The following is a 169,913-nucleotide window of genomic DNA, read 5'->3' as shown; positions in this document are numbered from 1 at the left end:
ATTCATCGGGGTACTTCTTCGGTGCTGCCACGAATGACTCCTTCCGGCCCTATCGGACCACAGTCAGAGCTCTCCGAGAAAGCGGGGGAACCTCACGCACCGACAAGCACGCCGTTCATGATGAAATCCCCTCAGTTCGAGGAATCCATGATGAGGATAACCAGCCTTCTGGCGCAATACATTTGACAATCTTGCGCTCGTCCAGAGGTGATCGCTGATGCCAGCTATCCGAAGGTTACGAACCCTTCACGCCAGCGCTCGCGAAATAGCGTTTTTCCTGCGCTACCCCTTCGGCCTTGCAGCCGAAGGGGGTCTTTTCGCCACCCGCTCAGCGGATTTCAGCGCTTGGCGCAGGTGAACTGCACGACGTCGATCAGTCCGGAGCGGAATCGATCCGCGCATCCGGTGAGGTAGCGCATGTAGGTGTCATAGTTCGCCTGCCCGCACATTTCGACCGCCTCGTCGCGGTGATTCTGTAGCGCTTCCGCCCAATGATCCAGTGTGCGTGCGTAATGCGGTTGCAGCGCCTGCATGCGCTCGACGTCGAAGCCGCCTTCCTCCGCATACTCCTTGACGCCCTTGAACGCGGCGCTGGCGGGGAAGGGCAGACAGCCGTTCGGGAAGATTTCCTTGCGGATGAACTTGAGAAACTCGACATCGTCACGGGTATAGGAGATTCCACGATCGTGGAGGTAGCCCTGGGTATTCATGACGATGGTGTGCAACAACATTCGTCCGTCGGCGGGCATGGCCGCGTGGGCGAAATCGAAAAAGTCCGGATACCGTTCCTTCCGGGAATGTTCGAACGCGCCGATGCTGACAATTCGATCGACCTGTCCGTCGAATTCTTCCCAACCCTGTAATCGGACCTCGGCGTGCCTACCGTCGCCGGGGCGGCGGTCGAGCTGGGACCGGACGTAGTCGTGCTGGTTGCGGCTCAGTGTCAGGCCGATGACGTTGACGTCGTAGGCGTCCAGGGCGCGCAGCATGGTCGCGCCCCAGCCGCAGCCGACGTCGAGCAGGGTCATGCCAGGCCGCAGATCGCACTTGCCCAGTGCGAGATCGACTTTCGCGCGCTGGGCCTGTTCGAGGGTGTAATCGTCCTGCTCGAAGTAGGCGCAACTGTAGGTGCGGGTGGGGTCGAGAAACAGCGCGAAGAACTCGTCGGACAGGTCGTAATGGGCCTGAATATCGTCGAAAAACGGCGTGTGACGGCTCACGGGTGAATTGCCTCCGGATCGTAGGACAAATGGCGAGTCGTTCGATTACCTACGAGTCGGTTTGCAAGCTGAAAACGCTTGGTTGTTTAATGTGATCTGTATCATGTTTGATTATTCGGAAATGCGGTCCGCCCGGTCGAGTAGATAACGCTGTTCCGGCAGGCTCGTCGTGCGCCGGGCGGCGAGCAGATACGCCTCTCGCGCGGCGGAGTTGTCCTGAGCCAACTCCAGTAGGTGAGCGCGCACGGCGTGCAGACGATGATGACCGGCCATGCGTGGGTCGGCGTCCAACTCGGCCAGCAGTTCCAGCGCCGCGCGCGGTCCGTCGGTCATCGCCACTGCTACCGCGTGATTGAGGGTCACCATCGGATTCGGCGCGATCCTGCTCAGGATCCGGTAGAGCGTACGGATCTGCGGCCAGTCCGTGTCCTCGGCCCGGGACGCTTGCACGTGCAGTGCCGCGATTGCCGCCTGGAGTTGATACGGCCCCAGCGGCGAGCGCCCCATGGCATCGCTCACCAGGGCCGCGCCCTCCTCGATTCGCGCTGTGTCCCAACGGGTTCGGTCCTGTTCGGCCAGCGGAACCAAACCTCCGTCGGCATCCACCCGAGCCGAACGCCGGGCGTCGGTCAGCAACATCAGCGCGAGCAGGCCCGCTACCTCACCATCGTGGGGGAGCGCGCGATGCACCGAGCGGGTGAGCCTGATTGCCTCCGACGCGAGTTCATCGCGTCGCAGCTCCGATCCGGAACTGGCGGTGTAGCCCTCGTTGAAGATCAGGTACAGCACATGCAACACCGCACCCAGCCGCTCGGTGTACTCCTCGCCGGTGGGCATTTCGAACCGCGAGCCCGCCGCCCGAATCCGCTGTTTGGCCCGGCTGATTCGCGGTCCCATCGTGGCCTCGGGCACGAGAAACGCACGCGCCACCTCGGCCGTTCCGAGTCCGCCCACCGCGCGCAGGGTGAGCGCGATGCGGGATGACTCGGTCAGCGCCGGATGGCAGCACAAAAACAGCAGGGTGAGCGTGTCATCGTGGTTGCCCGATCCCGAATCATCAGGTGCCGCAACGAGATATGCCTCCGGACCGTCCCGAACGGCGGCGGCCTCCTCTCGACGGCGGCGTGCCTCCTCACTGCGAATATGGTCCACCACCCGGCGCGAGGCGACCGTGACCAGCCAAGCGCGTGGGTCATCAGGCATCCCGTCGACCGGCCACTGTCGCACCGCCGCGAGCAGAGCCTCCTGAACCGCGTCCTCGCAGGTATCGAACGCTTCATAGCGCCGCAGCAGCGCCCCGAGAACCTGAGGTGCCAACTCGCGCAACCGGTTTCCCAGGTCCTCGGGCTCCACGCTCACATCTCCCAACCGGCGGGTGTCATGAGCGGCCGGATCTCCACCGCGTCGAATTGCGTTGCGGGATAACGCGCGGCCAATTCCACCGCCCGGGCGAGGTCCTCACAGTCGAGCACGTAATAGCTGCTCGCCCGGGCCACTGTTTCGAGGTACGGCCCCTCGGTGAGCAACGGCTCCCCATTCCTGACCCGCACCACGGTGTACGTCGACGGGTCGGCGAACATATGCCCGTCGACCAATTCCCCGGACCGCCGCACCGATTCGGCGAAGTCGGCCGCCTGGGTCGAATGAGCCCGGGCCGCTTGCGAATCCACAGCGTCGACATACACGTTCAGCAGGAACTTCACGGCGTATCCAGATCACCACGATCGCTGGCGAACACCACCCGGCGCACCTCGATCCCGAGACCTTCGACCTTGGCATCGGGGATCATCCCAGCCAACTCCAGCGCGCGTTCACGGCTCTCACACTCGACCAGGTAGTAGCCGCCCAGATACTCCTTGGCTTCGAGGTACGGCCCATCCGTCACCGTCCGCGCACCGTTCCGGACACTGACCACCACGCTCTCGGAGACGTCGGCCAGCGCCGCGGTCCCGATCATCTCCCCGGATTCGCGGATCGTATCCATGAACGCCCCATGCCCGCTCATCACCTCGTTGCGCTCCTCATCGGTGAGCGCGTCCCATATCAAGGGGTTCGAATGCATGATCAGCATGAATTTCACGATGTTTCCTCCTGGCCGATGCGATGCCCCGATGGCGCCGCTCACCCATGAGTCGGAGCAGCCCACTCGATCTTGACATCCCACCCGGGCACAATCGCCGCAAATTTCGCGAGTCCGCTCCGACCACAGGGTGAGCGTGCCGAACCCGGCACCCACGGATGAACCGGAGACACCATGACCATCCCCCGCATCGGCATCGGCCTGCCCAGCTTCGGCCCGCACAGCGGACCCGAGGCGATCGCCCTGATAGCCCAGGCCGCCGAGCGGTTCGGCTATCACGCCATCTCGGTCAATGAGCGACTCCTGCTTCCGGTCGCACCGACCACGAACCTCAAGGACGGCCTGCCCGAGTCTTATGTCTGGGATCCCCTGGAAGTCCTGACCTGGGCCGCCGCCCACACCAACCGAATTCGCCTGACCTCGGGGGTGGTGAACTCACTATTCCAACCCCCGATCGTGCTCGCCCGCCGCCTCGCGACCCTCGACCGCCTTTCCCGAGGCCGCCTCGAAGCCGGTATCGGTCAGGGCGGCGGGGGAGCGGAAGACGCCTCCTGGATGATTCCGGAAGAATTCGTCGCGGCGGGGATCCCGCGCACCCACCGCGGTGCCGGATTCATCGAACACGTCGCAGCCATGCGCGCATGCTGGGGACCGGACCCAGTGGAGTTTCATGGCTCCCGCTACCGAATCCCGCGCTCCACCGTCGGCCCGAAACCCTGGGGCGACTCGATCCCCCTCTACTTCGGCGCGATGGTCCGCTCGACTATCGAACGAGCCGCCACCGTGGCCGACGGCTTCATCACGGTCGCCCTGGACTGGACCGAAACCCCCACCAGAATCGCCTGGTACCGAGACGCGGGTGGCCCCGGCCCTGTCATCCTCAACACCCTCCAGTCCTACCCCGGCGGCGAACCCGCCACCCCCACCGTCTTCACCGACACCATCTGCACCGATCTCGACCGCGCGCAGCAGGCGGGTGCCGACGAAATGCACCTGACCCTCAACCTGGCCTCGGTCCACCCCGAACGCCAGGTGGAACTGCTTGGCGCACTTGCCGACACACTCGGTCTGGTGGCGCACCGCGTCGCACCGCGCTAACCGGCACAGGCCGCGTTTTCCTCAGCGGTCGTGGCACGACGAACTCACAAGGTGGAACCACGCCACGACAGATTCAGCTGGTTCGTGCCTATCGCAGGGCGAAACGAGCACAGTGCTGGGCCGCAAGCGGTTTCGAAGGCGGCCGCCCGAGACGGTGGCTCCCAGGATTGGTCACCGTCGAATGACGAGTACCAGATTTCCGGTCCGCTGGCCGATTTCCAGGCCAGATGCAGGCGGCCGTCATGGGCGGCGAGTGCGGGTGCGAGATCGGAGAAGGCGTCCGGGGGATTGGCTCGTGATGTCCATGAGACGCCATTGGTGGTGCTCCACAGGCGAATCCACTTGTCATCGTCGAGCATTGCCTTGGTTCCGCGATGCGCGAGGTAGAGGGTATCGCCCAGGACAGCGAGCGCGGGGCTCTCCACCGATGCCATCCCCGCCAGCATCATCGGTGCGCTCCAACCGGTTTCGTTGTGAACGGCGGAGTAGAGATTCTGGTTCGAGGTGATCAGATGTTCACTGCCGCGCCAAAAAGCTTGCAGGACACCGCGAAATACGATCAGGTTCGGGCCGCGCGAGGTCTCCGCGCCACCGAGGATCTGCTGGTCCTCCCATTTGTGACCGTCGGCAGAGATGGACCAGTAGATGCTCTGATCGTGGTGCTGCCCCTTCCATGCCAGATAGAGCGTTTCGGCTCCCGCATCGGCCAGGGCGCACAGCGCGGGCCGATCGGAGGTGCCGACATAGGGCAGGTTCCACGGTTCTCCCCAGGCCAGGTCGTCGCCGGTTGCGGAGAACCAGATGCTGTCGGTGCTGTCCTGCGCACGCCATGCCATGTGCAGGCGATGTTGGAACACCGCCAGTGCCGGGCCTGTGGGCGAGGTCGCGCCGGGAACGGGCGCTTGATCAGCCCAGGCGCCCGGTTGGGCTGTGCCCGAGGTCCATAGTCGAGTGTCGGGTTGCGGACGGGATAGTGGTGACATCAGAACTCACCGCGGCTTTCTGCGCTGGAGCGGTTGGAGTCGAGCGATGCGACGACGGCATTGTGCGTCCGAGGACATCAGTCTAGTTGCGGCACGCACTGATCACCTGAAAACGGCTCGCGCAGAACATATTTCGATGGATTGTGACCGTCTGGTTGGTTCGTCGTCAACCTTGCCCGGGCCAGAACGTGCTGACGGCATCGAGGGGCAGCCATCCCGTGCCCTGCGCGACCCACCGGCGGCATCGCGAACGGAATGCCACGAAAGCAACGGCCATTCCCGTCCGCGATGTCCCGCACCGCGCCCTCGGCCGTTTCGACTACCAGTCGCTCTTCCATCGCACCGCCCCGGCAAGGAGTCAGCCTTCGATCTTGAACGACAGTACTGGGCAGTCACGACCTTCTGTCGGAATTACGGCAGAGCGTCGGCAGGGGTCGGGCGGCTGGACCGGCATCGTGGAACGATCAGTATGAGAGCGAGGTCCACACCGTCGCCGGGACTTCGCAACGGCGGCAATCACCGGAGGTGCCAGATGGTCGAAGGTTCACAGCCCGGATTCGGAATGGTGGCAGCCCATTTCATCGTCTCGGACGATGTCGAGCGCTCTCAGCGCTTTTACACCGAAGTGCTCGGCGGCACCGTGACCTTCTCGGGTGGGCCCGTCTATATCGCACTCGCCAATACGTTCATCATCATCAATGTCGGCGGCGGCTCGACCGATGACAAGCCCTCGGTTGTCCTGGAAACACCGCGTGACCCCGACCGTGTCAGCAGCTTCCTCAACCTCCGAGTCGAAGACATCCACGCCGCGTACACGCAATGGAGCGCCCGGGGCGCTCAATTCCTGACCCCGCCGAAGCAGCACCAATCCGAAATCCGTTGCTACATACGCGATCCCGATGGCTACCTGATAGAGGTCGGGCAAACCACGGATCCGGCGGGAGATTGGACGCCGTGGCTGTCGCGCACTCAGCTCGAGTGAGCCAGCCGGCGTGCGCGGTCGTTGAGGTATCGCTGTTCGGGGATGCTTGCGGTGAGTTGGGCGGCCCGTCGGTACCGCTCGACGAGCAGAATCTGTTCGGAGTCGAGAGGGAGAGATATGACGTCGCCTGAAGCAGTGCGGGTGTGGCGCGATGGCGGACGGCTGATGCCCACTTCGGTGGGCCGGGTGTTCGTACGGACGGGGTCTGGAACGGGACCGGCAGTGCTGCTGTTGCACGGATATCCGTCGAGTTCCTACGATTTCAGCCGGTTCGTCGATGATCTCGGGGGTAGGTCGTGGATAGCCCTGGACTTCCCGGGCTTCGGACTCTCCGATAAGCCGCGCCCGCATCGATACAGCCTGTTCGAGCACGCCGATATCGTCGAGGAAGTGCTCGCCACCCTCGATCCCGGACCGGTCGCGGTGCTGGCGCATGACATGGGAACCTCGGTGCTCACCGAGCTGCTCGCCCGCGATATCGAAGGCGCACTGTCGTTTTCGATGGAGCGCGCCGTGCTCGGCAATGGCAGCGTGATCTTGGAGAAAGCCTCACTGCGGCCGATCCAGCAGATCCTGCGCGGCCCCCTCGGTCCGATCGCGGCCCGGCTGGCCAACCGCCCGGTATTCACTCGCGAGTTCGCGCAACTGTTTTCGGCACAGCATCCGCTGACCGCACAGGAGGCCGCGGCACAGTGGGCGCTGTTGAGTACCGCGCGCGGCCATCGCATCGCACATCTGCTGACCGCGTACCTCGATGAGCGCGTGACCCATGCCGAACGCTGGCACGGAGCTGTCCGTGACTGGCAGGGGACGCTCGGATTCCTCTGGGCCACAGGTGATCCGGTGGCGACCACGGCGGTCCTGGACGGACTGCGTGCGCTACGGCCCGCCGGCGCGGTCATCGAGCTGCCCGGCCTCGGGCACTATCCGCAGATCGAGGATCCCGCCGAATACGCGGCCGGTGCCCGGCGACTGCTGGGAATCGACCCCGAATGAGCTGCGCTGAAACCGAACTCGCAGAGCCGGTCGCGATAGCGCTGCGAACTCCGGTGCCGCATCGTCGCTCTTGCCTAGCGCCTCGGCCGGAAACGACAGCAGCCCCGCACCGTTGGGTGCGGGGCTGCTGACAAGTCTGACGAATCAGATCGCGCGGACGTCCTGCGCCTGCGGGCCCTTCTGGCCCTGCTCTACCGCGAACTCGACGCGCTGACCCTCATCGAGGGATTTGTACCCGGAGCCGCTGACGGCCGAGTAATGCACGAAGACGTCAGGGCCGCCTCCGTCTTGGGCGATGAAACCGAAGCCTTTTTCGCCGTTGAACCACTTAACGCTGCCTTGAGCCATGCTGTTTACAACTTCTTTTCTGTAGTGAGCCGGGCAAATTTCTTGGTAAGACGCCCGTGCTCACCAATGACTATGTCACCGATCGCCCCGAAGAACCGAAGCTGTGACCTATCTGACAACGATTGGGTCCACCGGAAATCAGCTGCCGAACCCCAATTTCGTTTCAACGGAGCCGATTCTGCTTGCGCCCGCGATCTGCGCGACATTCCCGACCGTGGTCGCGACGGTGGTGCACCGCTGCAGCATCTCGGGGATGCTCACCTCGTCGATATGGCGTTGGTACCAATTCACCAGGGCCGAAAGCATTCCCAGCCATACGTCGGTGAGGATATCGCGATCCACCGGGTCGACCGGACCCGATGGGCCGAGCAGGGCATAGGTGCCATCCATGGCGAGCGAGCGGATCGCCGCACGGTAGGCCAGGGCCGCGCGCCCGCCCTCGGTGGTCTCCACAACCGTGGTGTCATGCAGCAGTTCCCAGTCGTAGCGCCGGTGCCGCAGCGATTCGAAGATGCAGCGCAGCGTATCCGAGGCCATGTATTCGGCCTGGCTGGTCTCGAGCACCTCGGTGATCGCGGCGACCAGGACCTCGCCAGCCTCGCGCACGCAGCGCAGATGTAGGGCGTCCTTGCTGCCGAACAAGCTCAGGATCAGCGCCTTGGAGATATCGGTCTCCGCGGCAACGGCTTCCAGCGAGGTCCTCCGATAGCCATCGGTGCCGAAACGCAGCGTGGCGGCGGCGAGTATTCGTCGCTCCCGTTCTTGGCGGGGCACCCCTTTGGTTCCGGGACCGGTTGCTTGGCGCACCCGGATCAGCTTACAGTCGACGGGCGGATATGACCGTACGGTCATATCGAGTGGGCGGAGGGGACGTACCGTGCACGCGCTGATCGACTGGATCGAGGACCTGGTCACCTCGGCACCCCAATTCGCCTTTCTCGCACCGATGTTCTCGTTCCTGCCCACCCCACACCTGATCGAAAGGCTTGTCCCGGTGACGAATCCGACTGCTCCACAATCCAGTTACTTCGAGCGGGTTGGTGCGCATCGCTTCGTGCCGACGGCGCACGCGCGGGGCGCCTGGGCTGTCGATGAGCAGCATTTCAGTCCGCTCGGTGGGCTGATCGTGCACGAGATCGAACGCATGCGAACGCGTGAGGGGCGCGCCGAGCTGGTGATCAGCCGTATCGGGTTCGATATTCTCGGCCGGAATACGTTCGAGGAGTTCGACATTCACGTCGAGGTCATCCGGCCCGGACGCACGATCGAACTGGTCGAGGCGACAGTGGTGATCGCAGGCCGAGTCACCGTCTCGGCCCGGGTCTGGCTCATGACCGGCGAGGAGACCGGCATCGTCGCGGGCGGCGAGCCCGACACACTGCCCGAGCCGGAATCACTGTCGCCGTGGCAGTTGTCGTCGGTGTGGCCGGGCGGATATGTCGCCTCGCTCGAGACCAGGCCGGTCGGGATTCCGCAGCCCGGGCGCACCACCGCATGGCTCACCACATCCCTGGATCTGGTTGCGGGAGAACGGGTCAGCGATCTGGCGTCGTTTGTGGCCCTGGTCGACACCGCCAACGGCATTGCCGTGCGCCAGGAGCCCACCAAATGGATGTTCCCCAATCTGGACTTGACGATTCATCTCTACCGTCAACCGGAAGCGGGGTGGACCGGCCTCGACACAACGGTCACCTTCGGGCATACGGGTCAGGGTTTGACGAGCACCGTGCTGCACGACGTCCGCGGTCCGGTCGGCCATGCCCAGCAGATACTCACCGTCAGACCGCAACCCGACCACGGGATGGCGACAGACCCTGTCGCAACTTCACCGACAATGCGGTCGGTAGGTCACCCACTGCCGGACTCGCGCCAGGACAGCGCTCGCACCAGCGCATCCAGCGCGGCGGGGTAGGCGCTGTCCGAGGTGGAACCGAATCCCACGACGATTCCCTGGGGCCGAGGGAATCTCGTCGCCGGCGTGAGCCACATATCGGAGAGGCCATCGATGGCCAGGCCGTATTCGCTTGCGCGGGACAGGACTTCGTCCTCGGTCAGTCCCGCGGGTTCGAGTCGGATCAATGCGTGCAGTCCGGCGGCGATACCGGTGAGCGAGAACCCCGCCAGCGGGCGGCCCGCGCGCGGGGTGAGGCGATCGGCGAGTAGGTCGCGGCGGCGGCGATAGCGCAGTCGTGCGGATCGGATGTGCCGGTCGTAGGCGTGCGATGTGATCAGCTCGGCCAGGGTCAGTTGTCCGAGCGTCTCGGAGTGGTTGTCGGCCAGACGTTTTGCTTCGGCGACCGGTTCCACCAGCTGGGGCGGGAGCACCATCCAGGCCAGGCGCAGACCCGGGCCGAGGGTTTTGGACGCGGTACCGAGGTAGACGACGTGATCGGGGGCGATGCCCTGGATCGCGCCGACCGGCTGGCGGTCGTAGCGGAATTCACCGTCGTAATCGTCCTCTATGGCAAGGTGCCCGGCGCGTGCCCAGTCGGCCAGTTGCTGTCGCCGTGCCGGACTCAGGGTGGAGCCGATGGGGAATTGGTGACTCGGTGTAATGACCGCTGCGCCAACGGATTCGAACTCACTGGTGGTGAGCAGGTCCACGCGGGCCCCTTCGTCGTCGACCGGTAGCGGTACCACGGCGGGCCCGGCCGAGCGCACGGTGTCGCGGAACGAGGGAATGTAGGGGTCCTCCATCGCGATCGCGGTTGTGCCGGATTCGACCAGCACCCGGGCGAGTAATGCCAGCCCCTGCTGCACACCGGTGGTGATGATGATCCGGTCCGGGGTGGCCAGCACCCCGCGCGTGCGTCCCAGATATTCGGCCAACGCCGCCCGCAGTTCGACCCGGCCGCACGCATCGCCGTAACCGAACGCCTCCGCGGGTGCGCGATCGAGTGCCTTGCGGGCCGCTCGCAGCCACGCGGTGGTCGGAAATCGGCTGATGTCCGGACTGCCCGCGCGCAGGTTATGCCGGGCTGTCACAACGTGTTTGGCATCGCGACCGGTTCGAGGGGTGCCCATTCCACGCGTGGTGACGGTATCGGCGACGCGCGTGCCGGAGCCCTGCTTCGCGATGAGATGACCCTCGGCGATGAGTTGGTCATAGGCCGAGCTGACCGTTCCGCGCGAGAGCCCGAGTTCGGTCGCGAGGGTCCGCGTGGACGGCAATCGAGCCCCGGCGGCCAACCGGCCATCGCGAATGGCCTCGCGCAATGCGTGCTCGAGCCCGACCCGGCGACCGGAGTCCAGTGCCAGCGGCAGGTGCAGATCGACATCCGAAGTGGACCAATATTCAGCCATTCAATTGGCTCCTAACATTGATCCATTATCGGCCTACCGTCGAAGTATGACAGCGACAACGAACGCATACGTCCAGCCGACCACCCGCCTCGCGATCGACGAACTCGCCCCGGGGATGGCCAAAGCCCTCAACGGCCTCGAACTCGCCGCCCAGCGGACCACCCTCGACAAGCCGCTGCGCGAGTTGGTGAAACTGCGTGTGGCCCAGATCAACGGCTGCGTCTACTGCGTCGATATGCACTCGCGCGACGCGATCGCCGGGGGCGACACCTGGCGCCGGGTGAACCTGGTCGCGGTCTGGCGCGAAGCGCCCTACTTCACTGCCCGCGAGCGCGCCGCCTTCGACCTGGCCGAAGCGATGACCCGCATCGCGGATAGTGAAGTGAGCCAACAGGTCTGGGATGAGTCCGCCGCGCATTTCGAGGAAAAGGAACTCGCCGAACTGGTCTGGCACATCGCCTTGATCAACACCTGGACCCGCCTCGGTGCGACCGCGCGCCCGTGGACGCTGTCGGGCACCGAAAACGACTGAGACACAAACAGATCCGAATAGACGCAAAAGGGAGCCACATAATGTCCGAAGTCGTCATCACCTACTGCGCACCCTGCGGATACCTCAAACGCGCCCAGGCCGCCGCCGAAGCGCTCGGCACCGAACTGGGCATCGCCCCGGAACTGGTCCCGGGCAAGGGCGGGGTCTACCGCGTCACCGTCGACGGCGAGGTCGTGGCCACCAAATCCCGGCAGGGCTTTCCCACCCCCGACGCGATCGTCGCGGCCGTCGTCGCGGCCACCGCCTGACGTGCCGAGGCTGAACACAACGATGCGCGGCCACCACGAATTCGTGGTGGCCGCGCAGCAGCGTTATGGATCGATATCGATCAGTGCACGGTTCGCCGGCCCATCACGAGGTTGACCAGGAACAACAGAATCGCCGCGCCGCCCAGGCAGGTGAAGAAGCTGAACCACAGGCCGCCGCCTTCGACGTCGACCCCCAGCAGCTTGAGCAGGAATCCACCCAGCAATCCGCCGATGATGCCGACCACGATGTTGAGCAGAATGCCCTGCTGCGCATCGGTTTTCATGAACTTGCTGGCGATCCATCCGGCGAGTCCGCCGATGATGATCCAACCGAGAATACCGAGACCGAGCATTGTGAACTCCTAGCTGTCGAGGCCGTTATGTCAACCGGCCATCGGGGTGCGTGGACCCGCCGGTGCCGAAAGGACGCACGCTGTGCCGTTGAACCTCGGCGGTTCGGACTTGTGTCCTCGAACTCCGGATGCCCGGCACCGGAGGTTCGAAACACCGGGGGCAGTGCCGGTTCACCGCACACCCCGGCGACCGGGGGAGAAGTCGATCGTTGTTGAGTACAGTCCGTGACGGGCAGTCGCTGATCAAACATTCGTTCGATCGCAGGAGGTCCGGACTCGATGGCCACACGACGCCCGAAAGCACAGCCGATCGCGCCCGGAGCCCCCTCCGGAACACCGCCCGCCTGACGGTCTCCGCGGCGCTATCGCAACACGGCGGCACCTGGCCGGTCGATGGTCGCATCGTCGGTGTCTTCGCCACCGCCGACAGCGATCTCGCCGATCTGTCCGCGACCGTGGCGGCGATCGCGGCGGCATCGATGACGCCGCTGGTCATCGCGGCGCACGGTGGCGAATTCGGTTCGGGCGCAAAGCAAGTGGCTATTTCCCGGACGCTCGACACCGCCCGGTCCATCGAGTTCGACGGCTTGGTCATCGCCGGCGCGGTCACAGATCCGCGCCTGTACCTGCTGATGCAGGAGGCGCACCGTCATCTCGAGGCGATTTCCTACCCCCCGATGGCGCCGATGCGGTTGCCGCGGCGGGCATTTCGGAAAAGTCCATCGGTGTCGAAGCCGCGCCCACCATCGTCGGGGCTTTCGACGCGATCGCGGCATTGCTGCCCGAGCATCGAGTCTGGGCCAGAGTCGAAGAATAGTCGCGCTGAAGATTGTCGGATCCGCAGTCGGCGTGAGTGATTATCTCCTGCTGCGGATTCATAAAAATATTCGGTGTTCATCTATTTTCTAGGCGGTTTATATTCCTGCTCACTAATTTGTTTAACTCCAGGTCAGAGTACATTTACTTCAATCTCTCTTGTGTGATTGGTGAGATGTTTCTTTCTGGACCCGGAGCACCGGGTAGGGTACTGGGTATTGCATCGAATTTTTGCAGCACAATTTCCCTTTTTTGCCCGACAAACCTCACAGAGGGGTCGAGATGTCAACTGAATACGTGGCACTACCGGTAAGCACTCATCGCGCACGGACGGGCGGTGAGGCCTACGACAACATCGAACCCTTGCTTCAGCAGCTCGCAGACATGGCTCCGACGGACTCCGGGCGTGAGCCCCTGCGGCAGACGATCATCGGCAAATGCCTGCCGCTGGGGCAGCACATCGCGCGCCGGTACACCGGACGCGGTGTGGAGTACGAGGACCTGGCCCAGATCGCCGCGGTCGGAGTAGTGCTCGCGGTGGATCGATTCGATCCCGGTAATGGCTCCTCCTTCCTCGGGTTCGCGGTACCCACGATCATGGGGGAGGTCAAGCGCTACTTCCGTGACAGCACCTGGGCCGTGCGGGTGCCGCGGCGCACCAAGGAACTTCAGCAGCAACTCGGCACCATGATTCCGCGGCTCGCCCAATCGCTGGGTCGCGAACCGACCGCACGCGAGTTGGCCGACCATATGGAAATCGACCTCACCGAGGTCACCCAGGCGCTGATCGCCCGCAACAGCTACACCGCCGCGTCCCTCGACGCGCCGCAGACGGCCGAGCGGGACGGCACCTCGCTGACCCCGATCGACAGCCTGTGCCAGATCGACCCCGGATACGTGCTGATGGAGGATTCGCTCACCATCGGCCCGCTGCTGGCGGAGCTGCCCGACCGTGACCGCGCGATCCTGATCATGCGGTACGGACAGGAGAAGACCCAGGCCCAGATCGCCAAGACCATGGGCATCTCCCAGATGCAGGTGTCACGCCTGCTGACCCGAATCCTGACCGACTTGCGCACCCAAGCCCTGCAGGCCGCCTGACTCGACGGCTGGCCGATCTCAGCTGGATCGGTCGGTCAGGGCAGCGGTGATGCCATCCACGAAATCGGGTAGATCGTCCGGTTTGCGTGAGGTGATCAGCGGCCAGCCTTTCTCATCACTTCGCACCACCGCCTCGTCCACCCACGTGCCACCGGCATTGGTGATATCGGTGCGCACCGACTCGTACGAGGTGAGCGTCTTACCCGGCAGCACGTCGGCCTCCACCAGCAGCCAAGGCCCGTGGCAGATCGCGGCGATCGGTTTCCCCTCGGCGGTGAAGGCGCGCACCAGTTCCCGAGCCCGGGCATCCATGCGCAGCTTGTCCGCGTTGACGGTTCCACCGGGAATGACCAGAAGATCGAAGTCGCCGGTACCGACACCGTCGAGGCCGATATCGGGCTCGATCGTCTCAGCGGGTTCGAGGTCATGCCGATAGGTATGCACGGGTTCGGCTTTCATGGCCGCGTGCACCACCCGCGCCCCGCGTTCGCGTAACCGGTCACGCGGGACCACAAGCTCATCGTGCTCCACCCCGGTGTTCGAGGTGATGATCGCAATTCGCCGTCCGGCGAGCTCTCCTGACATGCCTACCGGTTGCCCGGCAACTCATATCCGAAACAGGCAAGCGCCGCTCGCCCGGTGATGTGCGCCAATACGGCGGGGCCGTGAGCAGCGATGCTGCTCACGGCCCCGCCGGTCTCACGGTCGATCAGTAGTAGTGGCTACGCCCGCCGACCGCGCGGCCGGTCGCGCCGAGCAGCGCCAGAACGGCCCCGACGACGAGCAGGATTACCCCGAGCGTGGTCAGGATGTTGATGCCGAGCAGGAAGCCGGCGATCAGGAGAATGAGCCCGAGGGCGATCATGGTGGGTCCTTCGGTAGAGCGGACTTGTCGAGACCGCTATTCCCGGTTGATCGATGTCCAAACAACGCCGTGGCGAAAAGATCGAGCGGAGTACTGGTGTCCGCCTGAGGTATTCGCGTCGAGTGTGAGGGGGCTCACCATGTAGGTTGTCCCGCTTGCTGTTCCGGCCGATGGTGCTCGTCTCGAGGTGAAAAGCTCCTGACCTGAACGTAATTGGAGCAACGCGAGGCTGGATGAACAGGGTCAGGCTCGCCGTGGGCACCGAGGTGGCGGCACCAACGTCAGGCAATGACGGCTACCGAGGTCTCGATGTCGAAACCGCATAGGTCATGGCGATGTGAGTGGAAATGGGTTTCCGGCTTGCGTTTCCACAGGGGGGTCTTGGGTAAGCGGCTTATGCACGACGCCCTCGGGCGATCGAGGAACCTACCGGGTTCTCGCTACCGCCCGTGCCCACGAAAAGAACGGCAGCACAATCATTTACAGCCGACAACATATGGACCCGCGGGCACGGATCACCGAGCCCGGAACACTTCCCCGACCATGCGGACCGCTATCCGCGGGAGTGATCGACGCGCTCGGTGCCCGGCCGGGCTCACCGATGCCGGACACGTTCGGTCCGGTCGATCCGTATGGTCGTGACCTGCACCTGGCCCTGTATACCTGCTACGGCCTGCACCACGAGGGATTCGACGGTGTCGATGGCGGATGGGAATGGGATCCGGGTCTGCTGCGTATGCGCGCGGAGTTGGAACGGCGGTTCCTGGCCGTATTGCGCGCGGACACGGTCGCGGGCACCGATGTGCGAGCCGAACTCGACGGATTGGTGCTGGCCCCCGGGGACGATTCCGGTGTCGGAGCGTACCTGCGAGACCGGGGCACCCCGTGGCAGATGCGCGAGTACCTAGTGCACCGGTCGGTCCTGCACCATCAGGAAGCCGATCCCTACGCGTGGCTGATTCCACGTTTGCGCGGCCAGGCCAAGGCATCGCTGGTGGCGGTCGAATTCGATGAGTTCGGCGGCGGTCGCGGGGAGCGAATCCATCACCGCCTCTACGCGGATCTACTCGACGGTGCGGGCCTGGATCCGAGGTATCAGTTCTATGTGGATGTGGTGCCCGCCCCGATGCTCGCGCTGGTGAACATGATGTCGCTGTTCGGTTTGCATCGCGATCTGCGCGGTGCGGGGGCGGGTCATTTCGCGGCCGTGGAGATCACCTCATCCCCGGCCTCGCGGCGAATGGTGCAGGCGCTGCGGCGGCTCGACGCGGATACCGCGTGCGTGCGGTTCTACCGCGAGCACGTCGAAGCCGACGCGGTGCACGAACAGCTCATTCGGCACGGGGTGATCGAGAACCTGCTGGTCGATGAGCCGGAGCTGAGCGCATCGATCGTCTTCGGGATCTGCGCCACCGAACTGCTCGAAAGTCGTTTCGCCGATCATGTGCTGAGCTGCTGGCGCGCCGGGCGCACCTCTCTGCTCGATGGGGCGACAGCCGGTACGCGGGACGATATCTCGATGTCCGCTCGGGCCATGAAACGCGAGCCCGAGGCCAGCCACCGGCCGTGATGATGATCAGGACGCCCGGTGCGTATCGGCCACAGGCCGATACGCGACTGCTCACCGAGGCCATGTCCGGGGCGGGCATACCCTCGCACAGCCGGGTGCTCGACGTATGCACCGGAACGGGAGCGCTGGCCATCGCGGGGGCCCGTCACCGGCCCGCGTCGGTCACGGCGGTCGATATCTCGCGTCGCGCGCTGGCCGCGGCACGGCTCAACAGCCGCCTGCGCGGACTGGATATCGAGTTCATCCACGGCGACTTCCGAACGGCTTTGCGCGGCAGGCGATTCGACGCGGTGGTGGCGAATCCGCCCTATGTGCCGTGCGCGGACGGCGCACCACCGCGCGGGGCGGCGCGAAGCTGGGACGCCGGTGCCGACGGTCGCACGGCTGTCGACTCACTGTGCCGCCTCGCACCCGAATTGCTCTCCGACACGTGAATATTGCTGATGATGCCCTCCGCGCTGTGCGGCGAGGACCGTACCCTGGACCGGCTGCGCACGGCGGGTTTGACCGATCCGGAAACGAGCTCACCCGCGCGCTGGACAGAACCCGGCCGCTCTCTCGGCGAGACAGGAAATGAAAATGCTTGCCGGGCAATGATTTCACCTCGATCGAGGCTGATCGGCGGTATGATTGAGCCAACTGAACCCCTCGATTCGCCAGTTGCGGCCGGTGGGGTTCGATACGCTACCCCGCCCCAGACCCTGGCGGTTCGGTTGTTATCCGAACTCGACGGGAAGGGGTGATGGGCTTCGACAGTAAACGAACCGCATTTCGGTCTCGGCACCTACGTGGTTGGACATTCCGAGCCGAATGATGGTCGGGCTTGCCGCAGGAGAACCCCGATTTCCTGGCTGGGGCCCGGCCATTCGGCAGGTGCGGCGCACACCTACTCGCGGCCCTTTGTCGCCCCGCTGCCGGGGCACCGCCGGCTGACCCTCAGCAGCTTCGATCTGGTGCGCGTTCGCCACCGTGCTGTCGGCGGATATCCGAGGGCGCAATCGCGGGTAGTAGTGGCGTAATCGGGTTCGTACCCCATGGTCGCGTCGGGATCAGCCTCAAAGGCTCTTGCCGAAGACGAATCCGGCATCCCAGGCGCGATCGATCAGACCGAGGATGTCGATTCGGAAGGCTTCGATCAGGTCAGGGCTGCTGAGTAGGGAATTCGCATGGGTGGCGATCTGCCCGGCGAGTAGTGAGGTGACCATACCGAACCGAGTGATGATGCGGCCGAGCATATTTCGCCCCTCGGTGGACACCGTGACATCGCAGGTCCGGATGGGGTGCAGCTGTATCACCAGGGCGCAGGGCACATCGGGTATCAGCGTGACGTGCGTGCGCACATGCACTCGGGCCAGTAGGCGCGCATGCAGCTCGCCGAGGTGGATATCGAGCCACAACACCAGTGGGACGTGTACGTCGAATTGGCAGAGATCGGACTCGTCCGGTTCGACCGTGGCCGTCTCACCGCGCATTCTGGCATCGGCTCGCAACAGACCGCCCGGGCCGATGACGATGGGCCCGATATCGTTGTTTTCCTGCATGATTCGCGTTACGACCGCGCCGATGCGTTCGGGCCTGATGGCCGCTCGCAACAGCGCGTCGGCGAACTCGAGCTGAGACACACTGCTACTTACCGGGCCCGCTTCCAGCGACATCGGTTACTCCATCTCGAGTGGGGCGCACCGCCGGGCGGAATCGCGGCCGAATTCGATGCGTGGTGCTATCGCGCATATACCCCCGGTCGCGCGAAACAATCGGCGGGACGGTTCCGAATCGGATCGGTTGCCCACGTGGGCATTTCGGCTTCCGCCTGCTCTCGGCAGGTCACGTGGCCGGCCCGATACCGGTCGTGGCAACTCCTGCGGTGCGTCTATACACGAATTCGGATTTCGTTGCCCTCGCTTCGAGCATTACCCTGGACACGAGAGACGGGACGGGATGACCGAACGAGAACGCACCCTGATGGCCGCGTTCGTTCGATTGGCGGACACGCTGGTCGCGGACTACGACCCGGTCGAGGTGACGCAGGAGTTGCTGGACACCGCCGGGGCGATGCTCCCATTGACCGCCGCCGGGGTACTGCTGGTCGACGAGCACGATCGGCTACAGGTCCTGGCCTCTACCAACGAGGCGACCAGATTGCTGGAGCTCTTCCAGCTCCAAGCGGACGCCGGCCCCTGTCTGAGCGCATACGCCACCGGCCAGCCGGTGCTCGTGCGGGACCTCGACCTCGACCCCGAACGCTGGCCCGCGTTCGCCGGGGCGGCCCGCGGCCAAGGACTCCGCTCGGTCTACGCGATTCCGCTGCGCTTGCGCGAGGAACGCCTGGGCGCGATGAATCTGTTCTGTGACAGGACCAATGGGCTCGATGACGACGAGATCGCCGTCGCACGCGCGCTGGCCGACGTCACCGCCATCGGTATCGTGCATGCCCGGGTGCTGACGGACAGTCTCACCGTATCCGCGCAACTTCAAATCGCGTTGAATCACCGAGTACTGATCGAACAGGCCAAAGGTATGCTCGCCCAGCAGATCAGCCTCGACATGCACTCCGCGTTCACCCTGCTGCGCGGCTATGCCCGGCGCACCAACACCCGTGTGCCCGTCCTGGCACAGGCGATCATCGACCGAACCGTAACCGCCGCAGATCTGGTCGAGAGCGCTCAGAACGCGTCTCGTCGCTCGGCGGACAGCGCGACGCCCAGCGGCCACCGTCACCCGTGACTCACCACCGGTCAGCCGGTGACGAACGGTCGCACCGGTTCATATGAGCGCCGGTGCGATGCATCCGAGATCGGCGGTATCGAGTGCACCGCACCGCCATCGACTAGTTCAGCGCCGTGAGACCGACGATCCAGGCGAGGCTGGCGACCATCCCGGCGATGGCCATTCCGTGGCCCTTCTCACCGGTCTGCCTCATCTGAAGCAGGGCGACCGGGCCCATGAGCAGGGGCAGGCAACAGAAGCCGAAGAAGCCGGTCACCAGGGTGGCGGCGGCCAGCATGCTGAACTTGCGCGGGGCGGACGCCGAGCGCGGTGCGGGGTTCCGGGTGGTGGTGGTCATCGTGGGAGCCTTTCCTGAGCCGCATGAATCTGGCTGCGGGGATCCGATTTCGGATCACATCGGGAAGGGTTACCTGGGAATCCTCGACGAATCACGATGTGCCGCAATTTATTCGCGTCGTCGCCCGGCTGTGTACTGACTAGCTACTGATCTGGACCTTGTTCGCGTAGAAGGCGACGTAGCCCTTGATATTGGCTGCGGCGTCCTTGGTTTCGGGGTAGTACCAGGCGGCGTCGCTCAGCGGGTTTCCGTCGCCGACATCGACGGTGTAGTAGCTCGCGGTGCCCTTCCATGGACACACCGTGTGGGTATCGGTGGGCGTGAAGTACTCCTGCTTGATCGCCGCGGGCGGGAAGTAGATGTTCCCTTCGACCGTCTCGTAGTCGTCGGTCTCGGCGATGATGACGCCGTTCACGGTTGCCGTCGCATGTGCCATACAGTGATTCTGCCTGAGCGGCGGCCGGTCGGGCGTAGTCAGTCCAGTCGGCCGTAGATCAGGCGCAGGATGGCCTCGGTGAGATCGTCTATGCCGCTGGTGGTTTCGGCCTTGGGTGCGGCGGACAACTGGGACAGTCGACCGTCGCGCATCAGGGTGACGAGGGTTGCCAGGGTCGCGGAGTCGATGCCCTCGGGGGCGAGTCCGGCCGCGCGGTCGCGGTCGATCTTGGCGGCCAGGGCGCTGGTGAAGCGGGTTTGGATGCTCAGGATGAATTCCTTGAGCGGCGGGTAGCTGCTGTCGAAACCCTCCAGTGAGCAGACCAGGATGGTGCTGTTGTCGTGCCAGACCTCGGCGGCTCCGGTGAGTTGGGCGTGCAGTAGTTCCCGCTGCGGGCCGGTGGAGGGCAGCCAGACGTGGGTCTCGGCGTAGCGGTCGCTCACGTCCTCCATCAGCCGCGCGAGCACGGCCTGTTTGGACGGGAAATAGAAGTAGAAGCTGGTGCGGGAGATGCCGGTGGCGCCGGTTATGTCGTCGACGGTCAGTTTGGCCATCGGCTTCTTCGTCAGCAGCTTGCGGGTCGCGTCCAGGATCTGGGCCTCGCGCTGATCGCCCTTGGACAGCGTGCCGCGCCGCCGCACCGCTTCGGTCGTATCTCGGACCTGGTTCACCGTGGGTCCGCCCTTCTGCGCCATGGCCACACCATAGAGCGATTCTCTCATTCATACTGGACGTGGCGTCAATCATAATCGACACTGTGTCGATTCCCGCGTAGGGTACCGACAATGACCTCCCCGCTCGAGCTTCGGCGTACCGCGTCGCCGACCGCGATCGTGCTGACCATGGCCAGCACCGTGTTTCTCCTGGCATTGGTTCAGACCCTGCCCGTGCCCGCGCTGCCGCAGATCGGTCACCAGCTCGGCGTCTCGGCGACGACCGTCGGCTGGGTGACGACCGCGACCATGCTGGCCGCCTCCGCGCTGACACCACTGCTCGGTCGCCTCGGCGATGTCTACGGCCATAAGCCGGTGGTGCTGGCGACGCTGGTCGTGACGCTGGCGGGCAGCGTGCTCGCCGCTTCCGCGAGCAGCATCGAGCTACTGATTGCCGGAAGGGCTTTGCAGGGCGCGAGTTTCGGCCTGTTCCCGCTCGCGATCAGCGTGCTGCGCCATGAACTTCCGACCGAACGCCTGACCGGGGCGCTGGCCGTCACCGCGTCGACCCTCGGTGTGGGCAGCGGTGTCGCACTGGTGGCGACCGGCCTGCTGACCCAGGGCGGCGCGGACTACCGCCGCATCTTCTGGCTGACCGTCATCCTGACCGCCGTCGTGCTGGTGCTGGCGTTCCGCGTGCTGCCGCGCCGCGCGGGCCAGGGCGGTCGCGTGGACTACATCGGTGCCGCGGTACTGGGCCTGGGTCTGGTCTGCCTGCTGCTGCCGATCTCCCAGGGACACGAATGGGGTTGGGGCAGTGCGCAGGTGATCGGCCTGTTCGTGGCCGCGGTCGTCGTGCTCGCCGGATTCCTGCTGCTGCAATCCAAACTGCGTGAGCCGCTCGTGGCGACCTCACTGCTGGCGCACCGTCCCGTCGCGGTGACCAACCTGGCCAGCTTCTGCGTCGGTTTCGCCATGTTCAGCGTCTTCCTCGGCGCGACCTACTTCGTCGCCACCCCGCATGGCTTGGCGGGCTTCGGATTCGACGCTTCGGTCCTGCGTACGAGCGTGGCCTTCATGCTCCCTGGCGCGGTCGTGTCGGTGCTCATGGGCCCGATCGCCGGTCGCCTGGTCGGCCGTATCGGCCCCCGCTACGTGCTGCTGCTCGCCAGCGTCATCGGCCTGTTCGCGCTGACCGCCCTGGCGGTGCTGCACTCCACCAGCGCGGAAGTCGTTGTCGCACTGGTCGTCGCGAATGCCGCGATCGCCATCGCCTACTCCGCCATGCCCGCGCTGCTGGTCGCCAATGTGGCCCCGCACGAGACCGGCATCGCCAACTCGATCAACTCGATCATGCGCACCGTGGGTGGTGCGATCGGCAGCGCCCTGGTCGTCACCATCCTCACCAGCGACACCCTGCGCCACACCCTCCCCGGCGGCGGGTCCATCGTCCTGCCCGCCGAAAGCGCCTACCGCATCGCATTCCTCACCGGCGCGGCCTTCTTCGCGGTAGCGGCGCTACTGGCCGGATTCGGCCTGCGCAATACCGGCCGCCCCCTGACCCGGCACGAGGTCGAGGAGGACATCGCCCTGGCGAGCGCCGGCGAATTCGCCACGGTGTCCACCAGCCTCTGATCCACTACGGGATCGGAGCTACCACCGGTCCGCCGTCCGGCCGACCTGATCGACGAAAAGGCTTGCATTCCAAGCTCTGTCGATCAGGTCGCGGACGTCGATGTGCGTCAGGGCGGTCAGTTCCGGGTCCGGGAACAACGCGTTGGCGCGAGCGGCGTCCGACAATCGGCTGGCATACGCATCGATCCGGGTGAGCAGCGGGACCCGCAGTGTGAATGCGCGTTGATCGGCAATGGAATTGGCAGACAAGAACTTTCGTCCGCGTGGTTGAGTCGCGCTGTGCCGGGTATCGGCGAAGCGACCGGTCACAACTGCACTGCATCAACACAACTACTCGAGAAGACGGGTAGCGCAGGGAAATACAGCAAGCAGAAGGACGATGAAATGGCCAATTACATGAATCAGGCCACGACAGCACGGTCTTCGGGCTACCTCGATGACGATCGATTCGACAACGCACCCGCGCTGGCGGTCGACGGGCTGGTGGTGCTCGCGGGGCTGTTCGCCGCGATATCCCCATGGGTGGTACGCGATTTCGCCGATGCGCCACGGATGGTGATCCAGAATCTGGTGCTCGGAATCGCGGTCGCGGTCATCGGTTTGGTCCTGGCGTTCGTGCGGAATAGGCGCTATGGCCTGGGCTGGGTGCTGATCCCGATCGGCGTCTGGGTGCTGATCGCGCCGTGGGTCATCGATCAGCGGCCGGACCAGGTGCTGTGGACCAATGTCGTGATGGGCATCGTGATCGCCGTCCTCGGCGCGGCCGCAACCGGATTGCTGGTGTCGACCACCGCCAATCAGCACCGCTCACAGGCGATGTCGGCTCAGCACTGACCCCGCCCTGAACAAGGGGCGCATCACCCGGATGGGTCGGTGCGCCCCGCCGTTCGGTGGGTGGGCTGTCAATGCCAGTCCAGGCCGTCCGGGTCCATGCGATGCGCGACCAGATCCTCGGCGACATCGTCGACCAAGCGGCCCACCGCGAACGCGTAACCACGCAGGCGCGCGAGCGCGTGCTTTTCCGAGAGGTGGGATGCGGCGATGATCATCCCGGTCGCCTGGTGCACCCGTGCGTGATTGGTGGGCAGATCGGTCCACCACGGTGCGGTGCGATCATTCGGATAGTTTCTGAGCAGTGCCATGGCCACGACGTCCGCGACCTGCAGCGCTACGGCCACCTGACCGGTGGTGAGCCGCCCTCGGGTCCGGCGGTAAAGATCCAGTGCCCCAACACTTTCGGTGCCGCTCATCAAGGGAAATGCGAAGATCGCACCGACCGGGTGCGCATCGATCTCGGTGGCGAAGACCGGCCAGGTGCGGATGACGGTCCCGCGCAGGTCCGCCACCAGTACCGGGCGCTTGCTGTTCGCGGCTTCGAAACATGGTCCTTCGCCGAGACTGAATTGCAGCGCCTCGATATCGGCGACGACTTCGTCACTGGTGTACAGCGTTTCGCGTCGATCGGTACCGAGGATCAGCGAGATCGATGCCCCGTCGATCGGCAGGAGTTCCACGCATACGCGGCAGATCCGGGCCACCGCGTCCATCCGGCCGCTGCTGTCGCGCAGGACGGACAGCAGCGCCTCGCGAGCGGTCCTGACCGAGTCACCCGATCTGGCGGACGGATTCACGGGCGATCACCGCGCAAGGTGTGGATCCAATGGAGTACTGCGGTCGAATGCATTGAGGTACCACGGTTCTCGCCTGATGGGTGGGCGCGAGCGAGATGCGACCGTGCGAGCGGAACTGGCGGAGAACCGCCTCGTGCCTGCGGTCTACCCGATCGGGCGGATTCCAATCAGGAGCCGCGCGGAGGTTGCTCGAGCGTGGCCGGTTGTTTGAGAACGGTGGGCCCGGGTAGCCGCTGAACATGCCGGCGCCAAGGCCGGTCTTTCGCCCAGCAGTCAGGGCAGCGCGGCCCTCATGATCCGGTCTCGGACCGGGGAAATGGTAGTGACCGATGAGCACAGTTACCGCTTCAACCGATGTCAAAGCACCCATTCGCATCGTCTACAACCAGTGGACGCAGTTCGAATCGTTCCCGGAATTCATGTCCGGGGTCGAGCAGGTCCAGCAGATCGATGACACGCATACGCACTGGAAGATCAAAGTCGGTCCGGTGCAACGAGAGTTCGACGCCACGATCACCGAACAGCATCCCGACGAGCGCGTCGCGTGGCGCTCGGACAGCGGCCCCGAACACGCAGGCGTGGTGACCTTCCACCGCATCGACGACCTCACCACCCGCGTCACCACCCAAATGGACGTCGACCCCGAGGGATTCCTCGAAAACGTCGGCGACAAACTGGGCGTGCTGGACCACCGCGTCAAGGGCGACCTCGCCCGCTTCAAGACCTTCATCGAAGAGCGCACCCACGAAACCGGTGCCTGGCGTGGCGATATCCCGCGCCCCGGACAGTAACCGGACATCTCGTGGATACCGCCCCGATGACCGAGGTCAGCATGAGAATGCCCGCTACGGCGGCACAGGTTTTCGCCGTGCTCGCGGATGGCTGGTCGTACGGGCACTGGGTGGTGGGCTCGACCCACATCCGCGATGTGGCCCCGACCTGGCCGCAGGTCGGGGCCGCCATCGCGCACAGTATCGGGGCATGGCCGCTGATGGTGCAGGACTCCACCGCGGTGATCGCCGCGGATCCGCCCCACATGCTGGAGCTGCAGGCGCGAGCGTGGCCCTTCGGTCAGGCTCGAATCCGGTTGGAGATTAACGAGATCGATGCGACGACCGTGGAGGTCCGCATGCTCGAAACCGTCTCCCACGGCCCGGGACGCTTACTTCCCGGAGCGTTGCAGGCGGCGTTGTTGAAACCGCGCAACAGCGAATCGCTCGCGCGCTTGCACGACCTCGTTACCTCGGGCTATCGCACTATCGGTGACTGACGTAGCCGCAGAGTCGTGAGCTTGCCCGGTGCTGCTCACGACTCCACGCGCGGGCCGTATCAGTAGTAGTGGCGGCGTCCGCCGACGGACCGGCCGGTAGCGCCGAGCAGCATCAGAACTGCGCCGATGACGAGCAGAATGATGCCTAGGATCGTCAGGATGTGGATTCCGAGCAAGAATCCGGCGATCAGGAGTATGAGCCCGAGGACGATCATTGGAGTTCCTTCAGACGAGCGGGACTTGATATCGCTGCGATGCCCGGTTTTTGCCTGCTCAAACACGATTTGCCGGGGAGAAACGACGACATCCGTGTTCGGGACAGATCGCTCGCGGGAATCGACTTCGCAGCCATGTGGTGGTTGCGAAGTCCGCTTGAGCGGCGGCGTACGGGGTAGAGCAAGCCTATAGCCGACTAACCGCAGCGATAGTGGAGGCGAAACCTCATGCGGCGCACTGTGTTTCTCATTCTTTTCGGTATCACCGCGGTGGCTGCCCCGGCCTGCGACGGCACGGCCGGTCCCGGTGTTCCGGCGACGTCGCCCACCACCCCGGGCCCCGAAACCCATTCCAGCGCTTCGGTAATCGTGCCGCCGGGCAATTCCAGGTCGGTGTCGGTGCCCTCGCCGATCTCTCCGGCGAAGCTGCGGCACAAGACATGTGAGGATCTGCTGCCGACCCTGCGGGAGATCAGGGACAAGTCCGGGCAGGACGGAGTCGATCGGGCCGTGGCCGACACCATCGCCGGCTATCCCGGTACCGCGGATTGGTCGGTGTTCTCTCCCGAGCAGCAGGACGCGGCGATCAACGGCGCGCACGATGCGGCAACGGGGACCTGTTCGCCGTAACCGGGCCCCGCCGACGTTTAACCGGAGAGGATCGCGGCATACTGGACATGTCGAGTCGGGTTCAGCAGTGTGCCTGCGCGGCGAACTCGGACGCAGGAGACCATGATGGCCGCGTCGATAGCACCCGCTCCCTCTTCGCCTCTCGATGCCCGAACCGGGTCGCAGCGACGCGACGAGGGTTACGAAGACCTGGAACCGTTGTTCACGGTCCTGTCCGAACTGGCTCCCGACGATCCGCGCCGGTCCGCACTTCGCGAAGACATTCTGTGCCGCGCGCTCCCGCTGGCTGAGCACATAGCCCGCCGTTTCACCGGGCGTGGGCAGGAATACGACGATCTGCTGCAAACCGCTCGGGTCGGTCTGGTCAAAGCCGTCGACGGTTTCGATCCGCATCACGGCGCGACCTTTCTCGGCTACGCGATACCGACGGTCATGGGTGAGGTGCGCAGGTACTTCCGCGATCGCACCTGGGCCGTGCGCGTCAGTCGCACCGTCAAAGAACTCCACGTCCGCATCGGACCCGCGACCGAAGTGCTGGCGCAGCGGCTGGGGCGGATGCCCACCGCACGTGAACTCGCCACGGAGCTGGACGTCGAGCTGGGCGAAGTCACGCTCGCGCTGGTCGCCGCCAACTGCTACACCACCGAATCCCTGGACAACCCGCGCGGTGACAACCCGGAGCAGGATGCCTCCCCGGTGGCCGAACGTCTGGGCAAGCCCGAGCCCTGCTACGAGTTGCTCGAAGGCGCGATGGCGGTCCGCCCCCTACTCGCCGCCCTGCCCGAGCGCGAACGGCAAATACTGGAGTGGCGCTACTACGGTCAATTGACTCAGCGGGAAATCGCCGCGCGCCTGGGTATTTCGCAAATGCAGGTCTCACGCCTGCTGACCCGCACGCTGGACACCCTTCGCCGAGAGGCGCTCAGCGAGTCCCCATCGTAGTCGTAACTGCTCCGAACATCTTCGCCGAGAAGGTGATTCGGCCGATCGTCACTCGCCGCCCAATGCCTGCTCCAGCGTGTCGTACACCTCGAGCACCTTGTCGAGGCCGGTGACCTCGATGGGGCGTCGGACCTGCGCCGACGCGATCACCTTCAATCCCAGATCCGGGGCCGTCTCACGCGCCCCGACCAGGACGCTGAGCCCCGCCGAACCGAAGAACTTCACCTGCGAGAGATCGACCACAAGCAGTGTCGATGCCGACGAAGCCGCGTCGGCCACCGCCGCCGCCAATTTCGGCGCCGACACCACATCGACCTCACCGGCCACGGACAAAACCACTGCTGACCCCACGGTTCGGGTACCGATGATCAGCTCACCAACTTCATTGCTCACGGTGGAACTATCTCAGCCCACGCCGTGCTCCGCATCGATTAGGGTCGCACTTACCAGTTCCGGGTGAACTTCACTTCCGTCGGATAGCCGGATACGCGAGGATCGAAGGCCGTATGCGTCGTTTCCAGCGAATCCGTCACCGCCCGCAGCAGTCGCCAGCCCAGCTGCGCATCGCTGAAAGCTGTTGTGTCCTGGGAAGTCGAGAGGACTCGGACCGCGATCGCCTGTTTGTCGTAAGCGAACTCACATGTGATGTTCGTGCTGGGCGCGCGATGCGGCACCAGCGCCGATGCCGCCTCATCGACGGTGAGGCGAATATCGTTCGTCAGACCGATATCGAAACCAGCGGTCAGACAGAGTGTTTCGGACAGCGCCCGCAACATCGCGAGGCGAATGGGCTCCGCCGGGACCGCGACGATGATCGCGTCGTCGGACGCGGTCTGAATCCAAAGGGGTTCAGCCGCAGGGTTTTCGATCGAAGAGCTCGGGCGATACGGTTGCCCGTCATTCCCGCCGCGGTGGGTTGGTGGTGGACCGGTCATTATCGATCACCCCCGAAATCTGTAGAGATCTGCGAGATCTGTGAATCCAAGCGTCAAATGCCTCTGCAACCGGTCTACCCGCCCAGGAGCGGGGGAAACGGGTTCCGGCCCGTCGAGCTCAGATCAGTGCTTGCCGGATGTGCAGCACCGTGCCCTGCTGACCGGTATGGATACGCACCAGTTCCGCCAGTTGATTGACCAAGAGCAACCCGCGACCGCCCGGAACGCGCGGCGGTGCGGGCAGTCGGCCCGCGAGCGGGTTGGTGATATGCCCCGCATCGTCCACCTGGAAGCACAATTGGCCATCCCGGGTCCACAGGGACAGCGTGCCCCGCCCGCCGCCGTGTACGACCGAATTGGTGATGGTCTCGGCGATGATCAGCTCCGCGTCGACGAGTCGGTACTCGGACATTCCGATATCGCGCGCGTACGCCATGGCCGTATGCCGAACCCGCGTCAGGGTGTTCGCCTCGAACTCGAGCACCATGGCATCGGCCGGGGGAGCGGGCAGCGGGCGATTGTACGAAGCCACGATCGAGTCGGGATCGTATGCGCCGCTGTGGTTTCGGCCGCTGTGGTCGATGAGGATCGGATGGGTGGCGTGCGCGTCGGCCACCATATGCGCCGGCAATTCCGTCGTGTTGTACGGACACAGAATGCTGACTTCGCGTCCGGCGAACGCCGCGTTGATCAGTGCCTCGTGCTGGGCGCAGGCCGGATATTCGGTCTCGGAGCGATCGGCCCAGATCGGTTCGCCGACGATGCGGACCCGCTTGCCCGGATGGGTATCGGTGAACGCGCGTAGCACCCCGGGAATGATGCGCCCGGGATTGCGGCCTTCGACGGTCATATCCATCAGCCGCACCGCGTCCGCGCTCGCCCCGAGCGCCGCACGGATGAGTTCCAGATTGGCCGTGGGCACCGATACCGCGACCGGTTCGTCGCGGACCAGACCCTCGTAGATGAAAGCGAGTGTGCCGGCGAGATACTCGTCGGCATCGCGATAGAACAGCGCGGGGTGCTCGAATGGCTCGGTGCGGTCATCGGCCGTTACTGTGGCAAGCATCAGCGGGCAACCTCGATCGTCGGCACCGACGGCCAGAATTGTTGCAGCACACGCAACATCGCCGCGGGTGGGTGATGGAGAACGAATCGCCGGTCGGCCCCGGCGTCCTGTGCGGCGGCCACCAGCAACGACGTGCCGTGGGCGTCGATGAACCGCACCTGGGACAGATCCAGGTGCACATCGCTTGCGCGGGGCAGCTCTCCCAACACCGCGCTCCACTCGTCACGAGTGGTGAAGTCAACCTCTCCGACACACCACCAACCGGTGGGGTCCGCCGAATGCGCCGCCCACAACAACCTTCCGAGCGGCATCGCCGCCGATGCTCCGGTGTGTGGCCTGGGCCGCTGCGTCACTGCGAGGTCTCTTCCTGCCTGGAATGGGCTGGAGTTCCGGCGATCATCCCGGTGGTGCCGCGCTACGAGACGCCATCAACTCCCATCGTGCCTTGATTAACCAATTGATCGCAGGGTATGCGCCCAACTATGGAGATTCTTGTCATAGCCGTCCTGGTTGTGCTCGTCGGATTAGTGGTTGCGCGGCGCAAATTCTCTGGTCACGCGGCAGATACCGATCTATCCACCGGTAATCCTCCATCGAGCAAGAACAGCGAAACCTCTGACGAATGACCTCGTTCGTCGGCCATCGATGTGGCGAAATGCGGACCGGCCGTACCTGACCCGGTAGCCCCGTCCAATGGACGGGGCTACCGGTGAATGGTGGGGATACGGCCTATTTGTCCGGCCAGCTTCCGGTCAGGCGCTGATACCCGGAGGCGCCGGCGCGGTCGATTCCGGCTTTGACCACGCCGAAGATCGCGCCCTGGAGAGCCGCCGCGATCAGGATCTCTCGCCAGCTGTAATCCCGTGCGGTGGCGCTCGGGGCCTGGTCCTCCCCGCTCAGGCGCCGCCAGAGCTGAGCGAACACCACATTGGCCGCAATGCCGCCCAGCACACCCACGAGCATGCCAACGGGCTTGTACAACGTGGTCATGCCTGCCTCCGCCGCGCGGTCCACCAGATCAGCACCGCGCCGGAAACGACCGCGGCAGCAACGGGTACCGGATAGCGCCGCGCGATTCCCGCGATCTGCCTACCACGATCGGCGACGGGTGCCGGCGTCTTGCCAGCGACAGCCTCAGCCACATGTGTGGCTTGCGTCCGAGCCTGTCCCGCGATCTCATGGGCCTGCTCGCGATCGCGCCGCAATTGTTCTGCCGCGTCGGACTGGAGCGGCCCTGTTGCGTCATTCATCCCTGACTCCGACTCCTGATGGTTTCGATGTCCTCTCGGACGTTCTCAATCGTTTCGTTGAGTTGAGCGGTATCGAAATCTGAGGCGACGGTTGCGGACCGGGCTCCGCGGGAGGCTGCCGGGCGGCGGTGTCGTGAAGGGCTCCGCGGGTTCGGGAACGGGCGGCAGCGGTGACGGCGCGGGTTCGAGCGGCGGTATCGGGGGCGCGGGTTCCGGCGGTTCCACCGGTGGATTCGGTAGCACGTCCGCGTGAAAGTTCAGGTCGATGTCCTGGGGGTTCAGGTCGAAGTGCACCCGCAGGTCATTCATGACACCGCTGAGGCGCATGAGGCGCGGATGCGCCCCATTCCCCTTGCCGTCGAACAGTTCTCGTGAGTTGCTCGCCGCCTCGTGTTCGACGGCCCTGCGCAGTAGTTCGACGGCGATCAGGGCCGAGGCCGCCAGCCGCGATTCGGCAGATTGCATCAAATGCTCCTCGAATAACGGGGCGTCAGAAGTAATGCCGGCGGCCGCCGACCGCCCGGCCGGTCGATCCGAGCAGCATCAGAGCCACTCCGACAACGAGCACGATGATGCCGAGGGTGGTCAGGAGCGGGATGCCGATCAGGATTCCGGCGAGCAGGAGAATGATTCCCAGGACGATCATGTGAGTTCCTTTGGGCGAGTTGCGATGACAGGACCGCTGTTCCCTGAACGCAACGGCCCAAACGTTGCGCGGTGGACGAATTTTTCAGGAGATTCGAAGAGGTCGGAAAACTCGCTCACCCCAACCGAGTTCGCACGGTGCTCTCGGTTAGTCGCCTGCTGCTCCATCGGGACTGAATTGTTCGACACCGGTGACGCGGAGCAGTTCGAGTGCCGAGGCCGATCGTGAACCGGGCGCGGCGGAGTACACGACGACGGTTTGATCAGCCTCCGGCACCAGCAGGGCGTCGCAGTCGAGATCGAGCACGCCCAGCTCGGGATGGGCGATGGTGGTCGTGCGGCTGCTCAGCTGTCCCGAGCGTCCGGCCCGCCATAGCTCATCGAATTGTGCACTGCCCGTGCGGAGTTCAGTGATCAGCCGGGCCAGGTCGGGATCGCTCGGGTACTTCGCGTGCACCGTGCGGAGGCAGCCCACGCAGTCGACGGCGTTGGCGGCTTCCGCCTCCGGTGTCATGACAAGCCGGTCGAGCCCATCGCCGAGAAATCGCTGCCACATGATGTTCCGCCGCGCGGGCGGGCGTCGGGAGAAATCGCCGAGCAGTGCCGCCGCAGGCGGATTCCACGCCAGCACATCGGATTTGGCGGAGATCACCAGTGCGGGCAGGTCGGCCATCCGGTCCAGCAGGCGCATGACGCTCGGTTTGATCGTCGTGGCGATCCGCCCGGCCTGTGGGGGTTCGGCTCCCGCGAGCCGGAAGATCAGATCTCGATCGGAGTCGCTGACCCGCAGCGCCCGGGTCAGCGCGCCCAGCACCTGATCGGACGGCCGCGGCCCGCGACCCTGCTCGAGCCGGACCACGTAATCGACGCTGAGCCCGGCCAATTGGGCCACTTCCTCGCGCCGTAAGCCGGGAACCTGCCTGCGGAACCCGCCCGGCAATCCCACATCGGCGGGTGTGATTCGCGATCGCGCGGTGCGCAGCACCGTAGCCAGCTCAGCCCTGTCCACCCCTCCCATCGTGCCGTGGGATTGCCGACCGGGGGTGGTACCCGCGGTCCCAGGCCGCCCAGGTCCTGGAGTCACCGGGCGCGCACTCCGAGTCTGGTTCCCATGAGGACAACGACAATCGCACTGGTCACCGGCGCGAACAAGGGGCTCGGCCGCGAAACCGCGCGCCGACTGGCCGAATCGGGATGGGAGGTATTTCTCGCCGCACGCGACACGGCCCGCGGAACGAAGGCGGTGGCCGAACTCGCCGCGCAGGGGCTGAGGGTTCGCCTTCTCGCCCTGGATGTGACTTCGCAGGATTCGGTGGACGCGGCGGCGGCAACGGTGCGGGCCATCGCCGGCCGCCTCGACGTGCTGATCAACAACGCCGCGATCGCCGGACCCTCGATGGACCCCGGCCGGACGCGGGCCGAGGATCTACGCGAGATATTCGAGACCAATGTCTTCGGCCCGGTTCGCGTGCTGAACGCCTTTCTGCCACTGTTGCGCGCCTCCGGCCAACCTCGCGTCGTCATGGTCTCCAGCGGTATGGGTTCGATCGCGACCCTGACCGATCCGAGGTGGAAGGACCTGGTGCGACCCACGCTGGGCTACCCGACGACAAAAGCGGCCCTGAACATGCTCACCACCGTGTATGCCGCAGCGCTGCCCGATATTCGCGTCAATGCGGTCGACCCGGGGTATACGGCCACAGATCTCAACGGCCACAGCGGTTTTCAGAATGTCGGCGAGGGCGCGGCCGTGATCGTCGATCTCGCGGGCATCGGCCCGGACGGCCCCACGGGCGAATTCTTCGACCGGAACGGGGCCGTCCCGTGGTGAGGGTTATGGTGATCGTCCTGGCCCTGTCCGTGCTCTTTCTGGCACTGTTGAAATTCGTCCACCGACCGGAGAATCATCCAGTGGAACAACACGATTCGAGCAACTCGACCGTCCTGTCGATCGGCCTGCACCCCAGCGCCATCGACTACAGCCGCTATCCGGGCTTGGACGAGGCGACTCTCACCGCGCGCATCGAGGCAGGCGAAAGCGCGCTGCGCGCCGCCGGATTCGACCTCGTCTCCTGCCAGCTCCCCGCAGACCCCGATGCCGCTGAAACGAAACTCCGCGAATGCGCGTCGACCGGATCGTTCCGGGTCGCGATGATCGGCGCGGGTGTCCGCATGGCGGCCGAGCACACACTCCTATTCGAGCGATTGGTGAACGTGATCACCGAGATCTCCCCCGGAATCCGCCTGTGCTTCAACACCTCACCGGAAACCACCATCGACGCGTTGCGCCGCTGGGTAGACCCCGCCCAGCGCTGAGTCGGACGGCCGGTCCTATCGGTGATCGCGGTGGGCGGTCGCGGGCCCGACCTCACGCAGCAGCTCGAGAGCCTCGATGCCCGCCGACTCCGGTGGCGGGGTGAACAAGCGCAGGCGCTGGTCGGTGGCCCGGGTCTGCAGTATCTCGAAGTCGAATTCGATGGGCCCGACGGTGGGATGGATGACGCGCACACGATGGCCTTGGCGCAGGGCGACCTCATGGCGTTCCCACCGGGCGGCGAATTCGTCACTGGCTGCTTCGAGCCGTTCGATCAGTGCGGTCGCGGCACGGTCGTAGCCGCGGTGTGCGGCGGCCGCTCGCAGGTCGGCTACCAGCTCGCCGCCGAGCTGGTCGTGGTCTTCGGCGGGGTACATCGCGCGCATCCGCGGGTCGGTGAACCAGCGCCACACGATGTTTCGGTCTCGTTCCTCGATCTCACACACGCATCCGAAGAGTGCATCGGCGAGGGCGTTCTGGGCGAGCAGATCGCCGAGGTCCGTGATGAGCTGGGCAGGGGTGTCGCCGAGGCGGTCGAGTAGGTAGCGCAGTGCGGGCCGGACGTGCTCGCCGGCGCGCGCGCCCGGGGGCGGACGATGACCCGCGAGCAGATAGAGGTGATCACGTTCGTCCTCGGACAACCGCAATGCGCGAGCGAGGGCGGCGAGCAGCTGGGTCGAGGGCTGGGGACCGCGCGCCTGCTCGAGGCGCATCACGTAATCGGCTGATACCCCGGCCGATTGAGCCAGTTCCTCGCGCCGCAGGCCGGGTGTGCGGCGGCGCGGACCGACCGCCAGGCCGACCTCCTCGGGCCGCAGCCGCTCGCGCGAACGGCGCAGGAACTCCGCCAGTTTGGCCCTGTCCATTGTCATGTCACCCCTCTTCGGCGCTTCGAACCGTGAACACCCGCGTTGGCTAGGACTGCCGATCCTAGGGCAACCGCTCCACTGCTCATTGCCACCGGATGCTGGCACCGTCTGTGGGGCAAGCAGTTCGACATGAGGAGACGAAAATGCGAGAGATCACAGTGGGCGCGGCGCGGATTCCGTACCGGGTACTGGGCACGGGGCGCCCCGTGGTGCTGGTGCACGGCGGCAGCCCGGGCTCGCAGGTGTGGGATGGTGTTGCGGCGACCTTGGCCGCAACCAGAACGGTTGTGCTGCCTGATCTTTCGGGCAGTGACGCGGCGCACGACGATGGCGGCGCACTGACGGTCGAGCTGCTCGCAGAGCAGGTGGCAGCCGTCATCGACGATCTCGGGCAGGGCCCCGCGGACGTGGTCGGGCATTCGATGGGCGGTGCGGTGGTCGCCAGGCTCGCAGCGGTTCGTCCCGATTTGGTCACTCGCCTCGTACTGGTGTCGGGCTGGACCGGACAGGGCGGCGCATTCTTGCGCGAGAAAATGTCGCTCTGGCGGGATCTCGCCGATGACGCGAACACTTTCGCCCGATACACCATGCTGATCGCGTTCAGCCGCGCCTATCTGGAAGCCCTCACCCCGCCGGTCCTGGCAGGGCACGCGGCCGCTTACCAGCCCGCGCCCGGCAGGCTCCGCCAGATCGATCTGGCCAACAGTCTGGACGTCCGCGGTCTGCTCCCGCGGATCCAAGCGCCCACACTGGTGATCGGATGCACCAATGACGCGTTGATCTCCCCGCAGTACTCCCGCGAGATCACCGCGGATATCCCGGACGCCACCTACGCGGAAATCGATTCCGGCCACATCACCATGGCCGAACAGCCCGCCGAGCTGGCCAAACTCGTCGGTGACTTCCTCGACTGAGCCAACTGACCGGTCACCGGACCAAACCGCCGGACGCCGCATGGCGAACCTCCTGTGGTGCTGCTTCAGGATGCCGTGTTCGCGAGGCATCGCGCGCCTCCGTTCCACACGTGCCTGATGAAAGCTCATGAGAGGGACCGAGATTGAGAACACGGCGATTGAGACCCACGACAATACTGCGCTGGATGTGCGTGAGCGCGCTGGTGGCGGGCGGTATGGCCGGTGCGGCCACGACCGCCGCCGCCGACCCGGAAGGCGCGAGCGTGGTGTCGGTGGATCAGGTGAACGACCGCCAGCAGACGGTGATGGTGTTCTCACCCGCCATGAGCAGGGCGATCCCGGTGCAGGTCATCCGTGCGGCGGAACCGTCCCGCCCGACGATGTACCTGCTCAACGGTTCCGGCGGCGGCCCGAATCAGAGCGGATGGGATGCCCAGACCGATGTCGTGAGCTTCCTGCGCGCCAAGGACATCAACGTGGTGACCCCGTTCGGCGGCAGCAATTCCTATTACACCGACTGGATCCGCGATGACGCGGTGCTGGGCCACAACAGATGGCAGAGCTTCCTCAACGACGAACTACCCCCGGTCATCGAGAAGTTCTTGGGGGCCAATGGAACTCGCACACTGGTCGGCGTATCTATGAGTGGCACGTCGGTGTTGAACCTCGCGATCGCCAAACCCGGGTACTGGAACAGCGTCGCCTCCTATAGCGGCTGCGCGCAAACCTCGGACCCCATCGGCCACGAGTTCGTACGGATCACGGTGGAGAACTGGGGCGGCGGTAAAAGCGTCGAGAACATGTGGGGCCCGGCCGACAACCCGCTCTGGCGCGCCAACGACCCCTTCGTGAACGCGGATCGACTGCGCGGCACCGCCGTCTACCTGAGCTCGGGCACCGGAATCCCGGCGGCCCCGCATGACACCCCGACCGACCGCCGAGTCCTCGAGGGCCTGATCCCACTCCCGGTGCAGGTGGCCTTCGGCGGCCCCATCGAAGCCGCCATCCACTACTGCACCGAGAACCTCGCCAACCGCCTGCACGAGCTGAATATCCCTGTGACATTTGATGATCGGCCCGTGGGCACCCATTCCTGGGGCTACTGGGAGGACGATCTGAAGCAGTCCTGGCCGTTCCTGGCCCAATCCGTGGGCAGCCGAGTCAACTAGCGATCACCCCTCGCTCACCGCGCTTCCTCATTCGGGATCAGGGTGCGAATCATGGTGGCCAGCACCTGGATTCGGCGTTCGGTAAGTCCGCCGGGTCGAGTGCCTCGGGAGGGATCGATGATCTTCAGCGCGAGCCGCAGGATCGCCGACTCTGCCACAACGACATCGCCTCCCGGACTGGAACCGCGCGGCGGCACCATCCGATACAGCACGGGTTCGTGTTGATCGAAACGGAGTCTCGGCAATGCCTCTATTCACGAATTCTCGCGTCGCATGTTCGTGAAGTGCACCGCTGGTTCCCGCGTGATCAACCCGTACCCGCTGTCCGGAATCGTCGCGAACGGGGCGGGCAGGTACAGCACCGGCAGCACCTCACCGATCAACGGCCGCTGCTCGCGTGTGATCCGATACCTGGCCTCGACCGCTTCTGGCACGTCACCATCCACGACCGCACCGCCGTCGCGCCGGATGTGCCGATATGGCTCGAGCCGCACCATTCGAATCGCCGTCCGCGTCCATCGGAACAGCACGCACTTGCTCGTCTCCGGGCGCGCATACTCCACCAATCCCACACCGTCATCCCAGAAGACGAACTGCTCATCCTCTGTCGCGCTGTGGTATCCAGCGTCCGCACTCCACTGACCGATGATCTCGTCACCACGCATCGGGCGATTGAACCACCCCGCTACCGCTTACCTGTGGCAGGCGTGGTCACCCTTGTGCGGGAACGATGGGGTTTCCGCGAGCGGGGCCGGGTGTCGGGGGAATCAGTGCTGCGGCAGGGGGATTGGTGTTGGGTTTGTTCGGTGGTGGAGTGGATGGCATGGGCAGTGGCGCGGGGGCGTTCGCGGGGGGTGCTACGGGTCTGGGTGGTGCGGGGGTGTTTTCGCATGGTGCGCCGGAGTCGGCGGGCTGACATGCCGGCGGCGACACGATCGGTTCCGCGTGTGCTGTGACAGGCAGGCCGAGTGCGGCGCACGATGCGATCGTCGCGATGGCGCGAGCCATGGATGCCAGATGGGTTGGCCGCATGGCATTCACAGCTGGATCGGGTCGCCGTAGACCGCGACCGAGCTGTCCGCGGTGCGCGTGGATATGTTCGCGATGACATACGACCGCAGGGTGACCGGTCCGAGGCACCCGTCGATCTTGATTTGCACCGCACTGGTTTCGATCGAACCGTGCGCTCCGGCAAGGGCTTTGGTACCGAAAGGGATCGAGGTGATCGTGCCCGGCTTCAATGTGGTGGAGATGCTCGGCAGCACCATCGCGCTGCCTCCGACGTTCAGCCCTGGCACGGGTGCGACCGATACTCCGACATTGGGCCCCATCATCATGGATGACCCCAGCGACAGCCCATTGCCGACATCGATCTGGCAGCCGATCTGATAGCCGACGGTGAGACTTCCGGAGTCCACCGCCACCAGGCCCGCGCCCGCGATATCGGCGACTCCCTTGACGGTCACGAACCCTTCGCGCGTGAACGGCGAACCGGCGAGATTCGGTACGCGATCAAGGATTTCGGCCGCCTTGGTGACCCGCAGATCCCACCCGTCCTCGGTGGTCACCACCCGCGATCGATCCGGCACTTCATCCGCTGCGGCAGGAGAGGTCGAACCCACCCACAGAACTGCCATCGCAAGCGGAACGATCGAGTACGGCGCGGCACGGTCAATTCGAGGGTGGCGCAAGGCCAGCGGGTTCATCTTCGTCCGATCGGCAACCTACAAGATCAAGTTCGGCGAGGCTAGCAACGCACGGGGATGCGTCCGCGATGGCCTGTTCCCAGTACTGGGAACTCTTGACCCTCCCGCGACGTGAGGCGGCACAGTGGCAGACACGGAACCCGTAGAACACACCGTAGGCGTGGTCGCGCAGGCGACCGGCATATCGGTTCGAACCCTGCGCCACTATGACGAGATCGGCCTGCTCCGACCCGGTGGTCGTAGTGCGACCGGATACCGGCTCTACAGCGACGGCGATTTGAACAGGCTGCAGCAGATCCTGTTCTATCGCGAGCTGGGATTCGGTCTCGAGGACATCGCCGCCATGCAGACCGATCCCGATTTCTCCGATGAGGACCACCTGCGTCGCCAGCACGAGTTGCTGAGCGACCGGATTGTCCGCTACCAGGCGATGGTCGCGCTGATCGACAAAGAGTTGAGCGCGCGCAAAGCCGGCATCGCCCTCACCCCCGCCGAGCGAACAACGTGAAATTCACCAGTCACTCGCCGACGCGATGCGCGCGGGCCCCCCGGCCGATGAACCAACGGTCATGGATCCGGCAGAACGCCACCGCCGCCACTTCGAACGCTGGTTCCACGCGTGCGATTTCGACACCGACCGGACCTTCGCCGAGGAATACCGTGCCAATCGCCGACTCGGCCTCAACTACGACCATATGGCCCCCGGCTATCGCAGTACATCCACGACGCAATTCTGGCGAACTGCCAACGGAATAGCGCCATTTCGCCGTCCGGAGAGTAGGTCCACTCGGAACATCTGAGCAGTGGAATGGCTTTGGCGATCAGGCTCCATCGGCTTGCGCTCAGGCTCGTACACAGCGATCCGGTAGATGGATGACGGCTCGCGCGCTGAGTAGAAGATATCGCCGCCAGGTTGGAGCGGTCAGCTCGTTGTGACTGAGGGGTTGACGATGATCACCTTCCGCTCATTTTGTGGCGCAGTGACATTCAGCGAGTTTCGCTGAAGAACCTCGATGATTTCGTCGAGGTGCTCGGGGCTGTACCAGCCGATCATGAGTGGGCGCAGGAGGGTGTGCCAGCGGGTGCGGCGTTCGTCGCGCATGAGGGTCCAGGCTGTGGAGTGGTTGTTGCCGATCTTCTCCCAGGCTTCGAAGATCGCGCGGTAGTCGTCGTGTGCGTCTTCGGCATCGAGGTTTCCGCGTTCGATCGCGGCGAGCGTTTCGGCGTGGGTGGCCGGGTCGATTCCTGCCGCTGCCATCAATTGTGGCTTCATTGCTTCGATTTCGCGTCTGACCGAATCGGGGACGGGCTGTTCGGCCACGCCCCAGCCCTCCTCGGCGAAGAAGGCGTCGGCGTAGGCCTGGGCGTAGCTGTAGAGGAATCCCTTTGGGCCGCGCGGGGTTTCGTGGGCTGCGTCGCCTTTGGTGAAGCATCGCCAGGCGACGTCGAAGTCTGCGCCGAAACCGCGCTCGCTCAGTTCGGCGAACGCGGTTTCGAGTCTTTCGAGGTCTGTTCGTTGTTCCACGCCACTCGGTTTCACGTACATGACTGTGTCACACACGATTGCATTAGCCATCCCCCTAGATGCCCCACATTTGGTGGCAGCGTAAGCACCGATATGCCGACCGCGCGAGCCGATGTGGCGATGGTCACCTCGGGGGTTCGAGACCGGCCTCGGTGGTCAGGTCCCGCGCCGCAAGCACATTCGCCGGAGTTGGGCCAGCTCGTGTAAGGCGCGGGCCCGGGTCGGGCAAAGGCTAGGGCGCGACACAGCGGAAGCTGGTCGGGGAGGCCGGGTGTCCGTCGCCGGTGTAGCGGGAGACGAATGGCAGGCGGCAGATATCGCGCGAGACCGTCTGGCCGGTTGCGGTGGTCAGTGTGGCCCGAAGGACATCCGGTGCCTTGCCGTGCTCGACCCAATCCGTCAGTGCGGTCATATCGTTGCTGCCGGTGAGGGCGCAGTGTGCGACTCCCGGCGCCAGGAAGACGCGGTAGAAGTCGTCGACCCGGGTGGTACCGCCCAGCAGCGCGTCCACGCGCTTCCGGTAGTCGACGGTGCCCGCGGTCGGGATCAGCTGGTCGGCGTCGCCCTGCCAGGTGAGCAGCTTGCCGCCCGCGTCGCGGAAGGCCGACAGGTTCGGGTCCGCGGTGCCGATGATCGAGTCGTATTCGGAGCGGGCCTGCTGAAAGATCCGATCGAACTGCGCGTAGGTGAGATTCGCGGTATCGAACGACCGTTGCTTCTGGACGAACGTCGAAACCCATTGTGCGGGAACGGTGAACGGTGACCCCGTGGTGATGCCGTTCGCGTCGGTGACGCCGGCGGTCAGTGCGCTGAAGTCGGCGCCGGTCGGCAGGCCGAACCACAGCTGCTTGCCGTTCGCATCCCGCGGGCCGTCCCAGATCTTGCGGACCACATCAGCGACGGTCTCGCTGATCGTGTATTCCTTTCCGTCGCATTGCACCTTGGTGCCGATCAGACGGCGCGGGTCGAAATCGCATCGGCCCGGGTCGCTGATCAGGCCATCCGCGAGGCCGTCCTGCGGATCGCATTGCTTGACCGCGGCCTGGTTGAATGCGTTGAACTCGCACGAAGTCGGGTAGGTGTGCGCCTCACTCATCACCACTTGCGGCCAGAGCGTGGCGACCTCGAATTGGTTCCAGTTGATGGCCGGTGCGTCGGCATTGATGCCGTTGAAGTCGGACGGATATTTCTGGGCTTCCATATAGCCCTGGCGACCGCCCGTTGAGCAGCCGTTCCAGTAGGCGTAGGACGCGGCTTGATCGTAGACGTTGTTCACGACCTGCTTGCCCACGATCGCCAGCTCGTGCACCGAGCGGGAAGCGAAGTTCTCCAGTAGCGCGGTGTTGACCTGACCGGCCGAGTTCAACCCCCAAGTGGTGTCCAGGCCGGTGGTGTCCACACCGGCGTCGGTGGTGGCGGCCGCATAGCCCTGCTTGACCGCCGTGGCCACGCCGCCGATGTTCCCGGCGGCGTAGGCGGCGCCACCGACCGCCTGGAATCGCCCGTTCCATCCGGATTCCGGGAGCCAAACCTGCACCGTGGCATGGTCGTTCGCGCTGGGGTGGGTGAGTGTGACGGTTACTTCGCAGTGTGCGGGGACGTCTGGTACGGGGTAGCCGCCCAGCGGCGGGCTCCCGGGGACCTGAAACGTTCCCGTGGGGACATTTCTGGCGGTCAGGGACTCCACGGTGGCGCCGTCCGGCGCCGGGATCTGAAATGTGGAGCAGTTGAAGGCGTTTGCGCTCGCGGGGGTGGCCGCGGAATCGTTCGACCTGTCCACCACTGCGTAGAGGGCGGCGGCGCCTGCGACGGTGATGCCGACGGTCGCGAGTGCCAGAATTTGTCGTTTCAAGATCTCTCCTCGGTTGGAACTGCTTACTTACTGTCGCCAGCGCACCGGCACCGCCACATCAGTCACCTGACGCCCCCGCCGACGTAATCCGATGCGTCACGCGGTCCGCTGGAGCTGCTCGGCGAAGAAGCCGGTGAGCTGATCCAGCGCCGGACCGACGTACTGCTCCCGGTCGTAGAGGTCGACATGACTCGCACCCTCGATCCAGTGAATCCGCTTGGGCCCCAAAGCCTTCTGGAAGGCTTCGAGGCCCATCCAGGCGGTGATGGCGCGGGTGCCCATGATCATGAGCAGCGGGCGTTGGCCGATCAACGGCACCGCCGCGAAGGCATCGAACATCGCGAGCTTGTCGATGCTGGTCCAGTCGAATGCCTTCGCGGAGCGTGGGTGCTGACCGCGCGGGGTGCAGTAGTACTCGAAGCCTTCAGCGCCGTATTCGCCGCCGAGTTCACGAGCCTGCTCGATGGTCTCGGGGAAGAGTGGCAGGGTGTCCGGCTTCTCGCCCCGAGCCGCGACCGTGCGCGCGAGTGCCGAAGCGTCGAGCATGCCTTGGAAGATCGCGGGATCCTGTGTGCCATCGGGGCCCAGACGGAACAGCCGCGCCACATCCACACCACTGACGGTCGCGACCGCCTTCACCCGATGGTCACTCCCGGTGGCGGCGAGCGCGTAGCCGCCGGCCGCGCAGATACCCAGCGCGCCGATATGTTCGGCATCGACCTCGCGCCGCGTGGTCAGATAGCTCACGGCGGCCTTGATGTCTTCGACCCGGTGAGCCGGATCTTCGAGACCACGGGGCTCGCCACCGCTCTCGCCCTGATATGCGGCATCGAAAGTCAGTGTCACGAAACCTTTTTCGGCGAGTCTCGAGGCGTAGAGCCCGGCGGTTCGCTCTTTCACGCCGCTGGCGGGGTGGCCGACGACGATCGCGGGAAGCGGGCGGTCCACGGATTGCCCGGGGGTGTAGAGATGACCGGCGAGCGGAATGCCGGCGCTGTCGAAGGTGACGTCGATCTTGGCCATGAGATGCTCCGTTTCATTTCCGAAGGGGTGTGGTTCGAGCTAGGACGGTCGCAGCAGCTCCGCGGCGCGTTCGGCGATCGCGTATACCGTCGCGTTCGTATTGGCCGAGGGAATGACTGGTATGACCGATCCGTCCGCAATCCGCAGCCCCTCCACACCCTGCACTCGCAGTTCGGAATTCACGACGGAGAACTCGTCTTCGCCCATGGCGCAGGTGCCCACCGGGTGGCAGTAGGAGCCGAAGTTCCTTCGTGCGTAGTCGCCGAGCATCGCCCTGTCGGTCAAGTCGACGCCGGGCGCGACTTCGACTGCGCCCCAGTGGGCGAGCGCCGCCGAAGCCGCGATCTCGCGGGCAGCCTCGATACCGGCCACCACGACCTCGACATCAGCGGCGGCGGTGAAATATCCGGGGTCGAGTACCGGTGGCGCGCAGGGGTCGGCCGAGGTGATGCGCATGGAACCCCGGCTCACCGGAAGCATGGGGGAGACGCCGATGGTGAAGCCGTTCGACACCGCGGCAACAGGATTGGGCAGTGGGATATCGATGAAGATGATCTGTACATCCGGTCCCGTCAGGTGCGGGTTGCTGCGCAGCAGGCCGATGATCTCGCCGTGATTGGCCTGCGGTGTGGGTACCGGGCGCTGGGAACTGTGCACCAGGTTGATTCGGGGGTGGTCGTGGAGATTGCGGCCCACCCCGGGCAGCGGATGCACCACCTCGACATGCGCCTCCCGCAGCACGGTCTCCGGTCCGATGCCCGAGCGCATCAGCAGTTGCGCGCTTCCGATGGTTCCGGCGGTCAGTACAACCTCGGAAGTGGCAGTGGCGCGGTGGATTTCGCCGTCTCCGCGGTACTCGACTCCGGTGCAGCGCTGACTCTCGAAGAGCAGCCTGTGCGCGAGCGCGCCGGTCACCACGGTGAGATTGGGCCGTGCGAGTGCGGGTGTGAGGTAGGCATCCGCGGCGCTCTGGCGTTGTCCGGCAACGATGTTGAGGTCGACCGGACCGAAGCCGTCCTCGAGCCCGCCGCTGATGTCGATGGCCCGCGGGAATCCGACTTCGATCGCGCCGTCCAGGCAGGCGAGCAGGATCTCGTTGGGTCGCGTGGTTGGGCCGACGGTCAGCGGCCCGGCGGTGCCGCGACCGAGCGCGCCGCTCACGGCGGACTCGCTGCGCTGGAAGTAGGGCAGCAGATCATCGTAGGTCCAGCCCTTGGCGCCGCGATTGCTCCAGCCGTCATAGGAGGTGTGATGCCCACGCGCGAACACCATGGCATTGATGGCAGACGAGCCACCCAGCCCCCTGCCACGCGGAAGCGGGACCGGTGCGTTCGAAAACCGCTGTGGCACGGTGAGATCGCCCCATCCGGCAGGCGAGTTGGCGAGCGTCGGCCAGGCCGGAGGATATGCGACCGCGTCGGGCAGATCCGCGGCACCAGCCTCCAGCAGCAGCACCCGGAGGTTCTCGTCCTCGGTGAGCCGGGCCGCGAGCACGCAGCCCGCGGTACCGCCGCCGACGATGACGAAATCGTAGGAATCATGTGCGGGCATCTCGATAGTCCTTTGTGTAGAGCGCGGCGAATTCTGGTTACGGGGGTCAGTGGGTTCTTTGTTTCCAGGCCAGCAGCGCGGCCTGCGCGATGAAGAAGACACCGCCGCCGGTCGCGTAGATGGCCAGGACATCCAGGGCGGGGGAATCGTCGATGGCCTGGGCGATGTAGGTCGCGCCGACCAGGAATGACAGACCGCCGGAGATCAGGGTCGGCCACTGTTTGCCCAGGACGGGACCGCGCCGGTATACGCCGACGGTTAGTTGGGCCGCGCCGGAAAGGATTGCCCAGGCACCGAATACGCCCAGTACCGCGGCCACGCTGCCGGTGGTCCCGGCGATACCGAGCGCGGCGGCGATGACCGTACTGAGTACGCCGTTGAATGCCGTCACGCGACGTTCGGCGCCCTCCGGGACCGCGAGAAGGTCGATCAGGCAGGAGACGGCGTCGATGAGCGGATAGAGGACCAGCAGTGCCACCGCGATGGCATCGAGGGTGTTATGGACCGCGGCGAAGGCTATCGCCCAGGCGATGGCGAGTACGCCACGGCTCAGGTACAGGCGGATCAGGGACGAGCGCTCGGAGTTGGTCACGGGCAGTGCGGTTGTGGTGTTCATGGACACCACCCTCGCGCCGGGCCGGATGCCGCCGCATCCGTCGACTGACGGTCCGCGCTACGTAGGTCATCGGGTCGTGAGATGACGTACGTAGCGCTCACCGTCACCTGACGGATGTGCCGCTCGGGCCTCGGCGACGACAGTGGAATCGTACAACTCGCACCCACCTGCTAGAAGGACGAAATCCCATGGTCGACAACGGATATGGCCGCAACCGGCGACGCGCTACCCGGATCGCCGCGGCGCTCGCGGCCGGTATCACCGGCGTCGGTGTCGCGGTTGCCTGCTCCGCGAACACCGTTACCCACGCCGGTCCTGACGAGGACGCGCCGCGGCCGACCATCGTGCTCGAGCACGGAGCCTTCGCCGACGGATCCAGCTGGAACGATGTGATCGAGAAGCTGCGCCGGGACCGGTATCCCGTGGTGGCCGCGGCCAATCCGCTGCGCGGTCCCGCCGCCGATGCCGCGGCGCTGCGCAGCGTGATCGGCCACATCGACGGACCCGTCATTCTGGTCGGGCATTCCTACGGCGGTTCGGTCATCAGCGCGGCCGCGGCCGGAAACGACAAGGTCAAGGGGCTCGTCTACGTTGCGGCGTTTCTGCCCGCGCCGGGTGAGACCGCACTGGAGCTGACCAATAAATACCCCGGCTCCACCCTGCCGGGCACCTTGAATCCGGTGGCGTTCACCAATACCGACGGCAGCACCGGTACCGACCTCTACATCCAGCAGGACAAATTCCGCGACCAGTTCGCGGCCGATGTGCCCGAGGATCGCGCCGCTCTGGCGGCCGCGTCGCAGCGGCCGATCGCGCAATCCGCGCTCGAGGAGAAGGCCACGGTCGCGGCCTGGAGCGAGAAGCCCAGCTGGGACATCGTCACGACCAAGGATCTGAATATTCCGGTCGCGGCACAGCGCTTCATGGCCGAGCGCGCCCACGCGCACGTCACCGAGGTCGACGCCTCGCATTCGGTCGCTGTCTCACATCCCGATGTGGTCGCCAACGTGATCGAACAAGCCGCCAAAGCCACCCGCTGACACCGAAAACCCAAGCACCACAGGAGAACACGACCATGGATATGAAACTCGAAGTCACCGTGCTGCCCGTCGCCGATGTCGATCGCGCGAAGGCGTTCTACGCCGAGCGGCTCGGGTTCCGGCTCGATGCCGACTTCACCGTGGACCAGGACTATCGCGTCATCCAGGTGACCCCGCCCGGCTCGGCCTGCTCCATCATCTTCGGAACCGGCGTCACCACCGCCGAACCCGGTTCGGTCGATGGCCTGCACCTGATCGTCACCGATATCGAGCAAGCCGTCGCCGACCTCACCGAACGCGGCGTCACCGTGGACGGGCCGTTCCGGGACGCGACCGGCGTATTCCATCACGCCGGAACCACTGCTCGCCTCGCGGGTGTGCACCCCGAGCGCCGCAGCTACGGATCCTTCGCCGCCTTCGAGGATCCGGACGGCAATAGCTGGTTCCTGCAGGAAATCACGCAGCGCGCACCCGGCCGCTGACCACGGATCTGAAAGAGAATGCCATGTCTGACAACAACAGCCAGTCCTACGATGTCATCGTCATCGGAGCCGGACCGGTCGGGGAGAATGTCGCCGACCGCACCGCAGCCGCCGGTCTGAGCACCGTCATCATCGAATCCGAACTCGTCGGCGGCGAATGTTCCTACTGGGCCTGCGAACCCAGTAAGGCGCTGCTGCGTCCCGCGCTGCTGTACGCCGAGGCCGCACGATTTCCCGGCGTCGCGAACGTGGTGACCGGACCGCTCGACGCAGCCGCGGTGCTGAAACACCGGGACCGCATGGTCGCCGACTGGAACGATCGCGATCAAGTCGAATGGCTTGCCTCGGCAGGGATTTCGCTCATTCGCGGTCACGGCAGTCTCGATGGAGTGCAGCAGGTGACCGTCCGGACTCCGGACGGTGGCACCGTGCGATTGCGTGCCCGGCACGGAGTGGTGGTCTGCACGGGCACCCGTGCGGCGCTGCCACCCATACCGGGACTGGATACGGTGCGCCCGTGGACAAGTCGCGAGGCCACCAGCGCCCGCGAGGTGCCGCGTCGGCTGGCGATACTGGGTGCCGGGGTCGTGGCGGTCGAAATGGCAACGGCCTGGCGGGCTTTGGGCTCCGAGGTCACCCTCATCGCGCGTGAGTCGCGATTGCTCGGCCGCGTCGAACCTTTCGCGGCAGACCTGGTGAGCGATCGGCTTCGGGCGGCTGGCGTCGATCTGCGCTTCGAATCGGGCATCGCGACCGTTGAACGCTCAGGCGGCCCCGATGACAGTATTCACCTGACCCTGGTCGATGGCACCCGCATTGTCGCCGACGAGCTCCTGCTCGCCACCGGCCGCGCACCGCGCACCGATGACATCGGTTTGGAGACAGTCGGTTTGGTCCCGGGGGAGTGGCTCGCCACCGATGACAGTTTCGCGGTGACCGCGGTCGACGGCGACTGGCTCTATGCCGTAGGCGATGTCAATCACCGGGCTCTGCTCACCCACCAGGGCAAGTATCAGGCGCGCATCGCGGGCACAGTCATCGCCGATCGGGCAGCGGGACGACCGCTGGACACCACCGCGTGGGGAAAGCACACCGGCACAGCGGATCTCGCGGCCGTCCCGCAGGTGGTCTTCGCCGACCCGGAGATCGCCGCGGTCGGCCTCACCACCGAGGATGCCGCGCGAGCGGGCCGCGCGGTCGACATCGTCGACTACGACATCGGCCGGGTCGCCGGTGCACTCCAGCACGATCCGGACTATCGCGGCCGCGCGCGCATCCTCATCGACCCCGAGCGCCAGGTGATCGTCGGAGCCACTTTCGCCGGTCCGGGTGTTGCCGAACTCCTGCACTCGGCCACCCTCGCCATCACCGGTGAGATCCCCCTGGCCCGCCTCTGGCACGCCGTGCCCGCCTTCCCGACCATCAGCGAGGTGTGGCTGCGCCTGCTCGAGACCTATCGCGACCGGTCCGCGCCGCACACCTCCTTCACCCCACCTCTGAAAGCAGCGTGATCGCGATGTCGAACCAGAACCCCGGCGCTCTCGATCGCGGCGTGCATGCCTTCGACTCGGACGGTGTCCTACAGCGGTACCACGTGTACGGCAATGGACCGGTGTGCCTGGCGCATCCGGGCGGACCGGGCATCCACTGGGAATACCTGCGCATGCCCGAACTGGAACAGCACCTGACGATGGTGTACGTCGAGGCTCTCGGCACCGGTGCGTCCGGCCGACTGCCGACGCATCCGAACGGCTACACCCGTGAGCGCTACAGCATTGCGCTGCAACGGATCATCGACCATCTCGGCGTGCCCGAGGCGTTCCTGCTCGGCCACTCGCACGGCGCGTTCGTCGCGGCGTATCACGCCATTCATCGCCCCGAACGGCTCGCCGGAATCATCCTGTACGAGGGCGCGCCGGTCACCGGTCCCGAACACGGCGCGGAGGCCGCGCGGCGGCTCCAGGAGTTCGCCGCCGCACACGCCGATCGCCCCGGCCTGGCCGATGTGCTTGCGACATTCGCTGGTATGCAGGATATTTCGAGCGATGAGCAGACCCTGGCCGTCGCCCGTGGTGTCCTGCCCTCGTACATCGCCGACTACTGGGGTGATGAGCAGCGGTGGGCTCCGCTACGGGATGCGCTACAAGCCAGCTACATCTCGGGCCTGGACGCGCTCGGCGCGCCCGATCTCATCGACGACCGCACCGATCTTCCGAAGCTGACAGTCCCCGCTTTGGTCGTAGTCGGCCTCTTCGATGTCATCTGCGGACCCCGCTGGGGCCGGGAACTAGCCGCCCTCATCCCCGATTCGCGCCTGGTGATCCTGGAGCACAGTGGACACCTCGGGCATCTGGAGGAACCCGAGCGATTCGCCGACGCAGTTCGGGATTTCGCCCTCTCCTCGCGTCGGTCTCGGTCCGAGTCCGCTGTGCAGGATGGTCCGGAATCCGCTGCGCGGACGCACATGGGCTAGTGCCTCGGGGCTCGCGACGAGGAATCGAGCGGCACCGGCGTCGCCCGGATCGCTAAATAGGTTGACAGCGAGCGGGATTACGACAGGGTGTCGCGCACCTGCGACTTTTGGGCCGCGCAGATTTGTCGGTGGGTGGTCGTAAGGTCGTTTACATGAGCATTTCGAGGTGCCGGCGCGCAGGGCCGGATGAATTCGGTTGCGTTAACAGCGGTTCGGAATGCAGTGTGTTCGTCGTAAGTGTTGCAGGAGCAGGGTCATGGGGAGTGACCCTCCGGGGGAAGGAACAAAAGCTATGAATCACAACATGATTCGCGGGTCGCGTCGCGGTCCGAGATTCGCCAAGAGCACGTTCAGCTACAACGGCGACTGTGTCGAGGTGGCGTACCACGAGGGCCGAATCGCGGTGCGCGACTCCAAGGATCGGCACAGCCCGACGCTGTGGTTCACGAGCTCGGAATGGCGTGCGTTCACCTCGGGCGTGCGGGCCGGTGAATTCGATTTCGGTGAGTGACAGCCCCGGTGGTGTCGCAGCCATTTCGCTGCGACACCACCGCCCCACCCCGGAAATGCGACCGACCCCTCGACGGCCGCTGGAAAATGGTCATTGGATAGCGATGTGATGTATTTCGCCGCGCAAGTCGGCAAGAAATGCGCGGGCATCGCTGTCGGATAAAGCCATTCGAGTCAAAGCCGCCCAATGGCGGCGATGAACGTCGACGAGTTCGGGACCGCGGGTCACCATGCTGCCCGGAATGGGCTCGCTGGAGGCGATTGCGTGGTCCTCGTTCTCATAGATCACGAAACCGTGCGGAATCGTCGCGGTGGCTTCCACGTCCTGTGGAATCACCGCGATGCTGACCGTATCGAGGGTCTCCACGGAGATGATGCGGTCCAGTTGGGCGAGTAGGACACGATGCGGCCCGGGCCGAAACCGCAGGGCCGCTTCGGTTACCAGGAATTCGAAACGCTTTGCGGGGTCGTACAGCACGCGCTGGCGCTCCAGGCGCGCTGAGAGCGCGGCCGTCAGAGCATCGGGCGGGTACGGCGGATCGAAGGTGCCGAACACTCGGCGGGCGTAATCGGCGGTCTGGAGTAGGCCGGGCACCAGTGCGGGCTGGAAATTGCGCACCAGATACGCGTCGTCCTCGAATGCCCGCACATCGTCCTGTAGATGCGGGCGTTCGGCGAGCGATGCCGCCCAATCGCCGACCTCGGGCGCGTGCGCGGCCTCGGTGAGCCCGCGCAACGACTGCTGACAATCCGCGTCCGCCCCAACCGCTTTGGCCCAATCGAGCACCTGCGGCAGCGGCGGCACCACCTGCCCCGATTCGATCCGGGACAATGTCGACTGACTGATTCCCACCTGCTTCGCCAACTCGCGTCCGGAGATTCCGGACAGATCCCGCAATCGCCGCAGCTCGGTCGCCAGTTGCTGGCGCGGCTGCGGCTGGGGCACAACGGAATTCGCGGCGATGCTCGCCGCGCCCGTCGCACCCTCTGCGGGTTGATTCACTGGAACCATGATGATTCAGATCGAATCATCTTGATTCAGCCGCGTCAAGCCGAGGCGGGTCACAAACTGAATCAAGAGCGGAATCGCCTGTCCAGCAACGTTGATGCCATGAGTTTGCGCTGGAGGTTCAACAGTGCCCCGGTCTCCGCTGATCGGTGTTGCGGGCGGGGGATACCCCGCGAATTCCCAAATGTGGTGGCAGCGAGAAAGATTGCGATGCTTACACTCGCTCGGTGCCGCCCAACCCGCCGCCGCCGAGGCCAGCGGTGGCGGCGTCGACGTGTTGATCAGATCGGACGCGATCGCACAGGCGGTTGTCCGATGCACCGAGCAGCTGAGCAACCGGATTCTGAAGGTGACCGGTGCCCAGGTCGAGCACGGGCTCAGGCCAATCTCGGTGGAGGCCAAGGGCTCAGTCGGCAGAGTTGTCAGCACCGACAGGCCCATCAACCATGATCCCGGCGTCGGGGATCCGTCAATTCCGCATCCACCGCTGACCGGCGGGCCGGGACCGCCGGATCGCTTCTACAACGGCGCGCGACTATGGCAGGTCGATCAGGTGTTTCCCAAGGCTTTTCGCACGGGCGAGGACGCCGCCGCGGAAGGCTACATCCGCTCGGCATCCCACAGCAGCGCCGGCGAGGTCGTCTATCTGACCGATGGTGACGACATCGCCGGCGTCTACGGGACGATCACCAAATGGACCGATGTCCGCGACGGTGCGATGCGGTTCCACCCCGGAGGCATGGTGCTGGGCATCGACGCCAACCGGATCGTGGTGAATCCCATGCTGGAAGAAGGACATTCGGCCGCCAATTTCGTCGAGGGCGTCAGCGACCGCGTCTTCACCACCCCGGGCCGAGTCGACACCTCGAAGATCGTCAGCGTGAAGTTCGAGTCCTACGACAACATCATGAGCAACCCCGAGGCCACCTTGGTAGCGGACGGTTTCCCCGGATTCGAGGGCATGAGCGCGGAAGCGCTCCGCAACCCGGCGGCGGTCAACGCGCGCCTGACCGATATGGCCGAGGCCGTGCGCAGAAATTATCCGGATATCGACGTCTCGGTTGGCTCCAGCCCACTTACGGCTGACGAAGCCATCAGGACCTTTCTGGCCACCTGACCGCACGGCCGCGGTCGGCGTAGGTCACACAACCCGGCAGCTTGCATGATGCAATCTCCTGCCTTACGCTCAATTGCATCATGCAAGTACGGAGGCTGGCGACCTCTTGCTGTGCTAGCGAGCACTGGTGTCGTCACCGGGAGAGAGGTATGGCCATGACTGCTGACGGACCCTGGAACTTCAACCCGGCCGGTGGTGCCGAGCCGGTGGTGGCGGCGCATAAGGGGTGGACGCTCGTGCTCGCGTCGGCGGGGGTGTTCATGACCGCGCTCGACACCTTGGTCGTCGCGAACTCATTGCCCGCGTTGCGAACCGGATTGCACGCCGACTTGAAGGATCTGGAATGGACGGTGAACGCCTATAACCTGGCCTTCGCCTGTTTGCTGCTGACAGGCGCGGCGCTCGGCGACCGATTCGGCCGCAAACGGATGTACTGGATCGGACTGCTCGGATTCACCGTCGCGTCCGCCGTGGCCGCGATGTCTCCGTCGGTGGGCGCGCTGATCGGGGCGCGAGCGGTGCAGGGAGCATTCGCCGCCATTGTGATGCCGATGACGCTGACCTTGATCAGCGAGGCGTTCCCGGCCGAGAAACGCGGCGCCGCCATCGGATTATGGGGTGGCATCACCGGACTCGCGGTCGCACTGGGGCCGGTTGTGGGTGGCGCCGTGGTGCAGGGGCTGAGCTGGCATTGGATCTTCTGGCTCAATGTTCCGATCGGGCTGGCGCTGGTGCCCCTGGCCATGTGGCGGCTCACCGAAAGTCGAGGTCCGCGCCCCCAATTGGATATCCCGGGACTCGTGCTGGCCGCCGCGGGCTGTTTCGCGATTACCTGGGGACTGGTCCGAGCCGCCGACATCGGCTGGGGTGCGGGTGAAACCACGACCGCACTGGTCATCGGGGCGGTCCTGCTGGCCGTGTTCATCGGCTGGGAACGGCGGGCGCGCACACCGATGCTGTCGGGTGCGCTGTTCCGTTCGCGAAGCTTCAGCGCCGCCAATGTCGTCAGCTTCTTCATGTACGCATCGCTGTTCGGCGTGCTGTTTCTGATGATGCAATTCCTGCAGACCGTGCTGGGGTATTCACCCCTCGCGGCCGGCTTGCGGACGCTGCCGTGGACCGGCGCACCCATGATCGTCGCGCCGATCGCCGGAATCCTGGCGGACCGATACGGCAACCGGCCGTTCATGGTCGTGGGACTGGCCCTGCAGGCGATAGGACTGGGCTGGATCGCCGCCATCGCCGAACCTGGGATGAGCTATCTGCCTTTGGGTTTGGCGCTCGGGGTCGCCGGAGTCGGTATCTCGCTGTGCTTTCCGACCGTCGCGAACGCCGTGGTGGGTTCGGTACCGCCCGGTGAGGTCGGAATCGCGTCGGGAACCAACAGTGCGCTGCGAGAGATCGGCGGCGTATTCGGTATCGCGATCCTGGCATCCGTGTTCGCCTCACCGGAGATCTACTCCGCACCAAGGATATTCGTTGATCACTTCAGTCACGCCGTCTGGCTCGGTGCGGCCTTCTCGGCCGTTGGCATCCTGGCCGCGTTGGCGCTTCCCGTCCGTTCGGGCCCGCCGGTCGGGCCCGCCGGGGTCGAAGTTGGACCTCGACCGGTTCTCGCGACACCCTGACTGACTTGTATGATGCAAGCAAAGAGTGGAGGTGCGTGAACGGTGCTCGGAAAGACATACGACACACAGATCTGTTCGATCGCGCGGACCCTCGAGGTCATCGGCGAACGATGGACTCTGCTGATCGTGCGCGACGCGCTGTTCGCGGGAGCGACCCGGTACGGCGATTTCCAGCGCAACCTGGGAATCGCCACCAACATCCTCAAGACCAGGCTCGACACCCTGGTGGAGACCGGAATCATGCTGCGCCGCACAGCATCCGAACATCCCACCCAGTACGAATATCTGCTGACCGACAAGGGCCGCGCGCTCGCACCCGCACTGATCGCCCTGACCGCGTGGGGCGATGAGTGGGCGACCGAGGGCGAACCGCCGATCCTCTACACCCACTCGACCTGCGGCTCGGCCATCGCTCACCGGACTGTTTGCGCCCACTGCGGCGATGTCAACGACCCCGCCCAGGTCCACGCCACATTCGGTCCGGGTATGCCGGCAGAGCGGATCGCGGAATCGATGGCGCGCTCCTCGGGAGCAGGACCTGCTCTCAGGTCCTGACGGCACGCTAGTTGAGGATTGCCGCGATTGCGGGCGCCAGCGGACGGCGGCGAAATCCGGGTGCGGTGCGTTGTCGCGCGCCGTTCCGAGCATGTCGAGGTAGTACTCCCAACCGGGGCCGACACGGCCGATCTGGCAGGTCTTCGCGGACTGCTACGCGGACGATGCGAAGTTCTCGGTGCCGAACGTCGTCGAATGCACGAGGACCTCGAAAAGGCAGTGCACACACACGGTTTCGTGCGTCCCGGCCAGGAGTTCGATGTCCGGGAATTCGCCGATATCGTCGCCCCATTCCTGGATGTGCTGTTGCGGAACGACTTCGACCTCTCACCGGAGTGGATGCGCGAACAGGTCGCCGATATCGCGAAAGTCCTGCTCTCCAATGTCTTTCGGCAGATGACCTTGCCGCCCGAGTTCACCGTGGTGGCCCGCGCCGCCGCAACCTGTATGGGCGTGCTGTGTCAATTGCGCACCGAGGGACCGATCCGCGAGGAATTCCTGACCTGGTGGCCCGGGTTCGCGGTGGTAGTCGGCAGCTACGAGGCACGCAACGCAGGTCTAAGTCAGATTCGGCCGATGCGTGCAGGAAGTGCCCAGCCTGGGCGATGAGGGGCCATCTCGTCGGGAACATCGAGAATCACCCCCGGCGCGCGAATTGGACAGAGCGACGGAGACCGATTGGTCCTCGGGGACGGAACTGGGCAACGTACTGCGCCTGAGTCCCGAGCTACAGGCCCTTGATAATGCGCCGGGGGCTCGGCCGGAAATTCTCCTCATCGAACAGGACCCACTCGGTCACCGCGATCTCGTACAACCGGGACGCGGCGTTCGGCATCGCCCGCAGAACTCCCGTCGCGTTCGGCCATCGCGCAGCGAAATCCTTTGCCAGCTCTTCTATTCCGACGCCGGGGAGTTCGCGAGCTACTCCGGTGAAGGACACTCCCCGTGCGACCTGGCCGAGTTCGACGATCGGGATATCGATGATCGCACCGGCGACCGCGGGGTTGCGGCTTATGTTCCGGGAGTGCTCTCGGTCCGTGCGTGAGATGAAATGCAATGTGTCGGGGCCGAATCGGGGCAGGTACCAGACACTGCACACCCGAGGTGAGCCGTCCTCGGCAATCGTCGACAGCTGCATCAACTTGCCGCCGGAGACGTAGTCCTCCAAGAGCCCGCGTTCATCCATGGCTTTCCCTTCGCGACGACCGAGTGACACTGTTCTAGACAGTGTCTCCAGTTTCGCGGTGCTCGCGGGGTCGATCGATTCACGGGATGGTTTCGTCGGCGAGGCGTTGCAGGTAGCTGGCGAATTGGCGCCGGTCATGTTCGTTCCATGCCGCGGTGAGCTGGTCGAAGCAACTGCGTTGCCAGTCGTGCGATGCGGTCAGCAGATCGCGTCCGCTGCGGGTGAGTTGCACGACGACGCGGCGACGGTCGCGAGTGGAGTCGCCACGGGCCAGGTATCCGGCCGCGACGGCGTCACGCACCATGCGGCTGGCGCCGGAGTGGTCGAGACCGAGCTGCTCGGCAACATCGGTGACTGCTGCCTGCTCACCTGTCCTTAGCGCGGCGGCGACGGCCTCTACGACCTGTATGTGCTGCACCCGCCGCTGCTCGGTGTCCGGTTCCCGAGTGACTCGGGTGAGTGCCTGGTTGCTCCAGCGGCGAGACCAGAAACGGACCAGCCGAAACAGGGCTGGTCCACCCTCGACAGCGTCCGCATCGGCCATGGCCGAAGTGTTTCGAGCCTCATGTGTACCCACCCTCGACATTGTATGCGATACGCACCTATATTTGTATGCGGATCGCATACAACTACGCTTTCGGGGTCCGTGAAACAGGAGGAAGCAATGTCTATCGTTCTCAATCACACGATCGTCCCGGCGACCGACAAGCATTCCGCGGCAACGTTTTTCGCCGAACTGATGGGGCTGGCAGTGTTCGCTGCCGCCGGACCGTTCGTGCCCGTGCAAGTCAACGGCGATCTGACGCTCGACTTCGACGACCGCGGACGGGTCGAGCCCGGTCACTACGCCTTCCTCGTCGATAACGACACCTTCGATGCCGTGCTGGGGAGGCTGGCGGCATGGCCTGCAGTGGAGTACGGCTCCGGCCCCGAACACGGATGGGACCGCCAGATCAACCACCTGGCCGGCGGGCGCGGGGTCTACGTGCACGCCCCCGACGGCCACAGCTACGAGCTGTTCACCGCCGTTCCCTGAGTCACAGGTCTCGACGGCTGGATTTCTGAGGGCTGGCATCGGGGAGATGAAGGAAATCAAGCAGTGGCGCGCCATTGCCACCAGAGGCAGTGACGCGCCATCGCCACCAGATACGAACTCGCTCTGGCCTATCGCGCCGGGCTGTTCCCGGCGCTGATCATCGAATGGCTTCGACTATTGAGAGGTACTGCCTAGCCCAGGTCCGGGTTGCCGACCCATTCGATGATCGTCCAGCCCTTCTGCGGGCTGCCCTTGAGGACCACGCGGCCGCCGTTGCGCATCGGATCGGTGCCGAGCTTGCTCTTATCGGCGTTGTCGGCATTCATCATGGACCAGAACATGATGGTGCCGCCGTGCGAGAAGATCACCGGGTTGGCGCAGTTGCGGCGCTGTACATCGAGCAGGGCCTGATCGAAGCGGTCGTCGAACTCCTTGCCGTCGATGGAGCCCGGGATCCGTGCGCTGGTGTCGCCGGAGAGCCACTTGATCGGGGCCTGGAGGTATCCGGCCATGGCCTGAGCCTCCGGGGTGCCCTCGTACTGGCCCGCCTCGATCTCCCGGAAGCCGGGCTGCACGTTGAGGCCGAGGTGCTTCTTGGCGACGGTCGGTGCCGCGGTCTGCTCGGTGCGCACCATGTTGGACGCGAAGGCGCAGTCGAACTTCTTGTCGTTCAGCAGGGTGGCCAGGTTGTCCGCCTGGGTCCGGCCGCGCGGGGACAGGTCGGGTCCGGGCACCTTGGTGTCGATCAGGCCCGAGGTGTTGCCGAGGGATTCGGCGTGGCGCACCAGGGTGATGGTCATTTCGTTGGCGCCGCCGCTGCCGGAGCTACTGCCGGAGCTGCCGAAGTCGGGGCCGGCGGTTGCGATGCCGGTGGTGGCGGCAGCGGCCGCGACCGCGGTCGCCATCACCGCGAGGGACAATCGAAGAGATCGGATGCGCATGGGTGGGAAGGCCTTTCATCGTGGCGAAAGCCACTTCAGTTCTGCCGAAAACCGGACATTTGGGGTGTCGCGTCTCACAGAAGCAGCTCTTGCCCGAATCAAATACCGGAGATCCCATTCATCGGGATCCTTTGCAATCCGGCCCATGCGCGGTCGCTACCGTCGGTAGCAGAGGCATCTGCTCACCAGCGGGCGTTTCACCGACACCTCTCCGCCGTCGGTCAGATCGATCCAGCGGTTTTCGCTTCCCGCCGTGAAGGATTGGTTCTGATAGATGCCCGACTCGGCGAAGACGTAGCCGTATCGAGGGGCGTTGTCGAACGCGCCATTGCATACTGAATGCCGCTCTGGGGGACGGTGATCGATCCGTCATGACTGCCCGGACCCTGACTCGTGCGGCGTTCACCAGGGAGGTCGCGACCCTGTTCGCCTCGACCTTGGCGGCCGTGACCTCGCCATCGGACCCGACGGGATCGGTGGCGATCAGGGTGTAGGTCAACAGAGTCATGAGATCTCATCCTTGCGCCGGAGGGTCGGCGCGGGCCGATAACCCGCGCGCGATCGAGAGCCCACGCGCGACGATGCGGCGGGGCCGGACGGGGACAAGCGGCGACACCGTTGTCATACGAAATCGCTTGGGCCCCAGCAGGGCACCCTTCGATTCTGACCCATCCGACCCTGCGCGCACTGCGATCGGCAAGACGATCACCAGCCACATCGCGGTGAAATGTGCTGGGGTACGCGAGCTTTCCCGCAACTCACCTGACCGGGCGACTCCGGCTGCGGAGTCGGCGCCGTCCGATCAGGGGAGATTTTTGGTCAGCGCGGCGCTGACCTTCTGGACCGCGTGGCAGGGGTCGCGCGGATCGCCGGGAGCGCCGAGGTACCGCAGGGTGAGCACGGCGGTGCCGAACGCCGCCACGGAGGCGGTAATGCAGCCGATCTTGTTGCTGTCCTGTACCGAGCGGAACAACGCGAAGTCGTGACCGTAGTACGACGAGCGCCGCAGATCGGTATAGGTGCCCGGTGCCAGTACGGTGTCCAGCGAATCGGCCGAGGCCACCGCGACGAGATCGAAGCTACCGTCGGCGGCGATCCACTTGCAGGCCGGGTATTTCGAGGTGGTGACCCGCTGCTTACCGGTGGAGCTCAAACCGGCTGCGCTGAGCTCGGATTCGGAGAACACACACGGATCCCAGACCGAACCCGCGGGCGTGGCCGGTGCGGTGGCGACCGGGCTGGTGGTGATCGTGGGATCGTCCCGGGTGGGCGGCGTCGCGGTAGGCTCGCCGCCGGTCCCGGCCGTCGTCGGGGCGACGGTCGTGACTGTCGCCGCCGTAGTGCCGGAGGTCGGCTGGGTGTGCACGGTCGTGGTCCCGCACCCCGCGAGCAGTGCCGCGGCGGCCAACACCGCCGTCGCCGACCCGGCGCTCCTGCTGATCATTCTCGAAATCCCTTATCGTCGAGCGTATTCCGTTGACTTCTGCGCTCAGAACGAGCAGTCGGTAGCACGACCCGCCCAGCCGCCCTTCAGGAATCGGATGATGGCGCAGAACGCGTCTTCGGACGAACCGGCCACCTGCGTGGCGACCGGCGCCGACACCACGCTTGCGGTCGTTGAAACAGGTTGTGCCGCTGCGGAACCCGCCGAGCCGATGAGACCTGCGGTGAGCGCGGAGATGACGATGAGCTGCTTCATCGGTGATCCTCTTCTGACGACAATGTGACATCTCATCGTGATTTCGCTGGTCAGAACGATCAAGCGGACATTTCGAATCGAACGATAAGGTCGGCTTAACAGTAGAAAGGGATGGGGTGTGGAGCTCCGGGACATCGAGATCTTCCTGACGCTCGCCGAGGAGCTGCATTTCGGGCGTACCGCCGAACGATTGCACCTGACCTCACCGCGGGTCAGTCAGTCGATCAAAGCCCAGGAACGCGCGATCGGCACCGCGCTGTTCACGCGAACGAGCCGGGTGGTGCGCTTGACCCGCGCGGGCGAACAGCTGCGCGACGGCCTGCAGCCGATCTACCGGAACCTCAACGAGGTACTGGCGGAGGCGAAGCGGGCCGCCCGCGAGGAACACGCGGTGCTGCGCGTGGGCGTGATCGCCTCCAACGCCCACGATCTGCGGCCGTACTTCGATACGTTCACCGCCCGGCATCAGTCCTGGCGGCTGCACGTGCGGCACAACCCGTTCGTCGATGCCTTCGGTCCACTGCGCCGGGGCGAGATCGATGTGCTGATCTCCTGGCTCCCGGTGCAGGAGCCCGATCTCACCGTGGGACCGGTTGTCTTCACCGAGGACCGCGTACTCGCCGTCGCGGCCGATCACGCACTGGCCCTGCGGGATTCGGTATCTCTGGAAGTGCTGGGTGATTTCAGCGTGGCCACCGGTCCCGATCAACCCGGCTACTGGCAGGACGCCTTCCATCCCTTCGCCACACCGCGCGGACGCCGGGTCGAACGCGACGGCCAGGTCACCAATATGGATGAGCTGTCGACCCTGATCGGTCTCGGCCGCTCGGTGAATCTGCTCGGCGAGCACGCGTCCCGCTTCCACGCCCGCCCCGACTTGGCGTACGTCCCGGTATCGGATGCCCCGCGCTTGCAGTGGGCGATGATCTGGGCCGCGGGCGGTGACACCGAACCGGTCCGCGCCCTGGCGCGGGTCGTCACCGACCTGGGCACCCGCGCGATCTGAGCCCGAGAGGGACAGCAATGGCGAGCGATTAGATCTGCTGCGCCATCAACAGGTCGTCCACGAACTTCTCCTCGAGGTAGTACTCGTTCCGGAGTGTGCCTTCGAGTGTGAAACCTGTTCTGGCGTACAGACGTTGGGCGGCGAGGTTGGTGGATAGCACACGCAGGGTCAGGCGGGAAGCGTGCTGACGGCGGGACTCGGTGATCGCCGCGGTAATCAGCGCGGTGGCAATCCCTCGGTGCCGGGCGGTGTCGTCGACCGCGAGGCCCTGGATCTGGCGGACGTGGGCGCAGCTGTCAACCGGGATCGGTTGTACCAGGCGCAGGTAGGCGACAACACGGTCATCGAGCTCGGCGATGAGGTAGTCCTCGGGGCGGCTGGCCTCGTGGAAGAACGGTTCGCCGGCGGGTGGCTGGGGCGTGATCTCGGTAGCCGGGGACCAGGTTCGCCGCACGAGCTCCGATAGTGCGGGCTCGTCGTCGGTGATGGCCGCGCGGATCCTCACGTCGCTCATGGCCTCCAGTCTTACCGCACCTGAGCGTAATTACCGGTCCGACGATTTCCGGTGTGTTACGGCAGCCAGTTTTAGTCGATGGCGGTAGTTAACACAGTCGAGAAAAACGCGAGGACAGCGATTACCCCGCACCAGGTCGATGCGATGTTCCTGCGCATTCGCAGATCGCAATCTGACACTAAAAAGACTGCTACACCACGTGTTTGGTGATTCGTGCCAACTGCGTCTCAGTGAGTTTCTGGACATCGGCAAATGTTCCGGATGTAACCATTCCGAAATCGACCGGACGTCAACTGGTTTCACCGATGAAAGTGCCCACACCGAACCGCGCCGGTTCGCCTCGCTCATCGGTCCACGCGAATTCCAGGGAGAACCTCATGTCCGAACTGACCCAGTCCACGGTCGATATCGACAAGGCGATCGAGGAGAACATCGCCGCGTCGCTGGCGGAGATTCCGCATCCGGCCTTGCCGAAGGGCACCAATATCTACGGTGCCACCAAGATCTTCCCCGACTATCGGGCCCAGGCCGGGGAAACCTACTTCACGCTGGTGCACGGCATCGCCCACGAGTCCTCGGTCAGCTTCGTGGCGATCCTGCAAGCCACCCGCGCGCTGCGCAAGGGCTTCGAGTCCGCCATCTACTTCTACGGACCCGGCGCGATCAATGCCATTGCCACCCGCGGATTTCCGACCACCGGCGACAGTGGATTCCCGGGCGAGCAGAACATCAACGATGCGCTCTCGACCTTCATCAAGGAGGGCGGCAAGGTGTTCGCGTGCCGGTTCGGACTCGCGCTGCACGGCGCGCGCGAAGAGGACCTGATCGAGGGCGTCATTCCCGCGCATCCGCTCGATGTGCAGGACGCGCTGATCCACTACGCCCGCAAGGGCGCCATCATCAACTCGACCTACCAGCTGTAGGCCTGCCATGACCGAGGTATCCACTCGAGTAGACCTGGCGCTGCTCGGAATTCGCGTCGATGTGCCGGTGCAGCGCCGATCCGGTGCCGGTCCCAGCGATGACGGTCATGTCCTGATCGGGGGTGCCGGCGCTGCCATCCCCATCCGGCGCGCGAGTCCGTACAGCGTGCGCGGGAACCGGCTCCTATTCGAAGGCGCCGATCTGGGGGTGACGGTCGAGCCGGTGCAGCGGCCCCGCTTCTACGATCTGGTGACCGCAGAAGGGATTTCGTACGAGAAGATCGCCAAACTGCACGGCGCGGATGTGCTGGCCACGACTGTGGTGCAGACATGCATTCGCTACGACCAGGACCAGCGCTGCCGCTTCTGCGCCATCGAAGCCTCGCTAGAGGCGGGGTCCACAATCGCGGTGAAACGGCCCGAACAGCTCGCCGAGGTCGCCGCAGCCGCGGTGCGGCTGGACGGGGTACGGCAGATGGTGATGACCACCGGCACTTCTGCCGGAAAAGACCGGGGCGCACGGCATTTGACCCGCTGCGTCCGGGCGGTCAAACAAGCCGTACCGGACCTGCCGATCCAGGTGCAGTGTGAGCCCCCGGGCGATCTGTCGACGCTGAGCGAGCTGCACGCGGCCGGAGCCGATTCGATCGGCATTCATGTGGAGTCACTCGATGATCGGGTGCGGGCACGGTGGATGCCGGGCAAATCGACTGTGCCGCTGAATGAATACCGCGCGGCATGGACTGAGGCCGTGCGCGTGTTCGGCCGCAACCAGGTCTCGACGTACCTGCTCGCGGGACTCGGTGAGGACCCAGACGAATTGGTCTCCGGGGCACGCGAGCTCATCGCGATGGGCGTATATCCGTTCATCGTCCCGTTCCGGCCACTGGCGGGCACGCTCGCGGTCGATGTCGATCACGCGAGCGCACCCGAACCCGAGTACCTGGAATCGGTCACCCGCCGCGTCGCACATGAATTGCAGCAGGCCGGAATGCTCGGTGCCGCACAGAAAGCCGGATGCGCGGCATGCGGAGCGTGCTCGGTCCTACAGAGCGCCGGGGGATGAGATGGCTACTCCGCGGCGAGAGATGAACACCCGATCGTGGCTGGATGCGCTGTCCGCCGAGGCAGTGAATCCGGACATCGGGGCATGTGTGCTATCCGGGAACCCGGCCGGGCATGGCGACGACTTCATGATTCGCGAGGCCGCGCCGATCGAACTGCGGGCCTATCGGCGACTGCGCCGCGAGAACTTCGTCCTCGATCAGGGCTTGTTCGTAGGCAGCGATATCGATGACCTCGACGATGATCCGCGTACCCGGGTGCTCGTCGCGACCGCTTCCGACGGCACGGTGCTCGGGGGTGTGCGCCTGGCCCCGGCCACGCCGACCGATATCGGCTGGTGGACCGGCAGTCGCCTGGTGGTCGACCACGCGCTGCGCACACATCGGATCGGCAAAGCTCTGGTCCGGGCGGCGTGCGCGTACGCCGAGAACAACAATGTGCTGCGCTTCGAAGCCACCGTGCAGGCACGGCATGCCGCGATGTTCACCGATCTGGGCTGGGCGCTGATGGGTCCGAGCAGCCTGGGTGGTGTGCCACATGTGGGCATGCGGTGGCCGATCGATCGCATCCAGCGATTGGCCGACGCCACCAAATCCATGCTGGGTCCGGCGCTCGCGGCATTGGATGTACTGCCGACGTCCTTGGGCAGCAGCGGTTTTCGCGGCGACGATGCCGCACCGGTCCCCGGCGGAGATCTCCTCGCCGCGTGCGATGCCATCGTGCCGTCGATCGTCGAACGCGATCCGGAATGGGCGGGCTGGTGCGCGGTCCTGGTCAACCTCAATGATCTGGCCGCGATGGGTGCCGAACCTGTCGCGATGCTCGACGCGGTGGCCGCCCCCACGCGCTCACTACTGACTCGAATCCTGCGGGGCCTGGGTAAGGCGAGCGCGGTATGGCAGGTGCCCGTTCTGGGCGGTCACACCCAGCTCGGGGTTCCGGCGGCGCTGTCGGTGACCGCGTTGGGCCGCACCGATCGCCCGGTCACCAGCGGTGGCGGCCGCGTAGGCGACCAGCTCGCGCTCACCGCCGATCTCGACGGCGGCTGGCGCACCGGATATCACGGGCGGCAATGGGATTCGTCGTCGCAGCGATCAGGTGAGGAACTGCGCGCATTGGGGCGCGTCGTCGCCGAGTCACGCCCGCGCGCCGCCAAGGACGTGAGCATGGCCGGTATCGCGGGTACCGCGGGCATGCTCGCCGAATCCAGCGGCGTCGGTGTCGAAATCGACCTGGCACGCCTACCTAAACCAGAGACCGCCGCAATGGCCGACTGGCTCAGCTGTTTTCCCGGTTTCGCCATGCTGACCGCCGATCGCCCCGGCACTCCCGCCTGCTCTGCGTCGAGCCCGGCGACGTCGGCGATCTGCGGCGAATTGACCACCACCCCCGGCGTCCGGCTGCGCTGGCCGGACGGCATCACGACCACCGCGGTGACGGGATCCGTTACCGGATTGGGGATCTCATGAACGACCTGACCATCTCCGTGGCAGCCGCCGAATTCGGCCGCGATATGGAGACCTGCTACCGCACCATCGGCACACTCATCGACACCGCCCGCGCACGGGGAAGCCGATTGCTGGTACTTCCCGAGGCCTGCCTGGGCGGCTACCTGCCAAGCCTGGGTGGCGGTGAAGAGAGCGAGGAAGCCCGAGCCCGCCGATTGCGCAGTCTGCCACCGGCTCTCACCCTCGACGGACCCGAGCTGCGCACCGTCGCGGCCATGGCCGGGGACCTGGTGGTAACCCTCGGATTCTGCGAAGCCGACGGCGAGGACCGCTACAACGCCGCGGTCACCCTCAGTGGTGACGGAATCCTGGGCTCATACCGCAAGGTTCATCAGCCGCTCGGTGAAAACCTTTGCTACCAAGCGGGATTCGAGTATCGAGCGTTCGACACTCCGGTCGGCCGGATGGGCATGCAGATCTGCTACGACAAAGCCTTCCCCGAGGCCGCCCGGGCCCTGGCCCTGGATGGTGCGCAGATCATCACCTCGCTCTCGGCATGGCCGACCGCTCGCACCGGCGCGGCCGAGCGGCTCGAAGACGACCGCTGGACTCAGCGCTTCGACATCTTCGACCGCGCTCGCGCGGTGGAGAACCAGGTGGTGTGGGTCGCCTCCAACCAGGCCGGAACCTTCGGATCGCTGCGCTTCGTATGCAGCGCCAAGATCGTCGGTCCGGGTGGAGACGTGCTCGCCACCACCGGCACCAACGCCGGACTGGCCACCGCCACAGTGGATCTCGATCATGTCCTGGCGCTCGCCCGTGACGGCGGCATGTACAACCTGCGTGATCGCCGCCCCGAGCTGTATCACAGCGTGACCCAGCGTTATGGCGTTGTCGGACAACCGGATCGGCCCACGGGTTTGGTGGTCGAACATGCCTGAGATGCATTTCCAGGTGCGCTGGCCCGACGGGGCGGTGCAGCACTGCTACTCGCCATCGCTGGTCATCCACGACCATCTCGCGGTCGGCATCGACTACCCGATCGAAGAATTCCTCACCCACGTCCGGACCGCACTCACCCTCGCCTCCGAGCGGGTGCGCGCCAAGTACGGATTCGCGTGCACCTCGGCGGCCCACACCCTCGAATCCATCGAAACCACTGCCGCACAGGCACTCTCGTCCGCCGAAGCCGGCACCGTGCGAGTGCTGTCGATGACTCCGCCATCGGTGGCCGCCGCGACATCGAAAGGCCGGTCATGACAACCTATTCCACCGAGCATCACGATGTGATCGTGATCGGCGGGGGCCAAGCGGGCCTGTCGATCAGCTGGCACCTCACGCGCAGCGGTATCGACCATGTCGTGCTCGAACGCGACACCATCGCCCACGAATGGTCCGACACCCGCTGGGACAACTTCACTCTCGTCACCCCGAACTGGCAGTGCGTCCTGCCCGGCTACCGGTACGACGGCCCCGACCCGCACGGGTTCATGGCACGCGACGAAGTCTACGCCTGGCTGCGCGGCTACGCGCAAACCTTCGACCCACCCGTGCGTGAGGGCGTACAGGTCAACGATCTCACAGTCGCGCCCACAGGCGGATTCGCACTCGGCACGAGCGCCGGGTCGATGCATGCCGATCAGGTTGTGGTCGCGGTTGGTGGCTATCACATCCCCACCATTCCGCGCTTCGCGGAGAAGCTCCCGGCGTCGATCACCCAGCTGCATTCGGCGCAGTACCGCAATGCCGACGACCTACCCGAGGGCGCGGTACTGGTCGTGGGCACCGGGCAATCGGGTGCCCAGATCGCCGAGGACCTGCATCTGGCAGGACGGCAGGTGCATCTGGCGGTCGGCAATGCCCCACGGGTGGCGCGCTTCTATCGCGGCCGAGATTGCGTGGCGTGGCTGCACGATATGGGCCACTACGACATCCCGATTCAGGACCAGCCCGGCGGATTGGGCAAACGGGAGAACACCAACCACTACGTCACCGGCCGGGACGGCGGTCGCGATATTGATCTGCGCGCATTCGCCCGTCAAGGGATGGGGCTCTACGGACGTCTGATCGATATCACCAGCGGCACAGCATATTTCGACTCATCGCTGGCGAAATCCCTCGATCATGCCGACGCCGTCGCCGAGAGCATCAAGGATTCCATCGACGCCTACATCGCCCGCGAACACCTCACCGCACCGATCGAGGAGCGCTACACCCCGGTGTGGCAGCCCGAATCCGAGCCGACCGAACTCGATCTCGCCGCGCACGGCATCACCTCGGTGCTGTGGTCGGTCGGATTCCGCACCGACTACCGATGGCTGCGCGCGGGAGTCTTCGACGGCGAAGGACACCCCTGCCACAACCGCGGCGTGACAACCACATCCGGGCTGTACTTCCTGGGCCTGCCCTGGCTGCACACGTGGGGTTCGGGCCGCTTCGCCGCGATCGCCCGCGACGCGGAGTACCTGGCCGACCGCATCACCGTCGCGGCCCACACCTCAGCGGTGGCCTAGGCGATGCCCGTCACGCGAATCGCCGCGGTCGCAGCCCACTTCGGCGCCGATATCGGCCGGGCGCTGGAGAAGATCGCCGGCATCATCGAGCGCCTGGCCGCCGACGGCGTCCAACTGCTGGTGCTGCCCGATGCGAGCTTGGGCGGCTATATCGGCGATCTGCGCAACCCCGACCCGGCCACCGGTCCCGAAGCGATCGACGGCGACGGCCCGGAAATCCGGTTACTGAGCCGGTTGGCCGGAGGCATGGTCGTCTGCGTCGGCTACGCCGAACACGCGGACGGCCTGCGCTACAACTCGGCGGTCTGCCTGAGCGGTGACGGCGTACTGGGCCGCCACCGCAAGGTGCACCAACCGGCGGGCGAGCACCTCGCTTACGCTGCGGGACAAGGCTTCTCGGCGTTCGACACACCACTCGGCCGCATGGGCATGCTCATCGACTACGACAAAACCTTCCCCGAATCCGCCCGCGAACTCGCCCTCGACGGCGCCCACACCATCGCGGCCCTCTCGGCCTGGCCCGCCAGCACCACCGACCGCGCCTCCCGCATGCCCAACGACCGCCAATCACGCCTGTTCGACCTCTACGACCAGGCCCGCGCCGCCGAGAACCAAATCGTGCTCGCCTCCTCCAACCAAACCGGCACCACCGGCAGCCTCCGCTTCCTCGGCCAAGCCAAAATCGTCGGTCCCGGCGGGGACATCCTCGCCAAAACCTGGACCAAAGGCGGCCTCGCGGTAGCCGACGTCGATATCGCCGCCGAAGTCCAACGCGCCCGCCGCGTCCTGCACCACCTCACCGAACGCCGCACCGACACCTACGTCAATCTCCTGCAGGACAAAGGAGTTCAATGATGCGGATCGCCCTGCTGACCTACTCGACCAAACCACGCGGCGGCGTCGTGCACACCCTCAACCTCGCCGAAGCGCTGGTTTGCCAGGGAGCCGACGTCACGGTGTGGACCCTGGGCCGAGGCGGCGACCACGCCTTCTTCCGCCCCGTCGACCCGGCGGTCCGGGTGCGCGTTGTCCCTTTCACCGCTCTCGACGGTGAGAGCGTCGGCGCCAGAATCATGCGCTCGATCGAGGTCCTGCGAACCGCCTTCACCCCAACCGATTTCGACATCGTGCACGCCCAAGACTGCATCAGTGCCAACGCCGTCGGCCCCTGCATCCGCACCATCCACCACCTCGACCACTTCACCACCCCCGAACTCGCCCGCTGCCACGAAGCCGCCATCACCAACCCCTACGCCCACATCTGCGTCTCGGCCGCCGTCGCCGAAGAAGTCCACACCGGCTGGGGCCTGACCCCCACGGTCATCCCGAACGGCGTCGAATACGACCGCTTCGCCACCGCCGCAAGCAACGACCCCGCCGCCACCGCCCGCCGATCCGCCTGGCGCACTCGCCTGGGCCGCTACGTGCTCGCGGTAGGCGGCATCGAACCCCGCAAAGGCAGCCTCGACCTGCTCGAGGCATTCGCTCTTGTGCACCGCGATCACCCCGACCTACGACTGGTCATCGCAGGCGGAGAAACCCTCTTCGACTACCGCGACTACAGAAGCCAATTCGACACCCGTGCAACCGAACTCGGCATCGACGTCACCGTACTCGGTGCGGTCGAGCACGCCGACCTACCCGCGCTGGTCGCCACCGCACAGGTCCTGCCGTTCTTGTCCACCAAGGAAGGCTTCGGCCTCGCCGCCATGGAGGCCCTGTCAGCAGGCACCCCCGTCGTAGCCCGCGACCTACCTGTCCTACGCGAAGTCTTCCAGAACGCCGTGCACTATGCCCGATCCCCAGCCGAGATGGCCGCAGGCATACGAGAAGCGTTGCGCCACAACCCACAACGCGCCGATGCGGGCCGCGCCCTCGCCGCCCAATTTCGATGGGACCGCGCAGCCCGCTCACACCTCGACTTCTACGCCAGTGCTGCTGCCGCAGATCGCCGACCGACATCCGTGTCCGGCCATGGCGTCGCGTGATCGATTCGTTCGCTCACAGCACCGCTCCAGACTGGATGAGACAACGATCCCTCAATCGAACAGCCGGCCGAGTAGCGCGCCTTGCCCTGATTGCAGGACGTGCGCGGCTTCCAACGGAATCCAAAAGCATTCGAATCGCGTCGGTTCGCCTACGCCATCATGGCCTTCCCGGCTGTTCCACCGCTCCGGAGTGTCTTGACCGAGCTCGAGTTCGAAGACGTGCCGATGCTGGATCTCGAACCGGTAAGGGCTGATGTCATAGGTGTATTCCCCAAGCTTGCGCACGATCGTGAACTCGGTGAACCCAGTCTCTTCCCGCGCTTCCCGTAGGACGGCATCCTCGGGCGTCTCCCCATCCTGCACGCTCCCGGCAGGCACTTGGATGCCGACTTCCTCCCGCGAGTAATCAATGTGCCGGAAGACGAGCAATCGTCCGTCGCGCACGATATAGGCCAAAACCTGTTCCTTGGTGACCTTTTCGGGCATACGACGAGTAGTCCTTCCTGAGAGGATTGGAGCAGGTTAACCGATTGATGTGCGGGTCGTCACTGTGGTGCCTGCGTGACGAGATAGTCCCGGTAGCGCGGATTGTTCACTGTCACCCGACCACGTTCAGTAGCTCGCCACGTGGCCGGGTTGTGCACAGTGCTCAGTGCGAGGCCGGTAGAAGTGAGCCGGTGCAGAGCCCGGCGGGCCGCTCCGGGCGTAAGTCCTTTCGGTCCTGGAGGAAGCGGAGCGTGGCTTCGGGGCTGCCTGCGATTCGTTCAACGGTGGGACTGTCTCCGGTCTTGTGATTGCTCGTCCTCGGTGCTTTCGGTGCTGGTGCGTTCGTTGTCGCCGTGCGGATCGGCGTGTGTCGCCCGGAATCGGGCTATCACACCGTCGATTTCGGTTTGGGTGCGCACATTCCCACCGTGTGTTCGTAGCTCGTTGACGATGTCGTCCAAAGTGTCAGGGTCGGCGCGACTGGCGTCGCGCAGGATCGCCTCCACCTCGACATGTTCGTCCTCCGAGCGTGCTCGGCGGGGAAATAGGCGTCGTCCTATTTCATTCACATTCCACCTCCGAATGGGATGTCATGGCGTGCATACGTTTTCGTGTGAGTGGATTCGGTGTTCCCTACAGTCGCATTCGTGTCGGTTCGTGACACCTGCGCGACGGTTCGGGGGTCACCTGATTCTTGGGCAACACTGGCTTGCTGGGTTCCTGTAAACGCTGGTCTTGCCCATCGCAATGGGTAACCTGAGGCTGTGCAGGTTCCAGCTGTAGAGAACTGGGTGCGATGGAAATTCGATCGGGGCAGTCGAATCCGAGCGCGCCGGTGATCCAGCCGACGACTCCGCAGGCACGTGGTCGGGAGATGGCCGCCGTGGGAAAGAAGCTCTGGACGACCCTGGGGTCGGTGACGCGAGCGGCGACGGAGTTGATGGCGCGGTATCCGGATGTGCCGAGTTTGCAGGCATACCGACTGATCGCCGAAGCCTACGAACGTCTTCCGATCGAGGACCAGCTTTCTCTCAAACAATTCAGCCTCAACTTCCAGCCGGAGTCTCCGGACCGGCTGTCAAGAACACCCGAATCGCCCAGCGAACCGCTCACGGCCATGCCGAGTTCGCTGCCCGATCAGGTCGGCGAGGAGTTCGTGATGTCGGTGCCCACAGTCGAACATGGCAACCCGGATATCTGCGTTTTCACCTTGCCCAATCCACGTCCCGGTCACCTGTTGGACCTGACCTGGGAATCGTTCGGGTATGGGCTGGAACAGCTTTCAGTCCAGATCAAGAATGTCGGGCGACGACTTGACGTGGATGTGTGCTTCGGCGTCAATGAGGCTGGCCTCGTTATGGCGACCTTCATGGCATCCGCGCGGCTCTCGCGCTGCAAGATCGGTTACCTGCGCTGCAACAAGATTCGTGACGGCATCACCTTGGACGATGCCTCCTTCTTTCCCGATGCTCCAGACACCCCGACTATCGTCATCTGCGATTTCGAGGTCAAACATGCTGACGTTGTCGGCTACCTCGCCCGACAGCTCCGTGTCAGATACCCCAAAGCCGAGCTGTACTTCGCGGTATTCGGCGCAATGACCAAGAGTCGCGGTCTGACGGTGGAAAACTTCGACGATCTGACGGGCGCGAAGATCATGCGCGCCGCCGGTTTCGAGGCGATCTTCGTTGCCGCCACTATGAATCCGCCGGGAATCGAACCTCCTATGGAGCTGCGATGACACAGTCGAAAGGGGGCCCGGAATGATAAGTCCGGCAACGAACACCGAACTCGCACACTATATTGCCGACTTGGTGCGCCAGATGATCACTGAAATTCGTCCACGGCTGATCGACGCTGCCTTGACCGGTCGTCGGGCAGAGAACGAGAACTTGCGCCATAGCGACAACTTCCTGTCCGACTACGACCTGTGGATGCATCAACGGTACAAAGAGTTACTGGCACAGAAGATTCCGTCATTCGTTTACGCCTCCGAGGAAGCCGACCCCGAGATCATCGGCAGGGATCCGGACCCCGACCTGTGTGTGCTGGTCGACCCGCTGGACACCAGCGAGTTGGCCGTACGCGGCCTGTACGGCTACACCCACGTTCTGATCTACTCGCGCGCTCTGGCTCGGCCCGTTGCCGCAGTGGTCGGGGACATTTTTCACCACATCCAGATCTACCTCGCCGCGATGGATGACGCCGGAAACGACCGCGCGCTCATGGTGACCGCCGACGGTGCTCGACACGCTCTCGACCGGCCATCACAGGCCGCGCTGCCGGACGCGTTGGTCACCAACTACCTGATGCGACCTGCTCAACGGTTCGAACCATTGGCTCAACAGGGCGAGTTTCTGAATGCCTTGAGTTTGCCGAACGAGAACGGAAAATCGAACGGGCGCATCGGTGTCGACTTCGGATCGATCGGCCTGTGCCACGTCGCGGCTGGATTCTCCGATGCCATGATCGAGTTCGCCAAGGGATTCGCGATCTGGGACCTGTCGCCAGGGCATTACATCCTGCATGCCGCAGGAGGTGTTGTGACTGACCTCAACGGCAGAGACCTCCCACTGGACTACGGCTTGCGCTCGATGTCCGACATCAGCAAGGCCATGAATACGCGTCAGAGATTCATCGCCGCCGGGAACTACACTTTGGCTAACGAAATCCAGGCCACGTTGCACAGGTGATGCATGGTTTGGCGTGGCCGGACCGCGGCTGCGCGGAAAGCGGATCATCGACACAAGGGAGAGGCGCGATGCCGGAACTTCGAGTGGCGCTGGTGGGCTTCGGGCTTGCCGGATCGGTCTTTCACGCACCACTGATCGCCGCAGAACCCCGGATGCGCTTGGACGTGGTAGTCACCTCGTCGGCCGAACGCGCCGAGCAGGCGAAGCGGCAACATCCTGGGGTACGGGTCATCGCAACGGTCGAGGAGCTGTTCGCTGATCCCTTCGGGATCGATCTGGTCGTGATCGCCACACCCAATCGCAGCCATGCCTCGCTCGCGCTGCAGGCGATCGAAGCCGGGATTTCGGTCGTGGTGGATAAGCCGTTCGCCGTCACCTCGGCCGAGGCTGAGCAGGTCATCGCCGCCGCCGACCGGCGTCGAGTGGTTTTGTCGGTGTTCCAGAACCGCCGGTGGGACGGTGACTTCCTCACCGTCCGAAACTTGATCGCGAAGGGCCGGCTGGGAGAGGTGCAGCGGTTCGAGTCGCGGATGGAGCGGTGGCGGCCGGTGGGCAAGGGTGGCTGGCGCGAGCTCGGCGGGGCAGCCGATGGTGCGGGATATCTGTATGACCTCGGCAGCCATCTTGTCGATCAGGCGCTGGTGCTGTTCGGTCCGGTCACCGATGTCTATTGCGAACGAGACCGCCGCCGTGCCGGAGTCAACGCCGATGATGACGCGTTCCTTGCCCTCACCCATGACTCGGGCGTCCGGTCTCATTTATGGATGAGTGCGGTAGCGGCACAAATAGGCCCGCGGTTCCGTGTGCTGGGATCCGAAAGTGCCTTCGTCATATACGGTCTCGATCCTCAGGAAGCGGACCTGCGCGCCGGCCGTCGCCCTGGCGAGGGAAACCCTTGGGGCACAGTCGAACCCGACTCTTGGGGTGAATTGGGCGCTGAGGGTGATACCGGTCCAATCCCCACCGAGCCCGGCGACTACCCCGCGTTCTATCGAGCGATGGCCGATGCCTTGATCGACGGCACGCCAGTCCCGGTTGATCCGCACGACGCAGTCGAGACGCTCAGGGTTCTGGAGCGTGGAGTCAGCAGCGCGCAGCGGTAGAACTTCCCCTTTGTGAGGGATGCGGAGTGATGTCGTTGACCCACAGGTCATTTGGTTTGCGGCGAATGCGATTTCATTTGCAAGTTCGGTGTTAACCAGGCTGAATGCCTATGTTGTGCTCTGGTTTCCGGTGTGTCAAGATCGTCGGCACCGGCTTCGGGGGGAAGTTCATCGGAGGTAGTCGGCAATCCGCGTTGCGCACCCGTTTTGACTCGCCGCCAACAAATTTCAAGGAGCCGCCATGGGAGCGCTACTTCTCAGCAGGGACGTTCCGGGGACGCTCGAGTCCCTTTTCAACACCATTGTCGCGCCGACCACCTGGGACCACTGGTTCGGTATGCATCATGACTTCATCGGCACGCCACCCGAGCGGCTGGTCGAAGGGTCCGTTGTGGTCGCCGAGGTGCTGCTGCACGGCATGCTCGAGGAAGTCGAGTGGACCGTCACTCGACTCGATAAGCCCAATCGAATTGCCTTGCGTGGCAAGGGAAGAACGGGCATTCAGTACGATCTGACCTACTGGTTGCAGAGCACCGAATCGGGCGCCAACATCACCGCGGGCTTCACCTTCTCCGGACCGTTGATCACCAATCAGGTGACCAAGGCCCTGGAACAGCACGGCTACGAGCAGCTCGACAACACCCTCGGTCAATTGGCCGAACTCGCCTGCGCGCGACACGAATAGACCGGAAACACCACGCTCACATCGATCCCAATGCCGTGATCGGTGAGCGCTTTCGCGGTTGCAGGGCAACGGGTTTCGGACTCATGCCTGTTCTCCGGCCGATACCGTTCGACCGTGGACCGTGCCTTCCACGACGTCCCGATACACCTGGGCGACCTCGACCGCCGGGGTGCCGTCAGCCGGATCCATGTCGAGGCTGAGCAATGTTTCTCGTACCCAACCCGGGCTGACCGTATTCAGGCGAACGCCACGCGGCATCTCGATCGCCGCGGCGTGTACGAACGCCTCCAGGCCAGCATTGACCAGGTACGAGAGCGAACTTCCCGCGATGGGCTCGGTGAATCGGCCGCTGGTGAGTGTCACCGATCCGCCGTCCCGCACATGCGCGAGCGCTCGTCGGACCAGGTTCACCTGGCCCACGAGTTTTCCGTCGAGACCGGTCCAGAAGTCCTTGTCCGACAAGGTATCCAGGGGTGTCAAGCCGCCGCTCGCGGCGCAGCACACCACCGCGTCCACTTCACCCACCTCCACGAAGAGGGCGTCGATCGTCGCGGTGTCCGCCATGTCCACCCGCACAGGTCCCTTGCGTGAGACCGGCACCACCTCGTGGCGCACGGCCAAGGCATCGGTGACCGCGCGGCCGATGATCCCCGTCGCACCGATCACAAGAATCTTCATCACGTCTCCGTTCGTCTGTGGCTGCTCTGTCGGAAACCAGCCTGCGGCGATCGGCATCGCGGACCCAGCCTCTTGCCGGATGTACACCTGTGGTGGGTACACCTGGCAGGTACAGGTTCGGCATCCGCGAATCAGCGACACTGGTTCGCATGAGCACAAATACGGAGCTGGGTGAATTCCTGCGATCGCGGCGCGCTCAGCTCCAGCCCACTGAGGCCGGGCTTCCCGATTACGGCGGGCGGCGACGTGTGCCAGGTCTGCGCCGGGAGGAAATCGCACAGCTCGCCGGGGTGAGCGCCGGCTACTACACCCGGCTCGAACAGGGGCAGAGCCCCAATGCCTCGGACGCCGTACTCGATGCTGTCGCCCGCGTCCTGCGGTTGGACGACGCCGAGCGCGCGCACCTGTACTCCCTGGCCCGGCCGAAGCCGAGAACTCGCCGCCCGGCCGTGAAGCCCGAGCAGGTGCGGCCGGGAGTACGGCTCATGATCGAGTCCTTCGGGGACGTGCCCGCCCTGGTCATGGGGCGTTTCCTCGACGTTCTCGCATGGAATCCGATGGCGCACGCTGTACTGGCAGGCCATCTCGACTTCGATGCGCCGAACCGCGCCTACGACCGCCCCAATATCGGTCGCATGATGTTCCTCGACCCCCACACGCGCGATCTCTATGACGACTGGCCCCGCAAGGCCCGGTCCACCGTCGCCGACCTGCGGCTCGTTGCCGGGCAGCACCCCGGAGCTCCCGCCCTGAGCACCCTGATCGGCGAATTGATTCTCGGGAGCGCCGATTTCGCGAAACTGTGGTCCGCGCACACGGTGGGCGACTGCGGCGGTACGACCAGCAGTTATCACCATCCCACCGTTGGCACCATGGCGCTGATGACCGAGTTGATGGCCCTGCCGAACGACGACGGACAACGCCTGGCCGTGTTCAACGCTGAACCGGGCTCGCCTTCCGAATCCGCCTTGCGACTCCTCGCCGGTCTGACCGCCATTACCACCCCTGGCGCAGGGACCTCGAATATCTCGGCTAGCCGCCTTCGGCTGGCCGAAGGCCATTAGGCCAACTAGACGATCAGCTTCACGATACCGGGGCACCGACCCGATCAGGATCGGTGCCCCGAATCTCACAGCGAGCGCAGCACTCTCCGGCCCATCACCGGATCAGCCAAGGGACGCAACGCAATTCGCATCAGCGCCAGCGCATTGTCATCACCGGCGATGCGGTTCATCTTCAATACCCCGCACCCCATGCACTGGTGCACCAGCGACCATTCACCGTTGTCCCGCACCGTCATACTGACCGCCCGCATGCGGGCACGACAGGTCGCGGCACGATCGCCCGGTAACCGGTCCACATGACGACTGGCCAAGCAGTGCGGGCAATGATTGCGATGCCCGGTCCCCGGCGCGCTGATCGGCACGTCGAGCCGACACCCCACACACCGGAACGACTCACCGGATTCCCCGCCGGGCCCGTGCAATACGGACTTCCCGCGCTGGCGGCGGCCGGTCACCGCATTGTTCTTTCGTGGCATGTCCGGCTCCTACAGATCGCCGAACACTTCGAGCGGGAACGGTGGTTCGGCCAGCGGACGCACCGCCAACCGCATGAGGATCAGCTGATTGTCATCCCCGCACACCGCGTGCAGCGCCAGCTCATGGCACCGCGTACACCGATGCACAATGCCCCATTCGCCACTGCGCGACACCGCGATCGACAGCGGAGCCATCCGCGCCTGACACTCGGACACACCACCCTCGACCTGGTCGACGGTATGCCGCGAATGCAAACAACTGGGGCAATGATTACGCCGCTGGCCATCGGGCCCGAGCAGAGCCACGGTAAGACTGCAACGCATGCAGGAAAACGTCCCGGTCCGCAATGCCGGACTGGGCTCATGGTTGGTAAAGGTGTTGTCGGACAACTCGGTTCACTCCAATGCCGAGAGCGTGAATGCAGGCAGCGGGAGCAGGCCGAGAGCGCCTCGATGACGCTAGCGACTACCGGCCAGATGTGGTGCGGGCAGCGATGTTTCGTGCCGGAGCCACACCCTGAGGCGCTCTCGGCGCATTCCGGGTCATCAAAACACCCTCTTCCACAGTCGGTTCATTCACGCCCGGGTGGCGCGGCGGCAACACTAACAGCGGCCACTCGCGCACCGCCATCTGTTTTCCGCGCGCCGCGATCACGCCGTCTCGTGAAGGAAACGTGACACCGAGGCTGTTGAACGTCGAGGTGGTCTGGAAATCAGCCGTTCTTGTTCTGTGCGGATTCGATACCGGCCCGGTATTCGTCCAACCTGCGCTCCTGCGCCATTCGCGCCCGCTCGCTTCCCATCGGCGGGGTCAGCATCGCTCGCACCTGCTCGGGTGTGATGCTCGCCCGCTGGTCAGGATGGTCGACCAGGAACCGAATGGTTGCCGATAACGCGCCGGGCTCCACGGTCCACGCCCCAGTCGGTACCGTCCACTGTCCCTCCGGATCCTGTTGCCGCGCAAGCGAAGTCGGACTCGATCTGTCGATCACCGCCCCTCGTGGACAGTTGAGGACGATCTCCGGATACGAGCCGCCGCGCTTCACCAGCTTCGTTCTCGTCGCCACATTGGTGATTGCCTCCCAGGGAAGCTCCCAGTCGAATCCGGCGTGTGACACATGCAATGTGTGTTCCCCGAAGGTTATGTGCCGCTCGATCCCCGTGAGAAGAAGCAACGTGAAGAATCCGCTCCCAAGCACGAGAACGAGGCCGCCCGGCACGAACCATTGGGGTGCGTCCCCAGTACGACCGTACTGGAACACCACGGCTCCGGTAATTGTGAGAAGGAAGAACAATCGGAACTCCGGCCTGCGCCAGGGACGATAACGCAGGACTGCTCGTCCGGCCCGGACTGTCACGGCGGGATACTCCGGGGTGGGGAACGTCGAAACCATTGCCAGACCCAGAGATCCGAAAAGCAGTCGGTCGTCCCCCTGTCCGTCGAATACCGCGAGTATCAGGAATCCGATCCCGCCGAGCAGGGAGATCGGAAACATCCACCGGCGGCCCAAGACCGGCACAAAACCCACTGGTCTGTCCGAAACGCGCCGCGCCATGAGAAGACTCCGTCCCTTCGTCGGCAACGAGCACGATCAACACCCGAACGGCGTCTCGCGGCCGACGATCAGGATCTCAGTACTTCTCGTTGCAGGGCAAGGGGTTCCGGCCGTGGGACCCGGCTCAGAAGTCCGTCAGAGTGTGGCGCTGTTCCCACAGCTTTGCCTTGGCGAACGCCTCGTGGACGTCATAGGTCGAAATGCGTACGGTCATAGATTGATTCACGTGCTCGCCGCCCCCATTCGGTGTCGCCCGGACCTTGGTCAGCGCTGCCGCGACCATGCGTTCCATCTGCTGCGAGTACTTCGTCATATATGCCGGATCGGCGTTGATCGCCCGCAGTAGCGGACGGTTCTGGGACGCGGAGGCCGCATTGACGACGAACTCACCGTCGGACAACAACGCGGGAATCTTGTCGCCAATCGACGATCCGGGGCCGGTGACCGCGCCACCCGTGGCGTGCTGTTGCGGTGGCTGAAGGACCGAGGCCGGCAAGACCACATTGCTGTGATCCGGCATGTCGTAGTGATTGTTGATGTATCTCGACACGAGATAGCCCGCCACGGCACCGGCGACGAGACCGACCGCGGTGCCGACGCCGGGCAGCACCGAGCCCAATGCCGCACCGGTTTCGGAACCCGCAAGCGCGGCGGTCAGTGCGGACGTGCCGGCGAGGACAACCCCCTGGGTCGTGTTGAACGCCACCAGCGCTCCCGTTTCCCTGGCCATGGCCTTGTCGAACGAGTTACCGTCACCCGCCATATCGGAGAGTACGCCAAGACCCATGCCCAGACCCCCGCTCGCGGCCGTACCCACCGGCGTTCCACCGACGGTCTTGCCGCCGATCGTTATCTCCTTCATCCATCCTGGAACGGGTATGTTGTTGGCTTCCAGCCGATTCCGTTCCTGGGCAATCTGGGCATCGAGCACGGTGCCCATGGCGCCGGGGAACGCGGCGCCACCGACGTCGGTCGCGCCCGGCCCGCTCGCCAGTGTGGTCGGTGGCTGGATGACGGTGGAGTTTGCCGGGATCTGACCGTCCTGGGGCAACGCGACGCTCACTGAATTGCCGTTGTCGTCGAGTTGGATCAAGATTGTTCCGGGTTTGCCTGCCTCGGTGAATCGCCCCAGGGTGTTCTTGGCCGCGTCGTACTGTCTCAACCATCGTGTGCGTGATCCGTCGGTATCCATGTACGAGTAGCGGCCACCGCCCGCGTCGTCGTCTGCCTGCGCCCAGTCAGGATGCTGGGCACGCATCTGCTGAACCTGCGCCGAATAGTTCGAAATCTCCGCTTGGTCGTGCAACCGGTTGAAATAGTCCCGCGTCGCCAGCGGCAGCTGGGTGCGGTTACCCAGGTCGGCATCGTGTTGAAACGTCTGTATCTTCTGCTCGGGGGTCAACTGATCCCAGAGGCGGTTGAATGCGGAGTCTTCGGTGGGCAGCTTCTGACTGCCGCTGAGATAGGGCGTCAGATCCTGTGTGTTGGTGGTGTATGTGGGCGACTGGCCGGGAATCACAATCGTCGTATGTGTCGTCAGCACATTCTTGTCGTTCGTGACGTCGTTATGCAGGAGCGTTCCCGAAGGCAGCAGCGTTGTTCCGCTGGGCTTCGAATTGACAACGCCGACGACGTCTCCGATGCCCCCGACCGGTGGTGTCGACGACTGTTGTGATTTCTGGTCGACCTGGCTCGGAACGATGGCCGCGATCAACGGGTCGACCGGTTGGCCGTTGACCGTCGGAGATCCGGCAGCGGGCGGAATCGGACCGTCATCGTGCAGGGCCTTCAGGGCCGACACGGGAATCGAACCGGAAGTGTCAGGAGGGTTGGGGGCCATGAGAATTCCTTCAACGAAGGTCAGCGAAGTGAAGATTTTGCGCACTTGGCCTTCGCCGTAGCGCCGAGGGGCGGCGGCTGCCTGCACTGTTGGCGGTCTGAATCCGTTCCGTCCATGCGGCACAATATCTTTGGTGTATGCCAGCATATCCTCGGGCTTCAGCGATACTGCGCCGCCGACCAACATTTCGAGACGCTGTATGTATTCCTCGCCGTCGTCCTGCATGGTGCGGACAGGGTCCACTGATCGTGCGTGACTCGAGGCTGGCGCGGATCACTTCGTGGACAAGGCCCGGTACGACCATTCGCCGCCGAGAGTGAGTTCGAGGGTGGCGGTGTGGTGTTGGTCGACGGTGCGGCGGTGGGCGGTGCTGATGAGGATGAGGTCGGGGAGTTCGGTGCGGATCAGGGCGTAGAGGGCGAATTCCAGGCCCTCGTCGACCGCGGAGGTTGCTTCGTCGAGGAATGCCGCTGAGGGGCGGATCAGGATGATGCGGGCGAAGGCGAGGCGTTGTTGTTCGCCGGTGGAGAGGATGTTTGCCCAGTCGGCACTCTCGTCGAGACGATCAGTTAGATGGCCGAGTTGCACTTTGGTCAGCGCGGAGCGCAAATCGTCGGCCGTGGCATCACCCGGTGGGGCGGGGTAGGTGATGGCGGCGCGCAGATCACCCAGTGGCAGATACGGCAGCTGGGAGATGAACATTGTGCCCGGGATGTCCGGGCGGCCGACGATACCCGTTGTGTAGGGCCACATTTCGGCCAGGGCACGCAAGAGCGTTGTTTTGCCGGTGCCGGAGAGTCCGCGCACGACCACCGCATCGCCCGCGTTCAGCAGCAGGCTCAAATCCTGGACCAGAATCTCGCCGTCGGGTCGGTAGACGTGTACCGCGCTCAGTTCCACCGAGTGTTCGAGTGCTCGCGCTTCGATCCGGGGCAACTCACGCGATCGCTCGTCCGCTTCGAGCAGCCCTTCGAGGCGCAGCAGTGTCGCGCGGAACGACGCGAAGCTGCTGTAACTGTTGCGGAAGAACGATAGTGAGCTCTGGATCTGCCCGAATGCCGTACCTGTCTGCTGGACGTCGCCGAGAGTCAGCTTGCCGGAGAAGAATTGGGAGGCTTGTAGGAGCCACGGCAGTACCGAGGCCGTTTCGGTGGCGGCCTGATTCCAGCCGATGAACCGGGTGGTGAAATACACCAGACGGCGATAGACGCGCAGCACCTCGGCGAAAAGTGCACGCAGGGAATGCCTTTCGGACTCCTCGCCACGATAGAACGCGACGCGTTCGGCGTTGTCGCGCAATCGGACCAGCGCGTAGCGGAAGTTCGCTGTCGCGGCCTGGTAGTCGAAGCCGAGTTGGATCAGCGGGCGCCCGATGCGGAAGGCGATCGTTGTCGCGACGATCACGTATGCGAAGACGAGAAACACCATGGCCCTGGGGATTTCGACTCCAGCGATACTCAACGGTTGGGACAGGTCCCACAGGATTCGGGTGAACGACACTACTGACACCACTGCGGTGACCGCCCCCAGCGAAAGCGAGCGCGCCCCGGAGATCATCTCCCCGACATCCTGCTGAATACGCTGGTCAGGGTTATCGATGGGCGCGTCGATGAATCGTCCCCGGTAGTACGCCTGATGATCGATCCACGCCCCGCTCATGCGCTCGGTCAACCAGTCACGCCAACCGATCTCGAAGATCTGGCCGAGATAGAAATCCAGCTGGGTGCGAATCACCTCGATCACCGCGAGGACGGCGAACACCATGAGCGAATGCCAGAACGCGTGTTCGGCGGCGTCGAGCGCACCGCTGTCTCCGCCGCCGATCGCTGCGGCCGCGTCTTGCAGAGACGAGAACATATCGTTGCCCTGATAGGACAACAGCACCTTCACCCGCACCGATAACACCGCACTCAACAGCAGCACCCCGATGAACGGGAGAGTGCGCACAGCTTCGGGACCGGTGAAGTACGCACCAGTGACAGCGCGAAAATGCCTGCCCCACTGTGTCATCCGCAGCAGCAACGCCGCGACCACCAGGAACACGACCGCCGTGATCGCGACCGTGATCAGCAGCCACTGCGCCGACGTGACCATCTCGTCGCTCCAGTCGCGCGACGCGTTCACAGCGGCCTCCGATCACATCCGGGCATATCCCATGGCAGTCGAAAATCCGCTCGCTGAGGTGAGCGACAGCCAACAATAGCCGCTACCTGCGCAAATCCAGACGAACCCGGAACGGGGTGCCGTTTGATCACACCGCCTGAATACTGGGCGCCATGGCGACAGTCGTGGCTCTGCATGCTCATCCCGATGACGAGATCACTCTGACGGGAGGGACTCTGGCGAAATTGGCCCAGGCGGGGCACCGCACGGTCATCGTGGTCGCGACCGATGGGCACCGGGAGTTCGACGGCCCCATCGCACCGCGACTGCTGGAATTGCAGGCCAGTGCAAGGGTTCTCGGCGTTTCCAGGGTTGAGCACCTGGGATACGCGGACAGTGGGCACGGCCCGGTGCTGTTTCCCAACCCACCGGGTCGGACGATGTTCGTCCGAGCGGATGTCGGTGCAGCGGCGCAACGCCTCGCGTCCATCCTCATCGAGGAGCGTCCGGACATGCTGCTGAGTTATGACCGCAACGGCGGGTACGGGCACCGCGATCATGTTCGTGTCCATGAGGTCGGGGCGCTGGCCGCGAAATCGGCGGGCATCGCACGCGTGCTGAAAGCGACCATGCCACGAGAGCTATTGCGGGGGCTGACCGCTCCGGCCGGTTGGCTCGGGTATGACACCACTGCTATCCGCGACGGTTACACCGCCCGCGCGGAGATCACCCACCGCATCGATGTCGGAGCGTTCACAGCGCAGCGAATGACGGCGTTGGCCGAGCACCGATCGATCCTCGAAGGTCAGAGCCGTTTCGCCACCATCGCCGGTTTCGTACGCCGCGTTCCCGCGCCCCTGCGGGCAAAGCTGTTCCGCTGGGAATGGTTTGCCGAGGAGGGTCTGCGCCCCGGCCCGGCCGGTCCTCTCGATGACATCTTCGCCCGCCCCGGCCCGCATTGACGCCGGGATTTACCTCTTGTCGGGATGGCGCGCGCCGACGATGCGCAGGGCCAGGTCGACGTAGTAGTCGCCGAGGTCTTCGGGGGTCCAGGGGCCGTTGTCGTGGTACCAGCGGGCGATGTCGATGCCCAGGGACAGGATCGCTACGGCGGCCATGTGGGGGTTGGGGTTGTCGAAGGATCCGTCGGTGACGCCGCGTTCGATGAGGGTGCGGACTTCGGTGTCGATGGTGTGGCGGATGTCTTTGATCTCGCGCTGATGCTCGGGGGACAGGGCGGCGAGTTCGTAGTTGATGACGCGGGCGACGGTGTGGGCGCGGGCGTGGTGGATGGCGAAGTCGCGCATCAGGGTGATGAGTTGTGCGGTGGGGTCGGGGGAGGAGGCGATGGCGGATTGGACGCGTTCGAGGGTGTCCTGGTGGCCGACGCGCGAAATCTGGTAAAGGAGTTCCTCTTTGGAGCGGTGATGCACGTAGATGGCGGCGGTGCTCAGGCCCGCGATGGAGGTGACGTCGCGGGTGGTGGAGCCGTGGAAGCCGCGTTCGGCGAAGGCGATGACGGCGGCATCGATCAGCCGGGCGCGAGTGTCGTCCGCGCGTGAGCGGTCGGCTGGTTCGGTCACCTGGCCAGTCTCCCATCGGTCGGACCATGACATGTCAGCAGGCATGTGCTGGGGAGCGTCCCCCGGCATGGTAGGCGGGGGACGCTCCGCGTTCAGAGCGCCAAGACGAGCTTGCCGGTGTTCGCGCCGGTGAACAGCATGTTCAGGGTGTCACCGAACTGGGCGATACCGCCCTCGACGACGTGTTCGCGGCTCTTGATGCGACCCTCGGCGATCCACTGTGCCAGTTGCGCACCGGCTTCGGCGTACCGGTCGGCGTAGTCGAAGACCACGAAACCGATCATCGACGCGCGGAAGACCAGCAGAGACATGTAGCGCGAGGGTCCCGGCGGCGGCTTCTCCTCGTTGTAGGCCGAGATCGCCCCGCACAACACCACGCGTGCGCCGCGGCGCAGGTTGGCCAGCGCGGCGTCGAGAATCTCACCGCCGACATTGTCGAAGTAGATGTCGATGCCCTTGGGAGCCACTTCGCGTATCTGCCGCAGCACATTTCCCGCGCGATAGTCGATGGCGGCGTCGAAACCCAGTTCCTCGGTGAGCATCCGGCATTTCTCCGCACCGCCCGCGATGCCGATCACGGTGGCGCCCTTGGCTTTCGCGATCTGCCCGGCGATGCTGCCGACCGCACCCGCGGCCGCCGACACCAGCACGACGTCGCCCTCTTTCAGCTTCCCGACCTCGAGCAGGCCGAAATACGCTGTCATACCGGGCATTCCGAGCGTGCCCAGCCAGGTGGGGCCCGACGCTACGCTCAGGTCGACCTTCTGCACGCCCCGACCGTCGCTGACCGCGTACTCGGTGACACCGAAGGTGCCGCTGACCGTATCGCCGACCGCGTAGTCCGGATGCGTGGACTCGATGACGGTGGCGATATCGAGCGAGCGCATCACCTCACCGATCCCGACGGGCGGCAGGTACGAGCGGACATCGTTGAGCCAGCCGCGCATGGCCGGATCCAGGGAGATGAAGTTGATCTTCACCAGAATCTGGCCCGCTTCGAGGGCGGGGAGTTCGGTCGTCACCACGTTCCAGGTGTCCGCGGTGGTCAGCCCGGTCGGCCGTTCGGCCAGCAGCACCTGCTGGGTCTTCGTCATGCGGTCCTCCTTCTCGAATAGGTCGAATTCACTTGGGCGCGTCAGCCTTTCCGTCCCCAGGACGGATCGCGGCGGCGCAGTTCGCGCTGGGCGATGGTGCGCTTGTGTACCTCGTCCGGCCCGTCGGCCAGCCGCAGCGTGCGCACGTGCGCGTACATGGCGGCCAACGGGAAGTCCCCGGAGACGCCACCGCCGCCGTGCACCTGAATGGCCCGGTCGATCACCTTGAGCGCCATCTCCGGTGCGGCGACCTTGATGGCGGCGATCTCGGTGCGCGCGTTCTTGTTTCCGACGGTGTCCATCAGATACGCGGCCTTGAGCGTGAGCAGCCGGACCATTTCGATCTCGATGCGGGATTCGGCGATCCAGTCCTGGATATTGGCCCGATCCGCTACCGGCGCACCGAAAGTCGTGCGGGACTGGGCCCGATCGATCATCAGATCCAGCGCCCGCTCGGCCATGCCGATGGCCCGCATGCAGTGATGGATGCGGCCCGGGCCCAGGCGGGCCTGGCTGATCATGAATCCGTCGCCCTCCCCGGCCAGCAGTGCCGTGGTGGGCACCCGGACATTGTCGAAGATGACTTCGGCATGCCCTTCGCGATCCTGGTAGCCGAACACGGTCAGCCCGCGCACCACGGTCACCCCGGGGGTATCGATCGGGACCACCATCATGGACTGCTGGCGATGGGTCGCCGCCTCGACATCGGTCTTGCCCATCACGATGAGCACCTTGCAATTGCGGTGTAATGCGTTGGAGGTCCACCACTTACGGCCGTTGAGCACGTACTCGTCGCCATCGCGATCCATCCGCAACTGGATGTTGGTGGCATCGGAGCTCGCGACCGCGGGTTCGGTCATGGCGAAGGCCGAGCGGATATCCCCGGCGAGCAGGGGAGCGAGCCACTCGCGCTTATGCTCCTCGGTGCCGAACAGCGTCAGCACCTCCATATTGCCGGTATCGGGCGCACTGCAATTGGTCGCCTCGGGGGCGAGATGCGCACTGCGGCCCATGATTTCGGCCAGTGGCGCGTATTCGGAATTGGTCAACCCCGCACCGAGTTCGGGATGCGGATGAAACAGATTCCACAGCCCACGCTTGCGCGCCTCGGTCTTGAGCTCCTCCAGAATCGGCGGTTGATAGTGCGGGTCACCGGATTCGATCATCTGTGCTTCGAAGATCGGCTCGGCCGGATAGACATGCTCATCCATGAAGGCGAGCAGATCGTCCCGATACCGCAGGGCCTTGCCCGAGAGTTCGAACATCGCTACTCCTGATCGTCGTTTACGTTGCGGCACATGCGGTATCAGTCCCGTCCGAGTGGCAGGTCGATCAGCTCGGCCAGCACCGACCGGTGGTAGGCGGGGCTGCCTAGCCCGATCTGATCGGCCTTTGCGCGCTTGAGATACAGATGAGCCGGATATTCCCAGGTCATGCCGATGCCGCCGTGTAGCTGCACCGCTTCCTCGGCGGCATGTACCGCGATCTCACCGCAGTATGCCGCGGCCACCGCACCGGCGATCGCGGCATCGGGATCATTCTCGGCGAGCGCACCGGCGGCGTATCGTGCTGCCGCACTCGCGGATTCGAGTTCGACGTACAGATCGGCGAGTCGGTGCTTGAGCGCCTGGAAGCCGCCGACCACGCGCCCGAACTGCCGCCGCACCTTCAGGTACTGCACCGTGGTGTCCAGGCACCAGGCCGCGAGACCGACCTGCTCGGACGCCAGCAGCGCCGCACCGGTCGCCAAACCCACACGCAGCGCGGGCAATCCGGCACCCGCCGCCACGACGACCTGCCCGGGCACCGAATCGACGGTGATATCGGCCAGGGGCCGAGTCATATCGAGCGCCACCACCGGCGCGACCGACACCAGCGAGGTTTCGATGGCATGCACCTCGGTGCCCTGGGACGTCTGCACCGCCGCCAGCAGCACATCGGAATCGAGCGCTCCGGCCACACTCGTCACCCGCCCCGACAGCCTGCCCTCGGCATCCTTGACGAGGGCAGGAATCTGCTCGACGGTCGCCGCCGAGAACGGCGCCAGCAGCGCGGCGGTGCGCTCACCCGAGGCAAGCTGACCCACGAGTTCGGAATCGCCTGCGAGCAGCACGGTCGCCGCGATCACGCTGCTGGTCAGGAATGGCACCGGAGCCACATAACGCCCCAGCTCCTCCAGCACCACCGCGGCATCGCGCGCCGAACCGCCTGCGCCGCCACGGTTCTCGGGAATCAGCAGCCCGGCCAACCCCAACTCCGCGGTGATCGTCTTCCACAGCGAACGCGACAGCGATCGATCTCCGGCATAGGCCGCCAGCACCGCCGTCGAATCACACCGGTCATTCAAAAGACTCCGCACCGCGCCGCGCAGCGCCGTCTCGACATCGGTGTCGAGCAGCAGGATGTCCTCGCTCATCGGATCAGGTCCTTCCAGGCGATGTCCTTGTCCGCGCGCGCCTCGCCGGGCAGCCCGAGCACCCGTTCGGAGACGATATTGCGCATGATCTCGGACGTTCCGCCCTCGATCGAATTGCCTTTGGCCCGCAGATAGCGGTAGCCCGCGTCCCGGCCCGCGAAGTCGACGCGGTCGGGGCGCACCATGGTCCAGTCCTCGTAGCGCAGGCCCTCCTCACCGAGCAGTTCGAGCTCTAATCCACTGAGCTGCTGGTTGATTCGCGCGAAGGAGAGTTTGAGCGCCGAGGTCTCCGGACCCGGCTGCCCGCCCGCGACGCGCTGGCGCAGCCGGGTGGCGGCCAGGCGCGCGGCCTCGGACTCCACCCACAGGCGCAGCAGTCGATCATGCAGGTCGGGAGTGTGCTTTTCCGCGTGAGCGCGCCAGGTGCGGGTCACCGCGCCGAGGATGCCGCTCTCGCGCGGCACCGGGCGGCCGCCGATGGACACGCGCTCATTGTTGAGAGTGGTGTTGGCTACCCGCCAGCCCTCACCCTCCTGGCCGAGCCGGTTCGCATCCGGAATGCGCACATCGGTGAGGAAGACTTCATTGAATTCGGCCTCACCGGTGAGCTGGCGCAGCGGCCGCACGTCCACGCCCGGATCGGTCATATCGCAGATAAAATATGACAGCCCAGCGTGTTTCGAGCGATTCGGATCGGTGCGCGCCACCAGGATCGCGCGCTGCGCCTTATGCGCCACCGAGGTCCAGACCTTCTGCCCGTTGACAATCCAGTCATCGCCGTCGCGCACCGCGCGGGTGCTCACCGCCGCCAGATCCGATCCGGCACCGGGTTCGCTGAACAGCTGGCACCAGATCTCCTCCCCGGCCCACAGCGGGCGCAGATAGCGCTGCCGCTGTTCGGGAGTGCCGTAGGCCAGGATGGTCGGCGCGGCCATACCGAGCCCGATGCCATTGAGCTCGGGATTGTTGCTCGGTGAACCGTCCTGCTCGAACAGGGCATCGACGAAAGGCTGCAATTCGCGGTCCAGGCCGAGCCCGCCCACGCCTTCGGGGTAGTACACCCACGCCAGTCCCGCGTCGAAGCGGGCGCGGTGGAAGGTCACCGGATCGGTGGTGGCCGGATCATTGTCGGCGAGCAAGGCGGCTACGCGCCGGCGCAGATCCTCGCGTACCGCTTCGGGATTGGTCATCTGTTCTCTCCGAGCGCGGTGATCCCGGCACGCAGCAGCGGGTCCACCATGTCTCCCATAGTGTCGAAACCCGCGCCCACGGTCTGACCGTGGATATAGCGGTAGTGAATGCCCTCGGCGATCACCGCGAGCTTGAACGAGGCCAGCGCGACATAGAACCCGATGTGCGACAGGTCCAGACCCGCGCGCTGGGCGTAGCGATCCAGCATGTCCGATTCGCTCAGGAACCCCGGTGCCGCAGCGACATCGGTGACGCCGGGAATACGATGTGTGCCCATCCGCTGATAGACCAGCAGCAGCCCGATATCGGTGAGCGGGTCACCGACGGTCGCCATCTCCCAATCGAGCACTGCCGCAACATGATCGGTGGCATCGACCAGCACATTGTCCAGGCGATAGTCCCCGTGCACGATCCGTGCGGGCGATTGCGGCGGTTGCGATGCGGCGAGCAATCCGTGGAGCTCGACGGCCGAGGGCAGCTCGCGCGAATACGAAGCGTCGAGCTGCTTCTTCCATCGCCGCACCTGGCGTTCCAGAAAGCCCTCGGGCCGACCGAAATCGGTCAGGCCGACCGTGGCCGGGTCGACCGAATGCAGCGCGGCGAGCGTATCGATCAAACCGGCCGAGATCGCGGCTGTGCGCTCGGGGCCCAGCGCTTCCAGCTCGCGCGCCCTGCGATACGGCGTCCCGGCCACCAATTCCATCAAATAGAAAGGCGCACCGATGATGTCGGTGTCCTCGCACAGTGCGTAGGTATCGGGCACCGGCACATCGGTCTCGGCCAGCGCGCTGATCACCCGGTGTTCGCGGGTCATATCGTGCGCGGTCGCCAGCACATGGCCCAGCGGCGGGCGGCGCAGCACGAATGATGTTGTGCCATCGGTGATCGCATAGGTGAGATTGGATTTCCCACCCGCGATCAGATGTCCCTGCAACGGCCCCTTGGCCAGATCCGGCCGATGCGTGGCCAGCCAGTCGGCGAGCCGGTCGAGATCCAAACCGGGAAGCGCGGTTTCGGCTGAACTCATCACGGCACCAGGACCGCGACGCTCTCGACCACGCAGGCCGGTTTGCTCACGCCCTCGATCTCCACGGTCACCTTGCTGACCGCCTGGAACCCCAGGCTCGCCGGCGTGAGCGAGATCAGCTCGACGCCCGCGCGCAACCGCGAACCCACCGGGACCGGCGCCGGGAAGCGAACCTTGTTGGCGCCGTAGTTGACTCCCATCGACAGACCCTCGACGGTGTAGACCTCCCCGGCCAGCATCGGCAGCAGCGACAGCGTCAGGAATCCGTGCGCCACCGTGGTGCCGAACGGGCCTGCGGCCGCCCGCTCGGGGTCGACGTGGATCCACTGGTGATCCCCGGTCGCGTCGGCGAAGAGGTTGATCCGCTCCTGGGTGATGGTGTGCCAGTCGCTGTACCCGAGATGGGTGCCGACCGCCTTCTCCAATTCGCCCAGGCCATCGAAAGTCTTCATCGCTTGCGGTCCTTCCCGATTCAGTTCTTGGGTCCGCCGGCCACGTAGATCACCTGGCCGGAGACGAAGCCCGCTCCCTCGCTCACGAAGAAGGAAGCGGTATGCGCGATATCCTCGGGCTGTCCGGCGCGTGCGACCGGAATCGTCGCCACCACAGCCTTTTTGAAATCCTCGAACGGCACACCCACGCGCGCGGCGGTGGCCGCGGTCATATCGGTTTCGATGAAACCGGGGGCGATGGCATTGGCGGTGACACCGAACTTGCCCAGCTCGAACGCGAGGGTCTTGGTGAAGCCCTGCAAACCCGCTTTGGCCGCAGCGTAATTCGCCTGACCACGGTTACCGAGCGCCGAGGTGCTGGACAGGTTGACGATGCGTCCCCACTTCTGGTCGATCATGTGGGACTGCACCGCGCGCGACATCAGGAACGACCCCCGCAGGTGCACGTTCATGACGGTGTCCCAGTCGTCGACGGACATCTTGAACAGCAGATTGTCGCGCAGCACGCCCGCGTTGTTGACCAGAACGGTCGGCGCGCCCAGCTCGGTCGCCACGCGTTCCACGGCCTGGGCGACCGCGGTCTCGTCGGAGACGTCCGCGCCGACGGCGAGCGCACGGCCACCGGCGGCGACGATCTCGTCCACGATTGTCTTGCAAGCGTTTTCGTCCAGATCCAGGACGGCCACGGCCAGGCCGTCATCGGCCAGGCGACGGGCCACGGCCGCGCCGATACCGCGCGCGGCTCCGGTGACGATCGCGATCCGCTGGGTCGGTGTGCTCATACTGTTCTCTCCTCGAGTGAGTGTGCCGGGGGAAAGTGGGTGTCAGGGGGAGTTAGACGCCGCCGGTCAGCGTGACGCCGCCGTCGACGACCACCAGCTGTCCGGTGAGCCAGCTCGCGTCCTGCGAGAGCAGGAACGCCACCACGCCACCGATGTCCTCGGGGACGCCGAGTCGTTTGAGCGGATAGTTCGCCGCCACTTCGGCTTCGTGGCCTTCGTAGAGCGCGCTGGCGAATTTGGTTTTGACCACGGCCGGGGCGACGGCGTTGACCCGGATATCGGGACCGAGTTCGACCGCGAGTTCCTGGGTGATGTGGGTGAGCATCGCCTTGCTGGCACCGTAGAAGCCGATGCCGGGGGCGGGTTTGGTGCCCGCGACCGAGGAGATGTTCACGACCGCACCGCCGTGCTCATGCATCCAGCCCTTGTAGATCTGCTGCACCCACGACAGCGCGGCCAGGCAGTTCACCTCGACGATCTTGCGGGCCGCGGCCAGATCGAGTTCGACCATCGGGCCGAAGACCGGATTGATGCCGGTGTTGTTGACCAGCAGATCGGCGCTGCCGAAGGTCTCGATGGCGCGCGCGACGGTATCGGCTTGATGCGCGATGTCATCGGACTTGCCCGCGACGGCCAGCGCATGGGCCGGGCCGCCGAGGCTCGCGACCGCCTCGTCGAGCGCCTCCTGCTTGCGCGCGGTGATCACGACCTTCGCACCCTCGTCCACCAGACGCTGGGCGATGCCCAGGCCGATGCCCCGGCTCGCGCCGGTCACGATCGCCGTTTTGCCGTCGAATCTGTTCACAGAGTGGTCCTCTCGGAGGTCGGGCGATCCGGATCGGGCGGTCGTGCACCCGCCGCGCGTCGTCAGCGCCACCGACTCGGAGTCGATTACTAAGCGCTTGGTAAGTCATGAAAACCATGCGTGACGCAGGCCTCACGGGTCAAGGGTGTGCGGTGCGGTCCGTGCTGTGACTCGCGACACATGAATGCCAGCGTAGCGCGCCCACCAGCGGTGATATCCGGTATGTCGAATCCGGATTCAGGTTTTCAGGATGTGGCGCTGTCCAGCAGGCGCTGCTGGTACTGGCGCATACCGGACAGCCAGCGGTCGTAGTCACCGCCCTTGCGGCGGTACATGTCCAGTACCTCGGGGTGCGGCAGGATCAGGAATCGCTCGTCATCGATCGCGGCGAGGACGATCTCGGCGACCTCGTCCGGGGTGAGCACCGCACCGGCCGAAGTCACCGCGCGGGTCGCGGCCGCGCCGAGCGCGTCGCCGGAGTTCTCGCCCGCGCGCAGCAGCGCGGTCTCCACACCCATCGGGCACAGGCAGCTGACCCGGATGCCGCGATCGCCGTAGGTCACCGACAGCCATTCGGCGAAGCCGACGGCCGCGTGTTTGGTGACCGAGTATGCGGCGGAACCGATCTGGGTGAGCAGACCGGCCGCCGACGCGGTGCTGACGAAGTAGCCTTCGCCGCGTTCGAGCCAGCCGGGGAGCAGCAGGCGCGCGGCGCGCACATGGGCTTGGAGGTTGACGTCGATCGTGGTCGCCCAGGCCGCGTCGTCGTCACCGATGCCGACGGGTCCGGCGACACCGGCATTGGCGAAGTAGAAGTCGACCGGGCCGAATTCGGTTTCGGCGCGGGCGATCAGGGCTTCGATCTGGGCGATATCGGAGACATCGGAGCCCATCGCGATGGCCGATTTCGGATGGGTCTCGTTGATGGCGGCGGCCACGCTCGCCGCGGCGTCGGCATCGAGATCGGCGATCACGACCCGTGCCCCCTCGCGCGCCAGCCGTGCGGCCAGCGCACCGCCGATGCCGCCGCCGCCACCGGTAACCACCGCGATCTTTCCCGCGACCTGCACGAGTACTCCTCTGTCGAGTCGGATGCTCGAACCCGAAGCCGGATTCGAGTCGATGATCTCGTCTGTCTACTCGCCCGCGCGTCCGCGTTCAAGAGTCCCGGGATGGGGGAGTGGCATGGTTCGGGATTGAAAACTGTGTGACACAAAGGAATTCATCCCGTAGTTGAACTCGGCGTCAATTTTGCATAGCGTGTGTGCCACTCCGGACCCCTGGCTCAGACGCGAGATGAAGGACAACCGTGACCGCACGAGATCTACTCCAGGACTGGCAAGGGCTCGGCAGCGCCCAGGTGGCGGCCAATGGCATCGAACTGCGGGTCGTCGAGCACGGCGACGGGGTGCCGGTGGTGTTCTGTCACGGGTTCCCCGAACTCGGATTCTCTTGGCGGCACCAGGTTTTCGCGCTCGCCGACGCGGGGTTTCGGACGCTGACCCCGGATATGCGCGGCTACGGCGGGAGTTCGCGGCCCGAGCGGATCGAGGAGTACGACCTCCTGACCGTGTGCGCGGATCTGGTCGGGCTGCTCGATGCCCGCGGTATCGAGGACGCGATCTTCGTCGGCCACGATTGGGGCGCGTCGGTGGTGTGGCAGCTGGCGCGGGCCTATCCCGATCGCGTGCGCGCGGTCGCCGGTCTGAGTGTTCCGGCCACACCCCGCTCCTCCGGACCGCCGGTGTCGATTCTGCGCTCGCGACTCGGCGACGACTTCTACATGTGCTGGTTCCAAGAGCCCGGTGTCGCGGATAAGGTCCTCGCGTCGGACGTGCGGCGAACCCTGCTGCAAGACGAGGTGCTCAGCGCGCGCACGTTCCTCGACACCGACTCCGCCGAACCGCCGCTGCCACCGTGGCTCACTCCTGCCGAATTCGACTACTACGTCGAGACTTTCACCGCGACCGGCTTCACCGGCGGGCTCAACTACTATCGCAATCTCGATCGCAGCTGGGAACGCACCGCCCATCTCGCCGACACCAAAGTCACCCAGCCGTCGCTGTTCATCGCAGGCTCTGCTGATCCGGTCATTCAATTCACCCCGTTGGCGAAAATGTCCGCGGTACTGACAGATCTGCGTGGCTCGATCATTCTCGAGGGCGCGGGCCACTGGATTCAGCAACAGCGCCCAACCGAAGTCAACGCGGCGCTGATCGATTTCGCCCGCGAAGTAGCTAACTGATCTCGCCGTCGGTGGCGGTAGTCAGGAAGTCGAGGACGAGACGACTCGCTGTGGTGCGGAACTCCTCGAAATAGGCGTGTCGCGCTCCGGGGATGATGTGCAGTTCGGCTCCGGGAATGCGTTGTGCGAGAACGGATGCGTTGGCAGCGGGGTTGAGGAGGTCGTCGCTGCCGTGCACGACGAACGTGGGGGCGCTGATGTCAGGCAACAGGTCCCACGCGTCGTGCGTTCCGCTCGCCGTGAGATGGTGGCGTCGGGCGTGAGCGGGTATCGCTGGATCGCCGAGGGTCTGGTAGGGGCCGGGATGGGCGGCGAGCCATTCCGGGGTGTACATCAATTCCAGCAGAGCGTGCCGTGCGGCACCTTGATCGGCTTGCGCCAGCGACCTGCGCACTTCGTTCCCACGCTCGAATCCGTGTGGGCCTCCCGGTGAGGTGCAGCCGAGTACGAGCGAGCGCACTCGCTGTGGGTACCGCGCAGCGAGTTGCTGGGCTACCCGTCCTCCCATGGACGTGCCGTAGACGTCGGCACGATCGACGCCCAGGTTATCGAGAACGGCGATCACATCGCAGGCGAAAAGCTCTGTGCTGTACGCCATATCGGGCTTGTCGCTCTCGCCTGTGCCGCGGTAATCCATCGTGAGGGTGGCCCGGCCGGTGTGGAAGTCGTCGCGAATTCCGTCCCACCAGTGATGGTTGTTCGCCTGCCCGGCCAACAGGATGAGCAGTTGCCCTTCGCCTTTGACGTTATAGGCGATAGTGGTGCCATCGGGGGTCGTCGTGTACATCACCAGACAGATCTTCACATCATTCCGGGTCGACCAGCCTTCCCGGACTGGGAGGCGCTACCTAGCCGTCCGCAGGCGTGAGCGGTGTCAGCTGTAGTCCGTTGATCCACAGCTGGGTCAGAGTCGTCACCAGCTTCTCGAACGAAATGCGTTGATTCTGAACGAAAACCGTATACGCCATCCGGCTCACCATCGCCGAGAGCGCGTGCGCGGTAATCGTGGGATCGAGCTCGGCGCTGGCCTGCCCCGACTCCTGTAGCGCCCGAATCATCCGCGCGTTGCGCTGCACGAACGCTTTACCCCGCTCCACTCGCATTCGCCGGAAATTCTCATCGACATGCGCGACCTGTTCGAACAACGCCATCAACCGGGCATTGCGCTTGTACGACAACAGATAATCGCGATTGGCCATCTCGATCAGCGTCCGAGCATCGGTGACCCCGCTGCGCTCACGCAGATGCGGATGCAGCATCTCATCCTGCACCTGCTCCACCAAGGCCGCGAAAATCTCTTCCTTGCTGTCGAAATAGGTGTAGAACGACCCTGACGCCATTCCCGCCGCCTTGGAAATATCCGAGATCCGAGCGTCGAGATACCCGTCCCGCTCGAAGACCTCCCGAGCCGCCGCGATCAACGCCCCCCGAGTCCGCACTCCCCGCCGAGTCCGCGGGCCCACCCGCCCGGATTCGCCTTCGACAGCAACGGATTCGGCCACCAGTCAGCTCACAACCTGTCAATCAACGGACATTCATCGAGGTGGCAACCGTATCACCGGGTCGGATCGCGCTCACCAGTCTCGGGTGGCGATCAATTCCTCCGCGTCCGCGTCGGTGAACCCGTAGGCCGCGGCGATGAAGGCGAAGTCCTCGGCGATCTCCTCGCGTGCCACGGTCTCGATCTCGCTCCCGGCGGCCTCGAACTCCTCTTCCAGAAGGTTGAATTCCTCGGTCGCGGCCCAAGTGAGCACGTACAGGGCGGCGAGGTCGGAGGGCTTGTCGGCCTCGATTCGCTCGCACAGGCGAAGCAGGATCGCGGTGCACTTGTCGAGCACGTGATCGGGGAAGTACGGGTCCGCATACAAGGGTTGCAGAAACGTGCGCCCCACCACCTGCTGGTTCGTGATCGCCATGGTGCTCCATCCACGAGGACTGATTACGCGTCGATCATGGCGCAGCCCACCGACAAACGGGCGGGCAGATCGTTCAGGGCAGTCTGCTCATGAGGTGGTCCGCGAGTCCTGCCACCAGCGTGTGCTGTGGAACGTCGGCCTGAGGCACGAGAATCGGAACCCACTTGCCGTGCGGGAAGATGGCGATGTCGTTGCGGTCCAGCTTGATGGTGCGGATTTGGCTCCAGGCGAGATCGCCTTCGGGGGTGCGGAGTCCATTGCGGTCGAGGGTCAGTGTGCCGAAGGTCAGTACCTCACCTCGCTCGAGTGCGTCGAGGGCTTGGTGGGCGTCGGGTCCCAGGGCGGTAGCGGCCAGGCTGGTACGCATGTGCTCGATCAGGTCCACCGCCAACCGGCCCTGCGGCACTTTCTTGGGCGTGAGAACGATCGGAACGAGTTTGCCGCGTTTGTTGATGATGATTTGCGGACCGTCCAGCTTCGCGTTCTCGATTTCGGTCCACGCCAACTCACCCTTGCGGGTGCGAAGTCCGTTGGGGCCCAAGGACAATTCACCGAAGGTAACAACCTCACCGCGGGCCAGCGCGCCGAGCGCTTCGTCACGACCGGTATGACTTGTGGTCGGAGCGGGAGCGGTCGATGTGCGCGAGGAGTCTTGTGCCCCAACGGGAGTGGGTGGGCGCAGTCCGAGGTAGATGATTCCGCCGCCGAGAAGGACGAACACCATGCCGATGCCGGCGTTCCCCCACGCGGAGCTGTGCTTTTCGGACTTCTCCTCGTCAACGCTATTGGTGCGCAAGGTCGCACGGCCGACATGCTCACACCTGTCCCCAGCCCGCATCGTCTCCCCGGCGCATGAGCCGGTCTCGTGCGCGATGTCATACGCGGTATACAGCAGAAATGCGCCGAACAGCATCATGACGAGGCCTCCGAAGATGAAGCCGCCCTTTCCCGTACGTGCTTCGGCCATCGTCGTCCCCCTGTACATCGAATCGCCGGTTCCGGTGTCGCGTCGGCATAGCCCCGAAACCCCCATGAGCACGATTTCATATCACCCACCCGCAGAGGAAATCCCTATGCCGCCCACTGCTTTTTCGTCTTGTCATTGCACGAATCGACTCGAGTGGGGTTGGTACCGCAGAAGCGGTACCGGCCCCAATGTCGTTTCCGGGTTACGACCAATGTCCGGGCTGAACCACGTCCATCCAGTGAGTCGGCCAGGTGGCCGCCTGCGCCCCAACGATGATCACGCATCAGTGCTTGCATCGGGTGAGTTCGTCGGGGCCGTGGCTGAGCAGGAAGTGCCGACGGCGTCGAAGTTCAGTCGGGAGAACTGACGTCTGTTTCGATCGCGGACGGAAATCGGGCAGCGCCGCACGGTTCGTATGCTGGTCCGTCCCGAACGGGCTGGACAAGCATCATCGGCAGCGCCCTGTCCGCAGTGGTAGCGAGAAACGGCCGCCGCGATCTAGGGTGCGGTGCTGCGTGCCGCGTGGTCGAGAGCAGCGGTGAGTTCGTCGAGGACCCGCCGGGCCGGTAGCAGCACACACGCACCGGGTCCGATGATCTCCTCGGCTATCGGTAGCAGGGTCCGGTAGGCGTCGGCGACGATGTCGTATTCGCCGACGATTGCGGCGGCGAGGCCGATGAGGGCGATGTCGAGTTCGTAGCTGGCATCCTGCGGGGGCGGCGGGGCGGTATGGAGCAGGTGCTTGGCGCGTTCGTGCTCCCCGGCCAGGGCGAGGGTGAGCGCGAACCGGGGTGCCGAGGCCGGCCAGTTGGGGTAGTCGCGAAGCAGCTCCGGCAGGAATTCCGCGGCGCGGCCCGCTCGATAGGCTCGGCACCAGTCGACGGTCACCAGCAGCTTGTCCGCGCGCTGGACCCCGGCGTTTTCCAGTGCCTGTGCACCGGCCCGATAGGCCGCGGCCACTTCGGCATCGGGTGCGTCGGCCAGTTCGAGCAGCATCGCTCGATGCCAGAGCACCCGGGCCGCGCTGGGCGGATGGTCGTAGCGGCGTGAGTGCCGGTCCAATTCGGTTATCGCCGTTGCTGTCTCGGCCAGATCCCCGCGCCGCTCGGCGGTGTAGATCTGCCAGAGCAGGCCGAGCCGTTCGGACGCGACGAGATGGTGCGTGCCGGCCAGTTCGACCAGCTCCGCGGCTACCCGAGCGCGCTCGTCGAGCTTGCCCGGCACCCAGAACGTCTGGGTGTGGGCGGCGATCAGAACCTCGGCGCGGGTATCGGGGGACAGTTCGATGCGCTCGGCGATCGCCATCGCTTCCATGGCGGCCTGCCTGCCACGATCGGACGGGTCCCCGTAGAACTTGCTGGCGAGTTTGGTCAGCAACAGCACGCGTAGCTCGCTGTCCCCCTCGGGCAGCGAGCGCAGGTTCTGCTCCAGTAATCCGACCACTCGTTGCAGGTGCACGTGGTGTTGCGGATTGACGCGCCGCTCGGCCAGCAGCGGGTTGGCGGGGTCAGCCGACACCATGATCCGGGCGGTCATCGCGGGATCGGCCGCGGCCGTCAGCGGCTCCACCGCCGCCGCTTGCAATTCGCGCATCGCCTCCCGATCACCGAGGTAGGCGTGCGCCTCGATCAGCTCCCCGACCAGGGTCAGCCGTTCGCGAGTGGTGTCGCCGAAGCGGTCCATCAGGGTCAGCGCGGCACGGCGGAGCCTTTCGGCCTCGGTGAAGGCGAAGCGGGCGGCGGCCTGGTCGGCGGCCGCCCGCGCATACCGGACGGCTGCCGCGGCCGATTGCGCGGTCGGCGCGTGCAGGTGATGGCGAGCCAAGGCCGCGACGTTGTGCGGCTGGAGTCGTTCGAGCACGGCGGCGGCCTGCCGGTGCCATAACGTCCGGCGGGGTGTGGAGATACTGGCGTAGACGGCCTCGTACATGAGCGCGTGGGTGAAGCGGACCGTGCCATCGGTGGTGCCGTCGTCGAGAATGCCTGCGGCCAATCCCACCTCGATGCCCTCGACCACTGCCTCGTAGTCAGGCTCGGCGGCAGGTCCTCGGCCGTCGACGAGCGCGGCGAGCACATCGAGATCGAATTCGTCGCCGAGCACGGCGGCACTGCGCACCAGGGTGCGCACCGGTTCCGGCAGCCCGGCCAGCCGCAGACCGAGGACGTCTCGCACCCCGCTGGGAACCTGGGACAGGGCCGCTCGCGGCCCTGCCGTCGCGAGTTGCCGGGCCACTTCGCGCACCAGGAACGGGTTGCCTCCGGTGCGTTCGGCGATACGCGCGGCGAGTTCGGCGTCCGTGTCGAGTGCGGCGGCCATCCGCACCAGCGCGGCGACGGCCGCGACGTCCAAGCCGCCGAGCTCGATTCGCTCCGGCTGCTGAACGGCCAACTGGCCCAGTGCGTTGGCCAGCGGCTCCGAATGCGGTCCCGGACGGAGCGTGCCGATCACCAGCAGCCGGTCCGTGTCGAGTCGGCGCGCCACTTCGACCAGCGGAGTCAACGTGTCCGCGTCGGCGAAATGCAGATCCTCGACCACGAGCAGGACCGGTCCGTCATTCGCCACCCCCTTCAGGTGTGCGATCAGCGCGCCGCAGAACCGGAAGAGGTTGGCAGTCGCGTTATCGGCGCTCACCGGCTTATCGGCGATGGCCCTGCCCAGTAATCCGGCGAGCTCCGGCGCCGGTGGATGGTGAGCGACGGCGAGCTGGTCGAGGATCTCCCACCACGGCCAGCCTCCGGGTGCGCCGGCCAGCTCCGGGCATCGGGCGGTGGTGACCGTCCATCCTTCGGTTTTCAATCGGGTGAGCAGGTGCGACACCAAGGTCGTTTTGCCGATTCCCGCGGGGCCTTCCACGAGAACCAGCTGCCGATGCCCGGTATCCGCCGCGGCTGCCAGCCGAGAAAGCCGGTCCACCTCGGCGGTGCGGCCCGCCAAGGGCTCGTCGGTCAAGTATCGGTCGGCCTCGGACGTCTCGGTCGCCGTCACGACGCTCGGCTGCTGAGCCGAGGGACGTGGGGTGAGGCCGGGAGCCTGACCCAGGATGTCGGCTTCGAGCTGCCGTAGTTTGGGGCCGGGATCGATCCCGATCTCTTCGCGCAATACGGTCCGCACTCGCTGCAATGTCGCCAGCGCGTCGTCTTGGCGGCCCGATTGGTAGAGCGTCAACGCCAGCAACCGCCAACCCTCCTCGTGCAGAGGGTGTTCGGCCACCTGCGCGGTGAGATCGGGTATGGCCTCGGCGGAGCGGCCGAGTTCCAGCAACGCCGTGGTCTTGCCTTCCAACGCAACGTGCCGAAGTTCGATCAGCCTCGAAATTTCGGACCGCGCCCACTGGTAGTCGGCGAACTCGGCGTATGGCCTGCCTCGCCACAACTGCAACGCCTGCCGGAACCGGGTCAGCGCGTCCGCCGCCTGGTTTCGTGCCAGCAGTTCGGTGCCTTCGTCGATGAACGCTTCGAACCGCCCGATGTCGGTGGCCCCCGATTCGGCCCGCAGCACGTATCCCGAAGCAGCGGTGGTCAGCACCTTAGCGGGCGTTCTCGGCAAGCGGCGCGGTTCGAGGGCCTGGCGCAGGTGGAACACGAGGGTGCGCACGGTCGCGATGGCGTGCCGCGGTGGTTCTTCGCCCCACAGGTCGTCCACCAGCCGCTCCACCGACACGGCTTGTCCGCGCGACAGCAGTAGTCGAGCGAGTATCTCGCGATGCCGGGAACCGCCGAGCTCAATCGCGGATTCGCCCTCCCGCACCTGGAGTGAGCCGAGTACCTGGAACGTGATCATGCCGGTCGAAGCATACGGCGGTAATCCTCGGCGGGATAAACGCCAGATAAATAGCCGGACAACCGATCCCGTCCACTACGCCCAAACCCGCGTTTATCGCCGTCGATCAAGGTTGGTCTCGACCTCGACCAGCCCGGTCAGGGCGTCGGGAAACCTCAGGGAGTTGGTGGGTATGCGAGCGACCGCGTTGTTACGCAGTCCGAAGATATGGGTGTTCACCGTGTTCGCCGCGGTGCTCGCCGGGGTATTGACGCTGGGCTACCTCGGCGGTGTCCTCGACACCGACACCCCGAATCAGCAGATGCCGATCGCCTGGGTCGACGCCGACACCGGGGCCGATACCCAGCGCGTGGGTACCCAGCTGGACGAGCAGGTGTTCACCGGATCAGCGCACAACGCCGCACGTTGGGTCCGGGTCGGCACCGAGGCCTCGGCGCGCGAGATGCTGGCTCGCAACGAGGTGTACGCGGCGGTGGTGATCCCGCCCGAGTTCACCGCCCGGATCACCGCGTTGACCACACCGGGCAGCGCACCGGTGCCGGTGACCGTGCTGAGCAACCCGCTGGCCGGTCCGGCCGCCACGGGTACCGCGGTGGGTGTGGCCGAGTCCGTGTTGAACCAGCTGTCCCACCGCATCGGCGCCGACCTCGCGGCGGCTGCGGCCGATGCGCCCACCTCGCGGGCGTTGCTCGAGGATCCGCTGAAAGTCATTGTCACACCGTTGAATTCGGTGCCCATGCACAGCGCGGGTGGGATGGCGGCGTTCTACTACGCGCTGGTACTGATCCTGACCGGATTTTTGCTGGCCCAGCTACTGCACTCCGGAGTGGACGGCGCGTTGGGATTCGCCCCGCGGGAGTTCCTGCACCAGCGCTCGACTCGATCACCATTGCCGATCAACCGCGTGCACACCCTGCTGGTCAAGGTGGGGGTGCTGGCCGGGTGCGCGGTGGTCGCGGCCACGGTGATCGAGACCCTCGCGGTGGTCGCACTCGGGATGCCCGCCGCGCATCCGATCGCGCTGTGGGGCTTCTCGGTCCTGGCCGTCGCCACCGCGGGAGTGGTTCCCCTGGCACTGCTGGCCGTGATCGGGGCACCCGGAGCCCTGGTGGCCACCGTCGTGTTGGTGGTGTTCGGGGTGCCCTCCTCGGGCGGAGCGTATCCGCCGGAACTGCAACCTGCGGTGTTCCGCTGGCTGGGGGATGTGCTGCCGATGCGCCACATCACCACTGCGGCTCGCGAACTGATCTTCCCGACGACCCAATACCACCTGGCCACCGCTGTGCTCGCGGTCATCTCGTGGCTGGTGCTCAGTCTTGTCTTCGGGCTCGGCACCGCCGCCTTCTACGACCGCACCGGACGAGTGCGGACCAGTACGCACGAACGCACACCGCAACCCGCATGACCAACACAACTCATCAGGAGCCCACGATGAACCCCACGGCACCATTGACCATTACCAGCGCCCTCGGCTCGGTCTCGAAGACCGGCCGTTGGCAGGTCCCCGCCCAGATCAACGCCACCTCGACGATGGGCTCGGTCCTGCTGGACTTCACCGAGGCCGACTGCGCGCTGTCCGAAATCGAGGTCCACGTCAATTGCCAGGCCGGACGGATCACTCTCATCGTCCCCGACGGCTGGGGCGTGGACACCGGCACGCTGACCGCCAACGGCGCGGGCGTCGAGGTCACCGTGGGCGGCGCCCCCGAACCGGACCTGCCGCTGCTGAAAATCACCGGCCAGGTTACCTGGGGGCGGCTGGTCATCACCGATTCCCAGCGATACCGGGCACGCCAGAACGAGCGAGCCGATCGCCACCGCCGCCGCGACGAACAGCATGAGCAGCGTCACGCCGAGCGGGACTCGCGCCACGAGCGTCGTCGCCGGTGAGTCACGTCAGCCGTCCCGAGCCAGCCGAATCCGTCAGTACCCCAACCCATTTCATCTCGAGGAGAAGTATCGTGACCAACTCCACCATCGTCCTTGTGCACGGCGCGTTCGCCGATGCCACCGGCACCTGGAACACCGTGGCCGACGTACTCATCCGCCGCGGCCATCCCGTCATCGCCGTTGCCAACCCGCTGCGCGGACTGCACCACGACGCCGAGTACCTGCGCACCGTCCTGGCCACGACTCCGGGGCCGATCACCCTGGTCGGCCACTCCTACGGCGGCGCCGTCATCTCCCACGCGGCCACCGGTCTCGACCAGGTCAGCGCGCTGGTCTACATCGCGGCCTTCGCCCCCGACGAGGGCGAATCCGCCGGACAGCTCGATGAGAAGTTCGGCGGCCGCGCCCAGCAGGTCACTCAGGCCCGCCCCCTGCCCGGTCCCGCCCCGCTGCATGGCCCCCCGCACATTGAACTCAGCATCGTCCCCGCCTGCTACCGCGAGGCGTTCGCCCCCGACACCGCCCCCGACACCGCAGCCGTACTGGCTGCTACCCAACGTCCCCTCGCCTTGGCCGCCATGCTCGAGCCCGCCGGGCCCCCGGCCTGGAAGACGCTGCCCAGCTACTACGCCATCTCGACCCGCGACCAGATGATTCCCACGGCTGGACAGCGTGAGATGGCCGAGCGCATGAAGGCCACCACCATCGACCTCGACGCGGGTCACGCCGCCACGCTCAGCCACCCCGGCCCCATCGCCGACCTCATCTCCACCGCCTCCACCGTCTAACTCCTCGGCGATCTCTCCGGGACGGCTGCTCAGCCGCCCCGGACTCGTCGTCTTCGCCGACGATCCAGGTGAGTATCGGTTACGAGAGATGTGATGCAGTCACCCGAGCGGGACGCCGTGATCGAGCCTTCAGGCGCGAGGTGATGCCTTCGACTGTGGTGACGACCGGGCGCGCGAACGTGCCGGCGAGTCGGGTGTAGGGCCAGATCGCGACGAAAAGTAACAGGATCAGTCCGCGCGCCTGGTACAGCAGCGGGGCGTGCGACATCGTGTCGGCGTGCGGGTGAATGGTGAGCAATGACCGGAACCAGGCGAATAGTGTTTGCGAGCTTCGGCTCTCGGAATGGATCGAGTCGAGACGAACAATGACCCCGGACAGCAGCACGGCGGCCAGGGTGGGCAATGTCGCGCGGTCCAGCGGAGTGATCGGTCGTCCACCGGTGGCGGCGATCAAATTCGGAATCACCAGCAGTGCGGCGCCGATGACCGCGGGCGGTATCGCGATTATCTCGATGATCGTGATGCTCGAGTAGATGCCACCCTGTGGTGGGGACGGCGTTGCCGAGGTCAGTGAATCGGCGATCCTTGCGACGACGATCAGACTCGCGGCAATTCCGAATGCTGTCGACCCGATGCGCTCGGCCTGGTCCAGATCAGCTCCGCTGGTGTAACGGCGGAATCCGTCGTGCCGCGCCCGCCATAGGTGACCGCCGACGAAGGACAGAAAAGCACCGTAGGGCAACACGATCCACACCAGAGACGGCATGCGTTCTCCTTCCGATTCTGGATGCCAGGCGTGAATCACCCTCGCAAATTCGCGGACCGCGATCTAGGGCACAAGGACTCTACGGTCCCAAACGGGCGATCACCTCCAGATCGTCGGTAGAACTGGCTGTCCCGCAACGTGTTTCGTCGTACGGACACGGAATCCTGCACGGTGGCCCGGCCCGAGGGCACGGGCCCGATGGATATCGGCGGTTCGACGCTTGCCCGCGACGGCCATGCGGACCGGGCCGATCGACGAGTACGTGATCCTCACCCATCCGGTTCTGGTGGGTGGCGGCATGCCGTTCTTCACCTGCTGGACAGCTGGTGAGTCTGAATCTGTTGCAGAGCAATACTATTCCCGGTGGCGTGACGATGACCCGAAGCGAGACGAGGAGATGAGAACGGGCCGCACGATCGACTCGTGCGGCCCGATTGCAGGCATCTCCGGTGTGCTCGGTTCAGTGAGGTGGAAGCGCGGCCTCGGCGACGACCGCGGTGAACGCGGCGAAGGTGAGCGCCGCGGTGGTGAGGTGGGTGCGCCGGTAGTGCGTGGTCAGCACCGCGACGTACTCGCGAAGGAACGCGGCGGGGACGAAATACGCGGCGGTGCGGGCGCCGACCACTCCGGCGTCGATGCCGGCGCGCCGGGTCAGCGCCGCGGTGCGGAGCACGTGAAAATCGCTGGTAACAAACGTCATTCGAATCTTGTCGGCCGGAATTCCGCGAATGTCGAGCTGGCGCAGACAGTTTCGGATGTTCTCCTCGGTATTGCGCGAGTAGCGTTCGCGGACGATCGCATGCGCGGGAATGCCCCGTGCCATCAAATGCCTTGCCATGGCATCGGCTTCACAGGTGCCCTCATCGCCGCCCTGGCCACCGCAGGTGACGATCACCGGCTGCGGACAGTCCACCGCCGCGGCGTGGTAGGCGTCGATTCCTCGGTCGAGGCGCGCGGCAAGCAGGGGAGTGACCTCTCGGCCGTTGAGTCCGCACCCCAGGATCACGATCGCATCTGCCTGTTCGCGACTGGGGAGAGCGTCGTAGAGCAGCGCGTATCCGCCGAACGCGATCAGATGCAGCACCAGGTATCCGCCGATGGCGCACAGGATCACGGCCAACGCGGTCACCGGTGCGGGGGCCGGGACGGCGATCGCGATCGCGGCGATCACGACCCCCATCATCGCCAGTCCCGCCCCGACAACCATCGGCGAGAGCGTGGTCAGTGACCGTCCTTCGCGCCGTACCACCACAAACCCGTTCGCCACCAAGGCGATACCGATGCTGCCCAGCACGCCCGCCGCCGCGCCCGCGATCTGCGGCACTGTCACCGAGATATCGGCGAGATCGCCGATGAGCACAGCCGCACCAGCCGCGAGTAGCAGCGCCGCCGCCAGCAGCACCCACCCCGTCGACAGTCGGCGCGGTTCCCGCGTGATCCGAAATGCCCCCAGAGCCACCAAGATCGAGCCGATGGACAGCAACGCCGCGGCCATCATCAATCCTCCCAGTTCGTCGCCTTCGCCGAACCACACCATCGGTGCCTGTCACCGACAACAAGGTCGATTCCCGCTCCGCCCCGGCGTAAACCCTCCGATCTCCGAAGGGCAAAAATCGGGCAACGCGGCCCGGCGGCAATGCCATCGTGCCGATGCGTCGATACTTCCGCCGGACGCGAACGGTCAAGGGCCTCCGATAGCCTCGATGATTGTGCCGACGTCATTTCCCCTGATCGATCCCTACGCCCACGGCCTGCTCGAGGTTGGTGACGGCAATCGGATGTACTGGTGCACCAGTGGCCATTCCGCCGGTCGGCCGGTGCTGGTGGTGCATGGCGGGCCGGGTAGCGGCAGTAGTGCGCGGGCGCGGAAGTCGTTCGATCCGAACGTCTTTCGGATCGTGCAGTTCGATCAGCGCGGATGTGGGCGCAGTACTCCGAACGCCGCCGATCCGGACACCGATATGGCGGTGAACACCACCGAGCACTTGATCGCCGATATGGAGCGGCTGCGCATCCATCTCGGCATCGACCGCTGGTTGTTGTACGGCGGCTCGTGGGGGTCGACGCTCGTTCTCGCGTACGCCGAGCGTTATCCGGAGCGGGTCACCGGGATCGTGCTGATCGGCGTCACCACCACACGGCGTCGCGAGATCGATTGGCTGTATCGGGGTCTCGGGCGACTGCTGCCCGAGCAGTGGGCGCGGTTCCTGACCTTGGTCCCCGGCGATGGCGACCCGGTCGAGGGCTATCGGCGATTGCTCGAACACCCCGACCCGGAGATGCGCCGCAACGCCGCGATCGAGTGGTGTCGCTGGGAGGATGCGGCCATCGCACACGAATCCCACGGCAGTCCAGGCCAATACAGCGCCCAACCGGATGCGGAGTTGCTCACCTTTGTCCGGATCTGCACGCACTATTTCGCGCACGCGGCCTGGCTCGAGGAAGGGGTGCTCTTGCGCGAGGCTCATCGGCTGGCCGGGATTCCGGGCGAACTCATCCACGGACGCCTGGATTTGAGCGCTCCGCTCGAAACCGCATGGGAACTCGCGCGAGCCTGGCCGGACGCTCGGCTGCACGTCATCGACGATTCCGGTCATACTGGCAGCCCGGCGATGGGCGAGGCGCTCGCCCGCGCTGTTGCCCGTTTTGCCCGGACTGATATCGACGAGACCACGTAAAGAGTCTGTATCGAGCGGCGGCCCATGATCGGTCCAGGCGAATTCGAGCCGAAGCGGGGCCGCGTTGCGCGCAAAACGTTGTGTCGCAGAGAGATTCGGGTGTGGCTGCTCGGCGATCATGGGGTTGGGGGAGAACGGCCGTCGACATAAGACCGACCGGTCGCTCTGCTGTGGGCGCCCGAAAGGCAACGGGCCGAGATCATCTCGGCTCGCCGGAGATATTGACGTTCGCGTAAGAAAACCTCTCTCGGGCAATTGCCCAGGATCTGGCCTCTACCAGCCCAGATGCGCTATCGGCGATTTCACCGCGCATCCAAAGCTCTTGGTGATCAACGCATTCGCGCGAAATTCGCCACGTGGCTGTTACATACTGGTGGCGATCTGGACACACCACACTCAGGAGTCTGCGATGCCCGAGTCCGACTACCCGAGCTCGGTGCCGGTAGGGGTGGACACCACCCGTGCCAGCATCGCCCGGGTTTACGATGCCTTCCTCCACGGGAAGGACAACTTCGAGGTGGATCGGGAGGTGCTGGCGCGGGTACAGTCCGTCGCACCCCAGGCCACCGACCTGGCCTGGGCCAATCGTGATTTCTTGATTCGGGTGTGCCGCTTCCTGGTTCGCAATGCGGGGATCGACCAGTTCCTCGATCTCGGGTCGGGGTTGCCGACGGCCGAGAACACCCATCAGGTGGTGCAGCGCGTCAATCCCGATGCGCGCGTGGTGTACGTGGACAACGATCCGATGGTGCTCGCGCACGGGCGGGCGTTGCTGGCGGAGAACAATAGGGCCACCATCTCCACCGCCGATATCTTCCAGCCGCTGGAAGTGCTCAAGAACGAATCGGTTGTCGAGAATTTGGATTTCACTCGTCCGCTGGCGCTACTGCAGGTCGGAACGTTGCACCATTATCTCGGCACGGACGCGCCCGAGATCATGCAGACCTATATCGACGCACTGCCGTCCGGATCGTTCGTGGCGATCTCGCACTTCTTCGATCCGAAGGATCCCGAGGAGCCCGAGCTCAGCGAGCTGGCGGTGAATATGGAGGACAAGTTCATTCACAGTCCGATGGGCAGCGGGCGTTTCCGCACCCGCGAGGAAATCCAGGCCATGTTCGGTGATCTGGAGATGATCGAACCCGGACTGGTGCTGTGCGATGACTGGTGGCAGGACGGTCCGCGACTGACCCATCTCAGCGCCGTGCGGCACTGCATCGTCGGCGGTGTCGGCCGCAAGCGGTAGCCCGAAGATATCGAGCCGTGGATCGGTCAGCCTGCGGGCGTACCGATCCCGGCCTGCTCGAGGATGCCGCGCAGCTGCGAAAAAGCTTGCGCGACAGTCGATAGCGATGAGCTCGGCAGATTGCTGCCGAGCAACTCGGTCAGGCACTCGGCGAAGGTGTCGTCCGTCGCCCGCACCAGGCGCATGCCGTCTTCGGTCAATGCCAGCAGCGACGATCTGCGATCCGCGGGATTCGGTTGACGCGCAACCCATCCCTGCTGCTCCAAGCGGTCGATGCCTTTGCTGATCGCTCCGACGCCCGCGGCGAATTCGCTCGCGAGGTCGGCTACCCGCGCGCCCGGATGTTCGCGCAGGAACCGCAGGAATTCCACCTGCGAGGTGACGATCCCGTGGCGTTCGCGCAGGCGATCGTTGAGCGCGTTATAGAGCCGCGTCTCGCACCGCACGAGGTCGGAGAACAGTTTCGGCAGGTCAACAGGCGCGCTCGCTGATATGTATTCCATGGCATATAGTGTACTGGAAGATACTTCTTAGGAAGGTGCATATGAGCAGGGAGCAACGCGCGCGGATCGACACACTGCTACGCCAGCCGCGACCGGCCGGAAATCGATCGATCGAGGAGATCCGCACGGGATTCCGGGCGCTGATGACCCAGATGAACGTGCCGAGCGAGATACACACTCGGCCCACCACCCTCGGCACCCGGCCCGCCGTGCTCGTCGAACCGGCGAAAACCGTGCGCCCCGGAACGATCCTGTATTTCCACGGCGGTGGTTTCATCAGCGGTTCACCCGAGACCGCGATGTCACTGACCGCGAACCTGGTGACCCGCACCGGATGTCGAGCCGTATCGGTGGATTACCGGCTCGCGCCCGAACATCCGTTCCCGGCCGCGATCGAGGACACCGTGAACGCCTACCGGGCCTTGCTCGACAGCGGCGAAGACCCCTCGGCCATCGCATTCGCCGGTGACTCCGCGGGCGGGGGACTGACCATCACCACCTGCCTGGCCGCCCGCGACGCCGGATTGCCCCTGCCCGCCGCGATCGTGGCGTTCTCACCCGGCCTCGACGCGACCCGCACCGGAGACAGCATGCGCACCAAAGCGGGCATCGATCCACTGTTCACCCGGGAAAGTCTCGACCACAACGGTGCCATGTATGCCGCGGGTCAGGACCCACATCAGCCGCTGCTCAGCCCGGCTGTGCTTGCCGATTTGGGTGGCTTCCCGCCGCTGCTGCTCCAGGCGGGCAGCAATGAAATGCTGCTGGACGATTCCACCCGCTTGGCCGAGCGTGCGCGAGCCGCAGGGGTGGATGTCATCCTCGACATCACCGCCGACGTACCGCACGTCTTCCAATCCTTCACCGGCACACTGGATGAAGCCGACCATGCGCTGGACCGCGCGGCGCTCTTCCTCGTCCAACACCTCGGCGTTTAGTCGAACGCGTCGGGGACGGTGGACAACAGCAGTTCGAGGAACTGCTCGGGACCATCGGCGAGCACATTGTGCCGAGCCGCCATCTCATGCACGTTCCAGTCCGAATCCCCTTGCAGCCGTTGATAAGTCGAGGTGAAGGGACTGTTGTCGAACTGCGCCGCGTACACGTAATCCTTGCGCCGGAAGGTGCGCTCGGGTCCGATCAGCCGCAGGCGCTGAACCACCGACGCCAGCGGATGCGGTGTGGCGCGCGGGTCGAAGAACGGCAGCGGTGCTATCCCGATTCCGTCATCGGATGCCCCGTCGATATACCAGGCGCGCTGTTCGTCATTGGTGAGATTCCACGCGGCGTCCCCATTGCCGGGAACGAAAGCATCGACGTACATCAACGCGTCGACCCGCTCACCCATCCGATCGGCCACGCCAGTCACGACCATGCCCGCATAGCTGTGCCCGACCAGGATGACCTCATCCAAACGCTCATTCTCCAGCAGTGCCAGCACATCACGGATGTGCGTATCCAAATTCACCGACGCATTGAGCAAATGCGCCCGATCCCCGAGCCCGGTCAGCGTCACCGCATAGGCGATGTGCCCCAACTCGCGTAGCCGCTGCGCGACCGGCTCGAACCACCACCCGCCGTGACATGCGCCAGGAATCAGAACGAAAGTGCTCACCACGCCCACTCCTCTCTCGCCACCAGTCCGATGGAACCATTGTCCCGCAGGGGTAATTCCGCTCCCGAGCGGGCGCGATCACTTCGGCTGGTGCGCAAAAGGTTCGTGCGTAGATCCCTGCCAACGCTGAATCAACTCGCGAATCCGAGAATGCGCGATCAGTGACCTGCCGCTTATTCGGTCGCGAAGGCGGGAATCGAACCCGCGCCTTCCCGTCTGAGCGAATGGTGCTCTACCAACTGAGCTACTTCGCGACCGATGGCAATCGTAGAATCCGAGAACGATTGCGGCAAAGGACTTTCCGTACAGACGGTGAAAACCGTTGTGCGAGTTGATGTGCCCTTGCCCCTGAACCCTGGTCTGGCGGTGTTCGACGCAAAGTCCGCTGATGTCAGCGGATCTCTGCGTCGAAGGGGCAGAGGTCGATGACGACCTTGCCTCGGACGTGCCGGTCCGCTTGGAGTTCGACAGCGGTGCGGATGTCGTCGACGGGGAATGTCGCGGCGATGGGTACGCGCAGACTGCCGGAGGCGATCAATCGCGCGATCTTCTCGAGCGCGTCGGGCGCGGCGTTGGCTCCGGTGGCCGCGGGGATCCCTTCGAGCACGGTCGCGATGGTCCAGATGCGGTTGTCCGGGACGCCGAGTTCGCGGACGGCGCGCACCGTGTCGGTGCCGTGCAGATCCAGTGCCGCTGTGACGGTGCCCATTAGCGTGCGGCGGTCTCGGCGTCGGCGGTCATCACCCAATCCATCGGGTTCAATCACGCGGCCGTGACCCGAACCCGCAGCTGCCCATTGCCCGCCTGGGGTTCGGGTACGTCCTGAACGGTCAATACCTCAGGGCCACCGAATGATTCGAGCCGAACCGCCCTGCTAACGTCGGCTCGACGTCCACCATTGTGCTGCTGCATCGTTGCCGTCTCCTGGTGTTCGTGGAGCCATCGGAGCGAGCCATTCTCATCGGCATCGATCATTGCAGGAGCGGCCAGCCACCCGCGAACGACACGACAAATCGGTCACGAGGCCGCTCCCGCGTGGCAATCAGGTTCACCGCTGCGCGGCCAGCACTGCCGAGAGACCTTCCCTCAGGTCCTGGACGAAGTACTCGGGAACCTCCAATGACGGGAAATGTCCCCCGGATTCGGGCGATCGCCATCGGACGATGTGCCGATACCGCTGCTGCGCCCACGGACGCGGGTATTTCTCGATATCGCGGGGATAGATGGTGATCGCCGACGGAACATCGACCCGCAGCTCGGGGTCGAGCGAATTGTGGCTCTCGTAGTAGATGCGCGCCGCTGACGCACCGGTCCGGGTCAGCCAGTACAGGGTGACATCGTCGAGAATTCGGTCCCGGGACATCGTCTCGAACGGGCTGTCCGAGGTGTCGGACCACTCGGCGAACTTGTCCAGGATCCAGGCGAGAAGTCCGACCGGAGAGTCGACGAGCGAATAGCCGATGGTCTGCGGCCGGGTCGCCTGCTGTTTCGCGTACGCCGCGCGATGGTGCCAGAAGTCGTGGGTTTCCTCGGTCCATGCGCGCTCGGTCGCGGTCAGCCCGTCGGTCGTCAGCCCGGGCGGCGCTTCGGCGAAGGTGGTGTGGATGCCGAGCACGTGCTCGGGGAATCGACCGGCGAGCACCGTGGTGATATTGCCGCCCCAATCGCCGCCGTGCGCGGTGAACCTGTCGTAGCCGAGCCTTGTCATGAGTTGCACCCATGCGGCAGAGATTTTTTCGGTTCCCCACCCGGTGGTGTCCGGCTTATCGCTGAAACCGAAGCCCGGCAGCGACGGGACCACGACGTGGAACGCGGGCGCGTCCGGGGCTGCCGGATCCGCCAAATCGTCTATCACATCGACGAATTCGGCGATGCTGCCCGGCCACCCGTGCGTCAGGAGCAGTGGAGTGGCGTCCGTTCGCGGGGATCGCCGGTGCAAAAAGTGGATACCCAGATCGTCAATGGTGGTGCGGTACTGGCCGATTCGGTTGAGGCGCTGCTCGAACGGCCGCCAGTCGTAGTCGTCCCGCCAGTAGGTCACGAGATCGATGAGGTCGGCGAGCGGAACGCCTTGGCTCCATCGGCCGGGGCCCGGCTCGGCCCGGTGGACCGTCTCGGGTTCCGGTAGCCGAGCCGCCGCCAATCGCCTGCGCAGATCCTCGAGGTCGGCGTCGGGGACGTGGGTGTCGAATGCGTGCACGTCGCTGGTCGGACGGGGCATGAGTCCTCCTGGTCGTCGTGTCAGCCGGTCCAGGTTCGTAGTGAACCGTCTAAGACGGTTCTAACATGTCCTCCGACCGGCCCGCAACCAGCTAAGGTGGTTCCATGCCTGCTGGGTTTCCCGATTTTCGCCTCGGTAGCGTGCTGGCCACGAGCTTCACCGGGACGCTGTCCGAGCGTCACGGCACCGCCGTGGAGCGCATTCCCACACCGCGGCGACTCATCGACTGGTTGGCGGTGTACGGCCTCGACGTGGATTCCTGCACTCCCGCCCAGCTCGCCCTCGCTCGCGAGTTACGGGAAGCGATTCACGTCGCCGCGACCGCGGCCGCATGCCACGAGTCGCTCCCGGAGTCCGCGGTCCAGATCATCAATGACCGCAGCATCGCGGGTAGCCCCGCGGCGATCCTGACCGCCGACGGACGTCGGCGTTGGCGACTGGGCTCGGACTCGCGAATCGACGATGCCCTCAGCGTGATCGCCGCCGACGCGGTCAGCATCATTTCCGGTGAGCGGGGCGGGAAACTCGCCCTGTGCGCGTCGCCGACCTGTCGCGCCGCCTTCTTCGACACCAGCCAAAGTCGTTCTCGCAGATGGTGTGACATGAACACGTGCGGAAACCGGCAGAAGAAGGCACGTTTCAATGCCGCCCAGCGCAAAAGCGCACAGGCTGCGACGTAGTCGCCGCCGAAAATCGTTTGCGGCGTTGCACGCCGGTTTCTAGGGTGGCTGCCATGTGTAGCTTCCAATTCTTCGTGCGGGTGCGTTCCAGCCGGGCTCTGGCCCGCTAGCCGTCGCAGGTAGACACGTACCCGCGTCGGCAGGCGCGCCCAGGGCCCTTCGAGAGCCATCTATTTCTCGAGGACCCGAAAGGGCATGTGCTGTGGCGCAACGCTTTTCTTCCCGTAATTCCGGATATCAGGACTACTCGCACACTCAGGGCAAGGTCGGCACCGGCGGTGGGCGTACACCGCGAGACCGGGCTCGCCGTGAGCTCTCGCAGAACTTCCTGGTGAACCGGCAGGCCGTCGAATCGATTGTGGAGGTGGCGAATCCGCGCGGACTCGTCCTAGAACCCGGTGCGGGCGAGGGTGCGCTGACCCTCGCGCTGGCAGACCGCGCCGCGCAGGTGATCGCGTACGAGCTCGATCCGCTTCCTGCGGCGAAACTCTCCGCGCGCACTCGCGCACGACCCGAAATCCGGGTAGTGCGAGGCGATTTCCTCCGTGCCCGAGCACCGCGTACCCCGTTCGCGGTGGTCGGCAATATCCCGTTCTCGGCGACCGCCGAGATCGTGGATTGGTGCCTGAACTCACCGGCACTCACCTCGGCGACCCTGCTCACGCAACTGGAATACGCCCGCAAACGGACTGGCGACTACGGCCGCTGGAGCCTGCGCACGGTGTTGAGCTGGCCGTGGTTCACCTGGCAGCTGCATGATCGGGTGCCGCGCAACGCGTTTCGCCCGGTTCCGGCGGTCGAAGCGGCGATTGTGCGTATCGACCGTCGCCAGCAACCGCTGGTGGCCGATCGCGCATCGTATGAGCAACTCGTCGAACTCGGCTTCTCCGGGATCGGCGGCTCGGTCGACGCGTCACTGAAAACCCGCTACCCACACGTGAATTCGGCACTCGCCGCAGCGGGCATCGCACCCGGCACGGTGGTGGCCTACGTCCATCCGGACCAGTGGGTCGCGCTGCACGAGGCGCTCGCCGGACAGCCGCCTCGAACGAGGCGCATCGCCACCGTGTAGGGGCCGCACGCGGCGGCCGTCCAGCTGACCGGGCAGAGACTTGGTCTCGGATGCCACTCGGATCCGACTGGTCGGCCGCCGCGCATCGCATCGGGTCCGGTTCGCCATCGAACAGGCCACCGCGGCACCGGTCGAGACATTGCCGATGGTCTGATTGCGACTCCGCTGACCGCTGAGATGCTCGCGGCAAGTCTTCAATCAGTATCGCCGCCGCGTGGAGAGGCTAGTGAAATGCATTGGGAACAAGCATGATTCAGAGTGGAGATCACGCCATTGCGCTTACTGCGGCGAGGATTGGGGGCATGACCGCAGCGCCGCGACCCTGTTAGTCTCACGGCTCATCGCATCAAGCTGGAGGAACTTATGTACCGTCCCATGCTGAATGTCATCGCCGGTGGCGCGATCGTGGCCACGCTCGCCCTGCAACCCGCGCTCGCCGCGGCCGCGCCGAGCGGGCCTCCGGCGGCACCATCGACCACCGCCGTCACCGCGCCGTTCGATCCCATCTGCCCGCTCTGCTTCGTTCGGGAATTCCTCGAAAGCGGTTCTGCGCGCTGATAATCGGTCCCCGGTGAGCGGCAACTGCTCGCCGGGTTCGATGGACAACGGCTCGTGCTCGCTGTCGCCCATGACCGTCCGGGTGTCGGTGACGGTCATGGGCGCCACCCGCTGTTCGGAATATTCTCGTGGTGACCATGGCTACTGGTTGGCGGATCCGTGCATCCGATGCACTGACGCTTTGACCAGTGAGGAGCCTTGCCATGTCGGCCGAGCCATTCGAGGTCAGCATCAGCGACGCCGAGATCGCGGACCTGCGTGAACGATTGCGGCGGACACGATGGCCCGAGCGCGAGCCGGTGCAGGACTGGTCGCAAGGTGTGCCGCTGGCATACGTACAGGAGCTGTGCCGCAGCTGGGCCGAGGACTACGACTTCGGGTTCGCCGATCGGCTGAACGAGTTCCCGCAGTACCGCGACACCATCGACGGGCTGGGCATCCATTTCCTGCACGTCCGTTCGCCCGAGCCGGACGCGTTCCCGCTCGTGCTCACGCACGGCTGGCCGGGTTCGGTGCTCGAGTTCCTGGAGGTTATCGGCCCGCTGACCGACCCGCGCGCGCACGGTGGGGACCCCGCGGACGCGTTCCATGTGGTCGCGCCGTCGTTGCCCGGATACGGCTGGAGCGACAAACCATCGACGACCGGCTGGGGCGTCACTCGCACCGCGCGCGCCTGGGACGCGTTGATGGTCTCGCTGGGGTACGAGCGGTACGGCGCACAGGGCGGTGACTGGGGTTCGGCGGTATCCGGCGCGCTGGGCGAGGTGGCGCCCGAACGCGTCGCGGCCGTACACCTGAACCTGGGATCGGTGGCGGCGGGCACCTTCGACGACCCGACGCCCGCGGAGCTGGCGAATCTGCAGTCCGAGAAGGAGTTCCAGCGCACCGGCCGTGGCTACTCGGCGATCCAGGCGACCCGGCCGCAGACCCTCGGCTACGGTCTCACCGACTCCCCGGCGGGGCAGGCCGCCTGGATCGCCGAGAAGTTCTGGGCGTGGACCGACAACAACGGCCATCCCGAAGACGCGGTATCGCGGCAGACAATTCTCGACGAGATCTCGGTCTACTGGTTCACCGCCTCGGCCACATCCTCCGCGCGCCTGTACTGGGAGAGCTTCGCCAACTTCCGCGACAAGGTGACCGCGCCATCCGGACTGTCGATCTACCCGCGCGACATCACCCGCCCATCGCGGCGCGAGGCCGAGCGGCGGTTCACCGACCTGCGCTGGTTCGAGCAGCTACCGCACGGCGGCCACTTCGCCGCACTCGAACAACCGACGTCACTGGTCGACCAGGTGCGCGGATTCTTCCGCCTATTCCGCTGATCGTGCGTGCCGTCCCCAGGTCGATTCCCAGCGCTTCAGTGGTCGCGGCGGAAATGGCTCGGTGGCAGTCCTTTCCAGCGGTGAAATGAGCGGCGCAGCGTTCTGGCGTCGCTGTATCCGAGTCGCGCTGCCACCGAACTGAGCGGAAGGTCGGTATTGCGCAACAGATTCACCGCATGTTCGTACCGCACCGTCTCGAGCTCGTCTTGCCAGGTGGTGCCCTGCTCCTGCAACCGGCGCTGAATCGTGCGCGGACTGACCGCGAGACGGTCCGCGACCCAGCGCAGATCTGTCACGCCCTGCAGCATCGCCTCGTGAATCGCGACGCGCAGCGTGCTGCTCCAATCCGCCGCGACCCGGAATGACGACATGAGCATTTCGGCGTAGTGCCGGTGTACGCGAGCCTGGTGCGGGTCGCTGTCGGTCGGAAGATCCGCGGCATCGAGGAAGGTCATTTCCGCATAGGGAGCGCCGAACTCGATTCTGCGAGTGCCGAATACCTCGACCAGGTGCTCGTGCCCGGATGGCGCGTCCTGGGTGAGCAGGACGCGAACGGGCACCAGAGGTACGCCCGTGGCATGCCGCATCCGATGCAGCATCAGCGAGAGCGTGAACTCCTCGCGCGCCGGAATGATGGTCTCGGGCAGCGGGTTCGCGATCTCGCGAACGGTGAGCAGTCCGCCGTCCACGATGATCGCCCCGCCCACAGCCGGACTGGCGACCAATGGGCGGAACTCGTGCACGGTGCGCAGGCTTGCGGCGAGGGTCGGCGCAGTGGTGAACAAGTAGTCCCACACTCCGAAGCAGCCGTGGTCGGCGGCGGCGGATATCGCCGGACCGACTCCCGCCCCGCCCATCTCATCGATTAATCGCCATGCCTGCCCCACCGCTCCGGAGGGGATCCGGATGAGTTCCTCACCGAACAGGCTCACATTCAATCCGGGAATGCCGTGCAGGAGATCGCGCGGAATCCCGATCCGCACCGCGGTGGAATAGATGGGTGCCGCGGTGCGAGCCGGAACAGTGCCTTCGAGCATTCGGCGAAGTATATGCAGCTGGTTGCCTTGCCGGATTCATAGACCTACTGGTTGGTATTTGACCGGACGGCCTCGAGCTTCGGGCCCTGGCGCGTGCGGTCCTCCGCACGGCGCGTTCGGTCCCCGGGTCGCCGCATGGCGGCTCATAGATTCGAGGTCGAAGCGCTCATTCATGTGACCCAGGAGTTCTTAGTGCGTATCGACATTCACGCTCATCTGTGGAACGAGGACTACCTCGATCTGCTCGACTCATATGGCCGCACCGACACCGCCACCCAGCGCAATATGGGCGCCGGTGGCAGCGCCGCAGAGCTGGAAGCCCGCTTCGCGCTGAATGATTCGGCCGGCATCGAGCACCAGGTGCTGTCGGTCACCCCGCAGAGTCCGCACTTCACGCACCACGACCACGCCGTGGATGCCGCCCGCCTGGTCAACGATCAGTACGCCGATATCGTCGCCCGCCATCCCGACCGGTTCTCGGCGTTCGTCGCGCTCCCGCTGCCGCATATCGACGCCGCGCTGAAGGAAATGACCCGCGGCCTGGACGATCTCGGCATGGCCGGAGTCGCGGTCACCACGGACATCCTCGGACGCTCGCTGGCCGACCCCCACTTCGCGCCGCTGTTCGAAGAGCTCGATCGCCGCGGCAGCGTCCTGTACGTGCACCCCTCCGGCCACGACGCGGGCACCCCGCTCATCGCCGAACACCACATGCGCTGGATGGTCGGCGCGCCCATGGAGGACACCATCGCGGCCATGCAGCTCATCCTGGCCGGAATCCCGTTGCGCTACCCCAACGTTCGCATCGTCCTGTCTCACCTGGGTGGCGCACTGCCGATGCTGCTGCAACGCGCGGACAACCAGTACGCCTGGGAATCACCCGATACCCCGGAGAAGCCCAGCCTCTCGGTACGCCGCATGTGGTTCGACACCGTCAGCCACGGCCACGTGCCCGCGCTGCGCGCGGCCGCCGAATCCTTCGGCGCCGACCGGCTGGTGCTGGGCACCGACTTCCCCTATCAGAGCGGTGAGTTGCTCCGCCGCGCTGTGACGTCCATCCGGGACGCCCTACCCGACGACGACGCCACCCGCGTGCTCGACCACAACGCCGCTTTCGTGTTCGGCCGCTGAGCACCGGCATACGTTCGCGCTCAGGCGTGGAAGGAGATAGCTGTGGCGACATTTGTTCTGGTTCCCGGTGCGTTTCACGGGAGTTGGTGGTTCGAGCCACTGGCCCGGCAGCTGCGGGAGCGTGGCCACGAGGCATATCCGGTGAGCTTGACCGGGCTCGGGGACCGAGCGCACCTGGCCGGCGCCGGGGTGAATCTCGATACCCATATCGCCGATGTGATCAACGCGCTCAACGCGCTCAACGGCAACGACCTGACCGATGTTGTCCTGCGCGCCGGTGAGGTGCCCGCTCTGGCTTCGCCGTTGGGCTGAGGCTCACCGCTCAGGGGGTGCAGTCGTAGCCGTTGACGTAGTCCGGGGCCTCGGCGATATTGCCGGAGATGCCGAGGAACTGAACGGGTTTACCGTCGGGGCCGATGATCGCTGGAAACCGCTTTCCGCAGTCGTAGGTAATCGGCGTCGGGGTGCGCTGGGCGATCCGCCAGGGGCCTCTCATCGTGTTGCCTTGTCCGACAACGCCTTCGGTGGATCGGCAGTTGCCTCGGCCGGTGATGACGACGGTGTCTCCCTGCTTGTACCCCAGCGGTTGGATCACCACGGCCTCATCTCACACGTAGGTGGGGATGTGGGCGGGGCTGGCGTCGGTGGGTGCGGTGGTGGTCGATGTGCCGAGCACCTGCGCGGCCGTGGTGGATATCGGGGCGTCTTTCGTGCCGGTGCCGGAATCTGTCGAGCAACCAGTGACCGCGAGTAGACCCAGGACTAAGTAGACAGCTTTGCTCACGAGGCAGTCACCATGCCCTACGGTAGTTCAAGCCCAGCACGAAGACGAAGCCTAGGCAGCACCGAGCGCCATGGACGTCACCGTGCGTGTGGAGCAACCTGTCGGTGCGGCCTGCCCTGTCAGCTGCTCGTCGATCCAGCGCAGGACCGCGGGAGTCGCGCTGATCGCGAGACTGACGTGATCGCTCAATTGGTCTCGCGTATAGGTGATGTGGGCTCCTGAGGCGCACCACTGCGCCACCGCCCGGTCGGTCGGCGCAATGGTGACGATCTCGTCGTGCACGGCGTTATAGAGGAACACCGGCGCAGTTGGCGGCATGGGGCCGAAGTCCAGATCGGCGAACGCTGCCTGTACCTGCTCGAACAGCTGCGAGAACGGGATCGTCAGGTAGTCGTCCATGCGCAGGAACGCATGCTGAGCCACGTTCGGCACCGCGCATTTGCTGTCACCCTCGGCGATCAGCGCCCGCCCGGCAGGTGTCAGATATTTGTCGAACGCCGCCCCCAGCTGTGGATCCGCACGCATCATGCCCGGCAGCAGCGAAGGCAGGAAACCGGCGAACGGACCGGAATCGAGCGACTGCAGATACGGGCCGATGGGTGCGGTCCAACCACCCACTGCGACACCGACCAGCCGGATTTCCGGAGCGTAGGTCGGTTGCATCTGCGCGATCCAGCGGCTCGCGATCGACCCGCCGGAGTAGCCCGCGGCGGCGACCGGAGTATCGGTGCCGGACAATCCGAGTGGCGCGAAACCCTCGGCCGCGCGCACTCCGTCGAGCGCGGCGTACCCCGGCTGTTTCGGGCTGAACACCGACCCTTTCGGCCCTTCCCAATCGGGTACGGAAATCGCATGGCCCGACGACAACATCTGATCGATCTGGATGAGATCGAGCGAGGAGTCGTACTTGTCCGGTGCTCCCGGCCGAAGCACGTACGAGGGAGCGCAGTGCGGCGCCGAGGCATCCGTGGCGGGCTGATAGGAGATCAACCCCTTGATCTGCCCGGTGCGCGGGCGCAGCACCGTCGTCACGGTCGCCATGGGCTGACCGGCGGTATCGGTCGTTCGATACAGCAACTGCCAGGCATCGGCGTCCTGCGCCTGCGGCCCCAGCGAAACCACCTCGACGGAGCGCGAATTCAAGATGGTGCCCGGCGCCTGCGAGTCCCACCTCGACGGCGGGGTATAGAACGGATCATGCTGCGGCGGTAGCGGATCCGCGCCAGCGACAGTCATAGGAGCACCGGCCCAGCACAATACGGCCGACGCCGCGATCAGCGCCGAGCGCAACGGACTACGCTTGGCCACTGAATACGTTGTGCCACAGGTTGATAGGACACTACTCATTCGCCGGGCTTCCCTCCCTGGTGGGGGCCGACTCCCGCGAATCCCCCTGAAGGCGCTCAGGGTACAGCTTTCGATCATGATGGACAGCTGAACCGGCGACTCTGTTTCAGTGGCGCGACCGAACTATTCGGGCGGCAGGGTGGGTGACCAGACTCCGGTCGCTGTGCCGTTTTCGACGTGCTCTCGGTAGGTGGCGACTTTGCCTCGAATGATGTCGAGGCTTTCGGTCAGGTGGCTGATCTTGTCCTGCACTGCTTTTTCGTGGGATTCCAGCAGTGCCAGGCGTTCTCGCTCGTTGCCGGGGCCGGATCGGACGAGCTGAGCGAACTCCCGCAACGTGGCGATGGGCATGCCGGAACCGCGTAAACGATTGCACAGCAACAGCCATTCGACATCGACCGCGTCGAAGGTGCGTTGTCCGCCGGTGGTGCGGGGGATCGGGCGCAGGAACAGTTCCTCGCGTTCGAAGAAACGCAGGGCGTGCACACCCAGACCCGTGGCTTTCGACACATCGCCGATGGACAGACCGTCCGGGTAACCCATCATCGCTCCCATAGCTTGACCTAGATTGCACTCTAGATTTTAGGTTGGGCCGCATGACCTTCACACGGCAAGCCATGATCGACTCGGGCCTGGGCGCGCACAGCACCGCTGAGGACGCGCTCACCGGTATCGACCTGAGCGGCAGAACCATCCTGATCACCGGCGGTTATTCCGGTCTGGGTAAACAAGCCACGATGGCGCTGGCGCGCGCCGGTGCGCGCGTGATCGTGCCCGCGCGCCGCCCCGCGGCCGCACGTGCGGCGCTCGACGGTATCGCCCGAACGGAAATCCATGAACTCGACCTTGCCGACCTCGACAGCATCGCGATCTTCAGTGATCGATTTCTCGCGTCCGGGGTGACTCTCGACATCATCATCAACAACGCGGGCGTCATGGCCTACCCGCACCGGCATCTTCGGTCCGGTTGGGAGGCGCACCTGGCTATCAACCATCTCGGGCACTTCGCTCTGATCAATCGGCTGCGGCCCGCGCTGGCGCACACCGGCGCGCGGGTGGTGTCGGTGGCCTCCTCGGGGCACTTCCTCAGCGATATCCGCTGGGAGGACCCGCATTTCACGCAGGGTTACGATCACTGGCTGGCCTACGGCCAGTCCAAGACCGCGAACTCGCTGTTCGCTACGCACCTCGATACCCTCGGCGCGGGAATCGGGTTGCACGCCTTCGCGGTTCACCCGGGCAGCATCCTTACACCTTTGCAGCGCAACATCTCCCATGCCGAACACCTCGCGCAGGGCTGGATCACCCCCGAGGGTCACCACGCGGAGGGCTTCAAAACACCGGCCCAGGGTGCGGCGACGGCGGTGTGGGCGGCCACCTCCCCGCAGTTGGACGGCCACGGCGGCGTCTACTGCCAGGACTGCGATATCGCGAATCCGGCGACCACCGACGATATGCTCATCGGCGGTGTCAAACCCTGGGCGGTCGATCCCGAATCCGCGGCTCGCCTGTGGAAGCTGTCGAGCGAACTCACCGGTCTCGACAGCTTTTCCTGACCGCCGATGAGTTTCGGGTGGTTACATCGTCCAAGCCTCTGAATTGATCGAGAGAAGGAGTTCGATGTGACCAGACCATTTCGATTCGGAGTTGTCGCCCCGATCATGACCGATCTGCCGACGTGGCGGGACAGCGTGCGCCGCATCGCTGGCCACGGCTATTCGACGCTGCTGGTGCCCGACTTCCCGCTGACGCAACCCGCGCCCGCCGTCACGCTCGCCAGCGTCGCGACTATGACCGATATCCGAGTGGGCACCTGGGTGTACGCCTCCCCGTTCCGCGCACCCTGGCTGACCGCGTGGGAATCGCACTCGTTGTCGCTGTTGACCGAAGGCCGCTTCGAAATGGGCATCGGCACCGGGCGGCCGGGTATCGAGGATGAGTTGCGGGACAAGGGAATATCCGACGTGCCCTCGCCGTCGGCGCGATTGGCGCAGATTCGTGAAACCGTCGCCAGACTGCGCGATCTCGACGGCCCCGATCTGCATACACCGGTCGCGATGGCTGTATTCGGTCCCAAGGCCCGGGCGCTGGCGGCCGAGGTCGCCGATACGGTCACCTTCGTGCTGGGCGGTCAGCCGCGCGATGAAGTCGCCAGGCTCGCAGCCGATTTCCGCGCTACTTCCGATGCCGAGCTCGCCCTCGCGGTGCCGGCGGTCGGTGATACGGTCGCGCCGCATATGGCGCCGCCCGGCACCGACCCCGCCGTGTGGCGCGCGGCGGACGCGATGACCGTCCTCCCGGAGGACCCGGCGGCAGCCATCGAGGAGATTCAGCGCCGCCGGGAGGAGAACGGGTTCTCCTACTTCGTCATCGGCGCGCACGTCGCCGACCAATTCGCTCCGGTCGTCGCCAAACTCACCGGACAGTGATCAGGCCACACGGTAACCTGACTACCGCATGATCGCTATCGAGTTCTCATGCGGCGGCGGGGTTTTCGAGGACGATGGCGACGCCCTGGCCCGAGCCGATGCAGACCCCGATCGCCCCGTACCGTGCGTTGCGCTCGCGCAGTTCGGTGGCCAGGGTCAGGACGTAGCGGGCGCCGGTGGCGCCGAACGGGTGACCGATCGCCACCGCGCCGCCGTTCGGTGTCAGCTTCTCATCGGGAATGACGAAGCCGCCCAGCTGATTCGGCAGCTCGCGCAGCACGCCCAAGGCTTGTGCGCTGAATGCCTCATGCACTTCCCAGATATCGATTTGTTGGGGTGTGAGTCCGGCCCGCTTCAGCGCTAGGGGCAGCGCCCACGCCGGAGCCAGACTCATGTAGAGCGGGTCGATCCCGTACACCGCCGAGGACACCACGCGCGCCAGTGGCTCGACGCCGAGCTCGGTGGCCCGTTCGCCCGAGGCCAGCACCAGCGCGCTGGCCCCATCGGTCAGCGGCGTCGAGTTCCCGGCGGTCATCTGCGTCGTCCCTGGCTGCGGGGGCAGTGCGGCGAGGCGTTCGGCGGTGGTGTCGTCCCGGATGAATTCATCGTGTTCGAACAGCCGCGCGGGGCTCTTGCGAGTCCCCGGAATCTCGACCGGCATGATCTCCTTGGCCAGGCGTCCGGAATCCCTGGCCGCCTTGGCATTTCGCTGCGTGCGGAGCGCGAAGGCGTCGATCTCCTCGCGGGTCAGCCCGTAGCGGTTGGCCACGTTCTGGGCTGTTTCGATCATTCCGATGTAGGCGTTGCGCGCCAGCAGCGCCGGATTGGCCGGACCGCCCGCGCCCGCCCACATGGTGTCGAGCAGGATGACCGGCCCGCGCGGCCCGAAGGGGGAGTCGCCCTTCATGTACGCCCAGCCCGACCGCGACATCGACTCCACACCGCAAGCGATCCCTACGCCCAGGTCTCCGGCTTTGATCGCGTGCGCGACATTGACCGTCGCGCTCAGCGATGACCCGCAGAACCGGTTGATGGTCGCACCCGCGACCGTGTCCGGGAATCCCGCCGCCAGCGCCGCCCACCGTGCGACATCGCCCATGCCCTCGTGGGCCGGGTTCACGCATCCCGCGACAATGTCCTCGATCTGATCGAGCCCCACGCCGACGCGTTCGCACGCGCCCTTCATGGTCATCCCGAGCAGGTCATCGGCCCGAATATGCGACAGCGAACCACCGTATTTGGCGAACGGGGTCCTGACTCCACCGAGCACGAACGCATCCGTCATCACGATCTCCTTCGACAGGGTCCTGCGTGTCCGCCAGGATCGATCTTGGCGCTATCGATCTTGCCAGTTGCGCGGACGTGCGGGGCGGTCAGCCGTCGATGCCGAGGATCGTGGCCACATCCGCATCGGCGCCATCGGTGACCTCGAGCCTCAGGTGAGCGAAGGCCGGGGCCAATGCCGCGAGCTCGGTGGGCCGGTCGCCCTCGATGTCGTGCTCGTGGATGTACACGCTGCGCAGGGTCAACGATTCGAGCTGAGGCAGCAGCGGAGACTCGGCCAGAGTCACGAGGGTGTCGTAGTCGTCGGTGTCGAACTCCGCGGCACCCAGGTCGCGGTGGCGTAATGCGGGGAACCCGGCCGGATCCAGGGCGGTCAGCTGTTCGTGGCGGATCCAGGCCCGCGCCCGAGCGGCCCGGCGCGCGGAGTGGTGAAAGTCGGTCAGGTGCAACTCGAGTCGGCGCAGCTCGGCCGAGGCGGGGTCGGTGAGCAGCGCGTCGATCAGCGCGGCCTCCCACTGCTCCGGGTCGCTCGCGTCCCCGCCGAGCTGTTCGAGCAGCGCGCCGCGCACAGCGATGGTGTGCGGGGAGAGCCGGAATACGGCCTCCTGCAACCGGTTACCGGACCGGGTGAGCTGCCAGGAGCCGTCTGTAGCCAATGCCTCGAAGTCGATCACGGCATAGTAGTTGGCGCATAAGACATTTCACGCACATGGCCTTTGGTGCACGGCATTCGATGTGCGCGCTAGAGCTCTTGTGCCAGCTCCTGCTCTCGGATCGTGGCCAAAGCTATGGCTTTGTCGAATGTTCCGGTGAGTACCGCGCGCCGCTGGGTCTTGAATTCCTCGCTGGGGCCGAGCTCGTCGATATACCCGTCCCACACCCGCAGATACCGTTCGCGCCATTCGCTGAGCACCGCCACCGAGGGAATGTTCGCACCGACCCGCGCGGGTTCGACCAGCTGAATGAGGATTTCGAGCCATGCGGGCACCATGTCCCCGCCCCATTCATCGGGTTCGAGTGCGGTGTCATCGGACGGGTCCTGGAATTGTTCGGCGATATTGCCGATGATGTGATCGGTCAGCTCCCCGAGCCCGTCCGCAGCGGTATCGCTGTCAAAGTTTCCCGGACCCCACACACCCATGACAACCTCTCCGACCGAACTCTTTTGGCGATCGCAGCCTATCGCGCACGCCCGCACTGCTTGTCCAGCAGTCGGCGGATCTCCTCATCCGGATACGGGGTCGTCCTACTCGTTTGCTGGAACGCCTGCGTGAACACCGACATCGCCGCGGCGACCGGCGCGTGGCGGCGCAGGAGTTCGGCGGCTCCCTCGGGGATGCCTTCCGGCGGGGCGCCCTCGGCGATGGCGTGCGCCATCGCGGCGCGTGCCTCCCGGTCCTGCGGCCCGTACAGGGCGTACAGCAGCCAATTCACCAGATAGGTGGCCGTGAAGCTGCGGTCATAACTTTGGTTCTGATCGAAGAACGCGGCCTCCTGCGGCGAGAGGTCGAACCCTTCGGAGAGCGCGAGGCCGTAGTCGGCCAAGTAGAGTCGTCGGCCGTCGGTGAGGATGTTCCAGAAATGCGCGTCCAGGTGCAGTAGCCCGCGGCTGTTCATGAACGAGACTCCTTCGGCCAGTTCCCGTTCCACCATGGCGCAGGCTCGATCGGTGGCCGCATCGCCGGACTCGAGCTGTTCGTTCAGCCACTCATGCAAGGTCTGCGGGATGTACTCCAAGAACAGCGCGATACTGGCTGACGAGTCCCGAAGTGCCTCGATCCGACGGCGAACCTGGGCTCGGTCATCCCAGTACGCGACGGCGCGATCGATATCGGCGAGCTCGGCCGGCAACAGCGTCGTGTCCGGCAGCACCCGCCAGTGATACGTCAGCGGGAAGCCCTGATGTTCGTGGGCGAGTACCCAATTGGTTGTCATCGTATGCACGGCGAGCTCGCGCCAGGCCCCGAATCCCGCCCCACCGATGACGCCGACGCCGTAGTGGTGAAACATCGGCAGATCGAACAGGTTCGCGGTGGACCGCACGTGCTCGGGTCGGCGCTCGAGATCGGTGAGCGGCACTCGCTTCGGCCGCCGCCCGATCGGCGGATTCGTTGTCGATGTATTCCATGTAGCCGCGCGCCTGGAAGTCCTTGCCCTGGAATCCGCGGGCATGTTTCGATGATCAGGCTGTCCCGCGTGACCCGGAATCGGTTGCCGCGCTGTGGGATTGCTTCTTCGCCGCCGCTCAAGCCGGGAACAATCCGTATCTCATGCCCGTTGTCACGGCCTGAGTTTGTCCGCCCCGATCGGTAATGTCTGCCCGGTGACCGACGCTACCGACCTGATGCGGATGTATCTGGCCGATCCGGACCAGCCGTTCCCGCCCGTCGAGCTCGCGGACCCGTCCGGACTGATCGCGTTCGGCGGCGACCTGTCGCCGAAACGACTACTCGACGCCTATTCCGCGGGCATCTTTCCTTGGTACAACCCCGGCGAAATGATCCACTGGTACTGCCCGGACCCGCGCAGCATTCTGCTTCCCTCAGATCTGCGAGTGAGCAAGTCCTATCGCCGGTCCGTCACCGTCGCCGATTATGCGGTGACCATGGATCGCGCCTTCGCCGAGGTGATGTCGCAGTGCGCCGGGCCTCGGGCCAACGATGCGGGAACCTGGATCGGCTCCGATATGCAGGCGGCGTACCAGGAGTTGCATCGGCTCGGTCATGCCCACTCGGTCGAGGTATGGCGCGACGGCGAGCTGGTTGGCGGCCTCTACGGTGTCGCGCGTGGACGCTCGTTCGCCGGTGAGTCCATGTTCTCCCGCGCCCGTGACACCTCCAAGGTCGCGCTGTATTGGCTCTGCGCTCAATTGGCCGCCTGGGATTTCGCCCTGATCGACTGCCAGATCACGACCGGTCACCTCGCCTCGCTCGGGGCTGTCGACCTGCCCCGTGCGGACTATCTGCGTCTGCACACCGAGGCTGCCGCTCGCCCGGAGCTGCCCGGCCCCTGGCAGTTCGAGATCTCGGTCCCCAACTCCGCCAACCATTTACCCGCATGAATGCTCGCCGACTCGACAGGTCGGCAATGGATGGCGAGGTGTTTTAAGAATCTTGTAAGCACCGATCATGGTCCGGCTTCGTAGGGTCGCCACCGTAGCGCCCTTGTGAGGAAACGGACTGTGGATGAGCGTTCGAACCATCGAGCCGGGCCTCGGTGCCGAGGCGCCGACGCGGCCGGAAGCCGTGCGCTGGCAACCGATTACCAGAATCCTGGTGCGGTTCGGGCTGCTGTATTTCGGCCTGTTCGCACTGCTGACCCAGGTGATTCTGGAGTTTCCGGGCCTGGCGGTCGTGGTGCGGCCGATCGTCGTGGACTGGCCGCAACCGGTGGTGCGGTGGGTGGGGCGCACGGGGTTCGGAATCGCGGCCACACACCGGGATTCGGGAAGCGGCGATACCGCCTACGACTGGGTGCTGCTGTTCTGCATTCTCGTGACGGCGGTTGCCGGGACGGCGGTGTGGAGCGTCCTGGATCGCAAGCGCACCGAATACCGCAGGGCCGCAAGCTGGTTGCTGGTGTTCGTGCGGGTGTGCCTGGCGGTGACAATGCTGAGCTACGGCTTCGTCAAAGCCTTCCCGCTGCAAATGCCATCACCGTCGCTGACCCGGTTGCTCGAGCCGTACGGCGATCTCACCCCGATGAGCGTGCTGTGGAGCCAGGTCGGGGTATCCCCGGTGTACGAGATCCTGCTCGGAGTCGCCGAAATACTCTGCGGTGTACTGCTTCTGGTGCCCCGAACAGCCGTGGCCGGGGCACTGCTGACCGTGGTCTGCGCGGCACAGGTCTGGATTCTGAACATGACCTACGACGTGCCGGTGAAGATCCTGTCGTTCCACATACTGCTCATGGCGCTGGTACTGGTGGCTCCCGAGGCGCGCCGCATAACGGCGGTACTGCTGGGCAATGCCGTCGGACCCTCAACCGCGCCGCAGGCCCTCCGCACCTCGCGTCAACGACGGATCGGCACGGGTATCCAAGTGGGACTGCTGATTTGGCTGACCGTGGTGGGCACGATCAGCGGTGTGATTTCCCTGCAGCAGCGCGAGTCGACCTCGGAGCTGTACGGGATCTGGGAGGTCGGTTCGTTCATCCGCGACGGACAATCGGTCCCGGCCTTGCTCGACGATGAAATACGCTGGCGTCGAGTGGTGTTCGATCGACGCGACACCGCGGATATCCAAATGATGAACGATCGATTCCATCCCGTGCGGGCCGACATCGGCGCCGACCTACGTCAACTCCTGCTGCGTCCCCTGAGTGATCCCGACTCCGCCGCCCCGTGGGCACACCTCGCCGTCGAGCAACTCGCACCGAACCAGCTGCGACTTACCGGTGAGGTGGACGGCCACCCGGTCACGATGGAGCTGACCCGCTTCGATTCACGCCGTTTCACCTTGCGGCAGAGCGGATTTCACTGGGTCCACGAGTACCCCGACAACAATTGCGTTTCCGGCAGACCGGCTTGTCCGGCACCGGCAGGATCGGCGGCAAGATGATCAAGGACGTCTTCATGCGTGTCGCCATGGCCCTGACCGCAACCGCCATCGCGTTGACGACCGGTTGTTCCAACCCTCCCGAACCACCACCCGACACCCCCGAACAGGCCGTGCGCGACCACATCGAGGCCGCCGAATCCAACGATATCGATACCCTGCGCCAACTCGCCTGCGGTGGCCTCGCCGATCAATTGGCCACCCGCGATGATGAACAGATCCAAACAGCCTTCCAGCACTACTACGACCCGAAACCGGACGAGTTCAGCGCCCTCGATCTCGCCAAGGATCCGGTCCAAGTTCTCGGCTTCTACACCGGCATAAGCGATCTGTTCATCTCGTTCGACACCGAATATCACGGCCGCTGGCAGGTGTGCGCGATCTACCTGAGCAACGGACCTTTCGGCGCATTACCCGACCCCTTCGGCGACTACCGAGGATCCAAACGGGTCCGGTAATCGGCAGGCGCGGGTACCCGAGGCGAGTCCGTGCTCCTGTCATATTGACGCAAGTGGGTTGCGCGGCAGTTTGTTTCGGACTGTCCCTCCCGGTCACCGGCCAATGGTCACACCGGGGGTGGGGTGAATCCGCGCGCCTGGACGAGGTCGTGGGTAAGTCGGGTGAAGGCGTGGGTGGCGGCGCTGAGGTAGGCACCGTCGCGGTGCAGCAGCGCGACGGTACGGGCAGGCAGGGGTGGATCCAGGGCGATGGGGGTCAGGTGGGGGTGGTCGTGGGTGATCGCATCAGGTAGGACCGTAGCCAGCGGTGTGCGTTGCACGATTTCGGTCAGCGCCTGAATAGTGTTGGCCTCGACCATTATTCGCGCCGCGACGTCATGCACGGCGAAGTAGGCGTCGATATGCCCACGGGTAGCGAAGTCGCCGCTGAGCAATGCCAGGTGCTCGGCGCCGAGGGCCTGTACCGGAAGAACTCCCGTCGCGGGGTGATCGGGGCGGGAACCGACGACGAGACTGAGGGTTTCGGTGAACAGCGCGGTGGCGGAAATGCCGGGCAGATGGGGTCCGGTGAAGGCGATCCCCAGGTCGAGATCATCGGCGAGCAGGGCCGCCTCGATGCGGTCCTGTGAATCCTCGATCACGCGCAAGCTGATATTCGGGTGGCGGGTGTGTAGTTCGGCGGCGAGAGAGCCGATGAGGTACGCGGTGAACGTGGGTGTGACCCCCAGGCGCACGTGTCCCTGGGACAGGTCGCCGACATCGTGTACCGCACGCTGAGCGGCACTCAGCTCACCGAGCGCGCGCCGTGCGTGCGCGGCGTACGCGGTACCGGTGTCGGTGAGCCGCACCGTGCGCCCGGTGCGGTCCAACAGCTGTGCGCCCACCGCGCGTTCGAGCTGTTTGATCTGCTGCGACAGGGTCGGCTGGGAGATGTGCAATTCGTCCGCGGCGCGCGTGAAATTGCGATGTTCGGCGACCGCGAGCAGATAACGCAGGTGTCGCAATTCCACAGTCGCCATGCCGCCACTATAGACACCAGCAATCGAGTGGATCGATATCAAGTCTTGGACTCTATAGCCGCAGGTCGTGAAGAGTAGGTGATGCCGGCCCGGTCGGGTCGGCGAGCACCGAAGGGAGTGACCCATGCAGGATCTCGCCGAGGGCGTCGCCCGTTTCCAGCGCGATGTCTTCCCCGCCAAGGCGGACCTGTTCGCCCGCCTGGCCACCCACCACGCCCCGCACACCCTGTTCATCACCTGCTCCGATGCCCGCGTCGTCCCGGAATTGATCACCAGCGCGCAGCCGGGTGAGCTGTTCGTGATTCGTAGCGCCGGCAATCTGGTGCCCGCCTACGATCCCGGCGCCGACGCGGTGACCGCGAGCATCGAATACGCGGTCGCCGCGCTCGGAGTGTCGGAGATCATCGTGTGTGGCCACTCCGCGTGCGGGGCGATGACCGCGCTGGCGCACGGCGACGATCTGAGCGACGCACCCGCGGTCGCGGCCTGGCTACGGCACGCCGACGCCTCCGTCGCCCGCACCGCGGCCGTCGGCGATGTGCCGACTCTTGTGCGCGAGAACGTGCGCGCGCAACTGGCGAATCTGGCCACCCACCCTGCGGTCGCACGCGCGCTGGCCGAGCGCCCGCTCGCCCTGCGTGGCTGGGTCTACGACATCGGCACCGGCGCCATCGAGATTGTGTCCACCACCGACTCGGGATCCACGACCGCGGCCTGAATCACCACCGGCGGTGCACCTTTCGGGCCTGACGCCCCGAAGACACCGACGCCACCAACTGCCTTCCGTACCTGCGGAGGCAGCCACTCCACGAAAGGAAGTACCCACAATGTTGCATTCCCAGTTCGATCCCACCGCTCGCCAACTGCTGGCCAACGCCGCGGTCGAGGCCAAGATCGCCAAGGATCTGTCGTGGCAGCAGATCGCCGACGCGGCAGGGTTCTCAGCCGCGTTCGTGACCGCCGCGGTCCTGGGCCAGCATCCGCTGCCGGCGGACGCGGCTACGGCGGTCGCCGAATTGCTGGGCCTGGACGCAGACGCGGCGCGGCTGCTGCAGACGATCCCGACCCGCGGCTCGATCCCCGATCGCGTACCTACCGACCCGACCATCTATCGCTTCTACGAGATGCTCCAGGTCTATGGCACCACCCTGAAAGCCCTTGTCCACGAGCAGTTCGGCGACGGCATCATCTCCGCGATCAACTTCAAGCTCGACGTGCGCAAGGTCGCCGACCCCGACGGCGGCGAGCGCGCGGTGATCACCCTGGACGGCAAATACCTTCCCGCCAAACCGTTCTGACACCTTCGACACCCAAGGGAGAACATCCATGGACTTCGCTCAGCGCACCATCGATCTGGCCCGCCGCAATGTCGACGAGGGTGGGCGGCCGTTCGCGACCGTCATCGTCAAGGACGGCGAAATCCTCGCCGAAAGCCCGAACCTGGTCGCCCAGACCAGCGACCCGACCGCGCACGCGGAAATCCTCGCCATCCGCCAGGCCTGCCTGCGACTGGGTACCGAGCACCTGACCGGCACCACCATTTACGTTCTGGCACATCCCTGTCCGATGTGCCTGGGCGCGCTCTACTACTGCTCTCCGGACGAGGTGGTCTTCCTGACCACCCGAGATGCCTACGAGCCGCACTACGTCGACGACCGCAAGTACTTCGAACTCGACACCTTCTACACCGAATTCGCCAAAACCCCCGACCAGCGCCGCCTACCCATGCGCCACGAACCACGCGAGGACGCTCTCGAGGTGTATCGGTTGTGGCAAGACCGCAACGGCGGGCAGCGCCGGGTTCCCGGTGCCCTCACCGCCTGAGATCGGCAGGAGGTGGTGCCGGAGGGCGCCGGGCATCGCGACGTCGACCTCGACACGACATTCCAACTCTTTGATCATTGCCGCGGTTGCGGGCACCGAGCTTCTGGCCGGTCACGTGCCCACGTTGCGTGCGATACCGAGAACGGACCGGGTACCCATTGGCGGGCATCCGGTCCGTTCGAGTTATTCAGGCGCGCAGGCGATTACTGCCCTTCCTGATACAGGCGCTGGCGCTGCTCGTTGACCTCGGCCTCGACACGAGCTTTCTCGGCTTGGGCCTCCTTGGCGGCAGCCTCGCGCTGAGACTCGGCCTTATCCTGCTGAGCACTGCCTTCCTGGCGCAGATCGTCGTTCCCCACAACCGCGCCGACGACCTCCTTGGCCTTGCCTTTGACAGCTTCGACGACCCCTTCAACAGCTTCGAGGGGACCGCTCTTGTGCTCGGACATCGCATACCTCCGAAATATGTTGCCGCACATCGACAAACGAGACCTACCCGGCTAAACGGAAGTCAATCGGCGACTACGGAGGTGGTTCATGCGATCCCGATCACACTGACGAGCGATGCGCGCCGGTGCCGTCCACATCCCGGCTCGGTCGGTGCTCGACGCCGTTGAGAGGCCCGGTCGGTGACGTCGCGTGCACGATGACGGACCGCCAGTGCCAGGTCGGTGCGCAAATGGGTGCATCTGGTTCATTTCTGGCTACTCTACGAGTGGGGATCAGCAACCGCATGCCGGATTCCCATGACGGGCTATCCTTACCGTCGCTGGGGGACCGTTCCACCCAAGAGCGGTCCCCCTTCAGCAGGGATCTCCGACCGAGTTAAGCGATGGCAACCAGGACCTCGCTTCGTGAATGGCAGTGACCAACAGTCCGCAACGGCGGGTCAAACGCAGGTGTGCGATCACCGGTCAGTGCTGTGGCAGCACTCGGTAGACGATCTCGACCCCACCGCCGTCCAGCGGTCGCGAGCTTTCGAATTCCAGACCGGTCCGGGGGTCCAATGAATCGGTCAGGCGCATGCCGCCGCCGACGAAGAACGGCAGCACCACGAGTTCGAGTTTGTCGAGAGCGCCGAGGGAACGGTACGTCTCAATCGTGCCGGGACCGCCGATGAGATGGACATCGCCACCACGGTTTGCCGCCCGGATCTTGTCCAATAGTCGCTGCGGATCATCGTCGAAGACGACTTCGTCGGGTGTGCCCTCGGGCCGGTGCGAGCCGAGCACAAAAACCTCCAAATCCGGCCAAGGCCACCGATCGGCCGTCAGCGCGGGTTCGAAAGTGGTGCGCCCCATCAGCGCGGCCTCGCAGGTCTTCAGGAATTCCGCGATCCCATGACTGCCCGGACCGTGTGCCGGATCGATGACCTGAGGCGGCCAGCCGTCTGGCGTCGTTACGTAGCCGTCAGCAGTCACACACAAGCGAGCCAAGATTTGCACGAGTTCGTCCCTTCGTTCAGTCACAGAGGAGACGACCTTCGCCACCGGAATTCATCGGCGGACACAGAAGTGCCTAGACCGCGACCGTTCCCAGGCCATGACATATACCGCAGCCGCTATCCCATACTCGGCAAAAGCGTAAGCGGCCGCGCCGAGGTGTTGCGGTGTCCACTCCTGGCCGGTTCGAACAGCGCGGCACGCGGCAGGGTTACCTGTCGGCAGAGTCCTGCTCAATAACGTTCTCCCCCTGGCGAATTCGACCGTGTGCGCGCACCCCGCGCACGGCGCGATTTCGAGGCCGTGGCCGAAGCGGGCCGCTTGGACATTCGCGATCTCGATCTGTCGATCGGGCGGGGCCGAGCGCCTCGCCCGAGAATGATGGCCGCCGCCGGAGGGCAGAATGAGCGCGTGGACACTCGCGCAATCGCTTTCGACTCGACGTCCCCGCCCGAGGCGCAGCTCAGTGCTTTACTCGGACCCCTGCGGCGCGCTGTGCTGCGGCGAACACGCTCGGCGGAAGGACTGCCGGACCTACCGGAAGCCCAGATCGAGTTGCTCCGGCTGCTCGTCGCGACCGGCGGTCTCGCTCCGAGCCGAGCCGCCACCGAACTCAAAGTGGCACAGTCCACTATCAGCAACCTCGTTCGGACCATGTCCGCCGCCGACCTCGTAGAGCGCCGGCCACTGCCGTCCGACGGGCGCGGGGCGCTACTTGTGGCGTCGACTCGAGCGCGACAGCTGCTGGACCGGTATGACCGGGCAAGTGCCACCGTCTTGCGTGAGACCATGCGCGAGTTGCCTGCCGCGGACCGTCACGCACTGCAGGCAGCCCTCCCATCTCTGCGACTGTTGCTCGACGCTTTGAGCGGTTGATCTCGCACGGTCGGCATTCGGCGAAATCGATCAAAGCGGCACGCCGGGGTCACCGCCCACTTAACATCCTTTTGTCTCAAAAGTATTTGATAGTGGGAGTTGCACATGCGGTTCACCGGCACCGCCTTCGAGCGCCACCGATACCCGGCGCGGTTGTTCTCTCTAGCAGGCATTATCGGCCTTGTCGTCGCGTTCTCGCCGGCTGGCGCAGCGCCTGGCGATATCCCTTCCGATCCCGTCGTGACGGTCGCCGCGGGCACCATCCGTGGCATCCACGCCGACGGCATACAGAAATATCTCGGAGTGCCTTTCGCGGCCTCGACAGCGGACGCCGGCAGGTTCGCGCCGCCTCGACCCGCACCATCGTGGACCGGTATCCGTTCGGCGGTCACGCACGGCCCGCAATGTCCGCAATCGCCACCGTTACCCAATCTGCCTGCGCTGCAACCTTCCAGCGAAGACTGCCTGACCATCGATCTCTACGTCCCGGAACACACCGACGGCGAAATACTGCCGATCATGGTGTGGCTCTACGGCGGTGCGTTCGTCCTGGGATCCAACGCCCAATACGATTCTCCCGCTCGGCTTGTACGCGAGGGCCGGGTTATCGTCGCGATTCCGAACTACCGGGTAGGTCCCTTCGGATTTCTCGCGTTACCCGAGCTGGCTGCCGAGAACGGCGGAATCACCGGGACCTGGGGCACTCTCGATCAACAAGCGGCACTGCGCTGGATCCGAGACAATGCGTCCGCCTTCGGCGGAGATCCGGGGAACGTGACCCTGTTCGGCGAGTCCGCCGGCGGTATGAGCGTATGCACCCAATTGGCCTCTCCCACAGCACGCGGTCTGTACGCGAAAGCCATCGTCGAAAGCGGTTCCTGCGCGCGTAGCCCGCTGGCTCCCCCCACCGCGGATGTCGCCTACCAGCGAGCCGCCGACTATGCCGCGGACCTCGGCTGCGGTGATCCCGAGTCTCGGTTGCGATGCCTGCGAGAGCTACCCACCGATCAGCTGTTGAGCTCCCCCACAACGACATTGAGTACGATGAACGTCGGATGGACCCCGGTGCGAGACGGTGTGGTGATAACCACCAGCCCAGAAGACGCCCTGTCGAACGGTGCCGCGCAGAATGTTCCGCTGATCGTCGGCAGTAATGCCGAGGAGGGCGCGACCTTCATCGCGCTGCTCGACTACGCCCGAGCCGCCATCCCCACCGCCGACAACTACGCCGCCTGGGCGCAGAATCTCTTCCAGGACAACAGCACCCGGATCCTCGATCGATATCCCCTGTCCGACTTCGCATCTCCCGCCGCGGCCAAGGCCCGGGTGATTACCGACGGTTTCTTCGCCTGTCCCGCATTGTTCACCGCCGAGGCGGCGCGTCGCGGTGGAGCGCAGGTGTGGCAGTACCAGTTCAACGACGCACCGCTTGGCTCAAATCCTGTGCTGCCAGGAGCTTTTCACGGCGCGGAGGTCCCCTATGTCTTCTCCGCGTTAATGGGTGTTCCCATCCCGCTCCCACCGGCCGGTGACCAACTGTCCCTGCGCATCCAGCAGAGTTGGGCACAATTCGCACACACCGGCGACCCCCGAACCCCCGCCTTCACACCTTGGTCACCCACCGCATGGGATACCACCCTCGAACTCGGCAGTGACCGCATCGTCCTCGGCAACTCATTCTCCCCGCAACACCGCTGTGACCTCTGGTCGGATATCGACCACATCGGATAGCCAAAGCCACATCCCCGCAGAACCGCGTGCCACAGGGGCACCTCTCGGATTCAACGAAAGCAGATCACGACCCGCCGTCACCATTGCCTGCCATCGGCAGATCAGTGAGCTCCAGTCGCAGGGGGCCCGGCACGGGATTGAAGGCGATCTCGTATTCACTGCTATCGAACGCCTCGATCGTCGCCATGATCGTGCCGCTTACGTCGGTGGCAACAATCCGGCCGTCGATCATCTGGACCAAGCCGTCGGCGAACTGCTGGATTCCGTCCCAATCGAATACGGCGGTCCCGGCCTCGATATTGCCATCGAACTCCGCCCACGTGACGCCCCCAGGGAATCGTCCGACGCCCTCGAACTCTTCGACTCGCCACCGCCAATCGTTCGGCTGGAACCGCGCCAAGACATCACGCAGGTTCACCATGGTGCGCTGGTCGGTCCACATGGGAATCGTTTCGATGAGCATCGAGCATCCTCACTGACATCGCCATACGATGCGCATTCGGCGGGTGAGTACAGCAGAACATATCCGGAAATTGGCAGTTCAGTGTGTTCCGGCCAGGCCGAGATTGCCTCGGCGCGTTGATCTTCGGCCCTGCTACGTGGCCGCTTCGAACCGCGCGCCACGCGGCATTTCCGTGCGTTGCTGAGATGTAGGAAATCGCAGATCATCGACAACACGAAACCGACGAAGCCGCATCGTAACCCCGCCCATCCGGCCCCGTCGTCACGGTCGGTTGCGCGGCAATGGACTGGTACACCTCCGGCGGGCAGTAGGCCCCCGAACAGTCCGAGAAGTCGAACAAGGCGGGATTCTCGACCCACTTACCGAACACCCACAACCCGCAGGACAACACCAACAGCACCCCGAACACGATCACGTACTTCTTGAACCACACGCGCGCCATGCTAGCCCGATACCGCCCCCCGTATGGCCCCGTGCATTGATGCACTGAACTCGGCATTTTGGTGCCTCGCTCGCGACCGAACGAGGCTCTGCCCGTTGATCTTCGGCAGGCTGGCACGGCCGCTTCGGGACGCGCGGGTCGCGGCAAGAGAGTGCGTGGTAAGACGCGACCTGGCAGGCGTGCGCACTGAAGCCGGCGGGCCGAGGCAGCGGGCTTATTTGCATTGGCGGGGCTCGAAGACCAGTCCAGGCACGACGACGTGCCTGGAGGGCAAGACGGACAAGGTCCTAACGGAATCTCCTCGGACTCGATGGGTGCTCGCCGCACACTGCGGCGCGGTCAGGGGCGGGCGGTGAGGGCGGGCCAGAGGGTGGTGGTGAGCTGTTCGGGCAGGCTGGCGCGCGGCGGCGGCGCCGCCGCGCAGGAACGCGCCGAAGAAGGCGCCGAAGACCATGGTGGCGATGGTGCGGGTGTCGATATCGGCGCGGACCGCGCCGATATCGATGAGCTGGTGCAGGACGTGTTCGACCTGGGTGACGCGGGGTTCGACGGCGTGGGTCACGACGTGGGCGAGGAGTTCGGGCACGCGTTCGGCTTCGCTGATGAACCCGCCCTGCACGAAATCGGCAGCGCCGCAACAAAAACGGCAGGTAACCTGACTTGGCTCAAGATCGCTGATCTTGGGTAGGGTGCTGGCTGTTGAGCTGCGGTTTCGTCGTGTGAACGGCGAAAATCTGCGCACTGAGCCAGCCGGTTCTAGGGGGTCTGCCCATCGCTTCCCGGTTGCGGCTTCAGCGACAAGCCGGGCGTTGTTCGTCGACGAGGTCCGGTCATTCTTCCGGCTGGTCCGCTGATGGTCACCCGTACTCGGTAAGCGGCTGGCTAAAGATCAACAAGTGCCCATCGGGTGTCCGTACGTTGAAGTCGCGCATCCCGTAGGGCCGGTCAGCCAGTGGCTCGACGATGTCGGCGCCGCGGGCGCGCAGCTCGTCGTGGCAGGAATCGACGTCATCGACGACAACCACCACCCTGGCCGGGCCGACGCTGCTTTCGGCGTATAGGTGGAACTCGGCGGTGTCGCGGATCACGGCCGCGTAGCTAGGTGGGGTCTCCCAGGTGAATATGGTGTCGAATCCGAGCACGTCCGTGAAGTACGACCGCGCTGCCTGCACATCTCGGCACGGCAGCACGGGAACCGCCACCCGCATGACCATTCCGTCACCTTAGCTGACTTTGGCTCGAGATCGCTGATCTTGGGCAGGGCGCTGGCTGTTAGCGGTTCCTCTCGGTGGTAAGGGGAAGCTCTGCACGTTCACGGTAGGGCCTGCAGAGGCGGGTCGTGCGGTGAACGGAATTCCGTACCGATCGTGAGATGTGTTGCGCCACAGGATCACATTCCAAATGCGCGCCTCAGCGAGAATGCTCGCTCGCCAGAATAGTGCGTTCCGATGTCGGAGCCAGGACCGCGATGCGGGCGTCGGCTGACCACCGGATCTGTGTCGTCAGCGCGGGCCCCGGACAGGACGCCGTGGCGATGAGACCCCCTATGGCCGATGCGGTCTCGAAGGTGATCGGATCGGTGAAAATGGTTCGGCGCGTTGATCTTTCCCATCCGCTCTGCGCGGGGCGTCGAGCTCGCTTCGGGTGAAAGTGTCACGAATGAGGTTGTGGCACAAGTATCATGGGTGATCGGTGGGAACGCGCGCACCCACCCTTCTCGATACTCTTCAGAAGGGGCGGGCCGATGAAGGCTAGCTACCAACACCAGATCGCGTTGCCCGAAGGCATTTCGTTCGATGTCACCTGGGTTCCGGACGCCGCGATTGTGCAGGCCACCGTGGACGCCTACGTCAATGCCCTGGCCAAGCCCGCCTGGTATACCGATCCCAGCCAGTTGCGGGTTACCCGGGACACCCGGATCTTCATGCTCAGCCACCGCAAGTTCCAGGCGGTGGCCGATCCGTGGAATCCGCACCGGCAGATGCGGATCTACCAGTGCGAAACCTGCGGCAACGGGTGTAGCGAGAGCGGTATCGAATTGGGCCATATCCAGAAGTGGCGGGACCATCTCAAGGCCGCGGCCGTGACCACTCCCGCTGAAGCCAAAGCGGCGTACAACAACCTGAACAACCTCCGGCTGGAATGCCGATCCTGCAACGCCAGCCACGACTGGGAGTAGACCGGGCAATTCGGTGACCGACCAGCATCGTTGCCCGGAGCATGGCACTGATCGGTTACCACGGAAATCCTTGGGTCGCACCGTGCATCCAGCCATCACGGTCGCGGTGGTCGGTCACCGACCAGCTCACCCGAGTGTCCGGTAGCTCGAGGTAGTGGTGCAGGATCGAGACGCACTCGAGCGGTGTCGTGCGCCGGGTGAAACCTGTTGTGCGCCGGTAACCTCGGGCGTCATGAGCACGTTCCCCGACCGAGCGCGACTGGTCGCCGGCGTCGCATTGACGAAGTACATGCTGGATGACCTCGACCCTGACGAACCCCGGTGGGACGAACGCTATTCGAGTATGCGACGAGGGCTTTACGCCAATTTCTCGATGGGTGCCGTGATGGGTGTCGATTTCGGCGACGACAAGGTTCTCGCCGAAGTGGACAGAGCGTACAACGACTTGGTCGCGGAACGAGCCCTTGCTCCCTCGGCAGGCCACACCGACGAGCAGCTCGCCGCCGGTATCGCTCGGGCGCAGGAACTCATCGACGGCCACTGTGGCGCACCCGACTGTGAATCATGGTGTCATCGACTGCGTGGGCGCATCGGGCTGTTGACGGCGATGCAGCGCGTGCGCGCGAATTCGAAAGGCGCGTAACGCCGAAGCCTCAACGCCTGGCGTGTGCCAGCGGCCTATGCGGATATCGGGGGCTGGTTGCCAAGCTTCTTCTAACTCCGTGGGCCGCTGCGCCCGCGGTCCGCACTCCAGTCTCAGCCGGATGTCCCGCCGTACTGCGACGACAGAATTCCTCGAGGCAAGAACCCCTTTTCGGTCCAGGAAGCGCTGGCAGTCATACGGTTTGGACGGCAGGTGTGCGCGGGCGTGTTCGCGAGGGCAGCGATGATCCCGACAACCGGTATGCCGGTGTGCGATTCTTCCGGGAGGGCGAGCCGATCGCACACGCTGCGGCTCTCCCCGGACGTGTTCCCGTTTGTGGCACGACCACACGATTCATCGTTCGGGGTTTGCCCTGGTCGGATCCGATTTCAGGTGAGTACAGACGCTGCCCGGAATGTGCGGTGTTGTGCCCGTTGTAGCGCGTGCTCGTGTCGAGCCGTCGGCCACCTCCTTGGGTGAGTGCTCAACGTCGACCACTGTGTACGAACTTCGGTGCGGGCTCGGGCGGTAAGAATTGCGGCGTGCTACTCGATCTTCGGCCGTGTCGGCGGGCGGGTGGGTCAGGCCGGGGTGCCGAGCGGCGGGTGCTCGAGCACCGTGGGCAGGTACTCGACCAACTGGATGCGGCCGTCGAAGGTGCGGTGTTCGATCATCTCGAGGGCAACGTCCGGATAGCCGTCGTAGATGCGTTCAGCGCCCGTGGCGCCGGTGATCACCGGGAACATGACGACCCGGAATCGGTCGACGAGTCCGGCTCGGAGTAGGGAGCGGCACAGGCTCAGGCTGCCGATCGTGGTCAGGAGCCCTGAGCCATTCGATTTCATGGCGCGGACCGCTTCGACGGCGTCTCCGCGCACCAGCGTGGAGTTGGCCCACGTCAGCGGGCCTTCGAGCGAGGAGGAGAACACCACCTTGGACGCTTTCGTGAGCCCGTCGACCGAAGCCTCCTCTTCGGGCCTGAAGTCGTCCTGCCCGGCGGCGAAGCCCGACATCAGTCGATAGGTGTTCGCTCCCATCAGATGGGTGGCCTCGGGTTGCTCGCCGAGCCATGCGAGGTACTCCGGACCCTCGAGACCCCAGAACCCGGGCCAACCCTCACCCGACGCATAGCCGTCGAGAGAGGTGATGAAGTCGACGAGAAGCTCCGACATGGTGATGTCCTTTCCTCGGGTGTCACAAGCTTTGACCGACCGGGAGCCGCAAACTCATCGGCCACGCCGTGCAACGACATAATCGGTGGCGGATCCAAGCGTCGACACCTGTGGTTCGCCGAGCGAACTCCGATAGTCGGTCTCTCGGAGACGGGGCGATACAGCGGCAGAACGAAAAGATCCCCTGACCGGACTGTCTGGTCAGGGGATCGAGGTCGTGAGCCCTCAGAGACCCGAATCCTTAACTTGCTGAGAAGGATTCGGCGTGTTCTCGGTTTGTTTCGGGTCCGGAGCTGCGTGGCGAGGGCGGGGAGTTGCGGGCGGTGCAGGGGGTGGTTCGCCAGGTTGGGCGGCGCTGGAACGGTGGCGGAAGGGGTGTGGTGGGGCGGGTGTCGGCGGGCACGGGCCTGCTCCTTCGGATGCTTAGTTGGCGGTAGGGCGGGTGGTCAGGACTGCGGCGGTGGCCAGCAGGCTCAGGGCTGCGGCGAACCAGAGGACGGTGGTGAGGGGGAAGGTGTTGGTGAGGAGACCCCCGAAGAGGGCGCCCAAGGCGATGGCGAGGTTGAAGACGGCCGTGTTGAGGGCGGTGGCGGGTTCGGCGGAGCCGGGGGCCGCGCGCAGGATCCAGGTTTGGACACCGACGGGGATGCCGCCGAAAGACAAGCCCCACAGGATCATCAGGAGAGTGCCGGTGACCGGGCCGGTACCGACGAGAGCGATCAGAACCAGGACCGTGGCGAGGGCGACACTGATCGCGATGATGGTGGCGCGGACGTTGCGCCCGGTGGCCGCACCGGTGGCGAAGTTGCCGATGATGCCCGCGACGCCGAAGGCCAGCAGGACCGGGCCGAGGAAGGACTTGTCGATTCCCATGTGGTGCTCGACGATCGGGGCCGCGAAGGTGAAGGCGGCGAAATGACCACTCACCAGAAGAAACGTGATGAGGACGCCGGTGCGGACCACGGGGTTGCGGAACTGATCGGCGAGGGTGCGCAGATGGATGGCGGTGTCGGCGGGCAGCGGAGGCAGGAGCCAGAGCAGGGCGGCGACCACCAGCAGGCCGAGACCGCCGAGCAGGCCGAAAGCGATACGCCAGTCGGTGAGTTCGCCGATCAGAGTGCCCGCGGGGATGCCCAGGACATTGGCCGCGGTGGCGCCGCCGAAGGCGATCGCGGTGGCCTTGGGGACGTATTCGCCGGGCACCATGCGGACAGCGATACCGGCTGCCAGCGACCAGAATCCGCCGATGGCAATGCCGATCAGCAGGCGGGAGATCAGCAGAACCGCGAAGTTCGGAGCGAAAGCCGACAGCAGGTTCGCGCCGACCATGAGGGAGATGAGACCGATCAGGACGTGTCGGCGGTCGAGACGGCCGATGGCGACCGGAAGGATCGGCGCCGTGGCGGAGGCGACCAGGCCGGGCACCGTAACCATGAGGCCCGCAGTGCCTTCGGAGATGTCGAGGGCGCTGCTGACCGAGGTGAGCAGCCCGACGGGGAGTTGTTCGGAGGTGACGACGGCGAAGGTGCCGACGGCTACGGCTCCGACACCGAGCCAGCGGGTGAGCGATACCCGCTCATCGGTGCCTGAGGGGGCAGTGGTGGTGGTCATGGTTGTGCTCCTTGATGGTGAGATATTGCTTCGCGCTCAGGCGATTCCGCCGTCGACGCGAATGACCTGCCCCGAGATCCAGGTGGCGGCCTCACTCGTCAGCCATGAGACGACCGAGGCGACGTCCTCGGGTTGGCCGAGACGACTGCGCGCCGAAGAGGGGAACGGGACGTTCGCCGCGGAATAGATGGAGTCCGAAACGGGGCCCGGGGCAACGGAATTGACGGTGATATCGCGACCCGAGAGTTCTCGCGCGGTCGCCGACACGAGGTGCTCCACCGCGGACTTGGCCGCCGCCGACATTCCCGACGCGTGCGTGCCGGTGTCTACGAGCGCACCGGTGATGACGACATAGCGGCCGTTGTCCGAGAGATGCCGCGTCGCGGCCCGCAAGGTATTGAAGGCGCTGCGCGTGTTGTGGTCGATCAACAGATCGAAGTCCGCGTCGGTGTGCTCGGCCAGCGGCTTGTGCACCACCGCCCCGACCGCGTGCACCACGATGTCGAGTTGGCCGTGACGGGCGATCACGCCCTGGAAAAGACGTGTGACATCACAGGATTGGATGGCGTCGGACCGGATCGCCTCTGCCCGTACCCCGTAGCCTTCCAGCGTGGACAGGGTCCGTGCGGCGGCGTGCTCGCCGTGGGCGTAACTGATCACGGTGGTCGCGCCGCGAGCGGCGAGCACCTCGGCGCAGGCGGCCCCCTGATTGTGGCTTCCACCCACCACCAGCGCCACCTTGCCGACGAGATCCTCTGTGCCGGTGTGCCTTTGCTGCCGCACGAGGGCTGTCGTGATGGGTCGCACCGGAGTTCCTTTCGTAGCGGTCGGTGTGTTGCCACAAGCCTGCTGGGCGCGCGAGGAAAGCGGAAACAAAAGAACTCGGTGCCCGCCACCGATCAAGCCGGTAGCCGAGCGAACGATAGGGTGGCTGCTGTGATCGACCTGGATATTCGTCAGTTGCAGTCGTTTCTGGCCGTCGCGGCCGAACTCAATATCACGCGTGCGTCCGCGCGCCTGCACCTGAGCCAGCAGACCGTTTCCACTCAGATTCAGCAGCTCGAACGGGCGATCGGAGTGACACTGCTGGTCCGAACCTCGCGGGGAGTCCTGCTTACGCCCGCCGGTGAGGAACTCGCGCGCGGCGGCAATGTCGTGGTAGCGGACCTCGGCGATCTTCAAGACCGAGTCCGCGCCGCAGACCGCGGCCGCCTCGGCAGACTACGCCTGGCCTGCTGCCCTTATGCCACAGCGCTATTCGCCACCGAGGTCGCCGATGCCATGGAGGCCGCGGTCCCCGGACTCGAGGTCGAATTGACCACCGTGCACACCCCACCGGAGGAACGCGCGCTCCTGCTGTCCGGGGAGGTCGATGCCGCATTCATGTGGCTCCCACTCGGCGACAACCGATTCCAGCACGCGACCGTCCGCAGCGACCCGCGCATGGTCGCCTTGTCACCGAAACACCTACTGGCCCAGCAGGAATCGGTGACACTCGCCGAACTGGCCGACGAGCCCGTGCTGCGCCCGGACATCTACCTGTCCGAACAGAACCTCTGCCATTGGCTCGCCGACCCGCGTCCGGACGGCACCCCCGCCCTGCGCGGCTCGGTCGTCGACAAGGTCGAGGACGCCCTGATGATGGTCGCGCGCGGCAAGGGCGTCTGGCTCGCCCCCGAACCGTTGACTCGCTGGATCCCCGGCACCGCCGTGGTGTGGCGCCCGGTGGTCGACGCACCCGCGTCCGACCTCGCCATCGTCTGGACCGACAGCGCCCCACAGCATCTCATCGCCCGCATGATCGCCGAGGTCCGCATGATCATCGGAAGCACCGAAGCCGCGCTCGTCTGATCCGGATCAGCAGAGAGCGGGGGAGCATGCGCCGGGCTGTTCCCGCGCGGCGAAGTGGCTGCCCGCAGGGTGTTTCACGTACTCACATGCTCAGGTGACTCGTGCGGTCACCAGTGTCTCGAAGGTATAGGGCCGCAGGCCATCGCCACGGCCCGCGAAGTATCGCTGCTGGAGATCTGCGCGTGTGGGGTGGTCCACGACCTCGAGCCCGCATCGGCTGATCAGGCTCTCGATCTCCGATACCGGCCAGCCCGGTTGAAGAGGCTCGCCGACAGCAGCCGCGATCGGGGTGTAGATGCGGGCGAATTCGGTCCCCGCGTCATCGAGTGCGCAGTCCTCCGCCCGGTAGGAGAACACCACCTCGGACCCCGGAGCGGCCGCTGAGATCGTGTGCAACCCCGACTCGATCGCCTGTGCCGTCAGATAGGGTGCGACGCCCGTCCAGCAGAACATCGCCGGCCGCGTCCAGTCGAACCCGGCCGGGCCCAAGGCATCTCGCACCAGTCCGGCCTCGAAATCGACCGGCACGAATACCTGCGAGTCGCACAGCGGCAGGCCGAGTTCGGTGACTCGCTCGAGCTTCCATGCCTGGGAGGCAGGATGATCAACCTCGAACACCGTCAGCGATCGGAGCAGATCCGGCCGCCGCCAAGCGAACGAGTCGAGCCCCGCCCCGAGAATGACGTACTGCGTGAAGGCACCCGCGGCCAGCCGGTCCTCGGCATATCGGCTGCGGGTGCACACAGCCGCGCGGGATTCGCGGCGGACCCGGTCGGGAAACAGCGGATCGAACCGGTCGCGCAACTGCTGCCACACCGGACCGACAAGCACCAGGGCCAGCGCATCGTCCAGTACCCACGGCGACGCGTTCTCCAGGCGGAACAATCCACGCGACACGGCCGCGAACATCGCCGTCCTGCTCGGCGCGCTATCCATGCATTCCTCCTCGCCAACGAGAACCCGGCAAGCCGACCACGCTCGTCCATTGCGCGCACTTCACAGGATGCGCCTGAATTGCCCTGACAGCCATGCCGGATCGCGTGGCCGTGCCATCGGGATACTCGCCTGACAAGTCAGCGGGCATAGCCCTTGTGCTGGAAGCTATTCGGTGGCAGATGGGTCGGCGTGTGCGTCGTTCGCGATGTTGGCCTGGTCGATCTCGGCCATATGATCCTCGGCCCAGGTGCGCAGCGCCGCCAATGGGATCTCCAGAGACAAGCCGAGTTCGGTGAGCCGGTAATGCACGCGCGGTGGCACCGTCGGTTCAACTCTGCGGATGACCAGACCGTCTCGGACCATGCTGTGCAGAGTCACCGAGAGCATCTTCTGCGATACACCGGGCATGCGCCGCCGCAGTTCGGCGAACCGCACCTCGCCGGGAGCGGCTTGCGCGAGGACCTTGACCGCCATCGATGTCCATTTCGTTCCGATGCGGTCGAGTAGTTGGCGGGTCGGGCATTGGGAATCGAACAGATCACCGCGAACCGGTGTCGTCGTGTGCGCTGATCGGGTGGTCACCTGGACCTCACCACCTGTCGTCGAAGTGCCTTCTTGGCAGCGCAACTGACGTTACCTACCGTTTCTTGGTAACCGATGGTAACCACCTGGAGGTCCCATGGCACACACCCCACCGCTGCACTCCGCGCCGATCGAGCTGCGCTGGATCGAGACCAACGGTATTCGCGCCAACGTCGCCGTTGCCGGCTCCGGCCCCGCAGTCGTTCTGCTGCATGGTTTTCCGCACACCTGGCGAGTGTGGAGCGAGATCATCGGCCCGCTGTCCGCGCAGTACCGGGTGATCGCTCCGGACTTGCGTGGATTCGGAGCCACCACCCGTGCGGCCGACGGCTACGACGCCGGAACACTCGCCACCGATATCGCCGGGATCCTCGACGCGCTCGGCGAACCCACCGCGGCCGTGGTCGCGATCGATGCCGGAACCCCCGTCGCGGTCCTGCTCGCCCTGCGCCACCCCAAACGGATACGACGGCTGGTGGTCATGGAGGCACTACTGGGTAGGCTCCCCGGCGCGGAGGATTTCCTCGCCGCCGGACCACCGTGGTGGTTCGGATTCCACGCCGTCCCCGGTCTCGCCGAAACGGTCCTGCTCGGCCACGAGGCGCGGTATATCGACTGGTTTCTCACCACCGGCACCCGTGGCCGGGGTGTGCGAGCAGATATCGGTGACGCGTTCGCCGACGCCTACACCGGCCACGATGCCCTACGCTGCGCCTTCTCCTACTATCGAGCACTGCCGACCAGCGCTCACCAGATCGATCTCGCCGTCGCCGATAACCGGCTCACCACACCCACCTTGGCGATCGGTGCCCACCCGGTCGGCGATGCGCTGGAGCGGCAACTTCGACCCATCGCCGATGACCTTGCAGGACAGGTCATTCCGGACTGCGGTCACATCATCCCGCTGGACAAGCCGCACGAACTGCTCGATCTGGTGATGCCGTTCCTCGAGGCGGACTCCGCCCGGATTCGGCGCGAAGCGCAGGCTTGCTCCTGACGTAACGTCAGGTCTTAGCGTCGTCGATATCGGCGCACAGTGCGCCGATGGGAGCGAGTGGAAGCGGATGAAGGTGCGCGAAACCGAAACGGTGTGGAAGGTCGGTGAGCTCGCGGCCGAGGCCGGGTTGACGGTACGGACGTTGCACCATTACGACCGCATCGGCCTGGTGAGCCCGGCCGAACGCAGCGGGACCGGGCACCGGTTGTATACCGAGCCCGATGTCGAGCGGCTGTATCAGGTGCTGGCTCTGCGTCAGCTGGGTCTGAGCCTGGATCAGATCGCCGAGGTACTCGCGGGCACGGTGGAGATGCCGCAGGTGCTGGCAACGCATCGCGATTACCTGGCCGCTCAATTGGCTGCGACTCGGGAACTGCATGCCCTGGTGGCAAGGCTGGCCGCGACCGCGCAGAACCGCCCGCACATCTCCGCGGATCGCTTCCTGGAATTGATCAGAAGGACAGTCATGGTCGACGACATTCTCGAGCAGTACTTCACCCCGGAGCAGTTGGCGCAGCTCGCCCAGCGCCGGGAGGATCTCGGCGAACAGCAGATCCAGCGCGCCGAATCCGCCTGGAGCGAACTGATTCCGCAGGTCGATGCCGCGATCGAGGCGGGCATGGACCCGACCTCGGTACCCGCTCAGCAACTTGCCGCACGGTGGATGGGATTGCTGGAGGAATTCCACGGCGGTGACGCCGGGCTGCGCGAGAGCATGAACCGGATGTACACCGGTGATGCGAACCAGGGCGGGGTCTGTGGCCCGTCACCCGCGCAGCTCGAGTTCATCTCAACCGCGAATTCCGCCCGCGGATAACCGATTTCGACAGTCCGGTGGGTGATGCGCGATCCCGAAACATCACCCACCGAGCACCGCTGCTCAGGGTTACAGGCTGAATGCCAGGAAACTGATGTTCTGCTGGGCGCCCAGATTGCGTTGTGCGGCAACTCCCATCTGCGGCGTCGTCCCGATCTGCGGCCCCTGCTTGTCGGGTCGATCCGTTTGGTAGTCCACGAAGACCAATCCATCGGGTGTGCGGCGCGCGAAGTTCCAATGCCCGGCCGATACGACCAGCACCGCGAAAACGCATCCGTCGTACTTGGGCTGCAGCATCGCCCGCACCGCGTCCGCGAACGGCAGTGGATCCGATTGCGTGCCCTGTTCGGTTACTCCGAATTGCTGCGCGATATTCTTGATCCCGTCGGCCGCTTTGATATTCACGTTCGCGGTCTTGGCGAGATCGGCCATGCTGCTGCCGCCCTGCAGGTTCCGACCGAAGCTCACGAACGACTCCGGGTGCTGGTAGACCGTGGCGTAGTCGCGTCCGGCGAGACCGGCCTGCGCCAACGGGTGCAGCTCCGGGGCCGGATGCCGCTTGCGAACCACGTCACTTGTGGTCACGAAATCGCCTGTAACCGAGGTGATTACGGCAGCCGCGGTGCACAGGCCGCAGTTGATGTCCGCGGGCACCGCCGGTCGGATCCTGGTGTTGTACCACTTGTCGGCGACCAGATTGCACTCCTCGGTGCGCCCGTCGTTCAGGAGCATGGCGTGTGACCTCTTGTGGTCCATGATCCGGTCGCGGATCGCCACGACGGTCGCCGCGTCGGCTGAGATGGCGAATTCCCGCAGAAAGGCGTCGGCCGCGAGCAACACCGCGTCAGCGTGCTGATAACTCGGATCCCCGGTCATCACCCGGTCGGACCGATGCACGGCGACCAGCAGCACACGCCCGACTTCGGCGGTCGCGTCGTCGCGCACCCGCGTCACCGCCGCGTTCCGCCCCTCACCCGGATGCTGGGTGAGTTGCTGCTGGGCCCGCTCCCGTACCTGGCGCAGCACCGGCACCACTGCCGGATCATCCGGATCGGCCTTGCTGGCCACCTCGTAGAGGTCCAGCGCCGTCAACAGCTGTTCGTACTGCGTATTCGATGGCTCGATGTTTCCCACACCGGCAACATCCAAATTCGCTCTGGTCCATGTGAGCATGCGTGTGTCCGCCTCGAATAGCCCAGGCCGGAGCGAGTTCTCCGGCCACATCGGCGTACCGCGCCCGTCCCGGGACGAATTCCGTGCACCATGCGGTGTTGCCTCGCTCAAGTGTTGCACGCTCAATTCGCTTGGGCCAGAACAACTATCGAGATCAACCGCCAATGAGGAACCGACCGGTAGCAATGCATTCGGCGGCTACCGTCGCTACCCTCACGCCATGGGAGTTGACATGCGGGTGGATCGGGCGGGGGCCGTCGAGATCGCCGAGGCGGCAAAGAAATTCGAGTGGACATGGACGCGGGAGAATCTGGAGCGGTTCGCCGCTGACCTGCGATGGGGTGAACTGCAGGACTCGGAGTCGGGGGAGGTGTGGCTCGAATCGGTGACCGGTGTGCTGGTGAACCGGCCGAGGGCACAGGTTTTCGGTTCGGATGGCCGGGTGGATTATCTCGTCGTCACAGTCGCGGATATGACCGACGACGCGGCCGAGCCGGGGCCGACTGTATCGGCGGCGTTCCATCACGTGCTGATGGGTTTGTGGACGCCGTCGGGTCCACCGGCCGAGCGGACTGTGCTGGCCCGATTCGGTGCCAGTTGGGTTCTCGACGATGTAGTGGTCGGGGTGCGGATGGGGGAGCGGTCGGTCGAGTTGTGCCTGATCGCTCCCGCCGAGCGGAACCGGGTGCTCGGACTGCAGTCCGAGGCCATCGAGGAATTCACCTCATCTGCGCGGTGGGGTGCCGGTGCGCAAACGATATCGCTACTGGCGCACGCGGATCCGGGGGATTGGTCCCGGGTGGCGATGGAGTGCATCGTGGACGCGATCGGATGGGAGAGAGATCTCGAGGCCGAGTACGGAGCCTTGCGGTCCGAGTCCGAACTCGGATCGCTGTGGATCGGCCGGTCCAGTGCCAACGATCATGGCTACGGGTTCGGTGAGTATCACAGCGCGGATCTCTCGCTGAGCTTTCCGGAGGCCGTGATGCGGATCGCCTACCTCACCGCGCTCGATCTGTGTGTGCGGGAACTGGGTGAGCCCTCGCTGGTCGGCGGTCCACACGCATTCGCGACCTGGCGGCGAGGACCGATCACGCTGACTCTGTCGCGGCGTACGGACGGATGGGGTTCAGGTGAGGTGCAGTTAGAACTGACACCGACCCAGGCCGCCGAGAACGAGGACTACACCTACTCGAAATACGATGAGCTGTGGGAGCCGTCGTACTGGTGGCGGGTGCGGCCCGACCGCAATGCCGACCGGTCGGATGTCATCGGCATGTACACGCCGGGCGAACAACTGCTCACCGAATGGGAGCAGTTCGACAGGCGACTCGAATCGGTATTCGGTTCGCTCGGTGCCGATCTGCCGTATATCTTCCGTTTCGCGGCGACCCTCGTGTGGGTGATCACGAGCGTCTCCGATACGAGGTTCATTGCGCAGGGGTGGTTCTCGGCCGACGAATGCCACGTGGAGACCTATGAAGCCGGGGAAATCGTATTCCGCGACTTCCCTCCGGGCCGCTCCGGTGCCGAAGGAGTGACAGGAATCGTGAAGTCCGCGGTGCGGGAGGCTGTCGACTCGCCGGAGCAGTTGCTGCACTACGCGTTCGTGCCCAGTGCGCCGCAACAACTATGGGACTTCCGCCTGGGCTTGGCTCGCGACACCCGAGAGGAGCCCTGAGCGCGAACCGATAGCTGCGGCTGTGTAGGAAAATAGCTGCCGCCAGATCGACAGGAGACCGATCATGAAGTTCACCACCGAGGTCGAACCGCCCGAGCCCATGCGCGGCCTGGAAGTCCCGCCCGAGGTGGTGGAGGCGCTCGGCGAGGGCGCGCGGCCGCCGGTGACGATCACGATCAACGGCCATTCCTGGAAGAGCCGGATCGCCCTCATGCGCGGGCGCCACCTGATCGGCCTCAGCCACGCCAACCGGAAAGCCGCGGGCGTCGAGATCGGCGAGCAGATCGAGGTCGAGGTGGAACTCGACACCGAGCCCCGGGTCGTCGTCGAACCCGAGGATTTGACCGCGGCTTTGGACGCCGACCCCGTCGCCCGCGCCGCCTACGACAGCCTCTCTCACAGTCGCAAGCGCGAGCACGTGATCTCCATCGAGAGTGCGAAGAAGCCCGAAACCCGCCAACGCCGCATCGAGAAGGCCATCACCACCCTGCGGGGCTGACGCCCGAGCGCAGGAGAACCTGCCTCTCAGTCGGATGATTGAGCCAAGGCAGCCACGGTTCTCTCGTCCCAATAGGCAGGGTCGCGGCCGTAGTTGGGAGTGGTGAACGCACGATCCCATTGCGCCCCTTCGGCAATGAGTTCACGCCAGGGAGCGACTACGACGTAGAGGACGCGCATCGAATTGAGCGCGCCGTAGTGCAGGGCGGGTCCGTCCGTGGAGACGGCGTCCTCAGCGATGGCCATCTCATAATTGCGTTCGAGACCTCCGCGCACCGTCGCTTCCACGCACACGTTGGTTTGCAGGCCCGCCACAAGAAGGCGTTGTACGCCAAGGCTTCTCAGTATTGGATCGAGTTCGGTGTAGGTGAAGAAGCTGTGCCGGGTCTTGTCGAGCACCAATTCTCCCGGCGCGGGCGCAACCAAATCCATGATTTGGCTACGCCATTCGCGCTCGGCGGCGGTCAACGCCGGAAGTCGTGCGCCCCGAATCTTCTGATGATGGGCTGCCCGCGGATTGGCGGCCAGCAGCCCGGCCGGACTGGCCGTCTGCCGTGAGTACACGATCGGAATGTCAGCCGCCCGCGCCGCAGCCAGCAGTTCCGCGCATTCGCTGACGACTCCGTTCAACCGCCAGATCGGCGGCCACCCCAACAGATCCCGAACGCGGTCCTCTGCGATGTACCCGTTCTGTACATCGATCATCAACACTGCGAGATCGGCCATGCCCCACCTTCCTCACCCGAATCCGCCCCTGCGGCACTGAACCGATCATCCGCTGTCCACCGCGCCGCCCGTGTCGATTCCGCCGGTTCGCCCGCGCCTAGGTGCTGTCTGCGGCCTGGTAGCGGGTCCGGGCTCGGGCCGATCTGTCGGTCGGCCCAGCTACGATTCGGCGGAGCTCGTCACCGAATCTGTTCCCGATCAAGAGAGTTGAAGTCCTTCCAGGGAAGGCAATGCGAAAGGGTGTGTGTGCCATGCATTCCGGTGGTTGCTTGTGCGGGAATATCAGGTACCAGGCTTCGGGGGAGTTGTCGTTTCCGCATCTGTGCAGTTGTCCGCATTGTCAGCGATTGTCGGGAAGTCCGGTTATGTCGTGGGTGGACTTTCCTCGTGCGGGGTTCGAGTGGACCGGGCCCGGTGGTGAGCCGGTGTGGTACAACACGTTCCCGGATTCTCAGCGTGGGTTCTGTGGGGTGTGCGGGAGTTCGGTTGCCGCGCAGGATGACAGCGACGCGGCGTTGGTTGGTGTCACGATGATGAGTCTCGATGACCACGGTGCGCTGGTGCCCGAGCGGCAGAGTTTTCGGCCCAATGCTGTGCCGTGGCTGCCGATTGTCGGCGCGCGGGACTGACCTGTCACGGGTGGCGGTTCACGAATTTCAGCTGTGTGTGGCGGAGGGTGTTTCCCCGAGTCGGAGCGCCAATCCGTCGAGCAGGCAACGTAATCCGTATTCGAAGGCGGCGTCCGCGCGTGCCACTACTTCGGTGGGCGCGGCGGCGATGGCGGTGGTCATGTTGGGGTGCTCGGTGTCGTCGGTTGCCCAGATCACGTCCGGTGCGGACAGGTCCAGTGCTGAGCCCAAGGCGAAGCTGTCGAACACCATGATCACCGGGAGTGCTTCCTCGCGGGGGAAGCCCGCGTCGATGATGACTCCGGCGATGTATTCGTACTGGTCGAGTACCTCGGGCGCGGAGATCGTCTGCCCGATCAGCAGCCGCACCAGATCGGGATAGGGGCTGAAGGCGGCACGGTATTCGCGCAGCCAGGTGGCAAGTACCGTGCGCCACGGGCCGTTTCGGTCGACGTTCACGAATTCGCGTCCCGCGATGCGGCCGCGGATCAGTTCCACCAGCTCGGTCCGGTTGCGCACATGGTGGTAGACCGAGGACACCGATACCCCGAGCGTATCCGCCAGCCCCGGCATGGTCAGCCCCTTGGAGGAGGTGACCAACTCCAGCGCCACGTCGACGATCATTGCCCGGTTCAGGCGCGGGGTCTTCGGTCTGGCCATGCCTCGGGACCGCCTTTCTGTTTTCCACGAAGTTACCGCGACGCCTTGACGGGACCGTTGTCGTCCCTCAGCATAGTTAATCGAATCACATTCGATTAATCTTCGTGCCGGTGTCCGCGCCCGGAGAACTCTGGAAGGCCGCCCGCCTATGTCTTCACTCGATCAGTCGATGGCTGCAGACCGTCCTGGTGACGGTCTCAAACGAAATGCCCTGGGGGCCAGTGGAATTGCTTTCATGGTGATTGCCGCGGCAGCGCCGCTGACCGTCATGGCAGGGGTGGCCCCCCTGGCCTTGGCGGTTGCCGGACCAGGCGCGCCCATCGCCTATCTGGCCGCCGGGGTCATCTACGCGGTATTCGCGGTGGGATTTCTGGCCATGACCCGCCATATCGGGGGAGCGGGGGCGTTCTACAGCTACATCACCCTCGGGCTCGGGAAAACCGTTGGTCTGGCCTCGGGTGTGCTGGCGGTGGTGTCCTACAACGCGCTTCAGATCGGCGTATACGGGCTGATGGCGGTGCAAACCCAAGCAGCCATCGACCGGCTGTTCGGCATCCAGGTCGACTGGCCGATACTGGCCTCGAGCGCTATCGCGATTGTCTGGTTCGTCGGCCGCCGCGGCGTTGATGTCGGGGCGAAAGTCCTGGGCGTGCTGCTGATCGCCGAAACCGCGATCCTGGTGGTGCTGGCTGTATCGGTCGTCGTCAAGGGCGGCGCGAACGGCATCACCTTCACCTCGTTCACCCCCGATGCGGCCTTCGGCCCCGGTATGGCCGGGGTGCTGTCCTTCACCTTCGCGGCGTTCATGGGATTCGAGTCGACCGCCGTCTACCGCGCCGAAGCTCGTAAACCCGACCGAACCATCCCGCGCGCAACGTATTTCGCGGTCGCGTTCATGGCGCTGTTCTACTGCTTCATCGTGTGGTCGATCGTGCAGGCGTTCGGCGATGCGAATGTCCAAGCGGCCGCACAGCAGGACACGGCCGGGCTGTTCTTCACCGCTATCGAACAATATGTCGGGGTGTGGTCATCGGATGTGATGTCCGTGCTGATCGTGACCAGTGCGCTGGCCTCGCAGATCGCCTTTCACAATGCGATCAACAGGTACACGCTGTCGCTGGCCCGCGATGGCGTGCTGCCGAAATGGCTCGACCGGACCCATCCCACGCTCGAGTCGCCCAGCCGGGCGGGTGCGTTGCAAACCGTGCTCGCGGCGGTCATCGTGATCGGCTTCGCGATTGCCAAGGCCGATCCGTACCGCCGCCTGCTGATCTTCGTCAATACCCCGGGGATCGTGGGAGTAATTGCCCTGCAAGCACTTACGGCCATCGCCGTGGTGGCGTACTTCGTCAGGAAGAAGGCCGTCTCGGTCGAGCGCGCCGGGGTCATCGCCGCCGCCCTCGGAGCGATAGCGCTCGGCATCGCCCTGTTCCTGGTGATCTGGTACATCAACCTGCCGACCGCCACGACCGGCACCACCAACGCCATTCTCATCGGTGTGGTCCCTTTCGTCATGATCCTGGGCGCGGCTGCCGCCGTCTGGTTCCGCGGATACCGCCCCACCGCCTATGCCGCCATCGGCGGTTTCGGCGAAGACCGCGACACCGCGACCCCAATTGCCCTCGAACGCAAGGAGACAGCCCTATGACAACGGCCGATATGATCATCACCGCCGCAACAGTTCACACCCTCGACGGCGCAGGTTCCGGCGCGCGCTCGGTGGCCATCGCCGATGGATATATCGTCGCCGTCGGCAATCAGGCCGACACCCGAGCTTGGCGCGGCGCGGCCACCGATGTCATCGACCTCGGAAACGGAACTCTCACACCGGGACTCATCGACGGCCACATCCATCCGGTCACCGGCCTGAACCTGACCTACGGCACCGACCTGTCCGGGGTTCGTGACCTCGAAGCTCTGCGTGAAACTCTCAGCAGGGCAAGTGAATCCATCGACATCGACGGCTGGATCCGCGGCTGGGGCCTGGACCCCAACGTCTTCGGCGACCTCCCGGTCACCCACGCCCCCATCGTGGCGGCCATCGGATCATCCATCCCGGTATTCATCGAAATGTTCGACGCCCATTCGGCATTGGTGAGCCCCGAAGCCCTGCGCCGCGCGGGCATCACCGGCCCGCGCGAGTTCGCACAGCACTCCCGCATCGTCTGTGACGAATCCGGCACCCCCACCGGACACCTGCTCGAACCCGCCGCCATGGCCTTGGTCCGCGAGATCCTGCCCCGCGAATCCACCCAATCGCGCCGAATTCGCCTGCGCGCCATTCTCGATGGCATGGCCGCAGTCGGCATCACCGCCGCCAACGCCATGGATTTCGAAGGCGACAGCAGCGACCTGATGTTCGACCTCGAATCCGACCGCGACCTCCCGATCCACCTGCGCTTCGCCCCCTTCTGTCTCCCCGGAAGCGACCGCGCGACCCTGGATCACATCATCGAACTCCAATCCACCTGCGGCCGCCGCTGGCGAGTCGACGGCGTGAAATTCATGATGGACGGCACCATCGACGGCGGCACCGCCTGGCTCGACGAGCCCGACACCCACGGCGAATCCACCGCCCCCTTCTGGCCCGACCCAGCCGAATACCGCCGCGCCGCAATGTATCTGGCTCAACACGGCGTCCCCATTGTCACCCACGCGATCGGCGACGCCGGAGTCCGCTACGCGCTCGACACCCTCTCCCTCGCGGCCCTCCCGCCCAGCGGTGCCCGGCACCGCATCGAGCACATCGAAACGCTCCCCGACGACCTGGTCCACCGCTTCGCCGAACACGGCGTGGTAGCCAGCATGCAACCCACCCACTGCACCCACTACACCCGAGCCGACCACACCGACAACTGGTCTACCCGCCTCGGCCCCGAACGCGCCGCCCGCGCATTCCGCACCCGCGACATCCGAGACAACGGCGGCACCCTGGCCCTCGGCTCGGATTGGCCTGTGGCCCCGTATGATCCGCGCGCCATCCTCGCCGACGCCCAACTCCGCCGCCCCGCCGGTCACCCCGACATAGAACCGGTCTGCCCCAAACAATCCCTCTCCGCCCTCATGGCCCTCGAGGGCTACACCACCCATGCCGCCACCGCCGCAGGCCAATCCGCCCTGACCGGTCGGATAGCCGTAGGCATGCGCGCCGACCTCACCGCCTTCATTGTCGACCCCCTCCAGGCCCCGCCGGACGAACTCGCCGACGCCCCCATCGCCCTGACGGTGAACACCGGCCGAATCACTCACCGGCACAACTGAAGAACGACCGGACTGCAACGGGACGTCGTGCGCGGGGAGGTACCGCTGGTCGCCGATCAGGGGGCGGTGACCAGCGGTACCCCGTGAAATCACTTGCCCGGCATCGGGGAATTGATCGTGGTGAAGTATTGCGCGGCGGCGAGGATCGCGGTGGGGGCGGTGACGAAGAGTTGGCCGGCGAGGGTGCCTAGGAAGCCGATGGCGGCGGTGCCCGCGATGCAGCCGACGAGGGCACCGGGCAGGGCACCGAACATGGCGGTGAGGGCGCCGGTGAGGGTGGCTCCGCCGATGCCGCCGATGAGGCAGCCGATGGCTGCGCCGCCGATGCCGCCGACAAGGGTGCCGATGGTGGCTCCCATGCCGATGGTGCTGGTCATGCGGCTCCAAGCGGCCTGTTCGCGGTCGTACTCGGATTTCCAGGGCGCGGAGTTCTCGAAGGGGAGAGCGATCGGGCGGTAGGTCGCGTGCGCCAGATCGAATTGGGGTGTCAGGGTGTCAGGGTGGCGGTGCGGTCGGTGATTTGTGCGGCGATCGGGAAGACGAAATCGTCGACGCGGAAGGCGAGTTCGGTGCCGCCCAGTACGGTGCCGTCCGCCGCTCTGATGGTGAAAGTGCCGTTGTCCGCAGCCAGGGAACCGGCGTCGGTTCGAATGGTGGTGCTCGTCCGGTCAACGGTCGCGGTGTAGTTCACCGGCGCCTCGGCGGTCACGGGTCCCGCAGTGGCGGTCGCGGTGGTGGCGCACGCGGCGGTCAGCACGAGCGCGGTGGACAGCACAGAGCGGTGGGCGGCATACCCCATCGATTGACCTCGAATTCCTCATCGGTTGTCGCGGACGTCGCACAGGTGACGGCGTCGGCCTTGGCTCGCAGGACCTTTCGGCCGAACCCTGGCGGTGGGCGAGCCTACGGGATTTTCACAATAATGACAATCGTTATCATTAACGCTGCGAGGTGAGGAAAGCAGAGGGTATCCGCGGCTCGAGAGCGCCGCCGCACGATCGCGTCGGCGCCAGCGGCAACCAATTTCACCAATGAACAGCCGGGAATCAGCTCACCGGTTGCGGGCTCGCGTCCATCGCCTTGTCCAGGGTCAGAGCCGCGTCGATGAGGGACAGGTGGGTGAAGGCCTGGGGGAAGTTGCCCAATTGCTCACCGGTGAGGGCGATTTCCTCCGCATATAGCCCGAGGTGATTGGCGTAGGTGAGCATCTTCTCGAAGACCACGCGGGCCTGGATGAGGTTGCCCGCGCGGGCCAGGGCGTTGACGTAGTCGAAGGTGCACAGCGAAAAGGTGCCTTCGGAGCCCTCGAGCCCGTCGGGTGAGGCGCTGGGGTCGTAGCGGTGGACCAGGCTGTCGGTGACGAGTTCGCGGCGGATGCCCGAGAGGGTGGACAGCCACATGGGGTCGCGGGGTGCGATGAAACCGACCTGTGCCATGCGCAGGAGCGCGGCGTCCAGGACCTCGGAGTCGTAGCGTTGGACGAAGGCGTGGCGATGTTCGTTCCAGCCGCGATCCCAGATCTGTTCGTCGATGCGGTTGCGCTGCTCGCGCCAGGAGTCGATGGGGCACGGCAGGCTGTGGCGTTCGGCCAGGCGGATGCCACGGTCGAAGGCGACCCAGCTCATCAGGCGGCCGTAGGTGAAATCGGCTCTGCCACCGCGGGTTTCCCAGATGCCCTCCTCGGGTTGGTCCCAGTTGTCGACCAGCCAATCCAGCAGTTCGGTGACGCGCTGCCAGCCCTGATGGCCGATGCGCAACCCGCGCCGGTCGGCGGCGTCGATGCTGTCCAGCAGCTCGCCGTAGATGTCGAGTTGGAGTTGCCCCGACGCGTCGTTGCCGATGCGGACCGGACGGGAGCCGCGATAGCCCTCCCAATGCGCGAGGGTCTCCTCCTTCAGATCCGCCGAACCATCAACGCGGTACATGATTTCCAGGCGGCTGTCCTTGTTCTGATAGCGTCCGCGCAGCCAGGTGGCGTAGTCGGTGGCCTCGACGGTGAAGCCCAGCCCCAGCAGCGCCGAAACCGAGAACGAGGCATCTCGGATCCAGGTGTACCGATAGTCCCAATTGCGTTCACCGCCAAGCTGTTCCGGTAGCCCGGCGGTCGGGGCGGCGACGATCGCACCGGTCGGGGCATAGGTCAGCAGCTTGAGGGTGATCGCGGAGCGGTGCACGATCTCGCGCCAGCGACCGCGATAGGTCGAATGCGATACCCAGGTGTGCCAGAAGCGGACCACATCGTCGAACATGCGCTCCACCTCCGCGACGCGAATCGGTTGCGGTCTGCGCGCGACCCCGGATTCCAGGACGAATCCGCGCACCTGTCCGGCCCGCAATGGCAGCAGACCGTGCAGCGCGTTGTCCTCGGAGATCTGGACCTGTGCCAGCCGGGGGTCCTCGGGTTCGCGCACCGCGTGCAGGGTCAGCGCGGTGTCACCGGCATCGAAAACCGCTCCGTCCGGCGTGATTTGGGTGGCGTGGGAGCGCCGCCCGTAGTCGAAGCGCGGGGCGACGTCGATCTCGAAGGTGATGCGTCCGCGCACGCAGCGCAGCATCCGGACGATGCGATGGGTCTCGGTGCTGTCGCGGCCCGCGGGCGGCATGAAATCGATAACCTCGCCGGTGCCGATATCGGTCATGAATCGGGTGATCAGAATGGCGGTGTCCGGGAAGTACATCTGCTGGGTGCGAAATGGCCGCTGTGCGGGCCGGATCCGGCAGTGGCCGCCGCGCTGCTGATCCAGCAGCGATCCGAACACGCTCGGGGAATCGAAACGGGGGCAGCAGAACCAGTCGATGGTGCCGTCGGTGGAGACCAGCGCGGCGGTGTGCAGATCGCCGATCAGGCCGTGGTCGGCAATGGCGGGGTAACGGGTCATGATTCGGCTCCTCGGGTGAATTATGTTGTCGATACCGGGGTTCGATCGGTCGGTACGGATTGCGCGAGGGTCTCCAGGACCATGAGCGAGAGTCCCGCGATCGCCGCTATCCCCACCACGACCATGGCGGTGGGATAGGGCCAGAACAGCACTGCGAGCGCCGCGAGGGTGAGCACGGCGATGCGCAGGGGTATGCGCCGGCGTGCGGCGAATCGCGCTGCGGCGGTGGGCTTGCGGTCTTGTCCGCGACTCGTCAGGGCGGTGACGAGTCGCCGGACGTCGGCGCGCGCCGTGCGCGCCGACGGTGATGGACCGGCCAGATAGGCACCCAGCGCGGTGCACAGGCACAGGGTCGCGACCGCACGCATACTGGTGCGCAGCGGAGCGACCACCGTGTCGAACATGGCGCGGGCCGCATCGGGGGAGACGGTGTCCGGCGGTATCGCCTCGAGGTACAGGCCACGCACGATGACCAGCCCTATCCCGAGCATCACCATGGAAAACGCGCCCGTGAGCCCGGCCAAAGCGAGCCCCCGGAGTCGAAATCCCCTCGGCGATAACCAGATAGCGCCGATGAGTCCGCCTGCCGCGATCAACGGCAGGATGGTCGCTGCGCGGTCGAGGAAGCGCACGATGCGCTGCGCCTTGGGCAACTGGGTGTCCTCGAAGAGCACGAACCGCGCATCGACATCGGGAATGCGATCGGCGAAAGTGAACCCGCGCTCATCGAGCCGCTCGCGCACCGTCGCCAGAATCGGTTGCAGCGCAATGCTTACCGTGCCATCCGCGTCGACCTGCACCCCCGGTCGGGTATCCCCGGTGACGATGCCGACCAGCGCCTCATGCGCCAGCCGATTCGCCGCGGTCCACGCCTGCGCGAATTCATCACTGCCGACCACCGATGTGGCGGTCTGGTGAATGAACGACTGGGCCTGCGAGGCCACCAGCGTCGGCAGATTGTTCAACGCCGCGGCGATCCGCGGGCGATCGGTCACCTGTGCGGCATTGTCGGTCAACGCCGTGATCGCCTGGGTGGTCATCCCCGCGATATCCACATGCGTCACAATCGATTCGGTGAGCCGGTCCGCCAGCTCATGCTGAATCGCCGGATCCGAGGCCAACGGTGCCACGGTGGCGACATAGCGATCGGTATCGAAGATCTCGCTGCGGGCGAAACGCGCGGTCACGGTGCCCAGCAGCACGATCGCGGTGAGGGTCAACAGGATACCGACCGCGCTCCAGCGCAGTAGTTGCCCGCCGCTGTGCGATTCGGCGGCAACCGCGGCGCGTAGTCGGTCCAATTCGGCACGTTCATCACCCGAGAGCGAGCCGTCGGCGTCCATCAGCCGATCACCATTCGCTTGATGCTGGCGAATTCCTCAGCGCTGATCGCGCCTTCATCCAGCAGTTTCTTCGCATCGGACAGTTGCGCGGTGGTGTCCGCGCGGGCGACCTGCCGGATGTAATCGTTCTGCTGTTCCTGGCGTCGAATCCCTTCCGCGGCCGATCGCGCCGCCATCGAATTCCCCCGGGTGATCAGGTAGACGAGCGCGGAGACGAACGGGAAGAACAGCAGAAAGAGCACCCAGATGGCCTTCACCCATCCCGAGACGCCGCTGTCGCGGAACAGGTCCGCCAGGATCGAGAACAGCAGCATGAGATAGGCGAAGAACAGAAAGCTCAGAACGATGAACCACACTATGTCCCAGAACGACATTGCGAAAACCCTTCTGTGCGGCGGACTTTCCCGCGACGGGTGATACGGATTCGACCTTGCGACGGCGGCTGTGGCATCTCCTCCTACGCAGCGGATGAAGTCCGCTCCGCGCGCCGGAACCAAGTCCCCGCCCGGCACGCGCTCATCCGAATCGGAGGAGGCGCGCGGTGGCGGTGGCGGTGCAGGTTCGAGGGGCACCCATCACAGTCGAGAAGGGGTAGACCATGACACTCAGTGCAGACAGCGATCAGGTGGTGCGCGAGCAGCGCACGCCGGGAGGAGCCGTCGCCGCGGCGATACTGCTGGTGACCGTCGGCGTACTCGATATGTTGCAGGGCATCTCCGCGGTGGCCGCCGACCAGCTGTACTTCGTCGGGCTCGAGTACATCTACAAGTTCGACACCACCGCGTGGGGGTGGATCCACATCGTGACCGGAATCGTGCTGGTGCTCACCGGAATCGGGTTGATGAGCGGGACCGCGTGGGGTCGTGTCGCGGCCATGGCGGTGGCGTCGCTGTCGATCATCGCCAATTTCATGTCCCTGCCGTACTACCCGGCGTGGTCGATTCTGGTGATCGTGCTGGACGTGGTGGTCATCTGGGCGGTCGCGACATGGCATACCCAAGCGGCCTGACGCAAGCGCCGGACAGTCGGCGCTCCCGTGCGGATACTGTTGTGCGCCTGGTACTCTGGGCAACTCTGATCTTGCAGGCGCTGCGATTGACCGGCACGCTCGAGGGCGTGCACGCGCTCATCGCGATCACCGTTGTGATCGAGGTGCTGGATATGGCGGCGCGCCGCTGGGCTCGATCGCCGCGTGCGCATCAGCGCAGGGCCGCAAGCGATTTCGGTCCGGCACGCCCCCGGATGACGTGGCGTGGAGCGCTGTTGCGGGCGGTCGCCGTGGTGAAGCGCATCGTCGGCTCACCCAGGCCCGTGCGAGATCCACACCCTGCGGTGCGTCTGCCCGCTGCGGGCCAACATGTGTTGTACATCAACCATATTCGATAACGCGGACATTCAGAGCAGCCCGGTGCGCCGCGCGAGATCGAGCGCACCCGCGCGGGAATTGGCGCCGAGTTTGGCGTAGATCCCGCGCAGGTGTGTTTTCACGGTGGTGATCGATACGCCCAGCATTTCGGCGATCTGCTGGGCGGTCCGGCCCGAGGGTAATTGATGCAGCACCGTCAATTCGGTGGCAGTCAGGTGCGCGACGGTGTTCTCGCGGCCGATGGCCGGATGTCCGCGTACGACATCGGCGAAGTCGCTGTCGTGCCCGAAGGTTCGCGAGTGCGTGTCCAACAGCGCGCCGGCGCCGGGCACGTCGAGGAACGGGCGCACCAGATGATCGGGGGCGGCGCGATGTACGGCCGTCGCGATCGCCGCGCGCGCCTTGGCCGGATTCGCCAGCGCCGCCTGTGCGCTCGCCTCCACCACCCAGGCGGTGACCATGCTGACCGGATGGCGCGGATGCTCGGTGTCGAGCAGCGGTTCCACCTGCGCACGAGCTGACGCGGGGTGATCGTGCACCAGGCTCAGTGCGCGGGCAAGCACGATATCGACCGTATCGCCGAGCACCGCGCCCGCCTGTTCGGCGATCAGGCGGGCGGAGTGCGCGGCCTCGACCTCGAGCAGCACCCGGACCACATGCGGTACCAGTCGGCCGACCGCGGAGGGCAGTGACGGCGGCCGGTGCAGCAGCACCGATAGTCCGCGTCGCAGCGCCTCGGCCGCATCGTATTTGTCCTCGGTATCGTCGAAGGCGATCAGTCCCCACATCAGCTCCGCGTACCGGCCCCCGGTCGGCGCGTCGCCCACGACCGGGCGTGGGCCGGTGTGATCTCGATCCAAATGAGTTGCACCGCAAAGATATTCGGCGAACGCCGAGAGCGCAGCGGCTTGCCGGGCGTCACGTGAGTCGAGTAAATCGTGGGTGACCGCCAGGTCGGTGGCGGCGTCGGCGTGCCGGCGCATGCGCCCGACCGCGCCCCCCAGTCCGGCCGCGACGGCGCGTCTCGTGCCCGCGCGTACGGTCAATCGCGCGTTGCCGCAGGAGTCCGCCAGTGCGAGCGCGCGTCGGAAATGCTGATCGCCGGAGGTGATATCGCCGCGCGCCATCATGATGGTGCCGAGCTCGATAGCGGTGTAGCTGTCGATATCGGACTGCCCGGTGGTCGGAAGCCGCGGTGGAATACGGAATTCAGCCAATTCGGCACCGGTCGCCACGGTGATCGCGGCGGTCGTGGCCAGGGCCAGCGGTGTGAGCCACGGATCGGGGACGATCGTGGCGGAAGCACCGGGGCGGCGGCGCAGCAGCAGATCGAGCTGGACCGTCGCGGTGGCGATACTGTGCCGTTCGAGCGCGTCCACCGTGCGCAGCGCCCGCAGATACGGATCCCCCGCGAGCTCGGGCCTGCTGTGCTCGATCTGCTGGAAAAGACCGGGGCCGTTGCCCTCGAGAACCACGGGCAACGCTCGATCACGCAGAAATCGATGCAGGGGCGCGGGCTCACCGGCGCGCAGCAGATGCGGTAGCGCCGACATCGTCAACCCGTGCGCCAGATACCACTCCGCGGTGCGCGCGTGCAGCTCGGCGACAGCACGCGAGCCGCCGCGACGGAGTTCGGCGAGCAGATGCGCGCGCAACAGTGGGTGATAGCCGCACCACAACTCACCCGCTCGCGCCGTGCGCCGCATCGGGAATCCGCGGCGCACGAGTTCGTCCAGAATCGGCTGTGCCGTTGTGCCGGTGAGGTATTCGGCCTGCGCCGCGGTGTACCGATCGGGCACGCTGGTGACTGTTACGAACCGGCGGATGTGCGTGGGCAGTGGTTCCAGAATGTCCTGGGTGAACAGATCCGCGATCGCGGGCGGAACCAGGGCCAGTTCGGCGAGTGCGGTCGGGCGATCGTGATGCGCTGCCAAATGCCGGATCGCGATGCGCACCAGCGCGGGCCAGCCTCGCGTCAGACGCATGAGCGTGGCGAGTTCGCCGTCGGCGGGCCGGTAGTCGTGGTGCTCGCACAGTTCACGCACGCGCGCGGTGCTGAGCGCGAGATCTGTTGCGTACAAACGCGATACGCCACCGCGAAGTTCCACGGTGTGCCAGCGCAGCGGCGGGTCGCCGCGAGAGGCCAGGACCGTGGTCAGGTTCGCGGGGGCGTTGTTGAGCACGTTCTCGAGGACCGCGACCGTTTTCGGATCGATAATCTCGTGGGCGTCGTCGATGACGAGTACGGTGTGCTGTTCGGTCTCCGCCGCCCCGAGCGCCGAACCGAGGGATCCGCCGGTATCGGGATCGAGGCCGAGGGAATGCCGCAGTGCGCCGGTGAAGGCGGCCGGATCACGGTTCGCGCCGGTGACGGTCAGCCATCCGATGCGCGCATCGGGGTGGGATCGGCGGAACCTATTGCCCAGCCAGTCCGCGATCAGCAGGGTCTTACCGGTGCCGGCGGGGGCACAGATCCGCAGTACATGTGCGACGGGGGATCGCACCGCCGCGTCGAATGTGCCGTAGAGCTCGGGGCGTGCGATGGGGGTGAATGAATCGGTCATCGTCCCTGCCTCGATTCGATCGGGATAACGGTGCGTGGGTGCGGAATTCAGTACGACGACATAAAGGAGAAAGGGCCGTACTCATGGACGTGACCGTCGATCCAATTCCACGGACACGCGTCGTTGACCTGGACACCCTGCTGGACGCGCAGGCGCCAGCCGTCCGCGGTCCGCTCCCAGATATCGCCATCCCGGTCTCGATACAGACCGGGCACACTCGGCTCCGAGAGTGCGGAAAGGTCCAGTTCCGAAGGGGAATCGGAAGGAGCCGGAATGAGCAGGTAGCCGGTCAACTCCATCACGCGCTCGGCGACGCCGAGTAATCCGGTCAGTACGGCGTGCTGCTGCGAATCTGGAAGCTTTCGCAGCGAGTCTTTCACGCGAACATCCCGGTCGAATTCGCTGCTCGGCGATATATTCATGCTGTTCAACTCCTGATGTGTGGCAATACGTTTCGCCGATTGTCCATCGGAGCACTTTCCGATTGCTTACTCGTGACTTCCCCGTGACTTCACATTCGTTTCGATGCGATCTTGTGATTCTGTCGCGTCACGACACCGACGGATTCTGTGAATACAGTTGCGGCAGCGCCGGTGTGATTCTGCCGGGCGAACCGCCCGCCGCGGAGCGATTTCGAGCTTCCAGTAATCCGATGTGGTGGACGGGTGTTCCGAGTCGGAGGTGCTCGAGTGGCATGGACAAACTACGCGGCGTGCCGGGAAGCCGCGCCGGGGATCTTTCATCCCCCGCCCCCGCCGAACGGGCATATGGGATTACGGCCGGTGTATGGCGACCGGTGGACGGCACCGGCTGTCGGGTGCTGGCCCGCATCGCGGTGGTACGTGCAGTTCAAACACGGTGCGTACGGTGCCGGCGGATCCTCGATGCGGGGTCGGTGAATCAGGCGTGTCGGCTGTGCGGATTCGCCGAGATACCAGCGTGATACGCCAATTGGGTTGACAGTCAATGGCTTTCATGACACATCAAGGTGTGTCGATGATTTGTCAAGACTGTTTTCCGGAGGTAATTTACCGACGACTGTCTGAGAAAGCGTGACCGAAAGCGTGGAGATCGAAGGGAACGCAGTGTGATTACAGAACCGAAGGTGCGAGTGTTCGGTCCGCTGCAAGTCGTGCTCGGCGACCGGACCGCACGGATAGGGGCCGGACGCCAGCAGGCGATCCTGGGCCGTTTGGTATTGGCTGGGGGCCGAACCCTCGGTGCCGATCGTTTGGTCGAGGATGTGTGGGAGGGGCGCCCGCCACCGCATGCGCCATCAGCGCTCCAGGTCCAAATCCATAATCTCCGGCGGGTGTTGGAGCCGAACCGAAGACCCCGGACGCCGGCTCGAATTCTGGTCTCCGAGGGCAGTGGATACGCGCTGCGACTGGACTCCGGAAATGTCGATGCCTGGCAGTTCGAGACCCTTATGCGGCAATACGAAGAGCGCGTTCATGATTCGGCCGATCGTCCCGGTCCGGTGGAACGGTATCGAATTCTCGGGGAGGCGCTGGCATGCTGGCACGGCGCCGCTTTCGAATCCTTCGCCGATGCGTCCTGGGCGGCCTCGGAGGTTTCGCGGCTGACCGATCTGCACGCCAGCGCGATGGAGATGCGGGCGCAAGCCGCACTCGAACTCGACCGTTGCGGGGAAGTGGTCACCACGCTGCGTCGTCAGATCGAGGAATTTCCGGGCCGCGAGGAAACCGCGAGGCTACTCGCGCTGGCGCAATATCACCTCGGACAGCAAGTCGAGGCGCTGGCAACGGTGCGCCGAACCCGGGATTTTCTGCGCACCGAATACGGCATCGACGCCGGGGCCAAACTCAATGAACTCGAATTCGCGATTCTCGGTCAGACCATCCCGACCGACCGGCAAAGCGAGCTGGTGCCGGAGACCCGGTCGCGCACCCGGTTTCCCGCCTCGACAGTCGCCGAGCGCACGAATCTCGAGCCCGTGGAACCTCGCATATCGCCGCTGCCGCAGCAGGGCACCAGTTGCTATCCGCAGCAGTTCGCGGCCATCATCGCCGCCGCGCAGCAGGCCCGCGACGCCGGAGTGCGCCTGGTGTGGCTGACCGGTGACATCGGCACCGGGAAGACGACCCTCGCGGCAGCCGCGTCGACAGCTCTGGCCGCCCAGGGGTGGGCGACAGCGGGCGGGCGGTGTCCCGATGTCGACGGCGCTCCACCGGCGTGGCCGTGGTCCGAACTGCTCAGTGGACTGGGCGGCGAGCCGGTCGATCTGTTCGAGTCGGTCGACCCCTTCACGATCGTGCGGGCGGTGAGCCTGCGCTGCCGAGAACTCGTGCGCGGCGGGCCGGTCGTCCTGGTACTCGAGGATGTGCACCGGGCCGATCCGGCGACCCTGCAGGTGCTGCGGCAGCTGGTGACCTGGTTGCAGGATGAGCCGGTGCTGATCATTGTTACCGCTCGCGATCGCGAACTCACTTCGGCGGTGCGCGCGACCGAGGCGGTGCTGGCGGACCGGGTCAGCGAACGCTTGGAGCTGACCGGGTCGGATTTGTCCGGCACGCGGCAGATCGCCCGGGACGCCGGTCTGGTGTCGGTGGATTGCGACACCGTGCGGTCATTGCACGAAAGGACTGGCGGCAATCCGCTGTTCATTCGTGAGCTGTCCAAATTGATTGCGGTACAGGGAGATCGGCAGTCGATGCCGACCAGTATTCGCGCGTTGCTGGTCGAGCGGATCGAGCAGTTGCCGCCGGAGGTGCGGACGGTATTGCAACATATCGCGGTATGGGGTCGTGCGATCGATGTCGAGACGCTCGCCGCGCTGTCCGGTATCGCCGACGAACAGATCGTCGATCATGTCGAGGCCGCGACCGCGGTGGGGCTGGTGCGGTTCAATGCCGACGGGCGGATAGAACTCTGTCATGTGCTTGCCCTGGAGGCGCTGTACGACAGCATATCTCCATTGCGACGGCATCGAATGCATTGTGCGGCAGTGGAATTGCTACGGATACGACTCCCGACGCCGTCATCGCGGGGCGATGATCCGCGACTGCGCGCACGGCACGCCTTCCGCGGAGCCACCCGCGCGACCGCCGTGGACGCCATCGAGAGCGTCACGGTCGCCGCTCGCCTGTGCGATCAGCAGGGGGAGTGGCGTGAATCCGCCGAATTATGGCGCGCCGCAGTCGAATTGCACGAACTGGCCGGACGGTCCGAGGAACGGGACGGCGTCGATCTGCTCGAGGCGCTGTGCGCGCTCACCGATGCGCTCGCACGGGACGGCCGGACCGCCGCGGCGCGCGCCGCCCGACTGCGGGCGCTCGATGTCGCCGAAACGCTGAGCGATCCGGCGGCGGTGGTCGAGGCGCTCACCTGCTGGCGATCGCCGGTGCTCTGGTCGATCAGAGATTGGCGGCACCCCGACGCCCGAATCCGAATCGCGCTGGAGTCCGCCCTGACTCGGTCCACGGAGCCATCACAGCGCTGCCGACTGCTGATCGCACTGGTGCATGAGTCCGAGGTGGAGGGCAATGTCCGCAGAATGCATGAACGCGCTTGCGCAGCAGTCGATCTGGCGCGCGAGACGGGGGATGGGGAACTGCTCTGCGCGGCCTTGGCAGCGCTGGCGTTCACCGTGACCGGTCCCGCCATGTTCGAGGATTGGCAGACGGTCGCCGATGACCTTTTGCGGGCCGCGCGCGCGGCACGCTCTTTCGAATATCAAGCGCTGGCACACTATCTGCGCTTCCGCGCCGCCTGCCGCGCCGCCGATGTGGCCGCCGCGCGCCTGCACGCGGCCTGCGCCTTCGAATGCGCGTCGACCGCACAGCTGCGGCCCCTGCTGGACACACTCTCGGCGTTCTCGCCCGTCACCGCCGTGCTCCGCGGCGATCTGGACGCGGCCGAGGCCGGCTATCGGCAATTCGGCGTCCGCATCGCCGGATCCGGCGTAGCCAACGAGAGCGAGCTACTGCTACTCGGCGAACTCGTGGTGGCCTGGGCGCGCGGCGATATCTCCCCGCTGGCAGAGCAACTCGACGCGCTGTACCGCGTGGAGCCCGACCTGGTGGCGCAGGTGTACATACTCGCCCAACTGCACGCGGGGGATTGGGAGCGCGCGCGAACACTATTCGACCGGCACCCGCACATTCGCACCGACTTCTACCCGCAACTCATGACGGCATTCCGAGCCCACGCCGCGGTCGAACTCGGCGCGCTCGAGTCCGCCCCCGAACTCTACGCCGCCCTCACGCCGTATTCCGGAACCCTGATCGGATTCGACAGCGGCGCGGCGATATTCGGCCCCATGGACGCATTACTTGCCGACCTGGCCGATCTGATGGGCGATAGGAGAAGCGCCGCCAAACTACGCGCCCGCGCGAAAACCCAACTCACCCGCGCCCATCGCGAGCTCGATACAGGCGAATCACCAGCACGATCGAACTGGCGCTCGACCCGAGGGAGCGGCACCGACCCACGATGCGAATGCCCCGCCTGACCTCGACCGCGTAACCCGGTCCGAGCGCGCATATCTCGCCGACCATCGGTTCCCGAGGCGCGACGGGGCTTCGAAATCCGCGCATCGACGCCGCGCTGCGAGCGGAATCGCCTGGTGTTCAGCATGTTTTGCGCATCGCTGGACCGTATGACACGAATCTAAGGGTGATCTCGGCACCGGGCGGGAGCTCGAACCCGACGGGTGACACCGACGTCACCGGTGCAGGGCAGGCACATCTGTCCCTCGGTGAGGTCGGCACGATATGCGCAACGGATCCTGCGCTCAGGCAAGGCTTTCGCGCCGATCGTGGTGCCGATCGAATCCACACCCATGACGTCGTACGCCATCGGCGGCAGCGCTGTGCGAATGTATCGTGAAATAGTCAGCGGTGCAGTACTTTTGGTCGACGTGCACAACCATGAGCCGACCGGCTATCAGTGCCCGTTCTGTTTTCTGCTCGATGGCGGCGAGACGCCGCTCGACGGTCCGCGTGACATCGTGCTGCGCACACCGCTGGCCACCGCGTTCACGGCCTCGCGATGGTGGCCCAACAATCGCGGGCACGTACTGGTGATACCCAACGCGCACCACGAGAACCTCTACGACCTGCCGCCCGAATACGGATATGCCGTGCACGATGTGGTCCGCGAGATCGCCATCGCCATGCGGGCCACGTACAACTGCGACGGCGTTTCCACGCGTCAGCACAACGAGCCCGACGGCGGCCAGGATGTGTGGCACTACCACGTGCACGTCTTCCCTCGATACCGCGACGACAATCTCTACGGATCGCAACCGTTGCCGGACATGGCAACCGCGGACGCGCGGTGGCACTACGCCGAACGGCTGCGCAACCACCTCGAGTCGCCGACCGTCACGTGATGCCTGAGGCATATTCGCCACAGCATTTCGGACAATGAGCCACCGTGGTAGTCTCATTGTGTTCTTGGGTAGTCTCAGCCAGTGGCTATCCACCTGTACTACGCGCTCGCGCAGATGATGAGGAATGCCGGCGTCGGTCTCACGCCAGAGCAGGCCAAGGATCTGATGCGTCGATGGCTCGCCGGTCAAGCCAAGGCATGGGGCGAGCCCGCACATGACCCCGCGACCGGGTGGGTGATGTACCAGCTGTGGATGCGTACCGACGACGGACAAGCCGTCCAGGTCACCGGCCGAATCACCCCGCCCGATTTCTATATCGTCGATGTCCGTCCGTTGACCAGCACCGAAATCGCCGAACTCGCCAAGTGGGAGGCCAGCAATGATTGACAACACCACCCACACCGATGACGTCACCCCCGAGCAGATGGCGCAGTTGCTGGCGCGCGTGCAGCGCGGCACTGCTCCGGCGACTGCGCCCGAGCCGGGCAACGAGGATCGCATGCAACCGCGGTCGGTGAAGTTGACCAAGGACCTGGACTTGCGGGTCGGGATCCGCGCGGCCGAACTCGGCATGACCAAGAGTCAGTATTTCCGTTGGCTGGCGGAGAAGGATCTCGAGAACGCCTACGGTGACAAACCGGAAATGGTGTCGCTCAAGCAGGTTCGCACCATCGCGACCCAGGCCATCGACGAGGCGCTGGCACGGTTGTCGCACCGCCCCGGCGACGCCGCCTGAGCGTCGGGAATCCCAGGGACAGCGGATTGGACAAGGGTCCCGCCCCGCGTCCCAGGAGTACACGCAGAGCGGAACCCTCGTATCGGCTCGGACACACGGGTCGCGGCTGCGCCGACAATCACCGCATACCAAGATCGGCGCGTTCTAAACCTCGAACGGATCGAAAAATCAGGTGGTGGTCGCGGGCGGCTGCGTGTGATGCATGATCGCGTTCCACCACGATTCCAGACGACTCGGCTCGGGCCACCGAACTACCGGCGCCTCATCCTCGGGCTCGATCGCAGGCGTACGCCGACGCGGTGCGGCCTGGGTATCGGGAGCTGTATCGCGCGAATGTGAGGGATCTGCTGCCATGACGAAATCGGTCTCCGATCGATTGCTTGCCCGATGCTCATCTCACCGAGCAGGCTGGGAGTTCAACTCACCACGGCGGCGACATCGAGGCCGACCAAGCGCGGGAGCACCGACGACGTTGTGGGCGACACCGCGACAGCGGTCACGGTTCTCATCGTAGGCATCCAAGGTCACCGCTAGGCCAACGTCGGTTTACATCATCCCGACGCAAGCAGGCTGTTCTGAGGTCGGAGCGGTCACGATCGGCTGTCAGCGGCGTCGGATTCAGTGCGGTCGTCAGTGGTTGCCGAGCCGCGATGGGTCAGGGCGATTCCGGAACCGACCAGGCCGATCAGGGTCAGCGCGATGGCGATGCTCGGCCAGCCCGCGGTCTGCCAGTAGACGTCCTTCAGGGTGATGAGCAGCGCTGCCTCGTCGACGATCAGTCCCAGGGCGATACCCAGGGCGAGGCCCATCCAGGTGCGGGCGCGTGGGCTGCGGTCGACCATGCCGAAGATGGCGACGCCCGCGAGCAGCAGGATCCCCCACAGGTAGTGATGCAGGTGGGTGCCTCCCGCGGAGACGTTGCCGACATTCTTCGGATCGATCTGGATCAACCAGGTCACCAGTCGTGCCCCACCGAAGGTGACGGTGAATGCCACCCAGGCCAGCACGATGCCGCGACGAGATTCGTCGATGTCTGCCCATCGACGAGGTACCCGGAAACCAGACCGATCGCGCGCGGAGTTGATCATGCATCCGGTCTACTCCCTCTGCTCGGCAGCAACCTGTGCGGGTCTGCCGACGCGCCTCACCTGCGCGATGTGCCTACCCACATAGTGCGCGGTCCGTTATCGAGTGCCGGATTTCATCGCGCGCCAGTTGTTTTGCGGGTGATGAGCTTGAGGATCCCCAGCAGGATCACCGCGCCGATCAGGCAGGTCAGCAGGCTGAACAGCAGTCCGCCACCGGATACGTCCACCCCGAATCCGCGCAGCAGGAATCCGCCGATCAGTCCGCCGACGATCCCCACCACGATATTGAGCAGAATCCCCATCTGCGCGTCCGTCTTCATGAGCTTGCTGGCAAGCCATCCCGCCAGCCCGCCGATAATGATCCAGCCGATCACACCGAGTGTGAGCATGTGTCCTCCTCCTAAGACCGTGTCTCACGTCGTTGAATTCTGTTTCCAGCGTGTCGTGATGGCGTGTGCTGCATGATGTTCGGCCGTGACCGACGAGCTGTCCAAGCGG

General features: G+C 65.2%; 189 protein-coding genes, 1 tRNA gene and 3 pseudogenes. 89 read left to right on the top strand and 104 right to left on the bottom strand.

Annotation, left to right across the window (positions count from 1 at the left end):
- Nucleotides 1–186: hypothetical protein (locus AB0L82_RS37875; protein ID WP_364648118.1), on the top strand; the 186-nt coding region annotated here is incomplete at its 5' end.
- Nucleotides 187–338: 152 nt separating this feature from the next.
- On the opposite strand, the gene AB0L82_RS37870 is transcribed toward AB0L82_RS37875, so the two are convergent.
- The 4 genes from AB0L82_RS37870 to AB0L82_RS37855 form a co-directional block, all read right to left on the bottom strand.
- Nucleotides 339–1,220 (bottom strand): cyclopropane mycolic acid synthase family methyltransferase, encoded by an 882-nt coding sequence (locus tag AB0L82_RS37870; protein WP_364648115.1) that lies wholly within the window; start codon nucleotides 1,218–1,220, stop codon nucleotides 339–341.
- 111 nt (nucleotides 1,221–1,331) lie between these two features.
- The gene (locus tag AB0L82_RS37865) at nucleotides 1,332–2,573 is read right to left on the bottom strand and encodes a DUF6596 domain-containing protein (protein WP_364648112.1); all 1,242 of its coding nucleotides are present in this window, start codon (nucleotides 2,571–2,573) and stop codon (nucleotides 1,332–1,334) included.
- 2 nt (nucleotides 2,574–2,575) lie between these two features.
- The gene (locus tag AB0L82_RS37860) at nucleotides 2,576–2,923 is read right to left on the bottom strand and encodes a YciI family protein (protein ID WP_364648109.1); all 348 of its coding nucleotides are present in this window, start codon (nucleotides 2,921–2,923) and stop codon (nucleotides 2,576–2,578) included.
- Nucleotides 2,920–3,291, bottom strand: a complete 372-nt coding sequence (locus AB0L82_RS37855) for a YciI family protein (protein ID WP_364648139.1) — start codon at nucleotides 3,289–3,291, stop codon at nucleotides 2,920–2,922. The genes AB0L82_RS37860 and AB0L82_RS37855 overlap by 4 nt, the downstream gene beginning before the upstream one ends.
- 183 nt (nucleotides 3,292–3,474) lie before the next feature.
- Between AB0L82_RS37855 and AB0L82_RS37850 the strand changes: the two genes are divergently transcribed.
- Nucleotides 3,475–4,398 (top strand): LLM class flavin-dependent oxidoreductase, encoded by a 924-nt coding sequence (locus tag AB0L82_RS37850; protein WP_364648107.1) that lies wholly within the window; start codon nucleotides 3,475–3,477, stop codon nucleotides 4,396–4,398.
- Nucleotides 4,399–4,442: 44 nt separating this feature from the next.
- Here AB0L82_RS37850 and AB0L82_RS37845 read toward each other — a convergent pair whose 3' ends face one another.
- Nucleotides 4,443–5,234, bottom strand: coding sequence for a hypothetical protein (locus AB0L82_RS37845; RefSeq protein ID WP_364648104.1), 792 nt, complete (start codon nucleotides 5,232–5,234; stop codon nucleotides 4,443–4,445).
- 709 nt (nucleotides 5,235–5,943) lie between these two features.
- On the opposite strand from AB0L82_RS37845, the gene AB0L82_RS37840 reads away from it, so the two are divergent.
- A complete protein-coding gene (locus AB0L82_RS37840; RefSeq protein ID WP_364648101.1) occupies nucleotides 5,944–6,363 on the top strand; it encodes a VOC family protein in 420 nt (139 codons plus the stop codon).
- 117 nt (nucleotides 6,364–6,480) lie between these two features.
- Nucleotides 6,481–7,359, top strand: coding sequence for an alpha/beta fold hydrolase (locus AB0L82_RS37835; RefSeq protein WP_364648098.1), 879 nt, complete (start codon nucleotides 6,481–6,483; stop codon nucleotides 7,357–7,359).
- 144 nt (nucleotides 7,360–7,503) lie between these two features.
- Here the strand turns inward: AB0L82_RS37835 and AB0L82_RS37830 are convergent, their stop codons facing one another.
- Together AB0L82_RS37830 and AB0L82_RS37825 are read right to left on the bottom strand one after the other, a co-directional pair.
- The gene (locus AB0L82_RS37830; protein ID WP_364648096.1) at nucleotides 7,504–7,707 is read right to left on the bottom strand and encodes a cold-shock protein; all 204 of its coding nucleotides are present in this window, start codon (nucleotides 7,705–7,707) and stop codon (nucleotides 7,504–7,506) included.
- Between the two features lie 138 nt (nucleotides 7,708–7,845).
- Nucleotides 7,846–8,514, bottom strand: a complete 669-nt coding sequence (locus tag AB0L82_RS37825) for a TetR/AcrR family transcriptional regulator (protein WP_364648093.1) — start codon at nucleotides 8,512–8,514, stop codon at nucleotides 7,846–7,848.
- A 70-nt stretch (nucleotides 8,515–8,584) separates the two neighbouring features.
- Here AB0L82_RS37825 and AB0L82_RS37820 point away from each other — a divergent pair, with 70 nt between their 5' ends.
- Nucleotides 8,585–9,619 carry a thioesterase family protein gene (locus AB0L82_RS37820; RefSeq protein ID WP_364648090.1) on the top strand — a complete coding sequence of 345 codons (1,035 nt, stop codon included), beginning with the start codon at nucleotides 8,585–8,587 and terminating at the stop codon, nucleotides 9,617–9,619.
- On the opposite strand, the gene AB0L82_RS37815 is transcribed toward AB0L82_RS37820, so the two are convergent.
- Nucleotides 9,556–11,010, bottom strand: coding sequence for a PLP-dependent aminotransferase family protein (locus tag AB0L82_RS37815; protein WP_364648087.1), 1,455 nt, complete (start codon nucleotides 11,008–11,010; stop codon nucleotides 9,556–9,558). The two genes, AB0L82_RS37820 and AB0L82_RS37815, sit on opposite strands and share 64 nt — an antisense overlap.
- 46 nt (nucleotides 11,011–11,056) lie before the next feature.
- Here AB0L82_RS37815 and AB0L82_RS37810 point away from each other — a divergent pair, with 46 nt between their 5' ends.
- Together AB0L82_RS37810 and AB0L82_RS37805 are read left to right on the top strand one after the other, a co-directional pair.
- A complete protein-coding gene (locus AB0L82_RS37810) occupies nucleotides 11,057–11,542 on the top strand; it encodes a carboxymuconolactone decarboxylase family protein (protein WP_364648084.1) in 486 nt (161 codons plus the stop codon).
- A gap of 41 nt (nucleotides 11,543–11,583) precedes the next feature.
- Complete coding sequence (locus AB0L82_RS37805) at nucleotides 11,584–11,811, top strand: Rdx family protein (RefSeq protein WP_364648081.1); 228 nt, start codon at nucleotides 11,584–11,586, stop codon at nucleotides 11,809–11,811.
- An 80-nt stretch (nucleotides 11,812–11,891) separates the two neighbouring features.
- Here AB0L82_RS37805 and AB0L82_RS37800 read toward each other — a convergent pair whose 3' ends face one another.
- Entirely contained in the window at nucleotides 11,892–12,164 is a 273-nt protein-coding gene (locus tag AB0L82_RS37800) for a GlsB/YeaQ/YmgE family stress response membrane protein (protein WP_364648078.1), read from the bottom strand.
- A gap of 209 nt (nucleotides 12,165–12,373) precedes the next feature.
- On the opposite strand from AB0L82_RS37800, the gene AB0L82_RS37795 reads away from it, so the two are divergent.
- Both AB0L82_RS37795 and AB0L82_RS37790 read left to right on the top strand, forming a co-directional pair.
- Entirely contained in the window at nucleotides 12,374–13,021 is a 648-nt protein-coding gene (locus AB0L82_RS37795; RefSeq protein WP_364648075.1) for a hypothetical protein, read from the top strand.
- Between the two features lie 241 nt (nucleotides 13,022–13,262).
- Entirely contained in the window at nucleotides 13,263–14,081 is an 819-nt protein-coding gene (locus tag AB0L82_RS37790) for a SigB/SigF/SigG family RNA polymerase sigma factor (protein WP_364648073.1), read from the top strand.
- 18 nt (nucleotides 14,082–14,099) lie between these two features.
- On the opposite strand, the gene AB0L82_RS37785 is transcribed toward AB0L82_RS37790, so the two are convergent.
- Nucleotides 14,100–14,666 carry a type 1 glutamine amidotransferase domain-containing protein gene (locus AB0L82_RS37785; protein WP_364648070.1) on the bottom strand — a complete coding sequence of 189 codons (567 nt, stop codon included), beginning with the start codon at nucleotides 14,664–14,666 and terminating at the stop codon, nucleotides 14,100–14,102.
- A 124-nt stretch (nucleotides 14,667–14,790) separates the two neighbouring features.
- A complete protein-coding gene (locus tag AB0L82_RS37780; protein WP_364648067.1) occupies nucleotides 14,791–14,946 on the bottom strand; it encodes a DUF6131 family protein in 156 nt (51 codons plus the stop codon).
- Nucleotides 14,947–15,442: 496 nt separating this feature from the next.
- Here AB0L82_RS37780 and AB0L82_RS37775 point away from each other — a divergent pair, with 496 nt between their 5' ends.
- Nucleotides 15,443–16,516, top strand: coding sequence for an iron-containing redox enzyme family protein (locus tag AB0L82_RS37775; protein WP_364648064.1), 1,074 nt, complete (start codon nucleotides 15,443–15,445; stop codon nucleotides 16,514–16,516).
- Nucleotides 16,516–16,950, top strand: a complete 435-nt coding sequence (locus AB0L82_RS37770; RefSeq protein ID WP_364648136.1) for a methyltransferase — start codon at nucleotides 16,516–16,518, stop codon at nucleotides 16,948–16,950. The genes AB0L82_RS37775 and AB0L82_RS37770 overlap by 1 nt, the downstream gene beginning before the upstream one ends.
- A 621-nt stretch (nucleotides 16,951–17,571) precedes the next feature.
- Here AB0L82_RS37770 and AB0L82_RS37765 read toward each other — a convergent pair.
- Entirely contained in the window at nucleotides 17,572–18,171 is a 600-nt protein-coding gene (locus tag AB0L82_RS37765; RefSeq protein WP_364648061.1) for a hypothetical protein, read from the bottom strand.
- Nucleotides 18,172–18,454: 283 nt separating this feature from the next.
- Here AB0L82_RS37765 and AB0L82_RS37760 point away from each other — a divergent pair, with 283 nt between their 5' ends.
- Nucleotides 18,455–19,240, top strand: a complete 786-nt coding sequence (locus tag AB0L82_RS37760; protein WP_364648058.1) for a GAF and ANTAR domain-containing protein — start codon at nucleotides 18,455–18,457, stop codon at nucleotides 19,238–19,240.
- Nucleotides 19,241–19,343: 103 nt separating this feature from the next.
- Here the strand turns inward: AB0L82_RS37760 and AB0L82_RS37755 are convergent, their stop codons facing one another.
- The 3 genes from AB0L82_RS37755 to AB0L82_RS37745 form a co-directional block, all read right to left on the bottom strand.
- The gene (locus tag AB0L82_RS37755; protein ID WP_364648055.1) at nucleotides 19,344–19,580 is read right to left on the bottom strand and encodes a DUF4190 domain-containing protein; all 237 of its coding nucleotides are present in this window, start codon (nucleotides 19,578–19,580) and stop codon (nucleotides 19,344–19,346) included.
- A 139-nt stretch (nucleotides 19,581–19,719) separates the two neighbouring features.
- Nucleotides 19,720–20,016: a DUF427 domain-containing protein gene (locus tag AB0L82_RS37750; protein ID WP_364648052.1), complete on the bottom strand. Its 297-nt coding sequence runs from the start codon at nucleotides 20,014–20,016 to the stop codon at nucleotides 19,720–19,722.
- A 38-nt stretch (nucleotides 20,017–20,054) separates the two neighbouring features.
- Nucleotides 20,055–20,711: a TetR/AcrR family transcriptional regulator gene (locus AB0L82_RS37745; protein ID WP_364648049.1), complete on the bottom strand. Its 657-nt coding sequence runs from the start codon at nucleotides 20,709–20,711 to the stop codon at nucleotides 20,055–20,057.
- Between the two features lie 90 nt (nucleotides 20,712–20,801).
- Between AB0L82_RS37745 and AB0L82_RS37740 the strand changes: the two genes are divergently transcribed.
- Nucleotides 20,802–22,304: an MFS transporter gene (locus AB0L82_RS37740; RefSeq protein WP_364648046.1), complete on the top strand. Its 1,503-nt coding sequence runs from the start codon at nucleotides 20,802–20,804 to the stop codon at nucleotides 22,302–22,304.
- Nucleotides 22,305–22,322: 18 nt separating this feature from the next.
- Here AB0L82_RS37740 and AB0L82_RS37735 read toward each other — a convergent pair whose 3' ends face one another.
- Nucleotides 22,323–22,613, bottom strand: coding sequence for a hypothetical protein (locus AB0L82_RS37735; protein ID WP_364648043.1), 291 nt, complete (start codon nucleotides 22,611–22,613; stop codon nucleotides 22,323–22,325).
- A 75-nt stretch (nucleotides 22,614–22,688) separates the two neighbouring features.
- On the opposite strand from AB0L82_RS37735, the gene AB0L82_RS37730 reads away from it, so the two are divergent.
- Entirely contained in the window at nucleotides 22,689–23,138 is a 450-nt protein-coding gene (locus AB0L82_RS37730) for an SPW repeat protein (RefSeq protein ID WP_364648040.1), read from the top strand.
- A gap of 68 nt (nucleotides 23,139–23,206) precedes the next feature.
- Here the strand turns inward: AB0L82_RS37730 and AB0L82_RS37725 are convergent, their stop codons facing one another.
- Nucleotides 23,207–23,935, bottom strand: coding sequence for a GAF and ANTAR domain-containing protein (locus AB0L82_RS37725; protein ID WP_364648037.1), 729 nt, complete (start codon nucleotides 23,933–23,935; stop codon nucleotides 23,207–23,209).
- Nucleotides 23,936–24,264: 329 nt separating this feature from the next.
- Here AB0L82_RS37725 and AB0L82_RS37720 point away from each other — a divergent pair, with 329 nt between their 5' ends.
- The gene (locus tag AB0L82_RS37720) at nucleotides 24,265–24,726 is read left to right on the top strand and encodes an SRPBCC family protein (RefSeq protein ID WP_364648034.1); all 462 of its coding nucleotides are present in this window, start codon (nucleotides 24,265–24,267) and stop codon (nucleotides 24,724–24,726) included.
- Nucleotides 24,727–24,767: 41 nt separating this feature from the next.
- Nucleotides 24,768–25,205 carry an SRPBCC family protein gene (locus tag AB0L82_RS37715; protein WP_364648031.1) on the top strand — a complete coding sequence of 146 codons (438 nt, stop codon included), beginning with the start codon at nucleotides 24,768–24,770 and terminating at the stop codon, nucleotides 25,203–25,205.
- 59 nt (nucleotides 25,206–25,264) lie between these two features.
- Here AB0L82_RS37715 and AB0L82_RS37710 read toward each other — a convergent pair whose 3' ends face one another.
- Complete coding sequence (locus tag AB0L82_RS37710; RefSeq protein WP_364648028.1) at nucleotides 25,265–25,420, bottom strand: DUF6131 family protein; 156 nt, start codon at nucleotides 25,418–25,420, stop codon at nucleotides 25,265–25,267.
- 228 nt (nucleotides 25,421–25,648) lie between these two features.
- Here AB0L82_RS37710 and AB0L82_RS37705 point away from each other — a divergent pair, with 228 nt between their 5' ends.
- On the top strand, nucleotides 25,649–26,050 hold the full coding sequence (locus AB0L82_RS37705; RefSeq protein WP_364648025.1) for a hypothetical protein: 402 nt from the start codon (nucleotides 25,649–25,651) through the stop codon (nucleotides 26,048–26,050).
- 105 nt (nucleotides 26,051–26,155) lie between these two features.
- Nucleotides 26,156–26,992, top strand: coding sequence for a SigB/SigF/SigG family RNA polymerase sigma factor (locus AB0L82_RS37700; protein ID WP_364648022.1), 837 nt, complete (start codon nucleotides 26,156–26,158; stop codon nucleotides 26,990–26,992).
- 48 nt (nucleotides 26,993–27,040) lie between these two features.
- Here AB0L82_RS37700 and AB0L82_RS37695 read toward each other — a convergent pair whose 3' ends face one another.
- The 8 genes from AB0L82_RS37695 to AB0L82_RS37660 form a co-directional block, all read right to left on the bottom strand.
- Complete coding sequence (locus AB0L82_RS37695) at nucleotides 27,041–27,385, bottom strand: STAS domain-containing protein (RefSeq protein ID WP_364648019.1); 345 nt, start codon at nucleotides 27,383–27,385, stop codon at nucleotides 27,041–27,043.
- A 50-nt stretch (nucleotides 27,386–27,435) separates the two neighbouring features.
- Nucleotides 27,436–27,927: an anti-sigma factor gene (locus tag AB0L82_RS37690; protein ID WP_364648017.1), complete on the bottom strand. Its 492-nt coding sequence runs from the start codon at nucleotides 27,925–27,927 to the stop codon at nucleotides 27,436–27,438.
- A 118-nt stretch (nucleotides 27,928–28,045) separates the two neighbouring features.
- Nucleotides 28,046–28,993: a sensor histidine kinase gene (locus AB0L82_RS37685; protein WP_364648014.1), complete on the bottom strand. Its 948-nt coding sequence runs from the start codon at nucleotides 28,991–28,993 to the stop codon at nucleotides 28,046–28,048.
- Complete coding sequence (locus tag AB0L82_RS37680; protein WP_364648011.1) at nucleotides 28,993–29,304, bottom strand: STAS domain-containing protein; 312 nt, start codon at nucleotides 29,302–29,304, stop codon at nucleotides 28,993–28,995. Before AB0L82_RS37680 ends, AB0L82_RS37685 begins: the two co-directional genes overlap by 1 nt.
- Nucleotides 29,305–29,722: 418 nt before the next feature.
- Nucleotides 29,723–29,983, bottom strand: a complete 261-nt coding sequence (locus AB0L82_RS37675; RefSeq protein WP_364648008.1) for a DUF4235 domain-containing protein — start codon at nucleotides 29,981–29,983, stop codon at nucleotides 29,723–29,725.
- Between the two features lie 305 nt (nucleotides 29,984–30,288).
- Complete coding sequence (locus tag AB0L82_RS37670) at nucleotides 30,289–30,708, bottom strand: hypothetical protein (protein ID WP_364648005.1); 420 nt, start codon at nucleotides 30,706–30,708, stop codon at nucleotides 30,289–30,291.
- A gap of 25 nt (nucleotides 30,709–30,733) precedes the next feature.
- The gene (locus tag AB0L82_RS37665) at nucleotides 30,734–30,889 is read right to left on the bottom strand and encodes a DUF6131 family protein (RefSeq protein ID WP_364648002.1); all 156 of its coding nucleotides are present in this window, start codon (nucleotides 30,887–30,889) and stop codon (nucleotides 30,734–30,736) included.
- Between the two features lie 147 nt (nucleotides 30,890–31,036).
- Entirely contained in the window at nucleotides 31,037–31,897 is an 861-nt protein-coding gene (locus tag AB0L82_RS37660) for a helix-turn-helix transcriptional regulator (protein ID WP_364647998.1), read from the bottom strand.
- 102 nt (nucleotides 31,898–31,999) lie between these two features.
- Between AB0L82_RS37660 and AB0L82_RS37655 the strand changes: the two genes are divergently transcribed.
- Both AB0L82_RS37655 and AB0L82_RS37650 read left to right on the top strand, forming a co-directional pair.
- The gene (locus AB0L82_RS37655; protein WP_364647995.1) at nucleotides 32,000–32,719 is read left to right on the top strand and encodes an SDR family oxidoreductase; all 720 of its coding nucleotides are present in this window, start codon (nucleotides 32,000–32,002) and stop codon (nucleotides 32,717–32,719) included.
- A 5-nt stretch (nucleotides 32,720–32,724) separates the two neighbouring features.
- Nucleotides 32,725–33,204, top strand: a complete 480-nt coding sequence (locus tag AB0L82_RS37650; RefSeq protein WP_364647992.1) for a hypothetical protein — start codon at nucleotides 32,725–32,727, stop codon at nucleotides 33,202–33,204.
- Between the two features lie 15 nt (nucleotides 33,205–33,219).
- Here AB0L82_RS37650 and AB0L82_RS37645 read toward each other — a convergent pair whose 3' ends face one another.
- The gene (locus tag AB0L82_RS37645; RefSeq protein WP_364647989.1) at nucleotides 33,220–34,074 is read right to left on the bottom strand and encodes a helix-turn-helix transcriptional regulator; all 855 of its coding nucleotides are present in this window, start codon (nucleotides 34,072–34,074) and stop codon (nucleotides 33,220–33,222) included.
- A gap of 140 nt (nucleotides 34,075–34,214) precedes the next feature.
- On the opposite strand from AB0L82_RS37645, the gene AB0L82_RS37640 reads away from it, so the two are divergent.
- Together AB0L82_RS37640 and AB0L82_RS37635 are read left to right on the top strand one after the other, a co-directional pair.
- Nucleotides 34,215–34,985 (top strand): alpha/beta hydrolase, encoded by a 771-nt coding sequence (locus AB0L82_RS37640; RefSeq protein WP_364647986.1) that lies wholly within the window; start codon nucleotides 34,215–34,217, stop codon nucleotides 34,983–34,985.
- Nucleotides 34,986–35,170: 185 nt separating this feature from the next.
- Nucleotides 35,171–36,154 (top strand): alpha/beta hydrolase family protein, encoded by a 984-nt coding sequence (locus AB0L82_RS37635; protein ID WP_364647983.1) that lies wholly within the window; start codon nucleotides 35,171–35,173, stop codon nucleotides 36,152–36,154.
- Nucleotides 36,155–36,168: 14 nt separating this feature from the next.
- Here the strand turns inward: AB0L82_RS37635 and AB0L82_RS37630 are convergent, their stop codons facing one another.
- The 3 genes from AB0L82_RS37630 to AB0L82_RS37620 form a co-directional block, all read right to left on the bottom strand.
- Nucleotides 36,169–36,312 carry a hypothetical protein gene (locus tag AB0L82_RS37630; RefSeq protein ID WP_364647980.1) on the bottom strand — a complete coding sequence of 48 codons (144 nt, stop codon included), beginning with the start codon at nucleotides 36,310–36,312 and terminating at the stop codon, nucleotides 36,169–36,171.
- Nucleotides 36,313–36,408: 96 nt separating this feature from the next.
- Nucleotides 36,409–36,819 (bottom strand): hypothetical protein, encoded by a 411-nt coding sequence (locus AB0L82_RS37625; protein ID WP_364647977.1) that lies wholly within the window; start codon nucleotides 36,817–36,819, stop codon nucleotides 36,409–36,411.
- 372 nt (nucleotides 36,820–37,191) lie between these two features.
- A complete protein-coding gene (locus AB0L82_RS37620; protein ID WP_364647974.1) occupies nucleotides 37,192–37,791 on the bottom strand; it encodes an MspA family porin in 600 nt (199 codons plus the stop codon).
- A 229-nt stretch (nucleotides 37,792–38,020) separates the two neighbouring features.
- On the opposite strand from AB0L82_RS37620, the gene AB0L82_RS37615 reads away from it, so the two are divergent.
- The gene (locus AB0L82_RS37615) at nucleotides 38,021–38,368 is read left to right on the top strand and encodes a MerR family transcriptional regulator (RefSeq protein WP_364647971.1); all 348 of its coding nucleotides are present in this window, start codon (nucleotides 38,021–38,023) and stop codon (nucleotides 38,366–38,368) included.
- A gap of 25 nt (nucleotides 38,369–38,393) precedes the next feature.
- Nucleotides 38,394–38,660 (top strand): TipAS antibiotic-recognition domain-containing protein, encoded by a 267-nt coding sequence (locus AB0L82_RS37610; protein WP_364647968.1) that lies wholly within the window; start codon nucleotides 38,394–38,396, stop codon nucleotides 38,658–38,660.
- A 122-nt stretch (nucleotides 38,661–38,782) separates the two neighbouring features.
- On the opposite strand, the gene AB0L82_RS37605 is transcribed toward AB0L82_RS37610, so the two are convergent.
- From AB0L82_RS37605 to AB0L82_RS37585, 5 genes are all read right to left on the bottom strand, one after another.
- Nucleotides 38,783–39,406: a hypothetical protein gene (locus AB0L82_RS37605; protein ID WP_364647965.1), complete on the bottom strand. Its 624-nt coding sequence runs from the start codon at nucleotides 39,404–39,406 to the stop codon at nucleotides 38,783–38,785.
- A gap of 211 nt (nucleotides 39,407–39,617) precedes the next feature.
- On the bottom strand, nucleotides 39,618–41,237 hold the full coding sequence (locus AB0L82_RS37600) for a tannase/feruloyl esterase family alpha/beta hydrolase (protein WP_364647962.1): 1,620 nt from the start codon (nucleotides 41,235–41,237) through the stop codon (nucleotides 39,618–39,620).
- Nucleotides 41,238–41,333: 96 nt separating this feature from the next.
- Nucleotides 41,334–42,260, bottom strand: a complete 927-nt coding sequence (locus AB0L82_RS37595) for an alpha/beta hydrolase (RefSeq protein ID WP_364647958.1) — start codon at nucleotides 42,258–42,260, stop codon at nucleotides 41,334–41,336.
- Between the two features lie 39 nt (nucleotides 42,261–42,299).
- Nucleotides 42,300–43,811, bottom strand: coding sequence for a GMC family oxidoreductase N-terminal domain-containing protein (locus AB0L82_RS37590; RefSeq protein WP_364647955.1), 1,512 nt, complete (start codon nucleotides 43,809–43,811; stop codon nucleotides 42,300–42,302).
- A gap of 46 nt (nucleotides 43,812–43,857) precedes the next feature.
- Entirely contained in the window at nucleotides 43,858–44,427 is a 570-nt protein-coding gene (locus AB0L82_RS37585) for a DUF308 domain-containing protein (protein ID WP_364647952.1), read from the bottom strand.
- A gap of 188 nt (nucleotides 44,428–44,615) precedes the next feature.
- Between AB0L82_RS37585 and AB0L82_RS37580 the strand changes: the two genes are divergently transcribed.
- From AB0L82_RS37580 to AB0L82_RS37560, 5 genes are all read left to right on the top strand, one after another.
- Nucleotides 44,616–45,467: an alpha/beta hydrolase gene (locus AB0L82_RS37580; protein ID WP_364647949.1), complete on the top strand. Its 852-nt coding sequence runs from the start codon at nucleotides 44,616–44,618 to the stop codon at nucleotides 45,465–45,467.
- A gap of 35 nt (nucleotides 45,468–45,502) precedes the next feature.
- On the top strand, nucleotides 45,503–45,949 hold the full coding sequence (locus tag AB0L82_RS37575; protein ID WP_364647946.1) for a VOC family protein: 447 nt from the start codon (nucleotides 45,503–45,505) through the stop codon (nucleotides 45,947–45,949).
- Nucleotides 45,950–45,972: 23 nt separating this feature from the next.
- A complete protein-coding gene (locus AB0L82_RS37570) occupies nucleotides 45,973–47,460 on the top strand; it encodes an NAD(P)/FAD-dependent oxidoreductase (protein WP_364647943.1) in 1,488 nt (495 codons plus the stop codon).
- 5 nt (nucleotides 47,461–47,465) lie between these two features.
- A complete protein-coding gene (locus tag AB0L82_RS37565; protein ID WP_364647940.1) occupies nucleotides 47,466–48,422 on the top strand; it encodes an alpha/beta hydrolase in 957 nt (318 codons plus the stop codon).
- A 292-nt stretch (nucleotides 48,423–48,714) separates the two neighbouring features.
- A complete protein-coding gene (locus AB0L82_RS37560; RefSeq protein WP_364647937.1) occupies nucleotides 48,715–48,933 on the top strand; it encodes a DUF397 domain-containing protein in 219 nt (72 codons plus the stop codon).
- A gap of 90 nt (nucleotides 48,934–49,023) precedes the next feature.
- Here the strand turns inward: AB0L82_RS37560 and AB0L82_RS37555 are convergent, their stop codons facing one another.
- Nucleotides 49,024–49,935, bottom strand: coding sequence for a helix-turn-helix transcriptional regulator (locus tag AB0L82_RS37555; RefSeq protein WP_364647934.1), 912 nt, complete (start codon nucleotides 49,933–49,935; stop codon nucleotides 49,024–49,026).
- A gap of 211 nt (nucleotides 49,936–50,146) precedes the next feature.
- Between AB0L82_RS37555 and AB0L82_RS37550 the strand changes: the two genes are divergently transcribed.
- The 4 genes from AB0L82_RS37550 (at nucleotide 50,147) to AB0L82_RS37535 (ending at nucleotide 53,850) form a co-directional block, all read left to right on the top strand.
- Entirely contained in the window at nucleotides 50,147–51,058 is a 912-nt protein-coding gene (locus AB0L82_RS37550) for a hypothetical protein (protein ID WP_364647931.1), read from the top strand.
- Nucleotides 51,059–51,213: 155 nt separating this feature from the next.
- Nucleotides 51,214–52,686: a DHA2 family efflux MFS transporter permease subunit gene (locus AB0L82_RS37545; RefSeq protein ID WP_364647928.1), complete on the top strand. Its 1,473-nt coding sequence runs from the start codon at nucleotides 51,214–51,216 to the stop codon at nucleotides 52,684–52,686.
- A 42-nt stretch (nucleotides 52,687–52,728) separates the two neighbouring features.
- Nucleotides 52,729–53,241, top strand: a complete 513-nt coding sequence (locus AB0L82_RS37540; protein ID WP_364647926.1) for a helix-turn-helix domain-containing protein — start codon at nucleotides 52,729–52,731, stop codon at nucleotides 53,239–53,241.
- Nucleotides 53,242–53,436: 195 nt separating this feature from the next.
- Nucleotides 53,437–53,850, top strand: coding sequence for a hypothetical protein (locus AB0L82_RS37535; RefSeq protein ID WP_364647924.1), 414 nt, complete (start codon nucleotides 53,437–53,439; stop codon nucleotides 53,848–53,850).
- Nucleotides 53,851–53,968: 118 nt separating this feature from the next.
- Here the strand turns inward: AB0L82_RS37535 and AB0L82_RS37530 are convergent, their stop codons facing one another.
- Together AB0L82_RS37530 and AB0L82_RS37525 are read right to left on the bottom strand one after the other, a co-directional pair.
- Nucleotides 53,969–54,565, bottom strand: coding sequence for a pyridoxamine 5'-phosphate oxidase family protein (locus tag AB0L82_RS37530; protein ID WP_364647921.1), 597 nt, complete (start codon nucleotides 54,563–54,565; stop codon nucleotides 53,969–53,971).
- Entirely contained in the window at nucleotides 54,507–55,013 is a 507-nt protein-coding gene (locus tag AB0L82_RS37525; RefSeq protein WP_364647918.1) for a MarR family transcriptional regulator, read from the bottom strand. Before AB0L82_RS37525 ends, AB0L82_RS37530 begins: the two co-directional genes overlap by 59 nt.
- A gap of 78 nt (nucleotides 55,014–55,091) precedes the next feature.
- Here AB0L82_RS37525 and AB0L82_RS37520 point away from each other — a divergent pair, with 78 nt between their 5' ends.
- On the top strand, nucleotides 55,092–55,463 hold the full coding sequence (locus tag AB0L82_RS37520) for a VOC family protein (RefSeq protein WP_364647915.1): 372 nt from the start codon (nucleotides 55,092–55,094) through the stop codon (nucleotides 55,461–55,463).
- Nucleotides 55,464–55,654: 191 nt separating this feature from the next.
- Here the strand turns inward: AB0L82_RS37520 and AB0L82_RS37515 are convergent, their stop codons facing one another.
- The 3 genes from AB0L82_RS37515 to AB0L82_RS37505 all read right to left on the bottom strand — a co-directional run bounded on the left by AB0L82_RS37515 (nucleotide 55,655) and on the right by AB0L82_RS37505 (nucleotide 58,103).
- A complete protein-coding gene (locus tag AB0L82_RS37515) occupies nucleotides 55,655–56,404 on the bottom strand; it encodes a histidine phosphatase family protein (RefSeq protein WP_364647912.1) in 750 nt (249 codons plus the stop codon).
- Nucleotides 56,405–57,206: 802 nt separating this feature from the next.
- Nucleotides 57,207–57,848 carry a DUF3558 family protein gene (locus AB0L82_RS37510; protein ID WP_364647909.1) on the bottom strand — a complete coding sequence of 214 codons (642 nt, stop codon included), beginning with the start codon at nucleotides 57,846–57,848 and terminating at the stop codon, nucleotides 57,207–57,209.
- Between the two features lie 45 nt (nucleotides 57,849–57,893).
- On the bottom strand, nucleotides 57,894–58,103 hold the full coding sequence (locus tag AB0L82_RS37505; protein ID WP_364647906.1) for a hypothetical protein: 210 nt from the start codon (nucleotides 58,101–58,103) through the stop codon (nucleotides 57,894–57,896).
- Nucleotides 58,104–58,221: 118 nt separating this feature from the next.
- Between AB0L82_RS37505 and AB0L82_RS37500 the strand changes: the two genes are divergently transcribed.
- A complete protein-coding gene (locus AB0L82_RS37500; protein WP_364647903.1) occupies nucleotides 58,222–59,109 on the top strand; it encodes a LysR family transcriptional regulator in 888 nt (295 codons plus the stop codon).
- A 28-nt stretch (nucleotides 59,110–59,137) separates the two neighbouring features.
- Here the strand turns inward: AB0L82_RS37500 and AB0L82_RS37495 are convergent, their stop codons facing one another.
- Nucleotides 59,138–59,623 carry a GNAT family N-acetyltransferase gene (locus tag AB0L82_RS37495; RefSeq protein WP_364647900.1) on the bottom strand — a complete coding sequence of 162 codons (486 nt, stop codon included), beginning with the start codon at nucleotides 59,621–59,623 and terminating at the stop codon, nucleotides 59,138–59,140.
- A gap of 377 nt (nucleotides 59,624–60,000) precedes the next feature.
- Between AB0L82_RS37495 and AB0L82_RS37490 the strand changes: the two genes are divergently transcribed.
- The 8 genes from AB0L82_RS37490 (at nucleotide 60,001) to AB0L82_RS37455 (ending at nucleotide 67,560) form a co-directional block, all read left to right on the top strand.
- Complete coding sequence (locus tag AB0L82_RS37490) at nucleotides 60,001–60,546, top strand: MSMEG_0572/Sll0783 family nitrogen starvation response protein (protein WP_364647897.1); 546 nt, start codon at nucleotides 60,001–60,003, stop codon at nucleotides 60,544–60,546.
- 7 nt (nucleotides 60,547–60,553) lie between these two features.
- Entirely contained in the window at nucleotides 60,554–61,612 is a 1,059-nt protein-coding gene (locus tag AB0L82_RS37485) for an MSMEG_0568 family radical SAM protein (protein WP_364647894.1), read from the top strand.
- Nucleotides 61,613–61,739: 127 nt separating this feature from the next.
- The gene (locus tag AB0L82_RS37480; protein WP_364648133.1) at nucleotides 61,740–63,080 is read left to right on the top strand and encodes an MSMEG_0567/sll0787 family protein; all 1,341 of its coding nucleotides are present in this window, start codon (nucleotides 61,740–61,742) and stop codon (nucleotides 63,078–63,080) included.
- A complete protein-coding gene (locus AB0L82_RS37475; protein ID WP_364647891.1) occupies nucleotides 63,077–64,000 on the top strand; it encodes a carbon-nitrogen hydrolase family protein in 924 nt (307 codons plus the stop codon). Before AB0L82_RS37480 ends, AB0L82_RS37475 begins: the two co-directional genes overlap by 4 nt.
- On the top strand, nucleotides 63,993–64,319 hold the full coding sequence (locus AB0L82_RS37470; RefSeq protein WP_364647888.1) for an MSMEG_0570 family nitrogen starvation response protein: 327 nt from the start codon (nucleotides 63,993–63,995) through the stop codon (nucleotides 64,317–64,319). The genes AB0L82_RS37475 and AB0L82_RS37470 overlap by 8 nt, the downstream gene beginning before the upstream one ends.
- On the top strand, nucleotides 64,316–65,572 hold the full coding sequence (locus AB0L82_RS37465) for an MSMEG_0569 family flavin-dependent oxidoreductase (RefSeq protein ID WP_364647885.1): 1,257 nt from the start codon (nucleotides 64,316–64,318) through the stop codon (nucleotides 65,570–65,572). The genes AB0L82_RS37470 and AB0L82_RS37465 overlap by 4 nt, the downstream gene beginning before the upstream one ends.
- A gap of 3 nt (nucleotides 65,573–65,575) precedes the next feature.
- Nucleotides 65,576–66,427, top strand: coding sequence for a carbon-nitrogen hydrolase family protein (locus AB0L82_RS37460; protein ID WP_364647882.1), 852 nt, complete (start codon nucleotides 65,576–65,578; stop codon nucleotides 66,425–66,427).
- Complete coding sequence (locus tag AB0L82_RS37455; RefSeq protein ID WP_364647879.1) at nucleotides 66,427–67,560, top strand: MSMEG_0565 family glycosyltransferase; 1,134 nt, start codon at nucleotides 66,427–66,429, stop codon at nucleotides 67,558–67,560. The genes AB0L82_RS37460 and AB0L82_RS37455 overlap by 1 nt, the downstream gene beginning before the upstream one ends.
- Before the next feature lie 51 nt (nucleotides 67,561–67,611).
- Here AB0L82_RS37455 and AB0L82_RS37450 read toward each other — a convergent pair whose 3' ends face one another.
- Nucleotides 67,612–68,046: an NUDIX domain-containing protein gene (locus tag AB0L82_RS37450; RefSeq protein WP_364647876.1), complete on the bottom strand. Its 435-nt coding sequence runs from the start codon at nucleotides 68,044–68,046 to the stop codon at nucleotides 67,612–67,614.
- A 278-nt stretch (nucleotides 68,047–68,324) separates the two neighbouring features.
- Nucleotides 68,325–68,552, bottom strand: coding sequence for a hypothetical protein (locus tag AB0L82_RS37445; protein ID WP_364647873.1), 228 nt, complete (start codon nucleotides 68,550–68,552; stop codon nucleotides 68,325–68,327).
- Between the two features lie 290 nt (nucleotides 68,553–68,842).
- Between AB0L82_RS37445 and AB0L82_RS37440 the strand changes: the two genes are divergently transcribed.
- From AB0L82_RS37440 to AB0L82_RS37425, 4 genes are all read left to right on the top strand, one after another.
- On the top strand, nucleotides 68,843–69,787 hold the full coding sequence (locus AB0L82_RS37440; protein ID WP_364647870.1) for a hypothetical protein: 945 nt from the start codon (nucleotides 68,843–68,845) through the stop codon (nucleotides 69,785–69,787).
- A gap of 73 nt (nucleotides 69,788–69,860) precedes the next feature.
- On the top strand, nucleotides 69,861–70,739 hold the full coding sequence (locus tag AB0L82_RS37435) for an inositol monophosphatase family protein (protein ID WP_364648130.1): 879 nt from the start codon (nucleotides 69,861–69,863) through the stop codon (nucleotides 70,737–70,739).
- A gap of 68 nt (nucleotides 70,740–70,807) precedes the next feature.
- Nucleotides 70,808–71,842, top strand: coding sequence for a Gfo/Idh/MocA family oxidoreductase (locus AB0L82_RS37430; RefSeq protein ID WP_364647867.1), 1,035 nt, complete (start codon nucleotides 70,808–70,810; stop codon nucleotides 71,840–71,842).
- Nucleotides 71,843–72,083: 241 nt separating this feature from the next.
- Nucleotides 72,084–72,527, top strand: a complete 444-nt coding sequence (locus AB0L82_RS37425; protein WP_364647863.1) for a hypothetical protein — start codon at nucleotides 72,084–72,086, stop codon at nucleotides 72,525–72,527.
- Nucleotides 72,528–72,608: 81 nt separating this feature from the next.
- Here AB0L82_RS37425 and AB0L82_RS37420 read toward each other — a convergent pair whose 3' ends face one another.
- Entirely contained in the window at nucleotides 72,609–73,205 is a 597-nt protein-coding gene (locus tag AB0L82_RS37420) for a short chain dehydrogenase (protein ID WP_364647860.1), read from the bottom strand.
- Between the two features lie 149 nt (nucleotides 73,206–73,354).
- On the opposite strand from AB0L82_RS37420, the gene AB0L82_RS37415 reads away from it, so the two are divergent.
- On the top strand, nucleotides 73,355–74,269 hold the full coding sequence (locus AB0L82_RS37415) for a helix-turn-helix transcriptional regulator (RefSeq protein WP_364647857.1): 915 nt from the start codon (nucleotides 73,355–73,357) through the stop codon (nucleotides 74,267–74,269).
- 65 nt (nucleotides 74,270–74,334) lie between these two features.
- Here AB0L82_RS37415 and AB0L82_RS37410 read toward each other — a convergent pair whose 3' ends face one another.
- The 5 genes from AB0L82_RS37410 to AB0L82_RS37390 all read right to left on the bottom strand — a co-directional run bounded on the left by AB0L82_RS37410 (nucleotide 74,335) and on the right by AB0L82_RS37390 (nucleotide 80,265).
- Nucleotides 74,335–74,745 (bottom strand): RNHCP domain-containing protein, encoded by a 411-nt coding sequence (locus AB0L82_RS37410; protein ID WP_364647854.1) that lies wholly within the window; start codon nucleotides 74,743–74,745, stop codon nucleotides 74,335–74,337.
- Nucleotides 74,746–74,754: 9 nt separating this feature from the next.
- Nucleotides 74,755–75,069, bottom strand: coding sequence for an RNHCP domain-containing protein (locus AB0L82_RS37405; protein ID WP_364647851.1), 315 nt, complete (start codon nucleotides 75,067–75,069; stop codon nucleotides 74,755–74,757).
- Between the two features lie 389 nt (nucleotides 75,070–75,458).
- A complete protein-coding gene (locus AB0L82_RS37400; protein ID WP_364647848.1) occupies nucleotides 75,459–76,301 on the bottom strand; it encodes a hypothetical protein in 843 nt (280 codons plus the stop codon).
- Between the two features lie 124 nt (nucleotides 76,302–76,425).
- Nucleotides 76,426–78,366, bottom strand: coding sequence for a hypothetical protein (locus tag AB0L82_RS37395; protein ID WP_364647846.1), 1,941 nt, complete (start codon nucleotides 78,364–78,366; stop codon nucleotides 76,426–76,428).
- Between the two features lie 48 nt (nucleotides 78,367–78,414).
- Entirely contained in the window at nucleotides 78,415–80,265 is a 1,851-nt protein-coding gene (locus tag AB0L82_RS37390) for an ABC transporter ATP-binding protein/permease (protein WP_364647843.1), read from the bottom strand.
- Nucleotides 80,266–80,417: 152 nt separating this feature from the next.
- Between AB0L82_RS37390 and AB0L82_RS37385 the strand changes: the two genes are divergently transcribed.
- A complete protein-coding gene (locus AB0L82_RS37385; protein WP_364647840.1) occupies nucleotides 80,418–81,206 on the top strand; it encodes a PIG-L family deacetylase in 789 nt (262 codons plus the stop codon).
- A gap of 9 nt (nucleotides 81,207–81,215) precedes the next feature.
- On the opposite strand, the gene AB0L82_RS37380 is transcribed toward AB0L82_RS37385, so the two are convergent.
- From AB0L82_RS37380 to AB0L82_RS37335, 10 genes are all read right to left on the bottom strand, one after another.
- Nucleotides 81,216–81,827 (bottom strand): TetR/AcrR family transcriptional regulator, encoded by a 612-nt coding sequence (locus tag AB0L82_RS37380; RefSeq protein ID WP_364647837.1) that lies wholly within the window; start codon nucleotides 81,825–81,827, stop codon nucleotides 81,216–81,218.
- A 92-nt stretch (nucleotides 81,828–81,919) separates the two neighbouring features.
- A complete protein-coding gene (locus tag AB0L82_RS37375) occupies nucleotides 81,920–82,921 on the bottom strand; it encodes an NADP-dependent oxidoreductase (RefSeq protein ID WP_364647834.1) in 1,002 nt (333 codons plus the stop codon).
- Between the two features lie 41 nt (nucleotides 82,922–82,962).
- Complete coding sequence (locus AB0L82_RS37370; protein WP_364647831.1) at nucleotides 82,963–84,186, bottom strand: acyl-CoA dehydrogenase family protein; 1,224 nt, start codon at nucleotides 84,184–84,186, stop codon at nucleotides 82,963–82,965.
- Nucleotides 84,187–84,227: 41 nt separating this feature from the next.
- Entirely contained in the window at nucleotides 84,228–85,337 is a 1,110-nt protein-coding gene (locus AB0L82_RS37365; protein WP_364647828.1) for an acyl-CoA dehydrogenase family protein, read from the bottom strand.
- The gene (locus AB0L82_RS37360; RefSeq protein ID WP_364647825.1) at nucleotides 85,334–86,527 is read right to left on the bottom strand and encodes an acyl-CoA dehydrogenase family protein; all 1,194 of its coding nucleotides are present in this window, start codon (nucleotides 86,525–86,527) and stop codon (nucleotides 85,334–85,336) included. Before AB0L82_RS37360 ends, AB0L82_RS37365 begins: the two co-directional genes overlap by 4 nt.
- Nucleotides 86,524–87,555, bottom strand: a complete 1,032-nt coding sequence (locus AB0L82_RS37355) for a phosphotransferase family protein (protein WP_364647822.1) — start codon at nucleotides 87,553–87,555, stop codon at nucleotides 86,524–86,526. The genes AB0L82_RS37360 and AB0L82_RS37355 overlap by 4 nt, the downstream gene beginning before the upstream one ends.
- Nucleotides 87,555–88,007 (bottom strand): MaoC family dehydratase, encoded by a 453-nt coding sequence (locus AB0L82_RS37350; RefSeq protein ID WP_364647819.1) that lies wholly within the window; start codon nucleotides 88,005–88,007, stop codon nucleotides 87,555–87,557. The genes AB0L82_RS37355 and AB0L82_RS37350 overlap by 1 nt, the downstream gene beginning before the upstream one ends.
- 20 nt (nucleotides 88,008–88,027) lie before the next feature.
- Entirely contained in the window at nucleotides 88,028–88,789 is a 762-nt protein-coding gene (gene fabG / locus AB0L82_RS37345; RefSeq protein ID WP_364647817.1) for a 3-oxoacyl-ACP reductase FabG, read from the bottom strand.
- 52 nt (nucleotides 88,790–88,841) lie between these two features.
- The gene (locus AB0L82_RS37340) at nucleotides 88,842–89,594 is read right to left on the bottom strand and encodes an SDR family oxidoreductase (protein ID WP_364647814.1); all 753 of its coding nucleotides are present in this window, start codon (nucleotides 89,592–89,594) and stop codon (nucleotides 88,842–88,844) included.
- Nucleotides 89,595–89,839: 245 nt separating this feature from the next.
- Entirely contained in the window at nucleotides 89,840–90,664 is an 825-nt protein-coding gene (locus AB0L82_RS37335) for an SDR family oxidoreductase (protein WP_364647811.1), read from the bottom strand.
- 239 nt (nucleotides 90,665–90,903) lie between these two features.
- Here AB0L82_RS37335 and AB0L82_RS37330 point away from each other — a divergent pair, with 239 nt between their 5' ends.
- The gene (locus AB0L82_RS37330) at nucleotides 90,904–91,839 is read left to right on the top strand and encodes an alpha/beta hydrolase (protein ID WP_364647808.1); all 936 of its coding nucleotides are present in this window, start codon (nucleotides 90,904–90,906) and stop codon (nucleotides 91,837–91,839) included.
- On the opposite strand, the gene AB0L82_RS37325 is transcribed toward AB0L82_RS37330, so the two are convergent.
- The 5 genes from AB0L82_RS37325 to AB0L82_RS37305 form a co-directional block, all read right to left on the bottom strand.
- Entirely contained in the window at nucleotides 91,832–92,626 is a 795-nt protein-coding gene (locus AB0L82_RS37325; protein WP_364648127.1) for an alpha/beta hydrolase, read from the bottom strand. The two genes, AB0L82_RS37330 and AB0L82_RS37325, sit on opposite strands and share 8 nt — an antisense overlap.
- Nucleotides 92,627–92,687: 61 nt before the next feature.
- Entirely contained in the window at nucleotides 92,688–93,278 is a 591-nt protein-coding gene (locus AB0L82_RS37320) for a helix-turn-helix domain-containing protein (RefSeq protein ID WP_364647805.1), read from the bottom strand.
- Between the two features lie 135 nt (nucleotides 93,279–93,413).
- A complete protein-coding gene (locus AB0L82_RS37315) occupies nucleotides 93,414–93,755 on the bottom strand; it encodes a DUF5713 family protein (RefSeq protein WP_364647802.1) in 342 nt (113 codons plus the stop codon).
- A 73-nt stretch (nucleotides 93,756–93,828) separates the two neighbouring features.
- Nucleotides 93,829–94,722, bottom strand: a complete 894-nt coding sequence (locus AB0L82_RS37310) for a hypothetical protein (RefSeq protein WP_364647799.1) — start codon at nucleotides 94,720–94,722, stop codon at nucleotides 93,829–93,831.
- Nucleotides 94,723–95,220: 498 nt separating this feature from the next.
- A complete protein-coding gene (locus AB0L82_RS37305) occupies nucleotides 95,221–98,502 on the bottom strand; it encodes a BTAD domain-containing putative transcriptional regulator (RefSeq protein ID WP_364647796.1) in 3,282 nt (1,093 codons plus the stop codon).
- 172 nt (nucleotides 98,503–98,674) lie between these two features.
- Between AB0L82_RS37305 and AB0L82_RS37300 the strand changes: the two genes are divergently transcribed.
- The 3 genes from AB0L82_RS37300 (at nucleotide 98,675) to AB0L82_RS37290 (ending at nucleotide 101,180) form a co-directional block, all read left to right on the top strand.
- Nucleotides 98,675–99,907, top strand: coding sequence for a DUF3533 domain-containing protein (locus AB0L82_RS37300; protein WP_364647793.1), 1,233 nt, complete (start codon nucleotides 98,675–98,677; stop codon nucleotides 99,905–99,907).
- A 26-nt stretch (nucleotides 99,908–99,933) separates the two neighbouring features.
- Nucleotides 99,934–100,392: a hypothetical protein gene (locus tag AB0L82_RS37295; protein ID WP_364647790.1), complete on the top strand. Its 459-nt coding sequence runs from the start codon at nucleotides 99,934–99,936 to the stop codon at nucleotides 100,390–100,392.
- 71 nt (nucleotides 100,393–100,463) lie between these two features.
- Nucleotides 100,464–101,180 carry an alpha/beta hydrolase gene (locus AB0L82_RS37290; RefSeq protein WP_364647788.1) on the top strand — a complete coding sequence of 239 codons (717 nt, stop codon included), beginning with the start codon at nucleotides 100,464–100,466 and terminating at the stop codon, nucleotides 101,178–101,180.
- A gap of 79 nt (nucleotides 101,181–101,259) precedes the next feature.
- Here the strand turns inward: AB0L82_RS37290 and AB0L82_RS37285 are convergent, their stop codons facing one another.
- Complete coding sequence (locus AB0L82_RS37285) at nucleotides 101,260–101,946, bottom strand: respiratory nitrate reductase subunit gamma (RefSeq protein WP_364647785.1); 687 nt, start codon at nucleotides 101,944–101,946, stop codon at nucleotides 101,260–101,262.
- A 183-nt stretch (nucleotides 101,947–102,129) separates the two neighbouring features.
- Here AB0L82_RS37285 and AB0L82_RS37280 point away from each other — a divergent pair.
- A pseudogene (locus tag AB0L82_RS37280) lies at nucleotides 102,130–102,347 on the top strand (dihydrofolate reductase family protein); the annotation flags it as partial.
- A gap of 59 nt (nucleotides 102,348–102,406) precedes the next feature.
- Here the strand turns inward: AB0L82_RS37280 and AB0L82_RS37275 are convergent.
- Entirely contained in the window at nucleotides 102,407–103,441 is a 1,035-nt protein-coding gene (locus AB0L82_RS37275; RefSeq protein ID WP_364647782.1) for a YdcF family protein, read from the bottom strand.
- 208 nt (nucleotides 103,442–103,649) lie between these two features.
- On the opposite strand from AB0L82_RS37275, the gene pip reads away from it, so the two are divergent.
- Together pip and AB0L82_RS37265 are read left to right on the top strand one after the other, a co-directional pair.
- Entirely contained in the window at nucleotides 103,650–104,624 is a 975-nt protein-coding gene (gene pip / locus AB0L82_RS37270; RefSeq protein WP_364647779.1) for a prolyl aminopeptidase, read from the top strand.
- Between the two features lie 409 nt (nucleotides 104,625–105,033).
- Nucleotides 105,034–105,870 carry an SAM-dependent methyltransferase gene (locus AB0L82_RS37265; protein WP_364647776.1) on the top strand — a complete coding sequence of 279 codons (837 nt, stop codon included), beginning with the start codon at nucleotides 105,034–105,036 and terminating at the stop codon, nucleotides 105,868–105,870.
- Nucleotides 105,871–105,896: 26 nt separating this feature from the next.
- Here the strand turns inward: AB0L82_RS37265 and AB0L82_RS37260 are convergent, their stop codons facing one another.
- Nucleotides 105,897–106,373, bottom strand: coding sequence for a MarR family transcriptional regulator (locus AB0L82_RS37260; RefSeq protein WP_364647773.1), 477 nt, complete (start codon nucleotides 106,371–106,373; stop codon nucleotides 105,897–105,899).
- Between the two features lie 41 nt (nucleotides 106,374–106,414).
- Between AB0L82_RS37260 and AB0L82_RS37255 the strand changes: the two genes are divergently transcribed.
- Nucleotides 106,415–107,311 carry an alpha/beta hydrolase gene (locus AB0L82_RS37255; protein WP_364647770.1) on the top strand — a complete coding sequence of 299 codons (897 nt, stop codon included), beginning with the start codon at nucleotides 106,415–106,417 and terminating at the stop codon, nucleotides 107,309–107,311.
- Here AB0L82_RS37255 and AB0L82_RS37250 read toward each other — a convergent pair.
- The 4 genes and pseudogenes from AB0L82_RS37250 to AB0L82_RS37235 form a co-directional block, all read right to left on the bottom strand.
- Nucleotides 107,308–107,988 carry an alpha/beta fold hydrolase gene (locus tag AB0L82_RS37250; RefSeq protein WP_364647767.1) on the bottom strand — a complete coding sequence of 227 codons (681 nt, stop codon included), beginning with the start codon at nucleotides 107,986–107,988 and terminating at the stop codon, nucleotides 107,308–107,310. The two genes, AB0L82_RS37255 and AB0L82_RS37250, sit on opposite strands and share 4 nt — an antisense overlap.
- A gap of 181 nt (nucleotides 107,989–108,169) precedes the next feature.
- Nucleotides 108,170–108,242 (bottom strand) — tRNA-Glu (locus tag AB0L82_RS37245).
- Between the two features lie 137 nt (nucleotides 108,243–108,379).
- Nucleotides 108,380–108,900 (bottom strand): annotated as a pseudogene (locus AB0L82_RS37240) (zinc-binding dehydrogenase).
- Between the two features lie 136 nt (nucleotides 108,901–109,036).
- A complete protein-coding gene (locus tag AB0L82_RS37235; protein WP_364647764.1) occupies nucleotides 109,037–110,209 on the bottom strand; it encodes an epoxide hydrolase family protein in 1,173 nt (390 codons plus the stop codon).
- A gap of 104 nt (nucleotides 110,210–110,313) precedes the next feature.
- Between AB0L82_RS37235 and AB0L82_RS37230 the strand changes: the two genes are divergently transcribed.
- The 4 genes from AB0L82_RS37230 (at nucleotide 110,314) to AB0L82_RS37215 (ending at nucleotide 113,844) form a co-directional block, all read left to right on the top strand.
- Nucleotides 110,314–110,889 carry a CGNR zinc finger domain-containing protein gene (locus AB0L82_RS37230; RefSeq protein ID WP_364647761.1) on the top strand — a complete coding sequence of 192 codons (576 nt, stop codon included), beginning with the start codon at nucleotides 110,314–110,316 and terminating at the stop codon, nucleotides 110,887–110,889.
- A gap of 202 nt (nucleotides 110,890–111,091) precedes the next feature.
- Nucleotides 111,092–111,961 (top strand): ErmE/ErmH/ErmO/ErmR family 23S rRNA (adenine(2058)-N(6))-methyltransferase, encoded by an 870-nt coding sequence (gene erm, locus AB0L82_RS37225; protein ID WP_364647758.1) that lies wholly within the window; start codon nucleotides 111,092–111,094, stop codon nucleotides 111,959–111,961.
- 363 nt (nucleotides 111,962–112,324) lie between these two features.
- On the top strand, nucleotides 112,325–112,519 hold the full coding sequence (locus AB0L82_RS37220) for a hypothetical protein (protein ID WP_364647755.1): 195 nt from the start codon (nucleotides 112,325–112,327) through the stop codon (nucleotides 112,517–112,519).
- A gap of 203 nt (nucleotides 112,520–112,722) precedes the next feature.
- A complete protein-coding gene (locus tag AB0L82_RS37215; RefSeq protein WP_364647752.1) occupies nucleotides 112,723–113,844 on the top strand; it encodes an epoxide hydrolase family protein in 1,122 nt (373 codons plus the stop codon).
- Nucleotides 113,845–113,879: 35 nt separating this feature from the next.
- Here the strand turns inward: AB0L82_RS37215 and AB0L82_RS37210 are convergent, their stop codons facing one another.
- Complete coding sequence (locus AB0L82_RS37210; protein ID WP_364647749.1) at nucleotides 113,880–114,881, bottom strand: helix-turn-helix domain-containing protein; 1,002 nt, start codon at nucleotides 114,879–114,881, stop codon at nucleotides 113,880–113,882.
- Nucleotides 114,882–115,073: 192 nt separating this feature from the next.
- Here AB0L82_RS37210 and AB0L82_RS37205 point away from each other — a divergent pair, with 192 nt between their 5' ends.
- Both AB0L82_RS37205 and AB0L82_RS37200 read left to right on the top strand, forming a co-directional pair.
- Nucleotides 115,074–116,012, top strand: a complete 939-nt coding sequence (locus AB0L82_RS37205) for an amidohydrolase family protein (RefSeq protein WP_364647746.1) — start codon at nucleotides 115,074–115,076, stop codon at nucleotides 116,010–116,012.
- A gap of 42 nt (nucleotides 116,013–116,054) precedes the next feature.
- Nucleotides 116,055–116,324, top strand: coding sequence for a hypothetical protein (locus AB0L82_RS37200; protein WP_364647743.1), 270 nt, complete (start codon nucleotides 116,055–116,057; stop codon nucleotides 116,322–116,324).
- Nucleotides 116,325–116,334: 10 nt separating this feature from the next.
- Here AB0L82_RS37200 and AB0L82_RS37195 read toward each other — a convergent pair whose 3' ends face one another.
- From AB0L82_RS37195 to AB0L82_RS37180, 4 genes are all read right to left on the bottom strand, one after another.
- Nucleotides 116,335–116,508: a hypothetical protein gene (locus AB0L82_RS37195; RefSeq protein WP_364647740.1), complete on the bottom strand. Its 174-nt coding sequence runs from the start codon at nucleotides 116,506–116,508 to the stop codon at nucleotides 116,335–116,337.
- 111 nt (nucleotides 116,509–116,619) lie between these two features.
- Nucleotides 116,620–116,796: a hypothetical protein gene (locus tag AB0L82_RS37190; protein WP_364647737.1), complete on the bottom strand. Its 177-nt coding sequence runs from the start codon at nucleotides 116,794–116,796 to the stop codon at nucleotides 116,620–116,622.
- A 51-nt stretch (nucleotides 116,797–116,847) separates the two neighbouring features.
- The gene (locus AB0L82_RS37185) at nucleotides 116,848–118,032 is read right to left on the bottom strand and encodes a lipase family protein (protein ID WP_364647734.1); all 1,185 of its coding nucleotides are present in this window, start codon (nucleotides 118,030–118,032) and stop codon (nucleotides 116,848–116,850) included.
- A gap of 234 nt (nucleotides 118,033–118,266) precedes the next feature.
- Nucleotides 118,267–118,698: a MerR family transcriptional regulator gene (locus AB0L82_RS37180; RefSeq protein ID WP_364647731.1), complete on the bottom strand. Its 432-nt coding sequence runs from the start codon at nucleotides 118,696–118,698 to the stop codon at nucleotides 118,267–118,269.
- A gap of 41 nt (nucleotides 118,699–118,739) precedes the next feature.
- Here AB0L82_RS37180 and AB0L82_RS37175 point away from each other — a divergent pair, with 41 nt between their 5' ends.
- Complete coding sequence (locus AB0L82_RS37175) at nucleotides 118,740–119,699, top strand: oxidoreductase (RefSeq protein ID WP_364647729.1); 960 nt, start codon at nucleotides 118,740–118,742, stop codon at nucleotides 119,697–119,699.
- A gap of 66 nt (nucleotides 119,700–119,765) precedes the next feature.
- Entirely contained in the window at nucleotides 119,766–120,572 is an 807-nt protein-coding gene (locus tag AB0L82_RS37170) for an LLM class flavin-dependent oxidoreductase (protein ID WP_364647726.1), read from the top strand.
- A gap of 46 nt (nucleotides 120,573–120,618) precedes the next feature.
- On the opposite strand, the gene AB0L82_RS37165 is transcribed toward AB0L82_RS37170, so the two are convergent.
- From AB0L82_RS37165 to AB0L82_RS37150, 4 genes are all read right to left on the bottom strand, one after another.
- Nucleotides 120,619–121,857, bottom strand: a complete 1,239-nt coding sequence (locus tag AB0L82_RS37165; RefSeq protein ID WP_364647723.1) for a thiolase family protein — start codon at nucleotides 121,855–121,857, stop codon at nucleotides 120,619–120,621.
- Between the two features lie 88 nt (nucleotides 121,858–121,945).
- Nucleotides 121,946–122,530: a hypothetical protein gene (locus tag AB0L82_RS37160; protein WP_364647720.1), complete on the bottom strand. Its 585-nt coding sequence runs from the start codon at nucleotides 122,528–122,530 to the stop codon at nucleotides 121,946–121,948.
- Between the two features lie 68 nt (nucleotides 122,531–122,598).
- Nucleotides 122,599–122,997 carry a DUF4259 domain-containing protein gene (locus AB0L82_RS37155; RefSeq protein ID WP_364647717.1) on the bottom strand — a complete coding sequence of 133 codons (399 nt, stop codon included), beginning with the start codon at nucleotides 122,995–122,997 and terminating at the stop codon, nucleotides 122,599–122,601.
- A gap of 38 nt (nucleotides 122,998–123,035) precedes the next feature.
- Nucleotides 123,036–123,935 carry a protein kinase family protein gene (locus AB0L82_RS37150; RefSeq protein WP_364647714.1) on the bottom strand — a complete coding sequence of 300 codons (900 nt, stop codon included), beginning with the start codon at nucleotides 123,933–123,935 and terminating at the stop codon, nucleotides 123,036–123,038.
- A 244-nt stretch (nucleotides 123,936–124,179) separates the two neighbouring features.
- On the opposite strand from AB0L82_RS37150, the gene aat reads away from it, so the two are divergent.
- From aat to AB0L82_RS37135, 3 genes are all read left to right on the top strand, one after another.
- Nucleotides 124,180–124,917 carry a leucyl/phenylalanyl-tRNA--protein transferase gene (aat, locus tag AB0L82_RS37145; RefSeq protein ID WP_364647711.1) on the top strand — a complete coding sequence of 246 codons (738 nt, stop codon included), beginning with the start codon at nucleotides 124,180–124,182 and terminating at the stop codon, nucleotides 124,915–124,917.
- A gap of 124 nt (nucleotides 124,918–125,041) precedes the next feature.
- Nucleotides 125,042–126,415 carry a DoxX family protein gene (locus AB0L82_RS37140; protein ID WP_364647708.1) on the top strand — a complete coding sequence of 458 codons (1,374 nt, stop codon included), beginning with the start codon at nucleotides 125,042–125,044 and terminating at the stop codon, nucleotides 126,413–126,415.
- Nucleotides 126,412–126,870 carry a hypothetical protein gene (locus AB0L82_RS37135; protein ID WP_364647705.1) on the top strand — a complete coding sequence of 153 codons (459 nt, stop codon included), beginning with the start codon at nucleotides 126,412–126,414 and terminating at the stop codon, nucleotides 126,868–126,870. Before AB0L82_RS37140 ends, AB0L82_RS37135 begins: the two co-directional genes overlap by 4 nt.
- A gap of 107 nt (nucleotides 126,871–126,977) precedes the next feature.
- Here AB0L82_RS37135 and cynR read toward each other — a convergent pair whose 3' ends face one another.
- Complete coding sequence (cynR, locus tag AB0L82_RS37130) at nucleotides 126,978–127,880, bottom strand: transcriptional regulator CynR (RefSeq protein WP_364648124.1); 903 nt, start codon at nucleotides 127,878–127,880, stop codon at nucleotides 126,978–126,980.
- Between the two features lie 133 nt (nucleotides 127,881–128,013).
- Here cynR and AB0L82_RS37125 point away from each other — a divergent pair, with 133 nt between their 5' ends.
- From AB0L82_RS37125 to AB0L82_RS37115, 3 genes are all read left to right on the top strand, one after another.
- Nucleotides 128,014–128,607 (top strand): carbonic anhydrase, encoded by a 594-nt coding sequence (locus tag AB0L82_RS37125; protein ID WP_364647702.1) that lies wholly within the window; start codon nucleotides 128,014–128,016, stop codon nucleotides 128,605–128,607.
- A gap of 109 nt (nucleotides 128,608–128,716) precedes the next feature.
- A complete protein-coding gene (gene cynS, locus AB0L82_RS37120) occupies nucleotides 128,717–129,187 on the top strand; it encodes a cyanase (RefSeq protein WP_364647699.1) in 471 nt (156 codons plus the stop codon).
- 28 nt (nucleotides 129,188–129,215) lie between these two features.
- The gene (locus AB0L82_RS37115; protein WP_364647696.1) at nucleotides 129,216–129,713 is read left to right on the top strand and encodes a nucleoside deaminase; all 498 of its coding nucleotides are present in this window, start codon (nucleotides 129,216–129,218) and stop codon (nucleotides 129,711–129,713) included.
- Between the two features lie 203 nt (nucleotides 129,714–129,916).
- Here AB0L82_RS37115 and AB0L82_RS37110 read toward each other — a convergent pair whose 3' ends face one another.
- Both AB0L82_RS37110 and AB0L82_RS37105 read right to left on the bottom strand, forming a co-directional pair.
- Nucleotides 129,917–130,162 carry a CsbD family protein gene (locus AB0L82_RS37110; protein ID WP_364647693.1) on the bottom strand — a complete coding sequence of 82 codons (246 nt, stop codon included), beginning with the start codon at nucleotides 130,160–130,162 and terminating at the stop codon, nucleotides 129,917–129,919.
- Nucleotides 130,163–130,627: 465 nt separating this feature from the next.
- Nucleotides 130,628–131,140 (bottom strand): dihydrofolate reductase family protein, encoded by a 513-nt coding sequence (locus AB0L82_RS37105; RefSeq protein WP_364647690.1) that lies wholly within the window; start codon nucleotides 131,138–131,140, stop codon nucleotides 130,628–130,630.
- Between the two features lie 426 nt (nucleotides 131,141–131,566).
- Between AB0L82_RS37105 and AB0L82_RS37100 the strand changes: the two genes are divergently transcribed.
- Both AB0L82_RS37100 and AB0L82_RS37095 read left to right on the top strand, forming a co-directional pair.
- The gene (locus AB0L82_RS37100) at nucleotides 131,567–132,031 is read left to right on the top strand and encodes a MarR family transcriptional regulator (RefSeq protein ID WP_364647687.1); all 465 of its coding nucleotides are present in this window, start codon (nucleotides 131,567–131,569) and stop codon (nucleotides 132,029–132,031) included.
- 240 nt (nucleotides 132,032–132,271) lie between these two features.
- The gene (locus AB0L82_RS37095) at nucleotides 132,272–133,762 is read left to right on the top strand and encodes a carboxylesterase family protein (RefSeq protein WP_364647684.1); all 1,491 of its coding nucleotides are present in this window, start codon (nucleotides 132,272–132,274) and stop codon (nucleotides 133,760–133,762) included.
- Nucleotides 133,763–133,826: 64 nt separating this feature from the next.
- On the opposite strand, the gene AB0L82_RS37090 is transcribed toward AB0L82_RS37095, so the two are convergent.
- The 4 genes from AB0L82_RS37090 to AB0L82_RS37075 form a co-directional block, all read right to left on the bottom strand.
- Nucleotides 133,827–134,225 carry a hypothetical protein gene (locus tag AB0L82_RS37090; protein WP_364647681.1) on the bottom strand — a complete coding sequence of 133 codons (399 nt, stop codon included), beginning with the start codon at nucleotides 134,223–134,225 and terminating at the stop codon, nucleotides 133,827–133,829.
- A 202-nt stretch (nucleotides 134,226–134,427) separates the two neighbouring features.
- Nucleotides 134,428–134,658 carry a hypothetical protein gene (locus tag AB0L82_RS37085; protein WP_364647678.1) on the bottom strand — a complete coding sequence of 77 codons (231 nt, stop codon included), beginning with the start codon at nucleotides 134,656–134,658 and terminating at the stop codon, nucleotides 134,428–134,430.
- Nucleotides 134,659–134,881: 223 nt separating this feature from the next.
- Nucleotides 134,882–135,229, bottom strand: coding sequence for a hypothetical protein (locus AB0L82_RS37080; RefSeq protein WP_364648121.1), 348 nt, complete (start codon nucleotides 135,227–135,229; stop codon nucleotides 134,882–134,884).
- A 295-nt stretch (nucleotides 135,230–135,524) separates the two neighbouring features.
- Nucleotides 135,525–135,881, bottom strand: a complete 357-nt coding sequence (locus AB0L82_RS37075; RefSeq protein WP_120743541.1) for a VOC family protein — start codon at nucleotides 135,879–135,881, stop codon at nucleotides 135,525–135,527.
- A gap of 530 nt (nucleotides 135,882–136,411) precedes the next feature.
- Between AB0L82_RS37075 and AB0L82_RS37070 the strand changes: the two genes are divergently transcribed.
- On the top strand, nucleotides 136,412–136,846 hold the full coding sequence (locus AB0L82_RS37070; protein WP_364647674.1) for a GH-E family nuclease: 435 nt from the start codon (nucleotides 136,412–136,414) through the stop codon (nucleotides 136,844–136,846).
- A 232-nt stretch (nucleotides 136,847–137,078) separates the two neighbouring features.
- Nucleotides 137,079–137,489: a hypothetical protein gene (locus AB0L82_RS37065; RefSeq protein WP_364647671.1), complete on the top strand. Its 411-nt coding sequence runs from the start codon at nucleotides 137,079–137,081 to the stop codon at nucleotides 137,487–137,489.
- A gap of 581 nt (nucleotides 137,490–138,070) precedes the next feature.
- On the opposite strand, the gene AB0L82_RS37060 is transcribed toward AB0L82_RS37065, so the two are convergent.
- From AB0L82_RS37060 to AB0L82_RS37050, 3 genes are all read right to left on the bottom strand, one after another.
- Nucleotides 138,071–138,661 carry a dihydrofolate reductase family protein gene (locus AB0L82_RS37060; protein ID WP_364647668.1) on the bottom strand — a complete coding sequence of 197 codons (591 nt, stop codon included), beginning with the start codon at nucleotides 138,659–138,661 and terminating at the stop codon, nucleotides 138,071–138,073.
- 423 nt (nucleotides 138,662–139,084) lie between these two features.
- Complete coding sequence (locus tag AB0L82_RS37055) at nucleotides 139,085–140,272, bottom strand: MFS transporter (RefSeq protein WP_364647665.1); 1,188 nt, start codon at nucleotides 140,270–140,272, stop codon at nucleotides 139,085–139,087.
- 36 nt (nucleotides 140,273–140,308) lie between these two features.
- Entirely contained in the window at nucleotides 140,309–141,079 is a 771-nt protein-coding gene (locus AB0L82_RS37050) for an SDR family oxidoreductase (protein WP_364647662.1), read from the bottom strand.
- A 129-nt stretch (nucleotides 141,080–141,208) separates the two neighbouring features.
- Here AB0L82_RS37050 and AB0L82_RS37045 point away from each other — a divergent pair, with 129 nt between their 5' ends.
- Nucleotides 141,209–142,123, top strand: coding sequence for a LysR family transcriptional regulator (locus AB0L82_RS37045; protein ID WP_364647659.1), 915 nt, complete (start codon nucleotides 141,209–141,211; stop codon nucleotides 142,121–142,123).
- Nucleotides 142,124–142,213: 90 nt separating this feature from the next.
- Here AB0L82_RS37045 and AB0L82_RS37040 read toward each other — a convergent pair whose 3' ends face one another.
- Together AB0L82_RS37040 and AB0L82_RS37035 are read right to left on the bottom strand one after the other, a co-directional pair.
- A complete protein-coding gene (locus tag AB0L82_RS37040) occupies nucleotides 142,214–143,059 on the bottom strand; it encodes a class I SAM-dependent methyltransferase (protein ID WP_364647656.1) in 846 nt (281 codons plus the stop codon).
- Nucleotides 143,060–143,224: 165 nt separating this feature from the next.
- Nucleotides 143,225–143,641 carry a helix-turn-helix domain-containing protein gene (locus tag AB0L82_RS37035; protein ID WP_364647653.1) on the bottom strand — a complete coding sequence of 139 codons (417 nt, stop codon included), beginning with the start codon at nucleotides 143,639–143,641 and terminating at the stop codon, nucleotides 143,225–143,227.
- A gap of 97 nt (nucleotides 143,642–143,738) precedes the next feature.
- Here AB0L82_RS37035 and AB0L82_RS37030 point away from each other — a divergent pair, with 97 nt between their 5' ends.
- Together AB0L82_RS37030 and AB0L82_RS37025 are read left to right on the top strand one after the other, a co-directional pair.
- Nucleotides 143,739–144,638, top strand: a complete 900-nt coding sequence (locus tag AB0L82_RS37030) for an alpha/beta hydrolase (protein WP_364647650.1) — start codon at nucleotides 143,739–143,741, stop codon at nucleotides 144,636–144,638.
- Between the two features lie 67 nt (nucleotides 144,639–144,705).
- Nucleotides 144,706–145,455 carry a MerR family transcriptional regulator gene (locus tag AB0L82_RS37025; RefSeq protein ID WP_364647647.1) on the top strand — a complete coding sequence of 250 codons (750 nt, stop codon included), beginning with the start codon at nucleotides 144,706–144,708 and terminating at the stop codon, nucleotides 145,453–145,455.
- A 69-nt stretch (nucleotides 145,456–145,524) separates the two neighbouring features.
- Here the strand turns inward: AB0L82_RS37025 and AB0L82_RS37020 are convergent, their stop codons facing one another.
- Nucleotides 145,525–146,589, bottom strand: a complete 1,065-nt coding sequence (locus AB0L82_RS37020; protein ID WP_364647644.1) for a hypothetical protein — start codon at nucleotides 146,587–146,589, stop codon at nucleotides 145,525–145,527.
- A 259-nt stretch (nucleotides 146,590–146,848) separates the two neighbouring features.
- Here AB0L82_RS37020 and AB0L82_RS37015 point away from each other — a divergent pair, with 259 nt between their 5' ends.
- Both AB0L82_RS37015 and AB0L82_RS37010 read left to right on the top strand, forming a co-directional pair.
- Nucleotides 146,849–148,309, top strand: coding sequence for a DUF6301 family protein (locus tag AB0L82_RS37015; RefSeq protein WP_364647641.1), 1,461 nt, complete (start codon nucleotides 146,849–146,851; stop codon nucleotides 148,307–148,309).
- Nucleotides 148,310–148,373: 64 nt separating this feature from the next.
- A complete protein-coding gene (locus AB0L82_RS37010) occupies nucleotides 148,374–148,808 on the top strand; it encodes a YdeI/OmpD-associated family protein (protein WP_364647639.1) in 435 nt (144 codons plus the stop codon).
- Nucleotides 148,809–148,834: 26 nt separating this feature from the next.
- Here AB0L82_RS37010 and AB0L82_RS37005 read toward each other — a convergent pair whose 3' ends face one another.
- Nucleotides 148,835–149,533 (bottom strand): cysteine hydrolase, encoded by a 699-nt coding sequence (locus AB0L82_RS37005; RefSeq protein ID WP_364647636.1) that lies wholly within the window; start codon nucleotides 149,531–149,533, stop codon nucleotides 148,835–148,837.
- A gap of 230 nt (nucleotides 149,534–149,763) precedes the next feature.
- Between AB0L82_RS37005 and AB0L82_RS37000 the strand changes: the two genes are divergently transcribed.
- Nucleotides 149,764–150,162 (top strand): GFA family protein, encoded by a 399-nt coding sequence (locus AB0L82_RS37000; RefSeq protein WP_364647633.1) that lies wholly within the window; start codon nucleotides 149,764–149,766, stop codon nucleotides 150,160–150,162.
- A gap of 27 nt (nucleotides 150,163–150,189) precedes the next feature.
- Here the strand turns inward: AB0L82_RS37000 and AB0L82_RS36995 are convergent, their stop codons facing one another.
- A complete protein-coding gene (locus tag AB0L82_RS36995; RefSeq protein WP_364647630.1) occupies nucleotides 150,190–150,822 on the bottom strand; it encodes a TetR/AcrR family transcriptional regulator C-terminal domain-containing protein in 633 nt (210 codons plus the stop codon).
- 235 nt (nucleotides 150,823–151,057) lie between these two features.
- Between AB0L82_RS36995 and AB0L82_RS36990 the strand changes: the two genes are divergently transcribed.
- Entirely contained in the window at nucleotides 151,058–152,470 is a 1,413-nt protein-coding gene (locus AB0L82_RS36990; protein WP_364647627.1) for an APC family permease, read from the top strand.
- Nucleotides 152,467–154,083: an amidohydrolase gene (locus AB0L82_RS36985; protein WP_364647624.1), complete on the top strand. Its 1,617-nt coding sequence runs from the start codon at nucleotides 152,467–152,469 to the stop codon at nucleotides 154,081–154,083. The genes AB0L82_RS36990 and AB0L82_RS36985 overlap by 4 nt, the downstream gene beginning before the upstream one ends.
- A gap of 89 nt (nucleotides 154,084–154,172) precedes the next feature.
- On the opposite strand, the pseudogene AB0L82_RS36980 reads toward AB0L82_RS36985, so the two are convergent.
- From AB0L82_RS36980 to AB0L82_RS36965, 4 genes and pseudogenes are all read right to left on the bottom strand, one after another.
- Nucleotides 154,173–154,882: pseudogene (locus AB0L82_RS36980) on the bottom strand (hypothetical protein).
- Nucleotides 154,883–155,129: 247 nt separating this feature from the next.
- On the bottom strand, nucleotides 155,130–156,962 hold the full coding sequence (locus tag AB0L82_RS36975) for a glycoside hydrolase family 15 protein (protein WP_364647621.1): 1,833 nt from the start codon (nucleotides 156,960–156,962) through the stop codon (nucleotides 155,130–155,132).
- Between the two features lie 20 nt (nucleotides 156,963–156,982).
- A complete protein-coding gene (locus AB0L82_RS36970) occupies nucleotides 156,983–158,305 on the bottom strand; it encodes a hypothetical protein (protein ID WP_364647618.1) in 1,323 nt (440 codons plus the stop codon).
- Nucleotides 158,305–158,679, bottom strand: coding sequence for an SHOCT domain-containing protein (locus AB0L82_RS36965; protein WP_364647615.1), 375 nt, complete (start codon nucleotides 158,677–158,679; stop codon nucleotides 158,305–158,307). Before AB0L82_RS36965 ends, AB0L82_RS36970 begins: the two co-directional genes overlap by 1 nt.
- Before the next feature lie 224 nt (nucleotides 158,680–158,903).
- On the opposite strand from AB0L82_RS36965, the gene AB0L82_RS36960 reads away from it, so the two are divergent.
- Together AB0L82_RS36960 and AB0L82_RS36955 are read left to right on the top strand one after the other, a co-directional pair.
- Nucleotides 158,904–159,314: a hypothetical protein gene (locus AB0L82_RS36960; protein ID WP_364647612.1), complete on the top strand. Its 411-nt coding sequence runs from the start codon at nucleotides 158,904–158,906 to the stop codon at nucleotides 159,312–159,314.
- A gap of 41 nt (nucleotides 159,315–159,355) precedes the next feature.
- Nucleotides 159,356–159,691, top strand: coding sequence for a hypothetical protein (locus AB0L82_RS36955; protein ID WP_364647609.1), 336 nt, complete (start codon nucleotides 159,356–159,358; stop codon nucleotides 159,689–159,691).
- A 9-nt stretch (nucleotides 159,692–159,700) separates the two neighbouring features.
- Here AB0L82_RS36955 and AB0L82_RS36950 read toward each other — a convergent pair whose 3' ends face one another.
- Both AB0L82_RS36950 and AB0L82_RS36945 read right to left on the bottom strand, forming a co-directional pair.
- The gene (locus tag AB0L82_RS36950) at nucleotides 159,701–162,235 is read right to left on the bottom strand and encodes a LuxR C-terminal-related transcriptional regulator (protein ID WP_364647606.1); all 2,535 of its coding nucleotides are present in this window, start codon (nucleotides 162,233–162,235) and stop codon (nucleotides 159,701–159,703) included.
- A 47-nt stretch (nucleotides 162,236–162,282) separates the two neighbouring features.
- Nucleotides 162,283–162,657, bottom strand: coding sequence for a hypothetical protein (locus AB0L82_RS36945; protein ID WP_364647603.1), 375 nt, complete (start codon nucleotides 162,655–162,657; stop codon nucleotides 162,283–162,285).
- Nucleotides 162,658–163,322: 665 nt separating this feature from the next.
- On the opposite strand from AB0L82_RS36945, the gene AB0L82_RS36940 reads away from it, so the two are divergent.
- The 4 genes from AB0L82_RS36940 (at nucleotide 163,323) to AB0L82_RS36925 (ending at nucleotide 168,327) form a co-directional block, all read left to right on the top strand.
- Nucleotides 163,323–166,709: a BTAD domain-containing putative transcriptional regulator gene (locus AB0L82_RS36940; RefSeq protein WP_364647600.1), complete on the top strand. Its 3,387-nt coding sequence runs from the start codon at nucleotides 163,323–163,325 to the stop codon at nucleotides 166,707–166,709.
- Nucleotides 166,710–166,955: 246 nt separating this feature from the next.
- The gene (locus AB0L82_RS36935; protein ID WP_364647597.1) at nucleotides 166,956–167,591 is read left to right on the top strand and encodes an HIT family protein; all 636 of its coding nucleotides are present in this window, start codon (nucleotides 166,956–166,958) and stop codon (nucleotides 167,589–167,591) included.
- A gap of 81 nt (nucleotides 167,592–167,672) precedes the next feature.
- On the top strand, nucleotides 167,673–167,978 hold the full coding sequence (locus AB0L82_RS36930; RefSeq protein WP_364647594.1) for a hypothetical protein: 306 nt from the start codon (nucleotides 167,673–167,675) through the stop codon (nucleotides 167,976–167,978).
- Nucleotides 167,971–168,327, top strand: a complete 357-nt coding sequence (locus AB0L82_RS36925; RefSeq protein ID WP_364647592.1) for a hypothetical protein — start codon at nucleotides 167,971–167,973, stop codon at nucleotides 168,325–168,327. The genes AB0L82_RS36930 and AB0L82_RS36925 overlap by 8 nt, the downstream gene beginning before the upstream one ends.
- A gap of 590 nt (nucleotides 168,328–168,917) precedes the next feature.
- Here the strand turns inward: AB0L82_RS36925 and AB0L82_RS36920 are convergent.
- Nucleotides 168,918–169,415, bottom strand: coding sequence for a hypothetical protein (locus tag AB0L82_RS36920; protein WP_364647589.1), 498 nt, complete (start codon nucleotides 169,413–169,415; stop codon nucleotides 168,918–168,920).
- Nucleotides 169,416–169,528: 113 nt separating this feature from the next.
- Entirely contained in the window at nucleotides 169,529–169,804 is a 276-nt protein-coding gene (locus AB0L82_RS36915; protein ID WP_364647586.1) for a GlsB/YeaQ/YmgE family stress response membrane protein, read from the bottom strand.
- Nucleotides 169,805–169,913 lie beyond the last annotated feature (109 nt).

The organism is Nocardia sp. NPDC052001 (genome assembly GCF_040680615.1).
Classification (GTDB): domain Bacteria; phylum Actinomycetota; class Actinomycetes; order Mycobacteriales; family Mycobacteriaceae; genus Nocardia.
This window is presented reverse-complemented; position numbering and strand designations above follow the sequence as displayed.

Coding starts and splice junctions, on each gene's coding strand:
- AB0L82_RS37780 (WP_364648067.1), bottom strand. CDS start 14,946: ATGATCGCCCTCGGGCTCATTCTCCTGATCGCCGGCTTCCTGCTCGGC.
- AB0L82_RS37520 (WP_364647915.1), top strand. CDS start 55,092: ATGTCTATCGTTCTCAATCACACGATCGTCCCGGCGACCGACAAGCAT.
- AB0L82_RS37585 (WP_364647952.1), bottom strand. CDS start 44,427: ATGAACACCACAACCGCACTGCCCGTGACCAACTCCGAGCGCTCGTCC.
- AB0L82_RS37185 (WP_364647734.1), bottom strand. CDS start 118,032: ATGACTGTCGCTGGCGCGGATCCGCTACCGCCGCAGCATGATCCGTTC.
- AB0L82_RS37370 (WP_364647831.1), bottom strand. CDS start 84,186: ATGTTCGAACTCTCGGGCAAGGCCCTGCGGTATCGGGACGATCTGCTC.
- AB0L82_RS37670 (WP_364648005.1), bottom strand. CDS start 30,708: ATGCAATCTGCCGAATCGCGGCTGGCGGCCTCGGCCCTGATCGCCGTC.
- AB0L82_RS37595 (WP_364647958.1), bottom strand. CDS start 42,260: ATGGCCAAGATCGACGTCACCTTCGACAGCGCCGGCATTCCGCTCGCC.
- AB0L82_RS37215 (WP_364647752.1), top strand. CDS start 112,723: ATGTCGGCCGAGCCATTCGAGGTCAGCATCAGCGACGCCGAGATCGCG.
- AB0L82_RS37425 (WP_364647863.1), top strand. CDS start 72,084: ATGGGAGCGCTACTTCTCAGCAGGGACGTTCCGGGGACGCTCGAGTCC.
- AB0L82_RS37485 (WP_364647894.1), top strand. CDS start 60,554: ATGACCGAGGTATCCACTCGAGTAGACCTGGCGCTGCTCGGAATTCGC.
- AB0L82_RS37855 (WP_364648139.1), bottom strand. CDS start 3,291: ATGCTGATCATGCATTCGAACCCCTTGATATGGGACGCGCTCACCGAT.
- AB0L82_RS37090 (WP_364647681.1), bottom strand. CDS start 134,225: ATGCTCATCGAAACGATTCCCATGTGGACCGACCAGCGCACCATGGTG.
- AB0L82_RS36915 (WP_364647586.1), bottom strand. CDS start 169,804: ATGCTCACACTCGGTGTGATCGGCTGGATCATTATCGGCGGGCTGGCG.
- AB0L82_RS37155 (WP_364647717.1), bottom strand. CDS start 122,997: ATGGGTGTGTGGGGTCCGGGAAACTTTGACAGCGATACCGCTGCGGAC.
- AB0L82_RS36925 (WP_364647592.1), top strand. CDS start 167,971: ATGATTGACAACACCACCCACACCGATGACGTCACCCCCGAGCAGATG.
- AB0L82_RS37030 (WP_364647650.1), top strand. CDS start 143,739: ATGGCACACACCCCACCGCTGCACTCCGCGCCGATCGAGCTGCGCTGG.
- AB0L82_RS37375 (WP_364647834.1), bottom strand. CDS start 82,921: ATGACGAAGACCCAGCAGGTGCTGCTGGCCGAACGGCCGACCGGGCTG.
- AB0L82_RS37850 (WP_364648107.1), top strand. CDS start 3,475: ATGACCATCCCCCGCATCGGCATCGGCCTGCCCAGCTTCGGCCCGCAC.
- AB0L82_RS37650 (WP_364647992.1), top strand. CDS start 32,725: ATGGTGATCGTCCTGGCCCTGTCCGTGCTCTTTCTGGCACTGTTGAAA.
- AB0L82_RS37675 (WP_364648008.1), bottom strand. CDS start 29,983: ATGACCACGTTGTACAAGCCCGTTGGCATGCTCGTGGGTGTGCTGGGC.
- AB0L82_RS37140 (WP_364647708.1), top strand. CDS start 125,042: ATGAGCGTTCGAACCATCGAGCCGGGCCTCGGTGCCGAGGCGCCGACG.
- AB0L82_RS37705 (WP_364648025.1), top strand. CDS start 25,649: ATGCGGCGCACTGTGTTTCTCATTCTTTTCGGTATCACCGCGGTGGCT.
- AB0L82_RS37715 (WP_364648031.1), top strand. CDS start 24,768: ATGAGAATGCCCGCTACGGCGGCACAGGTTTTCGCCGTGCTCGCGGAT.
- AB0L82_RS37525 (WP_364647918.1), bottom strand. CDS start 55,013: ATGTCGAGGGTGGGTACACATGAGGCTCGAAACACTTCGGCCATGGCC.
- AB0L82_RS36965 (WP_364647615.1), bottom strand. CDS start 158,679: ATGTCGTTCTGGGACATAGTGTGGTTCATCGTTCTGAGCTTTCTGTTC.
- AB0L82_RS37685 (WP_364648014.1), bottom strand. CDS start 28,993: ATGCTTGCCACAGTAACGGCCGATGACCGCACCGAGCCATTCGAGCAC.
- cynS (WP_364647699.1), top strand. CDS start 128,717: ATGTTGCATTCCCAGTTCGATCCCACCGCTCGCCAACTGCTGGCCAAC.
- AB0L82_RS37720 (WP_364648034.1), top strand. CDS start 24,265: ATGAGCACAGTTACCGCTTCAACCGATGTCAAAGCACCCATTCGCATC.
- AB0L82_RS37265 (WP_364647776.1), top strand. CDS start 105,034: ATGCCCGAGTCCGACTACCCGAGCTCGGTGCCGGTAGGGGTGGACACC.
- AB0L82_RS37610 (WP_364647968.1), top strand. CDS start 38,394: ATGCGCGCGGGCCCCCCGGCCGATGAACCAACGGTCATGGATCCGGCA.
- AB0L82_RS36920 (WP_364647589.1), bottom strand. CDS start 169,415: ATGATCAACTCCGCGCGCGATCGGTCTGGTTTCCGGGTACCTCGTCGA.
- AB0L82_RS37465 (WP_364647885.1), top strand. CDS start 64,316: ATGACAACCTATTCCACCGAGCATCACGATGTGATCGTGATCGGCGGG.
- AB0L82_RS37810 (WP_364648084.1), top strand. CDS start 11,057: ATGACAGCGACAACGAACGCATACGTCCAGCCGACCACCCGCCTCGCG.
- AB0L82_RS37710 (WP_364648028.1), bottom strand. CDS start 25,420: ATGATCGTCCTCGGGCTCATACTCCTGATCGCCGGATTCTTGCTCGGA.
- AB0L82_RS37740 (WP_364648046.1), top strand. CDS start 20,802: ATGACCTCCCCGCTCGAGCTTCGGCGTACCGCGTCGCCGACCGCGATC.
- AB0L82_RS37785 (WP_364648070.1), bottom strand. CDS start 14,666: ATGTCAGGAGAGCTCGCCGGACGGCGAATTGCGATCATCACCTCGAAC.
- AB0L82_RS37350 (WP_364647819.1), bottom strand. CDS start 88,007: ATGAAGACTTTCGATGGCCTGGGCGAATTGGAGAAGGCGGTCGGCACC.
- AB0L82_RS37405 (WP_364647851.1), bottom strand. CDS start 75,069: ATGCGTTGCAGTCTTACCGTGGCTCTGCTCGGGCCCGATGGCCAGCGG.
- AB0L82_RS37415 (WP_364647857.1), top strand. CDS start 73,355: ATGAGCACAAATACGGAGCTGGGTGAATTCCTGCGATCGCGGCGCGCT.
- AB0L82_RS37770 (WP_364648136.1), top strand. CDS start 16,516: ATGATGATCAGGACGCCCGGTGCGTATCGGCCACAGGCCGATACGCGA.
- AB0L82_RS37790 (WP_364648073.1), top strand. CDS start 13,263: ATGTCAACTGAATACGTGGCACTACCGGTAAGCACTCATCGCGCACGG.
- AB0L82_RS36950 (WP_364647606.1), bottom strand. CDS start 162,235: ATGACCGATTCATTCACCCCCATCGCACGCCCCGAGCTCTACGGCACA.
- AB0L82_RS37565 (WP_364647940.1), top strand. CDS start 47,466: ATGTCGAACCAGAACCCCGGCGCTCTCGATCGCGGCGTGCATGCCTTC.
- AB0L82_RS37300 (WP_364647793.1), top strand. CDS start 98,675: ATGCGAGCGACCGCGTTGTTACGCAGTCCGAAGATATGGGTGTTCACC.
- AB0L82_RS37135 (WP_364647705.1), top strand. CDS start 126,412: ATGATCAAGGACGTCTTCATGCGTGTCGCCATGGCCCTGACCGCAACC.
- AB0L82_RS37295 (WP_364647790.1), top strand. CDS start 99,934: ATGAACCCCACGGCACCATTGACCATTACCAGCGCCCTCGGCTCGGTC.
- AB0L82_RS37275 (WP_364647782.1), bottom strand. CDS start 103,441: ATGGCCGCGGCGTTGCTGTCCATCGGCTCGATCTTGGTGGCTCTGGGG.
- AB0L82_RS37440 (WP_364647870.1), top strand. CDS start 68,843: ATGGAAATTCGATCGGGGCAGTCGAATCCGAGCGCGCCGGTGATCCAG.
- AB0L82_RS37530 (WP_364647921.1), bottom strand. CDS start 54,565: ATGACCGGCGCCAATTCGCCAGCTACCTGCAACGCCTCGCCGACGAAA.
- AB0L82_RS37255 (WP_364647770.1), top strand. CDS start 106,415: ATGAGCAGGGAGCAACGCGCGCGGATCGACACACTGCTACGCCAGCCG.
- AB0L82_RS36945 (WP_364647603.1), bottom strand. CDS start 162,657: ATGAATATATCGCCGAGCAGCGAATTCGACCGGGATGTTCGCGTGAAA.
- AB0L82_RS37700 (WP_364648022.1), top strand. CDS start 26,156: ATGGCCGCGTCGATAGCACCCGCTCCCTCTTCGCCTCTCGATGCCCGA.
- AB0L82_RS37645 (WP_364647989.1), bottom strand. CDS start 34,074: ATGACAATGGACAGGGCCAAACTGGCGGAGTTCCTGCGCCGTTCGCGC.
- AB0L82_RS37005 (WP_364647636.1), bottom strand. CDS start 149,533: ATGGCCGATCTCGCAGTGTTGATGATCGATGTACAGAACGGGTACATC.
- AB0L82_RS37455 (WP_364647879.1), top strand. CDS start 66,427: ATGCGGATCGCCCTGCTGACCTACTCGACCAAACCACGCGGCGGCGTC.
- AB0L82_RS37480 (WP_364648133.1), top strand. CDS start 61,740: ATGATTCGCGAGGCCGCGCCGATCGAACTGCGGGCCTATCGGCGACTG.
- AB0L82_RS37755 (WP_364648055.1), bottom strand. CDS start 19,580: ATGACCACCACCACCCGGAACCCCGCACCGCGCTCGGCGTCCGCCCCG.
- AB0L82_RS37665 (WP_364648002.1), bottom strand. CDS start 30,889: ATGATCGTCCTGGGAATCATTCTCCTGCTCGCCGGAATCCTGATCGGC.
- AB0L82_RS37395 (WP_364647846.1), bottom strand. CDS start 78,366: ATGCAGGACGACGGCGAGGAATACATACAGCGTCTCGAAATGTTGGTC.
- AB0L82_RS37315 (WP_364647802.1), bottom strand. CDS start 93,755: ATGGCGATCACGAACCAGCAGGTGGTGGGGCGCACGTTTCTGCAACCC.
- AB0L82_RS37065 (WP_364647671.1), top strand. CDS start 137,079: ATGAGCACGTTCCCCGACCGAGCGCGACTGGTCGCCGGCGTCGCATTG.
- AB0L82_RS37800 (WP_364648078.1), bottom strand. CDS start 12,164: ATGCTCGGTCTCGGTATTCTCGGTTGGATCATCATCGGCGGACTCGCC.
- AB0L82_RS37230 (WP_364647761.1), top strand. CDS start 110,314: ATGCCTGCTGGGTTTCCCGATTTTCGCCTCGGTAGCGTGCTGGCCACG.
- AB0L82_RS37620 (WP_364647974.1), bottom strand. CDS start 37,791: ATGGCAGTTCTGTGGGTGGGTTCGACCTCTCCTGCCGCAGCGGATGAA.
- AB0L82_RS37385 (WP_364647840.1), top strand. CDS start 80,418: ATGGCGACAGTCGTGGCTCTGCATGCTCATCCCGATGACGAGATCACT.
- AB0L82_RS37025 (WP_364647647.1), top strand. CDS start 144,706: ATGAAGGTGCGCGAAACCGAAACGGTGTGGAAGGTCGGTGAGCTCGCG.
- AB0L82_RS37110 (WP_364647693.1), bottom strand. CDS start 130,162: ATGTCCGAGCACAAGAGCGGTCCCCTCGAAGCTGTTGAAGGGGTCGTC.
- AB0L82_RS37605 (WP_364647965.1), bottom strand. CDS start 39,406: ATGTACGTGAAACCGAGTGGCGTGGAACAACGAACAGACCTCGAAAGA.
- AB0L82_RS37765 (WP_364648061.1), bottom strand. CDS start 18,171: ATGTCGCTGGAAGCGGGCCCGGTAAGTAGCAGTGTGTCTCAGCTCGAG.
- AB0L82_RS37175 (WP_364647729.1), top strand. CDS start 118,740: ATGACCTTCACACGGCAAGCCATGATCGACTCGGGCCTGGGCGCGCAC.
- AB0L82_RS37400 (WP_364647848.1), bottom strand. CDS start 76,301: ATGGCGCGGCGCGTTTCGGACAGACCAGTGGGTTTTGTGCCGGTCTTG.
- AB0L82_RS37655 (WP_364647995.1), top strand. CDS start 32,000: ATGAGGACAACGACAATCGCACTGGTCACCGGCGCGAACAAGGGGCTC.
- AB0L82_RS37635 (WP_364647983.1), top strand. CDS start 35,171: ATGTGCGTGAGCGCGCTGGTGGCGGGCGGTATGGCCGGTGCGGCCACG.
- AB0L82_RS37745 (WP_364648049.1), bottom strand. CDS start 20,711: ATGGCGCAGAAGGGCGGACCCACGGTGAACCAGGTCCGAGATACGACC.
- AB0L82_RS37430 (WP_364647867.1), top strand. CDS start 70,808: ATGCCGGAACTTCGAGTGGCGCTGGTGGGCTTCGGGCTTGCCGGATCG.
- AB0L82_RS37690 (WP_364648017.1), bottom strand. CDS start 27,927: ATGACCGGTCCACCACCAACCCACCGCGGCGGGAATGACGGGCAACCG.
- AB0L82_RS37165 (WP_364647723.1), bottom strand. CDS start 121,857: ATGACGGATGCGTTCGTGCTCGGTGGAGTCAGGACCCCGTTCGCCAAA.
- AB0L82_RS37510 (WP_364647909.1), bottom strand. CDS start 57,848: ATGATCAGCAGGAGCGCCGGGTCGGCGACGGCGGTGTTGGCCGCCGCG.
- AB0L82_RS37545 (WP_364647928.1), top strand. CDS start 51,214: ATGACTGCTGACGGACCCTGGAACTTCAACCCGGCCGGTGGTGCCGAG.
- AB0L82_RS36995 (WP_364647630.1), bottom strand. CDS start 150,822: ATGGCCAGACCGAAGACCCCGCGCCTGAACCGGGCAATGATCGTCGAC.
- AB0L82_RS37475 (WP_364647891.1), top strand. CDS start 63,077: ATGAACGACCTGACCATCTCCGTGGCAGCCGCCGAATTCGGCCGCGAT.
- AB0L82_RS37310 (WP_364647799.1), bottom strand. CDS start 94,722: ATGGCCGAAGCACGTACGGGAAAGGGCGGCTTCATCTTCGGAGGCCTC.
- AB0L82_RS37360 (WP_364647825.1), bottom strand. CDS start 86,527: ATGACCAATCCCGAAGCGGTACGCGAGGATCTGCGCCGGCGCGTAGCC.
- AB0L82_RS37305 (WP_364647796.1), bottom strand. CDS start 98,502: ATGATCACGTTCCAGGTACTCGGCTCACTCCAGGTGCGGGAGGGCGAA.
- AB0L82_RS37195 (WP_364647740.1), bottom strand. CDS start 116,508: ATGAGAGGCCCCTGGCGGATCGCCCAGCGCACCCCGACGCCGATTACC.
- AB0L82_RS37470 (WP_364647888.1), top strand. CDS start 63,993: ATGCCTGAGATGCATTTCCAGGTGCGCTGGCCCGACGGGGCGGTGCAG.
- AB0L82_RS36985 (WP_364647624.1), top strand. CDS start 152,467: ATGACAACGGCCGATATGATCATCACCGCCGCAACAGTTCACACCCTC.
- AB0L82_RS37460 (WP_364647882.1), top strand. CDS start 65,576: ATGCCCGTCACGCGAATCGCCGCGGTCGCAGCCCACTTCGGCGCCGAT.
- AB0L82_RS37535 (WP_364647924.1), top strand. CDS start 53,437: ATGCACGAGGACCTCGAAAAGGCAGTGCACACACACGGTTTCGTGCGT.
- AB0L82_RS37070 (WP_364647674.1), top strand. CDS start 136,412: ATGAAGGCTAGCTACCAACACCAGATCGCGTTGCCCGAAGGCATTTCG.
- AB0L82_RS37060 (WP_364647668.1), bottom strand. CDS start 138,661: ATGTCGGAGCTTCTCGTCGACTTCATCACCTCTCTCGACGGCTATGCG.
- AB0L82_RS37625 (WP_364647977.1), bottom strand. CDS start 36,819: ATGCGTGGTGACGAGATCATCGGTCAGTGGAGTGCGGACGCTGGATAC.
- AB0L82_RS37750 (WP_364648052.1), bottom strand. CDS start 20,016: ATGGCACATGCGACGGCAACCGTGAACGGCGTCATCATCGCCGAGACC.
- AB0L82_RS37325 (WP_364648127.1), bottom strand. CDS start 92,626: ATGTACACGACGACCCCCGATGGCACCACTATCGCCTATAACGTCAAA.
- AB0L82_RS37115 (WP_364647696.1), top strand. CDS start 129,216: ATGGACTTCGCTCAGCGCACCATCGATCTGGCCCGCCGCAATGTCGAC.
- AB0L82_RS37730 (WP_364648040.1), top strand. CDS start 22,689: ATGGCCAATTACATGAATCAGGCCACGACAGCACGGTCTTCGGGCTAC.
- pip (WP_364647779.1), top strand. CDS start 103,650: ATGATTGTGCCGACGTCATTTCCCCTGATCGATCCCTACGCCCACGGC.
- AB0L82_RS37000 (WP_364647633.1), top strand. CDS start 149,764: ATGCGAAAGGGTGTGTGTGCCATGCATTCCGGTGGTTGCTTGTGCGGG.
- AB0L82_RS37570 (WP_364647943.1), top strand. CDS start 45,973: ATGTCTGACAACAACAGCCAGTCCTACGATGTCATCGTCATCGGAGCC.
- AB0L82_RS36990 (WP_364647627.1), top strand. CDS start 151,058: ATGGTGATTGCCGCGGCAGCGCCGCTGACCGTCATGGCAGGGGTGGCC.
- AB0L82_RS37260 (WP_364647773.1), bottom strand. CDS start 106,373: ATGGAATACATATCAGCGAGCGCGCCTGTTGACCTGCCGAAACTGTTC.
- AB0L82_RS37515 (WP_364647912.1), bottom strand. CDS start 56,404: ATGCGCATCCGATCTCTTCGATTGTCCCTCGCGGTGATGGCGACCGCG.
- AB0L82_RS36970 (WP_364647618.1), bottom strand. CDS start 158,305: ATGGACGCCGACGGCTCGCTCTCGGGTGATGAACGTGCCGAATTGGAC.
- AB0L82_RS37495 (WP_364647900.1), bottom strand. CDS start 59,623: ATGAGCGACGTGAGGATCCGCGCGGCCATCACCGACGACGAGCCCGCA.
- AB0L82_RS37450 (WP_364647876.1), bottom strand. CDS start 68,046: ATGCCCGAAAAGGTCACCAAGGAACAGGTTTTGGCCTATATCGTGCGC.
- AB0L82_RS37420 (WP_364647860.1), bottom strand. CDS start 73,205: ATGAAGATTCTTGTGATCGGTGCGACGGGGATCATCGGCCGCGCGGTC.
- AB0L82_RS37590 (WP_364647955.1), bottom strand. CDS start 43,811: ATGCCCGCACATGATTCCTACGATTTCGTCATCGTCGGCGGCGGTACC.
- AB0L82_RS37010 (WP_364647639.1), top strand. CDS start 148,374: ATGAAGTTCACCACCGAGGTCGAACCGCCCGAGCCCATGCGCGGCCTG.
- AB0L82_RS37680 (WP_364648011.1), bottom strand. CDS start 29,304: ATGCCGCTCGGAAGGTTGTTGTGGGCGGCGCATTCGGCGGACCCCACC.
- AB0L82_RS37760 (WP_364648058.1), top strand. CDS start 18,455: ATGACCGAACGAGAACGCACCCTGATGGCCGCGTTCGTTCGATTGGCG.
- AB0L82_RS37015 (WP_364647641.1), top strand. CDS start 146,849: ATGGGAGTTGACATGCGGGTGGATCGGGCGGGGGCCGTCGAGATCGCC.
- AB0L82_RS37055 (WP_364647665.1), bottom strand. CDS start 140,272: ATGACCACCACCACTGCCCCCTCAGGCACCGATGAGCGGGTATCGCTC.
- AB0L82_RS37560 (WP_364647937.1), top strand. CDS start 48,715: ATGAATCACAACATGATTCGCGGGTCGCGTCGCGGTCCGAGATTCGCC.
- AB0L82_RS37235 (WP_364647764.1), bottom strand. CDS start 110,209: ATGCCCCGTCCGACCAGCGACGTGCACGCATTCGACACCCACGTCCCC.
- AB0L82_RS37640 (WP_364647986.1), top strand. CDS start 34,215: ATGCGAGAGATCACAGTGGGCGCGGCGCGGATTCCGTACCGGGTACTG.
- AB0L82_RS37835 (WP_364648098.1), top strand. CDS start 6,481: ATGACGTCGCCTGAAGCAGTGCGGGTGTGGCGCGATGGCGGACGGCTG.
- AB0L82_RS37410 (WP_364647854.1), bottom strand. CDS start 74,745: ATGCCACGAAAGAACAATGCGGTGACCGGCCGCCGCCAGCGCGGGAAG.
- AB0L82_RS37220 (WP_364647755.1), top strand. CDS start 112,325: ATGTACCGTCCCATGCTGAATGTCATCGCCGGTGGCGCGATCGTGGCC.
- AB0L82_RS37075 (WP_120743541.1), bottom strand. CDS start 135,881: ATGGTCATGCGGGTGGCGGTTCCCGTGCTGCCGTGCCGAGATGTGCAG.
- AB0L82_RS36975 (WP_364647621.1), bottom strand. CDS start 156,962: ATGACCCGTTACCCCGCCATTGCCGACCACGGCCTGATCGGCGATCTG.
- AB0L82_RS37355 (WP_364647822.1), bottom strand. CDS start 87,555: ATGAGTTCAGCCGAAACCGCGCTTCCCGGTTTGGATCTCGACCGGCTC.
- AB0L82_RS37505 (WP_364647906.1), bottom strand. CDS start 58,103: ATGAAGCAGCTCATCGTCATCTCCGCGCTCACCGCAGGTCTCATCGGC.
- AB0L82_RS36960 (WP_364647612.1), top strand. CDS start 158,904: ATGACACTCAGTGCAGACAGCGATCAGGTGGTGCGCGAGCAGCGCACG.
- AB0L82_RS37365 (WP_364647828.1), bottom strand. CDS start 85,337: ATGAGCGAGGACATCCTGCTGCTCGACACCGATGTCGAGACGGCGCTG.
- AB0L82_RS37580 (WP_364647949.1), top strand. CDS start 44,616: ATGGTCGACAACGGATATGGCCGCAACCGGCGACGCGCTACCCGGATC.
- AB0L82_RS37040 (WP_364647656.1), bottom strand. CDS start 143,059: ATGGATAGCGCGCCGAGCAGGACGGCGATGTTCGCGGCCGTGTCGCGT.
- AB0L82_RS37830 (WP_364648096.1), bottom strand. CDS start 7,707: ATGGCTCAAGGCAGCGTTAAGTGGTTCAACGGCGAAAAAGGCTTCGGT.
- AB0L82_RS37210 (WP_364647749.1), bottom strand. CDS start 114,881: ATGCTCGAAGGCACTGTTCCGGCTCGCACCGCGGCACCCATCTATTCC.
- AB0L82_RS37815 (WP_364648087.1), bottom strand. CDS start 11,010: ATGGCTGAATATTGGTCCACTTCGGATGTCGATCTGCACCTGCCGCTG.
- AB0L82_RS37575 (WP_364647946.1), top strand. CDS start 45,503: ATGGATATGAAACTCGAAGTCACCGTGCTGCCCGTCGCCGATGTCGAT.
- AB0L82_RS37775 (WP_364648064.1), top strand. CDS start 15,443: ATGGACCCGCGGGCACGGATCACCGAGCCCGGAACACTTCCCCGACCA.
- AB0L82_RS37285 (WP_364647785.1), bottom strand. CDS start 101,946: ATGCCGTCTCTGGTGTGGATCGTGTTGCCCTACGGTGCTTTTCTGTCC.
- AB0L82_RS37840 (WP_364648101.1), top strand. CDS start 5,944: ATGGTGGCAGCCCATTTCATCGTCTCGGACGATGTCGAGCGCTCTCAG.
- AB0L82_RS37180 (WP_364647731.1), bottom strand. CDS start 118,698: ATGGGAGCGATGATGGGTTACCCGGACGGTCTGTCCATCGGCGATGTG.
- AB0L82_RS37125 (WP_364647702.1), top strand. CDS start 128,014: ATGCAGGATCTCGCCGAGGGCGTCGCCCGTTTCCAGCGCGATGTCTTC.
- AB0L82_RS37490 (WP_364647897.1), top strand. CDS start 60,001: ATGTCCGAACTGACCCAGTCCACGGTCGATATCGACAAGGCGATCGAG.
- fabG (WP_364647817.1), bottom strand. CDS start 88,789: ATGAGCACACCGACCCAGCGGATCGCGATCGTCACCGGAGCCGCGCGC.
- AB0L82_RS37805 (WP_364648081.1), top strand. CDS start 11,584: ATGTCCGAAGTCGTCATCACCTACTGCGCACCCTGCGGATACCTCAAA.
- AB0L82_RS37845 (WP_364648104.1), bottom strand. CDS start 5,234: ATGGCATGGCGTGCGCAGGACAGCACCGACAGCATCTGGTTCTCCGCA.